This is a genomic window from Mangrovibacter sp. MFB070 (assembly GCF_000705335.1).
Taxonomy (GTDB): Bacteria; Pseudomonadota; Gammaproteobacteria; order Enterobacterales; family Enterobacteriaceae; genus Mangrovibacter; species Mangrovibacter plantisponsor.
This window is the reverse complement of sequence record NZ_JJMI01000011.1, coordinates 1-191,951: the sequence shown is the minus strand read 5'-3', so window position 1 is coordinate 191,951 and position 191,951 is coordinate 1. Positions and strand designations below refer to the sequence as shown.

The 191,951-nt window shown below is 49.6% G+C and carries 183 protein-coding genes, 2 tRNA genes, 1 rRNA gene and 1 other RNA gene; 98 read left to right on the top strand and 89 right to left on the bottom strand.

The features are described from left to right. Nucleotides 1-56: 56 nt before the first annotated feature. Nucleotides 57-172, top strand: a 5S ribosomal RNA gene (gene rrf / locus DT73_RS05440). A gap of 307 nt (nt 173-479) precedes the next feature. Here the strand turns inward: rrf and DT73_RS05435 are convergent. The 14 genes from DT73_RS05435 to msrP all read right to left on the bottom strand — a co-directional run bounded on the left by DT73_RS05435 (nt 480) and on the right by msrP (nt 13,919). Then, complete coding sequence (locus DT73_RS05435) at nt 480-1,238, bottom strand: amino acid ABC transporter ATP-binding protein (protein WP_036105083.1); 759 nt, start codon at nt 1,236-1,238, stop codon at nt 480-482. Between the two features lie 8 nt (nt 1,239-1,246). Then, nucleotides 1,247-2,350 carry an amino acid ABC transporter permease gene (locus DT73_RS05430; protein ID WP_036105081.1) on the bottom strand — a complete coding sequence of 368 codons (1,104 nt, stop codon included), beginning with the start codon at nt 2,348-2,350 and terminating at the stop codon, nt 1,247-1,249. A gap of 9 nt (nt 2,351-2,359) precedes the next feature. Continuing rightward, a complete protein-coding gene (locus tag DT73_RS05425) occupies nt 2,360-3,541 on the bottom strand; it encodes an amino acid ABC transporter permease (RefSeq protein ID WP_036105079.1) in 1,182 nt (393 codons plus the stop codon). A 71-nt stretch (nt 3,542-3,612) separates the two neighbouring features. After that, nucleotides 3,613-4,638 (bottom strand): amino acid ABC transporter substrate-binding protein, encoded by a 1,026-nt coding sequence (locus DT73_RS05420; RefSeq protein WP_036105075.1) that lies wholly within the window; start codon nt 4,636-4,638, stop codon nt 3,613-3,615. An 825-nt stretch (nt 4,639-5,463) separates the two neighbouring features. Next, on the bottom strand, nt 5,464-5,760 hold the full coding sequence (gene fis / locus DT73_RS05415) for a DNA-binding transcriptional regulator Fis (RefSeq protein ID WP_000462905.1): 297 nt from the start codon (nt 5,758-5,760) through the stop codon (nt 5,464-5,466). Between the two features lie 25 nt (nt 5,761-5,785). Next, nucleotides 5,786-6,751 carry a tRNA dihydrouridine synthase DusB gene (gene dusB / locus DT73_RS05410; RefSeq protein ID WP_036105067.1) on the bottom strand — a complete coding sequence of 322 codons (966 nt, stop codon included), beginning with the start codon at nt 6,749-6,751 and terminating at the stop codon, nt 5,786-5,788. Nucleotides 6,752-7,094: 343 nt separating this feature from the next. Further along, on the bottom strand, nt 7,095-7,976 hold the full coding sequence (prmA, locus tag DT73_RS05405; RefSeq protein ID WP_036105063.1) for a 50S ribosomal protein L11 methyltransferase: 882 nt from the start codon (nt 7,974-7,976) through the stop codon (nt 7,095-7,097). After that, the gene (panF, locus tag DT73_RS05400) at nt 7,951-9,441 is read right to left on the bottom strand and encodes a sodium/pantothenate symporter (RefSeq protein ID WP_051691276.1); all 1,491 of its coding nucleotides are present in this window, start codon (nt 9,439-9,441) and stop codon (nt 7,951-7,953) included. The genes prmA and panF overlap by 26 nt, the downstream gene beginning before the upstream one ends. Further along, nucleotides 9,431-9,673 (bottom strand): YhdT family protein, encoded by a 243-nt coding sequence (locus DT73_RS05395; protein ID WP_036105058.1) that lies wholly within the window; start codon nt 9,671-9,673, stop codon nt 9,431-9,433. Before DT73_RS05395 ends, panF begins: the two co-directional genes overlap by 11 nt. A gap of 107 nt (nt 9,674-9,780) precedes the next feature. Further along, on the bottom strand, nt 9,781-11,130 hold the full coding sequence (gene accC / locus DT73_RS05390; RefSeq protein WP_036105054.1) for an acetyl-CoA carboxylase biotin carboxylase subunit: 1,350 nt from the start codon (nt 11,128-11,130) through the stop codon (nt 9,781-9,783). A gap of 10 nt (nt 11,131-11,140) precedes the next feature. Further along, nucleotides 11,141-11,611 (bottom strand): acetyl-CoA carboxylase biotin carboxyl carrier protein, encoded by a 471-nt coding sequence (accB, locus tag DT73_RS05385; protein ID WP_036105051.1) that lies wholly within the window; start codon nt 11,609-11,611, stop codon nt 11,141-11,143. A gap of 20 nt (nt 11,612-11,631) precedes the next feature. Continuing rightward, complete coding sequence (gene aroQ / locus DT73_RS05380; RefSeq protein WP_036105046.1) at nt 11,632-12,084, bottom strand: type II 3-dehydroquinate dehydratase; 453 nt, start codon at nt 12,082-12,084, stop codon at nt 11,632-11,634. 224 nt (nt 12,085-12,308) lie between these two features. Beyond that, a complete protein-coding gene (gene msrQ / locus DT73_RS05375; RefSeq protein WP_036105043.1) occupies nt 12,309-12,914 on the bottom strand; it encodes a protein-methionine-sulfoxide reductase heme-binding subunit MsrQ in 606 nt (201 codons plus the stop codon). Further along, nucleotides 12,915-13,919, bottom strand: a complete 1,005-nt coding sequence (gene msrP, locus DT73_RS05370; RefSeq protein WP_036105033.1) for a protein-methionine-sulfoxide reductase catalytic subunit MsrP — start codon at nt 13,917-13,919, stop codon at nt 12,915-12,917. A gap of 297 nt (nt 13,920-14,216) precedes the next feature. Here msrP and csrD point away from each other — a divergent pair, with 297 nt between their 5' ends. From csrD to tldD, 8 genes are all read left to right on the top strand, one after another. Then, nucleotides 14,217-16,157 (top strand): RNase E specificity factor CsrD, encoded by a 1,941-nt coding sequence (gene csrD, locus DT73_RS05365; protein ID WP_036105032.1) that lies wholly within the window; start codon nt 14,217-14,219, stop codon nt 16,155-16,157. Between the two features lie 302 nt (nt 16,158-16,459). Beyond that, nucleotides 16,460-17,503: a rod shape-determining protein MreB gene (gene mreB, locus DT73_RS05360; protein WP_000913396.1), complete on the top strand. Its 1,044-nt coding sequence runs from the start codon at nt 16,460-16,462 to the stop codon at nt 17,501-17,503. A 63-nt stretch (nt 17,504-17,566) separates the two neighbouring features. Next, a complete protein-coding gene (mreC, locus tag DT73_RS05355) occupies nt 17,567-18,589 on the top strand; it encodes a rod shape-determining protein MreC (RefSeq protein ID WP_036105031.1) in 1,023 nt (340 codons plus the stop codon). Then, the gene (mreD, locus tag DT73_RS05350) at nt 18,589-19,077 is read left to right on the top strand and encodes a rod shape-determining protein MreD (RefSeq protein ID WP_036105019.1); all 489 of its coding nucleotides are present in this window, start codon (nt 18,589-18,591) and stop codon (nt 19,075-19,077) included. Before mreC ends, mreD begins: the two co-directional genes overlap by 1 nt. 9 nt (nt 19,078-19,086) lie before the next feature. Then, nucleotides 19,087-19,680 (top strand): nucleoside triphosphate pyrophosphatase, encoded by a 594-nt coding sequence (locus DT73_RS05345; RefSeq protein ID WP_036105011.1) that lies wholly within the window; start codon nt 19,087-19,089, stop codon nt 19,678-19,680. Continuing rightward, nucleotides 19,670-21,139 carry a ribonuclease G gene (gene rng, locus DT73_RS05340; RefSeq protein WP_036105004.1) on the top strand — a complete coding sequence of 490 codons (1,470 nt, stop codon included), beginning with the start codon at nt 19,670-19,672 and terminating at the stop codon, nt 21,137-21,139. Before DT73_RS05345 ends, rng begins: the two co-directional genes overlap by 11 nt. Before the next feature lie 29 nt (nt 21,140-21,168). After that, a complete protein-coding gene (gene yhdP, locus DT73_RS05335; protein WP_036105001.1) occupies nt 21,169-24,975 on the top strand; it encodes an AsmA2 domain-containing protein YhdP in 3,807 nt (1,268 codons plus the stop codon). A gap of 87 nt (nt 24,976-25,062) precedes the next feature. Continuing rightward, a complete protein-coding gene (tldD, locus tag DT73_RS05330; protein WP_036104998.1) occupies nt 25,063-26,508 on the top strand; it encodes a metalloprotease TldD in 1,446 nt (481 codons plus the stop codon). A gap of 63 nt (nt 26,509-26,571) precedes the next feature. Here the strand turns inward: tldD and aaeR are convergent, their stop codons facing one another. After that, nucleotides 26,572-27,504 (bottom strand): HTH-type transcriptional activator AaeR, encoded by a 933-nt coding sequence (gene aaeR, locus DT73_RS05325; protein WP_036104995.1) that lies wholly within the window; start codon nt 27,502-27,504, stop codon nt 26,572-26,574. Between the two features lie 185 nt (nt 27,505-27,689). On the opposite strand from aaeR, the gene aaeX reads away from it, so the two are divergent. From aaeX to aaeB, 3 genes are read left to right on the top strand one after another with little or no spacing between them, the layout of a single operon-like run. After that, on the top strand, nt 27,690-27,893 hold the full coding sequence (gene aaeX / locus DT73_RS05320; protein ID WP_036104992.1) for a p-hydroxybenzoic acid efflux pump operon protein AaeX: 204 nt from the start codon (nt 27,690-27,692) through the stop codon (nt 27,891-27,893). Nucleotides 27,894-27,900: 7 nt separating this feature from the next. After that, the gene (gene aaeA / locus DT73_RS05315; RefSeq protein ID WP_036104990.1) at nt 27,901-28,833 is read left to right on the top strand and encodes a p-hydroxybenzoic acid efflux pump subunit AaeA; all 933 of its coding nucleotides are present in this window, start codon (nt 27,901-27,903) and stop codon (nt 28,831-28,833) included. Nucleotides 28,834-28,838: 5 nt separating this feature from the next. Continuing rightward, on the top strand, nt 28,839-30,809 hold the full coding sequence (gene aaeB, locus DT73_RS05310; RefSeq protein ID WP_036104987.1) for a p-hydroxybenzoic acid efflux pump subunit AaeB: 1,971 nt from the start codon (nt 28,839-28,841) through the stop codon (nt 30,807-30,809). Between the two features lie 83 nt (nt 30,810-30,892). Here aaeB and yhcN read toward each other — a convergent pair whose 3' ends face one another. Both yhcN and argR read right to left on the bottom strand, forming a co-directional pair. Then, complete coding sequence (gene yhcN, locus DT73_RS05305) at nt 30,893-31,156, bottom strand: peroxide/acid stress response protein YhcN (protein ID WP_036104984.1); 264 nt, start codon at nt 31,154-31,156, stop codon at nt 30,893-30,895. Between the two features lie 373 nt (nt 31,157-31,529). Then, nucleotides 31,530-32,000 (bottom strand): transcriptional regulator ArgR, encoded by a 471-nt coding sequence (gene argR, locus DT73_RS05300; protein WP_036104981.1) that lies wholly within the window; start codon nt 31,998-32,000, stop codon nt 31,530-31,532. Nucleotides 32,001-32,408: 408 nt separating this feature from the next. On the opposite strand from argR, the gene mdh reads away from it, so the two are divergent. Continuing rightward, on the top strand, nt 32,409-33,347 hold the full coding sequence (gene mdh / locus DT73_RS05295; RefSeq protein WP_036104979.1) for a malate dehydrogenase: 939 nt from the start codon (nt 32,409-32,411) through the stop codon (nt 33,345-33,347). 42 nt (nt 33,348-33,389) lie between these two features. Here mdh and degS read toward each other — a convergent pair whose 3' ends face one another. From degS to zapG, 3 genes are all read right to left on the bottom strand, one after another. Beyond that, entirely contained in the window at nt 33,390-34,457 is a 1,068-nt protein-coding gene (degS, locus tag DT73_RS05290) for an outer membrane-stress sensor serine endopeptidase DegS (RefSeq protein WP_036104978.1), read from the bottom strand. Nucleotides 34,458-34,548: 91 nt separating this feature from the next. Continuing rightward, nucleotides 34,549-35,916, bottom strand: a complete 1,368-nt coding sequence (degQ, locus tag DT73_RS05285) for a serine endoprotease DegQ (RefSeq protein WP_036104975.1) — start codon at nt 35,914-35,916, stop codon at nt 34,549-34,551. A gap of 149 nt (nt 35,917-36,065) precedes the next feature. Beyond that, entirely contained in the window at nt 36,066-36,467 is a 402-nt protein-coding gene (zapG, locus tag DT73_RS05280; protein WP_036104973.1) for a Z-ring associated protein ZapG, read from the bottom strand. 213 nt (nt 36,468-36,680) lie between these two features. Here zapG and zapE point away from each other — a divergent pair, with 213 nt between their 5' ends. From zapE to sspB, 5 genes are all read left to right on the top strand, one after another. Next, nucleotides 36,681-37,811 (top strand): cell division protein ZapE, encoded by a 1,131-nt coding sequence (gene zapE / locus DT73_RS05275; protein ID WP_036104970.1) that lies wholly within the window; start codon nt 36,681-36,683, stop codon nt 37,809-37,811. 228 nt (nt 37,812-38,039) lie between these two features. Beyond that, nucleotides 38,040-38,468 carry a 50S ribosomal protein L13 gene (rplM, locus tag DT73_RS05270; RefSeq protein ID WP_036104968.1) on the top strand — a complete coding sequence of 143 codons (429 nt, stop codon included), beginning with the start codon at nt 38,040-38,042 and terminating at the stop codon, nt 38,466-38,468. A 15-nt stretch (nt 38,469-38,483) separates the two neighbouring features. Then, complete coding sequence (gene rpsI / locus DT73_RS05265) at nt 38,484-38,876, top strand: 30S ribosomal protein S9 (protein WP_000829818.1); 393 nt, start codon at nt 38,484-38,486, stop codon at nt 38,874-38,876. Nucleotides 38,877-39,192: 316 nt separating this feature from the next. Beyond that, nucleotides 39,193-39,831: a stringent starvation protein SspA gene (gene sspA, locus DT73_RS05260; RefSeq protein ID WP_036104961.1), complete on the top strand. Its 639-nt coding sequence runs from the start codon at nt 39,193-39,195 to the stop codon at nt 39,829-39,831. 5 nt (nt 39,832-39,836) lie between these two features. Further along, entirely contained in the window at nt 39,837-40,343 is a 507-nt protein-coding gene (gene sspB, locus DT73_RS05255; protein WP_036104958.1) for a ClpXP protease specificity-enhancing factor, read from the top strand. Between the two features lie 149 nt (nt 40,344-40,492). On the opposite strand, the gene DT73_RS05250 is transcribed toward sspB, so the two are convergent. Continuing rightward, nucleotides 40,493-41,911: a glutamate synthase small subunit gene (locus tag DT73_RS05250; protein WP_036104955.1), complete on the bottom strand. Its 1,419-nt coding sequence runs from the start codon at nt 41,909-41,911 to the stop codon at nt 40,493-40,495. A gap of 11 nt (nt 41,912-41,922) precedes the next feature. Then, nucleotides 41,923-46,383 (bottom strand): glutamate synthase large subunit, encoded by a 4,461-nt coding sequence (gene gltB, locus DT73_RS05245; protein ID WP_152552487.1) that lies wholly within the window; start codon nt 46,381-46,383, stop codon nt 41,923-41,925. Nucleotides 46,384-47,071: 688 nt separating this feature from the next. On the opposite strand from gltB, the gene DT73_RS05240 reads away from it, so the two are divergent. From DT73_RS05240 to mtgA, 4 genes are all read left to right on the top strand, one after another. Further along, nucleotides 47,072-48,001, top strand: a complete 930-nt coding sequence (locus DT73_RS05240; protein WP_036104952.1) for a TIGR01212 family radical SAM protein — start codon at nt 47,072-47,074, stop codon at nt 47,999-48,001. 61 nt (nt 48,002-48,062) lie between these two features. Continuing rightward, the gene (gene arcB, locus DT73_RS05235; protein WP_036104949.1) at nt 48,063-50,399 is read left to right on the top strand and encodes an aerobic respiration two-component sensor histidine kinase ArcB; all 2,337 of its coding nucleotides are present in this window, start codon (nt 48,063-48,065) and stop codon (nt 50,397-50,399) included. A gap of 229 nt (nt 50,400-50,628) precedes the next feature. Next, the gene (elbB, locus tag DT73_RS05230) at nt 50,629-51,282 is read left to right on the top strand and encodes an isoprenoid biosynthesis glyoxalase ElbB (protein ID WP_036104945.1); all 654 of its coding nucleotides are present in this window, start codon (nt 50,629-50,631) and stop codon (nt 51,280-51,282) included. Continuing rightward, nucleotides 51,279-52,007 carry a monofunctional biosynthetic peptidoglycan transglycosylase gene (gene mtgA, locus DT73_RS05225; RefSeq protein ID WP_036104942.1) on the top strand — a complete coding sequence of 243 codons (729 nt, stop codon included), beginning with the start codon at nt 51,279-51,281 and terminating at the stop codon, nt 52,005-52,007. The genes elbB and mtgA overlap by 4 nt, the downstream gene beginning before the upstream one ends. Nucleotides 52,008-52,014: 7 nt before the next feature. On the opposite strand, the gene npr is transcribed toward mtgA, so the two are convergent. The 11 genes from npr to DT73_RS05170 form a co-directional block, all read right to left on the bottom strand. Next, nucleotides 52,015-52,287 (bottom strand): PTS phosphocarrier protein NPr, encoded by a 273-nt coding sequence (gene npr / locus DT73_RS05220; protein WP_036104940.1) that lies wholly within the window; start codon nt 52,285-52,287, stop codon nt 52,015-52,017. Then, nucleotides 52,284-53,138 carry an RNase adapter RapZ gene (gene rapZ / locus DT73_RS05215; protein WP_036104937.1) on the bottom strand — a complete coding sequence of 285 codons (855 nt, stop codon included), beginning with the start codon at nt 53,136-53,138 and terminating at the stop codon, nt 52,284-52,286. Before rapZ ends, npr begins: the two co-directional genes overlap by 4 nt. Nucleotides 53,139-53,358: 220 nt before the next feature. Next, the gene (ptsN, locus tag DT73_RS05210; protein WP_036104934.1) at nt 53,359-53,844 is read right to left on the bottom strand and encodes a PTS IIA-like nitrogen regulatory protein PtsN; all 486 of its coding nucleotides are present in this window, start codon (nt 53,842-53,844) and stop codon (nt 53,359-53,361) included. 82 nt (nt 53,845-53,926) lie between these two features. Continuing rightward, on the bottom strand, nt 53,927-54,214 hold the full coding sequence (gene hpf / locus DT73_RS05205) for a ribosome hibernation promoting factor (RefSeq protein ID WP_036104930.1): 288 nt from the start codon (nt 54,212-54,214) through the stop codon (nt 53,927-53,929). A 22-nt stretch (nt 54,215-54,236) separates the two neighbouring features. Continuing rightward, nucleotides 54,237-55,670 carry an RNA polymerase factor sigma-54 gene (gene rpoN, locus DT73_RS05200; RefSeq protein WP_036104927.1) on the bottom strand — a complete coding sequence of 478 codons (1,434 nt, stop codon included), beginning with the start codon at nt 55,668-55,670 and terminating at the stop codon, nt 54,237-54,239. Between the two features lie 161 nt (nt 55,671-55,831). Continuing rightward, nucleotides 55,832-56,557: an LPS export ABC transporter ATP-binding protein gene (lptB, locus tag DT73_RS05195; protein ID WP_036104924.1), complete on the bottom strand. Its 726-nt coding sequence runs from the start codon at nt 56,555-56,557 to the stop codon at nt 55,832-55,834. A 6-nt stretch (nt 56,558-56,563) separates the two neighbouring features. After that, entirely contained in the window at nt 56,564-57,115 is a 552-nt protein-coding gene (gene lptA, locus DT73_RS05190) for a lipopolysaccharide ABC transporter substrate-binding protein LptA (RefSeq protein ID WP_036104921.1), read from the bottom strand. Further along, the gene (lptC, locus tag DT73_RS05185) at nt 57,084-57,659 is read right to left on the bottom strand and encodes an LPS export ABC transporter periplasmic protein LptC (RefSeq protein WP_036104917.1); all 576 of its coding nucleotides are present in this window, start codon (nt 57,657-57,659) and stop codon (nt 57,084-57,086) included. Before lptC ends, lptA begins: the two co-directional genes overlap by 32 nt. Further along, nucleotides 57,656-58,222: a 3-deoxy-manno-octulosonate-8-phosphatase KdsC gene (gene kdsC, locus DT73_RS05180; protein WP_036104914.1), complete on the bottom strand. Its 567-nt coding sequence runs from the start codon at nt 58,220-58,222 to the stop codon at nt 57,656-57,658. Before kdsC ends, lptC begins: the two co-directional genes overlap by 4 nt. 15 nt (nt 58,223-58,237) lie before the next feature. After that, nucleotides 58,238-59,224, bottom strand: a complete 987-nt coding sequence (gene kdsD / locus DT73_RS05175; RefSeq protein ID WP_036104909.1) for an arabinose-5-phosphate isomerase KdsD — start codon at nt 59,222-59,224, stop codon at nt 58,238-58,240. 12 nt (nt 59,225-59,236) lie between these two features. Then, nucleotides 59,237-60,214, bottom strand: coding sequence for a calcium/sodium antiporter (locus DT73_RS05170; RefSeq protein ID WP_036104906.1), 978 nt, complete (start codon nt 60,212-60,214; stop codon nt 59,237-59,239). Between the two features lie 231 nt (nt 60,215-60,445). Here DT73_RS05170 and mlaF point away from each other — a divergent pair, with 231 nt between their 5' ends. From mlaF to murA, 7 genes are all read left to right on the top strand, one after another. Further along, nucleotides 60,446-61,261, top strand: a complete 816-nt coding sequence (gene mlaF / locus DT73_RS05165; protein WP_036104902.1) for a phospholipid ABC transporter ATP-binding protein MlaF — start codon at nt 60,446-60,448, stop codon at nt 61,259-61,261. Nucleotides 61,262-61,265: 4 nt separating this feature from the next. Further along, on the top strand, nt 61,266-62,051 hold the full coding sequence (mlaE, locus tag DT73_RS05160) for a lipid asymmetry maintenance ABC transporter permease subunit MlaE (protein WP_036104899.1): 786 nt from the start codon (nt 61,266-61,268) through the stop codon (nt 62,049-62,051). A gap of 4 nt (nt 62,052-62,055) precedes the next feature. Further along, nucleotides 62,056-62,607 carry an outer membrane lipid asymmetry maintenance protein MlaD gene (gene mlaD, locus DT73_RS05155; protein WP_036104897.1) on the top strand — a complete coding sequence of 184 codons (552 nt, stop codon included), beginning with the start codon at nt 62,056-62,058 and terminating at the stop codon, nt 62,605-62,607. A 15-nt stretch (nt 62,608-62,622) separates the two neighbouring features. Continuing rightward, nucleotides 62,623-63,252 (top strand): phospholipid-binding protein MlaC, encoded by a 630-nt coding sequence (mlaC, locus tag DT73_RS05150; RefSeq protein ID WP_036104895.1) that lies wholly within the window; start codon nt 62,623-62,625, stop codon nt 63,250-63,252. Next, complete coding sequence (mlaB, locus tag DT73_RS05145; RefSeq protein ID WP_036104891.1) at nt 63,252-63,551, top strand: lipid asymmetry maintenance protein MlaB; 300 nt, start codon at nt 63,252-63,254, stop codon at nt 63,549-63,551. Before mlaC ends, mlaB begins: the two co-directional genes overlap by 1 nt. A 128-nt stretch (nt 63,552-63,679) precedes the next feature. Further along, nucleotides 63,680-63,934: a BolA family iron metabolism protein IbaG gene (gene ibaG / locus DT73_RS05140; protein ID WP_036104889.1), complete on the top strand. Its 255-nt coding sequence runs from the start codon at nt 63,680-63,682 to the stop codon at nt 63,932-63,934. A 53-nt stretch (nt 63,935-63,987) separates the two neighbouring features. Further along, the gene (gene murA, locus DT73_RS05135) at nt 63,988-65,247 is read left to right on the top strand and encodes a UDP-N-acetylglucosamine 1-carboxyvinyltransferase (RefSeq protein ID WP_036104886.1); all 1,260 of its coding nucleotides are present in this window, start codon (nt 63,988-63,990) and stop codon (nt 65,245-65,247) included. A 30-nt stretch (nt 65,248-65,277) separates the two neighbouring features. Here murA and sfsB read toward each other — a convergent pair whose 3' ends face one another. Continuing rightward, nucleotides 65,278-65,541, bottom strand: a complete 264-nt coding sequence (gene sfsB / locus DT73_RS05130) for a DNA-binding transcriptional regulator SfsB (protein ID WP_036104884.1) — start codon at nt 65,539-65,541, stop codon at nt 65,278-65,280. A 221-nt stretch (nt 65,542-65,762) separates the two neighbouring features. After that, on the bottom strand, nt 65,763-66,734 hold the full coding sequence (gene ispB, locus DT73_RS05125) for an octaprenyl diphosphate synthase (RefSeq protein WP_036104883.1): 972 nt from the start codon (nt 66,732-66,734) through the stop codon (nt 65,763-65,765). Nucleotides 66,735-66,990: 256 nt separating this feature from the next. Here ispB and rplU point away from each other — a divergent pair, with 256 nt between their 5' ends. The 4 genes from rplU to cgtA all read left to right on the top strand — a co-directional run bounded on the left by rplU (nt 66,991) and on the right by cgtA (nt 69,828). Beyond that, nucleotides 66,991-67,302 (top strand): 50S ribosomal protein L21, encoded by a 312-nt coding sequence (gene rplU / locus DT73_RS05120; RefSeq protein ID WP_036104882.1) that lies wholly within the window; start codon nt 66,991-66,993, stop codon nt 67,300-67,302. A 16-nt stretch (nt 67,303-67,318) separates the two neighbouring features. Then, nucleotides 67,319-67,576, top strand: a complete 258-nt coding sequence (gene rpmA, locus DT73_RS05115) for a 50S ribosomal protein L27 (RefSeq protein ID WP_036104873.1) — start codon at nt 67,319-67,321, stop codon at nt 67,574-67,576. Nucleotides 67,577-67,667: 91 nt separating this feature from the next. Next, nucleotides 67,668-68,633 carry a DMT family transporter gene (locus DT73_RS05110; protein WP_036104872.1) on the top strand — a complete coding sequence of 322 codons (966 nt, stop codon included), beginning with the start codon at nt 67,668-67,670 and terminating at the stop codon, nt 68,631-68,633. A gap of 16 nt (nt 68,634-68,649) precedes the next feature. Beyond that, nucleotides 68,650-69,828 carry an Obg family GTPase CgtA gene (gene cgtA, locus DT73_RS05105; protein ID WP_036104869.1) on the top strand — a complete coding sequence of 393 codons (1,179 nt, stop codon included), beginning with the start codon at nt 68,650-68,652 and terminating at the stop codon, nt 69,826-69,828. Between the two features lie 67 nt (nt 69,829-69,895). On the opposite strand, the gene pmrB is transcribed toward cgtA, so the two are convergent. Genes pmrB through dacB form a run of 3 tightly spaced genes read right to left on the bottom strand, consistent with a single transcriptional unit; the run spans nt 69,896 to nt 73,052 of the window. Beyond that, on the bottom strand, nt 69,896-70,960 hold the full coding sequence (gene pmrB, locus DT73_RS05100; RefSeq protein WP_036104867.1) for a two-component system sensor histidine kinase PmrB: 1,065 nt from the start codon (nt 70,958-70,960) through the stop codon (nt 69,896-69,898). Beyond that, the gene (gene pmrA / locus DT73_RS05095) at nt 70,957-71,619 is read right to left on the bottom strand and encodes a two-component system response regulator PmrA (protein WP_036104865.1); all 663 of its coding nucleotides are present in this window, start codon (nt 71,617-71,619) and stop codon (nt 70,957-70,959) included. Before pmrA ends, pmrB begins: the two co-directional genes overlap by 4 nt. 2 nt (nt 71,620-71,621) lie before the next feature. Beyond that, nucleotides 71,622-73,052, bottom strand: a complete 1,431-nt coding sequence (gene dacB, locus DT73_RS05090) for a serine-type D-Ala-D-Ala carboxypeptidase (protein ID WP_036105142.1) — start codon at nt 73,050-73,052, stop codon at nt 71,622-71,624. A gap of 256 nt (nt 73,053-73,308) precedes the next feature. Here dacB and greA point away from each other — a divergent pair, with 256 nt between their 5' ends. After that, nucleotides 73,309-73,785: a transcription elongation factor GreA gene (gene greA / locus DT73_RS05085; RefSeq protein WP_036104862.1), complete on the top strand. Its 477-nt coding sequence runs from the start codon at nt 73,309-73,311 to the stop codon at nt 73,783-73,785. A 132-nt stretch (nt 73,786-73,917) separates the two neighbouring features. Here the strand turns inward: greA and yhbY are convergent, their stop codons facing one another. Beyond that, complete coding sequence (gene yhbY, locus DT73_RS05080; RefSeq protein WP_036105139.1) at nt 73,918-74,211, bottom strand: ribosome assembly RNA-binding protein YhbY; 294 nt, start codon at nt 74,209-74,211, stop codon at nt 73,918-73,920. Nucleotides 74,212-74,331: 120 nt separating this feature from the next. On the opposite strand from yhbY, the gene rlmE reads away from it, so the two are divergent. The 18 genes from rlmE (at nt 74,332) to mtr (ending at nt 93,764) form a co-directional block, all read left to right on the top strand. Then, a complete protein-coding gene (gene rlmE, locus DT73_RS05075) occupies nt 74,332-74,961 on the top strand; it encodes a 23S rRNA (uridine(2552)-2'-O)-methyltransferase RlmE (protein WP_036104859.1) in 630 nt (209 codons plus the stop codon). Nucleotides 74,962-75,017: 56 nt separating this feature from the next. Further along, nucleotides 75,018-76,955, top strand: a complete 1,938-nt coding sequence (gene ftsH / locus DT73_RS05070) for an ATP-dependent zinc metalloprotease FtsH (protein WP_036104857.1) — start codon at nt 75,018-75,020, stop codon at nt 76,953-76,955. Nucleotides 76,956-77,033: 78 nt separating this feature from the next. Next, nucleotides 77,034-77,882, top strand: coding sequence for a dihydropteroate synthase (gene folP, locus DT73_RS05065; RefSeq protein ID WP_036104854.1), 849 nt, complete (start codon nt 77,034-77,036; stop codon nt 77,880-77,882). Then, nucleotides 77,875-79,212 carry a phosphoglucosamine mutase gene (gene glmM / locus DT73_RS05060; protein WP_036104851.1) on the top strand — a complete coding sequence of 446 codons (1,338 nt, stop codon included), beginning with the start codon at nt 77,875-77,877 and terminating at the stop codon, nt 79,210-79,212. Before folP ends, glmM begins: the two co-directional genes overlap by 8 nt. Nucleotides 79,213-79,430: 218 nt before the next feature. After that, a complete protein-coding gene (secG, locus tag DT73_RS05055) occupies nt 79,431-79,766 on the top strand; it encodes a preprotein translocase subunit SecG (protein WP_036104849.1) in 336 nt (111 codons plus the stop codon). A gap of 35 nt (nt 79,767-79,801) precedes the next feature. Beyond that, nucleotides 79,802-79,888, top strand: a tRNA-Leu gene (locus DT73_RS05050). 59 nt (nt 79,889-79,947) lie between these two features. Beyond that, nucleotides 79,948-80,024 (top strand) — tRNA-Met (locus DT73_RS05045). Between the two features lie 213 nt (nt 80,025-80,237). Then, nucleotides 80,238-80,690, top strand: coding sequence for a ribosome maturation factor RimP (gene rimP, locus DT73_RS05040; protein ID WP_036105136.1), 453 nt, complete (start codon nt 80,238-80,240; stop codon nt 80,688-80,690). A gap of 25 nt (nt 80,691-80,715) precedes the next feature. After that, nucleotides 80,716-82,203 carry a transcription termination factor NusA gene (gene nusA / locus DT73_RS05035; protein WP_036104847.1) on the top strand — a complete coding sequence of 496 codons (1,488 nt, stop codon included), beginning with the start codon at nt 80,716-80,718 and terminating at the stop codon, nt 82,201-82,203. Between the two features lie 24 nt (nt 82,204-82,227). Continuing rightward, nucleotides 82,228-84,933 carry a translation initiation factor IF-2 gene (gene infB / locus DT73_RS05030; protein WP_036104846.1) on the top strand — a complete coding sequence of 902 codons (2,706 nt, stop codon included), beginning with the start codon at nt 82,228-82,230 and terminating at the stop codon, nt 84,931-84,933. Between the two features lie 70 nt (nt 84,934-85,003). Then, nucleotides 85,004-85,414 carry a 30S ribosome-binding factor RbfA gene (gene rbfA, locus DT73_RS05025; protein ID WP_036104845.1) on the top strand — a complete coding sequence of 137 codons (411 nt, stop codon included), beginning with the start codon at nt 85,004-85,006 and terminating at the stop codon, nt 85,412-85,414. Beyond that, a complete protein-coding gene (gene truB / locus DT73_RS05020) occupies nt 85,414-86,358 on the top strand; it encodes a tRNA pseudouridine(55) synthase TruB (protein WP_036104843.1) in 945 nt (314 codons plus the stop codon). The genes rbfA and truB overlap by 1 nt, the downstream gene beginning before the upstream one ends. Before the next feature lie 105 nt (nt 86,359-86,463). Beyond that, nucleotides 86,464-86,733 carry a 30S ribosomal protein S15 gene (rpsO, locus tag DT73_RS05015; protein ID WP_036104840.1) on the top strand — a complete coding sequence of 90 codons (270 nt, stop codon included), beginning with the start codon at nt 86,464-86,466 and terminating at the stop codon, nt 86,731-86,733. Nucleotides 86,734-86,970: 237 nt separating this feature from the next. Next, the gene (gene pnp / locus DT73_RS05010) at nt 86,971-89,121 is read left to right on the top strand and encodes a polyribonucleotide nucleotidyltransferase (protein WP_036104837.1); all 2,151 of its coding nucleotides are present in this window, start codon (nt 86,971-86,973) and stop codon (nt 89,119-89,121) included. 206 nt (nt 89,122-89,327) lie between these two features. Then, a complete protein-coding gene (gene nlpI / locus DT73_RS05005) occupies nt 89,328-90,212 on the top strand; it encodes a lipoprotein NlpI (RefSeq protein ID WP_036104834.1) in 885 nt (294 codons plus the stop codon). Nucleotides 90,213-90,313: 101 nt separating this feature from the next. Continuing rightward, complete coding sequence (yrbN, locus tag DT73_RS26105) at nt 90,314-90,394, top strand: protein YrbN (protein WP_110027122.1); 81 nt, start codon at nt 90,314-90,316, stop codon at nt 90,392-90,394. Continuing rightward, nucleotides 90,387-92,285: a DEAD/DEAH family ATP-dependent RNA helicase gene (locus DT73_RS05000; protein WP_036104831.1), complete on the top strand. Its 1,899-nt coding sequence runs from the start codon at nt 90,387-90,389 to the stop codon at nt 92,283-92,285. Before yrbN ends, DT73_RS05000 begins: the two co-directional genes overlap by 8 nt. Nucleotides 92,286-92,516: 231 nt before the next feature. Beyond that, a complete protein-coding gene (mtr, locus tag DT73_RS04995; RefSeq protein WP_036104830.1) occupies nt 92,517-93,764 on the top strand; it encodes a tryptophan permease in 1,248 nt (415 codons plus the stop codon). Nucleotides 93,765-93,800: 36 nt separating this feature from the next. On the opposite strand, the gene DT73_RS04990 is transcribed toward mtr, so the two are convergent. From DT73_RS04990 to DT73_RS04980, 3 genes are all read right to left on the bottom strand, one after another. Further along, the gene (locus tag DT73_RS04990; protein WP_036104829.1) at nt 93,801-94,808 is read right to left on the bottom strand and encodes a luciferase-like monooxygenase; all 1,008 of its coding nucleotides are present in this window, start codon (nt 94,806-94,808) and stop codon (nt 93,801-93,803) included. A gap of 132 nt (nt 94,809-94,940) precedes the next feature. Further along, on the bottom strand, nt 94,941-95,819 hold the full coding sequence (locus tag DT73_RS04985; protein WP_036104828.1) for a U32 family peptidase: 879 nt from the start codon (nt 95,817-95,819) through the stop codon (nt 94,941-94,943). Between the two features lie 11 nt (nt 95,820-95,830). After that, nucleotides 95,831-96,826, bottom strand: coding sequence for a peptidase U32 family protein (locus tag DT73_RS04980; protein WP_036104827.1), 996 nt, complete (start codon nt 96,824-96,826; stop codon nt 95,831-95,833). Between the two features lie 248 nt (nt 96,827-97,074). Here DT73_RS04980 and DT73_RS04975 point away from each other — a divergent pair, with 248 nt between their 5' ends. Both DT73_RS04975 and DT73_RS04970 read left to right on the top strand, forming a co-directional pair. Next, nucleotides 97,075-97,599: an SCP2 domain-containing protein gene (locus DT73_RS04975; protein WP_036104826.1), complete on the top strand. Its 525-nt coding sequence runs from the start codon at nt 97,075-97,077 to the stop codon at nt 97,597-97,599. Next, nucleotides 97,593-98,096 carry a GNAT family N-acetyltransferase gene (locus tag DT73_RS04970; protein ID WP_036104825.1) on the top strand — a complete coding sequence of 168 codons (504 nt, stop codon included), beginning with the start codon at nt 97,593-97,595 and terminating at the stop codon, nt 98,094-98,096. The genes DT73_RS04975 and DT73_RS04970 overlap by 7 nt, the downstream gene beginning before the upstream one ends. On the opposite strand, the gene DT73_RS04965 is transcribed toward DT73_RS04970, so the two are convergent. Then, the gene (locus DT73_RS04965) at nt 98,093-98,386 is read right to left on the bottom strand and encodes a GIY-YIG nuclease family protein (protein WP_036104824.1); all 294 of its coding nucleotides are present in this window, start codon (nt 98,384-98,386) and stop codon (nt 98,093-98,095) included. The two genes, DT73_RS04970 and DT73_RS04965, sit on opposite strands and share 4 nt — an antisense overlap. A gap of 104 nt (nt 98,387-98,490) precedes the next feature. Here DT73_RS04965 and DT73_RS04960 point away from each other — a divergent pair, with 104 nt between their 5' ends. From DT73_RS04960 to DT73_RS04950, 3 genes are all read left to right on the top strand, one after another. Next, nucleotides 98,491-98,949, top strand: coding sequence for a YhbP family protein (locus DT73_RS04960; protein ID WP_036104823.1), 459 nt, complete (start codon nt 98,491-98,493; stop codon nt 98,947-98,949). After that, complete coding sequence (locus DT73_RS04955) at nt 98,946-99,590, top strand: NAD(P)H-binding protein (protein WP_036104822.1); 645 nt, start codon at nt 98,946-98,948, stop codon at nt 99,588-99,590. The genes DT73_RS04960 and DT73_RS04955 overlap by 4 nt, the downstream gene beginning before the upstream one ends. Nucleotides 99,591-99,667: 77 nt before the next feature. After that, nucleotides 99,668-100,729, top strand: a complete 1,062-nt coding sequence (locus DT73_RS04950; protein WP_036104819.1) for a permease — start codon at nt 99,668-99,670, stop codon at nt 100,727-100,729. Nucleotides 100,730-100,842: 113 nt separating this feature from the next. Here the strand turns inward: DT73_RS04950 and dolP are convergent, their stop codons facing one another. The 4 genes from dolP to DT73_RS04930 are packed head-to-tail and all read right to left on the bottom strand — an operon-like array spanning nt 100,843 to nt 104,604. Next, on the bottom strand, nt 100,843-101,418 hold the full coding sequence (dolP, locus tag DT73_RS04945; RefSeq protein WP_036104816.1) for a division/outer membrane stress-associated lipid-binding lipoprotein: 576 nt from the start codon (nt 101,416-101,418) through the stop codon (nt 100,843-100,845). Nucleotides 101,419-101,427: 9 nt separating this feature from the next. Next, entirely contained in the window at nt 101,428-102,018 is a 591-nt protein-coding gene (gene diaA, locus DT73_RS04940) for a DnaA initiator-associating protein DiaA (protein WP_036105135.1), read from the bottom strand. A gap of 22 nt (nt 102,019-102,040) precedes the next feature. After that, nucleotides 102,041-102,442, bottom strand: a complete 402-nt coding sequence (locus DT73_RS04935; RefSeq protein ID WP_036104813.1) for a YraN family protein — start codon at nt 102,440-102,442, stop codon at nt 102,041-102,043. After that, complete coding sequence (locus DT73_RS04930; protein ID WP_036104811.1) at nt 102,400-104,604, bottom strand: penicillin-binding protein activator; 2,205 nt, start codon at nt 104,602-104,604, stop codon at nt 102,400-102,402. Before DT73_RS04930 ends, DT73_RS04935 begins: the two co-directional genes overlap by 43 nt. A gap of 60 nt (nt 104,605-104,664) precedes the next feature. On the opposite strand from DT73_RS04930, the gene rsmI reads away from it, so the two are divergent. Continuing rightward, on the top strand, nt 104,665-105,531 hold the full coding sequence (gene rsmI / locus DT73_RS04925; protein ID WP_036104808.1) for a 16S rRNA (cytidine(1402)-2'-O)-methyltransferase: 867 nt from the start codon (nt 104,665-104,667) through the stop codon (nt 105,529-105,531). 63 nt (nt 105,532-105,594) lie between these two features. Here rsmI and garD read toward each other — a convergent pair whose 3' ends face one another. Then, nucleotides 105,595-107,166, bottom strand: coding sequence for a galactarate dehydratase (garD, locus tag DT73_RS04920; protein ID WP_036104805.1), 1,572 nt, complete (start codon nt 107,164-107,166; stop codon nt 105,595-105,597). Nucleotides 107,167-107,542: 376 nt separating this feature from the next. Here garD and DT73_RS04915 point away from each other — a divergent pair, with 376 nt between their 5' ends. From DT73_RS04915 to rnpB, 5 genes are all read left to right on the top strand, one after another. After that, the gene (locus DT73_RS04915) at nt 107,543-108,871 is read left to right on the top strand and encodes an MFS transporter (RefSeq protein WP_036104802.1); all 1,329 of its coding nucleotides are present in this window, start codon (nt 107,543-107,545) and stop codon (nt 108,869-108,871) included. Between the two features lie 20 nt (nt 108,872-108,891). Beyond that, a complete protein-coding gene (gene garL / locus DT73_RS04910; protein WP_036104799.1) occupies nt 108,892-109,662 on the top strand; it encodes a 2-dehydro-3-deoxyglucarate aldolase in 771 nt (256 codons plus the stop codon). A 33-nt stretch (nt 109,663-109,695) separates the two neighbouring features. Then, the gene (gene garR / locus DT73_RS04905) at nt 109,696-110,586 is read left to right on the top strand and encodes a 2-hydroxy-3-oxopropionate reductase (protein ID WP_036104796.1); all 891 of its coding nucleotides are present in this window, start codon (nt 109,696-109,698) and stop codon (nt 110,584-110,586) included. A gap of 64 nt (nt 110,587-110,650) precedes the next feature. Continuing rightward, complete coding sequence (gene garK / locus DT73_RS04900; RefSeq protein ID WP_036104793.1) at nt 110,651-111,796, top strand: glycerate 2-kinase; 1,146 nt, start codon at nt 110,651-110,653, stop codon at nt 111,794-111,796. Nucleotides 111,797-111,828: 32 nt separating this feature from the next. Continuing rightward, an RNA gene (gene rnpB, locus DT73_RS25085) (RNase P RNA component class A) lies at nt 111,829-112,207 on the top strand. A 163-nt stretch (nt 112,208-112,370) separates the two neighbouring features. On the opposite strand, the gene DT73_RS04895 is transcribed toward rnpB, so the two are convergent. Then, on the bottom strand, nt 112,371-112,838 hold the full coding sequence (locus tag DT73_RS04895) for a nuclear transport factor 2 family protein (RefSeq protein WP_036104790.1): 468 nt from the start codon (nt 112,836-112,838) through the stop codon (nt 112,371-112,373). 94 nt (nt 112,839-112,932) lie between these two features. Here DT73_RS04895 and DT73_RS04890 point away from each other — a divergent pair, with 94 nt between their 5' ends. Together DT73_RS04890 and DT73_RS04885 are read left to right on the top strand one after the other, a co-directional pair. Beyond that, on the top strand, nt 112,933-113,493 hold the full coding sequence (locus DT73_RS04890) for a TetR/AcrR family transcriptional regulator (protein WP_036104787.1): 561 nt from the start codon (nt 112,933-112,935) through the stop codon (nt 113,491-113,493). Between the two features lie 48 nt (nt 113,494-113,541). Beyond that, nucleotides 113,542-113,868: a gamma-glutamylcyclotransferase gene (locus DT73_RS04885; protein WP_036104785.1), complete on the top strand. Its 327-nt coding sequence runs from the start codon at nt 113,542-113,544 to the stop codon at nt 113,866-113,868. Nucleotides 113,869-113,898: 30 nt separating this feature from the next. Here the strand turns inward: DT73_RS04885 and DT73_RS26415 are convergent, their stop codons facing one another. Both DT73_RS26415 and DT73_RS04880 read right to left on the bottom strand, forming a co-directional pair. After that, on the bottom strand, nt 113,899-114,048 hold the full coding sequence (locus tag DT73_RS26415) for a hypothetical protein (RefSeq protein WP_160173958.1): 150 nt from the start codon (nt 114,046-114,048) through the stop codon (nt 113,899-113,901). 22 nt (nt 114,049-114,070) lie between these two features. Beyond that, the gene (locus DT73_RS04880; RefSeq protein WP_036104781.1) at nt 114,071-114,772 is read right to left on the bottom strand and encodes a pirin family protein; all 702 of its coding nucleotides are present in this window, start codon (nt 114,770-114,772) and stop codon (nt 114,071-114,073) included. Between the two features lie 101 nt (nt 114,773-114,873). Between DT73_RS04880 and DT73_RS04875 the strand changes: the two genes are divergently transcribed. After that, nucleotides 114,874-115,773 carry a LysR family transcriptional regulator gene (locus DT73_RS04875; protein ID WP_036104778.1) on the top strand — a complete coding sequence of 300 codons (900 nt, stop codon included), beginning with the start codon at nt 114,874-114,876 and terminating at the stop codon, nt 115,771-115,773. A gap of 49 nt (nt 115,774-115,822) precedes the next feature. Here DT73_RS04875 and DT73_RS04870 read toward each other — a convergent pair whose 3' ends face one another. From DT73_RS04870 to DT73_RS04815, 11 genes are all read right to left on the bottom strand, one after another. Then, nucleotides 115,823-116,188 (bottom strand): DUF805 domain-containing protein, encoded by a 366-nt coding sequence (locus DT73_RS04870; RefSeq protein WP_036104776.1) that lies wholly within the window; start codon nt 116,186-116,188, stop codon nt 115,823-115,825. Nucleotides 116,189-116,383: 195 nt separating this feature from the next. Beyond that, nucleotides 116,384-117,373, bottom strand: coding sequence for a glutathione S-transferase family protein (locus DT73_RS04865; protein WP_036104773.1), 990 nt, complete (start codon nt 117,371-117,373; stop codon nt 116,384-116,386). Between the two features lie 137 nt (nt 117,374-117,510). Then, on the bottom strand, nt 117,511-117,903 hold the full coding sequence (locus tag DT73_RS04860; RefSeq protein ID WP_036104770.1) for a DoxX family protein: 393 nt from the start codon (nt 117,901-117,903) through the stop codon (nt 117,511-117,513). Between the two features lie 192 nt (nt 117,904-118,095). Further along, entirely contained in the window at nt 118,096-118,371 is a 276-nt protein-coding gene (locus DT73_RS04855; protein ID WP_036104768.1) for a YqjK-like family protein, read from the bottom strand. Then, nucleotides 118,364-118,762, bottom strand: a complete 399-nt coding sequence (locus DT73_RS04850) for a phage holin family protein (protein ID WP_036105131.1) — start codon at nt 118,760-118,762, stop codon at nt 118,364-118,366. Before DT73_RS04850 ends, DT73_RS04855 begins: the two co-directional genes overlap by 8 nt. 2 nt (nt 118,763-118,764) lie before the next feature. Then, nucleotides 118,765-119,064, bottom strand: a complete 300-nt coding sequence (locus DT73_RS04845; RefSeq protein ID WP_036104765.1) for a YqjD family protein — start codon at nt 119,062-119,064, stop codon at nt 118,765-118,767. 97 nt (nt 119,065-119,161) lie between these two features. Then, nucleotides 119,162-119,413 carry a DUF1090 family protein gene (locus tag DT73_RS04840; protein ID WP_051691275.1) on the bottom strand — a complete coding sequence of 84 codons (252 nt, stop codon included), beginning with the start codon at nt 119,411-119,413 and terminating at the stop codon, nt 119,162-119,164. Between the two features lie 167 nt (nt 119,414-119,580). Next, nucleotides 119,581-119,967, bottom strand: coding sequence for an EnvZ/OmpR regulon moderator MzrA (gene mzrA, locus DT73_RS04835; RefSeq protein ID WP_036104762.1), 387 nt, complete (start codon nt 119,965-119,967; stop codon nt 119,581-119,583). After that, complete coding sequence (locus DT73_RS04830; RefSeq protein WP_036104760.1) at nt 119,964-120,626, bottom strand: DedA family protein; 663 nt, start codon at nt 120,624-120,626, stop codon at nt 119,964-119,966. The genes mzrA and DT73_RS04830 overlap by 4 nt, the downstream gene beginning before the upstream one ends. A gap of 356 nt (nt 120,627-120,982) precedes the next feature. Next, nucleotides 120,983-121,759: a transcriptional regulator ExuR gene (exuR, locus tag DT73_RS04820; RefSeq protein ID WP_036104752.1), complete on the bottom strand. Its 777-nt coding sequence runs from the start codon at nt 121,757-121,759 to the stop codon at nt 120,983-120,985. Between the two features lie 121 nt (nt 121,760-121,880). Then, a complete protein-coding gene (locus DT73_RS04815) occupies nt 121,881-123,182 on the bottom strand; it encodes an MFS transporter (RefSeq protein WP_036104750.1) in 1,302 nt (433 codons plus the stop codon). Nucleotides 123,183-123,656: 474 nt separating this feature from the next. Here DT73_RS04815 and uxaC point away from each other — a divergent pair, with 474 nt between their 5' ends. The 3 genes from uxaC (at nt 123,657) to DT73_RS04800 (ending at nt 127,199) form a co-directional block, all read left to right on the top strand. Further along, complete coding sequence (gene uxaC / locus DT73_RS04810) at nt 123,657-125,069, top strand: glucuronate isomerase (RefSeq protein ID WP_036104748.1); 1,413 nt, start codon at nt 123,657-123,659, stop codon at nt 125,067-125,069. Between the two features lie 18 nt (nt 125,070-125,087). Then, on the top strand, nt 125,088-126,575 hold the full coding sequence (locus DT73_RS04805; RefSeq protein ID WP_036104737.1) for a UxaA family hydrolase: 1,488 nt from the start codon (nt 125,088-125,090) through the stop codon (nt 126,573-126,575). Nucleotides 126,576-126,668: 93 nt separating this feature from the next. Beyond that, nucleotides 126,669-127,199 carry a YgjV family protein gene (locus tag DT73_RS04800; protein ID WP_036104732.1) on the top strand — a complete coding sequence of 177 codons (531 nt, stop codon included), beginning with the start codon at nt 126,669-126,671 and terminating at the stop codon, nt 127,197-127,199. A gap of 40 nt (nt 127,200-127,239) precedes the next feature. Here the strand turns inward: DT73_RS04800 and sstT are convergent, their stop codons facing one another. The 4 genes from sstT to DT73_RS04780 all read right to left on the bottom strand — a co-directional run bounded on the left by sstT (nt 127,240) and on the right by DT73_RS04780 (nt 131,550). Continuing rightward, nucleotides 127,240-128,487: a serine/threonine transporter SstT gene (sstT, locus tag DT73_RS04795; protein WP_036104729.1), complete on the bottom strand. Its 1,248-nt coding sequence runs from the start codon at nt 128,485-128,487 to the stop codon at nt 127,240-127,242. A gap of 256 nt (nt 128,488-128,743) precedes the next feature. Then, nucleotides 128,744-129,712 (bottom strand): TerC family protein, encoded by a 969-nt coding sequence (locus DT73_RS04790; RefSeq protein WP_036104726.1) that lies wholly within the window; start codon nt 129,710-129,712, stop codon nt 128,744-128,746. 268 nt (nt 129,713-129,980) lie between these two features. Continuing rightward, entirely contained in the window at nt 129,981-130,979 is a 999-nt protein-coding gene (locus DT73_RS04785; RefSeq protein WP_036104723.1) for a Gfo/Idh/MocA family protein, read from the bottom strand. Between the two features lie 67 nt (nt 130,980-131,046). Further along, a complete protein-coding gene (locus DT73_RS04780) occupies nt 131,047-131,550 on the bottom strand; it encodes a M48 family metallopeptidase (protein ID WP_036104721.1) in 504 nt (167 codons plus the stop codon). A gap of 85 nt (nt 131,551-131,635) precedes the next feature. Between DT73_RS04780 and rlmG the strand changes: the two genes are divergently transcribed. Beyond that, nucleotides 131,636-132,769: a 23S rRNA (guanine(1835)-N(2))-methyltransferase RlmG gene (gene rlmG, locus DT73_RS04775; RefSeq protein WP_036104710.1), complete on the top strand. Its 1,134-nt coding sequence runs from the start codon at nt 131,636-131,638 to the stop codon at nt 132,767-132,769. Here the strand turns inward: rlmG and DT73_RS04770 are convergent, their stop codons facing one another. Together DT73_RS04770 and ygjG are read right to left on the bottom strand one after the other, a co-directional pair. Then, nucleotides 132,770-134,791 carry an NADPH-dependent 2,4-dienoyl-CoA reductase gene (locus DT73_RS04770; protein WP_036104708.1) on the bottom strand — a complete coding sequence of 674 codons (2,022 nt, stop codon included), beginning with the start codon at nt 134,789-134,791 and terminating at the stop codon, nt 132,770-132,772. It abuts the gene before it with no gap. Nucleotides 134,792-134,942: 151 nt separating this feature from the next. Further along, complete coding sequence (gene ygjG / locus DT73_RS04765) at nt 134,943-136,334, bottom strand: putrescine aminotransferase (RefSeq protein ID WP_051691274.1); 1,392 nt, start codon at nt 136,332-136,334, stop codon at nt 134,943-134,945. A 465-nt stretch (nt 136,335-136,799) separates the two neighbouring features. Here ygjG and DT73_RS04760 point away from each other — a divergent pair, with 465 nt between their 5' ends. After that, complete coding sequence (locus DT73_RS04760) at nt 136,800-137,768, top strand: diguanylate cyclase (protein ID WP_072006903.1); 969 nt, start codon at nt 136,800-136,802, stop codon at nt 137,766-137,768. Here the strand turns inward: DT73_RS04760 and DT73_RS04755 are convergent. From DT73_RS04755 to DT73_RS04735, 5 genes are all read right to left on the bottom strand, one after another. Further along, nucleotides 137,689-138,411, bottom strand: coding sequence for an ABC transporter ATP-binding protein (locus DT73_RS04755; RefSeq protein WP_036105119.1), 723 nt, complete (start codon nt 138,409-138,411; stop codon nt 137,689-137,691). The two genes, DT73_RS04760 and DT73_RS04755, sit on opposite strands and share 80 nt — an antisense overlap. Continuing rightward, nucleotides 138,398-139,234, bottom strand: a complete 837-nt coding sequence (locus DT73_RS04750; protein WP_036104705.1) for an ABC transporter ATP-binding protein — start codon at nt 139,232-139,234, stop codon at nt 138,398-138,400. Before DT73_RS04750 ends, DT73_RS04755 begins: the two co-directional genes overlap by 14 nt. Continuing rightward, the gene (locus tag DT73_RS04745; protein WP_036104701.1) at nt 139,227-140,060 is read right to left on the bottom strand and encodes an ABC transporter permease; all 834 of its coding nucleotides are present in this window, start codon (nt 140,058-140,060) and stop codon (nt 139,227-139,229) included. Before DT73_RS04745 ends, DT73_RS04750 begins: the two co-directional genes overlap by 8 nt. Then, nucleotides 140,060-141,064, bottom strand: a complete 1,005-nt coding sequence (locus DT73_RS04740) for an ABC transporter permease (RefSeq protein WP_036105117.1) — start codon at nt 141,062-141,064, stop codon at nt 140,060-140,062. The genes DT73_RS04745 and DT73_RS04740 overlap by 1 nt, the downstream gene beginning before the upstream one ends. Before the next feature lie 130 nt (nt 141,065-141,194). After that, complete coding sequence (locus DT73_RS04735; RefSeq protein ID WP_036105115.1) at nt 141,195-142,772, bottom strand: ABC transporter substrate-binding protein; 1,578 nt, start codon at nt 142,770-142,772, stop codon at nt 141,195-141,197. Between the two features lie 341 nt (nt 142,773-143,113). On the opposite strand from DT73_RS04735, the gene DT73_RS04730 reads away from it, so the two are divergent. The 7 genes from DT73_RS04730 (at nt 143,114) to DT73_RS04700 (ending at nt 151,815) form a co-directional block, all read left to right on the top strand. Continuing rightward, entirely contained in the window at nt 143,114-144,655 is a 1,542-nt protein-coding gene (locus DT73_RS04730) for a PAS domain-containing methyl-accepting chemotaxis protein (protein WP_036104690.1), read from the top strand. A 361-nt stretch (nt 144,656-145,016) separates the two neighbouring features. Then, nucleotides 145,017-146,678: an ABC transporter substrate-binding protein gene (locus tag DT73_RS04725; RefSeq protein ID WP_036104686.1), complete on the top strand. Its 1,662-nt coding sequence runs from the start codon at nt 145,017-145,019 to the stop codon at nt 146,676-146,678. A 21-nt stretch (nt 146,679-146,699) separates the two neighbouring features. Continuing rightward, entirely contained in the window at nt 146,700-147,653 is a 954-nt protein-coding gene (locus DT73_RS04720; protein ID WP_036104683.1) for an ABC transporter permease, read from the top strand. A gap of 2 nt (nt 147,654-147,655) precedes the next feature. After that, nucleotides 147,656-148,549, top strand: coding sequence for an ABC transporter permease (locus DT73_RS04715; protein WP_036104672.1), 894 nt, complete (start codon nt 147,656-147,658; stop codon nt 148,547-148,549). Between the two features lie 3 nt (nt 148,550-148,552). Then, nucleotides 148,553-149,596, top strand: a complete 1,044-nt coding sequence (locus DT73_RS04710; RefSeq protein ID WP_036104664.1) for an ABC transporter ATP-binding protein — start codon at nt 148,553-148,555, stop codon at nt 149,594-149,596. Beyond that, nucleotides 149,586-150,602: an ABC transporter ATP-binding protein gene (locus DT73_RS04705; RefSeq protein ID WP_036104661.1), complete on the top strand. Its 1,017-nt coding sequence runs from the start codon at nt 149,586-149,588 to the stop codon at nt 150,600-150,602. The genes DT73_RS04710 and DT73_RS04705 overlap by 11 nt, the downstream gene beginning before the upstream one ends. A gap of 25 nt (nt 150,603-150,627) precedes the next feature. Beyond that, nucleotides 150,628-151,815 (top strand): amidase, encoded by a 1,188-nt coding sequence (locus tag DT73_RS04700; protein ID WP_036104658.1) that lies wholly within the window; start codon nt 150,628-150,630, stop codon nt 151,813-151,815. A gap of 37 nt (nt 151,816-151,852) precedes the next feature. Here DT73_RS04700 and DT73_RS04695 read toward each other — a convergent pair whose 3' ends face one another. Next, nucleotides 151,853-153,313 (bottom strand): PLP-dependent aminotransferase family protein, encoded by a 1,461-nt coding sequence (locus tag DT73_RS04695; RefSeq protein WP_036104657.1) that lies wholly within the window; start codon nt 153,311-153,313, stop codon nt 151,853-151,855. Between the two features lie 247 nt (nt 153,314-153,560). Between DT73_RS04695 and DT73_RS04690 the strand changes: the two genes are divergently transcribed. The 4 genes from DT73_RS04690 to DT73_RS04675 are packed head-to-tail and all read left to right on the top strand — an operon-like array spanning nt 153,561 to nt 156,545. Continuing rightward, on the top strand, nt 153,561-154,412 hold the full coding sequence (locus tag DT73_RS04690) for a transporter substrate-binding domain-containing protein (RefSeq protein WP_036104655.1): 852 nt from the start codon (nt 153,561-153,563) through the stop codon (nt 154,410-154,412). Between the two features lie 53 nt (nt 154,413-154,465). Further along, nucleotides 154,466-155,107, top strand: a complete 642-nt coding sequence (locus DT73_RS04685; protein WP_036104652.1) for an amino acid ABC transporter permease — start codon at nt 154,466-154,468, stop codon at nt 155,105-155,107. A gap of 21 nt (nt 155,108-155,128) precedes the next feature. Beyond that, nucleotides 155,129-155,794, top strand: coding sequence for an amino acid ABC transporter permease (locus tag DT73_RS04680; RefSeq protein WP_036104651.1), 666 nt, complete (start codon nt 155,129-155,131; stop codon nt 155,792-155,794). After that, nucleotides 155,787-156,545: an amino acid ABC transporter ATP-binding protein gene (locus DT73_RS04675; protein ID WP_036104648.1), complete on the top strand. Its 759-nt coding sequence runs from the start codon at nt 155,787-155,789 to the stop codon at nt 156,543-156,545. The genes DT73_RS04680 and DT73_RS04675 overlap by 8 nt, the downstream gene beginning before the upstream one ends. Before the next feature lie 102 nt (nt 156,546-156,647). Here the strand turns inward: DT73_RS04675 and DT73_RS04670 are convergent, their stop codons facing one another. After that, on the bottom strand, nt 156,648-157,412 hold the full coding sequence (locus tag DT73_RS04670; protein WP_036104645.1) for an SDR family NAD(P)-dependent oxidoreductase: 765 nt from the start codon (nt 157,410-157,412) through the stop codon (nt 156,648-156,650). Between the two features lie 218 nt (nt 157,413-157,630). Here DT73_RS04670 and DT73_RS04665 point away from each other — a divergent pair, with 218 nt between their 5' ends. Beyond that, nucleotides 157,631-158,968, top strand: a complete 1,338-nt coding sequence (locus DT73_RS04665) for an aspartate aminotransferase family protein (RefSeq protein WP_036104642.1) — start codon at nt 157,631-157,633, stop codon at nt 158,966-158,968. Nucleotides 158,969-159,014: 46 nt separating this feature from the next. On the opposite strand, the gene DT73_RS04660 is transcribed toward DT73_RS04665, so the two are convergent. Further along, nucleotides 159,015-159,695 (bottom strand): PadR family transcriptional regulator, encoded by a 681-nt coding sequence (locus DT73_RS04660; RefSeq protein WP_036104636.1) that lies wholly within the window; start codon nt 159,693-159,695, stop codon nt 159,015-159,017. A 312-nt stretch (nt 159,696-160,007) separates the two neighbouring features. On the opposite strand from DT73_RS04660, the gene DT73_RS04655 reads away from it, so the two are divergent. After that, on the top strand, nt 160,008-160,787 hold the full coding sequence (locus tag DT73_RS04655; RefSeq protein WP_036104631.1) for a siderophore-interacting protein: 780 nt from the start codon (nt 160,008-160,010) through the stop codon (nt 160,785-160,787). A 20-nt stretch (nt 160,788-160,807) separates the two neighbouring features. On the opposite strand, the gene yghX is transcribed toward DT73_RS04655, so the two are convergent. From yghX to DT73_RS04640, 3 genes are all read right to left on the bottom strand, one after another. Then, the gene (yghX, locus tag DT73_RS04650; RefSeq protein WP_036104629.1) at nt 160,808-161,695 is read right to left on the bottom strand and encodes a YghX family hydrolase; all 888 of its coding nucleotides are present in this window, start codon (nt 161,693-161,695) and stop codon (nt 160,808-160,810) included. A gap of 129 nt (nt 161,696-161,824) precedes the next feature. Then, on the bottom strand, nt 161,825-162,256 hold the full coding sequence (locus tag DT73_RS04645) for a DoxX family protein (protein ID WP_036104627.1): 432 nt from the start codon (nt 162,254-162,256) through the stop codon (nt 161,825-161,827). A 234-nt stretch (nt 162,257-162,490) separates the two neighbouring features. Next, a complete protein-coding gene (locus DT73_RS04640; RefSeq protein ID WP_036104626.1) occupies nt 162,491-163,573 on the bottom strand; it encodes a malate/lactate/ureidoglycolate dehydrogenase in 1,083 nt (360 codons plus the stop codon). Nucleotides 163,574-163,899: 326 nt separating this feature from the next. On the opposite strand from DT73_RS04640, the gene DT73_RS04635 reads away from it, so the two are divergent. After that, nucleotides 163,900-164,154 carry a hypothetical protein gene (locus tag DT73_RS04635; protein WP_051691272.1) on the top strand — a complete coding sequence of 85 codons (255 nt, stop codon included), beginning with the start codon at nt 163,900-163,902 and terminating at the stop codon, nt 164,152-164,154. Nucleotides 164,155-164,631: 477 nt separating this feature from the next. Continuing rightward, on the top strand, nt 164,632-165,465 hold the full coding sequence (gene iolR, locus DT73_RS04630; protein ID WP_036104622.1) for a myo-inositol utilization transcriptional regulator IolR: 834 nt from the start codon (nt 164,632-164,634) through the stop codon (nt 165,463-165,465). 236 nt (nt 165,466-165,701) lie between these two features. On the opposite strand, the gene iolT1 is transcribed toward iolR, so the two are convergent. Next, a complete protein-coding gene (iolT1, locus tag DT73_RS04625; RefSeq protein ID WP_036104619.1) occupies nt 165,702-167,138 on the bottom strand; it encodes a myo-inositol import MFS transporter IolT1 in 1,437 nt (478 codons plus the stop codon). 451 nt (nt 167,139-167,589) lie between these two features. Between iolT1 and DT73_RS04620 the strand changes: the two genes are divergently transcribed. Beyond that, the gene (locus DT73_RS04620; RefSeq protein WP_036104610.1) at nt 167,590-169,026 is read left to right on the top strand and encodes a sugar porter family MFS transporter; all 1,437 of its coding nucleotides are present in this window, start codon (nt 167,590-167,592) and stop codon (nt 169,024-169,026) included. 667 nt (nt 169,027-169,693) lie between these two features. On the opposite strand, the gene iolB is transcribed toward DT73_RS04620, so the two are convergent. Together iolB and DT73_RS04610 are read right to left on the bottom strand one after the other, a co-directional pair. Further along, nucleotides 169,694-170,503 carry a 5-deoxy-glucuronate isomerase gene (gene iolB, locus DT73_RS04615; RefSeq protein ID WP_036104609.1) on the bottom strand — a complete coding sequence of 270 codons (810 nt, stop codon included), beginning with the start codon at nt 170,501-170,503 and terminating at the stop codon, nt 169,694-169,696. Nucleotides 170,504-170,529: 26 nt separating this feature from the next. Next, nucleotides 170,530-172,035 carry a CoA-acylating methylmalonate-semialdehyde dehydrogenase gene (locus tag DT73_RS04610; RefSeq protein ID WP_036104608.1) on the bottom strand — a complete coding sequence of 502 codons (1,506 nt, stop codon included), beginning with the start codon at nt 172,033-172,035 and terminating at the stop codon, nt 170,530-170,532. A gap of 442 nt (nt 172,036-172,477) precedes the next feature. Here DT73_RS04610 and DT73_RS04605 point away from each other — a divergent pair, with 442 nt between their 5' ends. From DT73_RS04605 to DT73_RS04580, 6 genes are all read left to right on the top strand, one after another. Then, nucleotides 172,478-173,443 carry an aldo/keto reductase gene (locus DT73_RS04605; RefSeq protein ID WP_036104605.1) on the top strand — a complete coding sequence of 322 codons (966 nt, stop codon included), beginning with the start codon at nt 172,478-172,480 and terminating at the stop codon, nt 173,441-173,443. A gap of 84 nt (nt 173,444-173,527) precedes the next feature. Then, a complete protein-coding gene (gene reiD / locus DT73_RS04600) occupies nt 173,528-174,352 on the top strand; it encodes a myo-inositol utilization transcriptional regulator ReiD (RefSeq protein ID WP_152552488.1) in 825 nt (274 codons plus the stop codon). Nucleotides 174,353-174,624: 272 nt separating this feature from the next. Next, complete coding sequence (gene iolE / locus DT73_RS04595) at nt 174,625-175,530, top strand: myo-inosose-2 dehydratase (protein ID WP_036104602.1); 906 nt, start codon at nt 174,625-174,627, stop codon at nt 175,528-175,530. Nucleotides 175,531-175,552: 22 nt separating this feature from the next. After that, nucleotides 175,553-176,563 carry an inositol 2-dehydrogenase IolG1 gene (gene iolG1, locus DT73_RS04590; RefSeq protein ID WP_036104600.1) on the top strand — a complete coding sequence of 337 codons (1,011 nt, stop codon included), beginning with the start codon at nt 175,553-175,555 and terminating at the stop codon, nt 176,561-176,563. Between the two features lie 156 nt (nt 176,564-176,719). Next, nucleotides 176,720-177,967 carry a glycoside hydrolase family 30 beta sandwich domain-containing protein gene (locus tag DT73_RS04585; protein ID WP_304413345.1) on the top strand — a complete coding sequence of 416 codons (1,248 nt, stop codon included), beginning with the start codon at nt 176,720-176,722 and terminating at the stop codon, nt 177,965-177,967. Between the two features lie 3 nt (nt 177,968-177,970). Continuing rightward, nucleotides 177,971-178,804 (top strand): sugar phosphate isomerase/epimerase, encoded by an 834-nt coding sequence (locus DT73_RS04580; protein ID WP_036104598.1) that lies wholly within the window; start codon nt 177,971-177,973, stop codon nt 178,802-178,804. Between the two features lie 7 nt (nt 178,805-178,811). On the opposite strand, the gene DT73_RS04575 is transcribed toward DT73_RS04580, so the two are convergent. Further along, entirely contained in the window at nt 178,812-179,984 is a 1,173-nt protein-coding gene (locus DT73_RS04575) for an MFS transporter (protein ID WP_036104595.1), read from the bottom strand. Nucleotides 179,985-180,079: 95 nt separating this feature from the next. After that, nucleotides 180,080-182,011: a 5-dehydro-2-deoxygluconokinase gene (gene iolC / locus DT73_RS04570; RefSeq protein ID WP_036104591.1), complete on the bottom strand. Its 1,932-nt coding sequence runs from the start codon at nt 182,009-182,011 to the stop codon at nt 180,080-180,082. Between the two features lie 427 nt (nt 182,012-182,438). Here iolC and iolD point away from each other — a divergent pair, with 427 nt between their 5' ends. From iolD to iolH, 5 genes are all read left to right on the top strand, one after another. Next, the gene (iolD, locus tag DT73_RS04565; RefSeq protein ID WP_036104588.1) at nt 182,439-184,379 is read left to right on the top strand and encodes a 3D-(3,5/4)-trihydroxycyclohexane-1,2-dione acylhydrolase (decyclizing); all 1,941 of its coding nucleotides are present in this window, start codon (nt 182,439-182,441) and stop codon (nt 184,377-184,379) included. Between the two features lie 153 nt (nt 184,380-184,532). Then, nucleotides 184,533-185,555, top strand: a complete 1,023-nt coding sequence (iolG, locus tag DT73_RS04560; protein WP_036105092.1) for an inositol 2-dehydrogenase — start codon at nt 184,533-184,535, stop codon at nt 185,553-185,555. Between the two features lie 72 nt (nt 185,556-185,627). Continuing rightward, nucleotides 185,628-186,854: an MFS transporter gene (locus DT73_RS04555; protein WP_036104585.1), complete on the top strand. Its 1,227-nt coding sequence runs from the start codon at nt 185,628-185,630 to the stop codon at nt 186,852-186,854. A gap of 195 nt (nt 186,855-187,049) precedes the next feature. Continuing rightward, nucleotides 187,050-187,865, top strand: coding sequence for a TIM barrel protein (locus tag DT73_RS04550; RefSeq protein WP_036104582.1), 816 nt, complete (start codon nt 187,050-187,052; stop codon nt 187,863-187,865). A gap of 76 nt (nt 187,866-187,941) precedes the next feature. Beyond that, nucleotides 187,942-188,826, top strand: a complete 885-nt coding sequence (iolH, locus tag DT73_RS04545; protein WP_036104578.1) for a sugar phosphate isomerase/epimerase IolH — start codon at nt 187,942-187,944, stop codon at nt 188,824-188,826. Nucleotides 188,827-189,230: 404 nt separating this feature from the next. Here iolH and DT73_RS04540 read toward each other — a convergent pair whose 3' ends face one another. The 5 genes from DT73_RS04540 to DT73_RS26980 form a co-directional block, all read right to left on the bottom strand. After that, the gene (locus DT73_RS04540; protein WP_036104575.1) at nt 189,231-189,533 is read right to left on the bottom strand and encodes a hypothetical protein; all 303 of its coding nucleotides are present in this window, start codon (nt 189,531-189,533) and stop codon (nt 189,231-189,233) included. 9 nt (nt 189,534-189,542) lie between these two features. Then, nucleotides 189,543-189,872, bottom strand: a complete 330-nt coding sequence (locus DT73_RS04535; RefSeq protein ID WP_152552482.1) for a hypothetical protein — start codon at nt 189,870-189,872, stop codon at nt 189,543-189,545. A 348-nt stretch (nt 189,873-190,220) separates the two neighbouring features. Beyond that, nucleotides 190,221-190,373, bottom strand: a complete 153-nt coding sequence (locus DT73_RS26700; protein ID WP_235234420.1) for a hypothetical protein — start codon at nt 190,371-190,373, stop codon at nt 190,221-190,223. Nucleotides 190,374-190,467: 94 nt separating this feature from the next. Then, nucleotides 190,468-191,019, bottom strand: coding sequence for a hypothetical protein (locus DT73_RS04525; RefSeq protein WP_036104568.1), 552 nt, complete (start codon nt 191,017-191,019; stop codon nt 190,468-190,470). Nucleotide 191,020: 1 nt separating this feature from the next. Then, a partial coding sequence (locus DT73_RS26980) for an RHS repeat-associated core domain-containing protein (RefSeq protein ID WP_304413344.1) occupies nt 191,021-191,951 on the bottom strand: 931 nt, incomplete at its 5' end.

Genomic DNA, 191,951 nt, shown 5'->3' with positions numbered 1-191,951 from the left:
TAGCTTGTTAACGGATAATGTTCATGGCCGTGAGGCGGTGAATAAAACAGAATATGCCTGGCGGCAAGAGCGCGGTGGTCCCACCTGACCCCATGCCGAACTCAGAAGTGAAACGCCGTAGCGCCGATGGTAGTGTGGGGTCTCCCCATGCGAGAGTAGGGAACTGCCAGGCTTCAATTAAGAAGAACCCTCAGCGAAAGCTGGGGGTTTTTTGCTTTTGTATTTCAGGCCGTTCAGCCACTTACCTGCAGTTTCACACCCGGGGACCGTTCCCGTCAGGTGATCCCGGCCACCGTGCCCGGTTTTTGGTTTATACCCCACCGGGCTCTGCGCTGGCAGAGACGGCACATCCGTAAACCTGTGCTGCACTGCCAGAACCGCTGATACTTATTCTTCTTGCCAGTTTTGCTTACCCGTTTAGGCGGATAAAAAAATGCCCTGTCACAAGACAGGACATCAGCAAACGCAATACGGATATTTTAATGAATAACCTGGGAAAGGAATGCCCGGGTACGCTCGGAGCGCGGGTTAGAGAAGAATTCATCAGGTGGTGCTTCTTCTACAATTTCGCCTCTGTCCATGAAAATAACGCGATTAGCAACTGTACGGGCAAATCCCATTTCATGGGTCACACAGAGCATCGTCATTCCGTCCTCAGCCAGGCCAATCATGGTATCCAGCACCTCTTTAACCATTTCAGGATCCAGCGCTGAGGTTGGCTCATCAAACAGCATTATTTTAGGCTTCATACACAACGACCGGGCAATAGCGACGCGCTGTTGCTGGCCTCCGGATATTTGACCGGGGAATTTATTAGCATGTTCTGCAATACGTACACGTTCCAGGTAATGCATGGCCAGTGCTTCAGCTTCACGCTTGGGCATTTTTTTCACCCAAATCGGGGCGAGAGTACAGTTCTGCAAGACGGTAAGATGCGGGAATAAGTTGAAGTGCTGGAATACCATTCCAACCTCGTTACGGACCCGTTCAATATTGCGGATGTCATCATTAAGCTCAATGCCATCAACAACAATGCGCCCTTGCTGATGTTCTTCCAGGTGATTGATACAACGAATCGTTGTTGATTTCCCTGAGCCTGAAGGACCACACAGTACAATGCGCTCGCCTTGCTGGACGTTAAGGTTAATATCTTTCAATACATGAAACTGACCGTACCACTTGTTAACATCTTCCAGCGTAATCATCGCATCGGCAGGTTGAATAGTAATTTGACTCATGATTTTCCTTAGTGCGGTGTGCGCCCGGTATGGAAGCGCTTTTCCAGATACTGGCTATAGCGCGACATGCTGAAACAGAAGATCCAGTAGACCATTGCGGCGAAGACATAGCCTTCGGTTGACATCCCAAGCCATGCCGGGTCAACGGTGGCTTGCTGAACGCTACTGAACAAATCGAACAGGCCTATAATGATGACCAGGCTGGTGTCTTTGAATAATGCAATGATCGTGTTGACCAGCCCTGGGATCACCAGTTTTAAAGCTTGTGGAAGAATGACTAAAATATGGGTTTTCCAGTATCCCAGCGCCAGGGATTCTGCAGCTTCGTATTGCCCTTTTGGCAAAGCTTGTAAACCGCCTCTGACTACTTCTGCAACATAGGACGACTGGAAAAGAACCACACCTACTAACGCCCTGATTAATTTATCTATCGTTGTCCCTTCCGACATAAAAAGCGGCAGCATTACTGAAGACATAAACAGAACAGTAATGAGCGGCACACCACGCCAGAATTCAATAAAAACAACAGACAGAATTCTGACTACAGGCATGCGCGAACGGCGTCCCAACGCAAGAAGAATCCCCAGAGGCAATGCACCGGCAATACCAATAGAGGCGATAATCAAAGTCAGTGTCAGTCCGCCCCACTGGCGTGTTTCCACGCGGCTAAGCCCGAAGAAACCGCCGTACATTAACCACCACACGACGACTGGATAAACGATTACCCATCCGGTGATGTAGCGGCCCCGTTGCGGCATGTTTTTCCAAAACATCGGAAGAATACTCAACAGGCCAATAATCAATGCCGTATTAATACGCCAGCGCTGTTCATGCGGATAGAGCCCATACATAAACTGCCCGAAGCGGGCATGGATGAACACCCAACAGGCACCGTCTTTAGTACAGTCACTACGTGTTGAACCTGCCCAGTTAGCGTGAAAAATAGCCCAGTTGAGCAGTGGTGGAATTAACTGCCACATTAACCACAGGCAGATAACTGTCAGCAGGCTATTACTCCAGGATGAAAACAGATTCTTACGCATCCACAGTAGTGTTCGTCCGGACCTGGAAGCATCAGGACGAGTGTCTTTTGATAAAATAGCTTTACTCATCATGCGTCCTTAACGTTCCACCAGGGCAATGCGGCGGTTATAAATATTCATCAACAACGAAATGCTCAGGCTGATAATCAAATAAACCGACATGGTGATAGCAATAGTCTCGATAGCCTGCCCGGTCTGGTTGAGTACAGTTCCGGCAAAAAGCGATACCATGTCCGGATAACCAATCGCAGCTGCCAGTGAGGAGTTTTTCACTATATTCAGGTACTGGCTGGTCAGTGGCGGGATAATGACGCGCAACGCCTGAGGAATAATGACCTGGCGCAGGGTTATTGGGTTGGGTAAACCCAGGCTGCGGGCTGCTTCATGCTGGCCAAACGGAACCGACTGGATACCCGAGCGAATGATTTCCGCAATAAATGCTGATGTATAGACGGATAAAGCCAGAGTAAGTGCCGCCAGTTCAGGGATTAAAACCATCCCTCCGCGGAAATTGAATCCCCGCAATGCAGGAATATCCCAGTGAATTGCAGCACCAAAGATCAGGTGAGTTAATAACGGTAAACCCAGTATCAACACAAGAGCTACAGGCCAGGTGCGGCGAAGTTGCCCTGTTTTGATTTGGTGTGTGTGATTAAACCGGTACAACCCATAACTGACAACCAGCGCGACCAGTATCGCCAGCCCTGTGGCGATAAGACCTTCCCCAATAATCGGGGAGGGCAGGTAAAGACCGCGGTTGCTTAAGAACACCAGATCAAACAGATCAAGCGCCTGGCGAGGCCCCGGCAAATTACGCAATACCGCGAAGTACCAGAAGAAAATTTGTAGCAGTGGCGGAATATTGCGGAAGGTTTCGATATATATCGTCGAGATCTTCCGTAACAACCAGTTGTCTGAAAGACGGGCAAGTCCAAGGAAAAAACCCAGAAAAGAAGCAAAAATAATACACAGCGCGGAAACCAGCAGTGTGTTGAGCAACCCAACGACAAAGACTCTGCCGTAGGTATCTCCCTGTTCATAATCAATAAGATGCTGGACAATACCGAACCCGGCGCTTCTGTCCAGAAAAGCAAATCCGGAAGTGATTCCGCGGTTGTTCAGGTTTGTGATGGTGTTGTGTATCAGATAAATTGCGGCCGTTGCTACCAGAACAATTGCGATAATCTGGTACAGCCAGGCACGCACCGCAGGGTTAGAAAAGGAGAGTTCTCCTTTCGTTTTAAGGCGGCGATGAGACATAAACGAACCTCAGTAATACAATGCGACAGACGTGAGGGCACTACAAATGTAGTGCCCATTACTGCAAAAAATTAACGTACTGGCGGGGCGTACTGGATACCGCCATTGTTCCAGAGGTTGTTGAGACCACGTTTGATTTTCAGTGGGCTACCTTCACCGACGTTGCGATCAAAAACTTCACCGTAGTTACCGACCTGTTTAACGATATTGAATGCCCATTTGTTGTCGAGCTTCAGGTCTTTACCAAAGTCACCTTCAGCACCTAACAGGTGTGCCATATCCGGTGTAGAAGGATGCGCTGCTTTTTCATCAACGTTTTTGGAACTGATACCCATTTCTTCTGCGTCCAGCATGGCAAACAGTGTCCAGCGAACGATGGCAAACCAGTCATCATCACCACGACGCACAACCGGCCCCAGCGGCTCTTTAGAGATAACTTCAGGCAGAACAATCCATTCGCCTGGGTTGCTCAGCTTAATGCGCAACGCATAAAGCTGTGACTGGTCAGAAGCCAGCGTATCGCAGCGGCCAGATTCAAGCGCTTTTGCTGATTCATCAGAACGGTCAAATGTTACTGGTGTGTATTTCATGTTGTTGGCTTTGAAATAGTCAGCAACGTTAAGCTCTGTATCGGTCCCGGCCTGAATACAGACGGTTGCACCGTCGAGTTCTTTCGCGCTTTTTAATCCGGCTTTAGAGTGTGTGAGGAAGCCAATGCCGTCATAATAGTTAACACCGGCAAAAACCATCCCCATGCCACCATCGCGGGAAGAGGTCCAGGTGGTATTACGTGAAAGCAGGTCTACTTCGCCAGATTGCAAAGCAGTAAAACGTTCTTTCGCTGTGAGTGGAGTATATTTAACTTTTGAAGCGTCGCCGAATACGGCAGCAGCAATACCACGGCAAACGTCCACATCAATACCCGTGAACTTGCCGCTTGCATCAGCGTATGAAAAGCCCGGTAAGCCATCACTGATACCGCACTGTACGAATCCTTTCTTTTTAACGGCATCCAGGGTTGACCCTGCATGTGCCTGGTTGGCGATACCAAACAGCGCTCCTGCTGCTACCAGAGTGGCTAACGTCAATTTTTTCATAGTGGATCCTGTGTGGCTAAATTATCGTTATAAAAAGTGGCATCCATATTGATGCCATCATCCTGTCTGTGGCGATTGCCGAACTTAATAAAGCAAAGGTGATGCCAGGTTTTAAACTATTCAAAATGTGACAAAGCAATCACCCTGCGTTGAGTGTAGACACGAAATTCATAAAGCAACGCCCTGTCATGGTGCAAAAATGAAACTTACGCCACATAATGGCGCAAAAAAGTTTCATTGATGTGATGAAATTAACGCGGCGAAACAACTGCTAATGAAATGAATTTTTGCTGAGGATTAATATTAATAAACACTACGTTATATGGTTACTTATCTGCTCCGTGTAAGAGAAGGTAACTTAATATTCTATTATTAGTGAATTAGCTGAAGGTTTGTTGCATCCATATAAACATCTGATGATAAAAAATGCACTTCCTTAATGCAGAGTTACCTTTGCCACACTTGTGTGCCGTGTACTCATGGGCTGCAACAGTTGCATCATCATAAGTCCTGCTGTTTCGTCAGCCTATTTTTATAGTTTGTCCTACAGGAGTGGATGGGGTGCTGTTAAGAGTTATCTGGCATTTATATAAATAAATAGTGATTCAGGTGGCTAATAAATCTTACGTATACCGAATGTATTACCTGGTGGGAATGTATTTGAGAGAGTGACTAAGGTAAATAACCATTGTTAATATGTGGCTAATTATCTGAAGGAGGGAAAGCAGCTGTCAGGTTATCTTGCGAAGGGGAAGATTTACAAATAAAAAGGTACCACCCTGTGAAGGGTAGTACCTTTTAAAACAACGGATTAACTGATTAAAATCAGTTCATGCCATATTTTTTCAGTTTTTTACGCAGGGTGCCGCGGTTGATACCCATCATCAGTGCCGCACGGGTCTGATTACCACGGGTGTATTGCATCACCATGTCCAACAATGGCTGTTCAACTTCAGCCAGTACCAGCTCATACAGGTCATTAACATCCTGACCATTCAGTTGAGCAAAATAGTTCTTCAGTGCCTGTTTAACCGAGTCACGCAGGGGTTTTTGGGTTACCTGATCCTGAGAGTTAACGGTAGAAACGGTCAGTACGTCAGAATTTACGCGTTGTTCGAACATAGTTCTGTCAGCTCTTTATTTCTGTTTACGCAAAATTTTCGAAGTATGCCTCCAACGCCTCCAGCTGTTCGCTGGCATCCTCTATGGCGTTGAATGTGCGCCGAAACTGGTCATTTGGAGCGTGTTCCTGGAGATACCAGGACACGTGCTTACGTGCAATTCGGTAACCTTTCACATGGCCATAAAAGCCGTGTAACGCCCGAACATGCTCGCACAACAAGCGCTTTACCTCAGCCAGAGGCAGTGGCGCAAGCAACTCTCCAGTGTCCAGATAATGCTGGATTTCCCGAAAGATCCAGGGTCTTCCCTGAGCAGCCCGGCCTATCATCAAGGCATCAGCCCCTGTATAGTCCAGAACCGCTCTGGCTTTAAGCGGGTTTGTTATGTCACCATTCGCGATAACGGGAATGGAAACTGTCTGCTTAACCAGCCGAATATTGTCGTATTCTGCTTCGCCTTCAAACCTGCAGGCGCGCGTGCGTCCATGTATCGTCAGAGCCTGAATACCACATTGCTCAGCCAGTTGGGCAATCTCTACACAGTTCTGGTGGTCTTTATCCCACCCAGTGCGAATCTTTAACGTTACAGGCACCTCGACCGCATTAACCACTGCGGACAGGATACTTTTAACCAACACCGGATACTGCAGTAGTGCTGAGCCTGCAAGTTTACGATTCACTTTTTTAGCCGGGCACCCCATATTGATATCAATAATCTGGGCACCATTTTGCACGTTAATGCGTGCGGCCTCTGCCATTTCATCAGGCACACTGCCGGCAATCTGTACGGTACGAATGCCGGGTTCATCAACATGAACCATACGTAACCGTGACTTGTCACTTGCCCAGACTTCCGGGTTAGAAGACATCATCTCGGAGACGGTAAGTCCGGCACCCATTTCGTAACACAGCGTTCTGAATGGTCGGTCTGTTATCCCCGCCATTGGTGCGGCGATTAACCGGTTTCGAAGCTGATATTGTCCGATTTGCATGAGTGAAGAAATGACCATACTGTGACTGCAAGGCGGCGTATATTACGCATTTTTTACGCGAGATGAAAGGCCAAACTTTGAACAATCCGCTGTTATAGATCAATGAATCTGTTTCTGGACATGAATGCCGGATAAATTAATCCTAATAATCATGCAATTACATTTTTATGGTTAAATTGTGCGCTTTGAATTTTTCTTAAAACTTCTTAAAAAGAGGGGATAAAAAGCGCTTTGGGCCGGGATAATATGCTGGAAAACCGGGTGTGTAAGGCGAATTGCCGCAGATAAATTGATTGATAATCAAACAGAAGAGCGTGGTGCGAAGACACCACGCTGGTGTAACTCAGAGGCAGGTTCCTGTAATTCGGCACCACTCTTCTTTTTCAACCACCGGGTCAAGTGCGAACCGGCCAGTGTAGGCAGCGCAAACCGAACTTGCCTGGCTGGCAAGGATACCGGAAAGCCCAAGTACGCCGCCTGTAACGGGCAGTACGCCGATAAGTGGGGCCAGTTCACGCAATGGGCCAGCAAGAATGTTTGCGACCACGACATCCGCTTTCAGGCCTTCTGGTTGATCCGCTGGTAGATAAAGTGATAACCGGTCAGAAACGCCATTACGTTCAGCGTTATCCCGGCTGGCCTGAATCGCCTGCGGGTCGATATCAATTCCAATTGCTTTTGCGGCACCCAATTTGAGTGCAGCAATTGCCAGAATTCCTGAGCCACAACCAAAATCGATAACCGTTTTTCCAGCCAGATCCAGCCCATCCAGCCATTGCAGGCACAATGATGTAGTGGGGTGGGTACCAGTACCAAACGCCAGACCCGGGTCCAGCAGTACGTTGACGGCATCAGGATCCGGAATATCGCGCCAGCTTGGGCAAATCCATAAACGGTTACCAAACTTCATTGGGTGGAAGTTTTCCATCCACTCACGTTCCCAGTCTTTATCTTCCAGTTGTTCAATTTTATGGTGAAAACCGGATGCTAACAGTGGGTGAACCGACAGCTGTGCAATGACATCATTCATATCTGCTTCGGCATCGAACAACCCGATGACATCAGTATCACCCCACAGACGTGTTTCGCCCGGCAGGGGCTCAAAAACCGGGGTATCATGGGTGTCCTGAAAAGTGACCGAGACCGCGCCCGTTTCCATGATGGCATCACCGAGTTCTTCAGCGGTTTCACCGGTAGCATTAATCTTTAGTTGAATCCATGGCATGGCGTAACTCTTTATTTTCCGGGTGGGTATTCATACTGGCGGTGATTGCAGGGCGCCCAAAGCAATTACCTGCGAGAAAAGCCAGTAAACTTAATAATAGTGACGGGACAATCGGATGAAAGCCCAAATACTGTATCTTCAGTGTGGCCAGCACAGCGTAAAGCAGACCACCAACGATCATGGCTGATAAGGCTCCGGCAGCATTGGCCTTTTCCCAGTAAAGCCCGAGTACGAGTGGCCAAAGGAAGACAGCTTCCAGCCCACCAAATGCGAGGAGATTCAGCCAGATGATCATCTCTGGCGGATTCCACGCTGCCAGCAATAGCAAAGCACTGAGTACCAGTGTAATCCCGGTTGAGAGCTTTTTCAGCCGGGATTCGTTGTGCGACTGGTCAGGGCGGGTTCTGAGCCAGAGATCTTTAATGATCGTTGCTGATGACTGGAGGAGTTGAGCATTGATGGTCGACATAATCGCGGCCATTGGCGCAGCCAGAAAGATCCCCGCTAAAGCTGGTGGCAGGACAGTGATCATCAATGTGGGAATAACCAGATCAGGTACGGTCAGGTTGGGTAGAATTGCGCGTCCCAACGCGCCCGCGAGATGCATTCCCAGCATCAGTACCGCGACGACGATCGTGCCGATAATTATCCCACGATGAACGGCCTTGCTGTCTTTGTAAGAAATACAGCGCACCGCGGTATGGGGCAAACCGATAACGCCAAAACAGACCAGCACCCAGAATGAAGCCATAAATGTGGGTGACAGAATATTGTCTGCTCCTTTTGGAGAGACCAGTTGCGGATTAATATGCGACAGTTTTTCTACGGCTATATGAACACCGCCTGCCTGGTGAATAATACCGACAAGCAACAAGACGGTACCCAGCAGCATGACGATCCCTTGCATCGCGTCATTTAATACACTGGCCCGAAATCCGCCAAAGGCTGTGTAGAGTGCAATAGTGACGCCAAAGATAAGCAACCCAGTGTCATAAGGAATGCCTGCAGCGGTTTCCAGCAAACGGGCACCACCAATAAATTGCACCGTCATTGCGCCTAAAAACGCGACAATCAGGCTTAGGCTTGCCAACCATACCAGCAGGTGGCTCTGGTAACGGGCATACAGCATGTCATTGAGCGTCACGGCGTTGTAGCGGCGCGCGAGAATCGCAAATTTCTTACCGAGAATCCCCAGAGACAACCAGATAGCCGGCAACTGGATCATGGCCAGAAGCACCCAGCCAAGCCCATATTTGTAAGCAGCACCGGGCCCCCCGATAAACGAACTGGCGCTGACATAGGTGGTCGTGAGCGTCATGGCGAGGACAAAACCTCCCATTGAGCGCCCTCCCAGGAAATACTCATTCAAAAAGTTTCCCTGCTTACGCCTGCGGAATGCATAAATAGAAATAGCAAATACCAGTGCTAAGTAGCCGACAAGCGGGAGCAGAACTTCAGTCTTCATGGTTCTCCTCCAGCGGAATATCGCGGAATATGTGGGTGACCATCATTTTGCATAGAAAAATAAACACCACGGGAACCACCACACAGGCTGCTTCAAACCAGTGAGGCAGGCCTGTTACGCCCTGAACGGAGTCGGGTAAATATCCCGCAGCAATCCACGCAGCTAAATAAAGAAGGGTTAGCCAGAGTGCCCAGCGGGCTTCTCTGTGGGCCTGAACAAAACGCGCGTCCATCGTTATCCCTTGTAAAAGATCAAAGCCGGGATTGTACCTTATGGACGATGAGAGGAAATAAAAAAAGAAAAGGGCCGGTAACCGGCCCTTCAGATTCCTGCAGGGGATTATTTTTCCTGCAAACCGAGTTTTTTCTCCAGATAGTGGATGTTGGTACCACCATGCTGGAAGTTCTCGTCGCTCATAATACGTGATTGCAGATCAACGTTGGTTTTGATGCCATCAATGATCAGTTCTTGCAACGCATTGCGCATACGGGCAATCGCAACATCACGGGTTTCACCGAAGCAGATAAGCTTGCCTATCATTGAATCGTAATAGGGTGGAACGGTATAACCTGCGTAAATGTGAGATTCCCAACGCACCCCAAAACCACCTGGAGCATGAAAACGCGTGATCTTACCCGGGCTTGGCAGGAAGGTATTAGGATCTTCGGCATTAATACGGCATTCAACCGCATGCCCACGAACCACAACTTCTTCCTGCTTAATGGATAATGGCTGGCCTGCAGCAATGCGTAACTGTTCTTTGATCAAGTCGACGCCAGTGATCATCTCGGTCACCGGGTGTTCAACCTGAATACGGGTGTTCATTTCAATGAAATAGAACTCACCGTTTTCGAACAGAAACTCAAATGTGCCGGCGCCACGATAGCCGATATCCACACAAGCTTTCGCACAGCGCTCACCAATATAGCGACGCAGTTCAGGAGTGATACCTGGTGCCGGGGCTTCTTCTACAACTTTCTGGTGGCGGCGTTGCATGGAGCAATCGCGCTCAGCCAGGTAAATTGCGTTACCCTGCCCATCAGCCAGTACCTGAATTTCCACATGACGCGGATTTTCCAGGTATTTTTCCATATATACCATGTCGTTATTGAAAGCGGCTTTCGCTTCCGCACGGGTCATGGTGATGGACTGGGATAAGTCAGCTTCTTTACGTACAACGCGCATCCCACGGCCACCACCGCCGCCAGATGCTTTGATAATCACCGGGTAACCAATGCGTTTGGCAATGGTACGGTTTTTATCCATGTCGTCGCCCAAAGGGCCATCAGAACCAGGTACACAAGGTACGCCAGTTTTTTTCATGGCGGTGATTGCAGAAACTTTATCACCCATCAGACGGATAGTTTCTGCTTTCGGACCGATGAAAATAAAACCAGACTGCTCAACCTGCTCTGCAAAGTTCGCGTTTTCAGACAGGAAACCATACCCTGGGTGAATAGCAACTGCGCCTGTGATTTCAGCAGCAGCGATAATTGCCGGGATATTGAGGTAACTTTTAACTGAAGGCGCCGGTCCAATACAAACCGTTTCGTCTGCCAGCAGTACGTGTTTTAAATCGCGGTCCGCGGTGGAATGCACTGCAACCGTTTTGATGCCCAGCTCTTTGCAGGCACGCAGGATGCGCAATGCAATTTCACCACGGTTAGCGATGACAATTTTATCCAGCATGTTCGCCTCGTTATTCGATGACGACCAGCGGCTCGTCAAATTCAACCGGTTGACCATTTTCGACCAGAATGGCTTTCACAACGCCTGACTTGTCCGCTTCGATCTGGTTCATCATTTTCATTGCTTCAACGATACATAAGGTATCGCCAGCGCTGACTTTCTGACCCACTTCGATGAAGTTTTTCGCATCCGGGCTTGGCGTGCGATAGAACGTCCCAACCATTGGGGAGCGTACGATATGACCACTGATCTCAGCAGAAGCTTCTTTTACCGGCTCAGCAGCAGGAGCTACGGCTGATGCCAGTGCAGGTTGAGCGGCGGGCATGGCAACCGGAGCAGCATAAGCCTGCTGCATCATGGGAGCCGGGTTCACCACTGCGCGGCTGATGCGAACAGACTCTTCGCCTTCAGAAATTTCCAGTTCAGCGATGCCAGATTCTTCAACCAGCTCGATCAGTTTTTTAATCTTACGAATATCCATGAGTGCGTTCCGTACTCTTGTTAGTTTGATTGTGACAGACGTTTTACCGCTGTCTGTAGTGCATATGAATAGCCATCGGCGCCTAAACCGCAAATGACGCCAGAGGCAATATCAGATAGATATGAATGATGGCGAAAAGGTTCCCGCGCATGCACATTGCTGAGATGTATTTCTATGAACGGAATGTTCACAGCCAGTAATGCATCACGCAATGCCACACTGGTGTGCGTATATGCGGCCGGATTTATCAGGATATAGTCAACAGTGTCTTTAGCCTGATGAATCCGCTCAATCAGCACATGTTCAGCGTTAGATTGCAGATGATCCAGCACAGCACCCAAACTTTCTGCTTCTGCTTCCAAATGGGCCACTATCTCGGGTAACGTTTGTGAGCCATACTTATCAGGCTCACGTGTCCCAAGCATATTGAGATTCGGTCCATTCAAAAGCAAAATGTGAAAATTGTTCGCCATCGTGCTGCTATCTCCAGCAATTTTCCAGGTAATTTACAAAATATACCTTAAGGCTGTTATTGTCACCCGAGAGCACTAAAATAACGCTCCAGGGCGAACCAAAGTCGCACATTATAATGATTTCGTGGCATTTGGCAGCTAAATACTGGTCTTATCAGGGAAGATAATCAACATGCGATGAGTATGGGTACTGATGAGGGCCTGTGGCATCAGGCCCGGCGGGCTTATCGGCGACGAAACCACTGGCGAAATGTTTTGTATCGCCATATTAATAGCAGGATTGCCGCACCTGCATACAACAAAGGCAGTGGAGACAAAATTTTTACTGACCAGATATAGTGAACCGGGGCAAGGATAGCGACCAGATACACTCCGTTGTGTAGTGTTTGCCAGCGCCTGCCCATCCATTGCTGCAGTTTCCGCGTCGATGTTGCTGCCAGTGCCAGCAAAATAACCCAACACGCTATTCCCAGCGTCAAGTAAGGGCGATGGATAATTTCCTCACCAAGCAACCGATATTGCGTTATTCCCAGCTCCAAAAAAAGATAGCTCAATAAGTGCAGGGATGCCCAGGCAAAGCACCACAGCCCGGTTAGCCGCCTTACCCGAATGAGTAATGGTTGTTTCAAATATTTCGCAAGAGGCGAAACCAGCAATGTCACCAGTAAACATTTCAGGGCCATTCGGCCAGTAAAATGCTGAATGTCCTTCGCCGGGTCTGCACTTAGCCAACCATAGTGCACTGCAAAAAATAGCCATATCAGTGGTAAAACAGCCAGCAGGTGCAACAGGCCTTTTAGAATTCGAACATGTTGAAGTGTCAGGCGCACTTAAAAATTCTCCCGCAGATTCAGCCCACGGTACAGTGAAGCAACCTGGTCCGCATAACCATTGAACAAGAGTGTGGGCTGGCGTTTGACATCAAGAATACCGCCGCTGCCAATGAAACGTTCTGTAGCCTGTGACCAGCGGGGATGGTCAACATGAGGATTTACATTGGCATAAAAGCCATATTCATCAGGAGCAGCCAGGTTCCATGTACAGGGTGGTCTTTCACGTGTCAGACGAATACTGACAATCGATTTTATGCCTTTGAAACCGTATTTCCAGGGAACAATCAGGCGAACCGGAGCACCATTTTGTGGCGGTAAGGCTTTGCCATAAACCCCGGTTGTCATTAAGGTCAGAGGGTGCATTGCTTCATCAATGCGCAACCCTTCCACATAAGGGTATGCCAGGCCACCGCCAATGAATCTGTCTTTTTGGCCGGGCATTTGATCGGGGGCGTAGCGAGTTGTGAAGGCAACATACTTTGCATTGCTGGTGGGTTCCGCCAAAGCCAGTAGTTTGGCTAAAGGGAAGCCAATCCAGGGAACCACCATTGACCAGGCTTCTACGCAGCGCATACGGTAAATTCGCTCTTCCAGTGGCAGTTTTTTATATAAGTCATCATGATCAAGCGTGATTTTCTTTGCAACTTCACCGCTTATGGTCAGCGTCCATGGGTCGGTAACCAGTGTTCCGGCATTCGCTGCAGGGTCCGCTTTATCCAGGCCAAATTCATAGAAATTATTATAACCAGTGACTTTATCTTCCGGAGTTAATGTCAATTTTGCTTGCCAGGCCTCAGGGCGGGTAAAGGTCAGTGGTTTGCCCGAAGGTGCTGCCGGTCTGTCATTCCCTTGAAACCACGACAATACATCTGCCTGTGCTTTTGCCTGCAAGCCAGCACTGGCTACGCCAATGCCCAACATTTTCAGAACCTGCCGGCGTTGCATAAAAAATACGCTTTCATGAGTAACATCGTTTTCACTGAGGTGTTTTTTCATTTTCATTATTGATTGCCTTTGTTGCCATGCAGGTGAGTTGTTCTAAGCATGGCGGGCAGAATCAGATGAAGCCAGTTTCAAATATTCAACTTTCTGTTAAGACTTATGAGGCAGAGAAAGTGCCCGTTGGCCGATTTGTCTGCGCCAGCACTGGGGATTTGTTGAGAAAAACCCTGGTTAGCGCAGCGATATTTGCTAGTATGCAGTGTGTTTTACGTGCATCTGTTTTCATGGCTGGCGCTCATTTCGAACGAGTCTGCATATTATCCAATTAACGAGGTGCCCGACGGAGTTCACACAAGGATGCGACTGACAACAAAATTCTCTGCCATTGTGACATTACTGTCCGGGCTGGCCATGCTGGCTGTTCTGATAGGGTGTTCATGGAGTTTCTATACCGCGGTTCAGGTGAAGCTGAACCAGCGGGTGAGTGCGATCGCCACTATCGTAGATAATCGCCTGCTAGAGTACCCGCCAGAAACTCAGTCACGCTTTTTCGATGAAATTATGACGCCTGTTGATGTGGTGAGAATGGTTATCCGCCAGGATGGTGTGCCCATTTTTCTCCATGACCAGCCCGAAGGGTATAACCCGGCAGGTCTTCCTCAGCAGTATAAATCGCTGAATGTCCCTCTGGTTAAACACCCAGGTATGACACTGACGCTGGTCTGGATGGATCCAATGGCCAATTACTTTCACTCTATTCTGGCAACCACACCATTATCTATTGCGGTGTTGTTCATCGTGATAATGGCCTTGCTCGCTGTCTGGTGGATCAAACGGCAGTTTCAGGGGCTGGAACATCTTGAAGCCCGGGCTATTCGTATTCTTAAGGGGGAACGCCGGGCAGGAATTCGGGGAACAATGGATGAATGGCCTCACAACCTGAGTAGTGCACTTGATGTGCTGTTGGCTGATATCCAAAATGCTGGCGAGCAACAAGGCAGGGTGGAGAACCTGATTCGTGCCTATGCTGCTCAGGATTCCAGAACAGGGCTGAATAATCGTCTGTTTTTTGATAATCAACTGGCAACCTTGCTCGAAGGGCAGGACAACGTTCAGAGTCATGGTGTTGTTATGATGATTCGCCTGCCTGACTTTGAAATGCTGCATGAAACCTGGGGAAGAAGTGTTGTTGATGATTATCTCTACAGCCTGGTCAACATGCTTTCCACTTTTATCATGCGTTACCCGGGAGCATTACTGGCGCGTTATTATCACAGTGATTTTGCTGTGCTGTTACCCCACCGCTCGCTAAAAGAAGCCGGTAGCATTGCCGGCCAGTTACTTAATGCCGTAGATGCACTGCCCCCCACTCCTATGCTGGACCGTAACGATATGCTGCATATTGGGATTACCGCGTGGCGCAGTGGGCAAACAACTGAGCAGGTGATGGAACAGGTTGAAGTGGCTACCCGGGAAGCAATGCTTCATGGTGGCAATGGCTGGTCAACCTGGGATGAATCAACCCCAGAAAAAGTGCGCGGCAATGTGCGTTGGCGTACTTTGCTGGAAGGGGTTTTACAACGAGGTGGACCACGGATTTACCAGAAACCCGCAGTGATGCAGGATGGCGTGGTGCACCATCGGGAATTGTTGTGCCGGATATTTGACGGGCAGCAGGAGGTACTTTCGGCTGAATACATGCCAGTAGTGCAACAGTTTGGTCTTGCTGATTCCTGGGACCGGCAAATGATTAGCCGGGGAATCCAGTTGCTCCAGTTCTGGCCTGAAGAAACCTTCGCATTTTCAATTACGGTGGATTCTCTGCTGCGCCCTCCTTTTCAGCGTTGGCTACGTGACACACTCATGCAATGTGAGAAATCGTTAAGGCGACGAATTATTTTGGAACTCCCTGAGGCAGATGTGTGTCAACATATCGGTCGTCTGCAATCTGTTATTCGGTTAATCAAAGCGCTGGGTAGCAGAGTTGCCGTCAATCAGGCTGGTCTGACACTGGTCAGTACGGCTTATATAAAGGAACTGAATGTGGAGTTGATCAAACTTCACCCCGGTCTGGTGCGCAATATCGAAAAGCGCACAGAGAATCAGTTGTTGATACGAAGTCTTGTTGAAGCATGTACCGGCATGCAGACGCGAGTTTTTGCCACTGGTGTCAGGGCTCGTGGTGAGTGGCAAACGTTAGTTGATCGCGGTGTCAGTGGCGCGCAGGGTGATTTTATTGCTGCAACACAGGCACTGGATACGAACGTAAAAAAATATTTGCAAAGATACTCGGTTTAACCTGCCGTTTGTGATGTTTTCACGTAGAATAACGTCCGCTGAATCCTATGGGAGCCTCGGCTTGCCGGACGGAGTATCTCAGCAAACCGGACAATTTATAGCCAGCCATGTAACAAAATATAAAGTTGCTTAGTGGCATTTTACTGGTACACCGGGAGCCAGGTAGCAACTTTGTAAAGCTGGAAATGAATTGCACTATTTTTCACCGATGCAGAACGTTTTTGCGCCTTGTCGCTGCGTCGAGTGGTTGGTAAAGTAAGCGGATTTTGTTTCCGCCCCAGCTTGCAGGATTATCCCTTAGTATGTTGAAAAAATTTCGTGGCATGTTTTCCAACGACCTGTCCATTGACCTGGGTACCGCGAATACCCTTATTTATGTAAAAGGACAGGGCATTGTGTTGAATGAGCCGTCTGTTGTGGCCATTCGCCAGGACCGTGCTGGTTCGCCGAAGAGTGTGGCTGCAGTAGGCCATGATGCAAAGCAAATGCTTGGCCGTACACCTGGCAACATTGCTGCTATTCGTCCTATGAAAGATGGCGTTATTGCAGACTTTTTCGTGACCGAGAAAATGTTGCAGCACTTTATCAAGCAAGTGCATAGCAATAGCTTTATGCGCCCAAGCCCGCGTGTACTGGTTTGTGTGCCTGTTGGCGCCACTCAGGTTGAGCGTCGTGCTATCCGTGAGTCCGCACAGGGTGCTGGTGCACGTGAAGTCTTTCTGATTGAAGAGCCGATGGCTGCTGCAATTGGTGCAGGCCTTCCGGTTTCCGAAGCAACCGGTTCTATGGTTGTAGATATCGGTGGTGGTACAACTGAAGTTGCGGTCATCTCTCTGAATGGCGTGGTGTACTCCTCTTCTGTTCGTATTGGCGGCGACCGTTTCGATGAAGCTATTATTAATTATGTTCGTCGTAACTATGGCTCACTGATTGGTGAAGCGACAGCCGAACGTATTAAACATGAAATCGGTTCTGCTTACCCGGGCGACGAAGTTCGTGAGATTGAAGTTCGTGGGCGTAACCTTGCTGAAGGTGTGCCTCGTGGGTTCACGCTGAATTCAAATGAAATTCTTGAAGCCCTGCAGGAGCCTCTGACAGGTATCGTGAGTGCGGTTATGGTTGCGCTGGAACAGTGCCCGCCAGAACTGGCTTCTGATATCTCTGAACGCGGTATGGTATTAACAGGTGGTGGTGCGTTGCTGCGCAATCTGGACCGCTTGTTGATGGAAGAAACGGGCATTCCTGTTGTTGTTGCTGAAGATCCTCTGACGTGTGTTGCTCGTGGCGGTGGTAAAGCGCTGGAAATGATCGATATGCACGGCGGTGATTTGTTCAGCGAAGAGTAATTAATGCTGAAAGGGGCAATCGCCTGATTGCCCTTGTTGCCAGCCCAGGAATACGCATAGCCTATGAAGCCTATTTTTAGCCGTGGCCCTTCGCTACAGATTCGCCTTTTTCTGGCCGTAGCGGTGGCGCTGGGCGTCATTGTTGCGGACAGCCGCCTGGGTATGTTTAGTCAGATCCGGGCCTATATGGATACGGCTGTCAGCCCTTTCTATTTTATCTCCAATGGCCCGCGGGCATTGCTGGACAGCGTGTCACAGACTCTGGCATCGCGAGATCAACTAGAGCTGGAAAACCGTGCTCTGCGTCGGGAATTATTACTAAAGAACAGTGATTTGCTTCTGCTTGGGCAGTATCGGCAGGAAAACGCACGCCTGCGTGAATTACTGGGTTCCCCTTTGCGTCAGGATGAGCAAAAAATGGTGACGCAGGTAATTTCGGCGGGTACCGACCCATACAGTGACCAGGTCGTCATTGATAAAGGCAGCGTGAATGGGGTTTATGAAGGCCAGCCGGTTATCAGTGACAAAGGCGTCGTTGGGCAGGTTGTTGCCGTAGCGAAATTTACCAGCCGGGTGTTGTTAATTTGCGATGCCACACATGCTTTACCTATTCAGGTACTGCGTAATGACATCCGTGTTATTGCTGCAGGTAATGGCTGCACAGATGATCTCCAGCTTGAACATTTACCTGCCAATACAGATATCCGGGTCGGGGATGTGTTAGTGACATCCGGTCTGGGTGGGCGTTTCCCGGAAGGTTACCCCGTGGCGGTAGTCTCTTCTGTCAAACTGGATACACAGCGTGCTTACACTGTTATCCAGGCGCGTCCTACTGCGGGTCTGCAGCGCTTACGCTATTTGCTATTGCTGTGGGGGGCCGACCGCCAGGGGTTACACCCAATGACACCAGATGAAGTCCACCGTGTTGCCAATGAGCGCCTGATGCAAATGATGCCGCAAGTATTGCCAGCTCCGGGGCAAATGGGGCCGCCTGCGCCAATACCTGCGCCAGCAACGGGCCTGTCTCAACCACCGGCAGCTACTGAACCCCAAAACGGAGCGCCATCCTTACAGGGAGGTCAGTAGTGGCGAGTTATCGTAGCCAGGGGCGTTGGGTAATCGTTTTATCTTTTATCATTGCGCTGATATTGCAGGTTATGCCATGGCCGGAGCAAATCATTGTTTTCCGGCCAGATTGGGTATTGCTTATCCTTATCTACTGGATACTGGCGTTGCCGCACAGGGTAAATGTTGGTACCGGATTTATAATGGGAGCCATACTTGATCTTATCAGTGGCTCAACGCTGGGTATCCGTGCACTTTCACTGAGCATTATTGCCTACCTGGTTGCGTTAAAATTTCAGCTATTGCGCAATCTTGCTTTATGGCAACAGGCGTTAGTGATTGTAGTGCTCTCTCTGGCTGCTGATTTACTTGTCTTCTGGGCTGAGTTTTTGGTCATTGACGTTACATTTCATCCGGAGATTTACTGGAGCAGTGTGGTCAATGGCGTGCTTTGGCCCTGGCTTTTCTTACTTATGCGCAAAGTGCGCCAGCAATTTGCTGTGCAGTAGCAGGTAATGATGACAACATTGTATCTCGCTTCAGGTTCACCTCGTCGCCAGGAATTGCTGACGCAGCTGGGCGTTTCATTTGAACGCATTGTTACTGGTGTGGATGAAATCCGCCAGCCAGGGGAAACCGCGCAACAATACGTGTCACGCCTCGCCCGGGATAAAGCCACTGCCGGGGTTGGCATGGCCTCCCGGGATTTACCGGTATTAGGTGCAGATACCATTGTGGTATTAAATGGAGAAGTTCTTGAAAAACCGCAGGATCAAGCCCATGCCTGTGCTATGTTACAGTTACTCTCCGGGAAAACGCATCAGGTTATGACTGCAGTTGCCATTGCGGATAGCACCCATTTGCTGGACTGCCTGGTAGTGACTGAGGTGACATTTCGCCCATTATCAGAGCGTGATATCGCAGAGTATGTTGCATCAGGTGAACCAATGGATAAAGCTGGAGCATATGGAATCCAGGGGCTGGGGGGGCGTTTTGTGATAAAAATTAATGGTAGTTACCACGCTGTGGTTGGCCTGCCTCTGGTTGAAACTGATGCATTAATAGCGACGTTTAGTGCGTTACGCGAAGGAAAAAACAATCATGACGGCTGAGTTATTAGTCAATATTACCCCTTCTGAAACTCGGGTGGCTTACATTGATGGTGGAATTCTGCAGGAAATCCACATTGAACGTGAAGCTCGCCGGGGAATTGTAGGCAATATCTACAAAGGTCGCGTGAGTCGTGTACTTCCGGGCATGCAGGCGGCATTTGTAGATATTGGCCTTGATAAAGCAGCATTCTTACATGCCTCAGATATCATGCCGCATACTGAATGTGTTGCGGGTGAAGAACAGAAAAACTTCACGGTACGGGATATTTCCGAGTTAGTTCGTCAGGGGCAGGATCTGGTGGTTCAGGTGGTGAAAGATCCCCTGGGTACGAAAGGCGCCCGTTTAACGACAGATATTACACTCCCTTCCCGTTATCTGGTTTTCATGCCTGGTGCGTCCCATGTTGGTGTATCACAGCGCATTGAAAGTGAAGAAGAGCGTGAGCGCCTCAAACAGGTTGTGAGTGTTTATTGCGACGAAATGGGCGGTTTTATCATTCGCACCGCGGCAGAAGGTATATGTGAGAAAGACCTGGCTTCTGATGCGGCTTACTTGAAACGCGTCTGGCGTAAAGTTATTGAACGCCGTAAACGCCCTCAAACCCGCTGCCAGCTGTATGGTGAGTTAGCACTGGCTCAGCGAGTATTGCGTGACTTCGCTGATGCCTCACTGGACAGAATTCGCGTAGACTCCCGGCTGACATATGAAATGCTGCTGGAGTTTACTGCTGAATATATTCCAGATATGACAGCCAAGCTGGAACATTACAGTGGCCGCCAGCCTATCTTTGATCTCTACGATGTTGAAAATGAAATCCAGCGTGCTCTTGAGCGCAAGGTTGAACTGAAATCTGGTGGGTATTTGATTATCGACCAGACAGAAGCGATGACCACCATTGATATCAACACGGGCGCTTTTGTGGGGCACCGTAACCTTGATGACACCATCTTTAACACCAACATTGAAGCGACTCAGGCCGTTGCCCGGCAGTTACGTCTGCGCAACCTGGGTGGGATTATCATTATCGATTTTATCGACATGAGTAATGATGACCACCGGCGTCGGGTATTACACTCCCTGGAGCAGGCTCTGAGCAAAGATCGTGTTAAAACCAGTGTTAATGGTTTTTCTGCCCTTGGCCTGGTGGAAATGACCCGTAAGCGTACACGGGAAAGTGTGGAGCACGTTCTGTGCAGTGAATGCCCAACTTGCCATGGGCGTGGTACTGTAAAAACCGTCGAAACCGTCTGCTACGAGATTATGCGTGAAATTGTGCGCGTCCATCATGCTTATGATTCTGACCGTTTCCTGGTTTACGCTTCTCCGTCAGTTGCTGAAGCACTGAAGAGCGAAGAATCTCATGCACTGGCTGAGGTAGAAATTTTCGTAGGTAAACAAGTTAAAGTTCAGATAGAGCCGCTCTATAATCAGGAGCAGTTTGATGTGGTCATGATGTAGCACTGCCGCCAGCAGACAAGGAGAGAAATGTGAAGCGACTGCCGGGCATCTTGCTGCTCACCTTTGCTGCACTGGTTGTCGTTATTGCGCTACTGGTCAGTGGGCTGCGCCTTGCCTTGCCGCATCTGAATAGCTGGCGGGAACCCATTCTTGCTAAAGTTGAACAGGTTACCGGTATTCCTGTCGAAGCCAGTGAAATCCATGCTTCATGGCAGACATTTGGCCCAACCCTGGATATTCGTGACATCAATGTCCTCCTGAAAGACAGAGGCACCCTCACTATCAAGCGAGTCACGCTGGCGCTGGATATCTGGCAAAGCTTGTTACACACTCGCTGGCAATTCCGTGATCTTACTTTCTACCAATTAAACGCCGTGACCAATACGGCCATTTCCCATAACGGTGAAACGACAGATTTTGAGGTCAGCAAGCTCAATGATCTGTTTTTACGGCAATTTGACCACTTCGATTTGCGCGACAGCAACATCAGCTTTTTAACGCTTTCAGGCCAGCGAGCCAACTTACATATTCCTCATTTAACCTGGCTGAATGACAATAAACGTCACCGGGCCGAAGGTGAGATAAGCCTGTCCAGTTTTAACGGGCAACACGGGCTGGTGAATGTGCGCATGGATTTGCGTGACCAAAATGGCACCCTGAATTCCGGGAAAATCTGGATGCAGGCAGATGATGTCGATGTTAAGCCCTGGTTTGGTGAGTGGATGCAGGACAACGTTAAGTTGAATCGTGCACGCTTCAGCATGGCGACCTGGGTCAATATCAAAGACGGTGAACTGGAGAGCGCGGATATCTGGCTACAGCAAGGTGGCGCGGAATGGTCTGGTGACAAATTCCGGCATCAGCTTTCGGTACAAAATCTGCTTACCCATATCTCTAAGCTGGGCACCGGCTGGCAAGTGCAATTTCCGTTATCAGGTCTGAAACTGGATGAGCAGTCGTGGGCTCAGGGGAGTATGGTGCTTGCCTGGCTACCCGATGCTACAAAAAAAACGGCTACTCCAGCGTTTTCAGGGGGGGAACTACGCATTCGGGCGAACCAGTTGACTCCTGATTACCTGGCGCCGTTGCTCCCGCTGGCGGAAACATTTGCTCCCAAATTTGTCGATGTCTGGCGTACTCTGCACCCGGCAGGAAATATAGACTTACTGGCGCTGGATATTCCCTTAGATAAACCAGAAACATTGCGCATGCAGGCGCAGTGGCATGACCTTTCCTGGAACCAGTGGAAGCTATTGCCAGGTGCACAGCATGTTGGCGGCAATATTATGGGCAGCCTGAACAATGGCCGTCTTTTTATGAATATCCATGATGCCCGTATGCCATATGAGCATGTTTTCCGCGCACCACTGGAAATCGCACAAGGTGATGCCACTTTACGTTGGCAGAATGATGCTCAGGGTCTGCGGATTGACGGAAGTAATATCAATGTACAGGCCAATGGTGTTCAGGCTCATGGCGATTTCAGTTATCAGCACCCAGAAGGTGACCAGCCCTGGCTTAAAATACTGGCCGGGATCACGGCAACTGACGGGGGGCAGGCATGGCGCTATTTCCCGGAAAACCTGATGGGCAAACCGCTGGTGGATTATCTCAGTGGTGCGATTAAAGCCGGGAAAGCGCAAAATGCGACACTGGTTTACTCAGGAAACCCTCATTTCTTCCCATATCTGCATAATGAAGGTCAGTTCCAGGTTTTTGTTCCACTCAAAGACGCGACTTTTGCTTTCCAGCCAGACTGGCCTGCACTCCAGCATCTTGATATTGATCTCGATTTTCGTAATGACGGTTTGTGGATGAAGGCACCCAAAGCGATTTTGGGCGGGGTTACTGCCAGTAATCTGGACGCCGTGATTCCTGACTATGCTAAAGAAAAACTATTTATTGATGCTGATATCAAAGGACCGGGGGAATCTGTTGGACCCTATTTCAAACAAACGCCTCTGGCGGATACGCTTGGCACAACCCTTGATGAACTCAAACTGAAAGGAGATGTAAGCGCTCGCTTACATTTGGCTATACCTTTAGATGGTGAAATGACGACAGCGCAGGGAAATGTTTCTTTGCGTGATAACACGTTGTTGGTTGTTCCCCTTAACAGCACGTTGCATCACCTGAGCGGCGAGTTCAGCTTTAACAATGGCAATTTAACTAGTGGGCCGCTGCAGGCAACCTGGTTTAATCAGCCTCTTACCGTTGATTTCACAACACAAGAGCAGGAAAAAGCGTATCAGGTGGATATTAACCTGAATGGTAACTGGCAGGCTGCCAGTACTGGTGTATTGCCTGATGCTCTTAGCCAGAATTTAAAAGGTTCTTTCGGCTGGAAAGGGAATGTTGGGGTGACCTTACCTTATCGGGGGGATGCAACCTGGCAGGTAGACCTCACAGGTGACTTGAAAAATGTAAGTAGTCACTTACCTGTCCCGGCGGCTAAACCTGCTGGTGAGCCTTTGCCTTTGGTCATCAAAACGAAAGGTGACATGCACAGTTTTTCTCTGACCGGCAGCCTTGGGAAGAGCACGCACTTTAATAGCCACTGGTTACTCAATAAAAAACTGACACTGGATCGAGCTATTTGGGTGTCTGATTCGCGGAGTATTCCCCCGTTACCTGAAAACCAAATGGTGGAACTTAACCTTCCACCACTTGATGGTGCTCAATGGCTGGCTGTCTTACAAGCCGGGACGGCTGAAACAGTAAGCAACAGCGCGAGCTTCCCGGATGCTGTCACACTGAGAACACCTTCATTCCAGTTTGCAGGCCAGGCATGGAACAACCTCAATCTGGTGATGCATAAAGCTGCCGACAGCACAGTTGTTGACGTAACCGGGCGTGAAATTAATGGCAAATTAACCCGGCGTGAAAATACCCCATGGGATGTATCGCTGAACTACCTTTATTACAACCCGGTTTTATCTGAGCTCAAGGTTGATAAAACGGCTGAAAACACGTCGGCGGCGACCGGCAGTACAACTGATTTTAGCCAGTGGCCTGATTTGAATATGCGCTGCGCGGATTGTTGGCTGATGGGGCAAAAATATGGCCGTATTAACGCAGATTTAGCGATTAAGGGTAATACTCTTACGTTAACTCAGGGCCTTATTGATACGGGTTTTGCACGGTTGACGGCGAGTGGTGAGTGGGTTAACCAGCCGGGTAGTGAAAGGACATCGCTTAAAGGCGTCCTGAGCGGCAAGTCGATCGATAAGGCAACCGGCTTCTTTGGCGTTGGTACTCCGCTACAAGGGGCTTCTTTCAACACCGAATACGACCTGCACTGGCGCAATCTTCCCTGGCATCCTGATGTTGCCTCACTGAATGGGGTAATTAAAACCAAACTGGGTAAAGGCAAAATATCTGAACTGGAAACAGGGCATGCAGGCCAACTTCTGCGGCTGGTGAGTTTTGATGCCTTATTGCGCAAATTGCGCTTTGATTTCAGTGATACTTTTGGCAGTGGTTTTTATTTTGACTCCATCCGTAGCACTGCCTGGATTAAAGACGGTACGTTGCACACCGATGATACGCTGGTGGACGGGCTGGAAGCTGATATAGCAATGAAAGGTACTGTTGATTTGGTTAACCGGCAGTTGAACATTGAAGCTGCTGTGGCACCTGAAATTTCAGCAACTGTGGGGGTGGCTACGGCTTTTGCGGTGAACCCTATAGTTGGTGCGGCGGTGTTTGCCGCCAGTAAAGTTCTGGGGCCTTTGTGGAGTAAAATTGCCTTGTTGCGCTACCAAATCACGGGCCCGATAGATAAGCCGCGGATTAACGAAGTATTACGGCAACCTCGTAAAACCGCCACGCAATGATTTGACGTTAGCGATGAATTACCGCAAGCTCAATAGATAAAACATTTCACCACCCGTTGGGTGGTCAGCATAAGAGTAATAAGCACGATGAGTCTGAATCTGGTAACCGAGCAGTTATTGTCCGCGAATGGATTAAGTCATCAAGACTTGTTTTCTATCCTGGGTCAATTATCACAGCGTCGCCTTGATTACGGCGATCTCTACTTCCAGTCCAGCTATCACGAATCCTGGGTTCTGGAAGACCGTATTATTAAAGATGGTTCATGGAATATTGACCAGGGTGTCGGTATTCGTGCAATAAGCGGTGAAAAAACTGGGTTTGCTTATGCAGACCAGATTAGCCTTGAGGCCTTGCAACAAAGTGCCCGGGCCGCACGCAGCATTGTGCAGGAGCAAGGAGAAGGTCAAACCAAAGCGTTTAGCGCTGTAGCAACGCCCGCACGTTATATGCAGCTCGATCCACTGCAAGGTATGAGCCGTGAGGAAAAGCTGGATATTTTACGCCGTGTAGACAACGTGGCTCGTTCTGCCGATGCCCGCGTGAAAGAAGTGAATGCCAGCCTGACGGGTGTGTACGAGTTGATACTGGTTGCTGCCACGGATGGTACTTTGGCAGCCGATGTACGACCATTAGTCCGCTTATCAGTCAGTGTGCAGGTTGAAGAAGATGGCAAACGCGAGCGCGGCTCAAGTGGCGGTGGAGGCCGGTTTGATTATGCCTGGTTCCTTGAAGAAGAAGATGGCACAGTCAGGGCTGATTCCTGGGCGCACGAAGCCCTTCGTATGGCGCTGGTCAACTTGTCCGCGGTGGCTGCTCCAGCCGGTACACTGCCGGTTGTATTAGGCGCCGGTTGGCCGGGAGTATTGTTACATGAAGCCGTCGGGCATGGCCTGGAAGGTGATTTTAACCGTCGCGGGACTTCTGTATTCAGTGGCCAGATGGGCAAACTGGTGGCGTCTGAACTCTGCACAGTCGTTGATGACGGCACGCTGGCAAATCGTCGTGGTTCTGTTGCGATTGATGATGAAGGGGTGCCCGGGCAGTACAACGTACTGATTGAAAACGGCGTACTCAAAGGGTTTATGCAGGATAAAATGAACGCACGCCTGATGGATATGTCCCCGACAGGTAATGGCCGGCGTGAATCTTATGCGCACTTACCGATGCCGCGTATGACAAACACCTATATGCTGGCAGGCAAGTCTACACCAGAAGACATTATTGCATCCGTTGAATATGGCCTGTATGCCCCGAACTTTGGCGGTGGTCAGGTTGATATTACCTCCGGGAAATTCGTTTTCTCCACTTCAGAAGCCTATTTAATTGAAAAAGGGAAAGTAACGAAACCGGTGAAGGGGGCAACGCTTATTGGTTCTGGTATCGAAACGATGCAGCAGATCTCAATGGTGGGTAACGATCTCCGTTTGGATAACGGCGTCGGCGTCTGTGGTAAAGAAGGGCAGAGTGTTCCTGTCGGAGTGGGGCAACCGACACTTAAAGTGGATAACCTCACTGTTGGCGGAACGGCCTGATAACAGGAACAGTACAACATACGGGTTACATACCAGGCCGCCATTTTCATGGCGGCTTATTTTTTACCCCTGATTACTATGCCGACCATGCATTTCCTGGTAAGTCTCTGCAACGTTCACAAAGTATTCCATCAGCCAGTTAATACAGACTTGCACTTTCAGCGGTAATTTATCTTTTTGAGTATACAGCGCATAGACTGGGCGAGGATCAGACTGGTAGCGAGGCAGTAATATTTCCAGGTCTCCCCGTTTTATTTCATCCAGTACCCACATCAGTGGCACATAGGCAATCCCTGCACCTTCACTTAACCAGCGAGATAATGTCATAGGATCATTAGTAACAAACCGCCCCTGGGGGGTCATCCGCGTGGTTATCCCCTCTGGAGCAATCAACTCAAATTCATTATCCGGGCGAACGCTGTACTCCAGCCACGAGTGGTTACTCAGGTCGGCGGGTTTTTCCGGTATACCGTACTGGTTAAGATACTTTTTCGCGGCACAGATAACCATTGGCATGGCACCCAGGCGCCGGGAAAACAGGCTGGAATCACTCAGCGCACCAACACGAATAACTACATCCAGCCCATCGGCAATCAGGTCTGGTGCCGGAATACCTGTCACCAGGTTAACAGACAACCCGGGGTATTCTTTCAGCATGTTGGCTGTCATGACGGCCAGAATATTGTGCGCCATGGTTGAGGAGCAGCCAATGCGCAGTGTCCCTATCGGCGTGTTGTTAAACGCGTAAAGTTGTTCGTGTACTTCCCGCGCTTCGTGCAACATGCGCCGGCAGCCCTGATAATAAATTTTCCCCGCTTCAGTCAGGCCCAGGCTACGAGTGCTGCGATTAAGTAGTTTTACCTGAAGTTCATTTTCCAGTTTTGCAATAGTCTGGCTGATTGACGAGACACTCATTTGCAATTGCCTTGCCGCGGCGGTGAAACTCCCCAGTTCAACTACTTTGGCAAAGACTGACATCCGTTTAAGTCGTTCCATTATTCACTCTGGCTTAAAAGTGATTTAGATCACAGATTATAGATAACAGCATAACAGTTACGCTAATATATTATTATTAGATTGAGCACTGCGTAGTTCCTGCCTGCAAAATTCTTCGTTTGATGTGGCTACGGTGTGTTAACAAAATTAATGGTATCGCCTGCTCCGTTCATATCAGGACAAAAATGACTCTATTTCCGGTTATTGTAGTATTCGGCCTTTCGTTTCCGCCGATTTTTTTCGAGTTGCTATTATCGCTGGCACTATTTTGGGGGCTGCGTAGAGTACTGGTTCCCACTGGTATCTATGATTTTGTCTGGCACCCTGCATTGTTCAATACAGCTTTGTATTGTTGTCTGTTCTGGTTAATAACCCGCCTGTTTGTTTGAGGTAGAAGTGAAAACACTAACAAAAAATCTGACCCGCACGGCAATCACCGTGGTGTTGGTTATTCTGGCCTTTATTGCTGTATTCCGAGTTTGGTCGTTTTATACCGAGTCGCCCTGGACAAGAGATGCCCGCTTTAGTGCCGATATTGTGGCTATTGCACCGGATGTTTCCGGTTTGATTGAGCACGTTGATGTTCATGATAACCAGTTGGTGAAAAAGGGGCAGGTACTGTTCGTGATTGATCAGCCGCGTTACAAAGAGGCTCTGGCAGAAGCAGAGGCGGATGTTGCGTACTACCAGGCTCAGGTAGAAGAGAAACGTCGTGAAGCCATTCGCCGTAACCGCCTGGGGGTTGGTGCAGTGGCAAAAGAACAAATCGATCAGGCGAACAATAGCCTGCAGACAATGGAACACCAACTGGCAAAAGCCCGGGCAACTCGAGATGTGGCAAAACTAGACCTTGCGCGAACTGTTGTTTATGCCCCAGCAGATGGCTGGGTAACCAACCTTAATGTTTATGCCGGTGAGTTTATTACTCGTGGTTCAACATCCGTAGCGCTGGTGAAAGAAAATTCTTTCTATGTAGTGGCTTACATGGAAGAAACTAAGCTGGATGGCGTGCGGCCCGGGTACCGTGTCGAAATTACGCCTCTGGGGAGTAATAAGGTTTTACATGGTTCGGTAAATAGTATTGCCGCCGGGGTGACAAACGCCAGCAGCAGCCAGGATACGAAAGGCATGGCGAGCGTTGACTCAAACCTTGAATGGGTACGTCTGGCGCAACGGGTTCCGGTGCGTATTCACCTGGATAAGCAGTATGGCAACTTGTTCCCGGCAGGCACAACGGCAACGGTTGTTGTTACCGGAAAGCATGACCGGAATACTGAGAACATGTCTTTTATCAGTAAGTTTTTCCGCCGTTTTCGTGAGTTTGGTTAATTATCATGGGCTTTTTCTCCATCTCTCAGATTCATTTGCGCTTTGCTATCAAGCTGGCTACAGCCATTGTGCTGGCGCTGTTTGTGGGGTTTCATTTTCAGCTTGAGACCCCTCGCTGGGCTGTACTGACCGCTGCCATTGTTGCTGCGGGCCCGGCTTTTGCTGCAGGTGGAGAGCCTTACTCCGGGGCTATTCGCTACCGGGGAATGTTACGTATTATTGGGACATTCATTGGTTGTTTTGCCGCACTGGCCATTATCATTTTATTGATTCGGGCCCCGTTACTTATGCTGATAGTCTGCTGCATATGGGCGGGTTTTTGTACCTGGGTTTCTTCTCTGGTTCGGGTCGAAAACTCATATGCATGGGGGCTTTCCGGTTATACAGCGCTGATCATTGTAATTACCATACAGAAAGCCCCGCTGCTGACTCCGCAGTTTGCTGTAGAACGCTGCAGTGAAATCGTCATTGGGATAATGTGCGCTATTGTTGCTGACCTGCTGTTTTCACCGCGCTCAATTAAACAAGAAATTGATAAAGAGCTGGAAGAGATAGTCGTTGACCATTACCGGTTGATGCAACTGTGCATTGCGCACAGTTCTCGCGAAGATGTTGATAAAGCCTGGAGTAATTTGCTGCGACGCACGAATGCACTAAACGGGATGAGAAGTAATTTAAAATTGGAATCCTCCCGTTGGGATAAAGCGACTCGCCGTTTGAATGTTATCCACTCCTTGTCGCTGACCATGATAACTCAGGCTGCTGAAACCTTTTTGATTCAGAATACCCGCCCAGAAGCCGTACCCTCGGAGTTCCATTACTTGTTCGAACTGCCGGTTGAATCGGCCGCTGATGTTCACCGGCGGTTGAAACTGATGCGCCGGGTTATTTCAATCAGTGGTGATGATACACCCGTTACGATTTATACCTGGGTGGGCTCCGCAACTCGTTTTTTGCTGTTAAAACGTGGTGTTAACGCGAATACTAAAATCAGTGCCGTTGAAGAAGAGGTTCTCAATGGGGAGCCGGTTGTTAAGCCGGTATCAGCGGAACGCCATCATGCGATGATTAACTTCTGGCGCACGTCGGTGTCCTGTATTTTGGGTACACTGTTCTGGTTGTGGACGGGCTGGACATCAGGTAGTGGTGCGATGGTGATGATAGCCGTTGTCACTTCACTGGCGATGCGTCTGCCTAACCCACGTATGGTGTGTCTTGATTTTGTATACGGCATGCTGATGGCATTGCCACTTGGCGCACTCTATTTCCTGTTTATTATCCCCGCAACACAGCAAAGCATGCTTTTGCTGTGCCTGAGTCTGGCTATTCTTGGTTTTTTCATTGGGGTTCAGGTGCAAAAACGCCAGTTGGGTTCAATGGCGACGCTTGCCGGTACTATCAACATTATTGTGTTGGATAACCCCATGAAGTTTGATTTCAATTTTTTCCTGGACAATGCATTGGGGCAGCTGGTGGGCGTGGTGCTGGCTATGATCGTAATTTCTGTCATTCGGGATAATTCGCGCGAACAAACCGGGCAGAATATTTTGAACCAGCTTATGTCAGCCGCTGTATCTTCACTCACCACAAATGTGGTGCGCCGTAAGGAAAATCATTTACCAGCACTGTACCAACAATTGTTCCTGCTGTTGAATAAGTTTCCGGGAGATATTGCGCGCTTTCGGCTGGCGCTTAACCTGATTATTGCCCATCAGCGCCTGCGCGATGCCCCGGTTCCCGTAAATGATGAGTTGTCGGCTTTTCACCGGCAATTACGGCGCACAGCAGACCGTATTACGTCGTCATCCAATAATTTCCGGCGGCGTGAATACTTTCAGCGTTTGTTGCACGAGTTAGTTATTTACCAGCAAAAACTGGAGCAGTGGGATGCACCGCTTAGTGTTACCGAGCCAGTACGTCGACTTACAGAAATGCTGAACAAGTACCAGCACGCACTAACAGAAAGTCACTCATGATCGCAAAAAAGAAACCGGCATTATGCCGGTTTCTTTTATCAATCACGCCAGGATGGGGCTGTCAGTTCCCTGACAGTTACAATCTATTTGTATAACTCCGCCGTTGCATGCCAACTGTCGCCTGAACGCGCTTCAATAATATGGTAAGCGGAAGCGCCTTGTTCAGTGGCTTTCTTATTCAGCATCTGGTTCATATCCATTGGTGAACTGGCAACGCCGTCGACACTGATTGTACCGATTGGCTGGCGTGATTCTGCCTGCTCATCATTGATTTGCGTTGCGGCAAAAGCGCCAAACGACAACATGGAAAGCAGACTGGCTGTAGTAAGAGTTTTTGTCATGTTCATATCAGGTACCTCTGTTATCTTTTTTGTGTTGCTCATTATTCGTGAGCAGCGTCACAAAAAACAGTATAGTCTGCCTCTACAAAAAAGATAACAGGCTAATTATTTCATAATGAATATTTATTGTATAAGAAAATCTTTTTAGATCATTAATTCATAAAAACGTGTTTTTAATCAGGTTTTGTTTTTTAAATATAATAAAAATCAACTGGATATGAATATTTGATTATTGATGCGGTTTAATGCATGGGAATTGTCTGGTGGACAAGCCATAAACGGCAAAAGAGCGGAAAAGAAGGCCATGGCAGGAAGAAGCTGAGTGGGTTTACGTGTCTCAGGAATGGAGCCCTGGGGGCGCAAACCCATACAGTGGGATTCAGAGTTCTTGTTCGAAGAGCATCAGAATCGCGTCGTAGAGCTCTTTCACTGTGAAGTTACTGGCTGGCGTCGTGAAAATCGTGTCGTCACCAGCAATGGTGCCCAAAATCCCTTCAGCTTTACCAAGAGAATCAAGCAGGCGGGCAATTAACTGAGCTGCACCGGGGCTCGTGTGAATCACTACCACGGCATCGTTGTAGTCGATATCCAGTACCAGATTTTTGAGTGGACTGGACGTTGTCGGTACCCCAAGTTCTGCTGGTAAACAGTAGACCATTTCCATTTTTGCATTACGTGTTCGTACAGCGCCGAACTTGGTCAGCATACGGGAAACTTTCGACTGGTTGATGTTTTCAAAGCCTTGCTCCTGGAGAGCCTGAACGATCTCTCCCTGAGAGCTAAATTTCTCTTCTTTGAGAAGCGCCTTAAAAGCTTTTACTAATTCTTCTTGTTTAGCAGAGGCTCGCATAATTTACCTTCATTCAGGCCAATAAGTGGCATCATTATGCAATTAACTGAATTTTTATGCAAATGTATCCCGGCAACTGAATTAAATTGATGAAAGCCGCGGATTCTATCAAAAAATGTTATCCAGAAATATACCTGCATCACGTCTTAAATATGCGCTATAAGGTAAAGTAAATGTTATCAAAATGATGTTGTTTTGATTCATTCAGCAAGTTAAGAAAACCAGTATTGGAGTGCCTGTTTAGGAAGTGACTTACTGTCCACCCCGGAAAAGTATACGGAGTAAACAAAACACCGTAATACTTAGTAAACTGGCGGCGTGAAGATTGTATTTACTTCATCTCTGGATTATGGTCGCAACCCCTATGGAGTTAAGGCACTTATTGCTAACCATAATAAGGAGTTTAGGATGAAAGTTGCAGTCCTCGGCGCGGCAGGTGGTATCGGCCAGGCGCTAGCCCTTCTGCTTAAGACCCAACTGCCTTCTGGTTCAGAGCTGACTTTGTATGATATTGCTCCGGTAACCCCGGGGGTGGCAGTTGATTTAAGCCATATTCCTACCGATGTGAAAATCACAGGTTTTGCTGGTGAGGATGCAACGCCCGCTCTGGAAGGCGCTGATATTGTATTAATTTCCGCGGGTGTTGCCCGGAAACCTGGCATGGATCGTTCCGATCTGTTCAATGTGAATGCCGGGATTGTGAAGAACTTAGTGCAGCAAATAGCGAAAACATGCCCAACCGCATGTATTGGCGTTATTACTAACCCGGTTAACACTACAGTTGCGATTGCGGCTGAAGTGCTTAAGAAAGCGGGTGTTTATAACAAAGATAAGCTGTTTGGTGTCAGTACACTGGATATTATTCGTTCCAATACATTTGTTGCTGAGCTCAAGGGTAAAAGCGCAACGGATGTGAATGTTCCTGTTATTGGTGGTCATTCTGGTGTCACCATTCTTCCGTTACTTTCTCATGTTCCAGGTGTCAGCTTTACGGATGATGAAGTTTCGGCACTGACAACTCGCATCCAGAATGCGGGGACTGAGGTGGTTGAAGCCAAGGCAGGTGGCGGTTCAGCAACTCTCTCTATGGGCCTTGCTGCTGCACGTTTCTGCCTGTCACTGGTACGGGCAATGGAAGGTGAAGCCGGTGTTGTTGAATGTGCCTACGTAGAAGGTGATGGCGAATATGCTCGTTTCTTTGCTCAGCCACTGTTGCTTGGCAAAAATGGCATTGTAGAGCGCCAGTCCCCTGGGGTTTTAAGTGCGTTTGAAAAACAAGCGCTGGAAGGGTTAATTGACACGCTGAAGAAAGATATTGAGCTGGGCGTGGATTTTGTAAACCGCTAACATAACCACATGGGCCGTCTCCCGGCCCATGTTTGTTTTTTATCAGTTTGTTGCCGGGTATTCCTGGACTGTCACCATCAACGTCATTTTCTGTTCACCACGCATAATTTCAACCGGGATGACTGAACCTGGGCGGATTTCAGCCACCTGATCCATGGCCTCCAGAGCAGAAAGCGCAGGCTTATGGTTTACCGATAAAATCACATCGTTGATTTGGATACCTGCTTTTGCCGCAGGCCCGTCTGGCGCCACGTCACTCACGACAATACCTTGTATCTGGTCCAGACCGGATGTTGCAGCTGTATGCATGGGCATCACTTCTCGACCGGTGATACCTATATAGCCACGAATTACCCGCCCATCACGAATCAGCTTATCCATGATGCGGGTTGCAAGGCGAGTAGGGATGGCAAACCCCAGGCCCTCAGGTGTCTCGCCGTCATTACTTTTATCGAATGAGAGCGTATTGATCCCCATCAGCTCACCCAGTGAATTAACCAGTGCGCCCCCCGAGTTACCATGGTTAATCGATGCATCGGTTTGCAGAAAATTTTGCCTGCCACTCGGGTTAAGACCAATTCGCCCGGTCGCACTAATGATACCCTGAGTAATGGTCTGCCCCAGGTTATAAGGGTTGCCAATCGCCAGCACAACATCGCCAATATGTGGCACTCTGTGTGGGTTAATGGGAATAACAGGCAGATTTGTGGCGTTAATTTTTAGTACAGCCAAATCAGTCAGGCTGTCAGACCCAACTAATAATGCCTCGAAGACCCTGCCATCCTGCAAGGCAACGATGATTTGGTCTGCATTATTAATAACGTGCTTATTGGTAAGGATATACCCTCTGGCATCCATTATGACCCCGGAACCGAGGGTGCGGATTTCCAACTGGTTATGGGTACTACCATTACTACTGCGGTTGTAAACGTTAACCACAGCCGGTGCTGCCCGGCGTACAGCCTGGTTATAACTAACCGGTGATTCATCTGCACTGGTGAACTTACTCACCGATGCAGGCACCATTGTGCGCAGCGAAGGCACAGCGAGCACCAGAATGCCACCGACAAATAAACCAATTAGTGCTGACCGCAATAGCTTCAGAATCATGGATGTATATTGTGATTAATGGAGTAAACAGGAAGGGAGCATACCATGAGTTTACCAGCCACCGCATTGCGGAGGCTGGTAATTATGTTACTTAGCGCAAAAGCAGATAAAGATTGGTATCACCACGTAAGATATTCAACGCAATAACCGATGGTTTATTTTCCATTATCTTGCGCATTTCAGCGATGGAATGAACACGTTCACGGTTAACACCGACGATTAAATCATCTTTATTCAGCCCGGCTCTTGCAGCTGCACTACCTTTATCTACCGCATCAATATGTACACCCTTGGTTCCGTCTTTCAACTGACCATCACTGAGTGTTGCACCCTGTAGTGCGGGTGATATTAGTTCAGCACTGGCAGAAGATGCGGTGCTCTTATCGAGAACGACCTCGACTGAAAGTGCTTTACCAGCACGCAGCAGCCCCAGTTTTACTTTGGTTCCGGGCTCAGTTGTAGCAATTTTTGCCCGCAGTTCAGCAAAACTGTTGAGCGGTTTACCATTCAGGCTGGTTATCACGTCGCCTGCTTTGATTCCCGCTTTGGCTGAACCAGAACCTGGTAGTACTTCGTTTACGAACGCACCCCGCTGGATGTTCAGATTGAAGGCTTTAGCCAGATCTCCATTCAGCTCCGTACCACGAATCCCCAGTAACCCACGCTGAATTTCCCCGGAGTGAATAAGCTGGGTTGCCAGCGTGATAGCCATATTGCCCGGAATAGCGAAACCAATACCGATACTGCCGCCACCCGGAGCAAGGATTGCCGTGTTAATCCCTATCAGTTCACCCTTCAGGTTAAGCAGTGCACCACCCGAGTTACCGCGGTTAATTGAAGCATCTGTTTGAATGAAGTTTTCCAGCCCTTCAATATTCAGCCCACTGCGCCCCAGTGCGGAAATAATGCCGGAGGTCACTGTTTGCCCCAGACCGAAAGGGTTACCCACGGCAACGGCGAAATCCCCCACTTGCAACGCGTCGGAATCAGCAATTTTAATTTGAGTGAGCTTTTCGGGATGCTGAATTTGCACAACGGCGATATCACTCTGCGAATCGCTGCCAATCAGTTTGGCATCGAACGTACGGCCATCGTTTAACTGGACACTGATTTTATCTGCATGCTCAATAACGTGGTTATTGGTAAGAACATAACCTTTTGCTGCATCGATAATCACACCGGAGCCTAAACCTTCAAATGGCTGGGCTTGTGGGTCTGAACCGTCATCACCAAAGAATTTTTTCAGTTCATCAGGAATTTGTTGGCTCTCTACGGCGCTGCCTTCCACCTGAATGCTGACAACAGCCGGAAGCACTTTTTCAAGCATTGGTGCAAGGCTTGGAATGGCAGGTTGCCCAGGAACCTGTGAAGGCAGGGCGGCCAGTGAAGCTGCAGGAACAGACAATCCGATGCCAAGCGCTAATGCGACAGCACAAAAAAGTGGAGTTGTTTTTTTCATTAATACAGGCTCCCATTGACTTGCTTGAAAACAGCTATCCTGAGTGGATTGATAGTATTGAATATACCAGGAATGAACAACTTGTATAACGTGTAGCCGCAACCACGCAAAAAAATAGGGTGCCGAAGCACCCTGTCGTTTACCAGGCGTTAGCTGCGTTTTACTTTTTCGTTGCGCAGAAGCCCGGATGCGCCTTCAGAGTAATCTCGCGGTATTTGCACCGGCGCCTGGTCGTTGTTGGCTTCTGAATCTTCCAGCCGATTGCGGAACGGGTTAGTTTCATCGCTCATTTCTGGTAACAGGCTGGAAGAGCTTTTCGCCATATGCTGGTACAGCTGGCGGTAATCACGCGCCATGTTATCCAGTAATTCGGCACTTTGGGCAAAATGGCTTACCAGCTCTTCCCGGTATTCTTCCAGTTCTGCTTTATTTTTCTCCAGCTCATACTGTAATGCCTGCTGCTGGCGAAGCTTACGGTTGCCAAAACGCATCGCGACGGCGCCAATAATGATACCGACGACTAACCCAATTAGCGCGTATTCCCAGGTCATGAACATCTCCCATTTATTGTTTGGTCGTAGGGTTAACTGCGAGGCTTACCTTCTGTTATGTCCGTGCCATCGCTTTATAACTGCCACTATAACCGTTAATTCATGAGAAGTGGAATCCTGCTGGTGTATCGCGTAGTGTAGAACGGCCTTTTTTTAGACAAAAGAGTAATGGCAACTCGTTAATTAGATTGCTAAGGAAGTAAGAATAACACCATGCAAACCCTCTCTCCGGCATCGCGGTATGAATTGGCGCTTCGCGATGGGCAGTTTCAGCCTGACAATGTTCAGCGCGATGCAATTACGCGTCTGGACGCTATTTACCAGGCATTGATCGCACGGCAGGCGGCTCCTCATGCTGAGCCAAAAGGCCTGACAGGAAAGATTTCCCGCTGGTTTAATCGCCAGCCAGACACCCCACAGCCTGTAACAGGCCTTTATATGTGGGGTGGCGTAGGGCGTGGGAAAACCTGGCTTATGGATATGTTTTTCCAGAGTATTCCGGGTGAAAGAAAGCTGCGGCTGCATTTTCACCGTTTTATGCTGCGTGTCCATGAAGAACTAACCCGGTTGCAGGGGCACAGCGATCCGCTGGAAATTGTGGCCGACAGCTTCAAAGCCCAGGCAGACCTGCTTTGCTTTGATGAATTCTTTGTTTCTGATATTACCGATGCGATGCTGCTGGGCGGGTTGATGCAGGCTCTGTTTTCCCGGGGGATTACGCTGGTGGCAACGTCGAATATTCCGCCAGAGAATCTGTATCACAATGGATTACAGCGCTCGCGGTTTTTGCCTGCCATTGCTGCAATTCAGGCTCACTGCGATGTGATGAATGTGGATGCCGGAGTGGATTACCGCCTGCGTGCGTTAACACAGGCACATTTATGGCTTTCGCCTTGTAATGCAGCTAACCAGGAGCGCATGGGGCAATTATTTCAAACGCTTTCAGGTTCACCATGGCACGATGGGCAGGGTGAAGTACTGGAAGTAAACCATCGTTCACTGGCGACGCTTGGCAGTGCTAATCAGACGCTGGCTGTGACGTTTGATACGTTGTGTGTGGACGCACGCAGCCAGCATGACTACATCGCGCTGTCACACCTGTTTCATACCGTGATGCTGTACAACGTACCCGTTATGGACACGCGTGTTGAGAATGCCGCCCGGCGTTTTATTGCACTGGTGGACGAATTTTATGAACGCCAGGTGAAGCTGGTGGTTCTTGCGCAAGTGCCTTTGTTCGAGATTTATCAGGGCGAACACCTGAAGTTTGAATTCCAGCGTTGCCTGTCCCGGTTACAGGAAATGCAAAGTGAAGCTTATTTGCAGGCACCGCACCGGCCATGACCCTTGCGCACTGCTGCTGAAAATCAGAAAAAAGGGTCGATCTTTACTAGTGACTTCTCTATAATCTTGCGACCCCACGTTACAACAAAGTTTTTTTCCCGAAACTTTAGAGTGCCGGTGAAAACTATCCGAGGGGGTAGGTTTACTGGACAATGTCGTGTGAACCTCAACTGATTTTAAGCGTTTGGGTGTTCACCAACGTGTAACTATTTATTGGGTAAGCTTTTAATGAAAACTTTTACAGCTAAACCAGAAACCGTAAAACGCGACTGGTATGTTGTCGACGCGACCGGTAAAACCCTGGGCCGTCTGGCTACCGAACTGGCTCGTCGCCTGCGCGGTAAGCATAAAGCGGAATACACTCCGCACGTTGATACTGGTGATTACATCATCGTTCTGAATGCAGATAAAGTTGCTGTTACCGGCAACAAGCGTTCTGACAAAATGTACTACCACCACACCGGCCACATCGGTGGTATCAAAGAAGCGACCTTCGAAGAAATGATTGCCCGCCGTCCTGAGCGTGTGATTGAAATCGCGGTTAAAGGCATGTTGCCGAAAGGCCCGTTGGGCCGTGCTATGTACCGTAAACTGAAAGTTTACGCAGGTAACGAGCACAACCACGCGGCGCAGCAACCGCAAGTTCTGGACATTTAATCGGGATATCAGGCAATGGCTGAAAATCAATACTACGGCACTGGTCGCCGCAAAAGCTCCGCCGCTCGTGTGTTTATCAAACCGGGCAACGGTAAAATCGTTATCAACCAACGTTCTCTGGAACAGTACTTTGGCCGTGAAACTGCCCGCATGGTAGTTCGTCAGCCGCTGGAACTGGTCGACATGGTTGAGAAACTGGATCTGTACATCACCGTTAAAGGTGGTGGTATCTCCGGTCAGGCAGGTGCAATCCGTCACGGTATCACCCGCGCTCTGATGGAGTACGATGAGTCTCTGCGCTCTGAACTGCGTAAAGCTGGCTTCGTCACTCGTGATGCTCGTCAGGTTGAACGTAAAAAAGTTGGTCTGCGCAAAGCACGTCGTCGTCCGCAGTTCTCCAAACGTTAATTGCTCTCTGCTCAGCAGATTGCATTGGCGAAAAAACCCGGCCTGGCCGGGTTTTTTTATATCTGTACAATGCTGTAGTTACCTGCCTGGCAAGTGTGTTTTTCTGTTAATTCCCACAGCCCTTCACCACAAGTACAACAAAATCTGGTAAACTATCATCCAATTTTATGCCCCAAAGCTGGTATCTGTTTATGTTTTAGCCGGATTGCCTGGTGCAAGTGACTACAACAACAGACTCAGGGCGCCCATAATCTGGCTGGCCGCTCCGCTGTAGCGGTTAGTGGCAGTAATTTTCTGAATATACTTGGAGGTTTTCATGGCTGTCGCTGCCAACAAACGTTCGGTGATGACGCTGTTTTCCGGTCCTACTGACATCTATAGCCATCAGGTGCGTATTGTCCTGGCGGAAAAAGGTGTAAGTTTCGAAATCGAGAATGTGGAAACGGATGATCTGCCTCAGGATCTGATTGACCTCAACCCGAATCAAAGTGTTCCTACTCTGGTTGATCGTGAACTGACGCTGTGGGAATCCCGTATCATCATGGAATATCTGGATGAGCGTTTCCCGCACCCACCGCTAATGCCGGTTTACCCGGTTGCACGTGGCGAAAGCCGCCTGTATATGCACCGTATTGAAAAGGACTGGTATAGCCTGATGAACATCATCATGGCTGGCACCGGGGACGTAGAAACTGCACGTAAACAGTTGCGTGAAGAGTTAATGGCTATTGCACCTGTGTTTGGTCAGAAGCCTTACTTCCTGAGCGATGAGTTCAGCCTGGTCGATTGCTATTTAGCTCCGCTGCTGTGGCGTTTGCCACTGATGGGCATTGAGATTGCCGGTGCTGGTGCTAAAGAACTGAAAGGTTATATGACCCGTGTCTTTGAGCGCGATGCATTCCTGGCTTCTTTGACGGAAGCAGAGCGTGAAATTCGCCTGCACACCCGGGGCTAATACCAATGGAAATGTCTCAGTTGTCACCTCGCCGTCCATATCTGCTGCGTGCTTTTTATGACTGGTTGCTGGATAACCAGTTGACGCCGCACCTGGTAGTAGATGTGACGCTGCCGGGTGTGAACGTACCCATGGAATATGCCCGGGACGGACAAATCGTGCTTAATATTGCGCCTCGTGCTGTCGGTAACCTGGAGTTAGGGAACGATGAGGTGCAGTTTAATGCCCGTTTTGGTGGCATTCCTCGTACGGTTTCCGTACCTATGTCTGCTGTTTTGGCCATCTATGCCCGGGAAAATGGCGCAGGCACGATGTTTGAGCCTGAACCTGCCTACGAGCAGGATGACGAAAACGCCGCACAGGTTGCAGAGTCTGAGGGTGAATCACCCGATAACACCATGATGTCAGTGATTGATGGCGATAAACCTGATACCCCGGCAGAAAGTGATAACCCGGACAACGATCCACCACCACCACGAGGTGGCCGCCCGGCATTACGGGTTGTGAAGTAACCATACTGATTGGTTAATAGTGAAAACCGGGGACGTTACCCCGGTTTTTTTACGCCTGTCGTTCCCTGCCCACCAACGTAAAAAAAGCCAGTCAGCGTGGACTGACTGGCTTTGACGGATGAGCTAATGCTCATTTGTTGCCGTGTTCGTTACACTTCCAGGAAGTTCATAATGCCATCTGCGGCTTTACGGCCTTCTGCAATCGCAGTAACAACCAGGTCGGAACCCCGCACAGCATCACCGCCGGCAAAGATTTTCGGGTTGGTTGTTTGGTAAGGGTTATCCGTGTGTTCTGGTGCCAGAATGCGCCCCTGGTTATCCAGTTCTACGCTGTGTTTTTCCAGCCATTCCATACGGTGCGGGCGGAAACCAAATGCCATGATGACGGCATCAGCCGGAACCACATGTTCAGAGCCTGCGACGATTTCAGCACGACGGCGCCCTTTGGCATCCGGCTCACCCATTTCTGTGCGCGCCATTTTCACGCCGCTTACTTTGCCGTTGCCATTGACTTCAATACCTAATGGCTGAACATTGAACTGGAATTCAACACCTTCTTCACGCGCATTTTTAACTTCGCGTTTGGAACCTGGCATGTTTTCTTCATCGCGGCGATAAGCACAGGTAACATGTGTGGCACTCTGGCGAACAGAGGTACGTACACAGTCCATTGCAGTGTCCCCACCACCAAGAACCACTACACGCTTACTTTGCAGGTTAACGTAAGGCTGTTCCGCGTCTTCCTCAAAGCCCATCAGTTTACGTGTGTTGGCTATCAGGAATGGCAGTGCATCAAACACACCTGTGGCATCCTCATTTTCGAGCCCGCCACGCATAGACTGATAAGTCCCGACACCCAGGAATACCGCATCATACTCGTTCAGCAAATCGTCCATCTGGATATCTTTGCCTACTTCTGTATTCAGACGGAACTCCACACCCATACCGGTAAAGATTTCCCGGCGAGTGCTCATAACTTCTTTGCCCAGTTTGAATGCCGGGATACCAAAAGTGAGCAACCCACCAATTTCTGGATGGCGGTCAAAGACAACTGCTTTCACGCCATTACGTGTCAGGACATCGGCGCATGCCAGGCCAGCAGGGCCGGCACCAATGATAGCAACTCGCTTACCAGTGGGTTTAACACCACTCATATCTGGCCGCCACCCCATTTCGATGGCTTTATCATTGATATAGCGTTCAATATTACCGATGGTGACAGCACCAAACTCATCATTCAGCGTGCAGGAACCTTCACACAGGCGATCCTGCGGGCAAACGCGACCACATACCTCCGGGAGGCTGTTGGTCTGGTGCGACAACTCAGCTGCTTCAACAATACGCCCTTCATTGGCAAGCTTCAGCCAGTTTGGAATGTAGTTATGTACCGGGCATTTCCATTCGCAGTAAGGGTTGCCGCAGGACAGGCAGCGGTCTGCCTGTGCTTTAGCCTGGCCTTCTGAGAAGGTTTCATAAATTTCTACAAACTCAATTTTTCGAATCTTGAGCGGTTTTTTCGGCGGATCAACGCGCTGCAGGTCGATAAATTGATAAACGTTTTGACTCATTGTATGACCTCTTACTGCGCCTGCACCCGCAGCTCAGCTGCGGAACGACTACGGTGACCCAATAATGCTTTTACATCACTGGATTTCGGTTTAACCAGAGCAAATTTCGCTGACCATACCGGCCAGTTCGCCAGAATCTCTTCACCGCGATGAGAGCCGGTAAACTGAACATGCTCAGTAATCATGCCACGCAGGTGTTCCTCGTGAATGGCAAGCTCATCAACATTCAGGACTTCAACCAGTTCAGGGTTAACGCGTTTACGGAACTCGCCGTCTTCATCAAGAACATACGCGAAACCCCCTGTCATACCGGCACCAAAGTTCACACCTGTCTTACCGAGAATGCAGACGATACCGCCAGTCATATATTCACAGCCATTATCACCAATGCCTTCTACAACAGTGATGGCACCAGAGTTACGGACTGCAAAACGTTCACCGGCACGCCCGGCAGCATACAACCGGCCACCGGTTGCACCATACAGGCATGTGTTACCGATAATGCTGGCTTCATGGCTGCGGTATGCTGAACCCACAGGTGGGCGAATTGCAATTAAGCCGCCAGCCATACCTTTACCTACATAGTCGTTTGCGTCACCCGTCAGGTGCAGTTCAACGCCACCGGCATTCCATACACCGAAGCTCTGGCCTGCTGTGCCGGTAAAATGCGCCACGATAGGGTCTGCCGCCAGGCCCTGATCACCATGATGGCTGGCAATATGGCCAGACAAAGACGCACCAACAGAACGGTCAGTATTGCGAATATCGAACCAGAAAGTTTTGCTCTGTTTATTTTCGACATAAGGCATCGCCTGGTTAAGCAACTGGGCGTTTAACTCGCCTTTATCGAACGGCGGGTTCTGCTCTGTGCAATACAGCGCTTTTCCTGGCAATGGTTCAGCTGTTTCCAGCAGGCGCGATAAATCCAGTTTTTGCTGTTTGGCAGTAAACCCATCCAGTACGCCGAGTAAGTCTGTACGGCCAATCAAATCGACCAGACGTGTTACACCCAGAGAAGCCATAATTTCACGGGTTTCGCGGGCGATAAACTCGAAGTAATTGGTCGCTTTCCACGGTAAACCATGGTAGTGATTACGGCGCAGTTTCTCATCCTGAGTCGCAACACCGGTCGCACAGTTGTTCAGGTGGCAAATACGCAGGTATTTACAACCCAGGGCAACCATAGGACCCGTACCGAAACCAAAGCTTTCCGCACCCAGAATCGCGGCTTTAACGATATCGACGCCTGTTTTTAATCCGCCGTCAACCTGCAGACGAATTTTGTGGCGCAAACCATTCGCGACCAACGCCTGCTGGGTTTCCACCAGGCCTAATTCCCATGGGCAGCCAGCGTATTTCACTGAGGAAAGCGGGCTTGCGCCAGTACCACCGTCGTAACCGGCAATGGTAATCAGGTCTGCATAGGCTTTTGCTACCCCGGTGGCAATAGTACCCACACCAGGTTCCGATACCAGCTTGACGGAAATCATCGCTTTAGGATTGACCTGCTTCAGGTCAAAAATCAGCTGAGCCAAATCTTCGATAGAATAAATATCATGGTGCGGTGGTGGTGAAATCAATGTCACACCCGGCACTGAGTAACGCAAACGCGCGATATACGGGGTGACTTTATCACCAGGTAATTGCCCGCCTTCACCCGGCTTGGCACCTTGCGCTACCTTGATTTGGATAACATCTGCATTTACCAGGTAAGCCGGAGTAACCCCAAAACGGCCAGAGGCAACCTGCTTAATACGGGAAACTTTGTTGGTCCCATAACGTGCCGGGTCTTCACCACCTTCACCGGAGTTGGAGAAGCCACCCAGACTGTTCATTGCTTCTGCCAGGGATTCGTGAGCTTCAGGGCTCAGCGCACCAATGGACATAGCTGCAGTGTCAAAGCGTTTGAACAGTTCGGTTGCTGGTTCCACATGCTCAATATTGACGGTTTCCCCTTGCGGCGTGATTGACAGTAAATCACGCAGAGTGGCTGCGGGGCGCTCATTAACCAGTTTGGCATATGCCTGGTAGTCTGAGTATTCACCAGTCTGTACTGCCTGTTGCAGTGTACGAACTACGTCCGGGTTGTAAGCATGGTATTCGCCGCCATGGACATACTTCAATAAACCGCCTTGTTCCAGTGGTTTACGCGCCAGCCAGGCACGCTTGGCCAGGTTAGCAAGGTCTTGCTGGAAATCACTGAACCCGGCGCCACCAATACGGCTGACCACGCCCTGGAAGCACTGACTGGCAACATCATCATGCAGGCCAACCGCTTCAAACAGTTTTGAACAACGGTAAGAGGCAATAGTAGAAATGCCCATTTTGGACATGATCTTGTACAGGCCTTTGTTGATCCCGTTGCGATAATTAAGCATCGCTGTACGGTAATCTTTCTCAAGCGCGCCACCATCAACCAGTTTCGCCAGTGATTCATAGGCCAGATAAGGGTAGATAGCTGTGGCACCGAAACCTAACAGGACTGCAAAGTGGTGTGGGTCCCGGGCACTGGCTGTTTCCACAATAATGTTGGCATCACAGCGCAGGCTCTGGTCTACCAGACGAGTCTGGATAGCGCCCACAGCCATTGGTGCAGGAACGGGCAAACGCTCTTTAGAGATATTTCTGTCTGAAAGCACCAGTAAAACGGTTCCTTCACGAACCATTTTTTCTGCCTGGTCGCACAACGCTTTGATAGTCTCTTCCAGAGAGGCTTTGGCCGGATCAAAGGTAATATCCAGCGTGTCCGCACGGTAATGTTCTTCATCCAGCGAAGTCAGTTGCCGGAAATCAGAATAAAGCAGAATTGGTGACTTAAAGCTCAGGCGGTGTGCCTGGCCTTCCGCTTCACAAAAGACATTCATCTCGCGGCCAATGCTGGTCGCCAGTGACATGACATGGGCTTCACGCAGCGGATCGATTGGTGGGTTGGTCACCTGTGCGAATTGCTGACGGAAATAGTCATAAATAATGCGGGGTTTGCTGGACAGCACGGCAAATGGCGTGTCATCACCCATCGAGCCAACCGCTTCCTGACCATTTTCACCCAACACGCGAATCACCTGATCCAGTTCTTCACTGCTGTAGTTGAATTGTTTCTGGTAACTGCCCAGCAGGTCATCACTTAATTCGCGGGCACCGACCTGGTCATCCGGCAAATCTTCGAACGGTACCAGACGGCGCACGTTGCGCTCCATCCACTCTTTATATGGATGGCGGCTTTTCAGGTCATCATCGGTTTCTGCTGAGTGCAGGATACGGCCGATGCGTGTATCGATAACCATCAGTTCGCCGGGGCCAACACGCCCTTTTTCTACCACTTCGTCGGGTTGATAATCCCAAATGCCTACTTCAGAGGCACAGGTGATCAACTTATCTGTCGTGATGACATAACGCGCCGGGCGCAGACCGTTACGGTCAAGGTTACAGGCGGCGAAACGCCCGTCAGACATTACGATCCCTGCCGGGCCATCCCATGGCTCCATATGCATGGAGTTGAAGTCAAAGAATGCACGTAACTCAGGATCCATATTCGGGTTGTTCTGCCAGGCTGGTGGAACCAGTAAACGCATGGCACGAATAATGTCCATCCCGCCACTTAGCAGCAGTTCCAGCATGTTATCCAGTGAACTGGAGTCCGAGCCTGTTTCGTTAACGAAGGGCGCGGCATCCTGCAGGTCAGGGATCAGTGGCGTTTTAAATTTGTAAGTACGTGCTTTTGCCCACTGACGGTTGCCTGTAATGGTATTGATTTCACCATTGTGTGCCAGGTAACGGAACGGCTGAGCCAGAGGCCAGCGTGGTACGGTGTTAGTTGAGAAACGTTGGTGGAACAGGCAAATAGCCGATTCCAGACGTAAATCAGCCAGGTCCAGGTAAAAACGCGGCAAATCAGCCGGCATACACAGACCTTTATAAATGTTCACCAGGTTAGACAGGCTGCAAACGTAGAATTCTTTATCGTTGAGCAGGCGCTGTTCAATACGGCGACGGGCAACAAACAGGCGGCGTTCCATATCACGCGGGCGCCAGCCTGCGGGAGCATTAACAAAAATTTGCTCAATACGTGGTAAAGAGGAGAGGGCGATTTCACCGAGCACACCTTCGTTGGTCGGCACATCGCGCCAGCCAACAATTGAAAGTGTTTCCCGCTGCAATTCTTCTTCTACTACCTGACGACTTGCCTGGGCCAGCGTATCGTCCTGGTTAAGGAATAACATGCCAACAGCATAGTTTTTCGCCAAACGCCATCCGCGTTCTTCAGCAACGATGCGGAAGAAGCGATCGGGTTTTTGCAGTAGCAAACCGCAGCCGTCGCCGGTTTTACCATCGGCAAGAATTGCGCCACGGTGCTGCATCCGGGCCAGTGCGTGGATTGCGGTACGCACTACCTTGTGGCTAGGTTCGCCTTCTATGTGGGCGATCAGGCCGAAACCACAGTTATCCCGTTCGAGGGATTTATCGTACAACATATCAGTGAACCTCCCCAGGCTCTACGGGATTCCCGAGACCGATTGCGTTAAGGCGTAACAGGGGACAGGCGACGGGGTGTGCATACTCAGTATGCGTGCCTCGCATGTCGCCCTCTTATCGACTCGACGTTTTACATCGGTGCACAAGTGTTGAGGACTTGCTTCAGAGGGAATCTCAATTACTGCATAAATATGATGAGCAGAGAACTCATCGAGAAAGCTTCCAGCGGACTCCCAAGTTAGCGAGAATCGCTACTCAGGTCAAATGGCATTCTTATTTGTACAAAAAAGAAGGAAAAACAACTTAACATAATGATATTAAATTAAAAAATAACTTTTTTACATTCAGTTTACCTAAATCTGGCTCAACAGGGAATGTGACCTGTATCACTGTGTAATTGTGGTGCCAATGCGATTTGTCACTGGTATTTTCTAAACTTCCAGTATTTTTTACCTGTTGATGCCGTTTTTGTAATTGATGAAACTGTTTTTGGCTTATGAAGAATTTTTGTCGAGAAATAAAATTCACATAAGGAAAAGTAATCGTCAGTAAAGTGAGTGAAAAAACGTTTATTGTGAATTGTTATTCATTTGAATAAAGGCGGCCGGGGCGCTTGATCCAGGTCATCGCCGTCGGTTAAGGAAAGTGGCAGTCTGTTGCCCTTACTAAGGGCGGCCTAACAGAATTATGCAGTTACAGAATTTAGTCAATATGTTTGGTGGTGATCTTTTTCGCCGCTATGGGCAAAAGGTACATAAACTGACTTTGCATGGTGGGTTCAGTTGCCCAAACCGCGATGGGACCATAGGGCGCGGGGGATGTACGTTTTGCAACGTCGCCTCTTTTGCTGATGAAGCGCAACAATATCATTCCATCGCTGAGCAACTTGCTGAGCAGGCGCATCTGGTGAACCGCGCAAAACGCTATCTTGCTTATTTTCAGGCTTACACCAGCACCTGGGCTGAGGTGGAAGTGCTGCGTAATATGTACCAACAGGCGGTTGCACAGGCGAATATTGTTGGTTTATGTGTGGGAACCCGCCCGGACTGTGTTCCGGAAGCTGTGCTGGACTTACTGAGTGGTTATGCGGCTCAGGGCTATGAAGTCTGGCTCGAGTTAGGGTTACAGACCGCACACAATAAAACATTGCATCGCATTAATCGTGGCCATGACTTTGCCTGCTACCAGCGAACGGCACAACTGGCTCGCCAGCGCGGTCTGAAAGTTTGTTGCCACTTGATTGTGGGGTTGCCGGGTGAACAACATCAGCATTGTATGGAAACGCTCGAAAGTGTGGTGAGCACCGGAGTGGATGGCATTAAGTTACATCCCTTACATATTGTGAAAGGCAGTATCATGGCAAAAAGCTGGCAAGCCGGCAGGCTGGCGGGGATTACTCTTGAGGACTATACCCATACTGCCAGTGAAATGATTCGCCACACACCGCTGGATGTCGTCTATCACCGTATTTCAGCCAGTGCACGGCGCCCGACACTGCTTGCCCCTTTGTGGTGTGAAAATCGCTGGACTGGCATGGTGGAAATCAACCGCTATTTACTTGAATATGGCCCTCAGGGTGATGCATTAGGGACGCCCTGGACACCGATGCTTGCCTGAAAACATACTGTTATGTCATTTTTCGGTATCATGGTGGTAATTCTCAGTTAAGGAATGTTCCATGAATCAAATCCGTAAGCTGGCGCAATATTATGTAGACCTGATGATGAAATTGGGTCTGGTGCGTTTTTCCCTGTTGTTAGCGTTTGCGCTGGTAGTCCTGGCTATTGTTGTTCAGATGGCTGTCACTATGGTGTTGCGCGGTCAGGTAGAGAGTATTGATGTTATCCGCTCTATCTTCTTCGGGTTATTGATTACGCCATGGGCGGTCTATTTCCTCTCTGTTGTGGTGGAGCAAATTGAGGAGTCCCGGCAACGTCTGACACGCCTGGTAGAAAAACTGGAAGAGATGCGTGAACGCGATTTGTCGCTTAATGTTCAGCTAAAAAACAATATCACGCAGCTTAATCAGGAGATTACTGATCGTGAAAGGGCGGAAAAAGAGCGCCAGTCTGTTCTTGACCAGCTAACACTGGAAATAAAAGAGCGTGAGCAAACGCAGATCCAACTGGCCCAACAGTCCTCTTTTTTACGTTCATTCCTCGATGCATCACCAGATTTGGTGTTTTATCGCAATGAAGATCAGGAGTTCTCCGGGTGCAACCGGGCGATGGAGCTGTTAACCGGGAAAAGTGAGAAACAACTCATTGGTCTGCGTCCGGCCGATGTGTATTCCACGGAGGCGGCCGAGAAAGTGATTGAAACGGACGAAAAAGTCTTTCGCCATAATGTTTCACTCACCTATGAACAGTGGCTGGATTACCCCGATGGGCGCAAAGCCTGCTTTGAAATCCGTAAAGTGCCTTACTACGACCGTGTAGGTAAACGGCATGGTCTGATGGGGTTTGGGCGTGATATCACTGAGCGTAAGCGTTATCAGGATGCCCTTGAGCGCGCCAGCCGGGATAAAACAACGTTTATTTCCACTATCAGCCATGAATTGCGTACGCCACTGAACGGGATCGTCGGTTTGAGCCGTATTCTGCTGGATACAGACCTGACGCCAGAACAAGAAAAGTACCTGAAAACCGTGCATGTTTCGGCCGTCACTCTGGGTAATATCTTCAATGATATTATCGATATGGATAAAATTGAACGCCGCAAAGTGCAACTGGATAACCAGCCAATTGATTTTACCGGTTTCCTTTCTGACCTCGAAAACCTCTCCGGCCTGCAGGCTCAGCAAAAAGGGCTGCGTTTTGTAATGGAAACCTCGCAGCCGTTGCCGCATAAAATAATCGCAGATGGCACACGCCTGCGGCAAATTCTGTGGAATCTGATTAGTAATGCGGTGAAATTTACCCGTAAAGGAGAAGTGCGGGTGCAGGTCAGCTATCAGGATGACCAGATAATGCGCTTTGAAGTTCAGGATTCGGGTATTGGTATTCCTCCCGGCGAACTGGATAAAATTTTCGCTATGTATTACCAGGTGAAAGACGAACAGGGTGGGAAGCCTGCAACCGGTACCGGAATTGGCCTGGCGGTATCTCGTCGCCTGGCGAAAAGTATGGGTGGGGATATCACTGTTTCCAGTAAACCAGGCGAAGGCGCATTGTTTACCCTCACAGTACATGCTCCTTCCGTTCATGATGAAGTGGATGAAGAAGATGACGATGAGTTGCCTCTGCCAGCTCTTCATGTTCTGTTGGTGGAAGATATTGAACTGAATGTGATTGTCGCCCGTTCTGTGCTGGAAAAAATGGGCAATTCCGTCGATGTGGCAATGACCGGTAAAGAAGCTCTGGCGACATTTATTCCCGGGGAATACGATTTAGTTTTATTGGATATTCAGTTGCCGGATATGACCGGGCTGGATATTGCCCGTAAATTAACGCAAACATTTACGCGGGATGAATTACCACCGTTAGTTGCGTTAACCGCCAACGTACTCAAAGATAAAAAAGAGTATCTGGATGCCGGCATGGATGATGTATTGAGTAAGCCGTTATCTGTGTCTGCTTTAACTGCGATGATCAAGAAGTTTTGGGACGCACATACCGTACCGGAGGATGGCGTGAGTAATCTTGAAGCTGATGATAAAAAACAAGCTATCCTGGATTTGCCGATGCTCGAACAGTATATGGAGTTAGTCGGGCCAAAATTGATTCGTGACGGGCTGGCGATGTTTGAGAAAATGATGCCGGGCTATTTAAGTGTGCTGGAATCCAACTGGACTGCACGGGACCAGAAAGGCATTGTTGACGAAGGCCATAAAATCAAAGGTGCCGCAGGCTCTGTGGGGTTACGGCATATTCAGCAACTGGCACAGCAAGTGCAGTCTCCGGATTTACCCGCCTGGTGGGATAATGCTGGTGAATGGATTGAGGAGATTCGGCACGAATGGCGCAACGATATCGCTGCGCTGGAAAAATGGGTTGCAGATGCTGAAAAAAAATGACCCCGGATTAACCGGGGTGCGCGAATACTGCGCCAACACCAGGGAAACTGACGTCCCGCAGAGTATTGGTTTATGTTTTAACGAGGCGAGACGAGAAATTCCTCACACAACTCAGCCATAAGATAGCAAAACTTAAATTAGTTGTTACATGAATCAGTAAAATGTGTGAAGCATAGCGTCTTAATAGCATTTTATTTAACGATTTGACAGCGGCACAAAGAGAATTTGTATGAAAAAAATTGGCGTAGTTCTGTGTGGTGCGGGTGTCTATGACGGCTCAGAGATTCATGAAGCAGTCCTCACTTTACTGGCAATTGCTCGGGCAGGAGCAGAAGCTATTTGTTTCGCTCCAGATAAAACACAGTATGACGTGGTAAATCACCTTACCGGTGAGGTGATGCCGGAAACACGTAACTGCCTGGTTGAAGCTGCACGTATTACCCGGGGGCAGGTGAGCTCTCTCAGCCAGGCCCGGGCGGCAGACCTGGACGCACTTATTGTGCCTGGCGGGTTTGGTGCTGCCAAGAACCTCAGTAACTTTGCTGTTGCTGGTGCGGAATGCTCCGTTGACCCGGCACTGAAGGCTCTGGCCAGAGATTGTCATGCAGCAGGAAAACCACTTGGTTTTATCTGTATTGCACCTGCCATGCTTCCTCATATTCTTGAAACACCTGTTCGACTGACTATTGGTACAGATGTTGACACTGCTGAATTAGTGGAAGAGATGGGCGGGGAACACGTTCCTTGCCCGGTAGAGGACATTGTGGTGGATGAAGACCAAAAAGTGGTAACCACACCGGCCTATATGCTGGCGAAAAGTATTGATGAAGCCGCACAGGGTATTGATAAACTGGTTTCCCGTGTTCTGGTTCTTTGCCAATGAGCCGAGGCAGTAAAGGGTTGTTAGCAAGAGTGAAACGGTACATCTTGTTTGGTGTTCTGGGGCTTGTTGGTTTTTGGCTGTCATTAATACTACTGTTTCGCGTGTTGCCTGTCCCGTTCAGTGCTGTGATGGTGGAACGCCAGGTATCTGCATGGTTTTCGGGCGATTTTCACTATGTTGCGCATTCAACATGGGAATCCATGGATAACATCTCTCCCTGGATGGCGATTGCGGTTATTGCGGCTGAAGATCAAAAATTCCCGGAACACTGGGGGTTTGATGTTGGAGCGATTCAGAAAGCGCTGGCTCATAACGAGCGCCATGAAAACCGAATACGTGGCGCATCAACATTATCTCAGCAAACAGCCAAAAATATGTTTTTGTGGGATGGGCGTTCCTGGGTGCGTAAAGGCCTGGAGGCCGGGTTAACGGTTGGCATTGAATTACTCTGGGGTAAGCGCCGAATATTAACGGTTTACCTGAATGTAGCGGAGTTTGGTGACGGCATCTTTGGTGTTGAGGCAGCTGCAAAACATTATTTCCACAAGCCTGCAAGCCGGCTGACGCCAGCGGAGGCCGCTTTGTTAGCCGCGGTATTGCCCAACCCGATTATTTATAAAGCCAGTGCTCCTTCTGGGTATGTTCGCGCCAGGCAACAATGGATACTCCGCCAGATGAGGCAACTGGGTGGGGAAAGCTTCCTGGCAGAGCACAAGCTGAACTAGCCTGGAGTTAATCCTCGTCGAAACCCGCATTGAATAGCGCGATAACGGCGGCAAGGGCTTCCTCTTCCTGTGGCCCGGTTGCTTCTACTTCAATGTGCCCACCTTTGGCAGAATCCAGCATAAGCAGTGCAATCACACTGCTGGCTTCTGCTTCAGTTCCAGTTTCATTGCGCAGTAACACTTCGGCATCAAAACTTTGTACCAGTTCAAAGAGCTTCATTGCCGGGCGAGCATGCATGCCTAAACGATTGGTGAGCTCAACAGTTTGTTTTACGGTCATGTTTTGCGTTTTTCCAACGTGCGATGACGTGACTGGACATTTTTACCGCGTGAGCGGAAATAGTCGGCTAATTGTTCTGCAACATAAACAGAACGGTGCTTACCACCAGTACAACCAATAGCAACTGTCAGATAGCTACGGTTATTTGTCTCCAGCATGGGTAACCATAACTCAAGGTAGCTGCGTGTCTGGTAAATAAAGTTATGCACTTCGGTATGGCGGTCCAAAAAGGCAGCGACAGGTTTATCCAGACCGGTCATCGGGCGTAGTTTGGGATCCCAGTGCGGGTTTGGCAGAAAGCGAACATCAAAAACGTAATCTGCGTCGATAGGTATGCCGTGTTTAAAACCGAATGATTCAAATACCATGGTGAGTTCACGCTCACGTTTACCCAGCAGCCGGGTTCGCAGCATTTCTGCCAGTTCATGAACTGACATTTCCGAAGTATCAACAATCAGATCGGCCCGGGATCGCAGTGGCTCCAGCAGATCATTTTCTTCATCGATCGCACTTTCCAGTGACAGATTCTTACTGGACAGCGGATGAAGACGCCTTGTGTCACTGTAGCGTCGAATCAGAGTGTTACGGTCAGCATCAAGGAACAGAAGTTGCGGCGAAAAGGTATCAGGCAAATTACGCATTGCCTGTTCAAAAATTTCCGGAGATTCGGGCATATTGCGTACATCAATACTGACTGCCGCAGACGTTTGCCTGTCAGATAATGTGCGGGCTAAATCGGGTAGCAACACAACTGGCAGGTTATCTACACAGTAAAACCCCATATCTTCCAGAGCACGCAAGGCTACGGATTTCCCTGAACCTGAGCGGCCGCTGACAATCATCAGCACCATGAACGGTCTCTCCCCCAGTCTGAATATACCCGTTATCGGTTTGCACAGGGTGGCGATATTTATCTCTCTCATCCCTGAGAGGCACCCTGATGGCCTTCACCAGCAACCTATTACGTTGCTAACTGGCATATAAAGCCAGTGACGTCTACGGTGTTGGCCTGCTGCACTCCAAATTTTTATGGGTATCTTGTGGTGTTATTGCATGATTACTGCGCCTGAATCAGGCTCCTGCATTTCCTGCATCAGTAATAATGTTAAATAACTCTTCATCCGTTTGCGCCATACGGAGCTGACGGCAAATAGTTTTGTCAGCCAGTTTTTTGGCGACCAGCGACAATGTATGTAAGTGTGTTTTAGTTTGGTCTGCCGGAACCAGCAAAGCGAACAAGAGATCAACTGGCTGGTTATCAATGGCATCGAAAGGTATGGGTGTTTCCAGACGGATAAATACACCTACGGCACGTAATGTGTCTTCTTCCAGTTTACCGTGCGGGATAGCGATACCATTGCCAATACCGGTACTTCCCATGCGCTCACGGGTTAGTACAGCATCAAAAACCGCTTGTGACGGAAGGCCTAACTGCTTAGCCGCCAGTTCACTGACGATTTCCAGAGCACGTTTTTTGCTCTGACAATGCACGTTATTACGCGTACATTCCTGGTTCAGGACAGCGCTGAGTTGCAGCGCGGAATCATTATTCATCATAGCTCCACCTGGCACCCTCTGTGCCAGCGGCCCGCTATCCTGCGATAACGGGCCGCTGAGATTCAGGGAAATACCTGGGTCATCAATGCTGTTTCAGTTTATCTTTGTGTTTGGTTAACTGACGGGCGAGTTTATCTATCAAACCGTCAATTGCGGCATACATATCCTGGCCTTCGGCACTGGCATGCAACTCACCGCCATTTACATGAAGCGTTGCATCCGCTGTTTGAGTGACTTTTTCCACTTTCAACACAATATAGACCTGGTTGATCCTTTCGAAATACTGCTCCAGTTTGGCGAACTTTGTGTTGACGAATTCGCGCATAGCTTCAGTAATCTCGACATTCTGTCCTGTGATATTGAGTTGCATATTGTCTTCCTTATCGGTTAAGTCAAACCAATTGTTTACGCTGGTTCGACGGCGGTATGGATAAAGACTCGCGGTATTTTGCGACAGTGCGCCGCGCCACCATGATACCTTGATCAGATAACATAGAAGTCAGTTTACTATCACTAAGTGGTTTTGCCGGGTTTTCTGCGGCAATCAACTTCTTCACCAGCGCACGAATAGCCGTGGAAGAGGCTTCGCCCCCACCTTCGGTGTTCACATGGCTGGAGAAGAAATATTTCAGCTCAAAAATGCCCCGTGGGCTGTGCAGGTATTTTTGCGTGGTAACGCGCGAAATCGTTGATTCGTGCATTTCCACCGCCTGAGCAATATCTGCCAGCACCATTGGCTTCATGTATTCTTCGCCATTTTCGAAAAAAGCCTGTTGTTGCTCAACAATACACTGGCTGACTTTGAGCAGTGTTTCATTGCGGCTTTCCAGACTTTTGATTAACCATTTCGCTTCCTGCAAATTACTGCGGATGAACTGGCTGTCACTGTCATTACGCGAATTGTTGCACATAGAGGCGTAATGCTGGTTGATGGACAAGCGGGGAATACTGTCGGAATTCAGTTCGACTGTCCAGCGCCCTTTATGTTTGCGAACCAACACATCCGGAATAACGTATTCAGGCTCAGTGGTGTGAATGGACTGGCCAGGGCGAGGGTCAAGAGACAGGATCAGCACCATCGCATCTTTCAGCACATCTTCTTTAAGACGCGTGACTTTCATCAGTGTGCGGAAGTCATGGTTTGCCAGAAGATCGAGATGCCCGTTGATTATCTGCCGGGCTTCTTCAATAAAAGGTGTTTCACGGGAGAACTGTGAAAGCTGGATAAGCAAACAATCACGTAAATCACGGGCAGCAACCCCCACAGGATCAAATCGCTGTACTCGCTTGAGTACGGCCTCAATTTCATCCAGTGTGATGGTTTCGTCGCCCATGCTTTCCAGAATATCTTCAACGGGAACGGTGAGATAACCTGTTTCATCTACGGCATCGACAATCGATGTGGCAATTGCCCTGTCAGTATCAGAAAACGGAGTCAGCTCCACTTGCCACATCAGGTAATCCTGCAATGTTTGAGTCGTCTCACCCTGATAAACAGGTAGTTCATCATCAATGTAATCTGCCCCGGTTCCTGATGGTGTCCCGGCGGTATAGATTTCATCCCAGCTCGCATCCAGAGGCAGCTCTTCAGGCATGTCTTTTTGCTCAAGCGCTTCCCGGGTATCCAGCGATTCACTATCCTGGGCATCCTGAGTTTCCACTTCTTCATGAAAATCGGTTTGCTCAAGCAGCGGATTATTTTCCAGCGCTTGCTGGAGTTCTTGCTGCAGTTCCAGCGTAGACAGTTGCAACAGGCGAATGGCCTGTTGTAGCTGAGGCGTCATGGCAAGCTGTTGACTAAGCTTTAGTTGCAAACCTTGCTTCATATTCAGAGCATACTTCCTCAGGTCAATACGTTAATAATACCTGCCCTGGCAAAAAGAAAAACTCTCCTGATAAAGTGAAACGGTGACAGTGATAACGAATAGCGAACAAACCTGATACGAGGTGTCCTCACTCTTTTTTACATCCTGTCACGCTTACCCTATCAGAGTCTGAACTCTTCCCCAAGATATACCCGCTTCACATGCTCGTCTTCGAGAATTTCGCCTGGTGTACCATGGGCAATAAGGTGACCCTGGCTGACGATATAAGCCCGTTCACAAACCGCCAGTGTTTCGCGCACGTTGTGGTCGGTAATCAATACGCCCAGACCGCTGTCACGCAGATGTTCGATAATACGTTTTATGTCGATAACCGAGATGGGGTCAACCCCTGCGAAGGGTTCATCCAGCAGAATGAACTTCGGATTAGCAGCCAGTGCTCGCGCAATCTCTACACGACGGCGTTCACCACCTGACAGAGATTGCCCGAGGCTGTCGCGCAGATGTTCGATGTGAAACTCCTCCATCAACTCATTTGCCCGATCAACACGTTGTTCGCTGGAGAGGTCATCGCGAATTTGTAACACCGCCATCAGGTTATCGTACACGCTGAGACGCCGGAAAATAGATGCTTCCTGCGGCAGATAGCCAATCCCTCTGCGGGCACGGGCATGAAGCGGTAACAGGCTGATGTCTTCATCGTCAATGGTGATATTACCGGCGTCGCGTGGAACAATACCCACTACCATGTAAAACGTGGTGGTTTTCCCCGCACCGTTAGGCCCCAGCAGGCCAACGATTTCGCCAGAGTTCACAGTTAAACTGACATCTTCGACGACCCGACGCCCTTTATAGGCCTTCGCCAGGTTTTTCGCTGTAAGTGTTGCCATACTGAATTAGTTACTCTTTTTAGGGGCAGTTGCCTGGTCTTTCTTGTCCTGAAGTTGGGACGGAACCAGAACGGTCGTCACGCGTTTACCTTTGTCGCTAAACGCCTGCATTTTCTGTTCTTTCACCAGATAGGTAATTTTATCGCCAGTGATATTACTATCAAGTTGCTCCAGATAAGCTTTGCCAGTCAGAACGACAAAATCATTTTGCAGTTCATAATGCATGTGGCTGGCATGGCCTTTAACCGGCTTGCCGTTATCCTGCATTTGATAGAATGTGGCCGGGTTACCATAGCCATCAATCACTTCTTTACCTTTTTCGCCGCCAGGGCGTGTCACAACGACTTTGTCCGCGTTGATCTTGATGCTTCCCTGGGTGACAACAACATTACCGGTAAAGGTGACGATGTTACCCTGCATATCCAGAGACTGCTGATCTGATTCGATATGGATAGGCTGATCCGTATCGCCAGTTAACGCAAATGCCGGAAGGCTGGCGGCAAACAATGCACCGGCTACCAGAACGTTAAGGCTGAGTTTGTTTATTTTGAATTTCATAGGAAGTTCTAACCTTTTCAATCAGCTTGGCCGTTTTACTGCGTAAGTTGCCGCGCATTTTCAAACCACTGGAATTAAATGTGGTGCCATATAGCGTCACCAGATCATCGGAGGCAACATCCTGAGTTATCAGGTTTACCTGAGCGTTATCGGTGGTGATTTTTCGTAACTGTGAGTCAGGCGTCAGTGCATCCAACTCAACATGCCCGTAGAGATAAAGCATCCGATCATTGGTCAGTTTTGCTTTGTCTGCCCGGATAGACCAGGTCGCGACTTTGTTTGTATCGTATGAAGTCACTACGGGGTCAGTAAACCAGGTCAGCTCTTGATCTGAATAGTATTCAACATGTTTTGCTATCAGGCGATAATTGAGCGCACCTTCTGGATTATATACAACCGTATCGGAGTGCTCACTCTGATAAGTTGGCTCGTTGTTATTGACCTGTACTTGCGAATTATTGTCGGTATCAGCGAGGTTTATCCCCAGCAGAATTAAAACGACCAGAGCAAGCAGGATAATGACCCAACGTCTGCTTTTACTCATATTGATTGCCCTGTAGCCTGCTCAAGTTTGCCCTGAGACTGTAGCAGGATATCGCAAACCTCTCTTACTGCGCCGCGCCCACCAGGAATCGTCGTGACATAATCTGCGCGGGGGAGCAGCAGTGGGTGGGCGTCAGCGACAGCCACACTCAAACCGACTTGTGACATCACTGGCCAGTCGATCAGATCATCACCAATATAAGCGACGTCTTCTGGTTGCAACGACAGATGAGAAAGCAAAGACTGGTAAGCGATACGCTTATCACTTTGACCTTGCCAAAGATGAGTGATGCCCAGTGTCTGGCAACGGTCTTCCAGTAACTTTGCTTTACGCCCGGTAATAATGGCAACTTCAATGCCTGATGTCAGCGCGCAGCGAATGCCGTAACCGTCCCGCACATTGAACGCTTTCAACTCTTCACCATTGTTGCCCATATAAATGAGGCCATCAGACATCACGCCATCGACATCAAGGATAAGCAGCTTAATCCGCGCTGCTTTCTCTATTACGGAGTTATCGACCAGACCGTAGCACGTTTCAGTTACCGTTTGGGGGGTACTCATTACTTCATATCCTATTCAGACTACGCCTGCGCGCAGCAGATCATGCATATGTATCACACCAGCCAGATGGTCGCCATCCGCAACCATTACAGCTGTAATATGCCTGGACTGCATTAAATTCAGTGCGTCAACAGCCAGTGTACCGGGCTTAACCCGAATACCACCCGGGGTCATCACGTCTTTAATCGCCAGGCTATGCAGGTCAACGCCCATATCAAACACCCGGCGTAAGTCGCCATCGGTGAAAATACCATGAATTGTCATCTGGTCATCACAGATAACCGTCATCCCCAGGTTTTTTCGGGTGATTTCCAGTAAAGCATCGCGTAACGAGGCGTGCTCACTGACATGGGGGATCTCATCACCCGTGTGCATAATATCATTAACACGCAGTAATAACTTGCGCCCAAGAGCTCCGCCCGGATGCGATAGCGCGAAATCCTCTGCGGTGAACCCTCTGGCCTCCAACAGAGCTACAGCCAGAGCATCACCCATCACTAATGTGGCGGTTGTGCTGGTGGTGGGGGCCAGGCCCAGCGGGCAGGCCTCTTGCGGTACGTGAATGCACAAGTGGATATCTGCGGCTTTTGCCATTGTGCTTTGTGGCCGCCCGGTCATGCTGATTAGGGAAACATTAAGGCGTTTAAGTACTGGAATAAGTGCCAGTATTTCGTTGGATTCACCTGAGTTAGAAATAGCAATAACAACATCGTTGTTGGTCACCATGCCTAAATCACCGTGGCTGGCTTCCCCGGGGTGAACAAAAAATGCAGGTGTACCTGTACTGGCGAATGTAGCGGCCATTTTGCGGCCAATATGCCCGGATTTACCCATTCCCATAACCACGACTTTGCCCTGACAGGCAAATATTTTCCTGCAGGCGTCTGTAAAGTCGCCATTGATATACTGGTCCAGTTGAGCCAGCCCTTCACGTTCAACCGTAAGCACGGTTTTCCCGGCGCGCTGGAAATCAAAGCCTGCATCCACGTTTTTGTGTGACATACCGTGTCCGTATTACTCGACGAAAGGAAAAAAACCGGCGAGGCGCAGAATTAACCAGACAATGAAGCCAGTTAATAACAAAGCACCCGCACACTTACTGATTTCACCTGAACGGCGCCAACAAAGTAGCGCAAACACCAGGCTGACCAGCAATAACACTCCATAATCATACCGGATCATGAGCGGATCGAGGTCTCTATGGTACCCGAGCGCAGGTAAACCCAGAACAATTGTGATGTTGAAAATATTGGCACCGATTAAATTGCCAATGGCGATGTTGTCTTCACCTTTTCTTGCTCCGGCTATTGCCGTTGCCAGTTCCGGCAGACTGGTGCCAATTGCCAGTACAGTGACACCAACCAGGAACTCGCTGATGTTAAAGGCATTCGCAAGTACTGTAGCGTTGTCAATAACCATATGAGTGGCTATTGGCATAATAATGAGCGCAACCCCCAGCCATAACAGCGCAACGGGCAGGGAGCCTTCACAAGGTAGTTCTGCCAGTTGTTCCCGGGTCAGGTTGTCGTTTTCTTTGTGATGGGCGTGCTGAGCGAATTTGACTGTCAGCAGCAAGTAAATAGCGGCGATTATCAGCAAGACAACGCCTTCGCTACGAGTCAACTCACCATCCCACAGAATATACCCGGCAATAAGCGTGACCAGCAGCATCAGTGGGATTTCTCTGCGTAGCAACGCTGAGTGGACTTTTAAGGGGTGTAACGTTGCTGCCAGACCAAGAATCAGCAGAATATTCGTGATATTAGAACCAATTGCCGTGCCTACGGCCAGTGACCCCTGGTCACGTAACGTTGCCGATAACGCAACAATTATCTCGGGTAACGACGTGCCAACGGTAACGACAGTCATGCCGATGATTAAGGGAGAAACCCCAAGCCAATGGCAAAGTAAAGACGCAGAAAAGACCAGCCGGTCGGCGCTGTAAACCACCAAAAGTAAACCGATGATTAACAGAGACGTCGCTAAAAACATGAAAAATCCTTTATTCAGTTACAATGACTGGTTCACTGCTCTTGCTTATGCGGGAACAGCACAGCATGAAACACTTGCCTAATTTTGACTATATGGCACCGAAAAGTAAAACGATGCCAGTTTTCGCTAACTGAACTGCGCAATATTCTGTAAGAATATCGCGCACAGCAGAAATCAATGCCGTGTTTAAATGTACAGGTGTATCTGAAGCTAAGAGTTTAAGGACATCAGATGAACCAGAGAGTGGATAACCTGGTCGATATTCGAGACGTGACCTTTTCACGCGGGAGTCGGCGTATTTTCGACAATATCTCGTTGACCGTACCGCGTGGAAAGATCACGGCCATCATGGGGCCATCTGGGATTGGTAAAACCACCCTGTTACGCCTGATTGGTGGGCAGATTAAACCTGATGCCGGGCAAATTTTATTTGATGGTGACAACATTCCGTCACTGTCTCGTTCACGGTTGTTCACCGTCCGTAAACGGATGAGCATGCTTTTCCAGTCGGGTGCGTTGTTTACGGACCTGAACGTGTTTGAAAATGTGGCTTATCCCTTACGCGAACATACACATCTGCCTGAGCCGCTATTGGTCAGTACAGTCATGATGAAGTTGGAAGCCGTGGGGCTGCGCGGAGCTGCGGAGCTTATGCCATCCGAGCTTTCTGGTGGGATGGCCCGGCGGGCTGCGCTGGCACGTGCTATAGCGCTGGAACCTGAACTCATCATGTTTGATGAACCTTTTGTTGGCCAGGATCCTATCACTATGGGAGTGTTGGTGAAGCTGATCTCTGAGTTGAATCGCTCGCTGGGTGTGACCTGCATTGTCGTGTCCCACGATGTACCGGAAGTGCTCAGTATTGCCGATGAAGCATGGATCGTTGCTGATCAACAGATTATCGCGCATGGCAGCCCGGAGGGGCTACGCAGTAATCCGGATCCACGGGTTCGTCAGTTTCTGGATGGTATTGCCGACGGTCCTGTGCCGTTCCGTTTTCCGGCTGGGGAATATCAACGGGATCTATTTGCAGGAGCGGAGGAGTAATCACGTGGTATTTCTGGATGCGCTGGCATCTCTCGGGCATAAAGGCATAAAGTTTTGTGCAACATTTGGTCGGGCAGGGGTACTGCTCTTCAATGCACTGGTCGGAAAACCCGAGTTTCGCAAACATGCGCCGCTGTTAATGCGCCAACTCTACAGTGTTGGTGTGCTGTCTATGATAATCATCATCGTATCGGGGTTGTTTATCGGTATGGTGCTGGGCCTTCAGGGGTATTTGGTTTTAACCACATACAGCGCAGAAACCAGTCTGGGAATGCTGGTGGCATTGTCGCTGCTGCGTGAACTGGGTCCGGTGGTCGCTGCATTATTGTTCGCCGGGCGGGCTGGTTCTGCGCTTACTGCTGAAATCGGCCTGATGAAAGCCACGGAACAACTTTCCAGTATGGAAATGATGGCTGTCGATCCGTTGCGTCGTGTGATTTCCCCACGTTTTTGGGCTGGGGTTATTTCATTACCGCTACTGACACTGATTTTTGTCGCGGTTGGTGTTTGGGGCGGCTCGCTGGTTGGGGTGAACTGGAAAGGGATCGATTCCGGCTTTTTCTGGTCTGCCATGCAGAATGCTGTCGACTGGCGCCTTGACCTGGTCAACTGTGTTATCAAGAGCGTAGTGTTCGCCATTACGGTAACGTGGATTGCGTTATTTAATGGGTACGATGCTATCCCAACCTCTGCAGGGATTAGCCGGGCAACTACACGTACTGTTGTGCACGCTTCTCTGGCTGTTTTGGGGCTGGATTTTGTGCTTACTGCACTGATGTTTGGGAATTAAGTTCATGCAAACGAAGAAATTTGAAATCTGGGTTGGCGCATTTATGCTGGTTGCGTTTGCCGCTATTCTTTTTATCTGCCTGCGTGTGGCAAATATCACCTCGTTTCATACTGAGCCAACGTATCGTCTGTATGCCACTTTCGACAATATTGGTGGCCTGAAAGCACGCTCTCCAGTGCGTATTGGTGGTGTGGTGATTGGCCGGGTGGCCGATATTTCTCTGGATCCCAAGACCTATTTGCCCCGTGTGGCAATGGATATCGAGCAACGTTACAACCATATTCCAGACACCAGTTCGTTGGCTGTGCGCACTTCAGGCTTACTAGGTGAACAGTATCTGGCACTGAATGTGGGGTTTGAAGACCCAGAACTCGGTACTGGTATTCTGAAAGATGGCGACACCATGCAGGATACCAAGTCAGCTATGGTGCTTGAAGACTTGATAGGCCAGTTCTTATATAAGAGCAACAATGGTGACGACAATAAGACGAGTGGCGATGCACAAGGAACGTCACACGGGAATAATGAGCCATCCCCGTCCGGGAAAACGAACTAAGTTTGGAGATATGTCATGTTTAAACGGCTGTTAATGGTTGCCATGTTGGTGATCGCACCTTTGGCGGTAGCGGCGGATCAGTCCAATCCGTATGTGTTAATGAACCAGGCGGCGGAAAAAACGTTTTCCCGGCTGAAAAATGAACAGGCTAAAATTCGTCAGAATCCGGATTATCTGCGTGAGATAGTTGATCAGGAATTGCTGCCTTATGTCCAGGTCAAGTACGCCGGGGCATTGGTCCTGGGGCGCTATTACCGTGACGCCACTCCGGCGCAGCGTGAAGCCTATTTTGCGGCTTTCCGTGAATACCTGAAACAGGCTTATGGGCAGGCACTGGCAATGTACCATGGTCAAACTTATCAGATTGCTCCTGAACAACCTATTGGTGACGCGACTATCGTGGCAATTCGCGTGACTATCATTGACCCGAATGGCCGCCCTCCGGTGCGCCTGGACTTTCAGTGGCGTAAAAACAGCCAGACTGGAAACTGGCAGGCATATGACATGATTGCAGAAGGTGTCAGCATGATCACTACCAAGCAAAATGAGTGGAGTGATTTGTTACGTCAGAAAGGGATTGATGGCCTGACTGCAGAACTGAAAGAAATATCTCGCCATCCAATTACACTGGAAGCACAGAAATAATGGCGGCTGCTTTGCAGTGGCAACTGGATAACGGCACTCTGTCTTTGTCCGGTATTCTGGATCAGGGGTCATTGTTGCCACTCTGGTCACAGCGCCAGGTTATTTGCCAGGCATTATCAGAAATAGCAGTTGGTGAACTGGTCCGGGTAGATACTGCAGGACTGGCTATCTTACTGCATCTGGTGGCAACATCTCGCTCACAGGGGCGTGAAGTTGTGCTCACTGGCGTGAATGAAAAGCTTGATATGCTGAGCAAGCTTTATAATTTACCGGAATCAGTATTTCCCTATACTCACTAGTGTTTTCAGTGGGTTAGTCTCAAGGCCTTGCATTTTCTCACTGCAAGGCCTTTTTGCTTATTTCAGCGGCGAACACTTTCCTCTAAGATGTTTGGCTGGTTTTATTAATCGACGATGATGAAGAGCCCATGGAAAATCATGAAATTCAGACGGTGCTGATGAATGCACTGCCCCTTCAGGAAGTCCACGTCACTGGTGACGGTAGCCACTTTCAGGTTACTGCAGTGGGTGAACTCTTCGCCGGCATGAGTCGTGTGAAAAAACAACAAACGATTTATGGGCCTCTTATGGAATACATTGCGGATAACCGTATCCACGCTTTATCCATCAAAGCCTATACCCCGACAGAGTGGGAACGCGACCGTAAGTTAAACGGATTCTGAGCTGCAACGACGCTGCAGCACTTGTGATTTTGAATATGTAGAGAGCTGTCCTGATGGATAAATTCCGCGTAGAAGGGCCGACATGCCTGAGCGGCGAAGTAACTATATCGGGGGCGAAAAACGCCGCATTGCCGATTTTATTTGCCGCACTATTGGCTGAAGAGCCAGTTGAAATTCAGAATGTCCCCAAACTGAAAGACATTGATACCACAATGAAATTGTTGAGCCAACTGGGTACAAAGGTTGAGCGCAACGGGTCCGTCTGGATTGATGCCAGTAAAGTTAACATTTACTGTGCACCTTACGAACTGGTCAAAACAATGCGGGCATCTATTTGGGCATTAGGTCCTTTGGTTGCTCGTTTTGGCCAGGGGCAGGTGTCTTTACCCGGTGGTTGTGCAATTGGCGCCCGTCCCGTCGATTTGCATATCTCTGGCCTGGAACAACTGGGTGCAGAGATCAAACTGGAAGAAGGGTATGTAAAAGCCAGTGTCAATGGTCGCCTGAAAGGGGCGCACATTGTTATGGATAAAGTCAGTGTTGGTGCCACAGTCACGATTATGTCTGCGGCAACCCTGGCTGAAGGCACTACAGTTATTGAAAATGCGGCCCGCGAGCCAGAAATTGTCGATACAGCCAATTTCCTGAATACGCTGGGAGCAAAAATCACGGGCATGGGTACTGACCGTATCACTATCACGGGTGTTGAACGCCTGGGTGGCGGCGTGTATCGCGTCTTGCCTGACCGTATTGAAACAGGCACTTTCCTGGTGGCAGCAGCGATTTCTGGTGGCAAAGTGATGTGCCGTCATACCCGTCCGGACACTCTGGATGCGGTATTAGCCAAACTGCGTGAAGCAGGCGCAGATATCGAAACAGGCGAAGACTGGATCTCTCTGGATATGCATGGCCAGCGCCCTAAAGCGGTAAATGTCCGCACTGCGCCGCATCCTGGCTTCCCAACGGATATGCAGGCACAGTTTACACTGCTCAACCTGGTAGCCGAAGGCACTGGTGTCATCACTGAAACCATCTTCGAAAACCGGTTTATGCATGTGCCAGAGTTGATTCGTATGGGCGCACATGCAGAAATTGAGAGTAACACTGCGATTTGCCATGGCGTGGCTAAATTGTCGGGTGCCCAGGTTATGGCGACTGATTTGCGTGCATCGGCAAGCCTGGTGCTTGCCGGGTGTATTGCTGAAGGCGTTACGGTGGTTGATCGCATTTACCACATCGATCGTGGCTATGAACGCATTGAAGACAAGCTTCAGGCGCTGGGCGCTAAAATTGAACGTATTCGCGCTGAATAACGTAAAGAACCGGGGAATTCCCCGGTTTTTTTAACGCTGGCGAATGAGCCGGGTTCGGTCAATGAATTGTGCGGTGTGTGGGTCATAGTAGCGGGAGGGCCAAATCTCCCATGGGTTTACATCAAGCGCATCAGCTATCAACATTTCTCCCCTGGGCCAGGGGCGCGCCAGAGCATTGGCGAGCGTTGAAGAGCTCAGCCCGGCCTTACGTGATTCCGCGGCCATTGATGTTCCTCTCTTGCGCAGCGCAGCGATAATATCTGCCGGGTGCCAGTCAACAAAATTACTTTCCATGTTTTCTCCCTGTCGCTATTGGGTTGCATTGGCTACTCAGTGAAAGCCCGGGTTATATAGCACAGGAGATTCTTGAAAGTTCTTAATATTGAGGCCCGCAGTTTGTTTTGTGTTCCCGCGCTCAGCTTTGTGTAATGTGTTGCATAAAAAGGGCGAATTGAAAAGGATCCACGCACAATGGCGCAGATCCTTTTTAGCTAAGCCAACATGGAGTCGTGTGCTTAGTGATTGCGTTGCACGGCAATATGAGCAAGGCCTGTCAGTGCGGTTTTCCAGGGGGAGTCCGGAAGTATTGCCAGCGCTTCAATGGCTTTATCCGCTTCCTGTTCGGCCCGAAGTCTTGTCCAGGCGAGCGAGCCACACATTTCCATTGCTTCCAGAACGGGTTCCAGAAGATGGCGACCATTTCCCTGTTCAATGGCCTGGCGAATCATAGTGGCCTGCTCAGGTGTGCCGTGCTGCATGGCATGCAACAGTGGGAGAGTGGGTTTCCCTTCGTTGAGGTCATCTCCCACATTTTTCCCCAGCGTTGCGCCGTCGGCACTGTAATCAAGCAGGTCATCGATAAGCTGGAAGGCTGTACCAATGTAGCGGCCATAATCTTGCAGCGCGAGTTCTTGCTCTGGTGACGCTCCAGCAAGAATGCCGGAACATTGCGAAGCCGCTTCAAACAGGCGTGCTGTTTTACTGTAAATAACCCGCATGTAGCTTTCTTCTGTAATATTCGGGTCGTTGACGTTCATTAGCTGAAGTACTTCCCCTTCAGCAATAACGTTGACGGCCGCCGACATCACTTCCAGTATTTTGAGTGAGCCCAGTTGAGTCATCATCTGGAATGCGCGGGTGTAGATAAAATCACCAACCAGAACACTGGCAGCATTACCAAAAGCGGCATTTGCCGTCGCTTTACCACGGCGCATATCTGATTCATCAACAACGTCATCATGGAGCAACGTCGCGGTATGAATAAATTCAATTAAGGCCGCAATAGTGACGTGCGCGTTGCCGTTATAACCCAGTGCACGGGCAGAAAGCACTGCGATCATTGGACGAATGCGTTTCCCGCCACCACTGACGATGTAGTACCCCAACTGGTTGATTAGCTGAACGTCAGAGTTGAGCTGATCCAGAATTGTCGCGTTTACGCCCGCCATATCTTGCGCGGTTAACTCGGTTATTTTCTCTAAATTCATCGCAAAAGTCTGGCTGTTGCCCGGTTTATCCCGTTCGACGGAACATGTTATTGGGTATCTGTCTGGTCATCAAATACAGATTGTACTGAAAAAATGCGCTTAATAAATGGAACATTGTGCGTAGTGTTTTTTTTCTACACGAATTGATGATGGTACTTGTCAAATGTCCAGGATTTGCGTAATATTCGCGCCCTATTGTGATTATTTATAGTGCGCACTGAAAACACAAAGGTGTGTGCGGAAAGCGGAGTTTTTTATGTACGCGGTTTTCCAAAGTGGTGGTAAACAACACCGAGTAAGCGAAGGTCAGACCGTTCGCCTGGAAAAGCTGGACATCGCAACTGGCGAAGCAGTTCAATTCGACCAGGTTCTGATGATTGCCAATGGCGAAGAAGTTAAAATCGGCGTTCCTTTTGTTGAGGGCGGCGTAATCAAAGCTGAAGTTGTTGCTCATGGTCGTGGCGAGAAAGTTAAAATCGTTAAGTTTCGTCGTCGTAAACACTATCGTAAGCAGCAGGGCCACCGTCAGTGGTTCACTGATGTGAAAATTACTGGCATCAGCGCTTAACAGGGGAGCAGATTAAATGGCACACAAAAAGGCTGGCGGCTCAACACGTAACGGTCGCGATTCTGAAGCTAAACGTCTGGGCGTAAAACGTTTCGGCGGTGAAGCAGTTCTTGCTGGCAGCATCATCGTTCGTCAGCGTGGCACTAAATTCCACGCAGGCAGCAATGTAGGTTGCGGTAAAGATCATACTCTGTTCGCTTTGTCTGACGGTAAAGTCAAGTTCGAAGTTAAAGGTCCGAAAAACCGTAAATTCGTAAGCATTGTTGCTGAATAAGTTTTTCGCGTCCCGGTAACGGATTGAAGCCCCGCAACACGTTGCGGGGCTTTTTACATTCTGACACTGGGTAAAGCGCCAGGAGCTTTAAATGAAACAACAGGCAGGAATTGGTATTGCTTTAGCCCTGACAACAGCAATGTGCTGGGGTGCATTACCTATTGCTATGAAACAGGTACTGGAGGTGATGTCTCCTCCTACTGTTGTGTTTTATCGTTTTCTGATGGCTGGCGCCGGACTGGGTCTGATTTTGACACTGAGGGGAAATTTACCTCCACTCAGAATTTTTAAAAGCCCCCGCTGGTTAGTATTACTGGCTATAGCAACAGGTGGGCTGTTTGGGAACTTTATTTTCTTTAGTTCCTCTTTGCAGTATCTGAGCCCCACAGCATCACAGGTCATTGGGCAACTTTCTCCGGTAGGCATGATGGTTGCCAGTGTCGTCATCCTGAAAGAAAAGATGCGTGGTACGCAAGTTGTTGGTGCACTGATGCTGCTTTCCGGGTTGATTATGTTTTTTAACTCCAGCCTGGTTGAAATATTTACTCGCCTGACTGACTACACGTGGGGCGTAATATTTGGTGTTTCTGCTGCCTGCGTCTGGGTCAGTTATGGGGTGGCACAGAAAGTGTTACTACGGCGTCTGGCATCTCAACAGATTCTGTTTTTGTTGTACGCTTTATGTACAATGGCGTTGCTTCCATTGGCTGACCCAATGGTTATAAAGCAACTGAGTGGGTGGCAACTGGGGTGTCTGGTGTTTTGTGGCCTGAATACACTGGTGGGTTACGGTGCGCTTGCAGAAGCAATGGCGCGCTGGCAGGCAGCGCAGGTAAGTGCATTTATTACACTGACTCCTTTATTTACGTTGCTGTTTTCAGATTTATTAGCACTGGCATGGCCGGGTTTCTTTGCCATGCCAATGTTGAATGTCATGGGTTATATCGGCGCATTTGTCGTTGTGGCGGGCGCAATGTATTCCGCGATTGGGCATCGCCTTTGGGGGCGCTGGCGTAAGCGCCAGCCGGCAATACCTGTGCCCCGTTCGGGCGAATGATCTACGGAGAAGTAAAATGAAGTTTGTTGATGAAGCAACGATCCTCGTGGTCGCAGGTGATGGCGGCAACGGGTGTGTTAGCTTCCGTCGTGAAAAGTACATCCCGAAAGGTGGCCCGGATGGTGGCGATGGTGGTGATGGTGGTGATGTCTGGCTGGAAGCTGACGAAAACCTGAATACCCTTATCGATTATCGCTTTGAAAAGTCATTCCGTGCTGAGCGCGGCCAGAATGGCCAAAGCCGTGACTGTACTGGTAAACGAGGCAAAGATGTCTCCATTCGTGTGCCTGTTGGTACCCGGGTTATCGATAAAGGTACCGGGGAAGCAATGGGCGATATGGTTTCCCACGGTCAACGTTTGTTGGTTGCAAAAGGCGGCTGGCATGGCCTGGGTAACTCACGATTTAAATCTTCAGTAAACCGCACACCACGCCAGAAAACGAATGGTACACCTGGTGAGAAGCGTGAACTCGACCTGGAGCTGATGTTGTTGGCTGATGTTGGCATGCTTGGTTTACCTAATGCAGGTAAATCTACGTTTATTCGTGCCGTATCCGCAGCAAAACCGAAAGTGGCTGATTATCCTTTTACCACCCTGGTTCCAAGCCTGGGTGTTGTGCGAATGGATAACGAAAAGAGTTTTGTGGTTGCTGATATCCCGGGTCTGATCGAAGGCGCGGCTGATGGCGCAGGGCTGGGGATTCGTTTCCTCAAGCACCTTGAACGTTGCCGTGTTTTATTGCACCTGATTGATTTGGCACCGATTGATGGTTCTGATCCGGTCGAGAATGCGCGCATTATTATTGGCGAGCTGGAGAAATACAGTGCCACTTTGGCTGCAAAACCACGCTGGCTGGTATTCAATAAAGTTGACTTGCTCGATAGTGAAGAAGCAGAACAGCGGGCCAAAGAAATTGCTACTGCGCTGGGCTGGGAAGAGAAACATTACCTGATATCTGCAGCGACACGTGATGGTGTCAATGCATTATGTTGGGATGTGATGCATTTCATTATCGAAAACCCGGTTGTTCATGAAGAAGTGGCTCAGGAAGCAGAGAAAGTTGAGTTTATGTGGGACGATTACCACCGTAAACAACTGGAAGAAATGCAGTCTGAAGCCGAAGAGCCCTGGGATGATGACGATGACTGGGATGAAGATGACGATGAAGGTGTGGAGATAATCTACGAGCGTTAATCTTCACGTAGTTGTTAAGCTAAGGCCGGGTTTCCCGGCCTTACTTTTTTGCTTCGGCTCTGTGGTATCAGCTTAAGTCAATGCGAGCCGGGAACCAGCAACCTGCATCCAGACCCTGGCTGTCGGCGCGGTTATCAATCAGCAATTTCCCCCGGTGCAGTTGCACAATACGCCGAACGATATTGAGCCCAAGCCCACTACCACCATAGCGTTGGTCAAGACGCCTGAATGGCTCCGTAATCGTTTTCCGGTGTGCCTCGTCGATTCCAGGCCCTTCATCCAGCACCTGGAGATGTGCGCCGTTGTTTTCTTCCTGTAATCGTATTTCGATACAACTCCCTTGTGGGCTGTAGCGCCAGGCATTTTCCAGCAGATTACGCAGCAGCAACCGTAATAATACCGGGTCCCCCTGTACGGAGAGCCCCTTATCTTCAGGCCAAAGTATCCGCTGATCATGCCGCTCAGCCATCTCGGTCATTTCTTCCTGAAGTGGTTCGATAATATCTTTCCACCACTGGTGCGTATCATAATGCCCGCTGGCTAAGGCTTGACCTGCCCGGGATAACATTAACAGCTGTTCAATCACATGCATCAGTTGATCCAGGCGCTGGATCAATGAATCAGCCTGCTTATTTCCGGACTGAGCCATAAGCTCAAGGTGGAGACGGATACCGGCCAGTGGGGTACGTAATTCGTGGGCAGCATCGGCGGTAAATAATCGCTCTTGCTGGATGGTACTTTCCAGCCGGGACAGCAATTGATTGAGTGCCGTGGTGACCGCCACCATCTCTTCCATCTCGGAAAACATGGGCAACGGGCTGAGGTTATCGGCGGAGCGGTTAACCAGACTACGGCTGAGTTTATTGAGAGGCTGGATAATCCAGGTAACAGCCAGAAAGGAAAAAAACAGTGTAAAGCCAACCATCACCAGTGACGGAACTAACAATGAGGCTATGGCCTCATGGATCTCTTTTTCCACATGCTGATTGCGTGCCCGGGCGGACAGCGTTTCATTAACCAGGAACCCAATTTGCTCCTGGCTCTCGTGCCACAGCCACAACACGCTGACAAGTTGAAAGAAAAGAAAAATCAACGCCAGCATTGCCATTAAACGCCGACGCATACTGTTCATACCCGGTTCTCCAGGCGATAACCGACGCCACGAACAGTTTTGATGCGTTCTTTACCCAGTTTGCGCCGCAGATTGTGAATGTGAACCTCAAGAGTATTTGAGCCAGGATCGTCCTGCCAACTATAGAGATCCTGCTGAAGTGTTTCCCGGTGAACAGTTTGACCAACTCGCATAATCAGACGGGTCAGCAAAGCAAATTCTTTGGGAGTGACTTCCACCGCGTTACCTTGCAGTAACACTTGTTGCGTCTGCAGATTTAATGTGAGGTCATCATGTTGCAACAGGTTGTCACTGTGCCCCTGGTAACGGCGAATAAGCGCCCGGGCACGGGCTTGTAATTCAGCCAGAGCGAAGGGTTTAACCAGGTAGTCGTCTGCTCCTGCATCAAGGCCACTGACCCGGTCTTCCAGTGCATCCCTTGCAGTCAGAATCAATACCGGGGTTTTCAGCCCTCGCCGGCGCCATTGACTGAGTAGTGTTGCACCATCTTTATCGGGCAGCCCAAGATCCAGAATCACCAGACTGTATTCTCCACTTTGAATCAGTGCGTCTGCATCGCTGGCTGTCGCAGCAGTATCAACAGCATACCCGTCGCCATTCAGTGCCAGAGCCAGTCCTTCTTGTAGCAGTAAATCGTCTTCAACAATGAGTAATTTCATAATTAGTTATTCTGATAGAGGTCTTTGTAGAGTCGGCTTTCAAAGCGTACCAGCGGTATCCTTCTGTTACGTTGGTCGCCGGGTTCAACGGCATAACCAGAAAGATACTGAACAAACGCCAACTGTTGCCCGGATGCCGTAGTAATGAACCCTGCAAGGTTATAAACACCCTGCAATGATCCTGTTTTTGCTGAGACTTTCCCATCTACCCCGGCTTCATGCAGCCCGGCCCGGTATTGTAGCGAGCCATCATGGCCTGCCAGTGGCAGCATTGAGATAAAGTTTAGCTGATTATCATTTTTGGCAATAAATTGTAGCACTTGCATCATGGTTGAAGGCGAAATCAGGTCATGACGTGATAAACCCGAACCATCCACCAGAATAGTGTTCCCTAAATCAATACCCGCTTTCTGCTTCAGGATTTGGCGAACAGCATCTGCACCTGCACGCCAGGTTCCCTGGACACCCAAAGTTTCCCGCCCAATGGTACGAAAAACAGTATCAGCAATCATGTTGTCAGATTTTTTCAGCATCACGCGAAGTAAATCATGAAGCGGGGCGGATTGCGTTGAGGCTAAAACCTGCCCCGGCTGGTTCAGGCGGGTTTGGCGAATCAACGTTCCGGTCACAGTTATGCCTGCACTATTCAACTCATCTTTGAGTATTTCACCTGCATAGCTGGCTCCGTCCTGTACAGCGAACGCCAAAGGTAATGGGTCTTCACGCTGAGTCAGGCAGCCTGTCAGTGTGTAGCGATTCAGGTCACCCGTGACGACATCCAGTTCACAATATTTGGCATCTGCAGAACCACGGGCAAGTGTGCGCACATTAGAAAATACATGAACAGGGTAATATGATGCCAGGCGTACCGTCGCTGTTTCATCCGGGCGGGTACTGGAAAGCGATACAGAGAAACAATTTTTATCGACGATAGCCGCAGAAGGCGGGGCGCTGAAACATTGCGTTATATCATTCCACGGCCATCCGGGGGCCTTATCGTGACTGGCGAATACTGAAGTATCAATTAAGATATTTCCCTGAATTTTTTCTATTCCCGCCTTTTTCAGGCTGGCTACCATATTGCGCAACTGCTGGCGTTTCAGTGTCGGGTCGCCGGTAAACCTCGCTATAAGGTCTCCTTGCAAAATCCCGTTATTGATGTTTCCATGGCTTTCAAGGGTTGTTGTGAAACGGTAATCAGGGCCGAGCGATAACAGGGCTGCGAGAGCCGTTATCACCTTCTGAGTACTGGCGGGTAGCGCCATCTGTTGGCCATGGTAATCAATAAGCGGTGTATCTGAACCGGCTTTTTGCACCAGAAGCGCGAGGTTAGCGCCTGGTGGGAGTTGTTTGACGTATTCGTCAACATTTGCAGCCTGAGCCTCTAAGGCGAAGGATAAAACCAGTCCAACAGCTAAACGTAAAAATCGCATAATTTTTGGCATTAAAACCTGGAAACGTGCCGTCATACTACGGTGCAATCCCCTGTAAAGTAAACGATGACCCCCAGGGAACTCCAGGTTAAAATACGTATCAAAATGCGAAATACGACTAGCCTGAAGCTTTGCTTCGGGGTAGTTTTCTTTTGTTTCTGGCCCGGTGAATGCAGAGTTTCTTCGGGCAGTACTCCGGTTGGGCGGCCAATTGTGGCCCTTGTGTCCGGGGCGTTTTTTTATAATGAGGTATAATATGCAAGCTATTCCGATGACTTTACGTGGCGCCGAAAAATTGCGCGAAGAGCTTGAGTTTCTGAAGGGCGTTCGCCGTCCGGAGATCATCGCAGCCATCGCCGAAGCGCGTGAGCACGGTGATTTAAAGGAAAATGCCGAATACCATGCCGCGCGTGAGCAACAAGGCTTTTGTGAAGGCCGTATCAAAGATATTGAAGGTAAGCTGTCTAATGCGCAGGTTATCGATGTAACCAAGTTGCCTAACAATGGTCGGGTTATCTTCGGTTCAACGGTAACAGTACTGAATCTTGATACCGAAGAAGAGGTGACTTACCGCATTGTTGGTGACGACGAGGCAGATTTTAAAAAGAATCTTATCTCTGTTAACTCACCGATTGCCCGCGGGCTGATTGGCAAAGAAGCCGATGATATCGTAGGAATTAACACCCCTGGTGGGTTAGTTGAATTTGAAATCATCAAGGTAGAATACCTCTGATTTCTGCTACGCTGGATATAACGGTTTTGTAAAGAATGGAAAAGGCCGCAATGCGGCCTTTTAACCATGAAGGGAGCGTGTCATTTTGCTCGGCCTGCGTTATAAAAATGCAGATGACTATTGCACTTTTTGTTAACGAGGCAGCGAAATTTTACGTTCCTGGGATGGGCGATAAAGCACCAGCGTTTTACCGATGACCTGTACATTACAGGCTCCGGTTTCCCGCACGATGGCTTCCACTATCAAAGTTTTCGTTTCACGATCTTCTGTGGCAACTTTAACCTTGATCAGTTCGTGGTGCTCCAGCGCTTGTTCAATCTCGGCCAGCACCCCTTCGGTCAGACCGTTATTGCCAAGCAGGACTACCGGCTTGAGCGGATGCGCGAGACCTTTCAGGTGCTGTTTTTGTTTTGTACTCAGATTCATCGTTTTTTGCTTACGTTGGGATTGAAAACGGGACATTCTACCGCCATCTCCTGATTATAGCCAAATCGCCGTGCGCTTTTTGATATCGCTCGCGGAAGATGAACCCGACTGGATTATAAAATGACAGGTAAAAAGCGTTCTGCCAGCTCTAGCCGCTGGTTGCAGGAACACTTTAGCGATAAATATGTTCAGAAGGCACAGAAAAAAGGGTTACGATCCCGTGCCTGGTTTAAACTTGATGAAATACAGCAAGGTGACAAACTTTTTAAGCCGGGTATGACGGTTGTCGACCTTGGTGCGGCACCCGGTGGGTGGTCGCAATATGTGGTAAGTCAAATCGGCGGAAAAGGTCGTATCATTGCCTGCGATCTTTTACCTATGGATCCAATCGTCGGTGTGGACTTCCTTCAGGGTGATTTTCGTGATGAATTAGTCCTGAAAGCACTTCTTGAACGTGTAGGTGATAAAAAAGTTCAGGTTGTCATGTCCGACATGGCACCTAATATGAGCGGAACACCTGCTGTTGATATTCCCCGTGCTATGTATTTGGTGGAACTGGCGTTAGAAATGTGTCGTGATATTCTGGCACCAGGTGGTAGTTTTGTAGTGAAGGTATTTCAGGGCGAAGGTTTCGATGAGTACCTGCGGGAAATTCGCTCCCTGTTTACGAGTGTTAAAGTTCGTAAGCCGGACGCTTCGCGTGCTCGCTCACGTGAAGTGTACATTGTAGCGACCGGGCGTAAACTATAGTACCCTGACGCTGTTTGTTAACACAGTTGTAATATGAGGTTAATCCCTTGAGTGACATGGCGAAAAACCTAATACTCTGGCTGGTCATTGCCGTTGTGCTGATGTCAGTATTCCAGAGCTTTGGGCCCAGCGAGTCTAATGGCCGCAGGGTGGATTACTCTACCTTCCTGTCTGAGGTCAATCAGGATCAGATTCGTGAAGCGCGTATCAACGGACGTGAGATTACCGTTACCAAGAAAGATAGTAACCGATACACGACTTATATCCCCGTAAACGATCCCAAACTTCTTGATAACCTGCTTACCAAGAACGTGAAGGTTGTTGGCGAACCACCAGAAGAACAAAGCCTGCTGGCAACGATCTTTATTTCATGGTTCCCAATGCTTTTGCTAATTGGGGTATGGATATTTTTTATGCGCCAAATGCAGGGCGGTGGTGGCAAAGGTGCCATGTCGTTCGGCAAGAGTAAGGCGCGAATGCTGACGGAAGATCAAATTAAAACCACCTTTGCCGATGTCGCGGGTTGTGACGAAGCGAAAGAAGAAGTTGGTGAACTGGTGGAATATCTCCGTGAGCCAAGCCGCTTCCAGAAATTAGGTGGTAAGATCCCGAAAGGTGTGCTGATGGTTGGCCCACCAGGGACAGGTAAAACTTTGCTTGCCAAGGCTATTGCCGGTGAAGCAAAAGTGCCGTTTTTCACCATTTCAGGTTCTGACTTTGTCGAAATGTTTGTAGGTGTGGGTGCTTCCCGTGTCCGTGACATGTTCGAACAGGCTAAAAAAGCAGCGCCCTGCATTATCTTTATCGATGAAATCGATGCTGTGGGGCGTCAGCGTGGTGCTGGTCTGGGCGGCGGTCATGATGAACGCGAGCAGACACTGAACCAGATGCTGGTTGAAATGGATGGGTTTGAAGGCAATGAAGGCATTATCGTCATTGCAGCGACTAACCGCCCGGATGTTCTGGACCCGGCTTTGTTGCGTCCAGGCCGTTTTGACCGCCAGGTTGTTGTTGGGCTGCCTGATGTGCGTGGTCGTGAGCAAATCCTTAAAGTTCATATGCGCCGTGTGCCACTGGCTCCGGATATCGACGCCGCAATTATTGCCCGCGGTACACCGGGTTTTTCCGGTGCAGACCTGGCAAACCTTGTGAACGAAGCCGCTTTGTTTGCTGCTCGTGGCAATAAACGCGTTGTGTCCATGGTTGAATTTGAAAAAGCGAAAGACAAAATCATGATGGGCGCAGAACGTCGCTCGATGGTGATGACCGAAGCTCAGAAAGAATCAACCGCATATCATGAAGCGGGCCACGCTATTATTGGGCGTTTGGTGCCGGAACATGACCCGGTACATAAAGTAACGATTATTCCTCGTGGTCGCGCATTAGGTGTAACGTTCTTCCTGCCTGAAGGCGATGCAATCAGTGCCAGCCGTCAGAAACTGGAAAGCCAGATCTCGACATTGTACGGTGGCCGTCTGGCAGAAGAGATAATTTACGGCGTTGAACATGTTTCAACCGGTGCGTCCAACGATATTAAAGTTGCGACTAACCTGGCTCGTAACATGGTTACTCAGTGGGGCTTCTCAGAAAAACTGGGGCCGTTACTGTATGCGGAAGAAGATGGCGAGGTGTTCCTTGGCCGCAGTGTGGCTAAAGCGAAACACATGTCAGACGAAACTGCTCGTATTATCGATCAGGAAGTGAAATCACTGATTGAGCGTAATTACAACCGTGCCCGTCAAATCCTTAACGATAACATGGATATCCTCCATGCTATGAAAGATGCGTTAATGAAATATGAAACTATTGATTTACCGCAGATTGATGATTTGATGGCCCGGCGTGATGTGCGCCCACCGGCAGGCTGGGAAGACCCGAATGCCAGCAACAACACTGACAATACCTCTGGTACGCCAACAGCGCCAAAACCAGTGGATGACCCGGATATCAATAAGCCTGGAAATCCCATGTCAGAGCAGGCTGGTGATAAATAATCCCGTTTTGCTGTAATTTGTAAACCCCGGCCTGCCGGGGTTTTCTCATTTGTAACCCGTTATTCCGAAGGTAATCACATGAAACTCTTTGCTCAGGGGACTTCACTTGATCTCTCGCATCCTCATGTCATGGGGATTTTAAATGTTACGCCAGATTCTTTTTCTGATGGCGGCCAGCACAATACCCTGAATGAAGCTGTAAAACATGCCAACCTGATGATTAACGCCGGGGCGACTATTGTGGATGTTGGGGGCGAGTCAACCCGTCCTGGTGCCGCTTTAGTGAGTGCTGAAGAAGAACTTGCCCGTGTTATTCCTGTGGTTGAAGCTCTTGCGCAACGTTTCGAAGTGTGGGTTTCGGTGGATACATCTCGGCCTGAGGTTATTCGGGAATCCGCGCGTGCAGGTGCGCATCTGATTAACGATATCCGCTCTCTTACTATGCCGGGTGCAATAGAAGCTGCGGCAGAAACCGGGCTGCCAGTTTGCCTGATGCATATGCAGGGTGAACCTCGTACTATGCAGGAGGCTCCGCGTTATGATGATGTCTTTCAGGATGTAGAGCATTTCCTGACGGAACAAATTGCACGCTGTGAAGCCGCAGGCATCGCGAAAGACAAATTGTTACTCGACCCCGGCTTCGGTTTCGGTAAAAATCTGAGTCACAATTATCAGCTGCTGGCGCGTTTATCTGAACTGCATCATTTCGGTTTGCCACTATTGGTGGGAATGTCCCGTAAATCGATGGTTGGGCAACTCCTGAATGTGGGGCCGGATCAGCGCCTGAGCGGCAGCCTTGCATGTGCGGTCATCGCAGCTATGCAAGGGGCACATATTATTCGTGTTCACGATGTAAAAGAAACCGTTGAGGCGATGCGGGTTGTGGAAGCGACGTTATCAGCGAAGGAAAATAGACGCTATGAGTAACCGTAAATATTTTGGTACCGATGGGATTCGCGGCTGTGTTGGGCAGGCCCCTATTACACCTGATTTTGTTCTGAAACTGGGCTGGGCAGCGGGCAAAGTGCTGGCGCGTCACGGTTCACGAAAAGTGATTATTGGCAAAGATACCCGTATTTCAGGCTATATGCTGGAATCCGCGCTGGAAGCCGGACTCGCGGCAGCCGGTTTGTCTGCCTCGTTTACCGGGCCCATGCCAACACCGGCAGTGGCTTATTTAACCCGCACTTTTCGTGCCGAAGCTGGCATTGTCATTTCTGCATCCCATAACCCGTATTATGACAACGGTATCAAGTTTTTCTCTACCGAAGGCACCAAGTTGCCAGATGAAGTAGAAGAAGCTATTGAAGCTGAACTGGAAAAAGAGATTACTTGCGCGGAATCGGCCATGCTGGGTAAAGCCAGCCGTATTGTTGATGCTGCCGGGCGTTATATTGAGTTCTGTAAAGGTACCTTCCCGAACGAATTGAATTTGAACGGCCTTAAAGTGGTTGTCGATTGTGCCAATGGTGCAACATACCACATCGCGCCAAACGTTTTCCGAGAGTTGGGCGCTGATGTAATTGCCATGGGGTGTGAACCTAATGGGCTGAATATCAATGAAAAATGTGGCGCAACAGATGTTGCCGCGCTTCAGGCCAGGGTGATTACGGAAAACGCAGACCTTGGTCTGGCTTTTGATGGTGACGGCGATCGCGTGATCATGGTCGACCATCTCGGAAACCGGGTTGATGGTGACCAAATCCTCTACATTATTGCCCGGGAAGGCTTGCGTCAGGGCAAACTACAGGGTGGCGTGGTCGGCACTCTGATGAGTAATATGGGGCTGGAGCTGGCGCTGAAACAGCTGGGTATACCATTTGCCCGGGCTAAAGTTGGCGACCGCTATGTGCTGGAAAAAATGCAGGAAAAAGGTTGGCGCATTGGTGCGGAGAACTCTGGCCACGTAATTCTGTTGGATAAAAGCACCACGGGAGACGGTATTCTTGCCGGTCTTCAGGTTCTGGCTGCTGTGGTGCGCAATCATATGAGTCTGCATGATTTGTGCAGTGGCATGTCGCTCTTCCCGCAGATTCTGGTTAATGTCCGTTATACCGCGGGGAGTGGTGATCCGCTGGAGCACGATAGCGTGAAACAAATTACCGCAGAAGTTGAGCGTACTTTGGGTAAACGTGGGCGTGTCCTGTTGCGTAAATCGGGTACAGAACCTTTGATTCGCGTAATGGTAGAAGGTGAAGATGAAGCGCAGGTGACTCAACTGGCTAACCAAATAGCCGATGCAGTGAAAGCGGTCTGAAAATGAACGGCCGGTGAGGTGAGATTCTCGCTTTACCGGCTGAAATCTACGCGTGTTGCCGCTTTTTTCTGCAATTGAATCATTGCGAAGAAAATGGTCTTGCACAGTGCATGCGCTTTGGTTAGTATTCACACCCGCTTCAGTGGGGAATGACAAATACCCACGTCTTTTTGGTTAGAAGCATTGGCATGCGGAAATCCGCAAGGAACAGGTTAATTATGTACGAAGCTCTTTTAGTCGTTTTCCTTATTGTAGCCATCGGCCTTGTTGGCTTGATTATGCTGCAGCAAGGTAAAGGTGCTGATATGGGTGCCTCCTTTGGCGCAGGCGCTTCTGCAACTCTGTTTGGTTCAAGCGGTTCTGGTAACTTTATGACCCGCATGACTGCCGTGCTGGCAACACTGTTTTTTATTATCAGCCTGGCGCTGGGTAATATCAACAGTAACAAAACCACCAAGGGAAGCAGCTGGGACAATCTGAGCCAGCCCGCTCAAACTGAGCAGACTACTCAACCGGCAGCGCCAGCGCAGCCGAGCAGTGATATCCCGCACTAAGTTGTCGTATCATCGCACTTTTGTGCGAAATAAGTGCCGAGGTGGTGGAATTGGTAGACACGCTACCTTGAGGTGGTAGTGCCCGATTGGGCTTACGGGTTCAAGTCCCGTCCTCGGTACCAAATCCCAGCAAAATTTGCTTTTTTTGTGTTAAAGGCGTAGTATTTGCCACGTTTTCGGACGCGGGGTGGAGCAGCCTGGTAGCTCGTCGGGCTCATAACCCGAAGGTCGTCGGTTCAAATCCGGCCCCCGCAACCAATTTCCCTGAGAGTTGTTTTTCAAATATACTGTGAAGAGCGACAGTTCTTTTCACGATGGAATTTTGAAAAAAATTCTCATGGAAATAGTTCCAGGTCGCAGTCGCGGCTTGTAGGGTTCAGTTATATAAAGCCCCGATTTATCGGGGTTTTTTGTTATCTGACGAGAGAATAACTGGGCTTAACGCCCTTTTTTTATGTCTTGGGGGTGGGCTTGTCCACATTAGAGCAAAAGTTAACAGAGATGATTACTGCACCAGTAGAGGCTCTGGGCTACGAACTGGTTGGTATTGAGTTTGTTCGCGGTCGTACATCTACGTTGCGCATCTACATTGATAGTCCGAATGGTATAACTGTTGATGATTGCGCTGATGTCAGTCATCAGGTAAGTGCAGTTATGGATGTAGAAGATCCAATCACTGTTGCTTATAACCTCGAAGTCTCCTCTCCTGGCCTTGACCGTCCGATGTTTACTGCCGCGCATTACACGCGTTTTCTTGGTGAGGAAGTCGCGTTGGTGTTACGCATGGCGGTACAGAACCGTCGTAAATGGCAGGGCATCATCAAACAGGTTGATGGTGAAATGGTTACCGTTACGGTCGATGGCAATGATGAAGTGTTCGCACTGAGTAATATTCAGAAAGCGAACCTGGTCCCCCACTTTTAACAGTCTGGCTTGAGGCGAACCCAGGATGAACAAAGAAATTTTGGCTGTTGTTGAAGCAGTTTCTAATGAAAAAGCGGTTCCGCGCGAAAAAATTTTTGAAGCGCTGGAAACAGCCCTTGCAACAGCGACCAAGAAAAAATATGAACAAGAAATCGACGTTCGCGTCAGCATTGACCGGAAAAGTGGTGATTTTGACACTTTCCGCCGCTGGCTGATCGTTGAGGAAGTTACCCAGCCTACGCGTGAGATCACGCTTGAAGCCGCGCAGTTCGAAGATCCTGCGCTGAATCTGGGTGGCTATGTAGAAGACCAGATCGAGTCAGTGACTTTTGACCGTATCACCACGCAAACTGCAAAACAGGTTATCGTGCAGAAAGTGCGCGAAGCTGAGCGTGCAATGGTGGTTGATCAGTTCCGTGAGCATGAAGGCGAAATCATCACCGGTATGGTGAAGAAAGTGAATCGCGAAAATATCACGCTGGATCTGGGTAATAACGCAGAAGCCGTCATTCTTCGTGAAGATATGTTGCCACGTGAAAACTTCCGCCCGGGTGACCGTGTGCGTGGGGTGCTGTATTCCGTGCGTCCTGAATCACGTGGTGCGCAGTTATTTGTGACCCGCGCTAAGCCGGAAATGCTGATTGAGCTGTTCCGCATTGAAGTTCCGGAAATTGGTGAAGAAGTCATCGAAATTAAAGCTGCGGCTCGTGACCCGGGTTCTCGCGCAAAAATTGCTGTGAAAACCAATGATAAACGCATTGACCCTGTTGGCGCATGCGTTGGGATGCGTGGGGCACGCGTACAGGCAGTATCAACTGAACTTGGCGGCGAGCGTATTGATATCGTGCTGTGGGATGATAATCCTGCTCAGTTCGTTATCAATGCAATGGCGCCTGCTGATGTCGCTTCCATTGTGGTTGATGAAGACAAACACACGATGGATATTGCGGTAGAAGCGGGTAACCTGGCGCAGGCTATTGGTCGTAACGGTCAAAACGTTCGCCTGGCTTCTCAACTGAGTGGCTGGGAACTGAATGTCATGACGGTGGAAGACCTGCAAGCTAAGCACCAGGCTGAAGCACACGCAGCCATTGATACGTTCACCAAGTATCTCGATATTGATGAAGATTTCGCGACTGTTCTGGTAGAAGAGGGCTTCTCCTCACTGGAAGAACTCGCGTATGTCCCGATGAAAGAATTACTTGAAATCGATGGGCTTGATGAACCTACTGTAGAAGCATTACGTGACCGCGCGAAAAATGCGCTGACCACGCTGGCGTTGGCGCAGGAAGAAAGCCTCGGTGATAAGAAACCTACCGACGATCTGATCAACCTTGAAGGTATGGATCGTGCGCTGGCCTTTAAACTGGCTACGCGTGGTATTAGTACGCTGGAAGATCTCGCTGAGCAGGGCATTGATGACCTGTCAGATATTGAAGGCTTAACCGATGAGAAAGCCGGGGCGCTGATTATGGCTGCCCGAAATATTTGCTGGTTCGGCGACGAAGCGTAATAAACTGTAGCAGGAAGGAACAGCATGACAGATGTGACTATTAAATCGCTGGCCGCGGAGATTCAGACTCCAGTGGATCGCCTGATACAGCAATTTGCTGATGCCGGGATCCGCAAATCGTCTGAAGATTCAGTGACAGCACAAGAAAAGCAAACTTTGCTGGCATTTTTGAACCGTGAACATGGTTCAGGGCCGGACAAGTTAACATTGCAGCGCAAAACGCGCAGCACTTTGAGTATTCAGGGTACCGGTGGTAAAAGTAAATCGGTACAAGTTGAAGTCCGCAAAAAGCGCACCTTTGTAAAACGTGATCCGCAAGAAGCTGAGCGTCTTGCCGCGGAAGAGCAAGCGCAGCGTGAGGCGGAAGAGCTGGCCAGTCGTGAAGCAGAGGAATCTGCTAAACGTGAGGCTGAGGAAAAGGCCAAACGCGAAGCGGAAGAGAAAGCCAAACGCGATGCCGATGAACATGCGAAGCGTGAGGCCGCTGAACAAGCGAAACGTGAAGCTGCGGAAAATAGCAAAGTGAGCAATCAACAATCCGAACAACAGAAAGCCGTACAGGCTGAGAAAGCCCGTCGTGAATCAGAAGCAGCAGAGCTGAAACGTAAGGCTGAAGAAGAAGCCCGCCGCAAAATTGAAGAAGAGGCTCGCCGCGTTGCAGACGAAGCGCGTCGCATGGCGGAAGAGAATGCCGACAGTTGGCGTAATACTGAGGAAGAAACGGAAAGCAGCGACTATCACGTTACGACGTCTCAGCATGCTCGTCAGGCTGAAGATGATAATGACCGTGAAGTTGAAGGTGGCCGTGGCCGTGGTCGCAATGCTAAAGCTTCACGTCCTAAGAAAGGTAACAAACACGCTGAATCCAAAGCTGACCGTGAAGAAGCTCGTGCCGCTATTCGTGGTGGTAAAGGTGGTCGTCAGCGTAAAGGCAGCGCTCTGCAACAAGGTTTCCAGAAACCTGTTCAGGCAGTTAACCGTGATGTCATGATTGGTGAAACCATCACCGTTGCGGAACTGGCTAACAAAATGGCGGTGAAAGGTTCTCAGGTCATCAAAGCAATGATGAAAATGGGCGCCATGGCAACCATCAACCAGGTGATTGACCAGGAAACCGCTCAGCTTGTTGCTGAGGAAATGGGTCACAAAGTTATCCTGCGTCGTGAGAACGAGCTGGAAGAAGCGGTAATGAGCGACCGTGATACTGGTGCTCAGGCAGAACCGCGTGCACCTGTTGTTACTATCATGGGTCACGTCGACCACGGTAAAACGTCTCTGCTGGACTACATTCGTTCTACGAAAGTTGCTTCTGGTGAAGCTGGCGGTATTACCCAGCATATCGGTGCTTATCACGTTCAGACTGATAACGGCATGATTACTTTCCTGGATACCCCTGGCCACGCAGCGTTTACCGCAATGCGTGCTCGTGGTGCTCAGGCAACAGATATCGTAGTGCTGGTTGTTGCAGCAGACGATGGCGTGATGCCGCAAACTATTGAAGCTATCCAGCACGCTAAAGCGGCGAAAGTCCCGGTAGTGGTTGCTGTGAACAAGATTGATAAACCAGAAGCAGATCCGGATCGCGTTAAAAACGAACTGGCTCAGTACGGTATCATTCCGGAAGAATGGGGTGGTGAATGCCAGTTCGTTCATGTTTCTGCAAAAGCAGGCACCGGTGTTGATGAGCTGCTGGATGCTATCTTGCTGCAATCTGAAGTACTGGAACTGAAAGCTGTACGTAATGGTATGGCGAGCGGTGTGGTCATCGAATCCTTCCTGGATAAAGGCCGTGGTCCGGTAGCAACTGTACTGGTTCGTGAAGGTACGTTGCATCGTGGCGATATCGTTCTGTGCGGTTTCGAATATGGCCGTGTTCGTGCAATGCGTAACGAACTGGGCAAAGATGTAGAAGAAGCGGGTCCGTCAATTCCAGTAGAAATCCTGGGCTTGTCTGGTGTACCAGCTGCCGGTGATGAAGCCACGGTTGTTCGTGATGAGAAAAAAGCGCGTGAAGTTGCGCTGTATCGTCAGGGTAAATTCCGTGAAGTTAAACTGGCTCGTCAGCAGAAATCTAAACTGGAAAACATGTTTGCTAACATGACTGAAGGTGAAGTTTCTGAGGTTAACATCGTACTGAAAGCCGACGTTCAGGGTTCTGTTGAAGCAATTACCGACTCTCTGATCAAGCTGTCCACAGATGAAGTAAAAGTGAAAATTGTGGGCTCTGGTGTTGGTGGGATTACTGAGACCGATGCGACGCTGGCTGCTGCATCCAACGCGATTGTTGTAGGCTTTAACGTCCGTGCCGATGCTTCTGCTCGCCGGGTTATTGAAGCTGAAAGCATCGACCTGCGCTACTACTCCGTTATCTATAACCTGATTGACGAAGTTAAACAGGCTATGAGCGGTATGCTGGCTCCGGAATACAAACAGCAAATTATCGGCCTGGCTGAAGTTCGTGATGTGTTCAAATCACCGAAGTTTGGCGCGATTGCAGGTTGTATGGTTACGGAAGGTGTGGTTAAACGTCACAACCCAATTCGTGTTCTGCGTGATAACGTGGTTATCTATGAAGGCGAGCTGGAATCTCTGCGTCGCTTTAAAGATGACGTTAACGAAGTCCGTAATGGTATGGAATGTGGTATCGGCGTTAAGAACTACAATGATGTTCGCACCGGCGACATGATTGAAGTCTTCGAAATTATCGAAGTTCAACGTACCATTTCCTAATCCCTTTCGGGGCTCGGTAGGATTATTAAGGGGGGCCTGGTGCCCCCCTGATTTGTCTGGAGAAAATATTATGGCGAAAGAGTTTGGTCGCCCGCAGCGCGTATCTCAGGAAATGCAGAAAGAAATCGCAATCATTCTGCAGCGTGAAATTAAAGATCCGCGCGTAGGTCTGATGACAACTGTCTCAGGTGTTGAAGTATCCCGTGATTTAGCTTACGCAAAAGTTTATGTCACCTTTCTGAATGATCAGGATGAAGCCGCGGTAAAAGCTGGCGTGAAAGCGCTACAGGATGCATCTGGTTATATTCGTATGTTGCTGGGTAAAGCCATGCGTTTGCGCATTGTTCCAGAACTGACATTCATCTACGACAACTCTCTGGTTGAAGGGATGCGGATGTCAAACCTGGTCAGCAGTGTGGTTAAGCAGGATGAAGAGCGCCGTTCCAATTCGGAAACGGATGACAGCACCCGGGAGGACTGATGAGTCGTCCTCGTCGGCGTGGGCGCGATGTCCATGGCGTTTTATTGCTGGATAAACCTCCTGGCCTGTCATCGAATGATGCGCTGCAAAAAGTAAAACGTCTCTTTAATGCTAACCGGGCTGGTCACACAGGGGCGCTCGACCCACTGGCAACCGGCATGCTGCCTGTTTGCCTTGGTGAAGCAACCAAGTTTTCCCGTTACTTGTTGGATTCAGACAAGCGATACCGTGTTATTGCCCGGCTTGGGCAGCGCACCGATACCTCAGATGCAGATGGCATGGTTGTTCAGGAGCGCCCGGTTACCTTCAGTGAAACAGAACTGCAGCAGGCGCTGGAAACCTTCCGTGGTGAAACGCAACAAGTGCCATCCATGTTCTCTGCTCTTAAGTACCAGGGCCGGCCTTTATATGAATACGCCCGTCAGGGCATTGAAGTTCCCCGCGAGGCGCGTGCCATTACTGTGTACGAGTTGGTGTTTATTCGCCACGAGGGTAATGAGCTTGAGCTGGAAATCCATTGCTCCAAAGGTACTTATATTCGCACTATCATTGATGATCTGGGTGAAAAACTGGGTTGTGGTGCGCATGTAACTTTTCTGCGGCGTTTAGCCGTCAGTAAATATCCGGTCGAGCGTATGGTGACCCTTGAGCACCTGAATACACTGGTTGCTAAGGCCCAGGAAGAGGGCACTGGTATTGAGACAGTACTGGACCCTCTGCTGATGCCAATGGACAGCCCGGCGGCTGACTTCCCTCAAGTGAATTTGCAGCCCGCTGTCGCTGCTTATTTCAAACAAGGGCAGCCAGTCAGGGTTGCTGGGGTACCTTCTGATGGTTTGGTTCGCGTCACAGAAGGTGAGCCTGGCGAGTTTATCGGTATGGGCGAAATTGATGACGAAGGCCGTGTTGCGCCGCGCCGTTTGGTTGTGCATTATCCGGCATAGTCTTACCTTGCGATAACCTGTCCGCGCAGGTAGAATAGCGCGGCTCTGGGGCTGCTGAATTAGAGATTGGCGCCCTGTTTTCTTATTTAATTACTGGAGTTCAAAATGTCTCTAAGTGTTGAAGCTAAAGCTAAAATCGTTTCTGAGTTCGGTCATGGTGCTAACGACAGTGGTTCAACTGAAGTTCAGGTTGCCCTGCTGACTGCACAGATCAACCACCTGCAAGGTCACTTTGCAGAGCACAAAAAAGATCACCACAGCCGTCGTGGTCTGCTGCGCATGGTTTCTCAGCGTCGTAAGCTGCTTGACTACCTGAAACGTAAAGATGTTGCACGCTATTCTTCCCTGATCGAACGTCTGGGTCTGCGTCGCTAATATTTGCGAGTTTCTGAAAAAGGGGCCTCCAGAGGCCCCTTTTTTCAACTCAAAAGCAGCAATTAACCAGAAAGTAATGTATTGTTGCTTTTAATAGTCTTTATTGCTGAGGTTCGCGCGGCTAATGAAAGCACATAAAATTTTTCTGTGTTTCCATTAGTCGCGAGGGAGCATAAAGGCTGGTAATCACAACAGCACTTTGTTGTGCTGTCACTCGTCTAAAGAAAGGATACTATTTTGCTTAATCCGATCATTCGTCAATTCCAGTATGGTCAACATACCGTCACCATCGAAACTGGCATGATGGCTCGCCAGGCAACTGCAGCCGTGATGGTCAGCATGGATGACACCGCCGTTTTCGTTACCGTTGTTGGTGCTAAAAAAGCGAAACCCGGCCAGGATTTCTTCCCTCTTACAGTAAACTACCAGGAACGTACTTACGCGGCTGGCCGTATCCCAGGCGGTTTTTTCCGTCGTGAGGGGCGTCCAAGTGAAGGCGAAACACTGATTGCTCGTCTGATTGACCGCCCGGTTCGCCCGCTGTTCCCGGAAGGTTTTGTTAATGAAGTTCAGGTTATTGCAACGGTTGTTTCTGTTAACCCGCAGGTTCACCCTGATATCGTTGCTATGATTGGTGCTTCTGCTGCCCTTTCCCTGTCTGGTATTCCGTTCAATGGCCCAATTGGTGCTGCGCGTGTTGGTTATATCAATGACCAGTATGTTCTGAACCCAACTGCCGATGAACTGAAAAACAGCCAACTGGATTTAGTGGTTGCAGGTACTGATAACGCCGTGCTGATGGTTGAGTCTGAAGCTGAACTGCTGAGCGAAGACCAGATGCTGGGTGCTGTGGTCTTTGGTCACGACCAGCAACAGATTGTTATCGAAAATATCAAAGCGCTGGTTGCTGAAGCGGGCAAACCGCGTTGGGACTGGCAGCCAGAAGCAGTTAACGAAGCATTGAATGCGCGTGTTGCTGCTCTTGCTGAAGCGCGTCTGAGCGATGCATACCGCATTACTGACAAACAAGAGCGTTATGCTCAGGTTGATGTCATTAAATCTGAAGTCATTGCTGCTCTGTTGGCAGAAGATGAAGCCCTGGACGAAAACGAACTGGGTGAAATTCTGCATGCGCTGGAAAAAACAATTGTCCGTAGCCGCGTACTGGCTGGGGAACCGCGCATTGATGGCCGTGAAAAAGATATGATTCGTGGCCTGGATGTGCGCACAGGCGTTCTGCCGCGTACTCACGGTTCAGCACTGTTTACCCGTGGCGAAACTCAGGCTCTGGTTACTGCAACCTTAGGGACTGAACGTGACGCGCAAAACATCGATGAACTGATGGGCGAGCGTACTGATCGCTTCCTGTTCCACTATAACTTCCCTCCATATTCTGTGGGTGAAACCGGGATGGTGGGTTCGCCAAAACGCCGTGAAATTGGTCATGGTCGTCTGGCTAAACGTGGTGTGGCGGCTGTTATGCCGGCTGCAGATCGTTTCCCGTACACTGTGCGTGTTGTTTCTGAAATCACTGAGTCCAATGGTTCTTCTTCCATGGCTTCTGTCTGCGGTGCGTCTTTAGCACTGATGGATGCGGGTGTACCGGTGAAAGCTGCTGTTGCGGGTATCGCAATGGGCCTGGTTAAAGAAGGCGATAACTTTGTTGTCCTTTCTGATATTCTGGGCGATGAAGATCACCTTGGCGATATGGACTTTAAAGTAGCGGGTTCTCGTGAAGGTATCACTGCTTTGCAGATGGATATCAAAATCGAAGGTATCACTCGCGAAATCATGCAGGTTGCTTTGAACCAGGCTAAAGGTGCGCGTCTGCACATTCTGGGTGTGATGGAACAAGCAATCAATGCACCGCGTGGTGACATTTCTGAATTTGCACCGCGTATCCATACGATTAAGATCAACCCTGATAAGATCAAAGACGTTATCGGTAAAGGTGGTTCTGTAATCCGCGCTCTGACTGAAGAAACCGGTACAACCATTGAGATTGAAGATGACGGTACTGTGAAAATCGCAGCAACTGATGGCGATAAAGCAAAACATGCTATTCGTCGCATCGAAGAAATTACTGCTGAGATTGAAGTTGGTCGCATCTATAATGGTAAAGTTACCCGTATCGTTGATTTCGGTGCGTTTGTAGCGATTGGCGGCGGTAAAGAAGGTCTGGTGCATATTTCTCAGATTGCCGACAAGCGTGTAGAAAAAGTGACAGACTACCTGCATATGGGCCAGGAAGTTCCGGTTAAAGTACTGGAAGTTGACCGCCAGGGCCGTGTACGTCTGAGCATGAAAGAAGCTGTTGAGCAGCCAAAAGCACAGGAGCAGGAAGAAAAATCAGCTCCGGATGCAGCGGTTGATACTCAGGCAGAGTAATCTCGCTCTATGGCATATTAATACCCGATACCGTCTGTAAATGTGTTGCCTGCCAGTGCCGCACTGGCGGGTAATAAAAACAGTATCTGGAATGCGGAGTTGGCTCTTCATGGTGACATGAAGAGCTGTTTCATTCAGGGCAGGAAGCCATGTTATACAGCCGGGTAACAGGACGTTCATCCATTTGTTGTCTTCGGGAGTAGGAAATGAAGCCTTTTTTGCGCTGGTGTTTCGTTGCGACAGCCCTGACGCTGGCGGGATGCAGCAACTCTGCCTGGCGTAAGGATGAAGTGCTTGCTGTTCCTTTACAGCCAACACTACAGCAGGAAGTTATCCTGGCACGGATGGAACAAATTCTTGCCAGTCGGGCTTTAACCGAAGATGAACGCGCACAGCTTTTATATGAGCGCGGAGTGTTGTATGATAGTCTCGGTCTGAGAGCTTTAGCGCGGAATGATTTTTCTCAAGCGCTGGCAATCCGACCAGATATGCCTGAGGTTTTTAATTATCTCGGGATTTACTTAACGCAGGCGGGCAATTTTGATGCCGCTTATGAAGCGTTTGATTCTGTACTTGAGCTTGATCCAACTTACAACTATGCGTATTTAAACCGTGGTATCGCGCTGTATTACGGCGGTAGGTACCGGTTAGCGCAAGATGATCTGCTGGCGTTTTATCATGACGATCCTAACGATCCTTTCCGTAGCCTGTGGCTTTACCTTGACGAAAGCAAGTTAAACGAACAACAGGCAAAAGACGCGTTAAGACAACGCTTCAATAAATCGGACAGGGAGCAATGGGGATGGAATATTGTCGAATTCTACCTTGGTGATATCAGTGAAAGCACACTGATGGAAAGACTCAAGGCAGATGCAACGGATAACACCTCGCTCGCTGAGCATCTCAGTGAAACCAACTTCTATTTAGGTAAGCATTACCTAAGTCTGGGGGATAAGGACAGTGCTGCGGCATTGTTCAAATTAGCGCTTGCTAACAACGTTCATAACTTTGTCGAGCATCGCTATGCATTGTTGGAATTATCGCTCTTGGGCCAGGAGCAAGATGACCTGGCAGAATCGGACCAGCAATAGCTGACGAATTTTTTCAGCCCTTTTTATCGAGTCTTCACCTTCAGGGGTGAGGGCTGTTTTGTTCGTCAATTCAACAAATTTGAGCCGGTTCACACTTTTCAATGAAAATTGCAGATCGTTTTCACGATGAGTTATGTAGACTGGCCGCCATTGACACTGAGGCACTTGTACTACATGGCTGATATTGAAACCACCTTTTCCGAACTGGGCCTGAAAGCCCCAATCCTTGAAGCACTGAACGACCTGGGTTACGAAAAACCTTCTCCGATTCAGGCTGCATGCATCCCGCACTTACTGGAAGGGCGTGATGTTCTGGGGATGGCCCAAACCGGGAGTGGCAAAACCGCAGCGTTTTCGCTGCCGTTACTGAACAATATTGATCCTGAGTTGCGCGCACCGCAAATCCTGGTTCTGGCTCCAACCCGTGAGTTGGCCGTTCAGGTTGCAGAAGCATGCAATGACTTTTCTAAACATATGCGTGGTGTAAACGTTCTGGCCCTTTACGGCGGCCAGCGTTATGACGTGCAACTGCGCGCCCTGCGCCAGGGGCCGCAAATCGTTGTGGGTACACCAGGCCGTCTGCTGGACCACCTGAAACGTGGCACCCTTGATCTTTCCCAACTGAAAGGTCTGGTTCTGGATGAAGCAGATGAAATGCTGCGCATGGGTTTCATCGAAGACGTTGAAACTATCATGGCGGAAATTCCTGCAGGTCATCAGACCGCACTGTTTTCTGCAACTATGCCAGAAGCGATTCGCCGCATTACGCGTCGCTTTATGCAAGACCCGCAGGAAGTGCGGATCCAGACCAGCATTAATACGCGTCCTGATATCAGCCAGAGCTACTGGACTGTATATGGCATGCGTAAAAACGAAGCTCTGGTTCGTTTCCTTGAAGCTGAAGATTTTGATGCGGCGATTATTTTCGTGCGTACCAAAAATGCGACCCTTGAAGTGGCCGAAGCTCTGGAACGTAATGGTTACAACAGTGCTGCACTGAACGGTGATATGAACCAGGCTCTGCGTGAACAAACGCTGGAGCGCCTGAAAGATGGCCGCCTGGACATTCTGATTGCAACAGACGTTGCCGCACGTGGTCTGGACGTTGAGCGTATCAGCCTGGTTGTGAACTACGACATCCCGATGGATGCGGAGTCTTACGTTCACCGTATTGGCCGTACTGGTCGTGCTGGTCGTGCTGGCCGCGCTTTGCTGTTCGTTGATAACCGTGAACGTCGCCTGCTGCGTAACATTGAACGCACTATGAAGCTGACCATTCCGGAAGTGGAATTGCCGAATGCGGAGTTACTGGGCGAGCGCCGCCTGGCTAAATTCTCTGCAAGTGTTCAGCAGCAACTGGAAAGCAGCGATCTTGATCTGTACCGTGCACTGTTAAGCAAACTGCAGCCGGGTGAAGAAGCTGATATGGAAACGCTGGCAGCAGCATTGCTGAAAATGGCTCAGGGTGAGCGTCCGCTGATTCTGCCGCCGGATCCGGTAATTGAGCGCCGTCCGCGCCGTGAATTCCGTGACCGTGACGATCGTAGTGATCGCCGTGGCGAGCGCGGTGAACGTGGTGAGCGTAGTGATCGTCCTCGCCGTGAACGCCGTGATGCTGGTGAAATGGAACTCTACCGTATCGAAGTGGGCCGTGACGATGGCGTTGAAGTTCGTCATATCGTTGGTGCAATTGCAAACGAAGGCGATATCAGCAGCCGTTACATCGGTAACATTAAACTGTTTGGTTCACACTCCACCATTGAACTGCCAAAAGGCATGCCAGGCGAAGTGTTACAGCATTTCACCCGCACTCGTATTCTCAACAAACCGATGAATATGCAGTTACTGGGTGATGCACAGCCGCGCGGCGAACGCCGTGGTGGTGGCGGTGACCGTGGCCGTAACTTTGGCGGTGAACGCCGTGAAGGTGGCCGTGGTGAAGGCCGTCGCTTCGGTGGTGGTGAGCGCCGCGAAGGTGGTCGTCCGTTTAATGGTGAACGCCGTGATAACCGCGACAGCCGTGCCCCGCGCCGTGACGACTCAACAGGTCGCCGCCGCTTTAGCGAAGCATAATTCAGTATAACTACTGTTATTCAGGCCCTGCGTAAGCAGGGCCTTTTTTTTGCTATTTTTCCCCTGATTACATGCTCACTTTAGTGAAATAATTAGCTGTAAACTCATGTTTACATTTTACACTTCACTACGCTTTTGCTATTTCAGGCAACGTTATTTCAGCGTGTACTCATGTACTGGTACAATGTTCCATATAATTACTGACCCAAAAATGGGTTAAATGGAGCTTGTATGGCAACACTCACAACATCATCTTCGGCCTCTGTATCTGTTTGGGGCGGAGTGATGCTTATTGCAGGTACCATCATTGGTGCCGGTATGTTTTCTCTGCCCGTTGTGATGTCTGGTGCCTGGTTTTTTTGGTCTCTGGCAGGACTGGCTTTTACCTGGTTTTGCATGCTGCACTCCGGGTTGATGATCCTTGAGGCAAACCTCAATTATCGCCCGGGAGCAAGTTTTGATACTCTGACGCGGGACTTACTGGGCAAAAAGTGGAATTTGCTCAATGGCCTGTCCATTGCATTTGTCTTGTATATCCTTACCTATGCGTATATTTCTGCAAGTGGCTCTATTCTGCAGCATACTTTTTCTTCTTTCTCCCTGAATATTTCAGCCCGTTTTGCCGGGACAGGGTTTGCACTGTTGATTGCCTTTATTGTCTGGCTGAGCACAAAAGCAGTGAACCGGGTAACTGCCATTGTGCTGGGGGCAAAAGTGATTACGTTCTTTCTCACTTTTGGCACACTGCTGGGGCATGTCCAGCCAGCCATATTGCTTAACACCGCAGACAGCAACCCACATTATGCGCCGTATTTGTTGATGACCCTGCCATTCTGCCTGGCTTCATTTGGTTATCACGGCAATGTCCCGAGCCTTGTGAAGTACTATGGGAAAAATCCGGCGGCTATCGTGCGTTGCCTGGTGGGGGGCACCCTTATCGCGCTTGGCCTGTATACTGTGTGGTTACTGGGAACGATGGGGAATATCCCGCGTCATGACTTTATTGATATCGCTGCAAAAGGCGGCAACATTGATGCGCTGGTTCAGGCTTTGGGTAGTGTACTGAACAGTAAAAGCCTGGGGTTGCTGCTGGTGGCGTTTTCTAATTTTGCTGTGGCAAGTTCTTTTCTGGGCGTGACTCTGGGGTTGTTCGATTATCTGGCTGACCTGTTCGGCTTTGATGACACGGCGTCTGGCCGCCTGAAAACAGCCGGGCTAACTTTTCTGCCCCCGGTTGCCGGGGCTTTGTGCTGGCCAAATGGTTTTCTCTATGCAATTGGTTATGCCGGCCTGGCAGCAACTATTTGGGCAGCAGTTGTTCCGGCTCTGTTGGCACGGAAATCACGCAAGCGTTTCCCGGATGCGCCGTTTCGGGTGTGGGGAGGAAAACCGCTCATTGTACTGGTTCTTTGCTTTGGCATCGTGAACGCGGTGGTTCACATTCTTTCCAGTTTTAATTTGTTGCCTGCTTACCAGTAAACCGCAAAACGCAGGGCTGCCCCCTGCGTAAGCCCGTTATTCCAGACTCGCTTTGACTTCCATTGCCAGTTCGAAGGAGTGCAGGCGGGCCTGGTTATCAAAGATTTGCCCATTAACCATAATTTCATCTGCCTGGGTTTCCCGTAGCAAGCTTAACAGGCCATGGCGCACTTTAGCTTTATCGCCAACCAGAGACATACTCAGTGCCTGCTGAACACCATATTGCTCTGCCGGGCTCCAGAAATTAGCAATATTTTGGATTGGCTGGGGTAATTTGCCTGTTTCGCCGCGGCGTAACTTTACAAATGCCTGTTGCATTGAAGTAAACAAAAACTCAGCATCACGGTTGCTGTCAGCAGCAATAATATTAATGCACACCATAGCATAAGGCTTTTCAAGGTGCTTGGAAGGTACGAAGTTGCTGCGGTAAAGCTGCAGGGCCTGAAACAGCATATCGGGTGCAAAATGCGATGCAAAAGCAAAAGGTAGCCCGAGCTTTGCCGCCAGTTGAGCGCTATACAGGCTGGAGCCTAAAAGCCATACCGGGATGCGCAGCCCATAGCCCGGTACAGGGTGTACGGCAGAAGCGTTTTCACTGGCATCGAACCAGTTGATCAGTTCACTGACATCCTCCGGGAAGCTGTCCAGTTCGCTATTCATGTGGCGACGTAATGCTGCCATTGTACGGTGATCACCCCCCGGAGCACGGCCTAACCCCAGGTCTATACGCCCCGGAAAGAGCGTTTCCAGCGTACCAAATTGCTCCGCAATAACCAGGGGAGAATGGTTCGGCAGCATAATACCACCAGACCCCAAATGAAGAGTGGTGGTATTAGCCGCAAGGTAGCCAATAAGCACGGAGGTTGCTGCGCTGGCTATACCCGACATATTGTGGTGTTCTGCCAGCCAGTAGCGGTGGTAGCCGAGTTTCTCAGCAAGCTTTGCCAACTCAAGAGAGTGGCTGAAAGCTGTGCCTGCTTCAGCACCTTCCGGTACAGGGGCAAGGTCAAGAACAGAAAACGGTACACTGGCGTAATCAGACATAAGCACTCGCTTTTATCGCATCGTTGAGAAAAAAATAACTACTGCCGGGCAGATGGCTTTAGCATCTGCCCGTTCATGTAATTTTAATACTGCATTAAAGATTGATGATGCGCGTTAACAATGCGAGCTGTTTCAGACTTCGAGGTTAAGGCCTGCGAGGCGTTTCCAGTAACCGTTACAATCGTGGTGGTTCTCCAGTGCCAGGGGTTTTTCACCCAACTCATTGGCGCGGAAGTGTTTGAGCACATCCAGCGTTCCCAGCCCCATTGGCGACAACCGGACAATATCCACCAGACCTTGCATACCGGCTAATTCATTACCAAGGTTGTACACATAGCCACTCATGGTCTGAATCCCATTGAGCACGAAAACTTGCTGGTCTTCCTGTGAGCGCATATTGCGGCCAACCGGGTATTTGATACAGCAGGTCTCGCACTCATCCTTTGCCCGGTTTTCTGAACGCGCAGTAAAACAACGTGCAGAATATGCCAGCGGCAGGTGGCCATAACTGAGAACTTCCACTTCGAACTGATTACGAATACCCAGCGTATCGCACTGCTCAAGTAATTTAATCAGCCAGTCACGGGAAAGTTCGACTGGCATACACCAACGTACCATCCCCTGATTGAGCAAAATACGCAGAGTTACGGCGTTATAGCAGTTGAGCGCATGCCCGGCGACAAAAGGTAGTTTGTGTTCCGCTGCAAGGCTGACTGTACCGAAGTCATTGGCCTCAATCAGAAACTCACCGTTATCGACATAGCGCTTCAATTCGCCCAGCTCTGAAGGCGCCTGGACGAGAGCGAGTGTGGATAAAACCACTTGCTTCCCGCTACCAGCAAGCATTTTTGCCAGCGCCATCCAGTCACCTTGCTTTGTTGCCCGGCGCTTACTGCAAACGGCTTCGCCCAGGTAAATAATATCTGCTTCACTTTTCTGTGCGGCAGTATAAAACGTTTCCAGTGTTTCTTTCGGCCAGTAATACAGCACAGGCCCTAATGAATATTTCATCTTTGCTCCTGTTACTGCCATTTCCGGTGATAGGCACCCAGGGTTGTCTGGGTACCTTCGGCCATTGCGCCCAGCGCCTGCATCCATGCATCTTGTGGCACAAAGCTTTCTGGGTCTGCACTACAGCGGTCAATCGCCTGGCGCCATACTTTGGCAACCTGAGTAACATAAGCCGGGCTGCGCTGGCGGCCTTCGATTTTGACGGAAGCTATACCCATAGACATCAATTCAGGCAGGAGCGACAAAGTGTTCAGGCTGGTGGGTTCTTCCAGTGCGTGATACAAATCGCCATCGACCCGGTAGCGGCCTTTGCACAGGGTTGGGTAGCCAGCATTTTCGTTTTCCTGGTAGCGGTCTATCAGTACGTCGTTCAACCGGGATTCCAGCCCTTGCGGCGTTTGCTGCCAGCGCACAAAACGGGCTGGTGAGCAGGCACCAACAGTATTCGGTGATTCACCCGTCAGGTAGGAAGAGAGATAGCAACGCCCTTCAGCCATAATACACAGGCTGCCAAATGCGAATACCTCCAGTGGAACCGGGGTAACGCGGGCGAGTTGTTTTACCTGGTGAATAGACAACACCCGGGGCAGAACAACACGGCTGACGGCGAAGTTATTGTGATAAAAGCGAATAGCGGCTTCATTGGTGGCGGATGCCTGAACCGAAACATGGCGCTCAACACCTGGATAGCGGCGGGCAGCGTAATCCAGCATTGCCAGGTCAGCCAGAATTAGGGCGTCTGCACCCAGTTGTGCTGCCATATCTATCGCTTTTTCCCAGCGGGCATAACCATCAGGATGGGCAAAAGTATTGATAGCGATATGCAGTTTACGTTTATGGCGATGCACAAAGTCTACTGCTTCTTGTAACCGTTTTTCGGTAAAGTTTAACCCGGCAAAATGGCGGGCGTTGGTATCATCTTTCAGGCCAATATAGACCGCGTCGGCACCATTTTCGATGGCCGCCTTCAGAGCCGGTAAATTCCCGGCCGGACAAAGCAACTCCATAGCGTTTCCTGGATTGTCTGGTAACCATCAACGTTACCGGGCTGACCGTGACCGGACAGCAAGAATTGTTAATGAAGTGCGATTCTAGTTAACCTTTACACGATACATTTTGATTTAAGGCAGCTAAAGTCGTATTCATAGCTCCAGACACGGGTAATGAAACCTGTGTAATAGTTGATTTGAGCCGCTATATCGCCAGCCTGATGTGGCAGAATAGGCGGTAATATTGTGTTAAGGAGTGAAAGCCCGTGTTGGAAAAATTGCGTACAAATCTGGTGCGTCTTGGCCCTGCGTTGTTGCGCCAGCCGGTAAAACTGACGCCATTTGCGTTGAAACGTAAAGTTCTGGAACAAGTTCTTGGCTGGCAGTTTCGTCAGGCGCTGGAAGAAGGCGAACTGGACTTTCTGGAAGGCCGCTGGCTGAGTATCGAGGTGCGTGATATCGGGCTGCAGTGGTTTACTTCGTTGCAGGATAACCAACTGGTGGTGCGTGAGCAGGCAAATGCTGATGTGAGTTTTATTGCCGATGCCAACGATCTGTTAATGGTTGCAGCACGCAAGCAGGATCCTGATACACTCTTTTTCCAGCGCCGTCTGGTGATTGAAGGCGATACCGAACTTGGCTTGTATGTTAAAAATTTGATGGATGCAATAGAGCTGGACGCAATGCCTAAGCCGTTGCGGGTTCTGCTCCTTCAGCTCGCAGGCTTTGTCGAAGCTGGCCTTGAAAATGCGCCAGCAATCAAACAGACCTCAGTAGGTGAGACATGCTAATTCGTGTGGAAATCCCCATTGATGCCCCGGGCATTGATGCACTGCTTCGCCGGGCATTTGACGGCGATGCAGAAGCGCAACTGGTTCACTCCCTGCGTGAAGACGGATTGCTGACATTAGGCCTCGTCGCAACCGATGACGAAGGCCAGGTGGTTGGCTATATTGCGTTCAGCCCGGTGGATATCGCAGGGGAAGACCGGCAATGGGTCGGGCTGGCTCCGCTGGCAGTCGATGCGCAATTTCGTGGGCAGGGGCTGGGTAAGCAACTGGTCTATGAAGGGCTGGATTCGTTAAATGAATTTGGTTATGCCGCTGTTGTTGTGCTTGGCGAACCAGATTTTTACTCACATCTGGGCTTTAAAAAAGCCGCACAGTTCGACTTGTATTGCCGTTGGCCTGAAACAGAAAATGCTTTCTTGATTTACCCTCTGGCAGAAGAGGCTCTGGTGGGCATTTCTGGCCGGGTCGATTATCACGAACATTTTAATCGCTTTTAATCCGCTGATGTGTGCAGGCTCGCCAGAAGATTAACCAGTTTTGTATTGTCGGTAAGCAGGTGCTCTTTTTCGGCCCGGGTAAATTGTTTTACCCGGTATTCTGCTCGCAGTGCCAGTGACTTATCGCCTACTGGGTAACTGAATACCAGGGTTAACTCGCCCGCGCCACGCAACGCTTTTGCGCCTTTGCCACGCTGGTGCTGGCTAAAACGGCGTTCTACATCCGTGGTAATGCCCGTGTAGAGGCGGTTATTTTGCGTGTGAATAAGGTACAGGAACCAGACAGACATAATAACAAATTGTAAGGGAGTTTCGGGCTACCTTACCACGAATTTGGGCGACCGGTGAGTGGCCGCCAGAATCACGTCGCAGGTTTAAACAAACAGGAGTCGCGATGGAATCTCTGAGTGTTATCAGCCGGTGGCTGAAGAAGCAACATGTCGTCACCTTTTGTGTCTCAAATGACAGCAGTATCTGGTGCGCTAATGCTTTTTTTTATTTTGATGAACAGCGTGTTGCGTTTTATCTGTTGAGTGACCCTGCCTCCCGGCATGGCAAGATTATCGGCCAAAGCAGCCCGGTGGCAGGTACTGTGAATGGCCAGACCAAAACAGTCGCACTGATTCGTGGCTTGCAGTATAGCGGAACTATTCGCCTGGTTGATGAAGCTGATTCAGGCCCATTTCGCGAGCCTTATTACCGGCGATTCCCAATCGCCAGAGTCCATAAGGCTCCGATTTGGGAAATTCTGGTCGATGAACTCAAATTCACCGATAACACCCTGGGGTTTGGTAAGAAATTATTCTGGTTCCGTTACCCTGAGGCTGCACGGCAGGCAGGTCTTGACCAGTGAATGTATTACTTACCGGAGCCAGTGGTTTAGTTGGCAGCCATTTGCTTGAACTGCTGGTTGCCAGCCCGCAAGTTTCTCATATCGTTATTGCTGCGCGCCGTTCACTGACCTCCCACCCGAAAGTGACCTGTATTGCTGCCCCTGAATTAGCAGACGCCCTGAATCAGGTCGCAACACCGGTCGACCTGGTTTTCTGTTGCCTTGGCACAACTCGCCATGATGCTGGCGGCACTCAGGCTTTTTACGCGGTGGATCATGATTTGGTCGTACTGACCGGGAAAACCGGGCTACGTCTTGGCGCTGAAAAAATGTTGGTGGTCAGCGCCATGGGGGCCAACCCTCGCTCACGTATCTTCTATAATCGAACAAAAGGTCTTGCAGAGCATGCTTTGATTGAGCAGGCCTGGCCTGAACTGGTCATAGCCCGTCCATCAATGTTGCTTGGTGACCGGCCCAAAAAACGTTGGACAGAAACGCTGAGCGCGCCGTTTTTTAAATGCCTGCCAGGCTCTTTGCGGGCTATCAAAGCAGCAGATGTCGCTCGGGCTCTGATGTTTAATGCATTATCCGCTAATAAATCAGCCGTTGTTGTCAGGGACTCCGCTCAACTCAGCCAGGACGCACAGCGTTACACAGTTTAAACAGATTGTTCCAGCCTGGTATCCTGGCATAGCAGGCCGCGGGACTTTTTAATCACTACATATTTTTTGAGGTTCTTATGGCAACGCAATCCGCGCCTGCTGAACGGGTGTCTGCATTTGCATGGTGGAAACCCGTCTTATTTTTCCTGGTAATGGCTGTAGGTCTTTGGTACGTAAAATGGCAACCTTATTATTTTAAAGCATTTACTGCGGCTGAAACCCACAGTATTGGGCATTCCATTATTGCTCAGGCCGAAACACATCCCTTCCAGTCTGCTATTGATTATTCGGTAGTGTATTTTCTGGCTGTCTGGAAAGCGGCTGTACTTGGTGTATTACTGGGTTCATTGATTCAGGTTTTGCTTCCCCGTAACTGGTTACTGAAAACACTGGGTCAAACTCGTTTTGGCGGTACTCTGTTTGGGGCATTATTTGCATTACCCGGCATGATGTGTACCTGTTGTGCGGCACCTGTGGCTGCCGGCATGCGCCGTCAGTCAGTCTCCATGGGAGGCGCACTGGCATTCTGGATGGGCAACCCACTGCTCAACCCGGCTACGCTGGTCTTCATGGGATTTGTGCTGGGCTGGCAATTCGCGTTAATACGTGTTGTTGCCGGGTTGGTTACCGTGCTGGGTGTGGCGTGGCTGGTACAGCGCTGGGTGAAGGAGCCTGAACTGCTCAGTGCCCGTGCTAAATCAAATGCGTTGCTGGGTAACTTACCCAGCCAGCAAACCGGTGGTTTCTTACGCCGGTGGGCATCTGCGTTATGGTGGCTGTTCTGGAGCACCATTCCGGTGTATATCCTGGCGGTATTCGTTCTGGGAGCCGCTCGTGTCTGGCTGTTCCCTCATGCAGACGGCATTATTGAAAACAACCTGTTCTGGGTTGTGGCAATGGCAATTGCCGGGTGCCTGTTTGTGATTCCTACTGCGGCTGAAATTCCTATTATTCAAACGCTGATGGCCGCAGGGATGGGAACAGGCCCTGCCATGGCGTTGTTGATAACGCTACCTGCAGTCAGCCTGCCATCACTGGTTATGCTGCATAAAACATTCCCGGCAAAAGCACTCTGGCTCACGGGGCTGATGGTTATTGTTTGCGGGAGTGTGTTGGGGGCGCTGGCGCTGATGTTCTGAGTTGTTCTGGTCAGTGACCGGTACTTTCAAAACAATAAAGCCCTGCACATGAGCAGGGCTTTATTTTCTGGCTGTAGCCTGGCGTACAAAATACTAGAATGTGGTGGCGCTTATTATTTCAGGGGGGTAAATGCAGTGGTGACATGTTTAACACCACTGACCCGGCTGGCGATATCTGCAGCCGCTTTCGCTTCAGCATCTGTTACCAGGCCCATCAGGAAAACTTCACCATTTTCAGTAGTAACTTTCACATTAGACGATTTCACTGTATCGCTTGCCAGCAACTGAGAGCGAACTTTGGTGGTTATCCACGTGTCCATGGAAACGGTACCCAGGCTGATTGGCTGCATAATCCGGATTTCATTATAGACTTCCGTTACGCCATCCACGCCCATAGCAATTTTCTTCGCTTCTTCAGACAGCGCTTGTGTCGGAGCCTGGCCTGTCAGCAGCAATTTCCCCTGATATGCCATAACATTGACCCGGGCTTCTTTTTTCAGCTGTTCATCTTTGCTCAGGGCATTACTGGCACGTAATTCCAGTGTGCCATCATCCACTTGTGTGCCTACAGTTCGTGGATCGGTAGCGGTTTTTGTTGCGACGGCTGCACTTCCCACGACTACGGCGCCAACACAGCCTTGTAACAGTAGTGCGGAAATAAGGACTGCCAGCGGCGTTAATGCCTTCATGAGTACTCCTTAGTCGTCCTGGTGAGGAAATAATGTGTTATCGATCAGATCACATAAGCAATTCACCGTCAGCATATGCATTTCCTGAATACGTGCACTGCGATGAGAAGGTATACGAATTTCGACATCTTGCGGGCCCAGCAGACCAGCAAGTTCGCCACCGTCATAACCAGTCAATGCCACAATTGACATATCACGGGTGACAGCCGCTTCCACTGCTTTAACGATGTCTCTGCTGTTGCCACGAGTCGAAATCGCCAATAAAACATCGCCATGATGGCCTAAAGCGCGCACCTGCTTGGCATAAATCTCATCATGCGAACGGTCATTGCCTATGGCGGTTAAGACCACATTATCAGCATTTAGTGCAATAGCAGGTAAACTTGGGCGCTCCGTTTCAAAGCGGTTTATCATACTGGCGGCAAAATGCTGCGCATTCGCCGCAGATGTGCCATTGCCGCAGCACAGCACTTTATTGCCGTTCAGTAAACACTGCACAATGGTGAGTGCGGCACGTGAAATTGCATCTGGCAGCGCTTCTGCGGCCGCAATCTGTGTTTGAATACTTTCGGTAAAACAGGCTTTAATTCTGTCCAGCACAATAGATCCTGATGCAATGGCTTTAATTGTCGCAGGCGGAGAATGCATTCGGTATCCATTCCGCCCGGTCATTCGTGAAGGCTAACACATCAAAACGGCAATCCACAGTATCAAAACTCTGGTTTTGTTGCGCCAGCCATAAGTTGGCAGTTTGTAACAGTTTACGCCTTTTTTGGCGAGTGATACTGGCTTGCGCACCACCATATAGTGCTGACTGGCGATAACGCACTTCAATAAAAACCAGGCACCCACCCTGTTTCATAATAAGGTCTATCTCACCTCTGCCAAAACGCACATTGGCTGCAATAAAATGTAACCCTTGTTGCTCCAGCCAGCGGCGCGCCCTCTGTTCCCAGAGCGCGCCTTTTTGTTGAGTGGCGCTTAATTGACAGGAACCACGTTTCCTTGTTGGTACATAAGCCATGGCAATTTCCGTTTGATAACACAGTCACTGTTGGCAGTCAGGTCGCCGGTATTTCCCATGACCTGGTAACCAGGCACCTGGCGAATCTGCGAGAAATGGCTGGCCAGCGTCCATGCATCGACACCCATAGCGTAAAGGCGGGCAAGTGAGTAATCGTTATTCACACTGCCGAGTGCCTGCTGCATCAGGGTATTGTTACCACCGGACAGCATCGGAATGTCACTAAATTGCAGGCCGTTCATTTCCAGACGGAAGTCTGGGCCAGTACCACCCTGGGCACTGCGAGAACTGGCGTACAGCACCGCACCGCCACTGCGGCTGCCTGAACCCATGGTTATCATCGGTTTGATTAGAGCCAGTTCGGGTTGCGTTGCCACAATGTACACCGCATCGACTTTACCCGACGTTCCGGCTGTGATGTCAGCATCTGACGGTGGAGCCGGAATGGTTAACCCACCAATGGTGACACTCTGTTGCTGTGGCAGGCTCGCCTGAACGGGGCGGCCAGTCAGCGCAATACCTGAATTGCGGTTAATACTCATCTTCAGTTCATTGACTGAACCGAATTGCTGTTCCAGTACGACACCGCCACCCAGTTCTTGCCATGCGGTAGCAAAAGCTTTACTGATGCGTGAGCCAAAACTATTACGTGGAATCAGTACCAGCGGGTTACGTTGCCCGGATTGCCAAATATGGCGCGCAGCATCTGCAGCTTCGTTTTCTGGCGACAGCGCGAAGTAACACACATTGGCCTGATTCTGCACATCTTCCGGCTGGTTAAGCGCCAGCATATTTAAGGTTGTATTACTTTTTACCGCTGCCTTAACATTTTCTTTCAGTAATGGACCGATAACGATGCTGGCACCGTCTTTTTGCACCTGAGCCATAATCTGATCAATGGGTTGTGTGCTGGTGTCATACACTTTTAATTCAGCCGATGGATTAGCCGCAGTGCTGTTGATGGCCTGGGTATCAGCGGATGGTGTTGTGCTGGCGGCAACGGGGGTGTCTGGTGTTGCCACGCCATCAGTTGCTGTGGCCCCGGATGGTGCGGCAGTGGCTGTTTCACCCGCCAGGTTATCAACGGATGCAGCAGACGGGCTGACAACATCCCCGTTAGCGCTATTCTCTGTTGTGCCAGTGCCAGTGCCAGTGCCAGTGCCAGTGCCAGTGCCAGTGCCAGTGCCAGTGCCAGTGCCAGTGCCAGTGCCAGTCGCCGGGGAGCCCTGAGCATTATCTGCCCCAGTGTTGCTGGCAGGTTCCGGCACAGATTGCGGGGCAATCTGTGTAACGGGTGTGGTACCCGCATTTTTGGCAGCTTCGAAACCTTGCTCAATCGTACGCCCAAAAATGGCCGCCTGGCCGCTCAATGGCAGCAGCAGGGCAATTTTTTGAACCGATGTAGGCTGGAATGACTGAACATTTGCCAGTTGGGTTGGTAGCATTTTTGCTGCCGGGTTGTCTGGGTAACGTGTCTGCCAGTCTTTGATTGCAGCCTGTAGCATGGTGGCATCATTACGGTTATCGAACCACGTATGCTGCAAGTCGAGCCAGCCGCGTAAGGTCTGCTCACCGGTATTGATAACCAGGGCATTGGCCTGGTCCTGGGTCATTGAGGACAGCGCCTGCCAGGTCGCATCAATATTTTGCTGTTTTGCCGCACCCTGCAGGCCGGGTTCCTGAGCGACCAGTGCCCTGAGTAGCTCAATTGATGGTGTGCCCTGGTTAAGCGCAATTTGCGCCTGCCAGTAACGTTGTGCCTGAACCGGGGTCAGCGTTTCCGGGTTGATGCTTGCCAGCAGTGTTTTTGCGCTGGCCGGGTCTTGCTGCACCAGTTTCATTTCAACGGCCAGTAAAGCCTGTTCATCACGTTGCTGTGCAGTAACCTGTTGTGGTAGTGCCTGGAAGAGTTGCACTGCCTGGCTGGTTTTTCCTTCCTGGAGTAGTGAACGAATGGCAAGTAATTGCCAGTTGGTCTTGGTATCATTCGTACTCTGCTGCATTTGCTGCAAGTAGAAGGCGGAGTCGGCCTTTACCTGGCCTTGCATGTAAGGTGCACTTTGGTCTGGTTCATGCGAGACGCATCCGGCGAACAAAATCGCGGCCAGAACCACTGGCAGGCTGCGTGAAGCTTTAGAACGAAAACGGTTTGACGGTACCATACTGTATCCAGTGTTTTTTTGCTTAATGCTCAATATTAAATCGGCAATACGGATGAAACAATGAAACAAGACGAATCAGTGCTGAATTCTGATGGTCAGCTTTATATAGTTCCTACACCTATCGGAAATTTGGGTGATATTACTCAACGCGCGCTTTCCGTATTGCAGTCTGTTGATCTTATCGCTGCAGAGGATACCCGTCATACCGGGCTACTTTTACAGCATTTTGCCATAAATGCGCGTTTATTCGCACTTCATGACCATAACGAACAACAAAAAGCAGAAACATTGCTGGCTAAGCTGCAAGAAGGGCAGAACATCGCTCTGGTTTCTGATGCAGGGACACCACTGATTAACGACCCGGGTTACCATCTGGTGCGCACCTGCCGTGAGGCGGGAATTCGCGTGGTACCATTACCTGGACCATGTGCTGCCATTGCCGCTTTAAGCGCAGCAGGTTTGCCTTCTGACCGGTTTTGTTACGAGGGCTTTTTGCCTGCCAAACCAAAAGGGCGGCGGGATGCACTGACCACATTGTTGCAAGAGCCTCGCACGCTGATTTTCTATGAATCCACTCACCGTTTGCTGGACAGCCTTGCTGATATGAATGCTGTGCTGGGGTCTGAACGCTATGTGGTGCTGGCTCGTGAGCTCACCAAAACCTGGGAATCTGTATATGGTGCCCCGATAGGTGAACTACTGGCCTGGGTTCAGGAAGATGATAACCGGCGTAAAGGGGAAATGGTGCTGATTGTGGAAGGCTATAAAGCACAAGAAGAAGCACTGCCGCCGGATGCATTGCGCACTCTGGCCTTATTACAGGCAGAATTACCACTGAAAAAAGCTGCCGCGCTGGCGGCAGAAATTCATGGTGTTAAGAAAAATGCGCTGTATAAATATGCGCTGGATGCACAGGATAACGGTTGACGTTATCCTGGCAAAGCAGGCATGAACATGGCAAATGTGGCGTGTTCATGCCTTGCTGGTGGATCAGGTTACTGGTGCGGGGTTAAATACAGCCAGTTGGTTGTGCAGCCCCCACTGGTCTGAGAAGGTTTTTTTCCGTCCACTGGCTACATCAAGAATAAAGTGGAACAACTTCCAGCCCACATCTTCAATTGTCTCATCACCAGTAGCAATGGTACCGGCATTAATGTCCATTAAGTCAAACCAGCGGTTAGCCAGCTCGGTACGGGTTGCCATTTTAATTACCGGTACAGCCATCAGGCCATAAGGTGTCCCTCGGCCAGTAGTGAATACCTGAACGGTTATGCCTGATGAAACCTGTTGCGTGCCACAAACGAAGTCGCTGGCGGGGGTTGCGGCATAAATCAGCCCACGTTTAGTCGGGCGCTGGCCTGGTGACAGCACTTCCACAATTGCACTTTTCCCTGACTTGGCAATGGATCCCAATGCTTTCTCTACAACGTTTGCCAGCCCGCCTTTTTTATTCCCTGGAGATGGGTTGGCGCTGCGGTCCGTTTTACCCATGTCCAGATAGTTGTCATACCACGCCATCTCTTCAAGCAGGCGCTTACCCACATCTTCATTAACAGCGCGCGGGGTGAGCAAATGAATGGCATCACGCACTTCGGTCACTTCAGAAAACATCACGGTTGCGCCACAGCGAACCAGTAAGTCTGATGCGAAACCCACAGCCGGGTTTGCTGTTACGCCAGAAAAGGCGTCACTCCCGCCACACTGTGTCCCCACTACCAGTTCGGACGCCGGGCAGGTTTCACGTTTACGTTGATTGAGTTTGTCCAGATGACGTGCAGCAACACGTAAAATATCTTCCACCATTGACTGGAAGCCAACGTGCTGTTCATCCTGCAGGCGAACAATACTGGCGTCATCAACATTTATTGGCTGGACATCTTCAGTACCCTGCAACAGGCGCTCAGGTTGCAGTTTTTCACAACCCAACCCAATCACCATCACCTCTCCACCAAAATTGGGGTTAAGCGCAATGTTATGGATAGTGCGAATCGGAACCACTGCTGCAGGCGCATTAATAGCCACACCGCAACCATACAGGTGATTTAGCCCAACCACGCCATCAACATTAGGGTAGTTGGGGAGTAAGTCTCGCTCAATCAGTTTGACTACATAATCCACAACCCCGGCGACGCAGTGCACGCTGGTGGTGATACCCAACAGGTTTTTAGTGCCGACACTACCATCCGCGTTGCGGTAACCTTCGAAGGTATACCCTTCCAGCGGTGGTAAAGCCTCCGGAACGCGGGTAGCCAGCGGGAGTGTGTTCAATGGGGGCGCTTTCGGTAACTCAACCATGGATTCATCAATCCAGGCTCCGGCCGGGACATCACGCACCGCATAGCCGATAACTTCGCCGTAACGAATTATTTCCCCTTTTTGTGGAATATCAATTAAGGCAACTTTGTGCCCCTGGGGAATATGCTCAATTAATGTCAGGCCATCAGGAAAACGTGTGCCGGCTTTTAAACCATTGTCGTTAACAATAATAGCGACATTATCTGTTTCATGAACTTTTATATAAAACGCCTGAGGCGAATGCTGTTTAACTTCTATCGTTGCCATTTCCAGTATTCTCCAGGTACGCTGTCTGGTGATATTTGAAAAAAGAAAAAGTCTAATAAATATATTGTGGAGTTAGCATGTCAGGTTCACCTGGAATAAAATGTGATCTACATCACTTAATATGCTGAAGCCAGAGCTGGCAAGGATGGAAACAGTAAAAATTGTGCATTATCGCCCATGATGTTGTGCATTTGCTCATGAGATAATTTAAATTAACACTTTCAATTGTGCGTTTGCATGGTGCGTGCTATTTATACTGTGCTTATACTGAAGAAAATTAAAAAACACCTGCTGGTTATTTTGTTAGTGCATTTAGATAGTGTTCATCAATATATTTTAAATCTACTTATTCGTACCCGACTTAGAGGCTGGAAAAATGATTTTGGATGAAACAGTGGAAGCTAAACGGGGAATGCATACCCGATATCTTATTTTGTTAGTGATATTTATTGTCACTGCAATAAATTATGCAGACCGGGCCACTCTCTCCATCGCCGGTGCTGAAGTGGGTAAAGAACTACAACTTAGTTCAATCTCGTTGGGATATATTTTTTCTGCTTTCGGGTGGGCCTATTTGTTAATGCAAATTCCCGGAGGCTGGTTACTGGATAAATTTGGTTCACGTAAAGTTTATACCTACAGTTTGTTTTTCTGGTCATTATTTACCTTCCTGCAAGGGTTTGTTGGCATGTTTCCTCTTGCATGGGCCGGGGTTACTATGTTTGCAATGCGCTTTATGCTGGGCTTTTCTGAAGCGCCTTCATTTCCCGCAAATGCGCGTATTGTTGCCGCATGGTTCCCGACCAAAGAGCGTGGCACAGCTTCAGCCTTATTTAATGCTGCGCAATATTTCTCATTAGCGATTTTTTCTCCATTACTGGGCTGGCTCACCTTTACCTGGGGCTGGGAACATGTATTCACCGTGATGGGGGTTCTTGGTTTTATCCTGACCTGGGTCTGGACTCGTACTATCCATAACCCAACAGATCACCCGCGTATGTCTAAAGCAGAACTGGACTTCATCCGTAAAGGTGGGGCAGTTGTTGATATGGACCAACGTAAGAATAATGGCGTTACTGGTCCAAAATTTAACTATATCAAACAGTTGCTAACAAACCGGATGATGCTGGGTGTGTTCTTCGGGCAGTATTTTATCAACACCATCACCTGGTTCTTCCTGACCTGGTTCCCTATCTACCTGGTGCAGGCTCGTGGCATGTCCATTTTGAAAGTCGGCCTGGTTGCCTCTATTCCGGCACTGTGTGGCTTCGCCGGAGGGGTACTGGGTGGCGTGTTCTCAGATTACCTGATTCGCCGTGGTGTCTCTCTTACTTTTGCCCGTAAATTACCAATAGTGCTGGGCATGTTACTGGCTTCAACCATCATTCTGTGCAACTACGTTGATAACACAGCACTGGTTGTAACACTGATGGCGCTGGCGTTCTTTGGTAAAGGTTTTGGAGCACTGGGTTGGCCGGTAATTTCCGATACCGCACCGAAAGAGATCGTTGGGTTGTGCGGTGGGGTGTTTAATGTCTTCGGTAACGTAGCATCAATTGTGACTCCACTGGTGATTGGTTATCTGGTCAGTGAGCTTCACTCTTTTAATGCTGCTCTGATCTTTGTCGGCTGTTCAGCACTGATGGCGATGGTTTGCTACCTGCTGGTTGTTGGCGATATCAAACGTATGGAACTTCAAAAATAAGCAACGATGAAGGCAAGACAATGAATAACGAATTTTTTCCAAATACATTCAAAGCCGCACTGGCGGCTCACCAGACACAGATAGGCTGCTGGTCTGCTCTTGCAAGCCCTATCACTACAGAAGTGCTTGGCCTGGCAGGTTTCGACTGGCTGGTGCTGGATGGCGAACATGCGCCGAATGATATTTCTACTTTCATTCCTCAGCTTATGGCCCTGAAGGGCAGCCACAGCGCTCCTGTGGTTCGTGTTCCAACCAATGAGCCAGTCATTATTAAACGGTTCCTGGATATTGGTTTCTATAACTTCCTGATCCCGTTTGTTGAATCAGAAGAAGATGCAGTGCGGGCGGTAGCCTCAACACGTTATCCGCCGCAAGGTATTCGTGGTGTCTCCGTTTCTCACCGCAGTAACGGCTACGGCACGGTGAAAGATTATTTCAAAACAGTAAACGACAACATCACGATTCTGGTGCAAATCGAAAGCCAGGAAGGGCTGGATAACCTGGATGCGATTGCTGCAACAGAAGGTGTGGATGGCATCTTTGTAGGACCGGGCGATTTGTCTGCCGCATTGGGTTATCTCGGCAACCCTTCTCACCCTGAAGTACAGCGCGCAATCGCACATGTTTTTGAACGCGCAAAAGCGCATGGCAAACCCGCCGGTATTCTGGCACCCGTGGAAGCTGATGCCCGCCGTTACCTGGAATGGGGCGCAACCTTTGTTGCTGTGGGCAGTGACCTTGGGGTTTTCCGTGGCGCCACTCAAAAACTGTGTGATGCATTCAAAAAGTAACGACCACCTGTAAATAGCGAGAGAGAGCAAATTATGACGATGAAAGTTGGTTTTATTGGCCTGGGTATCATGGGTAAACCAATGAGTAAAAACCTCATTAAGGCCGGTTATTCCCTGGTGGTTTCAGACCGTAATCCTGAAGCCATTGCAGATGTTATTGCCGCAGGTGCAGAAACTGCAGCAACACCGAAAGCCATTGCTGAACAGTGTGATGTCATTATTACGATGCTGCCTAACTCCCCACATGTAAAAGAAGTAGCATTAGGTGAAAACGGCATCATCGAAGGCGCCCGCCAGGGGCTGGTGTTAATTGATATGAGTTCCATTGCGCCACTTGCCAGCCGCGAAATCAGTGAAGCACTGAAAGCGAAAGGCGTCTCCATGCTTGATGCACCGGTAAGCGGTGGCGAACCTAAAGCTGTAGATGGCACATTGTCTGTAATGGTCGGCGGTGACAAAGCGGTATTCGATAAATACTACGACCTGATGAAGTCAATGGCAGGTTCAGTTGTTCATACCGGTGATGTTGGTGCAGGGAACGTAACTAAACTGGCAAACCAGGTCATTGTTGCCCTGAATATTGCAGCGATGTCTGAAGCCCTGGTACTGGCAACGAAAGCTGGTGTTAACCCGGATCTGGTTTATCAGGCAATCCGCGGTGGGTTGGCAGGTAGTACTGTGCTGGATGCCAAAGCCCCAATGGTTATGGATCGCAACTTCAAACCAGGTTTTCGTATTGAACTGCATATTAAAGACCTTGCGAATGCGCTGGATACTTCCCATGGCGTAGGTGCCCAGTTACCTCTGACTGCAGCGGTAATGGAAATGATGCAGGCATTACGTGCTGATGGTCTTGGCTCTGCCGACCACAGTGCGCTGGCATGCTACTACGAAAAACTGGCTAAGACTGAAGTCAGCCGATAAGGAAAGGGCGCGAGACAGCGCCCGGATGTTTTCGCCCTGAGTGGCATGACCAGGCAACAACCTTATGAAAATCGTAATTGCACCCGACTCATACAAAGAGAGCCTTTCTGCCACTCAGGTAGCTCAGGCAATCGAAAAAGGATTTCGTGAAATTTTCCCTGATGCCGAATATGTCTCCGTACCGGTTGCCGATGGCGGCGAAGGAACCGTTGATGCCATGATTACGGCCACTCAGGGAATCAGAATGAATTCCCCGGTTACCGGGCCTTTAGGGCAACAGGTTATGGCGGAATGGGGCATTTCAGGTGACGGGAAAACCGCATTTATTGAAATGGCTCAGGCCAGTGGACTCGCACTGGTTCCACCGGAACAGCGTAACCCGTTACTGACAACATCCCGTGGTACGGGGGAATTGATTCTCCATGCTCTGGAGAAAGGTGCTCAAAACATCATTATTGGTATTGGTGGCAGTGCGACCAATGATGGTGGTGCGGGTATGGTCCAGGCATTGGGTGCCCGCCTTACTGACGAAGCCGGTGATGAAATTGGTTTTGGTGGAGGCAGTCTTTTGCAACTGCGTAATATTGATATCAGCAATCTGGATCCTCGCCTTGCACATTGCGTCATCAATGTGGCTTGCGATGTAACTAACCCATTATTGGGTGAATACGGCGCATCCCGAATTTTTGGCCCTCAGAAAGGGGCAACGGAAAGCATGATTCGCACGCTGGATTGTAATCTTGACCATTTTGCAGACGTCATTAAAGACACGCTGAATGTAGATGTGAAGAATGTTCCGGGAGCCGGTGCTGCTGGTGGTATGGGCGCGGCATTAATGTCGTTTCTGGGCGCTGAATTACGTAGTGGTATTGAGATTGTTACTGAAGCACTGAATCTGGAAGAACATATTCACGATTGCACTTTGGTTGTCACAGGTGAAGGCAGGCTGGATAGCCAAAGTATTCATGGTAAGGTACCGGTTGGTGTTGCCAGTGTTGCGAAAAAATACCATAAGCCCGTAATTGGTATAGCTGGCTCTTTAACGAAGGATGTTGCTGTTGTGCATCAATATGGTATTGATGCCGTATTCAGCGTATTAAGCAGTATCAGCTCGCTGGAAGAGGCGTTTCGGGGCGCGTTTGATAATATCTACCGTGAATCGCGTAATATTGCGGCCACGTTAATGGTAGGTATGTGCACCGCAAGGTGACAGACGGCGCGAAACCCTCTATACTGCGCGCCGAAGCTGACCAGACAGTCGCTGCTTCGTCGTCGTCCTTTTCGAAGGAGACGGGCGGGGGAGAGGAAAGTCCGGGCTCCATAGGGCAGGGTGCCAGGTAACGCCTGGGGGGTGCAAACCCACGACCAGTGCAACAGAGAGTAAACCGCCGATGGCCTGCGCAAGCAGGATCAGGTAAGGGTGAAAGGGTGCGGTAAGAGCGCACCGCGCGGCTGGCAACAGTTCGTGGCACGGTAAACTCCACCCGGAGCAAGGCCAAATAGGGGTTCATAAGGTACGGCCCGTACTGAACCCGGGTAGGCTGCTTGAGCCAGTGAGCGATTGCTGGCCTAGATGAATGACTGTCCAAGACAGAACCCGGCTTACCGGTCAGCTTCACACTTTCAGGCCCCGCCAGTAATGGCGGGGCTTTTCTTTTTATCAACAGAGATGAATGACTGTCCAGGACGCTATATAACAAAGAATGCGGCTTACCGGTCAGCTTCACACTTTCAGGCCCCGCCAGTAATGGCGGGGCTTTTCTTTTTGTGAAACGCTCTGGCACTCAACAACCACATTCACTCAGTCCGGGGTGACTGTCCGGGCGCTTGCCCAAAGGCCAGAAGAACAGGCGTTCAGTGTGCGAAATGGGGAGATCGTTGATACAGGCAAAACGCCTTACCATAAGGCCCTGCTCATTAAATTCCCAGTTTTCGTTACCATAACTACGAAACCAGTTCCCGGAATCATCGTGCCATTCATAGGCAAATCGGACAGCAATCCTGTTTTGATTTACTGCCCATAACTCTTTGATTAACCGATAATCCAGTTCCTTTTGCCATTTGCGTTGTAAAAATCTCACCACAGCCTCACGCCCGGTAACAAACTCCGCCCGGTTGCGCCATACAGTATCAGGCGCATACACCCGCGATACTGTTTCAGGATCACGGCTATTCCAGGCATCTTCTGCCATTCGCACTTTTAGTGTGGCACTTTCATAAGTAAAAGGTGGCACGGGTGGTCGTGTTTCCATGATGTCTCCTGTAGTATGTAGACAGATTTGTCTACTTAACTTATCTGATGTAGACAGTTCTGTCTACTTGTTGGCTGAAATCAGGAAACCTGAAGTGACTGCAACTAAAAAAGTCAGCGCCAAAGAGCGCATTATTCGCACTGCCCATGAGTTGTTTTATAAAGACGGTATCAGGGCTACCGGCGTAGACCGGATAATCAAAGAAGCAGGCGTAACGAAAGTAACGTTCTACCGCCATTTCCCGGCCAAGAACGACCTTATTTTGGCTTTTCTGCATTACCGGCATGATTTATGGATAACCTGGTTTGCCACGGCTTTGAAAGAGGAAATGGCGCAGAGTGGCAAGCTTTACCTGGCACTGCCCCAGGTGCTTTCCCGTTGGTTTCTGTCACCTGAATTTCACGGCTGTGCTTTTATTAATGCCACCAGTGAAATTACTGGTGTATTACCGCAGGCGTTGCCCGTAATCCGGGAACATAAGCAGGATATGGCTGATACTATCGCGCAATGCCTGCCAGATACCCCGCAGCGCATTCAGACGGCGCAAAAATGTGCTTTGTTAGTAGATGGCGCTATTGTTCAGGCGCAGCGGGAAGAAGACCGGGAGGCGACAGTGGCACTATTGCAGGCTTGCCTTGCCAACTTCATACAGTAAGCTATTTTATCCATTCTTCGTTTAGTGTTACTGGTACCAGGAGCAGCTATGGCACATTTGTTTGTCTATGGATCTCTCTGCCCGGGGGAGGAAAACGCCGGGTTGTTGATGCAAATGGAAGGTCTTTGGGAACCGGCCCAGGTAATGGGGCATGTAGTCAATGCGGGCTGGCGCACACTCGGTGGTTACCCGGCACTGGTACTGAGCTCACAGGGCGAAATGGTTGACGGATATCTTTTTTCATCCCCAGGACTGGATGAAAACTGGGCAATGCTGGATGATTTTGAAGGTACTGACTACCAGCGGGTAACCGTGGAAGTGACTACGCAACAGGGACAAAAAATTTGTGCTTTTGTCTATAGCCTGAAGGCCTGATGCCCCAGGCCTGGCAGAAAAAGTGTGGTGTCAGGCATAAAGCTCTTCAGCCAGGCGAACTTGTGCTTCCGCCACAATAGCTTCGAGCTCATCCAGCGTTTGGGCAAAAATATCGTCGAGCGAAGCGGGCTGCGTCACCGGTATTGTTGCGCTGTTTGCAGATGTTTGTTCGTGTTGCATAACAGTCTCTCTCATGGCGTTGTTATACAGGCAAGTCTACCAGCAACCCTTCCAGGTCGGTATCCGCCACAAGGGTTAGATGTGCCTCATCCTTAATAAATGCGCCGTCACCACAAGTCATATGGGCCTTTTCCTGAGCGCCTGTTTGTGCGTGAAAAGTACCATGAATAGACTGTAAATATGCCCGTGGACCATGTAACTGGAACTCTGCCTGTTCGCCTGCTTTCAGGTTCACATAATGGAGCCAGACTTGCTGGCGCAGCACCAGGCTGTTTTGTTTGCCATCTGGTGAGGCAATTAACTGCTGCTTGTCTTCTGCCAGGGTTATTTTCTGGACTAACGGATTTTCGCGTTCCGGGCAGGCATCAAGCCACAGTTGCATCCTGGTAAGGGATTTATCTTTACTGGCATTATGCTCGCTGTAACTACAACCCTGCTGAGTGGATAAAAGCAATGCTTCACCTGCTTTAACCCGAATATGGTTACCTTCGCTGTCGCGGTATTCTGCTTCACCATCCAGAATTAAATTCAGGATATCTACTTTAGGGTATGTGCGCGGCTGGAATGCAGCTCCAGGCGCCAGAACTTCCTGGTTCAGTACACGTAACGATGCGTAGCCGAGTAAGTCCGGGTCAAAGTAATGCCCAAATGAGAAAGTGTAGCGTGCCTGTAACCAGCCGAAATCTGCCTGGCCACACTGTTTTGCTGTTCTTGTCGTAATCATGTTTTAACCTCTTTTTGCTCTCTCCATGTTAAGTAACTGGACGCTGCATTGTTAGCCAGTTAATCTGCTGGGTATGTTCAAATTTCCTGAAAGAGAAGAGGATGGCAAAAGAACGCGCACTCACGCTGGAGTCATTAAGAGTGATGGATGCTATTGACCGGCGGGGAAGTTTTGCAGCAGCGGCAGATGAATTGGGCAGGGTACCTTCCGCACTGAGTTACACCATGCAAAAGCTTGAGGAAGAGTTGGATGTGGTGCTCTTCGACCGCTCAGGCCACCGTACAAAATTCACTAATGTCGGCAGAATGCTGCTGGAACGGGGCAGGGTGTTGCTGGAAGCGGCCGATAAACTCACAACAGATGCCGAAGCACTGGCCAGGGGGTGGGAAACTCACCTGACGATTGTAACTGAAGCGCTGGTACCTACTTTTGCGTTATTTCCTTTAGTAGAGAGGCTGGCAGAAAAAGCCAATACACAGCTTTCTCTGCTGACTGAGGTACTGGCTGGTGCCTGGGAGCGCCTGGAGCAAGGGCGTGCCGATATCGTTATTGCACCAGACATGCATTTTCGCTCTTCAACAGAGATTAACTCCCGGAAGCTGTACTCCATGAAGAATGTCTATGTTGCAGCGGCAGACCATCCTATCCATAACGAGGCAGAACCGCTTTCAGAGGTAACGCGTGTGAAATACCGGGGCATAGCGGTGGCTGACACCGCACGGGAGCGCCCGGTATTAACCGTCCAACTGCTGGATAAACAGCCGCGCCTTACGGTAAGTACCATTCATGATAAGCACCGGGCCTTGCTGGATGGCATGGGGGTGGCAACCATGCCATGGCCGCTGGTGAAACAGGATATTGAGGAAGGGCGTTTACGGGTTGTGAGCCCCGAATCGACCAGCGAAGTTGACATTATTATGGCCTGGCGGCGCGACAGCATGGGTGAGGCCAAGTCATGGTGCCTGCGTGAAATACCGAAGTTGTTCGCGCATATGAAATAACCCACGCTTTTGCATCAGAACCCGGGGAGTTACACCGGGTTCTGTGTTGTCAGTTAATCGCTATTTTAGGGTCATTGCCAAAACGGTTGGCACCACGGTTACCTTCCTGGCAATAGAACACCAGCAAAATCAGCGCGCCAATAAGTGGTATGAGCATCAGTAGCAGCCACCAGGCTGAACGGTCAGTATCGTGCAGGCGTCGGAATTGCAGCGCCAGTGAGGGAACTAACACAAACAGGCTATACAAGGACGATAATACACCCTGCTCATGAATACGCAGGTGTAACATATTGTCCAGCACTGCCAGAACTGCAGCAAAAATGATATTAACCAGGGTAAACATCCAAAATTCTTTGCGGCGAGCCCGCCCCTGAAAACCAACGTAATTGCGCAGCGCGCTTAAATACCAGTCCATTTGCACTCTCCTTTCCAGTCAGAAGATCTTTTTAATCACCAGATAAAGCATAGGACTGAAAATAAAACTGGCAAATTGCAGGCACAGAGAATGGCTGAGTTCTCACCTTTTTGAACATGAATGGTGGGGAGTTTGTGGAATCAATGCAAGAACCGGGCGCGGGCCCGGTTTTTGTCGCGCGACTTAACCTGCCATTTAACCTGGAAACTGCAGTTCGCGCCCGTGGGGCTCCATTAAATTCTGAACCGGGCCTGTGGAGATAATGCCTGTTGGGTTAATGGTTTTATGGCTGCAAAAATAGTGGTGGCGAATATGGTCAAAGTTTACGGTATTGGCAATTCCGGGGATCTGGTAAATATCCCGTAAGTACGCAAACAGGTTGGGGTAATCACTGATTCGCTTGCGGTCGCATTTGAAGTGGGTGACATACACCGGGTCAAAACGGATAAGCGTGGTCCACAGGCGGATATCTGCTTCTGTCATTTGGTTACCAACCAGCCAGCGTTGTTGCCCCAGCAGGTCTTCCAGTTTATCCAGCGCAGTAAACACACCGGCTACCGCTTCATCATACGCTTCCTGAGACGTCGCAAACCCTGCCTTGTACACGCCATTATTCACGGAGTCATAGATCCAGGCGTTAGCCTCATCTATTTGTGCACGTAAATATTCGGGATAGTAATCTCCCGCTGTTGCGCCCAGTGCATCAAATGCACTGTTAAACATACGGATAATCTCAGCCGATTCGTTGCTGACAATCGTCTGGTTTTGCTTATCCCACAGTACGGGGACGGTAACACGGCCAGAGTATTGTTCATCGGCATGTAAGTAGAGTTGGTATAAATACTCATGCTGGTACAGGCTATCCCCCGTAGCGCCCGGGAAATCCTGTGCCAGTGTCCAGCCGTGTTCAAACATCAACGGGTGGACCACCGAAACGGGAATGAAATCAGAAAGCCCTTTCAGTTGCCGCATAATCAGCGTTCGGTGGGCCCAGGGGCAGGCAAGAGAGACATATAAATGGTAGCGGGATGTTGATGCTTCAAACCCACCGGTTCCGGTTGGGCCTGGTGTGCCATCTGGCGTTATCCAGTTGCGAAAAGCGGAGACAGAGCGTTTGAATCGCCCGCCTGTTGATTTCGTATCATACCAGGTATCGTGCCACACTCCGTCAATAAGTTGTCCCATGTCTGTTTCCTCTGTTCTGTGTCTTTAACCCGGCTTCCCAACATAAACTGTCATAGCGAGAAACAAGTGAAGGGCTGACTGTCAGTTGCCGTGATACAGCAAAAGCGGAGACATTCTCCGCTTTTTGCTTTGAACCATTACCAGCTCTTTTTCAGGATACGATCCAGGCTGATTGCACCAGGGCCGGTGATGAAAAGCAGCAGATAACCGCCAGCAATCGTCAGGTTTTTCATGAACATCAGTGAGTTCACGCCTTCTGCAAAATTACTGTGGAAGATAAACGCAGTAATTAATGTGAAGACTGCAGTAATAATAGCTGTTGTGCGAGTCAGGAAACCAAACAGGATAGCCAGGCCACCGCCGAACTCCAGTAAGATGGTCAGCGGCAGTAAAGCCCCCGGTACACCCATTGCCTGCATATATTGTTGAGTTGCACCGTAAGCGTTGATTTTTCCCCAGCCGGCATAGATAAACAGAATTGGCATCAGGATGCGTGCAACCAGAAAACCAATATTTTCGAATTTTTTCATCTTACTCTCTCCAGAAAACCAGTTTGTTTTTATTGAGTAGCAGCAGGTAATTAGTGTGCCTTGCTGTCCATGGCTGAATAATAAAGAGAGTGAAGGGAGATTGTTAGCAAGTAAAATTGTCAGAAAAATTCAAAAAAATTGACGGTGTTGGGATGCGGTGAATCCCACGGGCAAACCGCGGGATTTTATCAGTCAGCGCAGCAAGTTACGGACTAAACGCCAGGTGCTCCAGACCAGTGGCCCACGCCTTAGCAGGCGTATCAGCCTTCCTGGGTGGCGCAATTGCCAGGTTGCCAGTACACCACTTCCGGCTATGGCTACCCATTTGTAGCGGGCCAGATGCCGCCAGCCAGCATCTACCGGAGCCATGGCAGAAAGCCACTCGCGCTCTGCACTGAGCAAGTCAAGGCGTTGTTGCTGAATACGCAATGTCAGCCGCGCCTTTCGCTCGGCAAGTGATTCACTCATGGTGAGTATCCTCCAGCGCCTGCCTGTCTTTTGATAACTCTTTCCGAGTCTGGCGCAGCAGAGTGGATGCCCGTGATTTATGCAATGCCATAAGGCCACAGAAGAGTGCGAGGAGTAGCAATACCACTGTGGCTGCAGTCAGGGCATAGAGCCGGTATTGGGGGTCAATAACCCAAACAATAAGCACTAACAGGCTGGCAAGGCCAAACAGAGCGAAAAGCAGTGTCAGTGACAGCAGGAGAAGCAACTGAAACAGGCGTGCTTTTTCCTCTTCCAGTTCGACTACGGCTAACTGAAGCCTGGTCTCCACCATGGAGACCAGCAGCGACAGAATACGCTTTCCCGAACCAAGAATACGCCCTCCCGGCCCTTGTGTCGGAGAATCGCCCATCATTAACGACGCGCCAGCAGCATACCTAATACCAGGCCCGCAGCGGCACCGATGCCGATTCCTGCCCAGGGGTTTTCATGAACATAGTTATCTGCTTTGCAGGCAGCCTCTTTGGTCTGGCGTAGTACCGCTTCGCTGGTTTCAGTCACCCGCACCCGGCTCTGTTTCAGCATACGTTCAGCTTTGGCGCGTACTTTCTCAACTTCCTCTTTAGATTTCTCGCCTGAAGAATTCAGTACTTCTTCGAGGGTATCAGCCAGGGATTTCAGTTCATCACGCAGTTGTTCAGTATCTTTGGACATACAGGCTTCTCCAGTTAATTCACAGTTCCATGAATCAGGCACCTGTACACATGTTGAGGTGCCTGCTGTAACGCTGGTCTGCCGTTAGAGTGGGCCTTTATCGCGCATGAGTGGTTTTATGTTTTTCACCCGATAAGTTGTTGCGATGGGATTCTTCCCTGCACCGGGATCTGACCTCCGCCAGAGCCTTATTCAGGCCATCAATACGGCGCTGATTGTGGTGCTTTTTCGCATAACTTATCTCACGCAATATATCTTGCTGTTTGTCCTGACAGGCGGTGGATGCCTGTATCAGAGGGGAGAAAAACAGCAAAGTAAACGTACAAACCAGCAAGGTGCGATAATTCATTGTTAACACGTCCGTTCGTTTCTGGTAGCAGCAACAAGGGGGCACCAGTCCGTTGAAGATGCTGTCAGTTTAGCGATTTTGTATTTTTAAATCGCCTGGTAAGCATAGTCAGGATGAAGCTAAACGGCAAAGTAAGTGAAAATATTCAGAATATTCGGTAAAGCAGGTCAGCCAATTCTGGAGGGTGAAACACCGAGACGGGCCAGCCAGTGATCAAACGGAGTAGGTTCCTGGCGTGGAGTAATGACATACCCATGGGGAAGCGTTGCGGAAAGAACCCGGGCAGCGGCTTCGCTTTGCACGTTGGAATCAAACTTAATCACGAGCTTATTGTTATCTGGTGTAATGCTTTTTACCCGAATGCCATTGGCATCAAGGTGGTGCCAGACGAAGAAACCATCGGGAATTGTTGCGCCAGCCCGTGCCGGGCGAATTTCCAGTGTTGTGTCTGGTTTGCGGGTCGCGGCCCAGAATACGGTACTGGCACAAATCAGTAACAAGGCCACTATAGCGAGGTGGGCACGGTTGTTGGTTAAATGACGGAACAGTTTCATCCTTTGCTCCCGTTGCGTTTTTTCCACAACATCACCAGGGACCCCAGCAGACCGAAGACCAGCAGCACCACCGGGATAAGCATCAGACAGGACATCAACGCATCTTCATATTTGGCAAATACAGGGGTTTTACCCAGCAGATAACCCAGTGCAGTCAAAATCAGCACCCACAACAACCCACTCATCCAGTTGAAAAACTGAAAACGAGAGCTGCTCAGGCCAGAAAGGCCAGCAATGGTTGGGAGAAGAGTACGAACAAATGCGATAAACCTGCCCACAAGCAGCGCGGAAAGACCATGTTTATGGAACAAGTGGTGGGCACGTTGATGATAATGGGTGGGCAGATGTGACAGCCATTTCTGCACAAGGCGAGTGTTGCCAAGCCAGCGGCCCTGAACAAAGCCTACCCAGGAACCCAGGCTTGCTGCTGCGGTCAGCAAAATCAATGTGGGGACGGCTGCAAGTGCGCCTTTAGCAATCAGTACGCCGATTAAAATCAACAAACTGTCTCCAGGAAGGAATGCTGCCGGGAGTAAGCCATTTTCCAGGAACAAAATCGTAAATAAAACGAAATACAACATGCCAATCATTGAAGGATTGGCAAGGGTTTCAAAATCCTGACTCCAGAGTGCATTAAGGAGTTGTGTAAAAAGTTCCATTCAGGGGTCCTGGCACATCAGTCAAAACCAATAACGTCAGAAGGAGGCAAATGGAGGGATGGGTTTGTCGCGCGGATGCAGCTGTAACAACTTTTTCAGCGTGCAAACTATTTACCACCGTACAAACTATACCACCGTATAAAAAACAGCCTTCTCTGGCGTATCACATACGTGGCAAAAGGCAGCAAAAAGCCAGGCTGGCCACGAAAAATGCGTACAATTGTAACAAATATAGATGTTGTGCGTCACAATATTTAGCAGCAGTCGGGCTGATTTTGCGCGGTAAAATGCAGGCTGGCGAGAGTATTTACAAAGGCTGACACTAACGCCCTGAATATCTCTCGCTCATTGCCGGATTATTTGTGTGGGATACCGGGGGCTTCAAGGTGAACAACCGGGTTTTCAGCAAACAAGTAGCGGTCTGCATTGAACTCAAAGTCATCGCTGGTTTCATTAAACAGCATCTGTTTGGTATTTTCCAAATGCTGCCACATTGCCAGTTTAGCGGCATGGGGATCTTTTCTGACCAGAGCACGCATAATCTGATCGTGGTCTTCACACCAGTGATCGACAGTTCTGAGATCGATATGATCGTGTAACTTTTTCCAGTAAGGGTTATGAACACGCTGTGTCCACATTCTTTCGACAATTGCAGCTAACGCACTGTTTTGGGTGGCCAGAGCAACCTGCACATGGAACTGTAAATCCCATTGTGAATCCCTGAAACATTTCTCATGCCGCGCCTGTTCCTGGATTTCCATCAACTTCATGATGTCTTGCTTGGTAACCTGCGTGGCTGCGAATTCTGCAATATTGCTTTCAATCAACTGGCGGGCCTGGAGTAACTCGAAAGGGCCGTAATTGGCAAATTCAAACCGCTCATCAGGTTGGGTGCTGTAGCGGGCCTGGCTGGCAATAACGTGAATGCCTGAGCCTTTACGAACTTCAACATACCCTTCCACTTCAAGCATGATGATGGCTTCGCGTACTACTGTACGGCTGACATTTTTCTCATCAGCAATAAAACGTTCCGCCGGTAATTTGTCTCCGACAAGATAAACGCCGCTTTCTATTCGGTGTTTTAGCTCAGCGGCCAGTTGCTGATATAAGCGACGAGAATCCGATATCTCCATAAGCGGCTCCAGGATGGGGTCTGATACATAATGAAACTAATTTGTTATACCACTTATCTCTTCCCGGCTCTACTTGATGCTAACAAAAAGCCGCCTGAAGGCGGCTTTTTGAGAACCAGGTTTAACTTTGCGCCGCAGTGTGACCGACGCCACCTTCATCCACAATATCTTCAGCGGATTTATTTTTCAGTACCGTCCAGATAACCAGCGCACCGAGCAAGTCGAACACTGCCAGTACGGCAAACAGCGGGCTGAAGCCAATTTTGTCTGCCAGCGCACCAACCACCAGGGCAAACAGAGTACTGGCGGTCCAGGCTGCCATACCGGTCATCCCGTTAGCGGTAGCCACTTCGTTGCGCCCAAATACGTCAGAAGACAGCGTAATCAGAGCACCGGACAGAGCCTGGTGAGCAAAGCCGCCCACACACAGCAGAGCGATAGCAACATACGGGCTGGTGAACAGGCCAATAGTACCCGGGCCAATCATCAGGAATGCACCCATGGTGACAACCAGTTTACGGGAAACAATCAGGTTAACACCGAACCAGCGCTGGAACAGCGGAGGTAAATACCCACCAATTACGCAACCCAGGTCAGCAAACAGCATTGGCATCCAGGCAAACATAGCAATTTCTTTCAGGTTAAAGCCATAAGCTTTGAACATGAACAGCGGAATCCATGCGTTAAAGGTACCCCAGGCCGGTTCTGCAAGGAAACGCGGTAATGCGATGCCCCAGAATTGACGGTTACGCAGGATCTGCCAGGCAGATAATTTCTTGCTGTTATTGGTTTGGTGCTGAGCTTCCTGACCACCGATGATGTAATCACGTTCTTCATCAGACAGTTTTTTCTGATCTTTCGGGTGCTTATAGAAGAACAACCACAGCATCGCCCAGCCAAAACTCAGTACCCCGGTGATAACAAACGCCATTTCCCAGCTGTGGATCATAATTGCCCACACAACCAGAGGCGGAGCGATCATGGCACCAATAGAGGAACCTACGTTGAAGTAGCCCACGGCAATAGAACGTTCTTTTGCCGGGAACCATTCACTACTGGCTTTCAGGCCGGCAGGGATCATTGCTGCTTCTGCGGCACCAACTGCACCACGGGCAATAGCCAGGCCACCCCAGCTGCCTGCCAGCGCGGTTGCGCCACAGAAGACAGCCCAGAAGATAGCAAATACGGCGTAGCCAACTTTTGTACCAAGAATATCAAGGATATAGCCAGCAACAGGCTGCATAACTGTGTAGCATGCAGAATAAGCGGCAATAATATAAGAGTATTGCTGAGTAGTAATATGAAGCTGTTCTTGCAGAGTCGGCGCAGCCACAGCGACAGTGTTACGGGTTAAATACCCCAACACTGTCCCCAGCGTGACCAGTGCAATCATGTACCAGCGTAAGCCTTTGATCTTTCGCATTTCAAACCTCAGTATTTGTTTTCAACCGCGCCACACGGTTGCATTGCAGGACCAGGCCTGCATATGAGTTTTATTCAGGAGGGTTCTACCAGAGTGACTCTAAGGTATGGCCCATGCCTTGCTAGTTAGAATGTGTAAAGCATCCGGCATCCATACCCACAGAAGCGATAAAAGCGCATCGCCAAATATTCCGTAATATTTACTGTTCTTGACGAGGCAAAAGATAACTTGTCATACAGCTTTAAAAGTTGAGAGCCATCACAAAAGTGCATTAAAGGCAGGGTTATTAAACGAAGATAAGCTACGCCACATCTGGCGCGGCCTGCGGTCCTTTTTTTAACTTTAAATAAACATAATTTGTATGGTTTATGTGATCGGGGACACAAAATTCTGCTCGGATGCAATGAATTGGTGTGATAACTTTATAGCCATACTGATTAGGTATCCGATAACGTGTCCAGAGGAACAACGATAATGACTCGGTTTATGACTGAAGACTTTCTGCTTGATACTGAATTTGCCCGTCGCTTGTACCATGACTACGCAGCGGATGAGCCAATTTTTGACTTCCACTGCCACCTTCCCCCGCAGCAAGTCGCAGAAAACTATCGTTTTAAAAACTTGTATGACATCTGGTTGAAAGGTGATCACTACAAATGGCGTGCTATGCGTTCTAATGGTGTTGCTGAACGTCTTTGCACCGGCGATGCGACTGACCGCGAAAAATTCAACGCCTGGGCGGAAACCGTGCCGCACACCATTGGTAACCCGCTTTACCACTGGACGCACCTGGAACTGCGTCGCCCGTTTGGTATTACAGGTAAACTGCTGTCACCGAAAACTGCAGATGAAATTTGGGAACAGTGCAATGCACTGCTCGCTGAAGATGCTTTCTCTGCTCGCGGTATCATGAAGCAGATGAACGTGAAAATGGTTGGGACAACTGATGACCCAATCGATGCCCTGAATCACCACAGCGCCATTGCCGCTGATTCCAGTTTTGACATCAAAGTGTTGCCAAGCTGGCGTCCGGACAAAGCTTTTAACATCGAACTGGCTACTTTTGTTGATTACATCGGCAAACTGGCAGAAGTTTCTGACACCGATATTCGTCGTTTCAGCGATTTGCAAACTGCGCTGAAAAAACGCCTGGACCACTTCGAAGCCCATGGTTGTAAGGTGTCTGACCACGCGCTGGATGTCGTAATGTATGCCGATGCAGATGAAACTACGCTGGATGGCATCCTTTCTCGCCGCCTGACTGGTGCAACACCGTCTGCGCTTGAAGTTGCGCAGTTTAAAACTGCCGTACTGGTGTGGCTGGGTGCGGAATATGCCCGTCGTGGTTGGGTTCAGCAATACCACATTGGTGCATTGCGCAACAACAACACCCGCCAGTTTAAACTGCTGGGGCCGGATGTTGGTTTCGACTCCATCAATGACCGCCCGCTGGCTGAAGAGCTTGCTCGTCTGTTGGATAAACAGAACGAAAATAATCAACTGCCGAAAACCATTCTTTATTGCCTGAACCCGCGTGATAACGAAGTCCTGGGTACCATGATTGGTAACTATCAGGGCGAAGGTATCGCCGGGAAAATGCAGTTTGGCTCTGGCTGGTGGTTTAACGACCAGAAAGACGGTATGGAACGCCAAATGACTCAACTGGCGCAGTTGGGCCTGTTAAGCCGCTTTGTTGGTATGCTGACCGACAGCCGTAGCTTCCTGTCATACACCCGTCATGAATATTTCCGTCGTATCCTGTGCCAGATGATTGGCCGTTGGGTCGAAGCGGGTGAAGCACCAGCAGATATCGAGTTGTTAGGCCAGATGGTGAAAAACATCTGCTTTAACAATGCGCGTGATTATTTTGCTATTGAACTGAACTAAGTCTCAACTGAGGTTGATATGCAATACATTAAGATCCATTCGCAAGATAATGTCGCTGTTGCGCTAGTGGACCAGGCCGAAGGGGCCATCGTCAATGTCGATGGGCAGGATATTACCCTGCTTCAACCTGTTGCGCGTGGGCACAAGTTCGCCATCCGGGCAATCGCAAAGGACGAGAACGTCGTTAAGTATGGTCTGCCTATTGGTCATGCACTGGTTGATATCCGGCCAGGTGAGCACCTTCACTCGCATAATATGCGTACCAATCTGAGCGATCTGGACGAGTACAGCTATCAACCTGAAGCACTGGGATCCATGGTGCAGGCGGGGGATCGCGATGTTCAGATCTACCGCCGTTCCAATGGCGAAGTGGGTGTGCGTAATGAGTTATGGATCCTGCCTACAGTTGGGTGCGTAAACGGGATCGCTCGCCAAATTCAGCAGCGTTTTCTGAAAGAGAATGATGACGCCTCTGATATTGACGGGGTTTTCCTGTTCGGCCATAACTACGGTTGTTCTCAGCTGGGCGATGATCACATCAATACGCGTACGATGCTGCAAAATATGGTTCGCCACCCGAATGCCGGGGCAGTACTGGTTATTGGTCTGGGTTGTGAAAACAACCAGATCAGCGCGTTTCGTGAAACCCTGGGCGAGTTCGATGAAGAACGCGTTCACTTTATGATTTGCCAGCAGCAAGACGATGAAGTGGAAGCCGGGGTTGAACACCTCCAGGCATTATATGAAACGATGCGTCATGATAAACGCCAGCCAGGTAAACTCAGTGAACTGAAGTTTGGCCTTGAATGTGGTGGTTCTGACGGGTTGTCTGGTATTACGGCTAACCCAATGCTTGGGCGTTTCTCTGATTTTATGGTTGCCAATGGCGGCACCACAGTATTAACGGAAGTGCCAGAAATGTTTGGTGCCGAACGTATTCTGATGAGCCATTGCCGTGATGAAAGTACGTTTGAAAAGACAGTCACTATGGTGAATGACTTCAAACAATATTTCATTGCCCATAACCAGCCTATCTACGAAAACCCATCACCAGGTAACAAAGCTGGCGGGATTACCACACTGGAAGAGAAATCACTGGGATGCACGCAGAAAGCGGGCTCCAGCCAGGTTGTGGATGTGCTGCGTTATGGTGAGCGCCTGAAAAACCACGGTGTTAACCTGTTAAGCGCACCAGGCAACGATGCCGTAGCTACCAGTGCGCTGGCTGGTGCGGGTTGCCATATGGTGCTGTTCAGCACCGGGCGTGGTACACCTTATGGCGGGTTTGTGCCCACCGTTAAGATTGCCACGAACAGTGAACTGGCTGCGAAAAAACCACACTGGATAGATTTCGATGCCGGTCAGTTGCTGCACGGAACTCTGATGCCGCAATTACTGGAAAAATTCATCGATCTTATTGTGGATATTGCCGACGGCAAACAAACCTGCAATGAGAAAAATGATTTCCGTGAACTGGCTATCTTCAAGAGTGGTGTCACATTGTAAAATGTCGTCACTGGCGTAAAATAAAACGGCGTTTCACTTGGTGAAGCGCCGTTTCTTTTTTGCATCATCTATTCCTACTGTTAAGGGTTTCCCATGTCAGTCTATTGGCTTGCTCAGGGCATCGGGGTCATTGCGTTTTTGATTGGTATAACTACTTTTCTCAATCGTGATGAACGGCGTTTTAAGGTACAGCTTTCAATATACAGTGCTGTTATCGGTATTCATTTTTTCCTGATGGGGGCATTCCCGGCGGGTGCCAGCGCGGAACTCAATGCCATCCGGACCTTAATCACTCTGCGTACCCGTAGTTTATGGGTGATGGGGATCTTTATCGTCCTGACATTGTTGTCAGGCACCATCCATGTTGAGCACTGGTTTGAAGTGCTGCCAGTGATTGGGACTATTGCCAGTACCTGGGCGTTATTTCGTTGCAAAGGCCTGACCACACGCTGTGTTATGTGGTGTTCAACAGCATGCTGGGTGACACACAACGCCTTACTGGGTTCGATAGGCGGTACGCTGATAGAAGGGAGTTTTTTAATCGTCAACGGCGTGACAATTATTCGCTTCTGGAAGATGCAGAAACGTGGGATCGACCCATTTTTAGTAGAGAAAACGCGCTAATGTTCCCCCCGGCCAGGCCGGAGGGACAGACTGAGTAAGCTTAGCCGCGTAATGGGTTACTGTCGGCCAGCCGGGCATCTTCAGCCTGGCATGCTGCGGCGGTGAACAGGGCATCGGTAGATGAGTTCAGAGCCGTTTCACAGGAATCTTGCAGTACACCAATAATGAAGCCAACAGCAACAACCTGCATGGCGACATCATTCTGAATACCAAACATCCCACAAGCCAGTGGAATCAGCAGCAGAGAGCCACCGGCAACACCAGATGCGCCACAGGCACACAGCGATGCCACAACGCTCAGCAACAAGGCTGTGGGCAAATCAACTGCGATACCCAGAGTATGTACTGCCGCCAGTGTCAGCACGGTAACAGTGATAGCGGCACCGGCCATATTAATGGTTGCACCCAGTGGGATAGATACCGAGTAAGTGTCTTTATCCAGGTTCAGCTTCTCACACAGCGCCATATTCACCGGGATATTTGCTGCAGAGCTGCGGGTGAAGAATGCTGTTACACCACTTTCGCGCAGGCAGGTAAATACCAGAGGGTAGGGGTTGCGGCGAATTTTCCAAAATACCAGTAACGGGTTAACCACCAGGGCAACCAGTATCATGCAACCAACCAGCGCTATCAGTAACTGGCCGTAGCTCAGCAAAGTACTGAACCCTGTTTCTGCCAGCGTGGAAGAAACCAGGCCAAAAATACCCAGCGGTGCAAAACGGATAACAACACGCACCATAAATGTTACGGCATGTGAGAAGTCGGTAACCAGGTTTTTGGTTCCTTCGTTTGCATGACGCAGAGCGAAACCTAAACCCACAGCCCACACGAGGATACCAATATAGTTGCCTTTCAGCAGGGCATCGACCGGGTTGGATACCATACTCATCAGCAGGCCTTTCAATACTTCAACAATACCAGAAGGCGGGGTGACATCAGTGGCGGCTGCTGTCAGATGCAAAGAGGAGGGGAAGACAAAACTGACCACCACTGCACACAGTGCCGCGCTGAATGTCCCCAATAAATAGAGCACCAGAATAGGACGGATGTTGGTTTTACGCCCCTTGGTATGGCTGGCAATGGAAGACATAACCAGCATCAGCACCAGTACTGGTGCAACGGCTTTCAATGCGCCGACAAATAATGTGCCGAGCAGGCCGACTGCCAGGGCTGCGGGTTTTGATGCCCACGCCAGCAGAATACCCAGAATCAAACCTACGAGGATTTGTTTAACCAGACTGCCCTGCGCAATACGCTGGAACAGGCCAGGAGAAGAGTGTGTAGCCATTGATATTTCCTGTCTGAGATGATGCGAAACATCCCGGCTGCCGTATTATTTGTGACATTTATAGCGGGATGTAACAATGTGTTTGCATGGATGAGTATAAGGATATTCTGTCGCGGTGGAAGCGATATGCTCTAATTCTTTTGAGTCCATCCAGAATTAATAACTAAGCTGTAACATTTTTGTGATAATTGCAGCAAATGTGCAGCCTGTGGCTTTACCAAATAATAAAGGGGCAAACGCCCCTTTATTCAGATGATTATTTCACCTTGTTTTGTTTGTCATTTCGCCAGTTTACCCAGCTATTGAGCAGTAATGTCAGGGCCAGAATGGCGCCAACTACGCCCAGAGAGATGCCAACCGGGATATGGAAAAAGTCCACAATGAGCATCTTCACGCCAATGAATACCAGAATGACTGCCAGCCCGTACTTCAGCATAGAGAAGCGTTCAGCAACCCCTGCCAGCAGGAAATACATGGCACGCAGCCCCAGAATGGCAAACAAGTTAGAAGTGAGCACAATAAATGGGTCGGTAGTAACAGCAAAAATGGCCGGGATACTGTCAACGGCAAAAATCACATCGCTGAGCTCTACCAGAATCAGCACCAGCAGCAGCGGGGTGGCGAACAGCAGACCATTTTTGCGCACTACAAAGTGTTCATTCTCAATGGTGTCCGTCATACGTAAGTGGCCTTTCAGCCAGCGCACCAGAGGTTTATTTTCCAGGCTGCTGTCATCTTCTTTAGCGACGGCCATTTTAATCCCGGTGAACAGCAGAAATGCGCCAAACAGGTACAGCACCCAGGAGAACTGCGTAATGAGCCAGCTGCCGGTAAAAATCATGATAGTTCTCAGGACAATCGCTCCCAGAACACCATAAATAAGCACCCTGCGTTGTAATGCTGCCGGTACAGCAAAATAGCTGAACAGCATCAGCCAGACAAAAACGTTATCTACCGCCAGTGCTTTTTCAATCAGGTAACCGGTCAAAAAAGCCAGCGCCTGCGTATCGGCGATTGCACGGTCCTGTGTTTCGGTGAGATACCACCAGAAGGCGAGGTTGAAAAGCAGAGAAAGCGAAACCCAGATAACCGACCAGACGGCGGCTTGCTTCATTGACATGGCATGGGCACCACGGCGGCCCTGCAACAGCAGATCAATTGCCAGCATAATGGCAACGACAACAGCAAAACTGCCCCACAGCAAGGGAGTGCCAACACTATTCATGGAGAGATTCCTTACAAAACAAAAACGGCCAGTGTCGGAAGACGCCAGCCGTATCGCTACATTGCGTGCACCTCGCCTTCCGGCAAGGTCTCACTTACAATGCGTTATGGAACCAATGTTCTGGAACCCATCCACATTGCCCGGTGACCGGAAGCTTGCGCTTCGTAATGACGACCAGCCGGCAATGAAGTTACTCCCCTTTGCGCGTAACAAAATATGTCAGCAGCACGGTATAAACAAGGTACCGGCACCGGTGATTTACCTAAATTTACGCAATAAGTGGTTCCGTGGTAGCGTCCGCCGGGAACACTACACCTGTTTGCTGGCGAATTTCTGTCTGCCAGCGTGCAATACCCAGGCTACAGGCCAGGTGAGGGTGCTCAACAAGGTTCTGTTCCACATAGTCGGCAAACAGCAGTGCTTCATACAGCATAGTATTAATATGCTGGGGAACGGTCAGCGTTTGCGCTGAACCCCCGCGCGGCATGAATGTTACCGCCTGGCATTCAGATAATTTTTCTATGAGCAATGACCCTGATTCGCCCTGGATTTCACTGGGCAGCGATGAATCACTCACCTTAGAGTGCTGCAGCGTCACATCGAAATCACCGTAGTTCATGATGACTGTGCCATGGGCATCCACACCGTTATCCAGCAAACTGGCATGCGCTTTTACCTCAAGCGGCTCACCGAACAACGCGATGGCTGACCCCAGGCAATAGAACCCAATATCCATAATGGAGCCATTAGAAAATGCCGGGTTAAACGTATTGGGGTTTTCACCATCCAGGTAGCGCTGGTAACGGGAAGAGTACTGGCAATAATTGAGCAGCACTTTGCGCAACTTACCCACTTTAGGCAGCGCATTTTGCAATACCTGAAAATTAGGCAGAGCAGGGGTTTTGAAGGCTTCAAACAGCACTACCCGGTTTTCTCTGGCGCAGGCAATGGCCGCTTGTGCTTCATCAAAGTTGGATGCCAGTGGTTTCTCGCAAATAACATGCTTTTTGTGGCTGAGAAACAACTGTGTCTGGGAAAAGTGCATGGCGTTTGGGCTGGCGATATATACGGCATCAATTTCAGCGTGGCAGGCCATTTGCTCAAGGGAAGTAAACAAATGGGATACCGGGTAATCGCGGGCAAAGGCTTCGGCCTGCTCAAGTGTACGTGAGTAAACGGCAACGAGTTGATATTTACCGCTTTCATGGGCCGCATCAACAAACTGGCGGGTTATCCAGTTAGTTCCAACAACAGCGAAACGTATCATAGACAGGCACTGTCTCCAGTAGGGGTTATCATCTCAGGTTAGCACGTTTTTTTGTGGGTAAAACGCATCAGGAAGCCGTTTTTTGTAGCGAAAGGTGCGTAAGCCACAGGCGGGTATCGAATTCTAACTGGTGGTAATCGGGTGCCATATGGCAGCACAACTGGTAAAAGGCTTTGTTGTGCTCTTTCTCTTTAAGGTGGGCCAGTTCATGGACAACTATCATGCGTAAGAAGGCTTCCGGGGCCTCGCGAAACAATGTCGCTACCCGAATCTCTGCTTTTGCCTTGAGTTTATTCCCCTGAACCCGGGAAATAGCGGTATGCAGGCCCAACGCGTGTTTGACCACATGAATTTTGTTATCCCACAATACTTTATTAATGGGCGGAGCACTGCGCAAATACTGGCTTTTCATCTCCTGAACATAAGACCACAGCGCTTTATCCGTCACAATTTCGTGGCGGGCCGGGTAGCGTTTTTCAATAAGCTTTCCAAGCTTCCCCTGTGCAATTAACGTTTCAACCTGAGTCAGCAATGATGCCGGGTAACCCTGTAAAAACGGGCGTGTTGTCATATTCTCTCCGCGAGTCAGGAAAAAGGTTTACTCTGAGAGCAAATTAAGGGATAAAACGCGCAGATTTTAGCACTGTGGAGAACCAATGAGCCAGGTAGAGTTAGCCGGGCGCGTATTCGCGCTGGAACGTTTCCCTGTTACTGACGACATCAACCCGCTGCAGGCGTGGGATGCGGCAGATGAATATTTACTGCAACAGGTTGGCGGGGATATCGACGGGCCTCTGGTCATTCTCAACGACAATTTCGGCGCATTAACCTGCGCTTTGGCTGAGCATAACCCGGTTTTTGCCAGCGATTCCTTACTCGCGCAAATTGCCACAGAACGCAACCTGCAAAATAACGGGCTTGATGATAATGCGGTTACATTCCAGGACAGCCTTGCTGGCCTGCCTGAAAAACCTGCACTGGTGCTGATTAAGGTACCCAAACAGCTGGCGTTACTGGCACATCAACTGGAGCAAATTCGCCAGGTTGCCTCACCGCAAACGCGTATTATTGCTGCGGGTAAAGCAAAAGAAATCCATAACTCCACCCTTGCATTGTTTGAGCGTATTCTCGGGCCAACCACAACATCCCTGGCCTGGAAAAAAGCCCGCCTGATCCACTGCACTTTTACTGCGCCTGCATACCAGCCTGCCAGCCAGACTGAGCAATGGCCTGTGCCGGAAACTGGCTGGACTATTCATAACCACGCCAATGTATTTTCCCGTAGTTCACTGGATATCGGCGCGCGTTTCTTTATGCAGCACCTGCCAGAAAACCTGGAAGGCAGCCTGGTGGATTTAGGGTGTGGTAATGGTGTTATTGGCCTGTCTTTGTTGAGCCAAAACCCACAGGCTCAGGTGACATTTATTGATGAGTCCTCAATGGCTGTGGCCTCCAGCCGTCTGAATGTCGAGGAAAACCTGCCAGGTGATGTGGAGCGCTCTGTTTACCTGGTGAATAACTCGCTTGCGGGGCTGGAAGCGAATCAGTTCGATGCCGTACTGTGTAATCCTCCGTTTCACCAACAAAATGCCGTTACAGATAACATTGCCTGGCAGATGTTTAATGATGCCCGCCGTTGCCTGAAATATGGCGGCGAGTTGCGCATTGTCGGCAACCGCCACCTGGATTATTACGCCAAACTCAAGCGTGTCTTTGGTAATTGCACCACTCTGGCAACCAACAAAAAATTTGTTGTATTGCGGGCAGTGAAAACCCGCAAACAATACTGATCACAGGCTCAGCGCGAGGCGGGTGCCTTGCGCTATGGCTCTGCGGGCATCAAGCTCGGTTGCCACATCACAGCCGCCAATCAGGTGTACTTGCTTACCCAATTCCTCCAGTGGCCGGGATAATGCCCGCAGTGGCTCCTGGCCTGCGCAAATAATCACATTATCCACTGCCAGAATTTGCTCTTCTTCCCCACAACGGATGTGCAGGCCTGCATCGTTAATACGCAGATATTGCACACCTGCCAGCATTTTTACACCGCGCTGTAGCAGGGTGGTCCTGTGGATCCAGCCGGTTGTTTTCCCCAAACCTTCACCGGGTTTGCTGTTTTTGCGTTGCAGCATAATGATTTCGCGTGGGTTATCTGGCGTATGAACCCCTCCCGGGATCAGGCCGCCGGCATGCTGGAGTGACGTATCGATTCCCCACTCCTGGCAAAAACGCGCCACATCAAGGCTGGTGGCTGCGCCGTTCTGGCTTAAGTACATGGCGGTATCAAAGCCAATACCGCCGCAACCAATAATTGCCACACGCTTGCCAACGGGGTGCTTATCGCGCAGTACTTCAAGGTAGCTCAGCACACTGGGGTGATGAATGCCGTCGATGTCTGGTGTACGTGGTGCTACACCGGTTGCCAGAACCACCTCTTGCCATTCGGTTAACTGCTCTGGCGCTACCCGTTCGCCAAGGCGTACATCGACATGGTGTAGTTCCAGCATGCGTTGGTAGTAACGTAAGGTCTCCCTGAATTCTTCTTTACCGGGGATCTCTTTAGCTATATTGAACTGCCCGCCAATCGTACTGGCCTGGTCAAACAAGGTAACGTGGTGGCCACGCATGGCGGCATTGACTGCGAAAGCCAGGCCTGCGGGGCCTGCGCCTACCACTGCAAGCCTGCGCTTCCCGGCTGCCGGGCGCAGGGGCAACTCGGTTTCATGGCAGGCCCGTGGGTTGACCAGGCAGGAAGTGATCTTCCCGATAAAAATTTGATCAAGGCAGGCCTGGTTACAGGCGATACAGGTATTGATTTCATCACTTCGCCCGCTTTCCGCTTTTGAAATAAACTCGGCATCAGCGAGGAATGGGCGTGCCATGGAAACCATATCTGCATCACCGTCACGTATAATTGCTTCCGCAACATCCGGGTCATTGATACGGTTGGTGGTTATCAATGGAATGGCGACTTTGCCTTTGAGTTTGCGCGTCACCCAGCTAAAAGCTGCGCGAGGGACTGACGTGGCAATCGTGGGAATACGTGCTTCATGCCAGCCAATGCCGGTGTTTATCAGCGTTGCGCCTGCCTGTTCAATGGCGCGTGCAAGCATGCAGGTTTCAGCAAAGGTGCTGCCACCTTCCACCAGATCCAGCATCGACAAGCGGTAGATAATAATAAATTGCTCACCCGCTGCCTTGCGAACGGCAGACACAACTTCTGTTGCAAAACGCATGCGGCGGGGCCAGTCACCTCCCCATGCATCATCACGCTGATTAGTGCGCGCTGCGAGAAACTCGTTAATTAAATACCCTTCAGACCCCATGATTTCCACGCCGTCATAGCCTGCTTTTTGTGCCAGCATGGCGCAGCGGGCAAAATCATCAATCAGCGCCAGAATCTCTTCATGGGTTAGCGCATGGGGTTTGAAACGGTTAATTGGAGCCTGAATGGCTGAAGGTGCCACCGGATGTGGCTGGTAGCTATAGCGACCGGTATGCAGGATTTGTAAGGCAATTTTCCCGCCTTGCTGGTGGACCGCATCAGTAATGACCTGGTGCGCCCTGAGATGCTGCTCTGTATCCAGTGTCGCACCTTGTGCCATCGCGACTCCGGAAGGGCAAGGGGCGACGCCACCTGTCACTATCAGAGCTACGCCGTGCTTTGCCCGCTCAGCATAAAAAGCGGCCAGGCGCTCAGGGCCATTGGGGTGCTCTTCCAGCCCCGTATGCATGGACCCCATAAGTACCCGGTTTTTCAGAGTAGTGAAACCCAAATTAAGGGGGGACAGCAGCGATGGATAGCTCATCATTTTTTCCGTTTTTGTTATGTGGTCGGATGAGTTATTAATTTAGCTGGCAAATGCCTGATGCACAGTGTGCAGGTAAACCGATTGTGATGGGATTCAAATAACTGCTGGGGAAAAAAGGTCCGGGCACATCATGTGTGTGCCCGGAGGCATATTACGCTGCGTCGTCTTCTGGCTCTTGTAACTCCGACAACTGCTCCAGTGCCACTTTCGCGGCCTTGAGCACTTGTTCACACTGTGACAGTTCCAGCGTCAGTGGCGGCTCAATACGAATGGTTTTCGCATTGTTAAGCGTACCGGCGACCAGAATGTGCTGGCGGAACATTTCACTGGCGAAGTTATAGCCAATATCGTTATGGGTAAACTCAATGGCCATCAACATCCCTTTACCGCGGACCTCTGTGATGAGCTCCGGGTAGTCTGCAGCCAGTGCCTGGAAGCCTTCCAGTAATAGCGCACCTTTTTCAGCAGACTGACGAGGCAGGTTTTCTTCCAGCAGCACATTAATGGTTGCTAACGCCGCAGCACAGGCCAGCGGGTTGCCACCAAATGTTGTGGTATGCAGGAAGGGGTTTTCAAACATAACAGAGAACACTTCTTCCGTGGCAACGGTTGCCCCAATCGGCATCACCCCACCGCCAAGTGCTTTGGCAAGGCATAAAATGTCAGGTTGCACATTTTCATGCTCACAGGCGAACATTTTACCTGTCCGGCCCATACCCGTTTGCACTTCATCCAGAATCATCAGTGCACCGAATTCATCACACAGCTTACGCACTGCGCTCAGATATCCTTCGGGTGGCAGAATAACGCCGCCTTCGCCCTGAATCGGCTCCAGAATTACGGCAGCAACATCGTCACCGGTTTTCTGGCATTCGCTCAGTAAAGTACGCATGGCGTCAATGTCACCAAAAGGGACATGGCGGAAACCCGGTACTAATGGCATAAATGGCTTACGGAAAGTGGATTTTGCCGTGGCAGAGAGTGCGCCCAGAGACTTGCCATGAAAGGCTCCACTGGTTGCTACAAACGTATATTTGCCACGTTTCCCCTGATACGCTTTTGCCAGCTTCAGTGCGGCTTCAACGGATTCCGTTCCACTATTGGAGAAAAAGCTGTATTTGAGTTTTCCGGGGGTCAGTGCAGCAAGGGTTTTTGCCAGTAATGCACGCAGGGGGTCAAGCAATTCCTGGCTGTGCAGTGGCTGTTTTGCGAGCTGTTGCTCAACGGCGGAGACAACGACTGGATTACGGTGCCCTACATTAAAGATTCCGAACCCGCCAAGACAGTCGATAAATTCCTGTCCCTGGGTGTCGACAAGCGTATTCAAACTTCCCGCCTGCCATTCTACGGCCCCGTAATCCCCGCCGGCTGTAACTGATTTGCGATACTCCAGAAAACCGGGGTTTACATGCTCTTTAAAGTATTCTCTTACCTCTCGGTTAAGTGCTTTCATTTCCTCGTGATCGAGGGTGGTTTTTTCAATGATGTTCAGTGCGTGCGCTGAGCAAGCGAGTGCCGACGCGCTGGAAGGTAACCTGTTCAAAATGTGCTCCTTTGGTGCGGCGTATCACACGATACTGAATTAAGTATTGCAGGGTTTACGCCATATCGTCGGCAGTCGTGAAAATCACGATTTTGAACTGATAAACTTAGAAAGGATGGATTTTAATCGTTGTGCCTATGGCATCGCCTGGTGTTAATGCTGTGTTACAAACGGTATCTATAAAATAAAAAGTGGTAAAAAGCTTTTCTGATGTGTTTTTTTCACCGTTATGGGGCGCTTTGCTCTGCTTTGGTGCAATAACATGAAAAAATATATAATCTGATGGTTATCAATAAATTGAGTGGGAAAAGGTTACAACTGATAGTCATTTAACTTCAATGAATATCAACTTTTGTAATTGATGTTATTTTATTACAAAGTCTCATCGAGAGTAGAAATAACTGGTGTATCTTTACTCTGCTTTTTTTGCCCAGGACTGGCAATATTAAATTTAAGGAAATGCTTATGCAGATGATTCTCAACATAGATAATGATTTAATTGCGTTGAATCAGGCGATAAAAAACCATTATGAGTGGGCGGGTAAGCTGCTTGAGCTGGCTTTGTTGGGCGGAAAAACTGATGAGGCCATTTTGCACCCGTTAGCTCACCAGCGTTGCCAGTTCAGCCGGTGGATTAGCCATAATCTGGAAGAAGGCCATCCTGGCGCTGAACTGGTATCACGTATTTATTATGCCCATGTGATTATGCATGACAGAGCACGAGACCTGATGCAGGCAATAATGAATACAGCTGTTAGCCCGGTAATATTAAGCAATTACCATCATGCTCAGCAATTGTTTATCAATAGTATCGATAAATATAAAGAATATTTGTTTGAAAGCCGTAACCATATGGATACGCTGACTGGCCTTCCATTGCGGCATTTACTCTACAGCAACTTCGCATTAATGCAGGACCGGAATCAGCGTGCCGGAAAAAGAATATTTGTCTTATTAATGGATATAGACAGGTTTAAATCTATTAATGACTGCTGGGGGCATAATGCCGGGGATGAGGTGTTACGCCGGGTGGCGGATATTCTCTGCAGCGGAGCACGGCGGCATGAACCTGTTTACCGTTTTGGCGGCGAAGAATTTATTATGCTTATCGAAGCGTCATCGGGTAAAGAGGCCTGCCAGTGCGCAGCCAGGCTGTGCCATCATCTGGAAAGCAACCCTGTTGAACTGGGAGCAGAGTTACTAACGGTGACGGTGACGGGCGGCATCGTGGGCCTTAAAGAGGGCGAATCACTGCACGACGCAATCGGCCGTGCAGATAAAGCAATGTACCACGGGAAAAATACCGGGCGTAACCGCTGTATTTATATGTCAGAGACGGGGCAATTGATTACTCTTACGCACCAGGTTCCTGGTGAATCCCCTGGTTTAGATCCTGGCGCGAATACAAACGCTGAATTTTCCCACCATCCATAAACGCGGCGCGGTCTGACATATGGGCAATAACGTCAGCGTCATGGCTGACCAGGACGTAAGTCATTCCGTGTTCTGCTTTCAACCGGTTCAGCAAATTGAGGATTTCTGCCTGAACAGACATATCCAGTGCTGATGTGGGCTCATCAAGCAGCAAAATACGCGGCCGCAACAGTAATGCCCGGGCAATTGCCACACGCTGGCGTTGCCCACCAGATAACTGGTGCGGGTAACGGTCCAGCGCACTGGCAGGCAGGCCAACCTCTTCCAGCATGGCTGCAACTTGTTTACGGCTGGTTTGCTCGCCATGAATAATTAAAGGTTCAGACAGCGTGCGCCACAGCGTATGGTTTGGGTGAAGCGAGGCATACGGGTCCTGGAACACCATTTGGACATTACGCCGCAGGTCGCCGCGAAATACCTGCCCCGGCGTAAGCGTATTCCCCATTAAGGAAACTGAACCCTGCCATTCACGTAGTAGACCCGCCAGAACACGCAAAATTGTCGATTTGCCACAGCCTGAAGCGCCAATCAAAGAAAAGGTTTCACCTTCTTCAATGGCAAATGTCGCACCTGATACAGCAGTTTTAACCCCGCCTTTTACCGGAAACACAACCTTGATCTCGCTAACATTAATCATTGCCATGAGGAATTCCTTGCCAGATTTGGTTGCGATCCAGAGTGGGTAGCGGATGCCCCCAGCTTGCTGCACTGGGGCGGCAAGTCCAGAGAGTCCGGGTATAAGGATGAGTGGCATTCGGGAGTTCAGCAGCAGGCATTGTGTCTGTCAGGTGGCCCTGAAACATCACCATCACCCGGTGGCAGTGCGCTGCAACCAGTGGCAAATCGTGGCTTATCAGCAGCATTCCCATTTTACGTTGCTCACATTGCTCAACCAACAGGGTAAGGATTTGATCCCGCATGCGGGCATCCAGCGCAGAAGTTGGTTCATCCGCGATAAGTACCCGCGGCGAGTTCATCAGCGCAATGGCAATCATAACGCGTTGCCCCATCCCGCCAGACAATTCCGCCGGGTAGCGTGACAAAACTGTCTGGGGCAAACCAACCGCATCAATCAGTGCTTTGATATGCTCCAGGCGGGCTTTCCGCGGCAATTTTTGATGCAGCGTCAGGGCTTCCTGCGTTTGCTGTAATACCGTTTGCACCGGATTGAGCGCGTAACGTGGGTCTTGTAATACCATCGCGACCTGGTTACCACGCAGGCGTTGCCAGGCGCGTGGCGAGAGCGACAGTGCGTCCTGGCCGAGCACTTGCAATGACCTGGCGCTGACCAGGCCAGGTTTACGCACCAGCCCCATCAGCGCTCTTGCCGTCATGGATTTCCCCGAGCCAGATTCCCCAACCAGCGCCAGCCGCTCCTGGCCGAGAGAAAATGACAGGGAACTGACCACCCGCGCTCCCGGGTAATCAATATTCAGCCCATCGACATGGATAAACTTGTCAGTCATGTTGTGGCTCCAGAACATCACGTAAGCCATCGCCCAGTAAGTTAAATGCCAGGCTGGCAAGAAGAATGATGGCCCCCGGGGCTGCGGCTATCCACCATTGGTCGAAAATCACCTGCATACCATCTGCTATCATGGCTCCCCACTCAGCCATCGGCGGGCGGGCACCCAGCCCCAAAAAACCCAGCCCGGCAGCAGCCAGAATGATCCCGGCCAGATCCAGTGCCAGGCGCACAATGGCCGAAGGCAGGCATAAAGGTAGAATATGGCCTGCCAGCAGGCGTGTTCCCCGCACGCCCAGCATCTCTGCGGCGGCAAGGTAATCACTGTTACGCAAGCGTTGTATTTCACTGCGGGCCTGGCGTGCATAGGCAGGCCAGGTGGTGAGCGCCAGAGCCAGTGCGCCATTGACCAGGCCAGGCCCGAGCATGGCAACAAAAGCAAACGCCAGAATAAGGCGAGGCATGGACATAACGATATCGGTAATCCGCATCAGCACACGTTCCAGCCAGCCACCATAGTAGCCAGAAACAATACCGACTATCAGGCCAAGAGGCAGAGTGATGATACTGACCAGCATCACCAGACCCAGTGCCGGGCGGGCACCATACAGCAGGCGGGAAAGCATATCGCGCCCATAGCTGTCGGTACCCAGCCAGTGGTGTGAATTGGGCGCTGCAAGGCGGTCGGCGGCATTTTGCCAGTTAGGGTCTGTCGGTGCCAGCCAGGGAGCAAGGAGAGCAATCGCCACCAGTAGCACCACAACCACCAGCCCGGCAATCGCAGAAGGGGAGCGCAATAAACGGCGCCAGAATAGCGAGGCAGGCATCAGTGTGTCCTCGGGTCAGTGACGCGAACCAGCACGTCAGTCAGATTATTGATAAGGACAAAGCAAATCCCGATAACCAGCGTGCCACCCATAATGGCTTTGGTGTCTCCGGCAAACAGTGCTGTAGTCAGGTAGCGGCCAATACCCGGCCAGGAAAAGACAGTTTCGGTCAGAACCGCCCCTTCAAGCTGGCTGGTCCATACCAGAGCAAGAACGGTGAGTAGTGTACCGCGAATATTGGGGAGTACGTGGCGCCACAGAATCGTCATTTCGCTGGCACCTTTTGCTCTGGCAAGGGTGATGTATTCTTTTCCCAGCTCACTTAAACAGGCCGCGCGGGTCAGCCGGGTAATGCTTGCCAGTGCGTAATACCCTAACAGACTGACGGGTAACACCAGGTGGCTCAGGGCATTGCGGAAAGCTTCCGGGTCACCTGAAAGCCAGGTGTCAATTAAGGCGAAGCCGGTACGTGGTTCAACGCTGTACTGGTAAATATCATCTAACCGGCCAGGGCCTGCGCTCCATTGCAGGCGGGCGTAAAACAGTGACAACATCAGCAACCCCAGCCAAAAAATGGGGACAGAGTTGCCCAGTAACGTGAGGGTACGAATGACGGTGTCAAAAAACGACCCCGCATAGCGGGCACACAATACCCCGCACAGGATACCGGCCACTGCGCCAACAATCAGCGACAGCGTAGCCAGTTCCAGCGTAGCCGGAAACGCCGATAATAAATCCTGCAAAACAGGCTGACCGGTGGCACTGGCAGTACCCAGATCCCCGTGGAGGAGATTCACAAAATAGTGCCAGAATTGAATGAATAACGGTTGGTCCAACCCCAACTGGTGGCGCACTTGTTGATAGGTAGAAACACTGGCGTGATCGCCCACTATCTGTAGCACAGGGTCAACCGGAGAAAGGGCGGAAAGTGAAAAAGTAATAACCAGCAGGCCCAGTAAGGTTAAAGCCAGTGTGAACCCGCTTTGTGCGAGGGTTACCAGCATCTGGCGCAGGCGTTTCGCGCCGGGAGAGAACGGTGTCGCAGACATGAAAAAACTCTATTTGGGTAAGCCAGAACCAGGGGGTAAACCGGCACAGGGCGGAATATCGCCCGCGCCGGTAAAGAGACCGGTACTATTTTGTTACGCGGTCATAGTACACCATATCGGCGTTCAGCCCTTGTTGGTAGCCCTTCACGTTATCGCGTACCACGACCTGGGTTTTCCCCTGGTCAACAAATACATAAGGCGAGTTGTGCTGTAACTTCTCCTGCATCTGTTGGTACATAGACAGGCGTTTGGCCGGGTCGGCCTCAGCGACAGCGGCCAGTGTTTGCTTATTCATTTCAGGGTTCATCCAGCCATTCAAACCTGCAACTGTGCTGGATTTACCATCATTGTAAGCAAATGCGCTGGCATTTGAGTGCGCATCAAAATAATCCGGGATCCACAGGCGAATAGCGGCCTGGTGCTGTTTGGCCCGCACCCGCGCATATACCTGGCTACCTGCGGCAGGCAGCAAATCTACTTTTACGCCACCCTGTGCAAAACTGGCCTGCATAGACTGAGCAATAGTGATGAATGGCGGCTTGTTTTCCACATCCAGCGTAAAGTGCGCGTCTTTAATCCCTGCTTTGCTTAAAATCTCTTTGGCTTTTTCAGGATCAAAGTGGAAGGGGTTACTTTCGATGGCGCCCGGTAAGCCCACAGGCAGGAAGCTCTGGTGAATAAAATACTGGCCTTTCAGCAGATCCTGGGTAATGCCTTTGTAATCAACCAGCCAGCGGGCAGCCTCCCAGAATGCCGGGTTCTTCAGGAGCGGATTAGCACTGTTACCGGTGTTAAACACCAGGTAGTTCTGTTCAGCTGAAGGAATGCTCAGCACTTTTACACCCGGCTTGCCTTGCAGCGCACTGGTCTGGTCTGCGCCCAGGTCACGGGCTATATCGGCATCCCCCTGCTGGATTAACAGGCGACGCGCGGCCGGGTCGGGCACATTCTTGATAATAATGTGTGCCATTTTGGCTTTATCGCCAGGCGAGGAAGCATTGGCATCCAGCACTATTGCCTGGTGGGGCTGGTAAACCCGCATGCTGTAAGGGCCACTTCCTGCCGAATGCATTTTCAGCCATGCATTACCAAAATCATTGTTTTTGGCATGAGAGGCCACTTGTTTCTCATCCACAATAGAAGCAATCGGCGTGGACAGAATATTTAAAGCAACCGCCGGGCTGACATCAGCAGTCCAGTGGATCTGTAACGAGTGGTCGTCAACTTTCTTGAATTGTTTGGCGATATTTTCCGGCGACCAGCCCAGAACATTCAGAATAAAAGCCGGGGATTTATTCAGGGTAATCGCCCGGGTATATGACCAAATAACATCTTCGGGGCGTACCGGGTTTCCGGAAGCAAATGCTGCGCCGTTACGCAGTGTTATTGTCAGTGTTTTGCTGGCCGCATCAGCTTTCCAGCTTTCAGCCAGTACTGGAATGACTTTTTCCGGGTTATCCCGGTCAGCCTGTACCAGGCGTTGGTATAAAGAAGGAATAGTTTGAATGCTCGATAATTCATTGGCTTCAGCCGGGTCAAGGCTGACCAGGTCATCAAGCCCCTGGGCTACAACCAGGGTATTGGGTGGTGTGGCAGCCTGAACAGAAAAAATACTGGCAGAAAGCGCTGTCAGTAATACAGCAGGAAGGTATTTCTTGCGCATAATCATCCCAATTAACGTTTCGACATTATTGTTCACATAACGTTAGGGCTTTTAGCCCCTGAGATAAAGTAATAATGAGCAAGTAACCTATGAAAATAAGTAATATCCATATAGTCAATTGTCACTATAGCTACATAGTAACTTAATGAAATTATTGTTTTCATCAAATAGCAGGCGGTTTTACCAGTGGCTGGCATGCCTGTGCGAATAACCTGATCTTATTAGTGGATAAATGGGATTGTGATCACACAATAACCCTAAAGATAAATTTTTTAGCGCCGAAATAACAATTCATTGGAATGTTTTTAACAAACAGGCAACTGTTTTTTTCGGAGCTGCACATGACTTCTCGCCCACCTGTAACCCAAACAGAAAAAAAACTCGAAAACTCAGCCACTCTGATGTCGACCACAGACCTCAATAGCTACATTACTCACGCTAATGATGACTTTGTGCATATCAGTGGTTACAGCCTGGACGAGCTCACGGGCAGCCCGCACAATATTTTACGCCACCCGGACATGCCTAAAGCCGCATTTGCAGACATGTGGGCTACGCTGCGTAGCGGTGAACCCTGGACCGGAATAGTGAAGAACCGGTGTAAAGATGGCGACCACTATTGGGTGCGCGCTAATGTTTGCCCAATGAAAAGAGAGGGCAAAGTGACTGGCTATATGTCGATAAGAGTTGCGGCGAATCGCGATGAAATCGCCGGTGCGCAATCGCTGTATAGTTCGCTTAATGAAGGGCGCAGTACAAAGCGAATTTTCAAAGGCCTGGTGCTGGGTAAAGGTTTGTCGGGGATATTGCCCCGCCTTTCACTCCGCCAGCGCATAGGTGGCGTGTTTGCTTTGTTGTGGGCCTTATTCGCAGTGCTGGCAATTGTGCAAGGTGAACGGGGCATGATATTGCTGGCTGAATTAGTAACGGCAGCACTGGTCATGCTGGTGGGGACTGGAATGATGGTCTGGCAGGTAGCCCGGCCAGTAGAGGATGTGGCTACCCAGGCGCTGGAGGTTGCGACCGGCGAGCGTCAGTCAATACGCCATATGCACCGCGCAGATGAAATTGGCCGTACCTTGCGGTCCATTGGCCAGCTTGGGCTGATGTGCCGCTGGTTAATGAATGATGTTACCCAACAAATCAACACCGTGCGTCAGGGTAGCGAAGATCTTGCAAAGAGCAATGAAGACCTTAACCACCGTACACAGCAGTCGGTAGATAATGTCCAGACTACAGTCACGACAATGAACCAGATGGCCGAAACAGTTCAGTCAAACTCCCAAACCGCCGAGCAGGCTAACCAACTCTCTTCAGATGCCAGCCAGGTGGCACAAAGCGGTGGGCAGGCAATGAAAACCGTGGTCACGACTATGGATGACATCGCCGCCAGCACCCAGCAAATCGGTACCATCACCTCATTAATTAACGACATCGCGTTTCAGACCAATATTCTGGCACTGAATGCGGCCGTAGAAGCCGCACGGGCGGGCGAACAGGGGAAAGGGTTTGCGGTGGTAGCGCAGGAAGTACGCCATCTGGCACAGCGCAGTGCATCTGCAGCCAATGAAATTCGCCAGTTGATTGAAGAAAGTGCCAGTAAAGTTGAATCAGGTTCTGTACAGGTTCACCAGGCAGGGCAAACCATTCAGGACATTGTGGACCGGGTGCAAAATGTCACGCAACTGATTACCCGCATCAGCCAGGCGACCCGTGAACAGGCATCAGGGTTATCCGGGTTGACCGAAGTGGTGGCGGCTCTGGATGGTATTACTGCCAGTAATGCACAACTGGTAGAAAGCAATGCACAAATTGCCGACATGGTGAAATACCGGGCGGAACGTCTTCAGGATGCCGTTGGCGTGCTTTCTCAGGTGGGGTAAAACCACCGTACCTGAAATCGGTGAAATGTTAGTTTCTGCAACTCCCCGAATACATCACTACCATTGAGCCTGTGGCAAACGGGCTTGATGATAATTGATTGTTTTTTGTAACTATATTTTTTCTATAAATAACTCAAAGTTATTTTTTGATAATACAGGATGTTGGTGCAACGCACTCACTGTGATAGTGCGCCTGCACAGCCCTGCTATAAGCTCCGGTTATCTGTTGCAGTCGTTAATGATTTGTAAACATAAGACAATGATCTTATTTCATTGTTTTATGAGTTATTTCTCGATTTTTCACCATTTGGTACATATTTTGCTCGATGTTTCCTGTCATTTATTTAACAGGGACATCAACATGCTGAAATTATCTTTTCCGGGCCGTAAAAGTAAGTTCGCACTGGCGCTGGGTTCTCTGGCGCTTTTGAGTAGTTCACTGGTAAATGCGTCAACGCTGCGTATTGCTATGACTGCAGCGGATATTCCCCTGACTCTGGGCCAGCCAGATCAGGGCTATGAAGGTAACCGTTTCACCGGGATCCCTTTGTACGATTCACTGGTTGAGTGGGATCTTTCACAAGGCGAAAAACCCAGTGGTTTAGTGCCAGGGCTTGCCACCGAATGGCATGTTGACCCGGATGATCACACGCGCTGGATCTTTACTTTGCGCCACGACGCCACCTTCCATGATGGTACGCCGGTCAATGCCGATGCCATTGTCTGGAACGTTAACAAAGTTCTGGATAAAACCGCTGTACAATACGCACCAGGGCAGATTGGCAATACCTTATCGCGTATGCCAACACTGCGCGGAGCCACGAAAATTGATGATTACACCGTTGCCCTGACCACATCAGAACCGGATGCGCTCCTGCCTTATAACCTCACGAATCTGTTTATTGTTTCGCCCACGGCCTGGCAGAAAATTTTTGCGGCTATCCCGGCTTCAGATGGCGATGACGCCACACGCAGCAAAACGGCGTGGACGGAGTTCGCGGCACATGCTGTAGGAAGCGGCCCGTTTGAACTGGAAAAGTTAGTTCCCCGCCAGCAGTTGATCCTGAAAAAGAACCCTAATTACTGGAATAAAGCACGTATTCCGAAAGTGGACAAAGTGGTGCTGATCCCACTGCCGGAAGCTAATGCGCGCACTGCTGCACTGCTCTCAAAACAGGTGGACTGGATAGAAGCACCAGCACCGGACGCGCTCGATCAAATAAAAGCCCAGGGCTACAAGATCTACGCCAATATTCAGCCTCATTTCTGGCCCTGGCAGTTCTCATTCCTGAAAGGGTCGCCCTGGCTGGATATCCGGGTGCGTAAGGCGGCTAACCTGTGTATCAACCGTGCAGAGCTGAAAAATTACCTTGGCGGCTACATGGAGGCGGCCACCGGCGTGTATGAACCCGGTAACCCCTGGCATGGCAACCCCACCTTCAAAATTAAATATGATCCCGATACCGCACGTAAGTTGATGGAAGAAGCCGGTTACAGCGCCAGCAAACCACTGCATGTGACTGTGGCGACCTCGGCATCCGGCTCCGGGCAGATGCAGCCGTTACCCATGAACGAATACATCCAACAAAGCCTGAAAAGTTGCTATTTCAACGTGGATATCAAGGTCCAGGAATGGAATACCTTGTTTACCAACTGGCGTTTGGGGGCAAAAGATCCGGCAGCCAAAGGTATTGATGCGATCAACGTCAGTGCCGCCGCGCTCGATCCCTACTTTGGCATGATCCGTTTCTCAACGGCGAAAGCCTTCCCACCGGTTGCCACTAACTGGGGTTATTTCGCCACACCTGAAACTGAAAAACTGGCAACGGCGGTGAAAAATGCCTTCAGCACGGATGAGATGAACAAAGCCGCTGCTGCATTGCACACCGAGCTGGTGGACCAGGTTCCGTTCCTGTTTGTTGCCCATGATGTTGGTCCCCGGGCAATTTCACCTGCTGTCACTGGGGTGGTACAGCCGCAAAGCTGGTTTATCGATCTCGCGCTGGTGAGCAAAAAAGAGTAACTGAGAACTCAGGAGGGAAGCATGTTTCGGTCTGTCTTTTACCGAGTATTGCTGGCGGTTCCCACCATGCTGGGGGTAGCGATTATCTGTTTCCTGTTGGTACAGATAGCCCCCGGCGACCCGCTGGTTTCCGTTATGCCGCCAGATGCTTCAGAAGAACTACGCCGCAGTCTGATGCAGGCTTATGGCTTCGATAAACCGCTACCGGTTCAGTTTGTCCACTGGCTGTGGCGGGCATTGCATGGCGATTTGGGTATGTCGGTCGCCACCGGGCGGCCGGTATTCAGCGAGGTAATGACGGCGGTGACCTATTCGCTGCGCCTGGCTGTGCTGGCAACACTGGTGGGTTTTTTGCTGGGAAGCCTGTTCGGGTTTGTTGCCGGTTATTACCGCAACAGCCTGGTGGACCGCCTGGCATCGGTGTTATCGGTGTTTGGCGTGAGTGTGCCGCACTACTGGCTGGGTATGCTGCTGGTCATTATTTTCAGCGTAAAACTGTCGGTGCTACCCGCTACAGGCGGCGGGCCGATAGGCGAAGTGGGCTGGGCGTGGAACTGGGAGCATATGCAATTTATGTTGCTCCCGGCCATTACGTTATCTGTCATTCCCACAGGCATTATTGCCCGTACTGTGCGTTCCCAGGTCGCAGACTTACTGAGCCAGGAATTTATTACCGGGTTACGGGCCAGAGGGCTGAGTGAAGCGAGTATTTTTGGCCATGTGGTGAAAAATGCCGCGCCGACCGCCCTGGCTGTGATGGGGCTGCAGGTGGGTTACCTGATGGGCGGTTCAATCCTGGTTGAGACGGTATTTTCCTGGCCGGGTACGGGGATGTTGCTCAACACGGCAATTTTCCAGCGAGACTTGCCGCTGTTACAGGGAACTATCTGGGTTCTGGCGCTGTTTTTTGTGTTGCTGAATTTGCTGGTAGACATGCTCCAGTCTGCGCTTGATCCGCGAATTAAAAGGAGCTGAGGATGGTTGATTCTGTGACACCAAAAGCACCTGATACATTGCCTGTTGTTCCGGCTTCAGATGGCTACTGGTCTGGCGTCGCACTGAGGCTGGCAAAAGACCCCGGCGGCATGTTTGTCGCTGCCATCATTGTCGCTCTGCTGTTTTTAGCCGTGGCTGGTCCCTGGCTGATAACCAAAGATCCCTACCAGACATCCATGTTTTTGCGCCTCAAACCCATTGGGACTGATGGTTTTCCACTGGGTTCTGATGAACTGGGGCGCGACATGCTGTCGCGGTTGATTCTGGGCACGCGTTTATCGCTATTTATGGGGATTATGCCGGTAATCCTGGCGTTTTTTATCGGCGGGACGATAGGTATCGTGGCCGGGTACGCCGGAGGCTGGGTAAACAGTGCGATTATGCGCACTGTGGATGTGTTTTATGCCTTTCCTTCTGTTCTGCTGGCCATTGCGTTATCTGGCGCGTTGGGGGCCGGGATCGGGAATGCGTTGTTATCCCTGACTCTGGTGTTTGTGCCCCAGGTTGCCCGTATCGCTGAAAGTGTTACCGCTCAAGTGCGCAATATGGATTATATCGATGCGGCCAGAGCCACGGGAGCGAGTGCCTTTACCATTATTCGCGTTCAGGTGCTGGGCAATGTTCTCGGGCCGGTATTTGTGTTCTCTACCGGGTTAATTTCTGTCTGCATGATTCTGGCTTCCGGCCTCTCTTTTCTGGGGCTCGGAGTACGGCCACCTGAACCCGAATGGGGGCTGATGCTCAACACGTTGCGCACGGCTATTTATACCCAACCCTGGGTGGCGGCTTTACCAGGCATGATGATTTTCATCACGTCTATCTCCTTCAATATTCTTGCTGATCGCCTGCGCGCAGCCATGGCCATTAAGGAGTAACGGATGCAACCTTTTCATAATCAGGATATTGGCGGGCCTGCGCAGCCTTTGTTACGTGTTTCCGGGCTGGTGAAGTATTTCCCGGTGCGTAGCGCACAAGGGCGGGTACAGGTTCAGGCTGTAGATAACGTTAATTTTGAAGTAAAAAAAGGGGAAACTCTGGGTGTGGTGGGGGAGTCCGGTTGCGGCAAATCCACCACGGCACGGTTATTAATGCAGTTACTCACCCAGGATAAAGGCGAACTGGTATTTGACGGGCAGAGTGTTGGCTCTGCGGCGCTGTCCATGAAAGCTTACCGCCGCCAGGTACAGATGGTGTTTCAGGACAGTTACGCTTCGCTCAACCCCCGTATGACTATGGAAGAGAGCATTGCGTTTGGGCAGCGGGTACATGGTGTTTCTGCTCGTGAAGCCCGGGAGTACGCCCATTATTTGCTGGCTCATGTTGGGCTGGATCCGGCTCGCTTTGCCGGGCGTTATCCCCATGAGTTATCTGGTGGCCAGCGCCAGCGTGTGAACATTGCCCGTGCTCTTGCCATGAAACCCCGTATGGTGATTCTGGATGAAGCTGTGTCCGCGCTGGATAAATCAGTGGAAGCTCAGGTGCTGACACTATTGCAGGATTTAAAACGCACCCTGGATTTGACCTATGTGTTTATCAGCCATGACTTACATGTTGTTCGCTGGTTATCTGACCGTATTCTGGTGATGTACCTGGGCGAAGTGGTGGAAGTGGGGCCTGCTGAAGCGCTGTTTACTGGTGCGGCGCACCCCTATACCCAGGCGCTGCTGAGCTCTATGCCATCGATGGACCCAAATCACAGAACCCTGGCCTCACCTTTGTCGGGGGATCCCCCCAGCCCCATTTCACCCCCGGCGGGTTGCCGGTTTCATACCCGTTGCCCGCAGGCAAAACCGGTTTGCCAGCAAGTGAAACCTCAGTTGAGTACGGTGAGTGAAGGGCACCAGGCCGCCTGCCTGATGGCTCAGCCGGGTTCACCCTGGTACGGCGAGATTTCAGTTCGGGAGGTGCACAGTGCCGCATGATGCTTTTGTTGAAGTGAATGACTTACACGTCACCTTTACCCGCGGTGGGCAGACCATTCAGGCCGTAAATGGTGTCTCTTTTGATGTGCAAAAGGGCGAAGTGATGGCGCTGATTGGCGAATCTGGCTCGGGGAAAAGCGTTACATTACGCGCGCTAATGCGCCTGCACCCACCCGACAGCACACGCATAACCGGCAAGATTCATGTCGGGGGCGAAGATGTGCTGGCTATGTCTTCGGCGGCTCTGCGCCAGTTTCGTGGTGCCAAAACGGCGATGATTTTCCAGGAGCCGCTGCTGGCCTTCGACCCAGTGTATACCGTGGGGCAGCAAATTATTGAGGGGCTGCGCCGCCACGAAGGGTTGTCACGCGCACAAGCCAGGGAAAGGGCGCTGTCTGCTTTGCAACAGGTGAAGATCCCCAGCCCGGAAAGCCGCCTTGATGCCTGGCCCCATGAGATGTCGGGCGGCATGCGCCAGCGTGCCATGATTGCACTGGCTCTGTCCTGCAACCCAGGCCTGTTACTGGCAGATGAACCCACTACAGCACTGGATGCCACGGTACAGATTCAGATCCTGATTTTGTTGCGCGAGCTGCAAAAAGCGAAAGGGCTGTCGATTATTTTTGTCACCCATGACATGGGCGCGGCAGTAGAAATTGCTGACCGGGTTGCCGTGATGTATGCCGGGCGCATTGTTGAGGAAGCATCGCTGGCGGAAATCCTCGCGCATCCCCGCCACCCGTATACCCAGGTGTTGCTTGGCAGCCGCCCACGAGCTGGCCTGAAAAAAGGCGATGCGTTGTATTGCATCCCGGGCGCGCCACCTGATTTAGCGCATTTACCTGAAGGTTGCGCATTCGCCAGCCGTTGCCCTCATGCCAGTGCCACCTGTTCACAAACGGTGCCGGAAACTGAATATGTCGCACAACGCCATCGGGTCAGTTGCCACCGTTGGCGCTCACTGGAGCAAGAGGCCGCAACAGAAGCGGCAACCCAGTTGGCCTGAACCTGAAAAACGAGGTGATTAAAACATGTTGGAAAAAAGTATTCGGGCTTTTATGCCTTACCCGTTTGCCCCGGTTAAATCAGCACCCGTTGGCACGCTGGCGGGGTTAACTTTTGCGGTGAAAGATTTGTTTGATGTTGCCGGTTACCCCACAGGTGGGGGGAACCCCCATATTCTGGCTATGTCTGGTATTCGCAGGAACAATTCGCCAGTCGTGCAACAATTGCTGGATAACGGCGCGCAATTTATTGGTAAAACCCATACCAACGAGATGGCGTTCTCAATGAGCGGCCACAATTATCACTATGGCACACCGGTTAATGGCGCAGCGCCGGAGCGTATTCCCGGCGGGTCATCTTCTGGTTCGGCTTCTGCTGTTTCTAACCAGTGCTGTGATTTCGCCTTAGGTACAGATACTGGCGGTTCGGTGCGTACACCGGCGAGCTACTGCGGCTTGTTTGGCATTCGCCCGACACACGGGCGCATTTCTCTGGATGGCTGCCAGCCGCTGGCTGAATCAATGGATACCTGCGGGTGGTTTGCCCGGGACGCAACAGTATTCGCGGCGGTAGGTGATGTGCTGTTGCCTGAAGATACGGTTGATTCAGCTTCACCATCCCTGGCTATTCACCCTGCTTTATTTTCGCGCCTGCCGGCCTCCAGCCAGCAATGTCTGTTGCCCTTTATTGATGCAATCAGTTCCACCCGGGGCGGAGTGCACCAAATTAGTGCGGAATTACCTGATGTTGACAGTGCATATCTTGCTTTTCGGGTTATTCAGGGGCGGGAATCCTGGCAAGCGCAGGGGGAAACCATTGAGCGTGAAGGGTTGGTTCTTGGCCCTGATGTGGCCGCGCGTTTTGCCTGGGGGAAACAGGTTACCGACAGCCAGGTCAGCGAAGCTATCACCGTACGTGAGCAGGTGACGCAGTGGTGGAATGAACAACTGGGCAACCGGATACTTATTATGCCGACTGTCCCGGATGTAGCGCCTTTACTGACAACCAGTGACAGTGAAATCGAGCATATCCGCCGTATTTCTCATGAGTTACTCAGTATCGCAGTATTGACTCGCCGGCCACAGGTCACTATACCGCTGGCGACTTTGCAGGGCGCACCTCTGGGGCTTTCGTTAATGGGGCCTTGCGGCAGTGACCGGCAGCTTATCCGGCTCGCCGGGGAAATATATTCGTTAGCCAGAACGGGCAGATAAAAGCGGGCAAAGAGTAGTGATGTGTATTGGTTGCCGTTTATAGCTGCGCGAGCTGTTCGCGCAGTACTTCCACTCCGGGCGCAATTTTTTCCGGTGAAATAGCGTGAAAGCCCATACGGAAAAAGGTTTCAGGCGGGTTGGCATCCAGAAAATGCCGGGCCCCGGGTTCAATTAATACACCGGCGTGAGCTGCGCGCCAGGTAAGTTGCTGGGTATTAATACCGCCAGGGGTTTTTAACCAGAAAGCATTCGCATGCTCACTCCCGGGAATCGGGCGGCATTCCGGCAACCAGGTTTCCAGCGACCGGTTCAGTAACTCCCAACGGCGTGCAGAATCTTCATGGTAACGGCGCAGATGTGTTTCGTAATACCCTTGTGCCAGGAAATGCGCCATCTGGTACTGGATATTGGTTGGCGCATGGCGAACCACCAGGCGGCGTAGTGCCCGGGCTTCATCAATCAATTCAGGGTCGGCCACCATAAATCCCAGGCGTAGCCCTGGCGAAAGCGCTTTGGACAGGCTGCTGACATAAACCACGCGGCCATGTTTATCGCTGGCTTTCAGAGCGGGCGGTGGGTTGAGCGTGAAATTACTTTCTGAATCGTAATCATCTTCGATAATTACCGCGTCATGGCGAGTCACATGCTCAAGCAATGCCTTGCGGCGCTGGCTACTCAGTGTCACACCTGTCGGCACCTGGTGCCCGGGGGTAACATAGTAGTAATCACAAGGCGGCTGGCTCAGAGTAATACCTTCTTCGTCAACATCGTGGGGAATTATCTGCGCATCACCGAGCAAAAAGGTGTTGATAGCTTCACGGTAACCCGGGTTTTCCACTGCCACGCGGGTTGACGACGACATCAACAAACGGGTCAGTAAATAGAGCGCGTTTTGCGAGCCAATGGTTATCAGAATTTCATCCGGAGCCGCCAGTATTCCGCGTTTTGGCAGCACCCGGGTGCGAATCTGCTCAATCAGCATGGGGACATCCTGATCGATATGATCGATTATCCATCGCTGGTCTGCCACACCGCTGTTGAGCCAGCGTGAAGCTGCCCGCCACTGGCTTAACGGGAACTGAGCGGTATTAGGCTGCCCATAGATAAACGGGTAGCGATAGTGCATCCAGCCGGAGGGTTTCATGATGGATTCTTGCTGGCTGGGTGCGACTTTAAACCGGTTGCTCCAAAGTGGTGCGGTGTTATCGGCGGGAAGTGCAGTCTCTGTGGTTTTGTACTGGCATGCCTGGTAATCCGGGTGCAGAAAATAACCACTGCGTGGGCGGCTAATCAGGTAGCCATCGTTCACCAGCCCTTCAAAAACCAGAGCTGTGGTATTGCGTGACACCTGGAGCTGGCTGGCAAGCTGGCGGCAGGAAGGCAGAGGCTGGTCGACCGGAAAAATACCGCTCAAAATAGCGTTAACCAGTGTTTCTCTGACTTGTTCCTGCAACCCACGTGACCGGTCAAATTCTATGTGCAGATAATGACGATTCATCGTGATGGTCCTCCGGTGGCTTAATAGGTAACTACATAAGCAATCTTCGTACCATGTTCTGGTTATCTGACACATCGACATAGCGAAACTGTCACTGTTCAGGTGACAAACAACCTTTCTAGAGTAAAACGCAACCCGGTGTGAATATTCTTAACGGGATATTTCTTTTCCGGCACATATTTTGCTTCGTATTCGGGTAACGCTTTCCCGTAATGCATCTGGCTTCAGAAAATAAAAAGGTGGCGCTATGAAGAGTAAGTTGGGCATTTTGACTTTATCCGCAGTGCTGGCAATGGCTTTTAGCTGGCAGGTGGCTGCTCGTGATTTACCAGAAATTGAAAAGGCAGGCGCATTGAAAGTGGTTACGGAAGATGACTACGCGCCGTTTAACTTTATCAAAGATGGTAAAGCGGAAGGCTTTAACAAGGATATGCTGGATGAATTACGTAAATACGCCAAATTCCATGTAGACCAAAGTATTTTACCCTGGACTGGCTTATTGGCATCTGTTTCTACCGGGCAATATGACATGGCTCTGACCGGGGCGGTAGTTACCGATGAACGCCTGAATGTTTTTAATTTCACGCCACCATGGGCTTCTGCACAGCATTATTTTGTGAAACGCGCAGGGGATACTTCACTGAATACCATTAAAGATTTGTCTGGTAAAAAAGTGGGTGTTCAGGCTGGCAGTGCATTATTAGCACGCTTACCAGAACTGAAAGCCATGCTGGAAAAACAGGGTGGTGAACTGGGCCCGGTTGTTCAATATCAGTCCTATCCGGAAGCCTTTGCTGATTTGGCGAACAAACGTCTGGATTACGTGATTGACGTGGTTATTGCTGTGAATGATCTGGTGAAAACAAAACCGAAAGTTTTTGCCAAAGGTCTGGCAGTTTCTGGCCCGGGTTATATGGCCTGGCCAATTCCGAAAGACTCACCAGAGCTGATGAAATATATGACCAAATTCATGGATCACATGCGTGAAACCGGTCGTCTGGCTGAATTGCAGAAAAAATGGTTTGGTGAAACCTACCCGGATCTGCCAACTGTACCAATCACCAGTGCTGAACAGTTCCATAAATTAGCAGGTCTGTAATAAATGGGCGCAGCCTGATGGTCTGCGCCTTGTTTGGTATCAAGGAGCGTTAAATGGACGCGATATCTTGGCAGTTATTATTTGAAGGCGCCTGGGCGACGTTGTGGATTTCCGGCATCGCTATCCTGTTCGGGGTGTCTATTGGTCTGGTCATCGCGTTTATTCGAATGATGAAGATCCCCGTTGTGGACACCATTCTGGTGCTGTACATCAGCCTGGCACGTGCCACACCGTTGGTGACCTTAGTTTTGTTTTTGTTTCTTTCATTGCCAGTGGTTGGCATTAATCTGGATAAAAGCATTGCCGCCATTGTGGCTCTGACACTGAATACATCTGCATTCAATGCAGAGATTTGGCGTAATGCCTTCACCCATTTCCCCAAAGAGCAAAAAGAAGCCGCGGAAGCGGTAGGGATGCAACGCTGGACCTATTTCCGCTATATCATGCTGCCACAAATGTGGATTGAAAGCCTGCCTGCGCTGGTCAATGAAATGTCCTTTTTAATTAAGGGCAGTCCGGCGATTGCCGTTATCGGCGTGGTGGATTTAACCCGGGTAACAAACCGTATTTCTGCAGTAACTTATGAACCGTTATCACCTATTTTGGCGGCGGGTTTACTGTACGTGGTCATTATTGGCGTGCTGCTTAAATTACAAAATTTAGCAGAACGTAAAGCGAAACGCCTGGCGCGGTAAAGCAGAGTATTTGGAGACGCTATGAACCAATGGGCGATAGTCTGGTCAGCACGAGATTTGTTTCTGCAGGGGTTTATTTCAACTCTTGAATTGTTCGTTATTACTGCGATTGCGGGAATTATCATCGGTACTACAGTGTTGTACTTAACCGAGCTGCAATCAAAAGTGCTGAATAACATTATTCACTACTTTGTAAGCCTGATGCGGGCAGTACCCTTCCTGATTTTGGCTTATTTACTTTATTACGGATTACCTGAAGTTGGCATTAGTATGGATGCCTGGACAGCCGGGCTGGTCTCACTGATTATTTATCACAGTGCGTATTTTTATGAGATTTTGCGTAGCCAACGGCGTATTTTTTCGACTGGCTACATCGAAGCAGCGACTGCGCAAGGTTTTTCCCGTTATAAAACCTTCACCCGGATTATTACACCAAATATTTTTTCCGGCGCATTGCCACTGATGGGTAACCAGTTGATTATCTGCCTGAAAGATACTGCTTTCTTGTGCATTATTACTGTGCAGGAAATTACTGCTGCAGCAAACAGTGTCCAGGCGACTTATTTCATTCCATTTAATGCATTTATTGTTGCCATTGGCCTGTATTGGGGTGTCAGTGTGCTGCTTGAGTTGTTGATTAAACGCCTGAATAGCTATGGCGCGAAACGAGGAATTACCCATGCCTGAGAATGCGGCGGTCAGTATTAAAAATGTCTCGAAGCAATTCGATAATGTGGAAGTGTTACGTGATATCAACCTGGATGTGCAAAAAGGGGAAGTGGTTAGTATCCTGGGTTCATCGGGTTCTGGTAAATCCACGCTGCTGCGTTGCATGAACTGGCTGGAGCAGCCTGATCGTGGTGAAATTCGTATTTCTGGTAGCCGTATCGGGGTGGATGACAGTGGCAAACATATGTCTCACCGTGAGCTGTCGAAAGTACGTGAGCGTGTAGGCATGGTATTCCAGAGCTTTAATTTGTGGCCGCACCTGACCGTGCTGCAAAACGTGACAGAGGCATTGCTGCACGTTAAAGGCCTCAAACGTGCCGAAGCCAACGAAATTGCCCATAAACAACTGGAAAAAGTGGGCATGAACCACAAGGCTGACAGCTACCCCATTACGCTCTCTGGTGGGCAGAAACAGCGTGTGGCCATTGCCCGCTCGCTAGCCATGTCGCCGGAAGTGATTCTGTTTGATGAACCAACGTCAGCGCTTGATCCAGAACTGGTTGGCGAAGTTCTGGCGGTTATGAAATCCCTGGCAGCGGAAGGCTACACCATGGTTGTTGTCACCCACGAAATGGATTTTGCCCGCCAGGTATCAGACCAGGTGGTATTTTTGGAAAAAGGGGTGTTGATTGAGAAAGCCGCCCCTGAAAAATTCTTCACCAACCCAGATTCTGAACGTGTGCAACGCTTTTTGGCGACCACGCGCTGAGATGTGTGTTATTCCCATGTAGCCAGCAATAATAATGCCCGCAGTTGTGCGGGCATTATTTTTTTGTCAGCCGTAAACCACCTCGTAAGGAGGTGGTGATTGTTAATCCCGGTCGATAGCAAACGGGTTCCATGCCTGGCGAACCGGCATCACCTCAATACGGTTGATATTCATGTGATCCGGCAGTGTAGCGATGTAATACATCTGCTCTGCAATATCCTGCGCACTGAGCGGAGTGGTACCACGGTAGAGGTTATCTGATGCCGCCTGGTCCCCTTTAGTACGCACCAGGGTAAATTCTGTTTCCGCAATGCCTGGTGCGAGGTCGGTTACACGCACTCCGGTTCCCAGTAAATCGCAACGCAGGTTATAGCTGAACTGTTTTACAAACGCTTTGGTTGCGCCATACACATGGCTACCCGGGTACGGCCACTGGCCTGCAATAGAGCCAATGTTAATAATACTGGCACCAGCACCGTGTTTAATCAGCGTTGGCAGCAATGCATGGGTGACGCTCACCAGTCCTTTCACATTGGTATCAATCATGGTTTGCCAGTCTTCCAGATCCACTTTCTGAGACGGCATGGGTGAGAGCGCCAGCCCGGCGTTATTAATGAGTGCTTTCACATCGGTAAATTCTTCAGGCAGGCTGGCTACTGCACTTTTCACTGCGTCTGAGTCACGCACATCGAGCTCAATAATATGTACAGGTACTTTTCCCGCAAGGGCATCTTTTAATGCTTCGAGCCGGGATAAGCGGCGTCCGCTGAGCACCAGTGACCAGCCATGTTCTGCAAAATAATGGGCAGCTGCTTCACCAAAACCTGATGTTGCTCCAGTAATAAAGGCAACCTGCTTTTCGGACATTTTCCACTCCTTTAAAGAAGACTGAATAACGCAAGGGTCAGTCCGCACTATAAGAAGCGGTGAAGGCATGAGACAGAGCCAGATGGCTGACTGGCTTGTGACACCTCTTGTCACAGTAAAAATCTGCTTCTGGCTCTACCTGGTCTGGTTGCTACGGGGTCAGGATGAATTCAAGGGTTTTGACCGAAATGTTGAGCGTAAGATTCAGGAGGGCAGGTATGAAACTGGCATTACAGGGCGAGAATTTTCTAACAAATAACGATGTGCGTCAGCTGGACCGTTCTTATGTATTTCACTCATGGTCTGCGCAGGGCAACCTGAACCCATTAGTTATTGCTGGCGCAAAAGGCTGCCAGTTATGGGATTACGACGGTAAAAATTACCTCGATTTCAGCAGCCAGTTAGTTAACGTCAATATTGGTTATCAGCACCCTAAAGTGCTGGCAGCCATGAAAGCACAGCTTGAAGAGCTGGTGACGATTGCCCCGGCAACAGCTAACCTGGCGCGTGGTGAAGCCGCAAAACGCATTGTGGAACTGGCACCCGCGGGTTTCCATAAAGTCTTCTTTACTAACGCCGGTGCCGATGCCAACGAAAACGCGATTCGTATGGCGCGTTTATACACCGGGCGCGATAAAGTGCTGTCAGCCTACCGCTCTTATCACGGTAATACCGGTAGTGCGATTGCTGCGACCGGTGACTGGCGCCGTGTACCAAACGAGTATTCTCGCGGCCATGTGCATTTCTTCAACCCGTATCTGTACCGCTCTGAGTTCAATGCCACCAACGAGCAAGAAGAGTGCGCGCGTGCGTTACAGCATTTGCGCCGTATTATTGAATGCGAAGGCCCGGCTTCTATTGCCGCTATTTTACTGGAAAGTATTCCTGGTACCGCAGGCATTCTGGTACCGCCAGCAGGGTATATGAAAGGTGTGCGTGCTTTGGCCGACGAATTTGGCATTGTCCTGATTCTGGACGAAGTGATGGCCGGTTTTGGCCGCACCGGCCGCTGGTTTGCGTTTGAACATGATGACGTGGTGCCTGACCTTATCACCTTCGCAAAAGGGGTGAACGCAGGTTATGTACCGGCAGGTGGTGTACTGATTTCTGAAGCCATTTCCCATTACTTTGATGACCACTTTTTTGCCGGCGGCCTGACTTATTCCGGGCACCCGCTGGCGATGGCGGCGATTGTCGCCACGCTGGACGCAATGAAAGAAGAAAACGTTGTGGAAAATGCCGCACAGGTGGGTGATGGCGTATTACGTGCCGGCCTGAATGCGCTTTCAGAAAAATATGCGCTGGTGGGTGAAGTGCGTGGGGTTGGCGTATTCCAGGCTCTGGAACTGGTGACCAACCCTGAAACCAAAACACCCGTCGCTGCAGCCGATATGGCGGCTATCAAGCTGGCGTTGACCGAAGCCGGGTTACTGAGCTTTGTGGTGGAAAACCGCATTCATGTGGTTCCCCCCTGCACAGTTACTGCCGACGAAGTGAAACAAGGCCTTGCAATCATTGACCAGGTACTGGGCCAGTTCAGCGGCCTGGTCCGTTAACCACTCCCCAGGTAAGCGGCCAGCCTGCGGGCTGGTTGCTTGCTTTTTAATCCAGCTGTGAAATATCCAGTGCGGCTTTATCAATGATACCGATAATTTGTTTGAGCGTGGCAGGCTCGGCACCTTGCTGATTCACTTTCAAATCCAGCACTGCTTTGATGTTGTCCAGCGCCCGTTTCATCTCCGGGTTTGCCCGCAGTTTACGGCCTACTGCTTTAGCTGCAATGCGTTCTTTAATTTGGGTTCGTTCCTCGTTGTGTGCTGCTAACCATTGCTGCCCCAGTTCAGTAATGGTGATTTTTTTGCGCCCGTTTTCTTCATCTTCCAGGTGAATCAGTTTGTTGGACTCAAGAAAATCCAGCGTGGGGTAGATGACGCCCGCACTCGGAACATAATGGCCTTCCGTCATGTTTTCGATGGACTTGATGAGCTCATAACCGTGGCTGGCATCCTGGGACAGAATATCGAGCACTACGATCCGTAGTTCGCCATGACCAAAGAAACGTTTACGGCGATGTCCACCACGTTCATTCGTGTCGCACTCACCACGCTCACCACGGCCACCACGGCTCCGTTCTCCGTGCCCACGTACTGTGCGGCCACGCATTTCACGGTTTTGTTCCTCACCTTCCATACGGCTGTGGCGGCCTCTGCCATGGCGGCGCCCTTCGCCTTCTTCTCCGCGCCCGTCATCGTGGCGCATCTGTAAACGGAAAAAATCTCTCATAGGGTATAACCTCATTGTTGTGTGTAATTTGCGCACCTGTTATTGCATTCAATTTCTTAATGACAGGTGCTGTATAGATATATCTAAACTATATCTGATTTCGTTTTTTGGCAAATTTTAGATCTGATGTTTTTTCTTTTTTGTTTTAATTTATTGATTTTTAACAAATTAAATTTTATGCGTGATTTGGGTTGATAACGCTAACTGATATATCAAATTTTTACTTGCATAAATCACAGATAACAATCATTATCATTAATCGTGATTAGATATATCTAAAATTAAACTACAGCAGACTATACTGGAGCCCCTATGACACAACCTCGCTCTGCAACAACACACTATCCTCGCCGTGCCCGTAATGCATTACGCTTTCGAAAACTGACAGTGATGCGCACTGAACAGGTTGCTGGCCACTTTCAGCGTATTGTGGCCGGTGGCGCTGAATTGGAAGGTTTTGAATCAAAAGGTTTTGACGACCATATCAAACTCTTTTTCCCTGAGCCTGATAGTGGTTTTGTACCGCCTGTTGCAGGTGAAGATGGCATTGTCTGGCAGAATGACGTTCGCCCTCCTGCACGTGATTACACGCCAATTTATGACCCGTCCACGCAAGAACTGACAGTGGATTTTTATATCCATGATGGCGGTGTGGCAAGTGACTGGGCTGTGCAGGCCAAACCTGGCGATACGCTGTATATGGGCGGGCCACGGGGTTCACTGATTGTTCCCACTGAGTATCACTGGCAACTCTATGTTTGTGATGAGTCTGGCATGCCTGCATTACGCCGCCGCCTGGCCGAACTTAACGCCCGCCAGTTTCAGGGGCAGGTTACAGCGCTGGTTTCTGTGCACAGCCAGCAAGCTTGTGAATATTTAACCACTGAACCGGGTGTGAATATCGAATGGTTTGTTGGCGAAAGCCCTGAAACTGTGGCGCGCCATGCACTGGCTCTGACCATTCCTGAAGAGGATTATTTCATTTGGGTGACGGGTGAAGGTAAGGTTGCCAAGCAACTCGGCGATCAGTTGAGTGAAGGGCGGGACGGGCAACTGGTTCGCACGGTTGCTTACTGGCACGATAAAGTATAAAGCCCCGCCCGTATGTGGCGTTAACTCAGGTAGCGTTCAAACCAGGCTAATGTGCGCTGCCAGGCAAGGTCTGCGGCTACCTGGTCATAACGGGGTGTGGAATCATTGTGAAAACCATGGTTCACATCCGGGTACACCCAGGCTTCATAGATTTTGTTGTTAGCTTTCAGGGCCGCTTCATAAGCGGGCCAGCCTTCATTTATGCGCGTATCCCGCCCGGCGTAATGTAACAACAGTGGAGCCCGGATGCCGGGTACGCTCTCTGCCGGCGGCTGCTTGCCATAAAAAGGCACAGCTGCAGCCAGTTCGGGGAAGGCAACAGCCGCAGCATTAGCAACCCCTCCACCATAACAAAACCCCGTTATGCCCACTTTTCCGGTACTTTGTGGGTGTGACAGCATAAAACTCACGGCAGCAAAAAAATCGTTCATTAGCTTTGTTGGGTCTACCTGTGTCTGTAATTCGCGCCCTTTATCGTCATTGCCCGGGTAGCCGCCCACAGAACTCAGGCCATCAGGTGCCAGTGCCAGGTAACCGGCTTTTGCCACTCGCCGTGCCACATCTTCTATATACGGATTTAACCCACGGTTTTCATGCACGACAACGACGGCCGGGCGTTTGCCATCCATTTTCGCCGGGCGAACGAAATAGGCGCGAACGTCTCCATGGCCTTGTGGCGAAGGGTAGTGTATGTATTCAGGCAGAATATCCGGGTCTGTAAATTCGACTTGAGTTGCCAGTGCATAGTTGGGGCTCAGTGCATTAAGCAGGCTGAGCGCTGTCGCCCCACCTACTGCGTATCGTGCTGCTTTAGCGAGAAACTCTCGCTTGGTGATACGCCCATGGGCATAGTAATCGTAGTAATCCAGTAATTCCTGAGGAAAATCTTTAGCGCTGAGACGGGGCATAAGCTGGCTCCTGGTTAACCTGTAAGGAAAGGACACAATAAAGGTTAATACAGTATTGCCGTTTTTTGCGGTTGTGCAGCGTGTGTGGGAAATATCCGGCAGATTTGGCTCTGCCGGACTGAAATATACTTAGCTGAGTTTACCTTTAAACAGTGAGTATTTGCCTGCACCCAGCAACATAATGAAAATGCCGCCGAAGAAATACAGCGCTTCTGTTTCCAGTGCCCATGCGCCAACCTGGGTGCGCACAAAGAAATTTCCCATCCCAACCAGCAGCACCGCGACAACCAGGTTAAACGCATAAACCAGGCCAGCAACGCGGGTAAGCAGGCCAACAATAATCAGCACTGGCGCAATGACCTCACCAATATAAGCACCATAGGCGACAAAACCGGGTACACCATGGGCTGCGAGCATGGGTTTTATCCACTCAACACCATTATGTATTTTTGCAGCACCGTGAAATAACATCAGGATGCCAAATACAAGGCGCAGCAACAGGCGGGCGAAGTCCGGGTGATCTACCGCGCTGGAAAAACGAGAATAAAGGCTGGTTAACATAATATATCCCTGAATATGTACTAAGAGTAATTGTCACCCGCGCAGCATAACCGCCTATTTACTGGAGAGAAATCTAAAAAATTGCAACAAGGGTTCAAAAAATTTGAATGATGATTTTTGGTGAAAACTATATTTATCAGTTGGTTATATGTGTTTTTTTGTCGGTTAGTGCGTTTTATACCGTGACGCTCCGGTGATGACCAGGGGATGACTCACCCTGGTCTGTAGTGTTACTCAATGAACGAGCTGGCGAAACTGCTCCAGTTCTTCTTGTGGCATACCTGCTTCCAGTGCGGCTTCACAAATAGCCTGCCAACTGCCGTTATCCAGAGGGATCCCTTCTGCTCTGCGTATTGTACGGTTGGTTGCTTCCCATTCACCGGGAATCAGAATGGGTTCATCTGTTGCCTGCGGTGAGGCCTTCACCCAATTGATAAACGCATCCGCTTCTTCTTCCATTTCGGGCGCACCAAACATTTCCGGGTTTAGGATAATGGTTGTCATACCATTAAAAATTGCGTCAACGCTGTCGTGCAGTGTTTCTTTATGGGTTGTTTTCCCGCCAGATAAAGCGCCGCCCATAATTTCACACATGGTTGCCAGCGCATACCCTTTGTGTTGTGCGAAGGTGAGCAGCGCACCTAAAGGCGGTGTCTGCATCACTGCCGGGTCGGTGGTGGGAACGCCTTGTGAATCAATCAGGCAGCCTTCCGGTACGTGCTGGCCTTTATGCCAGGCAACCCGGGTTTTACCGAACGCAATGGCGCTGGTGGCGAAATCCAGCAAGAGCGGGTCTTTATCTTTGCGTGGGAATACCACGCAGAAAGGGTTGGTGCCAAAACGGCTGTCGGTGCCGCGGAAAGGGGCGACCATTGGGTCGCCCGGGACATTCACAAAATGGATAGAGATAAACCCGGCAGCGGCGCACTGTTCAGCCCAGTAGCCAATACGGCCAATGTGGTGTGCGTTATGTAATGCCACGGCGGCAATACCAAACTGGCGCGCCTTTTCAATCCCCATATTGATAGCTTCCAGTGCCGCGACCTGACCAAAGGCGGCATTGCCATCAACCGTGACGATGGCACCGGCATCACGCACGATTTTTGCGTGCTGGTTCAGTTGTAAATATCCCAGTTTCAGGGAGTTGATATAGCTTGGGATCATGCCGACACCGTGGGAGTCGTGCCCGGATAAGTTCGCCGCGACCAGGTGGTCAGCCACCCGGCTGGCTTCTTCGGCTTCACTTCCCGCATGGCGAAAGAGCGCTTCAATAAACTGATGAAGGTGTTGCGCTTGTATACGTATTCCTGTTTTCACGTTGTGTTCATCCTCTTGCGTGCCCCCTTGTCGTTCACGTTACGCGCACAAGGCTCCACTGTTCGCAGAAGGTGGATGAAAGGCGTAGCCTGGGGAACGGCAACGTGAAATCGATGGGGTTATTGGTCTTTTTTTATCTGTCCGGGTTTTATACTGCGCCAATGGTGGGCTGAGCTCAAGGCGTGAATCGATGATGAGAAGACTTTAAAATGTTTGTGGTTTTTTTGACATAATTTGACACATTTATCCTGATTTGTGCCGCAAATTACTCACAATTTTTGGTGGGTATGGGGCCAGAATACGCAAAAAACTTCTGGGACAATAATATGCGCAAATTTGCGATAGCGTTACTGGCCGCGGCCAGTGCCATGTTTACTTTTGCCAGTGTTCAGGCTGCTGAAACGGCATCCACCACTCACCAGGTAGATTGCAAAAAGCCACCTGAACCACCAAAAGGCAGTGACGGTAAACCACTTCCTCCGCCTGAGGGTAAACAACCACCCATGGGCAAAGATGATAAGCCACTGCCACCACCAGACGGATGCAAGCCGCCGAAAGAGGGTGTGGCGCCTGGGAAGTAAATCAGTATACGCTTTGCAACGGTAAGCTGATTACCGTTGCCTGTTTTACATGTAATGCTCCCGGTTGTACATGAACACCATGCTTCCTCTAACAAATGTAGCCCGGGCACAGTTTCGTTATTCCTTACTTCTTATTCCTTTCTCAGTTTTTATTTCACCATTCTTCACACTGGTTTTTCGAAAAATATAGCCTCCTTTCCGTGGTTGCCATGCCTCCATGTGTTGATTTTTTATGTGCTTTTCTGGAAATTTCACATCCCCGCCAGATTGATGCTACTTTTTCAACTTCGGTTAACGCGGGATTTTAGCGCGAGTTTCTGGGCTCTGGCTTGTGATGGGGGGCGTTGCGTTTAATTATGCTGATGGATTTTCGTACCGGGATCAGTATCAAGTTTTACAAACGGTTGAATGAATATTCTATGTCAATATGCTAACTTAATCATTAACGAAATTTTCGTTCTACTTTGAGTTTCAAAAATGTCAAAACATCAAACACAGCTTTCCTTACTTCAGGATGAAATACGCAGTCGCTATGATTCATTAAGTAAACGGCTTAAGCAAGTTGCGCAGTATATGCTTGATAATAGCAATAGCGTTGCGTTTGACACTGTGGCTTCTATTGCCAAACACGCCGATGTTCCACCCTCTACATTGATCCGCTTTGCCAATGCATTCGGTTTTAGTGGTTTTAATGAAATGAAACAGGTGTTTCGCCAGCATCTTATGGAGGAAACAGTGAGCTACACCGAGCGGGCTCGTCTGTTTCGCCAAAAAAATGCGGATGAAAACGCGCCTTCACCTGAAAAACCAGGTGAGGTCCTGAAACTATTTACTATGGTAAATGCACAAGTCCTTCAGCAATTGCCTGTGCAAATCAAAAATGAACAATTGGAAACCGCTATCGCTATGCTGGCAAAAGCGGAGAACATTTATATTATTGGCCTGAGGCGTTCATTCAGTGTTGCCAGTTATCTAACCTATGCATTGCGTCACCTCGAACGCCGGGCATTTCTTATTGACGGTTTGGGGGGAATGTTTTCTGAACAATTAAGTTTGATAAGCCCGAATGACGTAGTGATTGCTATCAGTTATTCGCCCTATGCACAGGAAGTTGTAGAATTGGTGGAGCTGGGGGCCAGGCGTGGTGCCCATCATATTGCGATTACTGATAGCCAGGTAAGCCCTCTGGCTGCGTTCAGTGATGTCTGCTTTGTTGTGCGCGAGGCGCAGGTTGATGGTTTTCGTTCTCAGGTTGCATCAATGTGTCTGGCACAAACGTTGGCTGTGTCCCTGGCTTTATCTTCTGACTGAAGCCTGCTGGCATCTCCATGGTTTTATGGCAGACAAAAAAGGAAAACAATGGTTTTCCTTTTTTTATAGCTTGTTCAGGCGCGTATGTTTTCCCGTCCGGTTCTGAGCTTTATTCAGAAGGGAAAACACAGTCGGCAGAGAAAAATAAATAAAGGGAAAAATGGAGTATCGTTATTTTCCCTTTATTGGCAAGCAGATGTGCAAGATGGCCAGATGTTACTGACCACCAGTGTTGCTTATTTCGAGTAGCTTTCAGCCTGAATACTGGCGTCTTTCCCACCTCGTTTCGCCAGAACCACTGCTTCCATTTTTTCCAGTGAAACACCTTTGGTTTCTGGCAAATAGCGGCAGATAAAGAAGTAGCTTAAGAGGCAGCATCCGGCGAATATCCACATGGGGAATGCACCGTGGAAATGTGACAGCAGGTAGGGGTTTTCATTAATCATTGGGAATGACTGTGACACGGCAAAGTTCGCCATCCACATAAAGGCAACCGAAATACTCATCCCCTGTGAACGCATGTGGTTAGGGAAGATTTCGGAAATCAATACCCAGGCGCCAACCCCCCAGGAAAGTGCATAGAAAATCATGAAGAACAACATGCCGAACAGGGTGTAATACCCGGTTGCATGGGTATAGAGCGCCCATGAGGTAAACAACAGCCCTAAGATACTGCCGATAGTGCCTTTGCGCATTAATGAAACGCGGCCCATTTTATCCATTATCATGGCCCCAATAATGGACCCAATCAATTGAATAACCCCGATCCAGATGGTCTGGAACAAGGCTTCTTGCGCACTGCCGGTGACATCCTTCAGTACAATAGGGGCGTAATACATCATGACATTCACCCCGGTCACTTGTTGCAGCATGGCTATCATGCAACCAATGAACAGAATGAAACGGACCTTACCATCCCGGTAATTAATTTTTTGTTTTTTATTCAGTAAGTCGCTTTGTAGAGAAAGTTTAATATCTGCCAGCAGGTGTTTGGCATGTTCTGCATTGGAAATCCGGGTCAGAATGTCCAGCGTTTCTTCTTCCCGACCAACCATCATGGTCCAGCGTGGGGATTCTGGAATCACAAAAACCAGAATACAGAACAGGATGCAAGGCAGTACCCCTGCGGCAAACATGTAGCGCCAGCCCAGATCGATAAGCCAGGACTCAGTGGCAATCGACGCAATTTTATAGTTCACGTAAAAAATCAGTATTTGCCCAAACACAATGGCAAATTGCTGCATACTGAGTGCCCGGCCACGCATGTGTTTAGGCGACACTTCAGACATATACATGGGGGAAACCGTCGCTGCGAGGCCAACGGCAAGACCGCCAATGATGCGGAAAATAACGAAATGCGTGAAGGTATATGAAAGCGATGTTCCAATTGCGGAAATCGTGAACAAAAGCGCTGCGAGCATCAAGGATTTTTTCCGCCCAAAGCGTTTAGATAAGTAACCAGCAAAAAACGATCCTGCCACGCAACCTACGATAACACAGGAAACTGCCCAGCCTGTTTCTGCCGGGGATAAGTGGAAGTAAGAGGTCAGGGAGCCGATGGCACCTGAAATTACGGCTGTGTCATAGCCGAAGAGTATGCCTCCCAGCGCTGCAATTGCACAGATGCGTAATATGTAGCTGGTGTTATAACGACCATCTGATGATGAGGACATAGGTAGTTTTTCTCCAGAATAAGCTTCATTTCTTTGCCATCTCAATGCAAATAAATGACTTCATCTCGGGCCGGTAACTGGCCTGGCCAGACCGGCGTTTATAGTGAGAATTCTCATTTCGTAAACTAATTTTTAATTTCATTATTATCAATAATGGAATTTATGTTTTGATAAACTTGTCACATTTAAGATTGTGTTTTCCTGGGGAAACGCGCGTTTTTTCTGTTGTTTTTTAATGCTATTTGTTTTTATTTTATTGATTTTATTCATTTAAATTTATTTTTCTGCGTTTTTTAGTAATCCTGCTTTTTACTGCACTTTTTTGTCTCTGCCTTCATTTTCGCATTTTCGTGATCTCTTGCATGGAATCTTTTTTCCAAAATGATAGAAAATAAAAAAACATTTTTAGTTATGTGTGATGCGAATTATCTATACGGGCAAGGGAGGGGGTATGTCTCAGAAAAGTAAGTACAATTCGGCTTATGTTTATGCGCTCTGCTGTATTGCGGCGCTGGCCGGGCTGATGTTTGGGTATTCAACGGCGGTGATTACAGGGGTTGTGCTGCCTTTACAAAAGTTCTACCAGTTATCACCGACAGAAACAGGCTGGGCGGTGTCCAGCATTGTTATCGGGTGTATTGTCGGTGCGTTGTGCGGCGGAAAAATTGCCGACAAACTAGGGCGCAAAGTTGCACTATTGATCATCGCAGTGATCTTTATCGTGTCTTCTCTGGGGGCTGCGCTTAGTGAATCCTTTGTTATCTTTTCTGTTTCAAGGATTATTTGCGGGTTCGCAGTCGGCATGGCGGGGACAGCGTCCACGATGTATATGTCTGAACTGGCTCCGGCAGAAATCCGGGGGAAAGCGCTGGGGATTTATAACATCACCGTCGTGTTTGGCCAGGTGGTAGTGTTTATCGTTAACTATATGATAGCGAAAGGCATGTCTGCCGATATGCTGGTGGCCCATGGCTGGAAAACCATGCTGTTTGCACAGGTTGTGCCATCAATCGCGATGCTGGTGATTACGTTGTTCTTGCCGGAGTCCCCGGCCTGGTGTGCGCGTAATAATAAAGGGGAATCCAGGGCATTGAAAGTGCTGGAAAAAGTGTACAGTGGTTTCAGTACGCAGGAAGTTCGTAATGTGTTTGACAGTATGAAAGCGGATACCTCGCCGGTACAGGCTGCGGAGGGTAACCGTTCGGAAAACCTGAAAAACTCGCCGGTTCTGAAATATATCCTGGTGGTGGGGTGCTGCATTGCTATTTTGCAGCAGTTTACCGGGGTGAATGTGATGAATTATTACGCCCCATTGGTGTTGCAAAACTCCAGTACGGAAGTGGTGATGTTCCAAACCATTTTTATTGCGGTATGTAATATGGTGGGGAGCTTTATTGGGATGATCTTATTTGACCGTTATGGCCGTATTCCGATTATGAAAATTGGGACTATTGGCTCGATTATCGGTCTGTTAATTGCCTCCTGGGGACTGTATACGCACGATACCGGGTACATTACTATTTTCGGTATTCTGTTCTTCATGCTGTTGTTCGCGATTAGCTGGAGTGTCGGTGCCTGGGTACTTATTTCTGAAGTTTTCCCGGAAAAAATCAAAGGCTTTGGGATGGGGTTGGCGGTGAGCTTAATGTGGATTGCCAACTTTATGATTTCACTGGTATTCCCGATTATAAATGACAACGTTTATCTGCAGGAAAAATTTGGCGGCGCGTTTTCAATGTGGATTTTTGTTGTGTTTAATATCGTATGTTATCTCTTTATTTCCCGGTTTGTGCCAGAAACGAAAGGGGTGCCATTAAATGAGATTGAAGCGGTTTCTGCGCGTAAACTTCAGTCGTTAAAACATAAAGACACCCATCTGGCGGTATGAGTGAGCAATAAATATAAATACCGCGTGTATGTGGCAAGGGGCGAGTTGTAAGGGGTGACCACCCTTTTAGTACAAGCCAGCACCTGGCTATCTCGTCTGTGCTGGCACTGGCCATTAGCGATATTTCTGGTTAACACAGCGCTACCCGTAAAGGGGCGCTGTGTGATTATCTCTGTGTAGCTTTCTCGTTGTTGTCTGCATTCTCTTTCTTTCTGATTATTCATCTACTATCACCATAACTATCGCCACAACCATCCTCACTGCCTGGAATGTCCCGCAATTCGCTACTGGTGGTTCTGGTTTCCCGGCTGACGGGGCCCAGTTCAGCCACGGTTGTTGACCCGTGCCGTCGCTCGTACGCGCTCTTGTTCGACCCGGCGGCGAGTATTGATTGTGTGTGGGCGCAGGAAGCAGGGAATAAAGTGCTGGTTTATGGCGCGTGCTGGTGCTGCGATGAACGGAGACAGCAGATTCGGGTGCACATAAAGACCAGCCGCATGACAAGGCGCACCGCAAGAGCCCCCCTGCCTGGGGGATGCATGGAAAAATGTGCAGAGACAAGAAGTAGAGAGATACCGCAGATATAAAAAAGCCGGTTGCCACTGGCAACCGGCAAGACTACCGAGGTAGTTTTTATCAGTGTTACATCATCGTCATCGCTGACCGGTTACCGGGGGTACTCAGGCGTATTGATCCACGCATGGTCTTTTTCCCAGGTAAACTGCCATTTACGCACCGGCCCTGCCATTACATTCAGGTAGTAATTGTCGTATCCGGCGATAGTTGCCACTGGGTGATAGCCCCGCGGCACTTTCACGACATCGCCATCGTATACGGCCATGCACTCATCCAGGCTACGGTCATCGGTATAGACACGTTGTAGGCAGAATCCTTGTGCTGGATTGAAACGGTGGTAATACGTTTCTTCCAGATAGGTTTCCTGGCCTTCCTTATGGGTATCATGCTTATGGGCTGGCCATGAGCTGGTATCCCCTTCGTTGGTGTATACCTCAACAACAAGCAGACTATCTGCCGGTTTATCATCAGGCAGGATGTTATGTACCAGTCGCTGATTGCGCCCCTTACCGCGGTGCTCAACACCAACATCTTCTGGTGCTATCAGGCGAACAGGCAGGTCCCCCTGACCAGGCGCGCTACAAACGGCCAGTTCCAGATCCGTTTCGGCAGTGACTCTGGCCGCCGTATGGTGCGGCAGGTAGACCGACCATGCGGGGATCTTTTCAAACGGGCTCATACGCTGACCAATCTGTTGGTAATGATGGTCAGCTGTTTTAACACTGGCGATACCGGAAACCAGTACCAGGCAGCGCTCCAGTTTGTCGGCCAGCAGCGTAACGACTTCCCCGGCCTTCAAGTGCCAGACATCAAAGCCGACAAAGTCCCAGCCAGCATTCTGCGGTGTAATATGTTGAACATGACCCGTAGCCGCGGTGCGCTTACTCAGCAACATGGACATCTTATTCTCCTTTCCTGGTTTGGCCGTTAACCCAGTGTCGGCATACTAAATTCAGAGACAATCTGTTGGCCATTTGGCCAGCGGGTTGTGACCGTTTTCATTCGGGTGTAGAAACGAACGCCATCCGGCCCATGCACATTGAGCGCACCGAAAATAGAACGTTTCCAGCCACCGAAAGAGTGGAAGGCGACAGGCACTGGAACGGGAATATTGACACCTACCATCCCGGCTTCAACTGTTTGCACAAATTCACGCGCATAGTGGCCGTTGGTGGTGAAAATGACGCTGCCGTTGCCGAATTCATGGGCATTGACCGTACTGATAGCTGTTTCATAATCAGGAACCCGAATAATGCCCAGCACCGGCCCAAAGATCTCTTCACGCCAGATAGTCATGTCTGTCGTGACATTGTCAAACAGCGTTCCGCCGACAAAGAACCCATTCGGGCAGCCGGGGACTTTGCAATTGCGCCCATCCATGACCAGTGTCGCACCTTCTTCAACACCTTTATTGATGTAGCCCAACACTTTTTGCTGATGTGCGTGGGTGACGACCGGCCCCATTTCATTTTCTTCGGCACCACGGATATCACCGGGGCCAATACGCAAGCCACTAATTAAAGGTTTAAGACGTTCGATTAAACGGTCAGCCGTTTCATCGCCAACAGCGACAACAACCGGCAATGCCATGCAACGTTCACCTGCAGAACCGAAAGCACCACCCATGATGGCATTCACTGTTGCGTCCAGATCGGCATCCGGCATAACGATCGCGTGGTTTTTCGCTGCGCCAAAGGCCTGAACACGTTTGCCATTTGCACTTGCTGAAGCGTAAATATGCTGTGCCACACCTGACGATCCTACAAAGCTGACGGCCTGAACCCGTGGATCGCTGGTCAGCAAACTGGCCGCATCGTTACCACAATGAACCAGATTGAACACACCATCAGGCAATCCCGCCTCCTGAAGTAACTGAGCCAGACGTAATGACGCTGACGGGACGGGAGCGGGGGGTTTCAGTACGAAGGTATTACCGCAGGCCAGCGCGATAGGGAACATCCACATGGGCACCATTGCCGGGAAATTGAACGGTGTAATGCCTGCTACGACACCCAGTGGTTGCATTAGGGAGAAGCTGTCTACGCCAGTCCCCACGCTGTATGAGTATTCCCCTTTACTCAGGTGAGGTATGCCGCAGGCAAATTCGACCACTTCCAGGCCGCGGGTAATTTCACCCTGTGCATCAGACCAGACTTTACCGTGTTCACTGACGATCAATGCTGCCAGTTCGTCGCGGTGTTGTTCAAGCAGGGCTTTGAACTGAAACAGAATACGTGCGCGGCGCAGTGCAGGCATCTTACTCCACGCGGGAAAAGCCTGATGAGCGCAACTGATTGCCTCAAGCATTTCTTGTTGGGTGCTCTGGGTCACCTGGCGAATGATTTCACCGGTGGCAGGATTCGTCACGGGCAGCGTTTCACCGCTGGTGCTTAACGTGATTTTACCATTAATAAAATTACCGACTGTTTCCATCTGTATGTCCCTTCTGAACTGTGATTTGACGACGTTCAGGGTGATTGACTTCGGGGTAAGTGCGTTATCAACCAGACTAAAACGTATGCGGGATTACTGTAAAATTTTGAACTAAAAATTTCAAATCAAATTTTATGGAATTTTAATTTGTTTTTATGTGGATCACATAACGTGGATAACTCGTCAAAAATCAAACACCGTCCATAATTAAATAAATGAATTTATTCATTATTTTTCGTGTTTTCCTAAATGGTAGAAAAATTCGCATCATTTCCACGGGAAAAAATTATGATCTGGTTAGCATTTTTATTTCATTATGAGTGGTATAAAAATTCAAAATGACTGTCACGTGAGATTGTTCTTCCTTTGTGGGCATCATGGATGAAGACAAGTGCGTGCATGATGCGAAACGGTAACGTTATCCCTTGAAAAGGTTAAAACTATGCAGTTACGTCCTTTAGGTAATACCGGGCTTTCTATCCCACCCCTGGTGTTCGGCGGCAACGTGTTTGGCTGGACGGTAAATGAAACAGATAGTTTGCGTTTGATTGCGGGTTTACTTGAGCGTGGGTTTAACGCAATTGATACAGCGGATGTTTACTCTGCCTGGGCTCCGGGGAATCGCGGCGGTGAATCTGAAACGATTATTGGCCGCTACCTGAAACTGCATCCCGGTGCACGGGATAAAATGACGATATTTACGAAAGTGGGTTCGGACATGGGGGCTCCTGAGTGCAAAGGCCTCAGCGCCCGCTGGATTGCCCGCGCGGTTGAAGACTCACTGCGTCGGCTTAACACGGATTACATCGATCTCTATTTTTCGCACTGGCCAGACAGCGAAACGCCTTATGAAGAAACATTACGTGCCTATGAGCAATTGTTACAGGCCGGGAAAATCCGTGCAACAGGGGCATCAAATCTGAATGCGACGCAGCTCGCGGATGCGCTGCACAGTGCCGATGAAAACCACCTGACCCGCTACCAGGTGTTGCAACCTGAATACAATCTGTATGACCGTGCTGGGTTTGAAGGCGACCTGTCAGCGTTGTGTGTTAAAGAGAACATCGGCGTCGTGACTTATTACAGTCTGGCGTCCGGGTTCCTGTCAGGGAAGTATCGCCGCACGGCAGATCTGGGGGAAGGCGGGCGTTCTGCTAAAGTGGTGGATTACCTCAACCCGCGTGGTCTGGCTATTCTGAATGCTCTTGATAGCGTTGCACAGGCGCATCAGGCGACGCCGGCTGAAGTGGCACTGGCCTGGTTGATGCAGCGCACCGGGGTGACGGCACCCATTGCAAGTGGAACAACACTTGCGCATATCGACAGCTTTGTGAAAGCGACATCACTGCATTTGAGCCAGAATGATGTTGCTGTGCTGGATAATCCGGCCGAATGCGTTAATCAGTAACCTTGCCCGTCGGCGTAGTAGTGGAGGAGTAAAATGCGTTTGTGTTTCTGTCCCTCACAGCGAGAAAATAAGACCCTGCCTCAACTGGCTTATGTGAGCCAGGTCAGCGAGAGCAACGGGCCGTTTGTCCGTTTTATGCATATGCACCCTTGTACGGTTGAACTTATCCTGATTACCGAAGGGGAAGGCGAGTATTTTATCGGTGACCGAATTTACCCTGTTCGAAAAGGTGATTTGGTCATTTACAATAGCCAGGTGGTGCATGATGAATACCTGGAAAGTGGGCGGCCGATTGGCACTATTTGTTGCGGGATTAATAATGTTTTCTGTCCCGGACTGCGCGACAATGCATTAATTCCGGATGATGTGGTGCCTGTTTTTCCATTATATCATCATTTTGAAACAATGGAAAAAATGATGGGGACTATTTTTACTATGATTAACCAGAGGATGGTTAATGGCCCCATGATGGCACAATTATTAACCCGTGTGTTGATGACCTATATTGAGGGTAATGTACTGTTACGTTCTGCTGAGGATTATATTCAGCGTGATGAAAGTTTGTTGGATTCGATAAAAAATTATATTGACCGTAATTTTTATGAGCCTATTCGGCTGGAAACGCTGGCTGACAGGTTCAATGTCAGCCCTTGTTACGTTTCTCATGAATTTAAGCGGCGGTATGGTTACTCTCCAATGGACTATTTAATTAAGCGACGTTTGGGTGAGGCTCAGTCTCTGTTGACAACAGATGAAGGTGGTCGGGAGAAAATAACATCGATTGCTTATCGTGTCGGTTTTAGTAATCTCAGTCACTTTCAGAACTACTTTAAAAATAAAGTTGGTAAAACACCTGGACAGTACCGTAAAGATTACAGGAAAGCGAATTATCTATTTTTTGAGAGTTGATTGTCTGGTTTTTTTGTTTTTTATGGCCGCGAAAGCGGCCTTTTTTATTTGTTTTTTATAAGGTTTTTCTGATGAGTGTTTTATAAAAACAATATCATTAAACACCTCAATTTAAATTGTGATGTAACACGCGCTTTCTCTCTTTTTTGACTACAAGAAACATCAAGTTTTTCACTGCCAAAAACGTAGCATATCCCTATCGAAACCGTAGTCGTCTGAACAATGTTCATTTGCCAGACTCATCTATAGCAGGTATAGCAGGAGCCAGTGAAATGTATAATGTAAGAGATAACATTAAGTTAGGTATCGCGCCTATTGGTTGGCGCAATGACGATATCCCTGAGATTGGTAAAGAAAACACCTACAAACAAATTTTAAGCGATGCCAAACTCGCGGGTTTTTCTGGTACCGAAGTGGGTGGCTGTTACCCGCAGGATGCGGATGAACTGAACAAGGAGCTGGCGATGCGTGGCCTGGAGATCCCGGGTCAATGGTTCTCCTCGTTCATTATTCGTGATGGTGTCGCGGCAGCGAAAGAAGCGTTTGAAGCACATTGCGCCTATTTAGAAAAAGTGGGGGCTTATGTCGCCGTTGTTTCTGAACAAACATACAGTGTTCAGGGGATTATCGACCGTACGGTTTATTCAGATAAACCTGTGTACAACGATGACGAATGGCATGTACTGTGCAGCGGCCTGAATGAGTTAGGCAAGATTGCCAATAAACATCATTTAAAACTGTGCTACCACCACCATATGGGGACTGGTGTTCAGACATTACCTGAAGTTGACCGGTTAATGGAAAATACCAACCCAGAATATGTTCATCTCCTGTTTGATACTGGACATGCTTATGTTTCTGAAGGGGATGTTATGCCTCTGCTGAAAAAACATATTTCCCGTATTAAACACGTCCACTTTAAAGATGTGCGTGATGCACAACTGAAAATCTGCCGTGCTGCTAATAAATCATTTTTAAATTCCTTCCTTGAGGGTGTGTTTACCGTACCTGGTGATGGAAATATTGATTTCAAATCAGTACTGGCGTTTCTGGTTGACCATCAATATAGCGGCTGGATTGTGGTTGAAGCCGAGCAAGACCCGAAAAAGCATAATCCCCTGGAATATGCATTGATGGGTAAGAAAAATATTGATGAATTACTCAAAGCTTATCTCTGATTACTAAATAAGGAACACTATCATGACATTAAAAGCAGGTATTGTTGGCATCGGCCAAATCGGTTCTGATCATTTACGTCGCCTGGCAAACACCGTTTCTGGCGTGGAAGTGGTGGCTGTGTGCGATATCGTTGCCGGTAAAGCGCAAAAAGCTCTTGATCAACATGGTATCCAGGCGAAAAACTACAACGATTACCATGACCTTATCAATGATAAAGAAGTAGAAGTGGTCGTTATCACCGCGTCCAATGAAGCGCACGCTGATGTGGCTGTGGCTGCACTGAAAGCACAGAAATATGTCTTCTGTGAAAAACCGCTGGCTGTTACCGCCGAAGATTGTATGCGCGTGATTGCTGCAGAACGTGAAAATGGCCGCCGTATGGTGCAAATTGGCTTTATGCGCCGTTATGACAAGGGCTATGTACAACTGAAAAACATCATTGATAGCGGTGAAATTGGCCAGCCGTTGATGGTGCATGGCCGCCACTACAATGCTCACACGGTTGAAGGTTATAAAACGCCACAGGCTATTTATGAAACTCTGATTCATGAAATTGACGTGATGCACTGGTTGCTGGATGAAGACTATAAAACGGTTAAAGTGTATTTCCCTCGTCAGTCCAGCCTGGTCAACACCCTGCGCGACCCGCAACTGGTAGTGATGGAAACCACTTCTGGTATCAATATCGTGGTTGAAGTCTTTGTTAACTGCCAGTATGGCTACGACATTCATTGCGACGTTTCCGGTGAAAAAGGTTTGGCTGAATTGCCGACAGTTGCCAGCGCGGCTGTTCGTAAAGGCGCGAAATACAGCACAGATATTTTGGTTGACTGGAAACAACGCTTTATCGAAGCCTATGACATTGAATTCCAGGACTTCTTTGACCGCCTGAATGCAGGTAAAGCACCGGCAGGCCCGAACTCCTGGGACGGCTACCTGGCTGCGGTTACTGCAGATGCCTGCGTGAAATCACAGCAAACAGGCAATACCGAAATTATCGAACTGCCTGTCAAACCTGACTTCTATAAATAATCCCTCTGTTCAAAGATGGGCTGCGGCCCATCTTTTTTTATTCTGGCTGAGAACTCCACTATGAAAGGCAAAATCTTCACTTCCGATCCGCACAGGGAGCGGTTTCTTGTCGAAACCACGGCTTCATTTGCGCCCAGAGAGCCTCAATGCAGTAACATGATAAAAGTGTTTCCCCGGCATAAACTTCAGCGGATAGATGGTTTTGGCGGCAGTTTTACTGAAGGTGCGGGTGTGGTGTACAACAGCATGACGGATACGGCAAAAAGTACGTTCCTGCACTGGTATTTCTCTGAACAAGAACACCATTATTCCCTTGCGCGGATGCCTATTCAGAGTTGCGATTTCTCACTGAGTAACTACGAATATATTTCCTCTGTTGAGGATATAAAACAGGGGAAACTGGATTTTACCCGCGATAAAGAACATTTGATCCCGTTAATTTCAGATGCGCTGTGTATAAACCCACAAATGGCATTAATGGCCTCGCCGTGGAGCCCTCCAGCATGCATGAAAACGAATAATGACATGAATGGTGGGGGAAAACTGCGTTCAGAATACTATGCGGATTTTGCTCAGTTGATAATTCAGTATTTACTGACTTATCGCCGTTATGGCATCCGAATCCAGTATTTATCCATCCAGAACGAACCTGTGGCGGTGAAAACCTGGGATTCTTGCCTCTACAGTGTTGAAGAGGAAACCTCTTTTGCCGTCAATTACCTGCGCCCTTTACTGGAAGAGCAGGGGATGGGCGATATGGAAATTTATATCTGGGATCATGATAAAGACGGTTTAGTGGACTGGGCTGAACAGGCGTTTTCCCGTGAAGAGAATATCAACGGTATCAATGGAATGGCGTTCCACTGGTATACCGGGGACCATTTTGCCCAGGTGCAGTATTTATCCCAGTGCTTGCCAGATAAAAAGCTGCTGTTCTCTGAAGGGTGTGTCCCGATGGAGACTGGCGATAATGTCGGGATCCGCCACTGGCACACTTATCTGCATGATATGGTGGGGAATTTTAAAGCAGGTTGTACAGGGTTTATTGACTGGAACTTGCTACTGAACAGTGAAGGCGGCCCGAATCACCAGGGGAACTTGTGTGAAGCGCCTGTCCAGTACGACAGCAAGACGGATACGCTGAAACGGAACCACTCATGGTATGGCATTGGCCATTTCTGTCGCTATGTGCAGCCAGGTGCCAGAGTGACGCTCTCTTCTTCCTTCGATGCCAGTCTTGAAGAGGTCGCTTTTGCTAATCCGGATGGAGGGCATGTCCTGGTTGTTTATAACCGCGATGCCTGTGAAAAAACCTGCCGGGTCGTGATTGATGATAAAGAGACCGCATTGACGCTTCCGGCGAATGGCGCATCCACGCTGGTATGGCATGAAACAGGAGAATAACGCATGAAGCTCGGCATTAATGAAGCAACCTGCATGAAAAACTCCACCCTGGCGGTAGATGTGCAACTGGCAGAAGAGTGCGGTTATGATTTTATCGAAATCCGCCTTGATATGCTGCGCGGCTGGCTGGCGCACAAAAGCCTGTCAGCGCTGGCGGATAATTTTGCCACCCGGCATGTGCAGCCCTGGGGGTTTAACTCCCTGGAGGATATTACTTTCTGCGATGCAACGCGCTGGTCGTCGATTCGTGAAGATATGGCATTAGCCTGCGCGGCACATGATGCTGTCGGCGGTGATTGCATGGTGGCGGTGCCGACGATTCGGGCAGGACAGCACTGGTCAATCAGGGATGTCATCGCAGACTCCGTGAAGCGCCTGCGTGAACTGTCCGATATTGCTGGTGAACACGGAATGCGGGTGGCGTTTGAACCTATTGGCTCTGCTGGATGTTGTGTCCCCAGCCTGGTGATGGCAATGGATATCGTCGACAGGGCAGACCGGGGAAATGTGGGGCTGGTGATTGATGCGTTCAATTTATACCTGCATGATCAGTGGCAGGAGCCAGGGTGTTTACGCCAGGTGCCGGTAGAGAAAATTTTTGTATATCACATTGATGATGCAGATGATTTACCGGTTGAACAACTCGACCATTGCCACCGAGTGTTCCCGGGGAATGGGGTGATTCCACTGCATGCTATTACCCGGGAACTGGTGCAAATGGGGTATCAAGGGGTTTGCTCGCTGGAGTTATTTAACCCCGGTTACTGGCAAATGCCTGCCAGGGATGTGTTTAAAACGGGTGCGATGAAAACACACCCGTTTCTCCAGCCGTTGTAATGACACGCTAACGTTGACGCAGTAAGTGAGTTAATGACGCCGCGCCCAGCAATGCGCAGGCCGCGGCGATAAGAAAGACCTGACGGTAACCCATAAGCGGGGTTATCAATCCTGCCAAAGGCGCGGTAAGGCCGTAAGCCAAATCCTGAAATGCTGACCAAATTCCCAGCGCGGTGCCCCGAATTTCGTCGGGAACGCGGCGTACAACCTCAACACCCAGTGATGGGAACATAAGAGAACAACCACACCCGGTGAGTGCAGCGCCTGCCAGTGCGATGGCCGGAATGGGCGCCGACCAGAGCAGCAGTAAACCGACGCTTTCAGTTAATAATGAAAGAGTGGCAATGCGGACACCTCCATAACGGTCCGGCATATGGCCGAAAAACAGACGGGTAACAATAAAGGCACACCCAAACAGCGTCATTGCAAATCCGGCATAATTCCACTGGCGTTCAGTGAAATAAAGCACGGCAAAGGCACTCAGGGAAGCAAAACCAATGCCCTGTAAAACCAGCCCTACACCGGGGCGCCAAATCAGGCTGATAACATGTCGTACCGGCGCACGCATACGTTTCCCGGGGACATTCTCCGGGATGCCGTTCATAACACACCAGGCACCCAGTGGCAGCACCAGCGTGATCAGCGCCATCATGGGCAAACCCGAATGGTGATATAATGCCAGCCCCAGTGGCCCACCTGCCGCCAGTGCGCCATATGTCGCCATGCCATTCCAGGCGATCACTTTTCCAGCCCGGGGCGCACCGGCCAGCCACATTCCCCATGTGAGGTTGCCGGTAAGGATCAGGCTTTCGCCCAGCCCCAGCACCATACGCCCGACAATCAATAACAGGTAACACACCAACGGGTTTGCCAGCGCAAATGAACTCCCCAGCATTAGTGCCCCGGATGCGCAGCAACAGACTAGCCCCAGGCAAACAGTACGGCGCCCCCCCAATATGTCGGCTTTGCGGCCGGCTACCCCTCGGGTCACGAGCGTGGCAATAAACTGGCTACCAACAGCAATACCTACCAATACATCATTAAACTGGAGCTGCTGGTGGACAAATAGCGGCAATGTAACCAGTGGAATGCCAATTGTGAGGTAAGCTAAAAACATCGCAAAACTGATGCGAAAGAGGGCATGGGAATGTATGGGTTCAGAGGTATCGGTTACATTCATAGCAGAGAAATTCGTAGAGGATAAATTCGTAGAGGGATGATGACGCCTTACCTGTGTGGGTAAGGCGTCAGGCGGTCTTTTATGCTCAGTTACGCTCAACGCGCCGGGCGGTATTCTCGCCAGTAATTGATTAGGGTGCAGTATTTTTGTTTCACCGTATCAATCAGTTGCTCGTCGTTAAGCTGGCCTGCCAGCCACTGGCGGGAAGGTTCTGAGAAAATGGTTCTGCCCACAGCAAAACCTTTCACCCACGAGGAATCTGCCGCCGCAGCAAATCCCGCTTTCAGTTCTTTTTCTGGCGCATCAAGGCCTAAAATGACAATCCCCCGGCAAAGCGGATCGTAGTGCTCGATTAGCTGGCTTATCGCCTGCCAACTGGCCGGTTGTTGAGAAGGCAGTTTCCACCAGTCTGGCTGAATACCCAACTGATAAAACCGTTCGACAATCCGGGCATAGTGGCGTTCATCCTGGTCTGGATTATCCCGCGGCAGAATAATTTCCAGCAGCAACTCATGGCCTGATTTGCAGCAAGCCTGCCACACTTCACTGATCAGAGCTTCCTGTTCTTCACACAGCGCTTGTGGGTCGTTCGGGTGGTAGAACACCAGGCATTTCACTACATGCTCCAGTGGCCAGTCGATAAGCTGCGAGCCAATGTTGCCGTGTTCGAGGCGCAAAGGATAAGACCCGGGCATTTCAATGGGGCGCCCAATCCACCACCCTTCGCCTGTAATGGCATTCAGTGCATCCTGGCCAAATGTGGTGTCGGCCAAAATACCGCTGTTGTCCTTAAGCCCCGCTTCTTTTGCCGCTTTCCTTGCTCCTTCCAGAAGCAGCATCTTCAGTGCCGGTAGTTGTGCTTCATTCGCCCCGACTTCATGGGCAATATCGACCAACTGTTTGCGGTGATCAAATGCGAACACACACAATTCCTGCCATTGTTGTTGACGCGTGGTGACACGGTGCAAATGGTTAAGCTGGCTGTCTTTATCCGGGCGGAGAACAGAATGTTCACGGGCAAGATAATTATCCAGCTCCAACCGGGTCGGCATCGCGGGCGCGCAGGCGTGGCGGGAAACCACCAGAGCACCACAAGCGTTAGCATAGCGGCACGCTGTTTCCCAGCCTTCATCGTTCAGCCAACCGCGCAGCAGGCCTGACATAAAGGCATCACCGGCGCCCAGCACATTCAGGACGTCGACACGTACACCGCTGTGTAACGCAACCTGGGACCAGTCATCGGCAATAGCGCCTTCAAATACGGAACACCCCAGCGCGCCGCGTTTGCAGACCAGCGTGGCCGCAGTCCGTTGGCGTACTGCTTTCAGAGCGGTCAGTGTATCTGTGCTGCCGCCAGCGATATGAAACTCTTCTTCGGTTCCGACAATTAAATCAAAGTGATGCAGTACATCCTGCAATTGTTGTGTGACTTGTTCTGATTCAATAAAGCGTGTTTCACCATCTCCCAATGTGGTCAGGCCCCACAATACCGGGCGATAGTCGATATCCAGCGCACGGCGCAGACCATGTTTCTGGGCATACTCCAGCGCAGTTAAAACTGCAGCTCGGGTATTCGGGTGCGACAAATGCGTCCCGGTAATCGCCAGTGCTCGTGAAGAGGCAATGTAATCTTCACGAATATCTTCGGGAGTCAGCGCCATATCCGCACAGTTGTCGCGGTAGAAAATCAGCGGGAAGGTGTCTTTATCTTTAATGCCCAGGATAACCAGGGCTGTCAGACGATCTCTGTCGGTTATCAAACTTTGGGTATCGACGCCTACCCGAGTTAATGTTTCACGAATGAATCGCCCCATATGTTCATCGCCTACGCGTGCGAGCATGCCGGAACGTAAGCCCTGGATTGCAGTCCCATAAGCCACGTTACCTGACGAACCGCCAATATATTTCGCAAAGGTCGTCATGTCTTCAAGCCGTGAACCTATTTGTTGCCCATACAGGTCAACAGCAACTCGCCCCAGACAGATGACGTCCAGTGCTTTTTTAGCATCAGTGTGTAATGTGCCCATTGACAATATCCTCGTCAGAAGATGGTGTGATTTCCAATCATGGTAAGGTTTGAGTATTTCATTTTCAACAATAATAGAAATTATGTTTTTTATTTTAATTTGAAGTTCGTCACATATATCTGTGTTGTCAACATCCTGTTTACATCGATAACGTGAGGTTGAATTGAATTAACTCATTGAATTTACTGTTTTTTATTTTAACTGGAACAAACATGAAAGATACATTTCAACTCTTGTGACTGACAGCCTAAAAAATGGAGCTATATCACTATTATTTGATCTTCTTCCCATAAATGAAATATAAATTCCATATAATCACAAAAGCGGAAGGTTTGATTCTAAGATACGTCTCTCTTGAGATTCCGGGGCTGATGCTGGCAGGTGCTGGTCAAATCAGCCAAACGACCGATAAAAGCAGGTGGAGTACATGAAAACAATCAGATTGACCATGGCGCAGGCTCTGGTGCGCTTTCTCGATAATCAGTACATCGACGTGGACGGAAAGGAAACAAAATTCGTCAAAGGTATTTTTGCCATTTTTGGGCACGGTAATGTCGTTGGTCTGGGGCAAGCGCTGGAAGAGAACTGTGGCCAACTGAGTGTGCATCAAGGACGGAATGAGCAAGGAATGGCCCATGCTGCGACAGGTTTTGCCCGGCAAAAATTACGCCAGCAGATCTATGCCTGTACCTCATCGGTCGGCCCAGGTGCGGCGAATATGTTGACCGCCGCCGCAACGGCTACAGCCAATCGTATCCCTTTGTTACTGTTGCCGGGTGACGTTTATGCAACCCGCCAGCCCGACCCTGTATTGCAACAAGTTGAACAGGAACATGATTTGAGCATCAGCACTAATGATGCTTTCCGTGCGGTGAGCCGGTATTGGGACAGGGTAAGCCGCCCTGAACAATTAATGACGGCCTGTATCAGCGCCATGCGTGTGCTGACTGACCCGGCGGATACCGGGGCGGTTACTCTTTGCCTGCCGCAGGATGTTCAGGGGGAAGCCTGGGATTACCCGGAATACTTTTTCCAGCGCCGTGTCTACCGGCTTGAACGTCATGCGCCGACGGAAAGTATGCTGGCTGATGCTGTAGAGATGATCTGCCGCCATAAACGCCCAATGATCATTTGCGGTGGTGGGGTGAAATATTCTCAGGCAGAGGAAGCATTACTGGCGTTTGCCCAGGCACTACGCATTCCGTTTGCCGAAACCCAGGCGGGTAAAGGGGCTATCAGCTCCGATCATGCCCTTAATCTGGGGGGAATTGGTGAAACTGGTTCGCTGGCGGCGAATTTGCTGGCGGAAGAGGCGGATCTGGTGATTGGTGTCGGCACGCGTTATACCGATTTCACGACATCTTCAAAATGGATTTTCCATAACCCCGATGTGCAGTATGTCAATATTAACGTGAGCCGTTTTGATGCATTTAAGCTGGATGGCTTGCAGGTTCAGGGGGATGCGCGAGTCTCTCTGGATATGCTGAAAACCCGCCTGGAGACACAACATTACCAGGCGTCCTGGGGCGATAAGATCCGTGAAGTACGGGCCCGTTATCATGACGAAGTGGAACGTGTCTATGCAGTGGAATATGCCGGGGAGGCTTTCAAACCAGAAATTGAAGACAGCATGGATGTGCGCAAAGTGTATGCGGAGTTCAACCAGATCACGCGTTCATGGTTGACGCAGACTCGGGTTCTGGGGGTGTTGAACCGGGCATTGCCGGAGAATGCTGTTGTGGTGGCTGCTGCCGGGAGCCTGCCGGGTGACTTGCAGCGTGTTTGGCAAAGCCGGGGTGGCAATGATTACCATGTTGAGTATGGCTACTCCTGTATGGGTTATGAAGTCAATGCCGCCTTAGGGGTAAAACTGGCAAACCCCGAACGGGAAGTGTACAGCTTCCTGGGCGACGGGTCATTTATGATGCTTCACTCTGAGCTGGTGACCTCTATCCAGATGGGGAAAAAGATCAATGTTATTTTGCTCGATAACATGACGAATGGTTGTATTAATAACCTGCAAATGGAACACGGGATGAGCAGTTTCTTTACCGAATTTCGTTTCCATCATGAAGAGTCTGGTAAACAGGAAGGGGGATTGATACCTGTCGATTTTGCCGGGATTGCTGCGGGGTATGGTTGCAAGACCTACCGGGTGCAAACACTGGAGCAACTGGAAGCCGCGCTGGAAGACGCTCGTAAACAAACCGTATCGACGCTTATCGATATTAAAGTGCTGCCGAAAACGATGGTCCACAAGTATTTGAGCTGGTGGCGTGTCGGTGTTGCTCAGGTCTCCGAAAACTCGGATATTCAGGATGTAGCCACTATGGTACAGGAGAAAATAGATCAAGCCCGTAAATATTAATCGCTAGACGCGCTCTCTCTCTTTTATGCCAGGGACGGCACTTTAATAAAAGATAAAACACAGATGAAAGTTAACTTCTGGCTGTACACGGAAGAGTTCTTTCATGTGGTTTTTATCTTAAATTTAAAATTCAATTTATTAAGAGAGATACACATGAAAAAGCTTCGATGTGGTGTTATTGGTCTTGGCCGCGTAGGGAAAATGCATTTTGAGAATATGAGACATATTCCTGAAATGGATATCGTTGCCGTTTCTGATTTTTTTATAGATAAAATGGATGACTGGCTCAGCAAAATGAACATCCATCACGCCTACCAGAATTACCATGACTTATTAGCAAGAAAAGATATTGATGCGGTGTTTATTTTCACATCAACAGACATGCATGAAGAAATTGTCATTGCGGCGGCAAAAGCCGGGAAGCATATTTTCTGCGAAAAACCACTCAGTATGGATATTGATGAAGAAGCTGCGCTGAATGTACTGCGTGCAGTAAAAGCGCAGGGTGTAAAATTACAAATTGCCTTCAACCGCCGCTTTGATCCCCAGTTTCGTGAGCTGCACAACATGGTCTGCCAGGGGCAAATCGGGCAGCCACAAATGGTGAAAATATCTTCCCGTGACCCGGATTTGCTCCCCCATGATTTAATTAAACGTATCGGTGGCCTTATTTTTGACTTCACGATGCATGATTTTGATATGGCGCGCTTCATTATGCAGGATGAAATCACTGAAGTGTATGTGAAGGGAAATACGCTTATCGACCCCACACTGCAGGAGATTGATGATGTCGATACCCTGGCGATTGTGCTGAGCTTTGCAAAAGGCGGCTATGGATTAATTGATAACAGTCGTCGTGCTGTGTACGGTTACGATCAACGAGTCGAAGTTTTTGGCTCAGAAGGTATGGCTTGCGCAGATAATGTCAGTGAATCAACAGTTCGCTATTATGACAAAGATAATTGCCATATGAAAAATCCACTTCCTGATTTTACTGTACGTTATCGCACGGCATATTTAACGGAAGTAAATTTATTTATTCAGGCGATTTTACATGATGAACCCGTCGTGTGTACTGGGGAAGATGCATTACTGGCTCAGCGTGTTGCTATTGCTGCTCAGCAGTCCTTAAAACAAGGAAAACCGATAAAAGTACCGACGGGCACATTTCTTTAACTAATTTCTGATAAGCGATGAACCTTCCGCATTGTTATGTGGAAGGTTTCCCTACACGTTGAGGTTATTACAATGAATGATATGCAACTCAGTGTCTCTCCCTCGCTTTATATAAAACCCAAAAAGTTTATGTGGAGCTATATTGGCACGTTCTTATTTATGCTTGGCGGTTGTATTGAAAACAGTTGGCTGTCTGCCTGGCTTAATACCCAGGGCTTTGATCAGGCACAAATTGGCCAGATATTTGCCGGTTACGGCATTATGGTCGCCGTGACGTCCTGGCTTTCAGGGGTCTGCGTGGATGTATTTGGGCCGAAAAAGGTCATGCTTACCGGATTTGCTGTCTACCTGATAGGCTCCGTTGCGTTCCTGAAGTTTGCGCTTCCTGGGCATGATTTTACGGCTATTCTGGTGACCTACATGTTGCGTGGTGTCGGATATCCGCTGGTGTGTTATGCCTTCCTGGTCCGCCTGACTATTCAGCTGGACAGCCATCAGCAAGGGATTGGCACGTCAATGTTTTGGGTGGTGTACAACCTGGGGTTCACTATCCTGGGGCCTATGCTGGCTGCGTCATTAATTCCCTCATTAGGCCAGGTTAATGTGATTTGGTCCGGGATGGGGGTCGCCCTGGTCGGCGTGCTATTTATGGTCTTCCTGGAGAAGAACCGTTTTGAACTCAAGCCCCGTACAACACCGGTGTTACAGGAACTCTCTGCCGGTATCTCGATAATGTATCAACGCCCGCGTATTGGCCTTGCCGTGATTGTCAAAACTATCAATGGATTAGGTACTTATGGTTTTGTGGTTGTCCTCCCTCTGTTTTTACAAGGGAAACAATTCTCCCTGGAGGAGTGGGCAAGTATTTGGGGGATCACGTTTATTTCCAACCAGGTGTTCAACATTATCTTTGGCTGGCTGGGTGACAAAATTGGTTTCCGACGCACTATCCAGATCTTTGGCAGTGTCCTCACGGGTGTTGCTACCTTGATTGTGTACTGGGTACCGATGATGTGGGGGCATAACTACCTGGCCCTGATGCTGGCTATGTGCCTGTGGGGTGCCGGGCTGGCCGGGTTTGTTCCCATGACTCCGCTGGTTCCCATGATGGCACCGGATAAAAAAGGCGCTGCTAACTCCGCCGTCAACTTTGGTTCTGGTCTGGGCAATTTTGTTGGGCCTGCGCTGGTATCTGTGCTTGCCGGATTCGGCACGGCTGCCGTGATGTATGCCATGGCAGCCCTGTATCTGTTGAGCGGAATTTTGGTGCATTTTCTGACGGTGCCGGGTGAGAAATAGTCCCAGGCGAAGAATCAGCAAGGACGCTGTTTAGCATGTGATGTGCCTCACTAAATATCCCCCTTTTTTTATCAGGATAGATAAAGAATGGTGAAAGATATCAAGGTAGATTACGTCCATTATTCTTGATGTGTAAGGCATTACAGAATAATGGACTTGGGTCTGTCGGATTATGAATAATTAGTGAGGCATGGCATGAATATCGATAAAAGCAGATTCTGCATCAACCGTAAAATCGCACCGGGTTTATCGCTTGAACGTTTTTTCAGTCTGGTTCAGCGCTGTGGGTTTAATAAAGTTGAACTCCGTAATGATATGCCCAGTGGCAAAGTTTGCGACAACCTGAGCTATGCACAAGTGCGTGAACTGGCAGAAAAATATCAACAAGAGATCATTACCATTAATGCTGTCTACCCGTTTAATCAGCTCACCGACGATGTGCTGGATAAAACGAAGCAATTACTGAATGATGCTCAGAGTATTGGGGCAAAAGCCCTGGTATTATGCCCACTGAATGATGGGACCCCAGTTCCGGAAGCTAATACACTGGATGCAATAAAAAGACTCAGTGAATTATTCTCTGGTTATGGCGTTCAGGGCCTGGTTGAACCGTTAGGTTTTACCTTCAGTTCATTGCGTTCAGCAGTTGGCGCTCAGCATCTGATTCGTGAGGCGCATTCTTCTTTTAAAATTGTGTTAGATACATTCCATCATCATTTATACGAAAATGCCGAGAAGGAGTTTGTCCCGAACATTGATATTAATGGTATCGGCCTGGTTCACTTGTCAGGTGTGGAGGATAAACGTCCAACGCATCAGTTAACAGATGAAGAACGTATCATGTTGACAGAAAAAGATGTGATGGAGAATCGCCGACAGGTTCGCCGCCTGGAAGAAATGGGGTACACAGGTATTTATTCTTTTGAGCCCTTTTCTTCAACACTTGAAGCCTGGGATGAAGCTGAGATTGAAAGGCAAATTGGGAACAGTATCGCACTCTTACTGCAATAACTTAGCGTTATTTTTATGACGGGAAATTAATTTTTTAGTTTTCAGAATGTTATTGTGTTTTTCTGGTGAGGAAAATATGAAAATTGCTTTCGACGTTGATGTGATTAAAGAACTGCCAATTACGGATATGGTCCGGCAGGTTTCAGAGTGGGGATATAAATATATTGAGCAATCTCCTCATCCGCGTATTAATCCATTTTATAAACACCCAAAAGCCAGTCGCGATACGATGAATGAGTACCAGCGCGCTTTGCGTCAGTATGGTGTGGAAATTTCGTCTTTTATCGTTGTTTATCGCTGGTCTGGCCCTGATGAAGAACGCCGGCGTGCAGCGGTAAAAAACTGGAAACGCATGATTGAAATTGCGGTGGAAATGGGTGTGCAAGTGATTAATACCGAGTTATCTGGTACGCCAGATGAACCGGAAATTTGTGAGGAAATGTGGTACCGCTCAATGGAAGAGTTATTACCCATTATTGAGCGTGAAGGTATTCGTGTAGAGATTCAGTCTCACCCATGGGATTTCTGTGAACTGAATGATGAAACTGTGGATATGGTACAATCATTACGAAGTGATAATGTGAAATATTTATACAGTGCACCCCATGGATTCTTTTACGATAAAGGTAAAGGTGATGTGGCACGTATGCTGAAATATGCGGGTAATGATTTATCACATGTTCTGATAGCAGATACTCACAACCATACACTTAACTGCCGATATATTATGAATCCACCAGGAGTGAATGCCACGATTCATCAGCATATTGGTGTGGGAGAAGGTGAAGTAGATTTTGACAGCTTGTTTAGTACATTGCGAGAAACTAATTTCGCCAGTCGCGAATTCAACGTTGGTGGTGAATCTATTATCACTACGTCGCTCTTCGGTTACCCGGAGAAAATGCCTCTTCAGGCAGTGGAAACCCGTGAGCGAATTGAGCGGGAATTATTAAGGCGTTAATCCTTACTGTGCTGATTTCGTGAAGAACAGCGAATGATGAGACACTACTTTCCCGAAAGCCAAACGGTAATGTCAGTATCCTGGTATAACTCTGGCGTTGTGTGTAAATCGGGCCAGTGGGTGTTCTGTTCTTACCTGGTGCCTGGCCGTGCAGTTTCCCTGGGGTGCTGCACTGCCCGGACCCGCGCCGGTTACCGACTGCCCAGGGCATCGTAATGATAGTGTGTGGTGACGAAGTGCTTCTTTAGATAGAGCTAAAAATGCCTATTCATAGAAATTCAATCACGCTGGCAATTTTTTGACATTATTATCAGACAGATCCATTGGAGAATGCTTTTTACATTACTTCGTCAATAACCAAACGATTACCACATAATTCTGAATGCTATTTTATTGTTTAATATTCAACCATTTTTTACCAAGTAAACATCAGCAACCTTCTTTGGACCTTCATATATCTCAAAGTGGTCGTGTTCTTTCATTCGTTCCTTGGGGGCTTCATCCATAAGGAAATGCACGAAGCCGTGAGATGTTAAAGTGTTTTTATTTCCTTTTTGTGCTGTAATGTCAAAAACAACACTCCATGCATTATTTTGCCACTTTAAATCTTCGGGGAAACGTGAGACGGCATAATATTTCCCTGACGAGGGGATCGTCTTTCTGCCCCCATCTCTGGTTGAAAGCCACTTTATAATTACTGGGTACATAATCACCTCTTACTTAAATGAACAGCTACCTCTGGCTTTAACTTCTTTGCTCCACGTAATCTTTCCGTGATTATTGAGATCCTCGAGATCTGCATATCTTGCTGGGCCAATACCATCCAGGTGTGGATCAATATGCATGTTGTTAGCTACATTATCTGGAACTTCAACTTGAACGACTTTGAATGTTTCACCGCCATGCCCCATTCGATTTCCCCATGTAACAGCATCCTTATAGGATTCAGCGAACCATTTCCCTTCCATCGTTCCTTCACCTGCTTTCCAACCGTCACTCATCAGACTATTAAACTCATCAAGGCTCATTCCACGATATAAGGTCATCAATCCAAGTGGATCGACCCATGTATAAGGATTCGGCGCATACTGATACAGGTTCCAGCCACCGGCCAGCCCTAATTATACTGAGACCGGACAGCCCGCAGTAACAGGTGTTGCGGGAACAACTGGTGCGGGTAAACATAAGCTGAGCCGGGTTAAATAAGATATATTCAGCTCAATAGTAAACTAGGTAAGCATATTAATATCATCAAGAGCATCCCCGCCCTTGATGATATTACTTCATTTTCACTGTTAGCTTTATCCATTAAAAATGGAATTACAATTTCTTTACTTATTCTCCCACTTATTCTTACTGTATGCCCTAAACACGTCAGGGCAAGGCCACTAATATCAAGTATCTTGAACATTCACCATTTTTATTAACTGTTGCTCTGCCCATTGAATGTCCTTTACGTTATACGCAATATAAAGTAGAGTGTCTGTCACCGTTTCAGGATTATCATAATTTAATGATTTAACTGGATTTATTTTATCGTCCACCACAGAGATTTCCTTTTCTTGTCGTATTACCTGACTTAATTAAAGCAGGTTATTGTTTATTGTCTAAGACATCCCAGTCACGTACATGGAGATATTTTTATCTCTTGATACTGTTCTTTTGGGCATAGATCAGCAGGTTTTTTATGTTTTCTTCCGTTGATATTGGGCTCTGTGTAACCTTATCCATTAAATCTTCCAGGTTCTGGGCTTCTTCACTGAAATAATGACTTTCTTCTTCTTCGGATCCTTCATCATATTTCAGTACATCTGTGCTCTCAAAAGCCTTATCAAGCGACTGAAGAAAATCTTCGTCATTTCGGCTTCCAATATATTTGCACAAATAATACAAGGCACCAAAAGCATTCTGCGCAATACTTCCTTCAGGTTCTGGGTATTCATCACTATCCGGCCCCAGCATGGCGATTTTGTTTACACCTAAAAGATCTACCGGGATTCCGGAGAGATAGTCGGTCAAGGAGGACAAACTTGCTCTGAATGCATCCGACAGGTTTTCGTTATAAAACGAATCAAACTGTTCTACGCAGGGTAACTGCCGGTAAAGGTTACAGAGAGCTACAATGACCTTTTCTCTTTCAGAAAGCCCTTTCAGTCTGACAATAAACTGTGAAGTATATTTATCAAGAATCATCTCAAGTACACCCTTTGAGCCTGTTACGGCTTCGTTTGCCCGATTTCAGTGTATCTGTTGTCACACCATGTTCGTGCATTAATCCTTCACAATCAAGACAGACCCGCCTTGAAGCATCAATATGTTCCACTCCAGGGACATTTTTCATTATGGTTTCCTCTGCATGTCCGTCCCCTCTAATAACATTCACATTATTTTCTTTAGCCCATTCACGCTGCACAGGAGGTACTACCCGTTCACTTGATGCTATATGATACTTCCCGCTGCTGTCGACGCCGATTGCTGTGGTTTTCCGACTCTGAGCATACTCGTCGAGTAAACTGTGCGCTTCCTTAACCAGTTCCTGCAGTTTTGTCAGAGTAAGCCCAAGTGCATCAATCCATCCTAATGGATTCGGCGCATACTGATACAGGTTCCAGCCACCGGCCAGCCCTATCGGGTCCTGGGTGGTAAACCGGCCCACCTCCGGTTCATAGTAACGGAACAGATTATAGTGCAGGCCGCTTTCATTATCCTGGCACTGCCCGGCAAAACGCAGGGGCTGGGCGTAAGCCGCGCCGGTGCGCAGCCCGGCACTGCCGGGTGTCTGGCCGCGCAGTTTCCCGAAGGTGTCGTACTGCCCGGACCAGCGCAGGTTACCGTCAGCATCGGTGACTTCCAGCGGTGCGCTGTTCAGGTCGGTGTGCAGCCAGTAAATATCGGCCTGCGGTGCGTTGCCCGCCTGCTCAATGGCAGCCAGCGGTGCCCACGGGCTGGCCGGGTCATAACTCCAGGTACGGCGGGTGGCGTTATCCCGTTGCTCCTGCAGCAGGCGGTAGCCCTGCCACAGGAAACGGGTGGTTTCCGTTCCCCGGTTGCGGTAATCGACAGTTTTGCGTATCCGCCTGCCCAGCGCATCGTAATGATAGTGTGCGGTGAATTCACCTTCCGGG

Excerpts from the sequence above, each read along its gene's own strand:
- DT73_RS04715 (WP_036104672.1), top strand. The coding sequence starts at position 147,656 with ATGGTTGATTCTGTGACACCAAAAGCACCTGATACATTGCCTGTTGTT.
- iolG (WP_036105092.1), top strand. The coding sequence starts at position 184,533 with ATGAAAAAGCTTCGATGTGGTGTTATTGGTCTTGGCCGCGTAGGGAAA.
- kdsC (WP_036104914.1), bottom strand. The coding sequence starts at position 58,222 with ATGAGTACCCCCCAAACGGTAACTGAAACGTGCTACGGTCTGGTCGAT.
- rpmA (WP_036104873.1), top strand. The coding sequence starts at position 67,319 with ATGGCACACAAAAAGGCTGGCGGCTCAACACGTAACGGTCGCGATTCT.
- DT73_RS05250 (WP_036104955.1), bottom strand. The coding sequence starts at position 41,911 with ATGAGTCAAAACGTTTATCAATTTATCGACCTGCAGCGCGTTGATCCG.
- DT73_RS04800 (WP_036104732.1), top strand. The coding sequence starts at position 126,669 with ATGTCAGTCTATTGGCTTGCTCAGGGCATCGGGGTCATTGCGTTTTTG.
- rlmG (WP_036104710.1), top strand. The coding sequence starts at position 131,636 with ATGAGCCAGGTAGAGTTAGCCGGGCGCGTATTCGCGCTGGAACGTTTC.
- zapG (WP_036104973.1), bottom strand. The coding sequence starts at position 36,467 with ATGACCTGGGAATACGCGCTAATTGGGTTAGTCGTCGGTATCATTATT.
- DT73_RS04805 (WP_036104737.1), top strand. The coding sequence starts at position 125,088 with ATGCAATACATTAAGATCCATTCGCAAGATAATGTCGCTGTTGCGCTA.
- mlaF (WP_036104902.1), top strand. The coding sequence starts at position 60,446 with ATGAACCAGAGAGTGGATAACCTGGTCGATATTCGAGACGTGACCTTT.
- rpsI (WP_000829818.1), top strand. The coding sequence starts at position 38,484 with ATGGCTGAAAATCAATACTACGGCACTGGTCGCCGCAAAAGCTCCGCC.
- DT73_RS04745 (WP_036104701.1), bottom strand. The coding sequence starts at position 140,060 with ATGCCTGCCTCGCTATTCTGGCGCCGTTTATTGCGCTCCCCTTCTGCG.
- ftsH (WP_036104857.1), top strand. The coding sequence starts at position 75,018 with ATGGCGAAAAACCTAATACTCTGGCTGGTCATTGCCGTTGTGCTGATG.
- DT73_RS04740 (WP_036105117.1), bottom strand. The coding sequence starts at position 141,064 with ATGCTGGTAACCCTCGCACAAAGCGGGTTCACACTGGCTTTAACCTTA.
- DT73_RS04970 (WP_036104825.1), top strand. The coding sequence starts at position 97,593 with ATGCTAATTCGTGTGGAAATCCCCATTGATGCCCCGGGCATTGATGCA.
- DT73_RS04985 (WP_036104828.1), bottom strand. The coding sequence starts at position 95,819 with ATGAAATATTCATTAGGGCCTGTGCTGTATTACTGGCCGAAAGAAACA.
- pmrB (WP_036104867.1), bottom strand. The coding sequence starts at position 70,960 with ATGAACAGTATGCGTCGGCGTTTAATGGCAATGCTGGCGTTGATTTTT.
- DT73_RS05425 (WP_036105079.1), bottom strand. The coding sequence starts at position 3,541 with ATGTCTCATCGCCGCCTTAAAACGAAAGGAGAACTCTCCTTTTCTAAC.
- DT73_RS04760 (WP_072006903.1), top strand. The coding sequence starts at position 136,800 with ATGCAGATGATTCTCAACATAGATAATGATTTAATTGCGTTGAATCAG.
- lptA (WP_036104921.1), bottom strand. The coding sequence starts at position 57,115 with ATGAAATTCAAAATAAACAAACTCAGCCTTAACGTTCTGGTAGCCGGT.
- argR (WP_036104981.1), bottom strand. The coding sequence starts at position 32,000 with ATGCGAGCCTCTGCTAAACAAGAAGAATTAGTAAAAGCTTTTAAGGCG.
- DT73_RS04830 (WP_036104760.1), bottom strand. The coding sequence starts at position 120,626 with ATGGAACTTTTTACACAACTCCTTAATGCACTCTGGAGTCAGGATTTT.
- lptB (WP_036104924.1), bottom strand. The coding sequence starts at position 56,557 with ATGGCAACACTTACAGCGAAAAACCTGGCGAAGGCCTATAAAGGGCGT.
- DT73_RS05170 (WP_036104906.1), bottom strand. The coding sequence starts at position 60,214 with ATGTTTTTAGCGACGTCTCTGTTAATCATCGGTTTACTTTTGGTGGTT.
- sstT (WP_036104729.1), bottom strand. The coding sequence starts at position 128,487 with ATGGCTACACACTCTTCTCCTGGCCTGTTCCAGCGTATTGCGCAGGGC.
- DT73_RS04690 (WP_036104655.1), top strand. The coding sequence starts at position 153,561 with ATGAAGAGTAAGTTGGGCATTTTGACTTTATCCGCAGTGCTGGCAATG.
- DT73_RS05110 (WP_036104872.1), top strand. The coding sequence starts at position 67,668 with ATGAAACAACAGGCAGGAATTGGTATTGCTTTAGCCCTGACAACAGCA.
- pmrA (WP_036104865.1), bottom strand. The coding sequence starts at position 71,619 with ATGAAATTACTCATTGTTGAAGACGATTTACTGCTACAAGAAGGACTG.
- rplM (WP_036104968.1), top strand. The coding sequence starts at position 38,040 with ATGAAAACTTTTACAGCTAAACCAGAAACCGTAAAACGCGACTGGTAT.
- iolR (WP_036104622.1), top strand. The coding sequence starts at position 164,632 with ATGTCAAAACATCAAACACAGCTTTCCTTACTTCAGGATGAAATACGC.
- mtgA (WP_036104942.1), top strand. The coding sequence starts at position 51,279 with ATGAGCCGAGGCAGTAAAGGGTTGTTAGCAAGAGTGAAACGGTACATC.
- iolD (WP_036104588.1), top strand. The coding sequence starts at position 182,439 with ATGAAAACAATCAGATTGACCATGGCGCAGGCTCTGGTGCGCTTTCTC.
- DT73_RS04855 (WP_036104768.1), bottom strand. The coding sequence starts at position 118,371 with ATGAGTGAATCACTTGCCGAGCGAAAGGCGCGGCTGACATTGCGTATT.
- fis (WP_000462905.1), bottom strand. The coding sequence starts at position 5,760 with ATGTTCGAACAACGCGTAAATTCTGACGTACTGACCGTTTCTACCGTT.
- npr (WP_036104940.1), bottom strand. The coding sequence starts at position 52,287 with ATGACCGTAAAACAAACTGTTGAGCTCACCAATCGTTTAGGCATGCAT.
- rapZ (WP_036104937.1), bottom strand. The coding sequence starts at position 53,138 with ATGGTGCTGATGATTGTCAGCGGCCGCTCAGGTTCAGGGAAATCCGTA.
- nlpI (WP_036104834.1), top strand. The coding sequence starts at position 89,328 with ATGAAGCCTTTTTTGCGCTGGTGTTTCGTTGCGACAGCCCTGACGCTG.
- aroQ (WP_036105046.1), bottom strand. The coding sequence starts at position 12,084 with ATGGCGAACAATTTTCACATTTTGCTTTTGAATGGACCGAATCTCAAT.
- uxaC (WP_036104748.1), top strand. The coding sequence starts at position 123,657 with ATGACTCGGTTTATGACTGAAGACTTTCTGCTTGATACTGAATTTGCC.
- panF (WP_051691276.1), bottom strand. The coding sequence starts at position 9,441 with ATGAAGACTGAAGTTCTGCTCCCGCTTGTCGGCTACTTAGCACTGGTA.
- DT73_RS04635 (WP_051691272.1), top strand. The coding sequence starts at position 163,900 with ATGCGCAAATTTGCGATAGCGTTACTGGCCGCGGCCAGTGCCATGTTT.
- rng (WP_036105004.1), top strand. The coding sequence starts at position 19,670 with ATGACGGCTGAGTTATTAGTCAATATTACCCCTTCTGAAACTCGGGTG.
- DT73_RS04695 (WP_036104657.1), bottom strand. The coding sequence starts at position 153,313 with ATGAATCGTCATTATCTGCACATAGAATTTGACCGGTCACGTGGGTTG.
- DT73_RS04550 (WP_036104582.1), top strand. The coding sequence starts at position 187,050 with ATGAATATCGATAAAAGCAGATTCTGCATCAACCGTAAAATCGCACCG.
- DT73_RS04680 (WP_036104651.1), top strand. The coding sequence starts at position 155,129 with ATGAACCAATGGGCGATAGTCTGGTCAGCACGAGATTTGTTTCTGCAG.
- csrD (WP_036105032.1), top strand. The coding sequence starts at position 14,217 with ATGCGACTGACAACAAAATTCTCTGCCATTGTGACATTACTGTCCGGG.
- sspB (WP_036104958.1), top strand. The coding sequence starts at position 39,837 with ATGGAAATGTCTCAGTTGTCACCTCGCCGTCCATATCTGCTGCGTGCT.
- DT73_RS04840 (WP_051691275.1), bottom strand. The coding sequence starts at position 119,413 with ATGAATTATCGCACCTTGCTGGTTTGTACGTTTACTTTGCTGTTTTTC.
- iolB (WP_036104609.1), bottom strand. The coding sequence starts at position 170,503 with ATGTCCATGTTGCTGAGTAAGCGCACCGCGGCTACGGGTCATGTTCAA.
- DT73_RS04675 (WP_036104648.1), top strand. The coding sequence starts at position 155,787 with ATGCCTGAGAATGCGGCGGTCAGTATTAAAAATGTCTCGAAGCAATTC.
- rpsO (WP_036104840.1), top strand. The coding sequence starts at position 86,464 with ATGTCTCTAAGTGTTGAAGCTAAAGCTAAAATCGTTTCTGAGTTCGGT.
- DT73_RS04815 (WP_036104750.1), bottom strand. The coding sequence starts at position 123,182 with ATGCGAAAGATCAAAGGCTTACGCTGGTACATGATTGCACTGGTCACG.
- rsmI (WP_036104808.1), top strand. The coding sequence starts at position 104,665 with ATGAAACAAGACGAATCAGTGCTGAATTCTGATGGTCAGCTTTATATA.
- iolG1 (WP_036104600.1), top strand. The coding sequence starts at position 175,553 with ATGACATTAAAAGCAGGTATTGTTGGCATCGGCCAAATCGGTTCTGAT.
- garR (WP_036104796.1), top strand. The coding sequence starts at position 109,696 with ATGACGATGAAAGTTGGTTTTATTGGCCTGGGTATCATGGGTAAACCA.
- DT73_RS04660 (WP_036104636.1), bottom strand. The coding sequence starts at position 159,695 with ATGAGAGATTTTTTCCGTTTACAGATGCGCCACGATGACGGGCGCGGA.
- DT73_RS05240 (WP_036104952.1), top strand. The coding sequence starts at position 47,072 with ATGCAGTTACAGAATTTAGTCAATATGTTTGGTGGTGATCTTTTTCGC.
- yghX (WP_036104629.1), bottom strand. The coding sequence starts at position 161,695 with ATGCCCCGTCTCAGCGCTAAAGATTTTCCTCAGGAATTACTGGATTAC.
- DT73_RS04580 (WP_036104598.1), top strand. The coding sequence starts at position 177,971 with ATGAAGCTCGGCATTAATGAAGCAACCTGCATGAAAAACTCCACCCTG.
- exuR (WP_036104752.1), bottom strand. The coding sequence starts at position 121,759 with ATGGAGATATCGGATTCTCGTCGCTTATATCAGCAACTGGCCGCTGAG.
- garD (WP_036104805.1), bottom strand. The coding sequence starts at position 107,166 with ATGGCAACGATAGAAGTTAAACAGCATTCGCCTCAGGCGTTTTATATA.
- DT73_RS04935 (WP_036104813.1), bottom strand. The coding sequence starts at position 102,442 with ATGGCTTATGTACCAACAAGGAAACGTGGTTCCTGTCAATTAAGCGCC.
- DT73_RS05430 (WP_036105081.1), bottom strand. The coding sequence starts at position 2,350 with ATGAGTAAAGCTATTTTATCAAAAGACACTCGTCCTGATGCTTCCAGG.
- sfsB (WP_036104884.1), bottom strand. The coding sequence starts at position 65,541 with ATGGAAAGTAATTTTGTTGACTGGCACCCGGCAGATATTATCGCTGCG.
- DT73_RS04785 (WP_036104723.1), bottom strand. The coding sequence starts at position 130,979 with ATGATACGTTTCGCTGTTGTTGGAACTAACTGGATAACCCGCCAGTTT.
- mreC (WP_036105031.1), top strand. The coding sequence starts at position 17,567 with ATGAAGCCTATTTTTAGCCGTGGCCCTTCGCTACAGATTCGCCTTTTT.
- accC (WP_036105054.1), bottom strand. The coding sequence starts at position 11,130 with ATGCTGGATAAAATTGTCATCGCTAACCGTGGTGAAATTGCATTGCGC.
- DT73_RS04735 (WP_036105115.1), bottom strand. The coding sequence starts at position 142,772 with ATGCGCAAGAAATACCTTCCTGCTGTATTACTGACAGCGCTTTCTGCC.
- DT73_RS04875 (WP_036104778.1), top strand. The coding sequence starts at position 114,874 with ATGGCAAAAGAACGCGCACTCACGCTGGAGTCATTAAGAGTGATGGAT.
- glmM (WP_036104851.1), top strand. The coding sequence starts at position 77,875 with ATGAGTAACCGTAAATATTTTGGTACCGATGGGATTCGCGGCTGTGTT.
- folP (WP_036104854.1), top strand. The coding sequence starts at position 77,034 with ATGAAACTCTTTGCTCAGGGGACTTCACTTGATCTCTCGCATCCTCAT.
- aaeB (WP_036104987.1), top strand. The coding sequence starts at position 28,839 with ATGGGCTTTTTCTCCATCTCTCAGATTCATTTGCGCTTTGCTATCAAG.
- DT73_RS04525 (WP_036104568.1), bottom strand. The coding sequence starts at position 191,019 with ATGATTCTTGATAAATATACTTCACAGTTTATTGTCAGACTGAAAGGG.
- DT73_RS04710 (WP_036104664.1), top strand. The coding sequence starts at position 148,553 with ATGCAACCTTTTCATAATCAGGATATTGGCGGGCCTGCGCAGCCTTTG.
- dacB (WP_036105142.1), bottom strand. The coding sequence starts at position 73,052 with ATGCGATTTTTACGTTTAGCTGTTGGACTGGTTTTATCCTTCGCCTTA.
- prmA (WP_036105063.1), bottom strand. The coding sequence starts at position 7,976 with ATGCCATGGATTCAACTAAAGATTAATGCTACCGGTGAAACCGCTGAA.
- elbB (WP_036104945.1), top strand. The coding sequence starts at position 50,629 with ATGAAAAAAATTGGCGTAGTTCTGTGTGGTGCGGGTGTCTATGACGGC.
- mlaB (WP_036104891.1), top strand. The coding sequence starts at position 63,252 with ATGGCGGCTGCTTTGCAGTGGCAACTGGATAACGGCACTCTGTCTTTG.
- mreB (WP_000913396.1), top strand. The coding sequence starts at position 16,460 with ATGTTGAAAAAATTTCGTGGCATGTTTTCCAACGACCTGTCCATTGAC.
- DT73_RS04850 (WP_036105131.1), bottom strand. The coding sequence starts at position 118,762 with ATGGGCGATTCTCCGACACAAGGGCCGGGAGGGCGTATTCTTGGTTCG.
- iolC (WP_036104591.1), bottom strand. The coding sequence starts at position 182,011 with ATGGGCACATTACACACTGATGCTAAAAAAGCACTGGACGTCATCTGT.
- iolE (WP_036104602.1), top strand. The coding sequence starts at position 174,625 with ATGTATAATGTAAGAGATAACATTAAGTTAGGTATCGCGCCTATTGGT.
- DT73_RS04990 (WP_036104829.1), bottom strand. The coding sequence starts at position 94,808 with ATGTCTGATTACGCCAGTGTACCGTTTTCTGTTCTTGACCTTGCCCCT.
- truB (WP_036104843.1), top strand. The coding sequence starts at position 85,414 with ATGAGTCGTCCTCGTCGGCGTGGGCGCGATGTCCATGGCGTTTTATTG.
- degQ (WP_036104975.1), bottom strand. The coding sequence starts at position 35,916 with ATGAAAAAAACAACTCCACTTTTTTGTGCTGTCGCATTAGCGCTTGGC.
- DT73_RS04895 (WP_036104790.1), bottom strand. The coding sequence starts at position 112,838 with ATGGAAACACGACCACCCGTGCCACCTTTTACTTATGAAAGTGCCACA.
- DT73_RS05395 (WP_036105058.1), bottom strand. The coding sequence starts at position 9,673 with ATGGACGCGCGTTTTGTTCAGGCCCACAGAGAAGCCCGCTGGGCACTC.
- sspA (WP_036104961.1), top strand. The coding sequence starts at position 39,193 with ATGGCTGTCGCTGCCAACAAACGTTCGGTGATGACGCTGTTTTCCGGT.
- DT73_RS04950 (WP_036104819.1), top strand. The coding sequence starts at position 99,668 with ATGGCAACGCAATCCGCGCCTGCTGAACGGGTGTCTGCATTTGCATGG.
- DT73_RS04865 (WP_036104773.1), bottom strand. The coding sequence starts at position 117,373 with ATGGGACAACTTATTGACGGAGTGTGGCACGATACCTGGTATGATACG.
- tldD (WP_036104998.1), top strand. The coding sequence starts at position 25,063 with ATGAGTCTGAATCTGGTAACCGAGCAGTTATTGTCCGCGAATGGATTA.
- DT73_RS04755 (WP_036105119.1), bottom strand. The coding sequence starts at position 138,411 with ATGGCAATGATTAATGTTAGCGAGATCAAGGTTGTGTTTCCGGTAAAA.
- DT73_RS05435 (WP_036105083.1), bottom strand. The coding sequence starts at position 1,238 with ATGAGTCAAATTACTATTCAACCTGCCGATGCGATGATTACGCTGGAA.
- yhcN (WP_036104984.1), bottom strand. The coding sequence starts at position 31,156 with ATGAACATGACAAAAACTCTTACTACAGCCAGTCTGCTTTCCATGTTG.
- ispB (WP_036104883.1), bottom strand. The coding sequence starts at position 66,734 with ATGAATTTAGAGAAAATAACCGAGTTAACCGCGCAAGATATGGCGGGC.
- DT73_RS04780 (WP_036104721.1), bottom strand. The coding sequence starts at position 131,550 with ATGACAACACGCCCGTTTTTACAGGGTTACCCGGCATCATTGCTGACT.
- iolH (WP_036104578.1), top strand. The coding sequence starts at position 187,942 with ATGAAAATTGCTTTCGACGTTGATGTGATTAAAGAACTGCCAATTACG.
- DT73_RS04980 (WP_036104827.1), bottom strand. The coding sequence starts at position 96,826 with ATGGAGTTGCTTTGTCCGGCCGGGAATTTACCGGCTCTGAAGGCGGCC.
- DT73_RS04620 (WP_036104610.1), top strand. The coding sequence starts at position 167,590 with ATGTCTCAGAAAAGTAAGTACAATTCGGCTTATGTTTATGCGCTCTGC.
- DT73_RS05420 (WP_036105075.1), bottom strand. The coding sequence starts at position 4,638 with ATGAAAAAATTGACGTTAGCCACTCTGGTAGCAGCAGGAGCGCTGTTT.
- DT73_RS05000 (WP_036104831.1), top strand. The coding sequence starts at position 90,387 with ATGGCTGATATTGAAACCACCTTTTCCGAACTGGGCCTGAAAGCCCCA.
- DT73_RS04585 (WP_304413345.1), top strand. The coding sequence starts at position 176,720 with ATGATAAAAGTGTTTCCCCGGCATAAACTTCAGCGGATAGATGGTTTT.
- aaeR (WP_036104995.1), bottom strand. The coding sequence starts at position 27,504 with ATGGAACGACTTAAACGGATGTCAGTCTTTGCCAAAGTAGTTGAACTG.
- iolT1 (WP_036104619.1), bottom strand. The coding sequence starts at position 167,138 with ATGTCCTCATCATCAGATGGTCGTTATAACACCAGCTACATATTACGC.
- DT73_RS04655 (WP_036104631.1), top strand. The coding sequence starts at position 160,008 with ATGACACAACCTCGCTCTGCAACAACACACTATCCTCGCCGTGCCCGT.
- DT73_RS04700 (WP_036104658.1), top strand. The coding sequence starts at position 150,628 with ATGTTGGAAAAAAGTATTCGGGCTTTTATGCCTTACCCGTTTGCCCCG.
- secG (WP_036104849.1), top strand. The coding sequence starts at position 79,431 with ATGTACGAAGCTCTTTTAGTCGTTTTCCTTATTGTAGCCATCGGCCTT.
- ibaG (WP_036104889.1), top strand. The coding sequence starts at position 63,680 with ATGGAAAATCATGAAATTCAGACGGTGCTGATGAATGCACTGCCCCTT.
- aaeX (WP_036104992.1), top strand. The coding sequence starts at position 27,690 with ATGACTCTATTTCCGGTTATTGTAGTATTCGGCCTTTCGTTTCCGCCG.
- DT73_RS04870 (WP_036104776.1), bottom strand. The coding sequence starts at position 116,188 with ATGGACTGGTATTTAAGCGCGCTGCGCAATTACGTTGGTTTTCAGGGG.
- rlmE (WP_036104859.1), top strand. The coding sequence starts at position 74,332 with ATGACAGGTAAAAAGCGTTCTGCCAGCTCTAGCCGCTGGTTGCAGGAA.
- hpf (WP_036104930.1), bottom strand. The coding sequence starts at position 54,214 with ATGCAACTCAATATCACAGGACAGAATGTCGAGATTACTGAAGCTATG.
- DT73_RS04665 (WP_036104642.1), top strand. The coding sequence starts at position 157,631 with ATGAAACTGGCATTACAGGGCGAGAATTTTCTAACAAATAACGATGTG.
- infB (WP_036104846.1), top strand. The coding sequence starts at position 82,228 with ATGACAGATGTGACTATTAAATCGCTGGCCGCGGAGATTCAGACTCCA.
- zapE (WP_036104970.1), top strand. The coding sequence starts at position 36,681 with ATGCAAACCCTCTCTCCGGCATCGCGGTATGAATTGGCGCTTCGCGAT.
- ptsN (WP_036104934.1), bottom strand. The coding sequence starts at position 53,844 with ATGATGAATAATGATTCCGCGCTGCAACTCAGCGCTGTCCTGAACCAG.
- arcB (WP_036104949.1), top strand. The coding sequence starts at position 48,063 with ATGAATCAAATCCGTAAGCTGGCGCAATATTATGTAGACCTGATGATG.
- accB (WP_036105051.1), bottom strand. The coding sequence starts at position 11,611 with ATGGATATTCGTAAGATTAAAAAACTGATCGAGCTGGTTGAAGAATCT.
- DT73_RS04685 (WP_036104652.1), top strand. The coding sequence starts at position 154,466 with ATGGACGCGATATCTTGGCAGTTATTATTTGAAGGCGCCTGGGCGACG.
- degS (WP_036104978.1), bottom strand. The coding sequence starts at position 34,457 with ATGATTCTGAAGCTATTGCGGTCAGCACTAATTGGTTTATTTGTCGGT.
- rplU (WP_036104882.1), top strand. The coding sequence starts at position 66,991 with ATGTACGCGGTTTTCCAAAGTGGTGGTAAACAACACCGAGTAAGCGAA.
- DT73_RS04930 (WP_036104811.1), bottom strand. The coding sequence starts at position 104,604 with ATGGTACCGTCAAACCGTTTTCGTTCTAAAGCTTCACGCAGCCTGCCA.
- DT73_RS04725 (WP_036104686.1), top strand. The coding sequence starts at position 145,017 with ATGCTGAAATTATCTTTTCCGGGCCGTAAAAGTAAGTTCGCACTGGCG.
- DT73_RS04575 (WP_036104595.1), bottom strand. The coding sequence starts at position 179,984 with ATGAATGTAACCGATACCTCTGAACCCATACATTCCCATGCCCTCTTT.
- DT73_RS04730 (WP_036104690.1), top strand. The coding sequence starts at position 143,114 with ATGACTTCTCGCCCACCTGTAACCCAAACAGAAAAAAAACTCGAAAAC.
- mlaD (WP_036104897.1), top strand. The coding sequence starts at position 62,056 with ATGCAAACGAAGAAATTTGAAATCTGGGTTGGCGCATTTATGCTGGTT.
- DT73_RS04965 (WP_036104824.1), bottom strand. The coding sequence starts at position 98,386 with ATGTCTGTCTGGTTCCTGTACCTTATTCACACGCAAAATAACCGCCTC.
- dolP (WP_036104816.1), bottom strand. The coding sequence starts at position 101,418 with ATGAAGGCATTAACGCCGCTGGCAGTCCTTATTTCCGCACTACTGTTA.
- DT73_RS04880 (WP_036104781.1), bottom strand. The coding sequence starts at position 114,772 with ATGATTACGACAAGAACAGCAAAACAGTGTGGCCAGGCAGATTTCGGC.
- DT73_RS04885 (WP_036104785.1), top strand. The coding sequence starts at position 113,542 with ATGGCACATTTGTTTGTCTATGGATCTCTCTGCCCGGGGGAGGAAAAC.
- yrbN (WP_110027122.1), top strand. The coding sequence starts at position 90,314 with ATGAAAATTGCAGATCGTTTTCACGATGAGTTATGTAGACTGGCCGCC.
- DT73_RS26415 (WP_160173958.1), bottom strand. The coding sequence starts at position 114,048 with ATGCAACACGAACAAACATCTGCAAACAGCGCAACAATACCGGTGACG.
- DT73_RS04540 (WP_036104575.1), bottom strand. The coding sequence starts at position 189,533 with ATGTACCCAGTAATTATAAAGTGGCTTTCAACCAGAGATGGGGGCAGA.
- lptC (WP_036104917.1), bottom strand. The coding sequence starts at position 57,659 with ATGAGTAAAAGCAGACGTTGGGTCATTATCCTGCTTGCTCTGGTCGTT.
- gltB (WP_152552487.1), bottom strand. The coding sequence starts at position 46,383 with ATGTTGTACGATAAATCCCTCGAACGGGATAACTGTGGTTTCGGCCTG.
- DT73_RS04535 (WP_152552482.1), bottom strand. The coding sequence starts at position 189,872 with ATGACCTTATATCGTGGAATGAGCCTTGATGAGTTTAATAGTCTGATG.
- DT73_RS04750 (WP_036104705.1), bottom strand. The coding sequence starts at position 139,234 with ATGACTGACAAGTTTATCCATGTCGATGGGCTGAATATTGATTACCCG.
- nusA (WP_036104847.1), top strand. The coding sequence starts at position 80,716 with ATGAACAAAGAAATTTTGGCTGTTGTTGAAGCAGTTTCTAATGAAAAA.
- DT73_RS04860 (WP_036104770.1), bottom strand. The coding sequence starts at position 117,903 with ATGAAAAAATTCGAAAATATTGGTTTTCTGGTTGCACGCATCCTGATG.
- DT73_RS04605 (WP_036104605.1), top strand. The coding sequence starts at position 172,478 with ATGCAGTTACGTCCTTTAGGTAATACCGGGCTTTCTATCCCACCCCTG.
- mtr (WP_036104830.1), top strand. The coding sequence starts at position 92,517 with ATGGCAACACTCACAACATCATCTTCGGCCTCTGTATCTGTTTGGGGC.
- rpoN (WP_036104927.1), bottom strand. The coding sequence starts at position 55,670 with ATGAAGCAAGGTTTGCAACTAAAGCTTAGTCAACAGCTTGCCATGACG.
- DT73_RS04845 (WP_036104765.1), bottom strand. The coding sequence starts at position 119,064 with ATGTCCAAAGATACTGAACAACTGCGTGATGAACTGAAATCCCTGGCT.
- DT73_RS04610 (WP_036104608.1), bottom strand. The coding sequence starts at position 172,035 with ATGGAAACAGTCGGTAATTTTATTAATGGTAAAATCACGTTAAGCACC.
- DT73_RS04915 (WP_036104802.1), top strand. The coding sequence starts at position 107,543 with ATGATTTTGGATGAAACAGTGGAAGCTAAACGGGGAATGCATACCCGA.
- DT73_RS04790 (WP_036104726.1), bottom strand. The coding sequence starts at position 129,712 with ATGAATAGTGTTGGCACTCCCTTGCTGTGGGGCAGTTTTGCTGTTGTC.
- DT73_RS05345 (WP_036105011.1), top strand. The coding sequence starts at position 19,087 with ATGACAACATTGTATCTCGCTTCAGGTTCACCTCGTCGCCAGGAATTG.
- yhbY (WP_036105139.1), bottom strand. The coding sequence starts at position 74,211 with ATGAATCTGAGTACAAAACAAAAACAGCACCTGAAAGGTCTCGCGCAT.
- DT73_RS04670 (WP_036104645.1), bottom strand. The coding sequence starts at position 157,412 with ATGTCCGAAAAGCAGGTTGCCTTTATTACTGGAGCAACATCAGGTTTT.
- greA (WP_036104862.1), top strand. The coding sequence starts at position 73,309 with ATGCAAGCTATTCCGATGACTTTACGTGGCGCCGAAAAATTGCGCGAA.
- kdsD (WP_036104909.1), bottom strand. The coding sequence starts at position 59,224 with ATGTCACACAAAAACGTGGATGCAGGCTTTGATTTCCAGCGCGCCGGG.
- DT73_RS04555 (WP_036104585.1), top strand. The coding sequence starts at position 185,628 with ATGAATGATATGCAACTCAGTGTCTCTCCCTCGCTTTATATAAAACCC.
- msrP (WP_036105033.1), bottom strand. The coding sequence starts at position 13,919 with ATGAAAATGAAAAAACACCTCAGTGAAAACGATGTTACTCATGAAAGC.
- dusB (WP_036105067.1), bottom strand. The coding sequence starts at position 6,751 with ATGCAAATCGGACAATATCAGCTTCGAAACCGGTTAATCGCCGCACCA.
- rbfA (WP_036104845.1), top strand. The coding sequence starts at position 85,004 with ATGGCGAAAGAGTTTGGTCGCCCGCAGCGCGTATCTCAGGAAATGCAG.
- DT73_RS04645 (WP_036104627.1), bottom strand. The coding sequence starts at position 162,256 with ATGTTAACCAGCCTTTATTCTCGTTTTTCCAGCGCGGTAGATCACCCG.
- garK (WP_036104793.1), top strand. The coding sequence starts at position 110,651 with ATGAAAATCGTAATTGCACCCGACTCATACAAAGAGAGCCTTTCTGCC.
- DT73_RS04960 (WP_036104823.1), top strand. The coding sequence starts at position 98,491 with ATGGAATCTCTGAGTGTTATCAGCCGGTGGCTGAAGAAGCAACATGTC.
- DT73_RS04770 (WP_036104708.1), bottom strand. The coding sequence starts at position 134,791 with ATGATGAGCTATCCATCGCTGCTGTCCCCCCTTAATTTGGGTTTCACT.
- mzrA (WP_036104762.1), bottom strand. The coding sequence starts at position 119,967 with ATGAAACTGTTCCGTCATTTAACCAACAACCGTGCCCACCTCGCTATA.
- garL (WP_036104799.1), top strand. The coding sequence starts at position 108,892 with ATGAATAACGAATTTTTTCCAAATACATTCAAAGCCGCACTGGCGGCT.
- DT73_RS04720 (WP_036104683.1), top strand. The coding sequence starts at position 146,700 with ATGTTTCGGTCTGTCTTTTACCGAGTATTGCTGGCGGTTCCCACCATG.
- mdh (WP_036104979.1), top strand. The coding sequence starts at position 32,409 with ATGAAAGTTGCAGTCCTCGGCGCGGCAGGTGGTATCGGCCAGGCGCTA.
- murA (WP_036104886.1), top strand. The coding sequence starts at position 63,988 with ATGGATAAATTCCGCGTAGAAGGGCCGACATGCCTGAGCGGCGAAGTA.
- mlaC (WP_036104895.1), top strand. The coding sequence starts at position 62,623 with ATGTTTAAACGGCTGTTAATGGTTGCCATGTTGGTGATCGCACCTTTG.
- cgtA (WP_036104869.1), top strand. The coding sequence starts at position 68,650 with ATGAAGTTTGTTGATGAAGCAACGATCCTCGTGGTCGCAGGTGATGGC.